Below are 192,728 nucleotides of genomic sequence, written 5' to 3' on the forward strand. Positions count from 1 at the left end.
AAATGCACAAAGAACGGGAAAATAGTGCCTAAATTTGCAATTTTTTATCAGCTCAAGTGAGCGTTGACGAATATCGGTAATTATTCAGACCTTCCTTAACGTGGGCATGCTGATTTTTTGCCCTCGTGAGATACAGAGCGTTGGGCAGCTGTTCAAACGCGCCGGGCTTGCGCTACTGGAAGCCAAGCGCCAGCGGGACGGTGAGCCAAAACGGTTCTGCGCGGTGTTGGAGCAAAAGCTTGAAGAGGATATAACGCTAGAGCGTGAGCTGCGCCTGGCGATCGATAGCGGTGCGCTTAGCCTGCACCTTCAGCCACAGGTGGGAGCGCAGCACGAGGTCATCGGTGCCGAGGCCCTGGTACGCTGGCACCACCCGCAGAAAGGCATGATTTCACCGGGGCGCTTTATTCCCATCGCCGAACACACCGGACTAATTCTGCCCCTAGGGGCCTGGGTACTAAAAGAGGGTTGCCGCCTGCTCGGCGAGTGGCAGCACGACACGCGCCTGAGAGATTTAAAGCTTTCGCTTAACGTGAGCGTGCGTCAGTTCCAGCAGCCCGATTTTGTTGAGCAGGTTACCACCACGCTGCGCGCAACTGGCGCCCCGCCTGAGCGCTTGACGCTGGAGCTGACCGAATCGCTGCTGATGAGCGACCCAGAGGGCACCATCGATAAGATGCAGCGCCTGCGGCAACTGGGCATCCGCTTTGCGCTGGATGATTTTGGCACCGGCTACTCGTCGCTGGCATATCTCAAATCGCTGCCACTGGACACGCTCAAAATCGACATTGCCTTCGTCAAGGATTTGACCCTGGACATGCAGGCAACGCCGATCGCCGCCACCATTATTGCCCTGGCAGAGAGCCTGGGGCTTGATGTGATTGCCGAGGGTGTGGAAACCGCCGATCAAAGTACAGTACTGGCTCGCTTGGGGTGCCATGTCTATCAGGGCTACTTCTTTAGCAAGCCAGCACCAGCGGCGGAGTTTGCGCGGCTAAATAGTGACTCCTCGCCTACAGCGTCATAAACGGCTGGGCGTCTTGATCGCTGAATAGGTAAACGTTGTAAGGCTCGCTTTGGGGCCCTGGCATGCCCGGTGTGCCAATTGGCATACCGGCTAAGCCGATGCCATCGACATCCGGTTGCTGTTCAAACAGTGCCTCAACCGCTTCCATCGGCACGTGCCCTTCAATCCAATAGTTGCCTATCTCAATGGTGTGGCAAGAGCCCATGCCGTAAGGCACGCCCGCCTGCTGTTTGATATCACCCAGCTCGACATCATCAATAATGGTGACGTCTACGCCCAGCTCTTCAAGATGACGCGCATACTCATCGCAGCAGCCACATTGAGGGTTCTTATACAGCGTCGCCTCATCCGGCAGCGCCGCTTGGGCTGTTGCGGCACCAAACATCAGTGCACCGGATACCAAGAGCGCCGTGGCGTTACGTTTCATATGTATCTCCTGTTAAATGGTCTCTGTTGTAAAGCTTACAACCTAGGGGTTACCCATAGGTCAAGCCCGCTGCAGCAGCATCAGCCCGGTTATTTGACCTATGGGCGGCACCAGGTTCTACGCTAAGGAGTAGACGTTGATCGCAAGACGACAAGGAGGCTGATGATGGCAGCAACGACCCACCACACCGCACAGGTGTATCGGATGAAAACCGCCGAGCACATGTGTCCGTTCGGCTTGAAGACCGTCGACTTGCTCAAACGCAAAGGCTACGCGGTGGATGACCATACTCTCACCAGCCGTGACGACGTCGACGCATTCAAGGCACAGGAAGATGTCGATACCACGCCGCAGGTATATATAGATGGCGAGCGGATCGGCGGCTACGAAGACGTGCGCGAACACTTGGGTATGAGCGTTCCCAATGCCAAAGAGACTACCTACCGCCCGGTGCTGGCCATTTTTGCCGTCGCGCTATTAATAGGCTTGGCGATGAGCTGGGCGACCCAGGGCACACTGCTCACGGCGCGCATGCCAGAGTTTGCCGTAGCGACCGCGATGGTGCTGCTGGGCCTGCAGAAGCTGCAGGACATCGAAAGCTTCAGCACCATGTTTCTCAACTACGACCTGCTCGCCCAGCGCTACGTGCCCTATAGCTACGTTTACCCCTACGCCGAAACCGCCGCCGGGCTGTTGATGCTGGCGGGCACGCTGATTTGGGTAGCCGCGCCGCTGGCGCTGTTCGTCGGCACTGTGGGCGCAGTATCGGTGTTTAAAGCGGTTTACATTGATAAGCGCGAACTCAAGTGCGCCTGCGTGGGTGGCAACAGCAACGTACCGCTCGGCTTTGTGTCGCTCACCGAAAACCTGGTGATGATCGGCATGGGCCTGTGGATGCCGCTGCGCATGCTACTGGGCTAGCGTCGATTAAGAACGGCTTAGCAGCGCCGTGACGCCCAGGGCCAGCCAACCGGCCATCAGCAGCAGCCCGCCGATCGGTGTCACGATACCTACGCTCAACCCGGCCAGCGCCATCAGGTAGAGCGAACCGGCAAAGGCCAGTACGCCTAACGCCCATAGCGCCAGTACGACCTGCTGACCGGGGAGCGGACGGTGGCTGCGCCAAGCAAGCACCGCCAGCATGGCCAGCGTGTGCCACGCTTGGTAGCGCACGCCGGTTTCCACGATATCCACCATGGCAGCGCTGGTGCGTGCCGCTAACCCGTGGGCGGCGTAAGCCCCCAGCATCACCATGGTTGCCCCTAAAAGCGCCACCACACACCACCACAGCTTGTCGATTAGCTGCACGCCTGACTCCTTTTCACCTATGTTGGCGGCGCATCGCCACCCCGTTAATCATTGAGATATTCACCCCGCTGCATACCTTGCACGGGTCGAAACCGCTACAATAGAGGCCGTTTTGCCTCATCCACCAGGGTGCTTACTGTTTATGTCTACCCCCAATGAGTCGATACAGCTTACGCTCAACGGCGAACCCTACGCCATGACCGCTGGCCTCACCGCTGCTGACTTGGTCGAGCAGCTTGGCCTGGGCGGGCGTCGTATCGCTGTCGAAATCAACGAACAGATTGTGCCCAAGAGCCAACTGGCCGCGACCCCGCTGGCCGCAGGCGACCAGATCGAAGTGGTCCATGCCATTGGCGGCGGCTAGCTGCCGGTGCTTTTTCAAGGAATCGCTATGACGCAACTGACTGATACACCGTTCACCATTGCCGGACGTGATTTTAGCTCCCGCCTGTTAGTGGGTACCGGCAAGTACAAAGACTTTACCGAAACCGGTGCGGCCATTGCCCAGAGCGGTGCCGAAATCGTCACCTTTGCCGTGCGCCGTACCAACCTTGGCCAGGATGCCGACGCACCGAACCTGCTCGACGTCATCTCGCCCAAGCAGTACACCCTGCTGCCCAATACCGCTGGCTGCTACAACGCCAAAGATGCCGTGCGCACCTGCCGCTTGGCCCGCGAACTGCTGGATGGCCACAACCTCGTCAAGCTGGAAGTGCTCGGCGACGATCACACGCTCTACCCCAACGTGGTCGAGACGCTCAAAGCTGCCGAGACCCTGCTGGCCGACGGTTTCGACGTGATGGTGTACACCAGCGATGACCCGATTGTGGCACGCGAGCTGGAAGCCATGGGCTGCTGCGCCATCATGCCGCTGGGCTCATTGATTGGCTCGGGCCACGGCATTCAAAACCCGCATAACGTCCGCCTCATCGTGGAGCAGAGCAGCGTGCCGGTCCTGGTGGATGCAGGCATTGGTACGGCCTCCGATGCCGCTATGGCCATGGAGCTTGGCTGCGACGGCGTGCTGCTCAACAGCGCCATTGCCCACGCCCGCGACCCGCTGCGCATGGCCAACGCCATGAAGCTCGCCGTCGAGGCTGGCCGCGATGCGTTTTTGGCAGGCCGCATGCCGCGCCGCCAAAGTGCCGACCCCTCTTCGCCTTTTGCAGGCCGAATCAACGGCTGATACAGAGACACCATGACCGATACGAACGACACCGCGCCCGAGAGCAACACCACTGGCCCCGAAAGTGCCGATGCGCCGCTGCACCGCCGCGGCATTAAAAGCTATGTGATTCGCGCCGGGCGCATGACCCAAGCCCAACAACGCGGCCTGGAAGACGTATGGCCGCGCCTGGGGCTGACCATTGCCGATGGTCGCCAGGATTTAGACGCCCTGTTTGGCCGCCAAGCCCCCCGCGTGGTGGAAATTGGCTTTGGTATGGGTAACTCGCTGATCGAACAGGCTGAAACTCATCCTGATACCGACTTTATCGGCATCGAAGTGCACGCCCCCGGCGTTGGTAAACTGCTCGATGAAGTGGATAAACGCGGCCTGACCAACCTGCGCGTTTACCGTGAAGACGCCCTGGCGGTACTGGAGCAGTGTCTGCCCGAAGGCTCGCTGACTACGCTGCAGCTATTCTTCCCCGACCCGTGGCCGAAGAAGAAGCACCATAAACGGCGCATCGTGCAGCCTGCGTTCGTGGAGCTGATTCGCACACGCCTCAAGCCCGGCGGCACGTTCCACATGGCCACCGACTGGGAAGCCTACGCCGAGTGGATGGCGGAAGTGATGGAAGCCGCCCCCGGCTACGCCAACACTGCCACCGCCGAGACCGCGCCCTACGTGCCCCGCCCGGCCTTCCGCCCGCTCACCAAGTTTGAGGCCCGCGGCGAAAAGCTCGGCCACGGCGTGTGGGATCTGATTTACCGGCGGGAAGCGTAACGCTTACTCAAACGCCGTGAGTGCAAAGCCGTCGCACTCGGTCACCTTGGCACACCACGCCTGCAGCCGTGGAAAGCGGTTCGGCCAATCAAAGGCCGGTAAGCGAAAGCTGAGGTACGCCAGGGCGACAGCGACCACAATCGCCCCTAGCGTGCGCTGGGTATGACCGGCCAGCACGCTAGGGTGCGCTCAATCGCTTTTAACCGTCGGCTTCCTAACAGCGACTCATCCACGTCTGGCCCGCCATGCTTGCGGCCAATCACCACGTTGAACGCCGCCTCCATCAAGCCTTGCCCCAGCCCCGCCAGCGCCAGGGTGTCCGCCAAGCCATCTGCCGGTAGCAGCTTCGCGCCTTCGCCCACGGCATCCAGATAGTGGGCAATCAGCAGCGATTCGGTCAGCACCTCGCCACCTTCCGTCACCAGCGTCGGAATACGACTCAGCGGGGTAATCTTTAAAAGCTCGCTATCCGCCGCCCAGGGGTCGCACCAGCACAGCTCCGTGCGCTCCATTAGCTCTTTTTCATACAGGCATACCCGCACGACGCGGGCGTAAGGTGAAGAAGTATTGAGATAGAGCTGCATAGAGGCCTCACTGATCGGTTACGTGCGCTTATCGTAAACCACCCGATGCAGCGTGCCGCTACCACTTTCGAAGGCATCGATATTGGCAAGGGTCGTCTCGGCAATATTGGTTAGCGCCTCCTGGGTAAAAAAGGCCTGATGGCCGGTGATAAGCACGTTGTGGAAGGTCGTTAGGCGCATAAACTGGTCATCATCGATCACCTTATGGGAGTGATCTTCAAAGAAGAGCTGCTCCTCTTCTTCGTATACGTCCAACCCTAAGTAGCCAATATGGCCACTTTTGAGTCCGGCGATGACGGCATGGGTATCCACTACCCGCCCACGGCCTGTGTTAATCAGCATCACTCCCCGCTTCATTTGGGCAATGGCGCTTGCGTTAATCAGGTGGTCGGTGTCAGGCGTGAGCGGGCAGTGCAGGGAAATAATATCCGCTTGGGCATAGAGCGTGTCTAACGGCACATACTCCACAAACGCTTTCGCTTCAGGGTTTGGATAAGGGTCGTAGGCCACAATGCGGCAGCCAAACCCGTGCATTATGTCGGCAAAGATAAGACCGATATGGCCCGTTCCAATCACCCCCACGGTTTTACCGTGCAGATCGAACCCCAGCAGGCCATCGAGGGCAAAGTTGCCCTCCCGCACCCGATTATAGGCCCGAAAGGTCATACGGTTCAGGCTCATCACCAGCGCCACCGCGTGCTCCGCCACGGCGTGGGGCGAGTAGGCAGGCACCCGCGCTACGGTGATCCCCAGCCGCTCTGCTGCGGCCAAATCCACGTGGTTAAACCCTGCCGAACGCAGCGCCACTAGCCGCGTACCACCTTGATGAAGCTGCTCCAGCACCACCGCATCCAGGTGGTCATTCACAAACGCGCAGCCGCACTCAAACCCAACGGCGAGCGGCGCGGTCTCGGCGGTGAGCCGCGCATCAAAAAAGCTCAGCGAATGGCGCCTTGCAGCGTTGGCGCGGGTCAGAAACGTTTGGTCGTAAGGCTTAGCGCTAAACACAGCGATGCGCATGGCGAAGGCTCCTAGCAATGGTGTCATCAGGATAGGCGAAGAACCCCTATTATCTGCACAAACATTGCGAGTAAGACTTGGCTGGAATCAACAAAAGGCGTTCTAGAAAAAAGAAAGCCGCTCCAAGGGGAGCGGCAAAAGACCGTGACTAGCAATGAGAGGGAGAAACCATGACAGGGTACCGGCGCTGAACTGCCTAGTCGCTGTCGTGGTTGCCAGCGGCTCATCAAACGCTGACAAAAACAATATAATCATTCTCATTTACCCCGTCAACACAAATGCGAATACTTTTTATTTATTTTTATATCAGCTGACTAATTTGAGCCAAAACGGCAGCGTCAGCATGGCAAGCAGTGTTTGCCCGGTGATAATGGCCGCCATTAATTCCGCATCGCCGCCCAGCTGGCGGGCAAGGATGTATGCCGAGGTGGCCGTGGGTAGCGCAGCAAACAGCAGCGCGACGTCCCGGCTGACGGGGTCGAGCCCCAGTAGCCACGCTAACAGCAGTACACATGCTGGCATGCACAGTAGCTTAATGGCGTTAGTAGCAATCAACCCTCGGTCAATACGCAGCAGCGCCATGGGCTTAAGCGCGACCCCCACGGCCACTAGGCCCAGCGGTAGCGCTGCGCGGCCCAGTAACGTGACGGTATCTTCGCTCCAGCCGGGCAGGCCAACGCCGCTAAGATTCAGCCCAATCCCTGCCAAGCAAGCCAAAATCAGCGGATTTTTCGCCAGCGCTAGCGCGCTTTTACCCAGGCTTGCGCGACCCAGCGTGCCCGCCGCCACAAAGCTGGCCACGCACATAACGTTCACCACGGGCACCATCAGCGCCACGGCGACCGCAGCCGTTGTGGCCCCCAGCGAGCCGTGCAGCGCGGCGGCCCCCGCTACGCCCACATAGGTATTAAAGCGCACGGCACCTTGAAACACCGAGGTGAATGCCGCCGGGCTGAGCTGTAACCAGGCTCGAAAATGCCACAGTACAAGGCCAAACAGCGCCATTGCCCCCAGCAATGCCAGCGCCAACCGGCCAACGGGCACTTGGCTCACATCGGCTGTCGCCAGCGTGCCCACCAGCATGGCAGGGAACAGCACAAAGTAGATAAACCGCTCCATTTGCGCCCAAAAATCGAGGCTAGGCCAGCGCCCATACCCCATGGCTGCACCCAATAAAATCAATAAAAACAGCGGCCCTAATGCCCCGGTAATGCTCTCCATTGTTCTTCCTTATTAAGTGCGACATCCCAGCACAGCGACATCTACGGGATAGCTGTTACCATGAAACGCATACCATGTAATAAATTTCCCCGCCTTATGGCCTGCGTAGCGACTATTCTGCCATGAAGAATTTGCCTAAACCTGTCGATGTTACGGGTTTTCCAGCGCTGAAAGTGTTTATCCTGGTGACTGGCCTCGCGCTGGCCGCGTGCACATGGTATGTGTTCGCTAACTGGCTTCGTGCCGATAGCGATATCGTGTGGTTCTCTCCTAGCGGCGAATGCAACTTGCATATGACCCCCTGTTCGACAACGCTGGGGGACAGAGGCCGTCTTACGTTAGCCATTGATGCCGATGGCCGTATCGAGGCGCTTGAAGTGCTGCCCTTGGATGTCGAGGTGGAGGGCATCACCCCCAGCCAAGTGACGGTGGATTTTGTTGGCCGCGATATGGATATGGGGTTAAACCGCTTTGCGCTTACCACCACTGCGCCCGGACACTTTCATGGCCAGGGCCAAGTGGGCGTTTGCACGCAAGAGGTGATGCCGTGGCGCGCTAGGGTTATTCTGGAGACGCCTGACGGTAAGCTGGGTAGCTGGTTCGATTTCGATGTTAAAAGGAGTTAAGCGCATGGCAGCCTCCATAAAACGCAAGCCGCTTTGGCTTGGCCTAGCCCTGTTAGGCGTGCTAGTGGTGGCGGCCACCCTGGGCCTTTACCAGCTAGGCGTCGGCCAGGAGAGCGACGAACCGCAGAGCGGCCCTATCGCAATGCCCTCTACCCAGGGTGACTTCTCCCTTACCCAGCTAGGCGATGATGAAATTGCCATTATCTCCTTTGGCTACACTTACTGCCCCGATGTCTGCCCCATGAATCAGGCGGTCAAACGCCAAGCCCTGGCTCAATTGAGCGATGCTCAACGTGAGCGGGTTGTGCCTGTCATGATTACGGTCGACCCAGAGCGCGATACGCTCGACCGGATGAGCGAATATATGCAATTCTTCGGCAGTGAGTTTATCGGCTTAGTGGGAAGCCAAGAGCAGCTTACCGATGTGGCTGAGCGTTACGGGGTGATTTGGCGGCGGGTAGAAGCGCCGGAATCGGCCATGGCGTATACCATCGACCACAGCGCTTCGCTGTTTTTGGTCAACCGTGAAGGGGAAATATTGCAGCGGGTGCTCTACTCTCCAACGCCCCACGGGTTAGTATCGGCGCTGGAAAGCGAGCTTGGCAGCTAACGCTAAAAGGGGAACCTTAATAAGTTAGCTGCCATGTGGTTACTCAGCCGTTGCGGCTTTGTTAGCAGTTGCCGATTGTAGCTGATCCAACATCGCCATCAGCGCCTGTGTCTGGGTGCCATCGCGAGTATCGTGCAGCGGATTGATCTGCCACGTACTCTCAGCAAAGCCCCACCAGTCCCAGCACGCTTGCGGGTTGGCCATGCTGCTCTCTGCCTGTGGGTAAAGTACCACCTGACCATGTTCCGCCGCCCAGCGGTTTAAGCCGCTGTAGCGAACAAAGGTGTCGTCGATGGCCTCCGCGTTCATCTGGCAGCCGTGCAGCGCCACCGTTACCGGGCAGCCGCCCGCCTCACATGCCTCTGGTACGAACACATAACCGGTATCGGCAAAGCCCTTCGCTGCAAAGTCAGACTGGTCAAAAGCTAACAGCTCGCCTTCGCTGGCGTTCGTCTCACGCTCGGGATAGAGCCAAGCCATCATCTCACCGGCCACGTCTTCTCCACACGCCAGCACATGACTGCCGCCGCCGTTGTGACAATCGCCCAAAGACTGCGGGTCAATAGGGGCGTCTTTTGGCATCGCTACCGGCCAACCGTGCCCGGTGTTTGCCCGCTGAACATAGCGCAGTTGCTGCTCAGGGCTTTCCAGCCAGCCCTGCCATTGCTGAGCCAGCAGATCTCCTAACGCAGGCGACACCGTCTCGTCCGCATCGCCATGCCACACAAAAGCGCGTAGCTGGCTTAGTGCGTCTTGGCTGCCTACTTGGTCTAATGAAAGATAGCGCTCACGCCGCTGTTCCAGTTCATCCAGCGATGGGAGCCCGCGGCGTGTCATCATGCACTGGTTCAGGGCTAGGCTTAATGCCCCTTGAGCGCACCCCCATGGGCCTGCGGCTAGCACGCCCACACCGCTAAAGCGCTCAGGCCAAGCAACTGCCAACTGAGAGGCCATATAGCCGCCAGAAGAGACTCCTACCACGCTGGCTTGGTCGCTAGCAGCGCCCAGCGCAGGTAGGCCGGGCGCCTCTTCCTGGGCGTGGGCAGCGGCGCTGCCCAACAGAATAAGCGCAGCCATGAGACGGCGCTGATGAACGGCTATGCCCATGGCTTATTCAATGCCTAGCAGTTCAACGCGGAACGTGAGCATTTCATTCGGGCCAATGGGGCCTTGGCCGCGTTCGCCATACGCAAGATCAGCAGGAATATAGAGCATCCAGCTATCGCCAACGCTCATCAGTTGCAGGGCTTCCTGCCAGCCTTCGATCACTTGGTTGACCTGGAAGCTAACCGACTCACCGCGCTCGAAAGAGCTGTCAAAGACGGTACCGTCGAGCAGCATGCCTTCGTAGTTCACCTCTACGGTGTCTTCTGCGCCGGGCGTTGCGCCGTCGCCAGACTCAAGCACTTCGTACTGCAAGCCAGACTCGGTTACTTCGACTTCATCCCGATCGGCGTTTTCTGCCAGGAAGTCTTGTCCTTCTTCAAGATTCGTCTGCGCCAGCTCGGCGGCTTGCTGTTCACGCGCTTCCATTGAACTCTCTTGGAAAGCCATTAGCGCTTCCATCATCTCTTCTTCGTTCATCGCCAGCTCGTTGCCATCGAAGACATCGCGCATACCGTCGGTGAACGCATCAATATCGAGATCTTCAATATCTGCCTGCATGCTTTCGCCCAGCGTAACACCCAGGCTGTAAGCCAAGCGCTGCTCGTCGGTTTCCGGGGCGGCGGCGGCAAACGGCGCTACCAGCAGAAGGCCAGTCAGCGCGGTAGAAGAGAGTAGTGCTTTCATGGAAAAAACCTTATCCAGCGGCGCAGCGCGCCAAATGTTTTTGGGTGCCTCAAAGACTAACACCCGCCGCTTCAGGCTGCATTACCTGAAACGGCGGGTGTTAGTCAGACCACAATGATGCGTAGAGGTTTAGCCAGTGCTACCGCGTACGTTACACCACCAGCGTTGGGCAGTGGGCGGCCCCGGCAACACGCTGGGACACACTGCCCAGCAGCAGATTTTTCTCACCATTCGTGCCCTGAGCGCCAATCACAATCAGGTCGCACTCCCGTTTACGGGCAAAGCGTACAATTGTGCGGGAGGGTCGTCCTCCTTTCACAAAGGCACGTACTCGCATGCTATCCGCCCCTAACTCAATGGCGTGGGACTTAGCATGTACAGCAATTTCCGTGGCGTACTCTTTGAGCGCATCATCGGGGATATCCAGCCTATTGGGGCGCACCATAGAGAGCGACGCTTCCAATAGGCTGTGGTGCTTAAATACGCACAGCAGGTACAGCTCTGCACCAGTGAGCATATGCAGGCCAACGGCTTTCTCTAGCGCTTTGATGGCCCCCTTGGAGCCATCGACCGGGACCAAAATGCGATTAAACATCCGCGTTCTCCTTGTGACTGCTTAACGGAAGGCAACATCACGCAGGAACAGCGCAATTTGCGGGAACATAATCAGCAGCGCCGCCGCCAAAATCAGCATAAAGATAAACGGTGGCGTGCCTTTGATCACCTCCCAGTAGGGGCGCTTAAAGATTGCAATGGCGGTAAAGATATCGCAGCCAAACGGTGGCGTTGCCGAACCTATCGCCACCTGCAAGGTAATCAGAATACCCACCAGTACGGGGTCTAGCCCGGTGGCCGCAATCGCCGGTGCAAAGATAGGTGTCAGCACCAGAATCACCACGATAGGGTCAACGAACATACAGGCCACAAAGAACGAAATACAGATAGCGATCAGTACGCCCGTTGGCCCAGCGTCATTCACGCCCACGGCCTCCAGGATAGCCTGGGGTATCTGCGCAAAAGAGATAATCCAGGAGAACCCATTGCCTACGGCCACCAGTATAAATACCACGGCGGTAATCAGGCCGGTGGATTTGGCGATGGCGTAGATATCGTGCATTTTCAGCGAGCGGAACACCACAAACTCTAACAGCACCGCGTACAGCACACAGGCGGCCGCCGCTTCGGTGGGGCTAAAAATACCGCCGTAAATACCACCCACGATAATCACCGGGAAACCCAGCGGCCAGAGCGCTTTTTGCACGGCGGTGGCCCGCTCTTTCCAACTGGCGCGCTCTTCGGTAGGAACATCTTTTACGATGGCGTAAACGATGCAGTAGGCAGAGAACATAACCAGTATTAACAGGCCCGGCCCAATCCCGGCGATAAACAGCTCGCCAATCGAGGTACCGGAAATCACCCCATAAATAATCATGCCGATGCTGGGTGGAATCAAAAAGGCAATGTCACTGGCATTAATAATCAGCGCCAGCGTAAAGGGATCAGAGTAGCCCGCCTTTAGCATCTTGGGGCGTAGCGGAGACCCCACGGCTACTACGGTGGCCTGGGTCGAACCCGATACCGCCCCAAACAGCGTACAAGAAGCGGCAGTACTCACCGCCAGCCCGCCTTTAATATGGCCAATAAACGACATCACCATATCAATCAGGCGGTTCGCGGATTGCCCACGAGTCATAATATCGGCGGCCAGAATAAACATCGGCACGGCGATCAGCGAGGCAGGGCGAATGCCCGCCATCATCTGCTGAATCAGCGTATCCATTTGGCCAAAGCCGTTAAACATCATATAGAAGCCAATCACTGCGGCGGTGATCAGCGGGATCATCATTGGAAAGCCCAGCAGCAGCAGGGCAATCATGGTGACTACCATTATCGTCGTCATAGCGTTCCCCTAGGGTGCAATCCCTGCTTTACACTTCTGTTTCGGTATCTTTGTAGCCGTCCACAACCCCAGTCGAGAGATACACGTCTCGGGTGGTCAGGTTTTTAATCGCGGTCAGCATGTACTGAATCCCGGTAATCAAAAAGCCCATGGGCACCCAGATATAAATAATCCATACCGGCAAACCTAGCGACGGCAGCACGCGCCCTTTGCTATACAGGTCGAGGATGTACACCACCGAGTAATAAAGTAGGAAAAACATCACCAGCGAAGTGAAGAACGCAATGCCGATCATCAATACTTTACGGCCACCCACCGGCAGCGCATCGTAAATCGCCGACATCCGAATATGACGGCCGTGGCGGGCAGCGTAACCAATGCCCGCAAAGGTAATCATGATAATCAAGATACGGTTCAGCTCACCTGAGAACATAATGCTATTGCCGAATACAAAGCGGGCAACCACGTTGGTGACCGTATTCAGCGCCATTAGCAAAACCCCCATCGCCAGTATCACTGACTCGATTTTGCTAATTGCAGTGTCGATCACTCCCAAAAACCCGGGCAAACCGGACCGGTAGTTCTTTTCGGACTCTTCTTCGGTCATGGCCGTTCTCCTTTAAACGCAGCGTGGTCGCTTGCTATCTCAGCGTAGCGACTCTCCCGTCACTGACCACCGAACGGAGTATGTTCGGCCTTGCTTCATTTTGTAGCGTAACGGGTAATGACTCTTTTCGCTTCAACGCTGGATGTACGTAGATTTTTCTGTGTTACGCCGCCGAGGTACACATTTTTTCGTGGTGGGCCGAGTTTCGCCGATGAACCCACTCACCTGCAGGGCACTTTGGCAACAAAAAAAGGGCAGCGCTGGCTGCCCCTTATGACGTTACTTGATTAACGTAAAAGCGCTAACCCATTAGGAGTCGCTGTTAACGGCTTCAAGGTCCGCCTTGAACTGCTGCAACAGCTCTTCACCGCGATCGCCCGTCATTTCGAGGAACGCTTCCTCAACCTGCGGCGCACGCTCACGGAACGCTTGGATCTGCTCTTCGTTCAGGCGCGTGACGGTGACTTCATCAGACGCTTCCTGAATCTTGGCGAGTGCTTCGTCGGCCAGACCTTTGATGTGCTCAATGGTGTGGTCGTAAGCCGCGTTGGAGGCTTCCTGCACCAGCTCTTTATCTTCGTCAGACAGGCCTTCGTAGAAGTCCTGGTTGGCCATCATGGCAGTGGTAAACCAGCCATGGCCGGTAAAGGTCAGGTGCGGAGATACTTCATACAGACCGCCAGACTCGATCCAGAAAATCGGGTTTTCCTGACCATCGATAATGCCGGTCTGCAGGCCACCGTAAACTTCACCCCAGGGCAGCGGCGTCGGCGTCGCACCAAAGGCGTCGTAGGTTTCCGACAGCAGCGGATTGGTCATGGTACGGATTTTCTTATTATCCATATCTTCCGGCGAGCTGATCGGCTCGTCGGTAGTGACTACCATTTCACCCTCTGGGTACATCTTCAGCAGTTCAAGTCCTTGTTCCGCATAAAGCTCCGGGAACATTTCATTGATCGCTTTACTCTCGTCGAAGAACGTGAGGACAGTTTCTTCGTCGGTCGGCAGCAGGTAAGGAATAAAGAAGATCTGGGCTTCTGGAATCAGTGCACCAGTAAAACCAGGCGACTGGTTAACAAACTGGAGAATGCCGTTCTGAGTCTGCTCCATGATGTCATCAGACTCACCCAGCTCACCAAAGCGGTAAACTTGTACAGAGTGATCGGAGTTCTCTTCGATGTACTCTTTAAACGCGTAAGCGAACACATCCTGTACGTCGCCTTCGTACTCTTCGTGGGCATAACGCCAGTTATCCGCCTGGGCAGTGGCGCTTAGGCCCAACAACAGAGCACCTACGCTTGCCGTAGTGATTAATTTGGTGGTAACGGAACGAGTTGAAACTAATTTGCTTGCCTTCATGCAGAGTTCCCCTAGCAGTGGTAAGCGCGCCATATGAGAGCGCAAGAGTCTAATTTTTGTCTATCCCGTGCTGCTTCACTTTCAGGCTCAGCCGCTAACACGCAGAAACGCCATTCATTGCTGTGGGTTAGCGGGCGAAATAAGCGGTGTCAACGCGGGTTAATCAAAAACTGCTTAACTTCAGGCTAGCGTGGTGACTCACAGCGGTCAAGCTGGCTTGCTAAGGCCAAAAAAGCTGATTGTATCTCTTCGCGCACGCGTGAGGCTTGCGACGAAAAATTGTCAAGTGGTAGCAAAAACAGCGTATCTTGCAGCCACTGTGCAATATTGTGCTGGTTTATGCTGCCTTTTGTTAAACTCACTTCCTGCTCCGATGAGAGTAACGCCCACTGTTGCCAACGTTGAAGGTTTTCACGTTCGGCTTGAATTTCAGCGGTTTGTAGCGTTTTACGCAGCGTGCTGATGGATTCGCTCTGGGCGGCTTGGGGTTTTAACCCTCGGCGCAGTTGGCGCAGCGGGGCCGTCACCTGCTGCTGCCAGCGGCATCGCTCCTCACGTATCGCCTTCAGTGGGCCGGGCTCAGCAGCTAAGCCATGCTCATAAAGCCAGCAGTGAAACAGCAGCTCGCACACATCCACGCCTGCCTCATCTTGCAAGATGAGGCAGGCTTGCTCTACGCCAGGCTTTGCATAAAGCGCTAAGGCAAAATCCCACAGCGGCCTCTGCTGCAAGCGCTGCAATCGGTTAGAATCGCGCATTGGTTTACCCACTTTTTTCGGGAGAAAACATGATCGCACTGCGCCAAGTCGCCCTGCAACGGGGCACGCAAACGCTCCTAGAAAGCGCCGACCTTACGCTACATAACGGCGTGAAGGCTGGCATTATTGGGGCCAACGGTGCCGGTAAGTCGAGCCTGTTTAAACTCCTATTGGGCGAGCTGGGGCCCGATCAGGGGGATGTGGAGATGAGCGGCGGCCAGCGAATTGCCCACATGGCCCAGGAAGTGGAGGCACTGGATCGCCCCATTGTGGAGTATGTGTTAGACGGCGATTACGCCTTGCGCCAAGCCGAAGCCGACCTGCTTGCCGCCCGCGAAGCCGATAACGCGCATCGAGAAGCCGAACTCCACGGGCTAATCGAGACCCTAGATGGTTACACGGCAGAATCACGGGCATCACAGCTGCTGGTCGGGCTGGGTTTTGTGCAGGCGGATCTTAAGCGACCGCTATCAGACTTTTCCGGTGGCTGGCGAATGCGGGTCAATCTTGCCCGAACGCTGTTTATGCCTTCCGACCTGCTGCTGCTGGATGAGCCGACCAACCACCTGGACCTAGACGCCCTGCTTTGGCTGGAGCAGTGGCTCACCCGCTACCCCGGCACGCTGCTGCTGATTTCTCACGACCGCGACTTTCTTGATGCCGTGTGCGATCACATTGTGCATATGCATCACCAAACGCTAGAGCTTTACCGGGGCAACTACTCTCGCTTTGAGCGCACGCGGGCCGAAAAGCTCGCGCTGCAACAGGCTGAAGCGGCCAAGCAGCAGGCCCGCCGTGAAGAGATTGAACGCTTTATTGCCCGCTTTCGCGCTCAGGCAACAAAAGCCAAGCAGGCGCAAAGCCGGGTAAAAATGCTAGAACGCATGGGGGATATCGCCGTCGCCCACACGGACTCCCCTTTCCACTTCACCTTGCCTGCCGCTGATAAAACGTCGCACCCGCTGCTGGTGCTGGACCAAGCCACCCTTGGCTATCGCGGCGAAGCGGGCGATGTCGCTCAGTTAGAGAAGGTCAACATTACGCTACTCCCCGGGAGCCGTATCGGCTTATTAGGTCCGAACGGTGCGGGTAAATCGACCCTGATCAAGTCACTCACGGGCGAGCTTGAGCTGTTAGAAGGCAAACGCGTACCCGGTGAACATTTAGCCATTGGTTATTTTGCTCAGCATCAGTTAGAAAGCCTGGACGTGACCACCACGCCCTTTGTGCATGTACAACGCCTCTCTCCCACAGCAAGTGATCAAGAAATTCGCAACTTCCTAGGTGGCTTTGGCTTCAAAGGCGATGACGCCTTTGGCGAGGTGGCCACTTACTCTGGCGGTGAGAAAGCACGCCTGGCACTTGCACTCGTGGCCTGGCAAAAGCCCAACCTGCTGCTGCTCGATGAGCCCACTAACCACTTGGATCTGGAAATGCGCGAAGCGCTGACCGAGGCGCTGGCAAGCTTTGAGGGCACAGTCATCCTGGTCTCGCACGACCGACACCTATTGCGTGCCACGGTGGATGAGTTTTGGCGGGTGGCCGACCACCGGGTTGAGCCCTTCGACGGCGACTTGGAGGATTATCGGGCTTGGCTCAAAGCGCGCCTGGAAGAGAACCGCCGAGACGCCCGTAGCGAAAAGAGCGATCGCCAGAGCCAACAGCCCAGCGGTGACCGTAAAGCTGCCCGCAAAGCAGCAGCGGAGCTGCGCGAAAAGCTGCGCCCACTGAAAAAAGAGCGCGACCAGGCGGAAAAGAGCATGGAAAAAGCGCAGCAGGCACTTGAGGAAGTAGAAGCGGTACTCGCCGACCCCGAGCTCTACACCGACAGCACCCGCAAGGCAGAGCTGACCCAAGCACTCGCCAAGCAGGCAGAGATTAAAGCGCGCCTGGATGCCGCCGAGCAGACATGGCTCGCTGCAGAAGAGGCGTTAGAGGCCATGGAAGCCGAGCTGCTGGCCAGCGAAAACGCCTGATCAGCCCTAGCTTTCTAGCAAAAAGGTGACCGGCCCATCGTTGACCAGGGCAACCTGCATGTCCGCGCCGAACTGCCCTTCCGCAATATGGGGCCAAGCGGCGCGGGCCTGACTTACCAGATAGTTAAACAGCCGCTCCCCTTCGTCGGGCGGGGCGGCGCTGGAGAAGCTAGGGCGTAGGCCCTTGCGGGTATCGGCAGCCAAAGTGAACTGCGACACCAGCAGCAACCCGCCTTCGGCCTGCTGCAGGTTATGGTTCATCTTGCCCGCCTCGTCACTAAACACGCGGTAGTGAAGCAGCTTATGCAGCAACTTATCGGCATCCGCCTCGCGGTCACCTTTCTCCACCCCCACCAGTGCCAGCAGCCCATGGTCGATGGCACCGACGCTGTTGCCTTCTATCGTAACACTGGCGCTCTTAACCCGTTGAATCAGTGCTTTCACGCTTGCCCCTTCGTCCGTTCATTAGGCGTTGTTGAAAGGGCAGAGTGTAAACGCAGGTGAGTGCTGGCCCAAGCGAGTTCAATTTCAGCCAGCTCCCCCCTACTAGTTCACTCCCAACAATGCATCGCGGAAATCCTCGCCCAGCGGGCGCTCCCCAAGCCAGATACCGAACATCGCGCTGGCAAACTCGGCGCTGTTATCTTCATAGAGCGTTTCGCCATTGAGCGCGAGACGCAGCTGCTCGCCATCCCAGCTCAACAGGTAGCGGTCGCCGGGCACTACATCCCGGTACTGCTGATTCAACTGCTCAAGGTTCTCTTTTACCTGATTAAATTCGTACAACGTTAGCGAGTCGCTAAGGGTTTTCTCTGTCGCTTCAGCAAAGTCTTCGGCGGCAATCCCATGGAAGTAGGCAAGTTCCAGGCGACGGGGCACATCGCTTAACGGTTGGGGCTCGCTCTCTCCTTCCAGTTGATAATAAGCACCCGCATAGGCGGTCCAGATCATATAGCGAAATACACCGCTCCCCAGCAGAGTGTAGCGCTGGCCGCTCTCCTCCACTACGCGGTCAAAGCGCTCACCCCGCTCCGTCACGCTATTGGCGGCGGTGCTAGTGGCGAAGAGCACCGCACACAGCAGCAGCGCAAATGGTAGTACCGTTCTCTTCTTGTTTCGTTGCACGGTAAATTCCTCCCCCCTGTTGGCTTGGGTAAAAAAGCGCATTGCTATACATACACAAACCAACAACAAAGGTTCCGTACAATTATTTAACGGCGTACCGAGCCTTTACCAAGGTCGACAAATCATCAGATCACAATGGGGTTCGCTAAGCAGCATCTCGGTTAACGGGTTAGGTTGATGCGGTCGGCTACGACTACCCAGCATGACCAACTCCGGCGAGTGCCGCTTGATGTAGTCGTGCAGCACATCGCAAGGCTGACCCGGCTCGAGCACCAGCTCAATGTCCGGCACGCCATCTAATTCCCGCAGCAGGCTTTCGACTTCGTTATCTAGCGTTTCCCGCAGGCGGGCGACCTCGTGGTCACGCCACTGGGCGTAGAATGCTTGATTCCCCAGCTCCAATTCGCCGGGCAGGCTCCAGGCGTGTAGAAGCGTTAGCTTGGCCTCAGGAAAGCGAATCAGCGCTTCTTTCAGGGTCTGCCGAGCCGTCAGCGAGAAGTCGATAGGCACCACAATATGTTGCCACGGCTGAGTAGGCAGGTAAGACGCCACCACCACGGGGCACGGCGCGCTACGCAAAATACGCATCATGGTGGTGCCGTAAAGCAGGTCTTTTTGACCACGTTTGCGGTGCATACCCAACACGATGAGCGACGCCTGACGCTCGTGGGCTTCCCTTACGATTTCTACATGAGGCTCCCCCACCACCGTTTGAATCATCAGCGATGGCAGTTCCAAGGCGTAATCTTCGCGCAGGTCGGTGAGCGTCGCGCTAATATCGTCGTTTACCGCGAGTTCCAGGTCATGGAGCATGCGATGCGGAAGGTAAGGGTCAAGCACATGAAGGGTATCAAGCTGCGCGCCCTGCTGGTGGGCTAAGCGCAGCGCGCGGGCAAAGGCCGCGCGGTTTTCCTGGGAGAGGTCGGTGGCAAACAGCAGCGTGCGGGACATGGGCAGCTCCTTGGCCGAACAGCTCAGCCTAGTAGGCAAACAAACGGGCACCCTTCAGCATGGTGCCCGTTGGCCTATCCCGCAAGGAGACTCTACGCCCTCAACACGTCAGCGATGGATTTACCACCAGGCATGAAAGTGATGCACCGGGCCACGCCCTTTGCCAACACTTAAGCGATGGCTAGCGGCCAGAGCATGATGAAGCCACTGCTTTGCCTCCGTAATAGCCTGCTCTGGGGCCTCTGCGCTAGCATCTTCCGGCAACTTGGCTAGGCAAGCCGTAATGGCTGATGAGAGCGCGCAGCCCGTGCCATGAAGGTTCTCAGTGGCAATGCGTGAGGCGGGCAGCCACTGATGACCGTTAGGGGTCGCCAGCAGATCCGGGCAGGTATCACCCCGTAAGTGGCCGCCTTTCAGCACCACATAGGGCGCGCCTAGCGCCACCAGTTTGGGCAGCAGTGCTTCCATCTCGTCCAGGCTGGCGGGCGATGGGGAATCGAGCAGCACGGCGGCTTCCGGCAGGTTAGGAGTAATCACATCCGCTAACGGCACTAAAATCTCTTTTACGGCGCGAATACCCGCGTCATCCACCAGGATGTCACCGCTCTTCGCCACCATCACCGGGTCGAGCACGATCCAACGCGGGCGCTGCTGGCGCAGTACATCGGCAATCACTTCGGCCACATCGCGGCTGGCTACCATGCCTATTTTCACGGCATCAATGGCCACATCGCTCAACAGATGTTCAAGCTGCTCACGAATTGCCTGAGGGGAAACCGGATACACCGAGGCCACGCCACAGGTGTTCTGGGCAATCACCGCAGTGATGACATTTGTGCCATACACACCCAGGGCAGAAAACGTCTTCAAATCGCCCTGCAGCCCAGCACCACCGGAAGGGTCGGAGCCTGCAATGGTGAGCACATTACGAAGGCGGGATTCGGTAGACATAGCGCTCCTTACGAGACAGAACAGTATCTGCCCTAGGATACCCAAGCGGTGGCGCTTACGCTGCTTTAATCGCAGCCCTAGCCTGCCTATAACAAAATGGCCGCCCGAAGGCGGCCATGGTAAGGGTACTGCGCTACACCTGTTACTGCGAGGTATCACCTTCCGGGTTACGGGCGTTGTAGTACGCCTGCTCGGAAATCGCGTGGTAATCTTCTACTTTATCCTGGAAGGCGCGGTAAGAGTCGTAGATCCGGGTCGCTAGCTCGCTGGAGGCGGCCAGTTCACCCACTACCTCAGCTGAGTGTTCGCGGGCTTGGGCCAATACGTCGTCAGGAATGCGACGCAGCTCAACGTTATGCTCATTCACCAAGGTTTCCAGCGCGTCGTTGTTACGGGCGGTATACTCATCCAAGACGCTTTGGTTCACATCACTGATCGCGGTACGCAGAATTGCCTGCAGGTCAGCGGGTAGCTCTGCCCAGGCCTCTTCATTAATGATGGCCTCAAACATCACCGTCGGCTCATGCCAGCCAGGGTAATAGTAATAATCGGCCGCCTGGTGCAGGCCAAAGGCTAAATCGTTGTAGGGGCCGATCCACTCAGTAGCATCAATCGCCCCCGACTGCAGCGATGTAAAGATCTCGCCGCCCGGCATGTTCACAATCGCCACGCCCATACGGCTCATGACTTCACCACCAAGGCCCGGCATACGCATCTTCAAGCCGTCAAGGTCAGCGACCGAGTTGATCTCTTTGTTGTACCAGCCGCCCATCTGCACACCGGAAGAACCGGCTGCCAGTACATCGACACCGAACTCATCGTATAGCTCGTTCCACAGCTCCATACCGCCGCCGTAGCTCAGCCATGCGTTCATTTCCTGGGCGTTCATACCGAACGGTACGGCGGCAAAGAACTGTGCCGCAGGCGCTTTACCTTTCCAGTAATACGAGGCGGAGTGGCCAAGTTCAGCGGTGCCCTCAGATACAGCATCGAAGACTTCAAACCCAGGCACTAGCTGGCCTGCACCAAATACTTCGATGGTTAAACGACCGTCTGACATCTCTTCGACCAGCTGGGAAAGCCGCTCAGGGCCTTGGCCCACACCGGGGAAGTTTTTCGGCCAGGAAGTGACCATTTTCCAGCGGAAAGTCTCTTGCGCCTGAGCTTGGTTATCGAAGCTTGAAACCACCAGCAGGCTGGCAGAAAGAGCAGTCGTCATGGCAATGGCGACAGGCAGTGCTTTGGCTTTCATGCGTGAACCCTCTTGCTTATTTTATTGCTGTTATGGGTAGGGAATACCCCACCTGACGCTTGCCGCCAGGCGGGTTGTTACAAGCCATTATGTGTCTGCAGCTTGGCTGCTTTTGGTTAAGGTTGCCACTCCCTTGCGTTGATAGCAGGGTTATTTTTCAACTCAGAACACATTAGAACTGGGTCGGTAGCCATGTTGCCAGCTGCGGGAAAAACGTTAGCAGCAACAGCATGCCTAGCTGCATCAAGATAAACGGCACCACACCGCGATAAATCGCCGAGGTAGGCACCGATGGCGGTGCCACGCCGCGCAGATAAAACAGTGCGAAGCCGAACGGCGGGGTCAGGAACGAGGTCTGCAGGTTAATGGCGATCATGATACCCAGCCAGATCGGATCTAATCCCATGGCCAGCAGAATCGGCCCGACGATCGGCACCACCACAAAGGTGATTTCGATAAAGTCGAGGATAAAGCCCAGCAGGAAAATCACCAGCATGACAATGATCGTCGCGCCCACCACGCCCCCAGGCATGCCTTCAAACAGCTCGGTGACCATGTGCTCACCGCCGTAGGCACGGAAGACCAACGAGAATAGCGCCGCACCGATCAGAATCAGAAACACCATCGTGGTGACGTGGGTGGTAGAGCGCAGCACCTCTTTCAGGGTGGCCCAATCCAACTGGCGATAGGCCAATGCCAGCACCAGCGCACCAAAGGCACCCACAGCCGAGGCTTCGGTGGGCGTGGCAAAGCCACTCAGAATAGAGCCCAGCACCGCCACGATCAGCACTACTGGCGGCACCAAGCCTTTGAGCAACAGGATGCCTAACCCCGAGGTGTGGCCAAGCTCTGCCATCAGCTCTTCGCGGTCAGCCGCTGGCGCCATGCTGGGGCGGAAGAAAGCCACCAAGCCCACGTAGATCATGTACATGACGACGAGAATCAGGCCCGGCACCAGCGCGCCCATAAACAGGTCGCCAACCGAGACCGTTTTCGGGCTGAAGATCCCCATATCCAGCTGTGCTTGCTGATATGCAGAAGAGAGCACGTCGCCCAGCAGTACCAGGGCGATGGAAGGCGGAATAATCTGCCCAAGCGTGCCGGTGGCGCAGATGGTACCGGTGGCAAGAGAGGTGCTGTAGCCACGCTTAAGCATGGTAGGCAGTGACATCAGGCCCATGGTCACCACGGTGGCACCCACGATGCCCGTGGAGGCGGCCATCAACATGCCCACCAGCGTGACCGAAATACCTAAGCCACCGCGCATGGAGCCAAACAGCAGCGCCATAGCATCCAGCAGCGTTTCGGCCACTTTTGACTTCTCTAGCAGCACGCCCATTAACACAAACAGCGGCACCGCCAGGAGTGTCTGGTTGGTCATAATGCCGTAGAGCCGGTTCGGCAGGGCGGCAAGGTAGCCACTATCAAAATTGGCATCAATACCAACGGCTTCCAGGCCTAGCCCCATGCCAGCAAACAGCAGCGCGGTTCCCGCTAGCGAAAGCGCCACAGGAAAGCCGAACATCAGCACGATACAGATGGCGGCAAACAGAATAAGCGGCATAAATTCGAGCATCAAACACGCTCCTCAAGGTGATTTTCATCGGCGGCTGGCGGCGTTATCCGCCCGGTGAAGATATAGCCATTGCGCACTACTTCAATCAGGCCTTGAATAATCATCAATAAGGCAAAGACTGGAATGAGGGTTTTCAGTGCGTATACAGCGGGGATGCCACCGTAATCTGAGGAGGTTTCCATGATGCGCCAGGAGTTAGCGACGTAGCCATAGCTTGACGCGATGACAAACACCATCACCGGAATCAAGAGCAGGAGGATGCCCAGGATATTCACGAGTGCTTGTCGGCGGGGTGTCATGCCTCGATAAAAAATATCGACGCGCACGTGGCCATCGTGGCGAAAGGTGTAGGCAGTTGCAAGCATGAATACGCTGGCGTGCATGTACATCACCAGCTCTTGCATAAAAATGCTATTCACACTGAACATATAGCGAAGCAGTACAATCGCGAACTGAATCAACATCATAATGATGATCAGCCACGCAAGGGTACGCCCGAACCACTCCGAAGCGCGGTCCAGCGCACCAATAAACGCAGGTAGTTGTGTTGTGTCCGACATGGAAGTGTCTCGCGTAAAACGACTAAGGGGGGTCAGCGCCCCAGACAATAGCGCATATACGCAGACAATGCAGCGCCCGACAAGCGTTCTGCGAGCTTATTGTTAAACGCTTGGTTGAATCGCCGCGAGACACGCCGCTGGCAGCGGCAAATCAACCGCAATCGGCAGGTGGTCAGAGAACAGGTGATCCAGCACGCGCACATCGGCCGCTTCAAGGGTTTGCGAGAGTAGAATATGGTCCAACGCGCGGCGCGGCTGCCACGACGGATAGCTAAGCAGCGGCTTGACCGGGTGTAGCGGCAATGACGTACTAAACCGCTCGTGAGCATGGAGCTGCTCAGGCGTACAATTTAAATCGCCCATCACCACCACATGGCGCAACGGCTCAATAATATCGCTTAAATAATTGAGCTGGCGCACACGGCCACGGTGGCTAAGCGCCAAATGCGCCACAAAAATATGCAGGGCATCAGGGCCTTCGCCGTAGCGCACGTGAATAGCACCGCGTCCAGGCAACATCCCAGGCAGCCGGTGCTCTTCAATATGGCTAGGGGTTAAACGTGAAAGCAGACCATTACTATGCTGTGCAAAATGGCCTAGGTTACGATTAAGTTGCTGGAAGTAGTGAGGAAACTTGGCCTGGGCGGCTAAGTACTCCACCTGATTCACACGGCTGGAGCGAAAGCTTCCACCATCCACCTCCTGCAGCCCCACCACGTCAAACTGCTCTAATACGCTACCTACCAGCGCTAAACGCTTAAGCCGCTGAGGATTAGGCAGCACGTGCTGCCAGCTCCGCGTGAGATAGTGGTGATAGGCTGAGGTTTGAATGCCCACCTGCAAATTAAACGTTAGCAGCCGGATATGACCACGCTCAACCAGCGCGGAGGTGGACTGGGACGCAGGCGAACGTGTCTGCCCGCCTGTGTGGCCGTGCTCAAGCACCGTTATTGTGTGCGCTCGCTGCGAACTTTTTCGATCAACGCGTCAGCGATTTGCGGCATGTTTTCCAAGCTGCCTGCCGACTGCGGTGACACTACATAGCGGCCATCCACGATCAGCGCAGGAACCCCCATCAGGCGCATTTCACGCATACGGCTGTTGGCCTTATTGACCTCACTACGTACGCTAAAGGCGGTGAGCGCCTGTTTGGCTTCCTCTTCGCTAACGCCGTAATCAGAGAAGAATTCCGCAATCTTGTCAGCGTCGGTCAGCGAACGGTCATCCTGGTGAATCGCATCGAAGAAATCCGCATGCAGCTCCTCTTCAATACCCAGCGATTTGGCCGCATAGAAGGCCGTGGCATGGGTGTTCCAGTCACCGCCCATGGTAGCTGGCATTTTGACAATGCTGACATCGTCATCCAGGGTTTCGTACCACTCGTTTACTGGCGTTTGCAGCCGGTAGCAGTGCGGGCAGCCAAACCAGAACGCTTCGGTCACTTCAATCTGATCTTCGTCTACCTGGGTAGCTACCGGCGACTCAAGCAACGTGTAGTGCTGACCTTCTACCAGCTCCTGGGCACTTACCGCAGCAGACAGGCCAAGACCGGCCAGCGCGACCATCAACGTTTTCAACATAACGAGCATTCTCCAAATAAGCGGCCAACAAAAGTGAACCTGTGACCGTTAGTGTGTCAGGCAGGTTCCCCATTCTGCGGATGTTTCACAGAATGGGGAGGCCAACAGCGGGGAAATTAGTTCAAGCCCAGCACGTAGTTGGCCACGGCTTCCATGTCCTGGTCGCTCATTTTGGAAGCGATATCGCCCATCAGGTTGTTCGGGCTATTGGTGCGGTCACCCGAGGCAAATGCTTGCAGCGTGGAGATGGTATATTCCGCATGCTGACCAGAAAGAGCCGGATACACAGCGCTACCAATACCTACCCCGGTGGGAGTGTGGCAAGCGCTACAGGCGGGAATGCCTTTAGACATATCGCCCGCGCGGTAAAGCTCTTCACCGCGGGCCAGCAGCTCAGCATCTTCATCGCTGGTTTGGCCGAGGTTGGCGTCTTGGCCTGCAAAGTGAGCGGCAGCGTCCCAAGCGTCTTGGTCAGAGAAGTTATCCACTAGACCAGCCATTTGTGGAACTACGCGGTTGCCATCACGGATATCCATGATTTGCTTGGCGAGGTAGGACATTTGCTGCCCTGCCAGGTTGGGGAAAGTACCCACTGCGCTGATACCTTGCTGGCCATGGCAGGCTGCACAGGTTTGGGCGAGTTCACGTCCTGCCGCTGCGTCAGCGTCGGCTTGAAGGTCCGCTTGGGCGTGGGCGGTGCCAACGGCACCCATGGTAATTGCCAGGCTTGCCAGTAACTTTCTCATTGCTAATCCACTATGCCGTTTGATTATTGACTGGTACGCACCCTGGGCGCTGCCCAGGTTCAGCACATTACCAGGGTCAGCTCCGCCAAAACGAACAACAATGTCGTGTTGGTCGCTGCTGGCTAAAGCGCGATGGTACACTAGCGCCCCAGGTCGCAGTTATAAACCGCTTGCATTATAACGAATCACCCTAGCGGCGGGAATGCAAGTCCAAGTCTGCTTTTGGGGTAATTCGTCGCGGTACCGCTCTCTCCCACACTAGGGTTAGCCAGCGGTCCGTGTTATACGTTTGTTTTTCAGGATTAATTCCATGTCTACCCCCCATGATAGCCCAGTCCCTCGGCTGAACTACCCCACGGCGCGTTTTATGATCAGCGCGCCAACCCTGGCACTGTGTCCTGACGATACCGGTGCAGAAGTAGCGTTTGCCGGACGCTCAAATGCCGGTAAATCCAGCGCCATTAACGCGCTAACCCAGCAAAATGCGCTGGCGCGCACCTCGCGCACCCCGGGCCGAACCCAGCTCATCAACTTCTTCACTGTGATGAACGATGAGTCGCGCCGCCTAGTGGATCTACCCGGTTACGGCTACGCCAAGGTGCCGGAAGCGGTCAAAATTGAGTGGCAAAAACACCTTTCAGACTACCTTCGCGGGCGTTTTAGCCTACGCGGTCTTGTGCTGCTAATGGACGTGCGCCACCCGCTGACCGAGTTCGACCAAATGATGCTCGACTATGCGGACCAGCGTGGGATGCCGGTGCATATCCTGCTCACCAAGGCCGACAAGCTGAAAAAAGGCCCGGCCAGTGCGGCGTTGCAAAAAGTCCGCTCACGCCTGAAAGAGTGGGAAGATTTGGTGTCAGTACAGCTCTTCTCGTCACTAAAACGTGACGGCGTAGTCACACTCTCCCAAAAGCTTGACCAGTGGCTACACACCCCAGAAGACGCTAACCAGTAGCCTAGTGTTCTAGGCGCGTTTTTCCAGCCACTCAATCAGCTCCGGTAGCTCTTTGACATGAGCAACACGGTGAACCCGCTCGGGCAGCGTTTGGTCGCCGCATTCAGCCACCCAGGCGGCATGCATACCCAGTTGCTGGGCGGGAAGCACGTCCTCATTCCAGGAGTCGCCCACGTGCATGGCGCGCTGCGGTACGGTATTCAGTCGCTCCAAAGCGGTGAGAAAAGGCTTGGGGTCAGGCTTGGGAGCCAGCAGCTCTCCAGCGGCAATCGCTACCGGAAAGTGGGCCGCCAATGGCTGGCGCTTAAGGTGAATATTGCCGTTGGTAATCGCCGCTAGCCGATAGCGCTCGGCAAGCGCCGAGAGCAGCCCAGCAGCCTCTGGGTGCGGCGTGACCTGCACCCGCAGGCGGTGGAACTCATTCATTGCCGCAGCGGCCCATAACAGCGCAGCGCTGCGTGGCAAACCGCTGGTTTCCAATTGGGCCTCCAACGCTCGTAGCCTTAGCCAGGTAAAGTCACCTCGCCGTTCAGGCACTTGGCTTGCCCACTGCTGGCGGCGCTGCAGGTAATCCGCCACGCCCTCATCATACGTTAACGGTAGCGGCGCCTCTTGACGGGCAGCACGCCATGCTGCCAGCGATTCCAGCAGCCAGCGGTAATGGCCCTCTTCGGTTTTCAGCATGACGCCCTGGTTGTCCCATAGGGTGTCGTCCAAATCAAAGGTGATGGCGTCTAACGTGACCATGATTAACTCTCACTGGGGCGGCGTTTGGCGCGCGGGTGGGCGGCATCGTAACTTTCTGCCAAGTGCTGCCAATCCAGCCGCGTATACACCTGAGTAGTGGATAGATTGGCATGACCCAGCAGCTCCTGCACGGCCCGCAGATCCTGGCTGGATTCCAGCAGATGGCTGGCAAAAGAGTGGCGCAGGCGGTGGGGGTGAAGATGTTCGGGCAGGCCGCGCACCACCGAGAGCTGCGCTAAGCGTTTCTGGATCGCTCGATGCCCCAACCGCTGCCCCCGCTGCCCGACGAACAGCGCCGTTTCAGCGCTGGCCGTCAAACTGGCCCGGCAGGTGAGCCATGCTTCCAGCGCCTGCTGGGCGCGTCGCCCCACCGGCACTTGGCGGGGCTTGCCGCCCTTACCCATCACCCGCACATGATTGGCCGTTAAGTGGCTCATATCCAGCGCCGCCAGCTCGGCTAAGCGCAGGCCGCTGGAGTAGAAAAGCTCCAGCATGGCTTGGTCGCGAAGCGCCAGCGGCGAGCCGTCGTGGGGCGTATCCAGAAAGCGCGCCAGCGCATCCACATCCAGCGGTCTGGGCAGATGGCTGGGCTGCTTAGGGGTGCGCAGTAGGCTGACCGGGTTATCTGCCAACACGCGATGCTGCACTAACGCATCGGCAAAGCGAGATAACGCCGCACGTCGGCGGGCTAGGCTTCTCGGCGCCAGCCCACGGCTACGTTCGGCGCCTAAAAAGGCCCTCGCCAGCGCCGTGTCCAGCGCGCTGGCCTGGGTCACACCACGCTGTTCGGCAAACTGGCAAAAAGCTAACAAATCCTGGCGATAGGCCGCCACCGTGGCCGGGCTGGCATGGTTGGCTAGCTGCGCTAAGTAGTCAGTGACCGTGTCTGCCAGCAAGCTATCGCTGTCCATGCGGCTCCGACCCCAACCGCAGCAGTAGGCGCGCGACAATATCGCCCAGGTACTCGGTAAACAGCGTATCCATACTGGCGCGGTAACATTCAGGGACGGGGCTAGCGAGCAGCAAATAACCCAGCTGCTCCCCCGCCGAGAGGCGTGTAATCGCGCAGGAACCCGCTTTACGAGGTGCTTTGGTATGGGGCAGTAGGCACTTCCAGTCGCTGACGCTCAGCTTGGCGCAGCGACTGGTGCGGCCATCCAGCAGCGCCGCCAAGCGAGCGCTGGCGTGCTGGTCGAGAATATGGCGTGGCGGCTGGGGTGGCGTGGGCTCTGCATCGCTTAACGACGCGGGGCACCATAGGGCCATCGCCGGGGTTTGAAAGCGCTCGCTGAGCTGAGTCGCCAGCGATTGGGCCAGGGCATCACGGTCTTCCGCTTCGACTAAGCTGAGCAGCGTTTCCCGCAGGCGACGGTACTGAGCCTCGTTATGACGAGCGGTTTCCAGTAAATGCTCAAGCCGCCCTTCCGCCGTTTCAGCTCGCTGGCGCAGGTCGATCACTAACCTCTCCAGCAGCGACACAGCGCCATCGATATTCGGGTGCGGAACCTTGAGCTGCTGCAGCAGCCCTTCACGGCCAATAAAAAAATCGGGGTGACGGGCCAGCCAAAACGCTACTTGGTCAGGGTCGAGCGTTTTGCGCGGCTCAGGAGCTTGAGACATCGCCGTTCTCCTCGCATTAGTTGAGTGATACCCGACCATCAAACACGCGGGTAGCAGGGCCCACCATGACGAGTGGCGCTTCGGGGTCAGGCCACTCGATACTGAGCTGCCCGCCGGGCAAATGCACTTTAACTGGGCTCTTCAAAAGCCCCTGACGAATCCCACTGGCCACCGCCGCACAGGCACCGGTGCCGCAGGCAAGGGTTTCACCGCTACCGCGCTCAAACACCCGCAGGCGAATTTCGCTGGGCGAGACCACCTGCATAAAGCCCACGTTGACCCGTTTGGGAAAACGCAGGTGCGACTCCAACAGCGGCCCCAAGCGCTCCACCGGGGCGCTATCCACGCTCTCTACCTGGAGGACAGCATGAGGGTTGCCCATGGAGACCACGCCAAGCTGCAGCGTTTCGCCATCGACTTCTACCTCATGCAGCGGTTGATCACCCGGCGCTTCAAACGGCAGCGTCGCCGGGTTGAAGCGCGGCCTACCCATATCGACCCGCACCATGCCATCGTGCTGAACGTTGAGCACTAACGGGCCACCGGCGGTTTCCACATGGATTTCATGCTTGTGGGTTAAACGCTGGTCGCGCACAAAGCGGGCAAAGCAGCGCGCGCCGTTGCCACAGTTCTCCACTTCGCTGCCGTCGGCGTTGTAGATACGGTAGCGAAAGTCCATATCCGGATCGCGAGGAGGCTCGACGATCAGCAGTTGATCAAAGCCAATGCCAAAGCGCCGGTCCGCCAACTGGCGGATCTGCTCATCCCGCAGGCGCGCCCGCTGGGTGACCAGGTCCACCACCATGAAGTCGTTGCCCAGGCCCTGCATTTTGGTGAAGTGCAGCAGCATCAGCGCGCCCCTTCCGGCAGCAGCGCCTCACCGGCCCACAGGCTTTCCAGCGTTTCCCGAGCGCGTACCACGTGGTAGGTGTCACCATCCACCATCACCTCCGGCGGGCGTGGGCGGCTGTTGTAGTTCGAGGCCATGACGAAGCCATACGCCCCGGCCGAGCGTACCGCTAGCAGATCGCCTTCGGCGATAGCAAGCTCACGCTCTTTACCCAGGAAGTCGCCGGTTTCACACACAGGGCCGACCACGTCGTAGGTGGCGTTCTCACGAGGCTGGCGGGTATCCACCGGCACAATCGCCTGCCACGCCTGATACAGCGCCGGACGAATCAGGTCGTTCATGGCCGCATCGACAATGGCAAAGTTCTTGGTCTCGCCGGGTTTCAAGAACTCTACCCGGGTGAGCATCAGCCCGGCGTTGGCCGCAATGGAGCGGCCCGGCTCAAACAGTAGCGTGAGCTTTTCACCGCCCTCCCAGCGGGAGAGGCGCGCCAGCAGTTGGCTAGCGTAATCGAACGGCTGGGGTGGCTGCTCGTCACGGTAGGGCACGCCTAAGCCGCCGCCTAAATCCAGATGGTCGATCTCGATGCCGCGCTCGCGTAGGCGCTCCATCAGCACCAGCAGGCGCTCCAGGGCATCCAGGAACGGGGCCGTTTCGGTAAGCTGCGAGCCAATGTGGCAATCAAGCCCGGTCACCCGAAGGTTGGGCAAGCTGGCAGCCAGTTGGTACACCTCCAGCGCGTCATCCACCGGAATGCCAAACTTGTTATCTTTCAGGCCGGTAGAGATATAAGGGTGAGTGCCCGCATCCACATCAGGATTGACGCGCAGCGAGACCGGGGCGATTTTCCCCAGCTCACCTGCCACGGCATTCAGGCGTTCAAGCTCTGGGCGCGACTCAACGTTAAAGCATTTGATGCCGACTTCTAGCGCCCGAGCCATTTCATGCGGCTGCTTAGCCACTCCAGAAAAAACCACTTTGGTGGGGTCGCCGCCCGCTTTTAGCACCCGCTCCAACTCGCCTACCGAGACAATATCAAACCCGGCCCCCATGCGGTCCAGCAGGCCCAGCACGGCAAGGTTAGAGTTGGCTTTCACCGCGTAGCAGATTAAGTGCGAGTGGCCACCCAAGGCTTCGGTGTAGGCACGAAAATGGCGCTCAAAGGTCGCTTTTGAGTAGACGTAGCAGGGCGTGCCCAGCTCGGCGGCCAGCTGCGTTAGCGGCACATCTTCGGCGTAGAGCACGCCATCGCGGTAGTTAAAGTGATCCATTACCCCTCCTGCTCGGCGGCCGAATCATTGGTATCGTCAGGCAGATAAAGTGGCCCCTTTTGACCACAGCCAACAAGCAGCAGTGCGGCCATCAGCAGCGCGCTAAGTGTGATTGCACTGCGTTTCATGACGCACCTTTCAGGGCTGCCAGCGCTTCTCGAGCACGGTTTGCAGCGGCGCGCACTTGGTCAGGCGCCGTGCCGCCAATGTGGTTACGAGCAGCGACCGAGCCTTCCAGCGTCAGCACTTCAAACACGTCTTGCTCAATGATGTCGGAGAACTGTTTCAGCTCTTCCAAGCTCATTTCGGAGAGGTCTTTTTTAGTCTTCAGGCCATAAGCCACTGACAAACCAACGATTTCGTGGGCATCACGGAAGGCCACACCTTTACGCACCAGGTAATCCGCCAAATCAGTGGCGGTGGAGAAGCCGCGCCGCGCCGCTTCGTACATGCTCTCTTTTTTCGGCTCGATGGCGGGCACCATGTCCGCAAAGGCTTTCAGACAGTCGCGCACGGTGTCGACGGCGTCGAACAGCGGCTCTTTATCTTCCTGGTTATCCTTGTTGTAGGCCAGGGGCTGCGATTTCATCAGCGTCAGCAGCGCCATCAGGTGGCCATACACGCGGCCGGTTTTACCACGCACCAGCTCGGGCACGTCGGGGTTCTTCTTCTGCGGCATGATGGAGGAGCCGGTGCAGAAGCGGTCGGGCAGATCGATAAAGTTGAACTGCGCACTGGTCCACAGCACGAGCTCTTCGCTCATGCGCGACAGGTGCATCAGCAGAATGCTGGCGAAGCTGGTAAATTCAATCGCAAAATCACGATCCGACACGGCGTCCAGCGAGTTTTCTGCCGGGCGGTCGAAGCCGAGCAGCTCAGCGGTCACGTGGCGGTCAATGGGGTAGGTGGTGCCCGCCAGCGCCGCGGAGCCCAGCGGCATCACGTTCACCCGTTTACGGCAATCCAGCAGGCGCTCGTGGTCGCGGGCCAGCATCTCTTGCCATGCCAGCAGGTGGTGGCCGAAGGTGACTGGCTGAGCCGTTTGCAGGTGAGTAAAACCGGGCATGATGGTGTCGGCTTCGCGTTCGGCGAGCTCAATCATGCCGTCACGCAGACGGGTCAGCTCAACTTCAATCACGTCGATTTCATCGCGCATAAATAGGCGAATATCGGTGGCCACTTGGTCGTTGCGCGAGCGGCCGGTGTGCAGCTTCTTGCCGGTAATGCCGATTTTGTCGGTCAGGCGTGCTTCGATGTTCATGTGCACGTCTTCCAGCGGTACCGACCACTGGAACTCGCCGCGCTCAATCTCGCCCTGAATTTCGGTCAGGCCGTTAATAATGGCGTCGCGCTCTTCTTCGGTGAGCACGCCCACCCGCGCCAGCATGGTGGCATGGGCAATCGAGCCCTGAATATCCTGGCGCGCCAGGCGCTGGTCGAAGTTCACAGACGCGGTAAAGCGTGCAACAAAGGCATCGGTGGGCTCGCTAAAGCGACCGCCCCAAGACTGGTTCGTAGCTTGGCTCATTGGAGACATATCCTGCTGACAAAACTAATGGAGTCGTTACCGGAAAGTGTACCAGAGTCACTGCGTAGAGCAGCATGCCGTTTTATGGCAGTGTTTATAACGAGGTAGGAGATTCTTGGCTAGCAACGACTACTAGCGGCGTTTTCAAATATGCCTTCAGCGCACTCAAGGCCATGGGACGAGCAAAGTAGTAGCCTTGGAAATGGTCGCACTGCAGGGTACGCAGGAAGTGAAACTGCTCGGCGGTTTCAACGCCTTCAATTAACACCTCGAGTCCCAACTTATCTGCCATGGTGACAACGCCCTCTACAATAGCGGCGTCACGGGAATCAACGGCCACATCGCCCACAAACGAGCGGTCAACCTTCAGCTTATTGATGGGTAGGCGTTTTAGATAGCTAAGGCTTGAGAAACCGGTGCCAAAGTCATCCAGAGCAATGTGCACGCCCAGTTGGCGCAGGGCCTGTAAGGCCTGAATGGTGTGTTCGGCGCTATCCATTAACACACCTTCGGTCAGCTCCAGCTCTAATAGCGCGGGGGGCAAGCCACTACGCGCCAGCACCTGCTTTACGGAGTCTAAAAAGCCTGGGCGCTGAAACTGCATGGGTGATACGTTAATCGCCATGGTTATGGGGGTCGCGCTTTCGGCATTGAGCACCACCGCATCGCGGCAGGCGGTTTCCATCACCCACTCACTGATGGGAATAATCTGCCCGGTATCCTCGGCCAAAGGAATAAACTGCCCTGGCGGGATGTTGCCACGCTCTGGGTGGTACCAACGGATCAGCGCTTCAACCCCAGCGACCCGCCCGCTATGGCGAATTTGCGGCTGGTAATGGAGCTCAAACTGCTCCTGCTCAATGGCCTGCTGCAGGGCATGGCGCAAATTCACCCGCTCGGTGACCTTGCGGTTAAGTTCGTCGGTATACCATTGAAAGGTGTTGCGCCCCCTGCGTTTGGCCTTGTACATGGCAAGGTCGGCCTGCTGAATGAGCTGACGCGGCGTTTGAATAGTGCCATCGTTGGTGGCGATCCCAATACTGGCAGTAATTCTTAGCTCGTTGCTGCGATACCAGTAAGGTGCCGAAACTCGTGCCAGCAGCCGCTCGACCACCTGTAATACATCGTCTTCGTGGGCTAAATCCGGCAACAGTACGATAAACTCATCGCCGCCAAATCGGGCCACGGTGTCCCAGGGGCGCAGCTCCTCCTCCAAGCGCTTGGCGACCTCTAGCAAAATATAGTCGCCCACTTCATGGCCGAGGGTGTCATTGATTGGCTTAAAGTCGTCTAAATCAATGAACAGCACTGCTAAATAACGCTGGTAGCGTCTGGCTAACAAACAACCTTGGGCAAGGCGCTGGTCCAGCAGCAGCCGGTTGGGCAGCCCGGTCAGCGCATCGTGATTGGCGTTATGGCTCAGCTGGGCCTGATACTCTCGTTGGGCGGTAATATCGTTTTGCGCACCGATAAAATGAGTGACTACGTCAGCTTCATCGCGCACCGGGGAGATATAAAGATCGTTCCAGAAAGGCGCGCCGTTACGGCGATAGTTGCGAATCACCACGTGCACATCGCGCTGCTCTTTGATGCCTTTGCGCAATTGCGCTAGGGTCGCAGGGTCCGTGTCGATTCCTTGTAGAAAACGGCAGTTGCGGCCCAGCGCGGCCTCTCGCGAGTAGCCGGTGATGCGCTCAAAGGCCGCATTCACATACACCATCGGCAGATCAGGACGCTGAGCATCCACAATGACCACGCCATTGGTGCTGGACTCCACGCTGCGCTCCAGCAGCGTCAACTGCCGTTCAGTGTCTTTGCGCTCGGTAATATCCTGAGTAGAGCCCTGAACTTGAATAATTTTCCCTAGCTCATCGCGCACCGCTCGGCCAATCACTCGCACCCAACGCCGTCGCCCCTGCTGGGTAATAATCTCCAGCTCTTCGTCAAAACTTATCCCCTTCTCACAGCAGTTGGTAAACACGGCTTGAATACGCGACCGAGAGCTTGGCGTGTAAAAAGCAATCGCCTCCTCCAGCGTGGGCTGGTGGCCAACAGGCATATCGTGAAGGCGGCACACCTCCTCCGACCAGATCGGCAGCCCCACCGCTAAATCCATATACCAGCCGCCTATATGAGCTGTCTCACCGGCAATACGGAACAGCCGCTGATTGCGCCGTAGCTGCTTTTCCACCGCTTTGCGACGAGAGATATCTCGGGCGATCACATAAATCACCTGCTCACCGGCAGAAGCGGACACTTCCAACCAAACGCGCCTGCCATCTACCGCTAACGCACAAATATCGAAGGCATTAACTTTTTCACCCCGGCATACCCTTGCCAACGCTGCTTCGATAACGGGATGATCACGTGGCTCTACCACGACACCACAGGGCCTACCCAGCAGCGCTTCTGCTTGGTAACCCAGTAGCGACTCAAAGGTTGGGTTGATGCTGAGCAGCGTGCCCGCAAAGTCGATGCAGCAGAACAAATCCTGCGAAAGCAGAAAAAATTGGTCTAGCTTGCCTTGCGGTTCAACAGGGGGCATGGCATTTCCTAACAGGCGTTAAACGCGTTCAGCGCTGGCCCTAAATTCGGCCGGTTATTTTTACTGTGTGGCTGGGTGCTTTATGATGAGAATTATCACAGTTCGACGCGCCGTGTCAGCGGCAAAGGGAGAATCAGGTGTCATCCATCACTAAATTGCGCATCGCCACGCGTAAAAGTCAGTTGGCCATGTGGCAGGCCGAGTACGTCCGCGACCGCTTGATGGCGGCACATAGCGGTCTGGAAGTTGAGCTTGTCCCCCTCTCCACCAAAGGCGACAAAATTCTCGATACGCCTCTCTCCAAAATTGGTGGCAAAGGGCTATTCGTCAAGGAGCTTGAAGACGCCATGCTGGATGGACGCGCCGATATTGCCGTGCACTCCATGAAAGATGTGCCCATGCACTTCCCGGAAGGCTTAGGGCTTTCGGTGATTTTGGAAGGTGCTGATCCCACCGATGCGTTTGTGTCCAATCACTATAACAGCATAGATGAACTGCCCGAAGGCGCACGTATCGGCACTGCCAGCCTGCGCCGCGGATTGCAGATGCGCGAAGCGCGCCCAGATCTACAGATTCTCAACCTACGCGGCAATGTACAAACTCGCCTTGGCAAGCTCGACGATGGTGAATTTGACGCTATTATTCTGGCGACCTCTGGCCTGCAGCGCTTAGGCCTCGACGCCCGTATTGCACAGGCGCTGCCACCTGAGATTTGCCTGCCCGCCTGCGGTCAAGGGGCGCTGGGCATTGAGTGTCGCCTGCACGACCCCGAGTTGATCACGCTGCTTGCCCCGCTGGACGACCAGGACACCGCTACTCGCGTTCGAGCAGAGCGCGCCATGAACACGCGCCTGGAAGGTGGCTGCCAAGTGCCGATTGCCGGGCACGCCGTACTGGATAAAGCCAACGATACCCTGTGGCTGCGCGGGCTAGTGGGCAACCCAGAGGGCACCGAGGTACTGCGTGCCGAGGGCCGTGGCTCTATCCATGAGCCGGAAGCGCTCGGCATTCGTATTGCCGAAGAGCTGCTGGATCAAGGCGCTGGCGATATCTTGGCAGAGGTTTACGGCCGCAACGTATGAGCCAGCCGGTACTGATTTGCCGCCCAGGGGAGCGGGGCGAAGCGCTGGCTGATGCCCTGCGGGCAAGCGAAGGCTGGGTGGAGTCGCTTGACGTGATGCATCTGGAAGCGCTGCCTGAAGATGCTACGCAGCGCCAAGTCTGGTTGGATATTGATCAGTACCATAAGATAGTGGTGGTCAGCCCCTTTGCCGCTTACTGTTTAAGCGAGGCGCTGGATCGCTACTGGCCGCAGCTACCTATCGGTATTGATTACTATAGCGTTGGACGGGGCACTGCCAGCATACTGTTCGATCAGCTTGGGGTTCGGGTACGTATTCCTCCGCCCCAGCAGGGTGAAGACACCAGCGAAGCGCTGCTTTCGCTAGCGTCGCTTCGCCACCTAGCACATCAACGAGTGCTGCTGGTGGCAGGAGAAGGCGGCCGCACGCTGATCGCCGACACTCTAGCGGCACGCGGGGCCACTATTACCCGGCTGGCGGTCTATCGGCGGGTTTATCAGCCGCCTTCGCCAGCGATGCAAAAGCGCCTCGCCACAGGTGCCTACCGGGCGCTGATCGTCACCAGCGGCGAACTGCTTGAATATCTGGCAAAATGGTGTGGTCCAGCAGCGTTGAACCAACCGCTAATCGTTTCCAGTCACCGTTTAGCTACACTGGCCGGTAAACTGGGTTTTTGTGACCTCAAGGTGGCGTCGGGAGCAACGCCGGCTGCGCTGGTGGCCGCGTTGGATCGGTCCTGCAACCCATAGGGTGCCGATGTCGATCAAGGAACTTAATAAGGGCTAGCGACAGATGAGCAAACAACCAAACGAGCAGGAAGGCGTTAACAACACGTCTGCCGATGCATCCCAAGATAACGCGCAATTGAGCGATACTACGGCATCATCGGCGAAAAGCGAGTCGACTGCTGGCAGCGCCTCCTCCTCTTACGCGGCTAAGAACAGCCGCTCGCGCCGCCGCAATAAAGGTGGCTCAAGCGCTTCGACTACCAGCGCTTCAAATGCCAGTGCACCCACGTCCGGCACGGCAAGCACTGCGCAGGCCAACGCCCCAAAAGATACCAAAGCGACGGCAGCAGACACCAAGCCGACCGCCACAGCAACACCTGCAGCGTCCACCTCCTCGAAAAGCGGCAGTACATCCGCTACTGGAGGCCCAGGCAAGCCGACTCCGCCCTCCTCTACCGGTGGCGGCAGCAGCAAAGGTGGCGGCGTAGCCCTTGCCCTGGTGATTATCCTGGCACTCGCCCTGGGTCTGGTAGCATGGCAAGGCTGGCAGCGCCTGGATAGTCAGCAGCAGCGTTTAGATGAGCTGGCGCAGCAAGCCCAGAATAGCGCTTCTCAGCAGGCCGTTAGCGACCTTGAAACACGTATCGATGAGAGCGAAGCCGAGCGCGGCCAGGCGCTAGACAGCACCATGAGCGAACTGCGTAGCGAGCTGGATAGCTACCGCAGCGAAGTGAACGGCACGCTGGACGACGTTCTGGCTCAGCTCTCCCAAGAGCAGGACACTGACGAGCGCGACTGGCTACACGCCGAAGCCGCCTACCTGCTGCGCCTGGCTAATCAGCGCCTACAGTTAGAAGGCGATGTGGAAGGTGCCGCCGCGCTGCTGCGTACCGCCGATGCCCGCCTAGCCGATGCTGATAACCCGTCACTGACGCCCGTGCGTCGCGAGATTGCCAACGAGCTCGCTGCGCTAGACGCCGTACCCCAAGTAGACCGTACCGGTATTTACCTGGCCCTGAATGCCCAGCAAGAGCGCGTGGCAGGCCTGCGCCTGTCTCAAGAAATTGAAGAGCGCGCCGTGACCTCAGGTATCGAACAGCCACCTACCGGCACTTTCCAGCGTCAGCTAGCCCGCTTTGGTGAAGAGCTGAAAGATCTCGTGGTGATTCGTCAGCACGATGAAGCGCTGGAAGCCCTAATCACGCCTGAGCAAGAGTCTTACCTGCGTCAGAGCCTGCGCCTGATTCTCGAGCAGTCTCAGTTAGCGCTGCTCAAAGAGGAGCCGGAGCTATATGAAGCGAGCATCGACAAAGCCCTGGAACTGCTGAACGGCTACTACGATACCGAGCGTGAAGAGACTCAGAGCGTGATTGCCCGTCTGCAAGAGCTGAAGCAGGTTCAGGTACAGCCTGAGCTGCCGGACATCAGTGCCTCTCAACAAGCGCTGGCCAGCTTCATCGACAACCGCTTCGAGTCGCGCCGTCAGGATGGAGGTGATGCATGAGAAAACTCATCCTGCTGATCGTTGCGGGCCTCGCGGTTGGCGCGCTCTTTGGGCACCTGATGATGTCGGTGCCCGGCTACTGGCTGATCCGCGTTGGTGACACCTCGGTTCAAACCTCGTTCTGGTTTGGTCTGGTGCTGCTGCTGGGTGCCTTTATTGTGCTGCACTTCGCGCTGCGCCTGCTTACCGGCATTATTCGCCCGGTTGGTCGCTTCCGTACCTGGAACAGCCGCGCCCGTAACCGACGCGCCATGAAACGCACCGTGCGTGGTTTGGTGGCACTCACCGAAGGCCGCTGGAAAAAAGCCGAGAAAACCTTGGTGCGCGCCGCCGACGACTCCAGCACACCGCTGGTGAACTACCTATCGGCCGCGCTGGCAGCCCACTATCAGGGCGACCACGAGAAGTCCCAGGAGCATCTGAACCAGGCCCAGCTGACCACCGACGGCGCGGATACCGCCATTGGCCTGATGCAGGCGCAGCTGATGATTGACCGTCAGCAGCCGGAAGAGGCTCTGGCAATTCTCAATCGCCTGGATAAGCAGCTCACCAATCACCCGCAGGTACTGAAGCTTTTGAAGCAGGTACACCTGAGCGTCAACGACTGGGAAGGCCTGCGCCGCCTAATTCCACGCCTGGCTGCGCAGAGGCTGATTACCCAGCAAGAGCGCGAACAGCTGGAACTCAAAGCGTATCGCGAGCTGATCATCTTCGAAGCGAAGAACCCCACCAATATCGAACGGGTTCGCGGGCTGTGGGCGGATATGCCCGACTACCTGCGCGGCAATACCGAGCTGATCGTGCTCTATACCGAGGCACTGCTGCACGCCAACGAAGAGCCGATTGCCGAGCGTCTGCTGAACCACTCGCTGGACAACCACTGGGACGCCCGCTTAGTGAAGCGCTACGGCCTGCTCAACGTGGATGCCGCTCGCCAGCTCGCCAAGGCCGAAAAGTGGCTACAAGAGCGCCCCAACGACCCCGAGCTGCTGCTCGCCTGTGGCCGCCTGTCGCTGCGTGTGGGCCAGTGGGAAAAAGCGCTGGAGTACTTTGAAGCCAGCCAGCGCCAGCGCCCCAATGGCGAAGTGTGTGCCGAGCTTGCCCGCCTCTACGCAAGCCTAGGCGAGCACAACAAGAGCCAGCTCTACTATCGCCACAGTGTTGATATGCTAGCCAAATCTCTGCCATCGCTGCCACAACCCAGCGATGCCAGTGACAGCACGCAAAGCGATAAGAAAGCAGCGAAAAAGACGGCGTAACCGCCTTCTGCAACGCAAAAAGGGTGCCCACGGGCACCCTTTTTTATGACGCTTCGCTACACGCTCTCGGCAGGCTTCTCTGGGGTCGCCGCCTGTAGCTCAGACGTACAGTGACCACAGCGAACGGCCTTGATCGGCACCACCATCAAACAGTAAGGGCAGGGCTTTTCGGTCGGGTCTGCCGGTGCCACCGCCTCTTCGCGCTTTAAGCGGTTGATGGTACGCACCAGCAAAAACACCACGAACGCGACGATGGAGAAGCTCACCACCGCGTTGATAAACAGCCCCACGTTCAGCGTCACCGCCCCCGCCGCTTGAGCTTCCGCCAAGGTGGCATAGGGCGCTCCCGCCACGCCTTCCCGCAATACAACAAACAGATTCGAAAAATCGATTCCACCCACCAGCAAGCCAATCAGCGGGTTCATTACGTCCTTGACGAGACTTTGCACAATCAGCGTAAATGCCCCGCCAATGATGATACCCACCGCCATATCAATCACATTGCCCTTAACGGCAAACTCGCGGAATTCCCGAAAAAATTTAGCCATACCCCACCCATCCTTACCAAGCCAATGAAACGCCAAGGGCTAAGTTGCCCTGAGAGAAGGATGGGCCACGGTTAAAAGTGCGGCAAGGGCTAACGATACAAGGGAGTTATATTATTGATGGGAGGCAGCCATCACCGCCTCTAGCGCCGCTTTATATCCCTGCACGCCTAGGCCAGCAATCACGCCATCGGCCCGTAGCGAGACATAGGAGTGGTGGCGAAACGACTCGCGCTTATGCACGTTGGAGAGATGGACTTCGATGACCTGGCCATCAAAGGCGTTCAATGCATCGAGGATCGCCACCGAGGTATGGGTGTAGGCCGCCGGGTTGATAATAATGGCCTGCGTGCCATCCACCCTCGCTGCGTGGATGGCGTCGATGAGCGCGCCTTCATGGTTACTTTGCAGGCAGGTGATGTCCCAGCCTGCCATTACCGCTTTTTCGCGCAGCAGGTTATTCACATCGTCCAGTGTGTCATAGCCATAAATCTCTGGCTGACGCGTACCTAATAAATTGAGATTAGGCCCATGTAACACCAATACTTTGCCCTGCTGCATAGCGCTCTCCTGCGGTGATGTGGTTAACCATGTCTTGTGTTAGTCAGCACGTTCTAACACCTTCCCCCAAGCGCTGCCAGCGCCTTATCCAGTGATGCCTGCTGGCGGCTTGCATACAGCGCAATCTCATCAATCACGGAGGCCCCCAGGTCACGTTCGAATTGGGCTTGGTTGGCTTGGCTTGCGTATTCGTCGCGCTGCTCGCCGCCCAGGTTCGACTGGAAGATGCCCGCCGCGCTAACCGGCAGAAAGTCCTCATAAATCATTGGCTGGCAAGTCAGCGCGCCTTGCTCGATGAGTGCTTCAAGGGTATCCGCGTTGATCTGCGCGGGAAGCGATACGTTGGTATCTGGCACCGCTTGGTAGTGGAAGAACGCGAGCCCTTCACGACGCAGCGTGGCGTGGTCGTCTGGGAATGCTTGGAACACCTCGGCCAGCTGCGCCTGATGAGCGCTGTTATCTTTAGTGGGAGGCAACTGCTGCGACTTGGCCAGCAGGCGGTCGTATAGCGCGCGTCCTTTCTGGGTGAGCGCAACGCCACGCTGCTCGATCTCACCAAAGCGGGCGGTATGGAGCCCCACCACGCTGTCGGCAAAGGTAATGGTCTCTTCCAGCGCTTTGAAGCTGGTTTGGCGCAGTAGAATTGGGCAGCGGCGACGGGGCGGGCCTTCAATCACCGCCTTAGGGTCGATGCCAACACTCGGCATCTGCTGCTGTACTGCATCAATATCCAAAGTGCGCGGGGTTAAATGGTTGATATGCGGGCCTCTAAAGCTCACCACGTCGGCAATGAGCCGATGCTCCTGGTGTAAACGGTCATAGGTGGCGCGATCCACCGTCGCATCGTGGTGCCAGCGGAACGTATCCAGCGCGGCCTGAACAAACGCCTTGGCATCGGCTGCGTTTAAGCCACCTTGCTCTTCACAGCGGGCGATTAGCGCCTGGGCCTCGGGCGTGACGATCTCACGGCGAGAGAGAATTTCCCGGGCCTGCTCACGCAGCTGAGGGTTCTCGATGAGTTCAAGACGTAACAAGGAAGTAAATACGCGGAAGGGATTGCGCTTCAAGGCGTCATCATCCACCGGGCGAAACGCCGTGGAGTGCACCGGTACACCGGCAGCAGCCAGGTCGTAATACCCCACGGGATGCATGCCCATCACCGCAAACATACGCCGTAGCAGTGACAGCTCTTCAGGCAAACCAACGCGGATCGCTCCATGGCGCTCAACGCTAAGGCGCGCTAGCTCATCCGATGATTTGAGCGTGTGGGCTAAGGCGGCATCTTGGGCCAGCACATCATGATTCACGCTCTCCACCAGCGAGAGCAGCGTGCCATATTGCGGCACTTCCTGTTGATACATCGCCGACATCGCTTTGGAAAATTGATCGCGAATATCGTCGGCGCTTACATAAGCAGCATCCATGGGGCGTCCTGTTGGTCATCTTGTGAGTGTTATGACGATTACCATAGTAGCGCTGCAGCGACGGGGAAAATTGCATAAATTTGGCCGTTATCTTCATTAACACGCCTTGAGCCCCCGCCACAGCCCATGGTGTTACGGTTACACTAAGCTTTTCTGTTTCGACAATTCTACGTTTCGACAAAGGCCACCGCTTAGATGACTGCCTCACGCTCGCCGCTACCGCTCTATCTGGGCTTGCCCATGTGGGCCAATCAGGATTGGCAGGGCAGCCTCTACCCGCGCCAAGCCAAAACCGACCTGCTCAGTGATTACGCGGCAGTGTTTTCCAGCGTGGAGGGCAATACGACGTTTTACAGCGGCGCACCTAAGCCCGATACCATCGCTGCCTGGGCGCGCCAAGCACCCGCCCATTTTCGCTTTTGTTTTAAACTGCCCGCCAGCGTGACGCACGACCAGCGTCTTGGCAGCTTAGCCTCCGCCTGGGAGTTTTTAGAGGCACTGATGCCGCTACATGACCGGCTTGGTCCAACCATGGTCCAACTACCGCGTGATTTCGGCCCCTCAGAGCTACCTAAACTCGAAGCATTGCTCGCTCACTGGCCAACGCAGCTGCCCTGCGCTGTCGAGGTGCGTCATCCTGTTTTTTTCCACAAGGGTGAGGAAGAGAAAGCCCTCAACCGATTGTTGATAACTTATGGTGCCAACCGTGTGATGCTGGATGTACGCCCGGTGTTCTCGACCCCTGCCAACGGCCATCCGGGCCTTGCTCACGCTCAGCAGGAAAAACCGAAACTCCCGTTACACGTGCTCTCCACGGCAGAGCAACCGATTATTCGCTTCATCGGCCATATTGACAAAGCCATCAATACCCGCTATTTCGCTCCGTGGATAGAGCGCCTAGAACTGTGGATAAGTCAGGGGAAAACCCCTTTCTTATTTGTGCATACAGCGGATAACCGCGAGTCCCCCGAGATGGCTCGCCACCTGTACCACACCCTTCAACAGCACATCGCCCTGCCTGAGCTTGAACCCTTTGCCGATGAAAAGCAGAGCCAGCTGTTTTAAGCCGTCTTTTTAGATGAGCTGACTGGCAAGCCCTACCATGATCGGATAAATTGCGCGTTCTTTCGGAAAAGTACGCTGGCAATTTCTCTATTTCCGAAAATCGGCGCACTGCGCCGATAACGACTCATTATAATTGAACGTAACACAGGTGATTTATGGCAAAACTTGCACATGCACAGTGGTCATCTCGTATGACCTTTGTGCTAGCCGCAGCGGGTTCAGCGGTTGGCTTAGGGAATATTTGGAAGTTCCCTTATATGGTAGGTGAAAGCGGCGGGGCTGCTTTCGTATTTGTTTACCTGCTCTGTATTGGGCTCATTGGCTTGCCCATTCTTGTTTCTGAGTGGCTTATCGGGCGGCGCGGTCAGAAAAACCCTGCGAGCACGATGTCCGAGCTGGCACGCCAAGCCAATAAATCCAGTATGTGGGCCGTGGTTGGCATCAGCGGAATCATTGGGGCGTTTTTAATTCTGTCGTTCTATAGCGTGATCGGCGGCTGGTCGCTCTACTACACCCTTAACTCCGTCACTGGCACCTTCAGTGGTCAAGATGCCGACGGCATCGGCGCGCTGTTTAACGGCATGCTCAGCAATCCTGGGTTGCTGTTGCTAGGCCACTCTGCCTTTATGCTCTTGGTGATTGGCATTGTGGCTCAGGGTGTCACGAAGGGTCTGGAAGGCGCTGTGCGCATCTTGATGCCGGTGTTGGCGCTACTGCTGGTTGTGCTGATCGGCTATGGCATGTCGACCGGCCATTTTGGCCAAGCGCTGGAGTATATGTTTAACCCGGATTGGAGCAAGCTAAGCGCAGAGACAGTCCTGGCAGCGTTAGGGCACGCCTTTTTCACCCTTTCGCTGGGTATGGGCATTATGATGGCGTATGGCTCTTACTTGGGCAAAGAGATCAACCTGCTCCAAACCGCCCGTACCGTCATTATTATGGATACGGTGATCGCACTCGGGGCGGGGCTTGCGATCTTCCCCATCGTATTTGCAAACAACCTTGACCTAGCCTCAGGCCCTGGGCTGATCTTTGTTACGCTGCCCTTAGCATTTGGCAATATGGACGGCGGCTCTCTGCTCGGTTTGATGTTCTTCCTATTGCTCACTTTTGCGGCTCTGACCTCAGCCATTTCGCTGCTTGAGCCGGTGGTGGAGCTGATTGAAGAGCGCACTCCGTTGTCTCGCGTGGTCGCGACGATTGTTGCCGGCGTGGGGGCTTGGGCGCTGGGTATTGCCGCTCTGCTCTCCTTCAACGTGTGGAGCGAGCCGCTCATGTTCGGTATGGGCGTGTTCGACCTACTGGATACGCTGACCAGCAAAATCATGCTGCCGCTTACCGGTTTAGGCGCGATTCTCTTCGCTGCGTGGTGCTTAGAGCGCAAGAGTGTCGAGGCTGAGCTTGGGCTGTCAGCCACTGGCGTAAGCGTATGGAACATCATCGCGCGCTATGTAGCGCCCGCGGGTGTCATCGCTGTCTTCGTCACAGGCTTACTCTAAGCCGTTACGGCCCCGCTAGCTGGCGGGGCTGTTCTATCAAACGCTGTTTTTAGTGCAATTCGCTCTCTTGCGGTTCGTCATCGTCCGGCATGGGAGCGATATCCCGCGATAGTTTCTGAAACTCCCGATGCAGCTCAATCCCTCTGCGTGCCCTTAGGCTACGCTGGGCGGCGCTGCGCCGACGTTGGGCATGCTCATCGACCTCCATACTCATGAATATGTCGAGCAATTCGCTTTTTACCGAGGTCATTCGTTCGACGTTTCTCATGATCGACGCTCCTCCAGGTGAAGTTGCCTACGTCCACCTGCATCCGTGACGACTGATTTTTAAATGATGCAGTGCGGCACGTCACTTCTTACTATAACCTACTTGACAAAATGATGACGATTCTTGAAGAAAGGGGTTAACGCCCTTTAAACGGCAGCCATTACGGGTGATTCCCGCTGCCCTCTTCCCGTCACTCAGGCATACTGTGGCCACCTAGGCTGCATAAGCACGATCAAGAATTTAAGGAGCTGAACGTGAGCCGCGCCCTGTTCGATGAAATGAGACGCCGCATGGAGCATTTTCGTCGCTCCGAACAAAAGGTAGCGCGGTTCGTGCTGCGTAACCCCGATGAAGTGATCCATATGCGGATCGTGGACCTTGCCACTGAGGCGAAGGTGAGCGAGCCCACCGTGGTGCGCTTTTGCCGTGCCCTTGGCTGCAACGGTTTCCAGGACTTCAAGCTTCAGCTCGCCCAGATGCTGGCCAGCGGTAGTCAGTTCGCCCAGTTCTCGATGAACGATAGCGACTCGGTGGCGGAGTTCTCTCACAGCATTTTTGACTCCACCGTCGGCACACTACTGTCGGTACGCGATCGGCTCGACAATGAAGCCTTGGGGCGAGCAGTGAATGCACTGGCCATGGCCAACCGGGTGGAGTTTTACGGCTTTGGTGCCTCCGGTGCCGTGGCGTTCGATGCTCAGCACAAGTTCTTCCGCCTGCAGATCTCGACCTCCGCCTACGCCGACCCGCACATGCAGAACATGTCGGCGGTGACGCTGCAAGAGGGCGATGTGGTGGTGGCGATTTCACAAACCGGGCGCACCAAGGCGCTGGTGGCCAGCGTGCGCTTGGCCCGCGAAGCGGGGGCTACGGTGATTGGCCTGTGCCCCAGCGAGTCCCCGCTGGCCCATGAAGTGAGCCTGCCGCTGTTTATCGATGTGCATGAAGATACCGAGATTTACACGCCGCTCAGCTCGCGCATCGCGCACTTGGTGCTGATCGACGTGCTGGCCGTTGGTGTCGCTAAAACCCGAGGCCCCAAACTCGCTGAGCAGCTTAAAGCGGTGAAAAAGAGCCTGACCACGCTGCGTTACCCAGACGACCACTAACGGCGGGCCAACGCGACGCACGCTGTATACCCAGCCAGTGAGCGGGCTGTGCTAAACTGACCGCCCATTTTCGAACCGGCAGCGGCTTATATGGACGACGTCACGGCGATACTTGATCAGCTCAACCCCGCCCAACGGGAGGCCGTTAGCGCCCCCCAGGGCAACCTACTGGTACTGGCGGGGGCTGGCTCCGGTAAAACCCGCGTGCTGGTTCACCGCATTGCCTGGCTGATGCAGGCCGAGGGGCTGTCTCCTTATGCGCTGCTGGCGGTCACGTTTACCAACAAAGCGGCACGGGAAATGCGCACGCGCTTAGAAGCGCTGCTGGGTATTTCCATGCGCCACGTGTGGGTCGGTACGTTCCACTCCATTGCCCACCGGCTGCTACGCACCCACTGGCAAGACGCCCGCTTGCCCCAACACTTTCAAATCATTGACTCCGACGACCAGCTCCGGCTGATCAAACGGCTGCTCAAAGATTACGCCATTGACGACGAGCGTTTCCCTCCCCGCCAGGTGCAGGGGTTTGTATCTGGCTGCAAAGAGGAAGGGCTGCGCCCGCATCAGGTCAACGTCAACGGTGATGGCTATTTGGCACAAATGGTCGAGCTGTACGAGCGCTACCAGCTCACCTGTGAACGCGGCGGGCTGGTGGATTTTGGCGAGCTGCTGCTGCGCAGCCTGGAGCTTCTGCGCGATAACCCGCCGTTGCTGAACCACTACCGCGAGCGCTTTGGGCATGTGCTGGTAGACGAGTTCCAAGATACCAACACCCTGCAGTACGCATGGTTGAAACTGCTCACCGGCCAGCAAACGCCGATGACGGCGGTGGGCGATGACGACCAGTCGATTTACGGCTGGCGTGGCGCCAAAGTGGAGAATATTCGCCGCTTTGAGGAGGAGTTTACCGATACCCATACGGTGCGTTTGGAGCAGAACTACCGCTCTACCAGCGCGATCTTGGAAGCCGCTAACACGCTGATTAGCCATAACAGCGAGCGGCTGGGTAAAAACCTCTGGACCGATGGCATCGAGGGCGACCCGATCTCGGTATACGCCGGGTTTAACGACCTGGAAGAAGCCCGCTATATCGTCGACACCATTAAAGAGAAGGTCGACGAGGGCTTTAAGCGCCGTGATGTGGCCATTCTTTACCGCTCTAACGCCCAGTCGCGGCTGCTGGAAGAGACGCTGATTCGCCAGGGGATGCCCTACCGCATCTACGGCGGCCACCGCTTTTATGAGCGGCTGGAGATCAAAAACGCCCTGGCCTACCTTCGCCTGCTGCTCAACCGGGACGACGACGCCTCCCTTGAACGCGTCATCAACGTGCCCACCCGAGGCATTGGCACCCGCACGGTGGAAATCGTCCGCCACCGCGCACGGGAACAGGGCGTTTCGCTCTGGCAGGCGCTCCACGACGCGATTCAGGACGGTACCTTAAGAGGCCGGGCGGGCAACGCCGTGCAAGCCTTCGCCAACCTGATCGAGCAACTCGATAACGACGCCGCCGGGTTACCGCTGCATGAAATTATTGACCATGTCACCGCGCAAACCGGGTTGATCGAGCACCACAAAAGCGAGCGTGGCGAGAAAGGCCAGGCGCGGGTCGAAAACTTGGAAGAGCTGGTCACCGCCGCGCGCGCCTTCACCCATGGCGACGCCTTTGAAACCCCGGAAGCGGGCGAAGGCATGGCGGCGCTGGAAGCATTTTTATCAGAAGCCGCCCTCAACGCAGGCGACCACGAAGCCGAAGAGTTCGAAGACAGCGTGCAGCTGATGACGCTGCACTCGGCGAAAGGGCTAGAGTTTCCGGTGGTATTTATCGCCGGTGTGGAGGAGGGGCTGTTCCCGCATAAGATGTCGGTGGAGGAGCCTGGGCGGCTCGAGGAGGAGCGCAGGCTTTGCTATGTGGGCGTTACCCGCGCCATGCAGAAGCTCTACCTGACCCACGCGGAAACCCGCCGCCTGCATGGCAAAGAGGTGTTTCCACGTCCGTCGCGCTTTCTGCGCGAACTGCCGCCCCACCTGCTGGAAGAAGTACGCCTAAGGGGCCATATCTCCCGCCCGGTGACCGCATCGCGGCAGAGCTTCGCCCAAACCAGTATCGAGAGCGACGGCGAGCTGCCCGCACTGCATGTCGGCCAGCGGGTCGAGCACCCGGTATTTGGTGAGGGGATTATTCTCAACGCCGAGGGCGAAGGTGCCCGTGCTCGCGTGCAGGTAAGCTTCGACGGTAACGGCGTGAAGTGGCTCGTGCTCGGGTTTGCCAAGCTTACGCCGCTTTAAAACCTATCGCCGTTTTAAAGCCTAAAAAGGGCAAGGGAAGACAGACACTTGCCCTATAAAAGCTGCTTAGCGCATACTGGCGGGCGGACACTGCGCTCACTGCGCTTATAAAAAAACAGCCTATAATTTCGGAGTCATGCCCGCCATGCAACGCCGCCAATTTTTGAAAACCGCCGGCCTGGGTGCCGCCGGTGTCGCTGCTGCCCCCTTTGTTTCTACCGCCAGCGCTAACGAAACCTACACCTGGGATATGGTCACCTCCTGGCCGAAGAATTTCCCCGCCCTTGGTACCGGTGCTAACGACTTTGCTCGTCGTGTGGAACAGCTCTCTAACGGCCGCATGCGCATTCGCGTTCACGGTGCAGGCGAGCTGGTACCGGCACTGGAAGTCTTTGATGCCGTCGCCGCTGGCACTGCTGAGATGGGTCACTCCGCGTCTTACTACTGGCGTGGCAAAGTCGCGGCTTCCCAGTTCTTTACCGCCGTGCCGTTTGGCATGACCACCACCGAAATGAGCGCGTGGCTGTACCACGGCGGTGGCCAGGAGCTGTGGGATGAGATCTACGCCAACCACAATCTGAAGCCGTTTGCTGTGGGCAACACCGGCACGCAGATGGCGGGCTGGTTCAAAAAAGAGATCAACTCCCTCGACGATATGCAGGGCCTGAAGCTGCGCTTGCCGGGTCTCGCCGGTGAAGCCATGAACGGCATCGGTGTGAGCACCGTGAACATGGCCGGTTCAGAAATCTTCACCTCGCTGCAAACCGGTGCGCTAGACGCCGCTGACTGGGTTGGCCCGTATAACGACCTGGCCTTTGGCCTGCACCAAGTGGCGGATTACTACTACACGTCAGTGTGGAACGAGCCCTCTGCCGTCCTTGAAGGCACCATCAACCTGGATGCCTGGAACGCGCTGCCGGAAGACCTGCAGGACGTGATTCGCGAAGCGGCCCGCGCTTCCAACTTGGCGATGATTAGCGAGTTTGCTTATCGCAACGCCCAGGCCCTAGAAACGCTGGTGGAAGAGCATGGCGTGCAGCTGCGCACCTTCCCGGAAGACGTGATGGCCGCGCTGTACGAGTCGTCTAAGGAGGCCATTCAGCGCCAAGTAGATAGCGACGAAGAGTCTCGCCGCGTGTACGAATCCTACTCGGCGTTCCAGAAAATACTGCGCCCGTTTAGCGATGCGGGTGAGTACGCTTACCTGAAGAGCCGCGACAACGTAGGTGCATAACCTGTTCTCGGCTAATGACAAAAGGGCGCCTCGGCGCCCTTTTTGCTGCTTTGTAGATAGAACAAGTGACAGAAAGCTTAGCCGTGTACGGCGCGAATACGCCCATTGTCGTCCAGCGCCACCATTACAAAGCGCGCTTCGGTGACTTTCTGGCGCTCTTCAATATGGCGGCCGTGGGGCGGGCGCACCCATACCTCTACATCAATTTTGATGGAGCTGTGGCCAATGTCTTGCACTTGAGTATACACGCTCACCATAGAGCCCACTCGCACAGGGCTGAGGAAATCCATCGCTTCAATGGCCACTGTGGCAGTGCGCCCACCGGCTTCGCGCCCGGCGGCCAATTCCGCCGCTTGATCCATTTGATTGACTAGCCAACCGCCAGGAATATCACCATAGAGATTGGTATCTTGTCGAGAAGCCAGTAACTTTAAGGTGAGCTGCCCTTTTGGGGCGGGTACATCGTCCAAGTCGGTGTCCAGCGGTGTCATAAGGTGGTCGCTTTGTAAGGTTATTGTTGTGATGTTACTCGGTGATACGGATGAGTGTCGTGTTGCTGCATCGCAACAGGCTGGCGATAGTTAATCATAAGAGGGGTGACGTTTGAAGGGCAATGGTTTGAAGCGCTATCGCTTGAGGTTTAACCAACACTACCGCCTCTGGTTGGCAGGCGGGCTGCTATTTTTTTGCGCCTGTGCTTGGGGGCAGCCAAGCCCTGTTGGGGGCACTTTAGGGGCGGTTGGCTCCGACACCATGGCGGGGCTAATGCTACGCTGGGGGGAAGCGTTACATCACCGCTACCCTGATATTACGCTGCAGTTCCAGGCGAGTGGTTCCGCCAGCGCACCGACCGCCTTGGTGGCAGGCACAACGCGCTTTGGGCCGATGTCGCGCCCGATGACCGAGAGCGAGCGCCAGCAGTTTATCGAACGTTACGGCTACCCCCCTCACGAGCTGAGCGTCGCTCGGGATGCCCTGTTGCTGGTGGTTCACCGTCATAACCCGCTGGCATCGCTAACCCGCAAGCAGGCCGATGCCATCTTTTCCACATCGCTGGACTGCGGAGGACCCCAACCCATTCGCCGCTGGGAAGACCTGCTGCCCGCAGATCAGTGGCCCTATGGAAAAATTGCCCTGCACGGCCGAAATTTAGCCTCGGGCACCCATGGGCTATTTCAGGAACGGGCGCTATGTAACGGCCAGTTTCGCCGCGATATTAGCGAACACCCCGGCTCTTCAGCGGTGATTGCCGCCGTAGGCGAATCCCCCAACGCCATGGGCTATGCGGGCTATAACCACTTAAATCCCATGGTACGCGCGCTACCGCTGATCAACGATAAAGGCACTGCTATTACCCCCAGCGTGGCGACAATTCAGGACGATACCTACCCGCTCTCGCGGGATCTCTACCTTTACGTTAACCTGCCGCCCGGTGAGAGACTGCCGCCCGCCGAGCAGGCGTTTCTTGAACTGATTTTCTCGGATGAAGGGCAACAAATTGTACAAGCCGCTGGCTTTGTGCCTTTGCCTCAGACCCAGCGCTCACCTCTACTGCTTGGCGACTAAACTGTCACTTAACTGTCATAAATATGACGTAGGGTATAAAGCTTCGGCCATGTACGTACTTTTTGCTACGGCACTCGTTTCTTTATGATGTCGACATGACTCCTCCACGGCTTCCTTTTTTGCGTCAGCCGCTGCGCCTTATCCACGACCGTATTGCGACCGGGCTAATCACCGCCGGTGGTATTGGTGTTCTGTTGGCTATCCTCGCCATTGGCGTGTTCCTTATTTGGGAAACACTGCCGCTGCTGGCGTTTGGTGACGCGTTTTCGCTCAGCACCTTATCACCGCTTGCCTGGGGTACTCTTAAAGCAGCCCTCGCCGCGATGCTATTTGCCACGCCTATTGCGCTGGGTGCGGCCATGTATTCGGCGCTGTTTATGTCGACACGACTGCGCAGCCGGGTAAAACCTATTCTTGAGCTGATGGAAGCCATCCCCGGCGTGGTGGTGGGCTTTATTGCCGGGCTACTGCTAGCGCCGTGGGTAGAGCGTCACTTAGCCAGCACTTTGCTAGTGATCGTTTGGCTACCGCTTAGCGCCGCATTGGCAGGCGGGCTCTGGTATCTCGCCAACGCCCGCCTGCGCCAGTGGCTGCCGCTCTCTTGGGCAGGCGTCTGGCTGATGCCGTGGCTGGCCATCATGGTCACGCTGGCCTTATGGCTATCTCCGCTGATGGAGCAAGCGTGGTTCGGCGGCGATCTTCGCCGCCTGCTCGACCAACAGTACGGGCTGGACTACGCCACTCGCAACGCGCTAATTGTGGGGATTGCCATGGGGTTTGCGGTGATTCCCAGCATCTACTCGCTGGCAGAAGACGCCCTTGCCGATGTGCCCGCAAGTTTAATGGAGGGTGCCCAAGCACTGGGGGCCAGCCGCTGGCAGGCGCTGTGGAAGGTGGCGCTCCCCACAGCAGGGCCAGGGGTCTTTTCAGCGGTAATGATTGGAGCCGGGCGCGCTGTGGGCGAAACCATGATTGTATTAATGGCCAGCGGCAATACCGCGCTCTTTAGCGCCAGCCCCTTTGAAGGGCTACGCTCGCTTTCTGCGTCTATTGCGATTGAGCTGCCGGAAGCTTCTCCCGGAGGCCTTACGTACCATCTACTGATTTTTGCCGCGCTATCCCTGTTTATCTTCACCTTTTTAGTCAATACGTTAGCGGAAGTGGTACGCCAACGTCTGCGGCGGCGCTATCAGCGTTTAGGAGGTAAACTCTAATGCGCTGGTCATTTCGTCCATCTCGTATCAGCGCTATGGGTAGTCTGCTGTGGCCCTGGTTGTGTGCCGCTAGCGTTGCCTTGTCGCTGCTGATGCTCGCCACGCTGCTCACCCTGCTCGCCACGCGCGGACTTGGCCACTTTTGGCCCGCCGCGCTGGAAGAGGCCACCCTTCACTCAGGCGAAACGGTCATCGGCCAGCCGGTGCGAGAAACCCCTCTGCCTAACACAGCGGGCATAGAGCGGCTCTACTTTACCGGCAACCGAGATATCGACGGCGCAAGCTGGCGCTGGGTGGCCCTGGACGATATCGACACCGTCGCCGTGCCCGACGACCTCATCCGGTTAGAGCGCTCCCCCTGGGGCGACTTTATTGGTCGCCTGGAGGCCGTAGAGATCGAAGGCCAGCGTTTTGAGGATGACGCCGCCTGGGCGTTTGTCGCTCGAGCCCTGACACTGCCCGACAGCCAGCGACCTAACGCACAACTCCAACTGACCGCCGCCAATGGGCACACCATTACCCAGCCGCTGTCGGGCGTCACGCTTTTTCAAGCGCCCAACGCCATGTCCTGGGGGCAGAAAGTCGTCGTCTGGAGTGAGCGCATTTGGCAATTCCTCAGCGAAGGCCCGCGTGCAGCCAATACCGGTGGCGGCGTTTGGCCCGCTATTTTCGGGACGGTGCTGATGGTGATCCTGATGTCGGTCATCGTGACACCGTTTGGCGTGCTGGCCGCCATTTATCTGAATGAAATCGCGCACCAGAACCGCCTGACCCGCTTAGTGCGCATCGGCGTGCGCAATCTCGCGGGGGTGCCCTCGATTGTTTATGGGGTGTTTGGCCTTGGGGTCTTCGTTTACGGCATCGGCGGCTCCATTGACAGCTGGTTTTTTGAGGATGCGCTGCCCTCGCCCACCTTTGGAACCGGCGGCCTCCTCTGGGCATCGTTGACCCTGGCGCTGCTAACGCTGCCGGTCGTCATCGTAGCCACCGAAGAGGGGCTGGCGCGTATTCCCGACGCCCAGCGGGAAGGTGCAGTGGCGCTGGGTGCCACCCGTTTGGAGATGCTGACCCGCGTGGTACTGCCCATGGCGACACCAGCGATGCTCACCGGTGTGATTTTGGCGGTAGCTCGAGCCGCAGGGGAAGTCGCCCCGCTGATGCTGGTGGGCGTGGCGAAACTGGCCCCGCAAATGCCCGTCGATGGCGAATTTCCCTATCTGCATCTAGAGCGCAAGTTTATGCACCTCGGCTATCATTTATTTGATACCGCTTTTCACGGTGAAGATGTCCAAGCCGCCATCCCACTGGTATTTGCCACCGCTCTGCTGTTAGTGCTGATTGTGCTGGTGCTTAATCTAACTGCCATATTTCTGCGTCATTATTTAAGGCGTCAACGAGGGAACGAATGCTAGCGTTATCGTCCGCCAACCCAACTCAAGCACCGGTAACTCGATTTTCAGCCGAGACCTGCTGTTTGAGCATCAACCAGTTTCACCTCGCTTATGCGGGGAAAACGGCGTTGCGCGACCTAACGCTTGACGTGCCTCGCCATCGAGTCACCGCGTTCATCGGCCCGTCGGGCTGTGGCAAATCTACTTTGCTGCGTGCGATTAATCGGCTGCATGACCTGAATGAGTCGGTGACGCACCATGGGCAAATCCAGTTAGAAGATCAGGACATCCACGCCCCGCAGATGAACGTTACCGAGCTGCGACGCCGTGTGGGCATGGTGTTTCAAACGCCTAATCCATTTCCGATGTCGATCTATGAAAACGTGGCGTTTGGGCTGCGCCTGCAAGGGCGCCTGCCTAAGCGCAAACGCGACGATATTATCGAGTGGGCGCTCACCTCAGCCGCCCTGTGGGATGAGGTGAAAGATCGCCTGCACCGTTCTGCGTGGCAGTTATCCGGTGGGCAGCAGCAGCGCTTGGTAATTGCCCGCACGCTGGCCGTACAGCCCGATGTATTGCTATTGGATGAGCCTGCCTCGGCGCTCGACCCTATTTCTACGCTTAAAATTGAAGAGCTAATTCGTAACCTGAAATCCCAGCTCACGCTGGTACTGGTTACCCACAATATGCAGCAAGCCGCACGGGTATCCGACTACACGGCTTTTTTGCAGCAAGGTGAACTCGTTGAATACGGGCCAACGGATCAAGTGTTCACCAACCCGCGTTTACAACGCACTGAAAACTACATCACCGGCCGCATGACCTAGGCCCAACCGACGTTACGTCAGGAGTGCTCAATGGATATTACGAGCGATAGCCACAGCCAGCATATCTCTCGCCAGTTCAACCAGGAGCTGGAAGAGCTGAAAACCCACCTGATGGCCATGGGCGGTCTGGTGGAAAAACAGGTACAAGACGCCGTTCACGCCCTGTTGGAAGGCGACAGCCGTCTGGCCGAAAAAGTGCGTGACAACGACCGCCAGGTGAACGACCTGCAACTGCAGATTGATGATGAGTGTACTCGCGTCCTGGCCCGCCGCCAGCCGGCCGCCTCGGACCTTCGTCTGGTGCTGGCCGTTATTCGTGCCACCTCAGACCTTGAGCGGATTGGCGATGAGGCCAGCAAAATTGCCCGCAACGCCCTACTGCTGAGTGAAAACAGCGGCGGCATTCGTGGCCTGGTCGAAGTGCGTCACATCAGTGAACACGTGCGTAAAATGCTGCGCGATGCACTGACGGCTTTTGCCCGCTTCGATACCGAACTTGCCATGCAGGTTGTGCGTGAAGATGAGTCGGTGGATGACGAATACGGCAGCGCCATGCGCTCTCTAATGACCTTTATGATGGAAGACTCCCGCTCTATTAGCTCCGTCCTCAGCATCATGTGGGTACTGCGGGCACTAGAGCGTGTGGGCGATCACGCCAATAACCTGGCAGAGTACGTGGTCTACCTGGTGAAGGGCCTGGATATTCGCCACAGCGACCCCGACACCTTAGATCAGAAGGTGCTTAAAAAGTCTTGACCTAGCAGGTAATTCCTCCTGCAATACGCCCAGATGACACATCTGGGCGTTTTTATTTAAGGAGCAAGCATGGTGGATGCAATAACGGCGCTGAGCCAAGGCACACGTTTGGTGTACCAAAAAGGGCTGCGGCGCTACATTTTTCTGCCGATCCTGGTCAATCTCATCGTGTATGCCAGCATGCTAAGCTTGGTGCTCAACCGCTTTGATGGCTGGCTCGACAGTGCCATGACCATGGTCCCCAGCTGGTTGGAGTGGCTCTCTTGGCTTATCTGGCCGCTCTTCTTCGTTAGCCTCTTGGTGGTGATCTTTTTTACCTTCACCCTGGTGACACATCTGATTGCCGCGCCGTTTTACGGCTTTTTAGCCGCTAAAGTCGAGCGTCAAGCCACAGGACGGGAACCGTTGGATGATCGCGGGCTAGCTAAAACGGCCATCGATGCACTGGGTCGCGAACTGGTCAAGCTCGGCTATATTCTGCCGCGCATGGCGGCGCTGTTTATTCTCAGCTGGATACCAGGCCTCAATCTGTTGGCACCGGTCTTGTGGGCACTGTTTTCCGCCTGGGTGATGGCCATCACTTACCTTGATTACCCGATGGATAACAACAAGGTCACGTTTCGCGATATGCGCAGCCGTCTTTCGCGCCGCTGGTGGCCAAGCCTCACCTACGGCGGGCTGATCATGCTGGTCACCTGGATCCCGCTTGCCAATCTGTTTTTAATTCCTGGCGCCGTAGCGGGGGCGGTGCTGATGTGGGATGGTCACTACCGTGACACCCAAGATGTTGTCGCAAGTCGTTAGAACACACAGCCATACGCAAAAAAACCCCGCCGGAGCGGGGTTTTTTGTGGAATTAATATCAACGCTTACCAACGAAGATCATCACCTTCATCACGGTTCAGCTCGCTAGCATCATAGCCAGCTTTACTGGTAGCCACGCTGTTGGAATCGCTGACGCTACTTGAAGTGGAGTAGTCCAGCGTATCGCCTTCATCATGGGTCAAGTCACTAGCAGAGTACTGAGCCGGGCCTGACGTATTGTGCGAGCTAGGCTGAATCACATCGTGTCCTGCAGAGCGGTCTTTGTTGAGTTCAATGGATGTTTGGGCAAATGCCATCGGACTTGCTACCAAACCAAAAGCAACACCTAACACTGCAGATTTTTTAGCTAACTCTTTGAAAAACATAAATTACTACTCCTTTAACATTGAGCCAGTCGACGTAGGGTGGAAACCAATTAAGCGCCTACGACTAATGGCTAACTTTACATCTTGGCAATGCATACGTGATGCCAAAAATACTAAATTAATTAAATATCTTTTAAAAACATAAACTTATTTATTTTTAATTGCGCGCAATATAAAGCTGCAAAATCATCATTCATACAAATATATTGTGTAATAATGGCACATGCGTCGGTTAAGTGGCGCAAATTGACTCACTTGCCTTGCTGCCCAACCGCTTCATTATCCCCGCTAAGAGGGCAGCCATGCCATTCGCTGGGGTTTATGTGTTAGGCACAAAAAATTAGACCCCGCAGGGCGGGGTCTTGAGAACTCTTACTTTTACACGATACTTACATCTGGCTTCCAATCCTTTTGCGGGGCTCCAACCTTGGAATTTACCCTGACCAGTGTATTGATCGTTTTTGATTCATTCCTTGAATCATTGAGCATTCTTGCGATGAGACATCCTTGCCTCTCTAGTTGCTCACTCCTTAAGCGTAAGAGTTTTTTACAGCTTTGCAAAGAAATGTTACTTGTTACATACCACTATTTTCTTCTGGGAGTTCTTCGGTGCTGTCATAGGTAGCATCCGAGTCATCACTCATGGAGTTTGGTTCCATGTCGCTGGCGTTATCACCCTCGTCATGGGTTAAATTTTTCTTGTCATGATCAGACGGCATAGCTGAGTCGTTAGACTGAGCTTCGACCGGCTGCTCATCTGGAGAAATGTTGTCTGCCGGATCTGCAGGCTCTTGAGCAAATGTCAGTGGGCTTGCTACCAGACCAAACGCTACACCTAAAATACCAGCTTTCTTGAGTAGTTCCTTGGACATCATATTCCGCCTCCTCGATCGCTGTGAAATACCGCTATTTAAGGAAGAGTGACATCTTGTCTTACCAGTTCCTGCGGTAATCTTCCTTGACAAGTATATTGCAGCCGATATGCCAAAAACTCTTAATAGAAATAAAATCTATTTATATACAGACACTTATAAAAATAACCACTATGCCGATTAACCCTCTAGCACTGGCTTAAGTAGATGATTAGTTGGCTACATATGACACATGCGCGGTGTTTGACCATGCTTGCATGCCAATATGGCACATTTATACATAATTTATGCAAGCCAAGACGAAGAGTGGTATGACACCGTGTTAGCTGTTAACGACACGGGAGGGCGGGAAAACACAGCGGAACAACGCCCCCTCACCGGGTAACGACTCCACTTGAAGCTGTGCATCATGGCGCAGTAGAACGTGTTTAACAATGGCAAGGCCAAGACCAGTACCGCCAGTGGCCGTACTGCGCCCTTTATCAACGCGGTAGAAGCGCTCGGTAAGGCGCGGGATATGCACCGGATCAATCCCTTCACCATCATCATCCACTTCAATACAGGCGCGGCCATTGGGCATTGCGACCCAGCGGAGAGTGATCTGGCTGCCAGCAGGCGTATAGCGCACTGCGTTAAACGCTAGGTTTGAGATGGCGCTGCGTAGCTCTTGCTCGCTGCCCACCAGGCGCGCCTCGCACTCCAACGCCACCTGAACGCTATGCTGCTGGTTCGAGAGCGCCAGCGCATCCCGGCGAATGCTCTCAAGCATCGACCCAACCTCAAGCGGCTGATGATCTTCGCCGCCTCGGTCAATCTCCAGACGTGACAAAAGCAGTAGATCATTCACCAGGTTCTGCATACGCTTGGTCTGCTCTTCCATCTGACCAATGCCTTTACTCAGGCGCGGTGGCAGCATCTCTTTAAGATCGCCGTAGGTTTCCAGATAGCCGGAAAGCACGGTGAGTGGGGTGCGCAGCTCATGGGAGACGTTAGCGACGAAGTCGCGGCGCATCTGCTCTAGGCGATGCAAGCGGGTAATATCCCGCGCCATAACCAAGCGCTCGTCGTCGCCATACAGGGTGATTTGGTACTGCAGAATGCGACGCTCATCAATGGGCGAGGTGAGCGTGAGCGGCTCGCTGTACTCACGGGCATTAAAGTAGCTGATGAAACGCGGGTCGCGCAGCAGATTAGTAATGTGCTGACCGCGGTCATGGGCGGTCTGCAGGCCTAGCATGTCGGTGGCGGCACTGTTCCACCACTCTAAATCACCGTGGCGATCCAGCATCACGACGCTATCACGCATCGCTTCCGAGGATTCTTGAATACGCGCGAGGGTTGCTCGCAGCCGGCTTTGCGTAATGCGCTGGCTTTTTTGGTAACGGTAAAGGCGATCGAATAACTCGCCCCACATGCCAGTTGCCGCAGGAGGCTCATCGTGCGGGTTGAGCGTTAGCCACTTGAACAGCGCCCTAAGCTGGCGGAGTTGATACACCAAACAGAGCGTTAGACCCGCAGCTAACCCGAAACCGGGGTAACCCAGCAGCCATCCCAGGCACATCCCCAGGAAAGCCAGCCAGATAATTCGCCACAGTTCACGGCTCCACAGACGCACGATTACACCCGAGCAGAGAAACGATACCCAGTGCCCCGCACTGTTTGAATCAGATTCTGATGCGCTTCACCTAGCGCTTTGCGCAACCGGCGAATATGCACATCCACCGTGCGCTCTTCTACATACACATTGCCGCCCCACACCTGATCAAGCAGCTGGCTACGGGTATAGGCGCGCTCTTGGTGAGTCATAAAGAATTGCAGTAAGCGGTACTCGGTAGGGCCCATCTCCAGCGCTTTGCCATGGGCGCTGACGCGATGGCTCACTGGGTCCAGCAGCAATCCATTGATTTCGATGGGGTCTTCCACACCGCGCGGGGTCGCCCGGCGCAGCACGGCTTTAAGACGTGCCACCAACTCGCGGGGGGAAAACGGCTTGGTGATGTAGTCATCCGCACCCGCCTCCAGGCCCTGAATTTTATTATCCTCTTCGCCTTTGGCGGTCAGCATAATAATGGGCAGCTCAGCGGTGGCCTCTTCGCGCTTGAGACGACGGGCCAGCTCGATGCCGCTGGTGCCCGGCATCATCCAGTCCAGCAGCAGCAGGTCGGGCTGGTGGTCAACCACCATCGCATGGGCATCCTGGGCGTTGTCCGCTTCAAGCACGCGATAGTCAGCCATTTCCAGCGCCACAGCGATCATCTCGCGAATGGGCGCCTCGTCATCGACAATCAGTACGGTCTTGGCGGTCATCCAGGGCCTCACGGTGTTCTATGAAAACTCGTTTATACAAAACAGTTCAATGACATGTCTGTGACGATGACACCATGACTTAATGACAATTCTATGACACCCAGCATAATTAGCCAGCTGCAGGCCACCAGCTCAGAACAATTCCGGCAAACACCAAGAGCCCTGACCAGTGGTTATTCAGAAACGCCTGGAAGCAGCGGTCGCGGTCACAGTGAAAAATTAATCGCTGCTGATGAGCAAACGTCGCTGCCATGCCCGCCAGACCCAGCCAGAAAAAACCGCCTAACCCAACCCGCAACCCCACCCAGGTAAGCAACGCCAGCGTAGCAAGCTGCAGCAGGCCAATGATGAAACGGTCGGCGCTGCCAAACAGCACCGCGGTGGATTTAATGCCGATTTTCAGATCATCGTCACGATCCACCATGGCGTATTGGGTATCGTAAGCCACCGTCCACAGCAGGTTAGCGCTAAATAGCAGCCAGCCTTCCAGCGGCACATGCCCCAGTACCGCGCCAAACGCCATCGGGATCGCCCAGGAGAAAGCCGCCCCGAGCACCACCTGGGGAAAGTGTGTGTAGCGTTTCATAAACGGATAAATAAATGCCAGCAGCACACCCCCAAGCGAGAGCAGCACGGTAAACCAGTTGGTCAGCAGCACTAAAATAAAGGCGGCGGCCACCAGTGCCACAAATAGCAGCTGCGCTTCGGTTTCGCTGATCCGACCGGTGGCCAGTGGCCGCTGCTTGGTACGCTTAACATGGCCATCGAAGTGGCGGTCGGCGTAGTCGTTCACCACGCAGCCTGCGGCGCGCATCACATATACCCCGGCAATAAAAATCAGCAGTACATCGCGGCCCGGCACGCCCTCTGACGCGACCCACAGCGCCCACAGCGTTGGCCACATCAGCAGCCAAGTGCCAATGGGCCGGTCCAAGCGCATTAACTGTAAGAAATCTGCCAAACGGGCCCACCCGGTCGGGCGCAACAGAGAACGGTCCATGCTCATGCTTACCTCGTCAAAAAAGCTGCTGCGTTAGCCTAGCGCGACGGAAGGCCCAGCGCATCCGCCATGGTAGATAAAAAATACTCCTGAACCAGTAACGAAAGCCCACCATGTTCAAAGACAGAGCGCCGCCCCCATAAGCTATTGGCCGATAGCCCCGGCTGCTGGTGGGTAAAACGTGGCGGTGTCGCCGTGGCTTCCAGCGGCCCGCGAACCAAGTCGGGCTGCTGAAATAGCCAGCTGCCTAACGAGCGCTCGCCCAACTTCCCCAAACCTTTTCCCTGTAGCTGGTGAAGCGGGGCCACCGAACGCGCTACCACCCACGGCGTTTCATCAACACACAGCGCCACCTCGCGCAGCCACGCGTAGCGGCGAGGCGCGATGCCTAGGGCCAAGGCTTCATCGCGCTGGGGCAGGCCAATGGTTTGGCGCAGCAAGCGCACCCGAAACGTTCCCGGCTCGCCTGCTGCCATGAGGCGCGCGGTTAAGGAATCCGTGGACGCTATCCACTGCCACCAAGGCGCACTCATGGCTGGCTGAGCGGCTGCCACGGGCAGCCACTGAGGGAAGAGCGAAAACGCAGGAGTGGATAACACAGGGGCGGTCACCTAAGCCTCCAAGGCGGTCAATTCAGAGCGGGCTAGTGTAACATGGTGGCTTTACAGGCTTTTGTTCCTCCGACGTTTGGTGACGGTATGCCCGACTCACACACGACATCTTCCAGAACACCTCACCACCACGCCGCGCTGGTGATTGTGGGCACCGGCATGGCAGGCGTTGGCCTGGCCCGCGCGCTGCGCCGTCAGGGAGATACGCGCACAATCACGCTGGTCAGCGCTGACAGCGGTGATGATTACAGCAAACCGCTGCTGTCGACAGGCTTCGCCAAGCGCTTGAGCCCTGACAAGCTCGCCCAGCGCAGCGCTGAAGCGCTCGCCGATGAATTAAACGCGCACATTGTTACCCACACCCACGTCACGCGACTGGATGTGGATAACCACGTGCTGCAACTCAGCAGCGGAGCAACGCTTAGCTACGATGAGCTAGTGCTCGCCACCGGCGCGGCCCCTCGCACGCCGTTTCGCATACCGAGCGAGCTGGCCGAGCGCTGTTTTACCGTTAACGACTTAGATGATTACCGCCGCCTACACGAAGCGCTCAATCAGCCTACTCGCGTCGCGATTATTGGCGCCGGATTAGTCGGCTGTGAATTCGCCAACGACCTGCACGCAGGCGGGCACCAAGTTACCGTGATTGCGCCAGAGAGCGCCCCTCTGCCGCGCCTACTCCCTGAGCGGCTGGGTAGCGCACTGGCCGATGCGTTTCAAGAGGCTGGTATTCGTTTAGCGCTTGGACGCACCTTAGAGACATTATCCCAAGATGCAGACAACGCTTTGACGCTGCAACTCGACAATGGCGAGCGCCACACGGTAGATATCATCCTATTCGCGACCGGTTTGGCACCTCGCACGCAGCTTGCTGAAGCGGCAGGGCTGAGTGTTAGCCCCAGCGGCATTCAGGTTGACCGGCAGCTACGCACCAACCAGCCACATATTTATGCGTTAGGCGATGCCGCGTGTATTGATGGGGTGAACGCCATGTATGTGCAGCCGCTGCAAGCAAGCGTCAAAGCCCTGGCAGCTACCCTTGGTGGCACCCCAACGTCTGTTAGCTTCGGCGCTTGGCCAGTCGTGGTGAAAACCCCGCTGCTACCCGTGGTGGCCTACCCTCCCACTCAGCCCCCAGAGCGCTGGCGGTTTGAGGGCGACGGCAATGATTTCACCGCGTTAGCGGAAAATAAAGACGGACGTTTGATTGGTTTTGCGTTGACAGGCGGCTGCGTGAGAAGGAAAGTGGAGCTTTCCAGAGCTGCCCCAGGCCTGCTAGGCTGATTTTCGCCGCATTCACGACTAGGCTAAAGAAGCGCTGCCTGCTGGGTAGGCTACCAACAACATTGATGTTTGTTTTCCACAAGGGAGATTCCTTTATGCGCAAACCTGAACTCGCTGCAGCCATCGCTGAAAGTGCTGACCTTTCCAAAGATAAAGCTGGCCAAGTCCTCAATGTCATCCTGGACGAAATCACCAACAGCGTTGCCAAAGGTGAAGATGTAGCGCTGATCGGTTTTGGTACGTTTACCGTTCGCGAGCGCGCTGCCCGCACCGGTAAAAACCCGCAAACCGGCGCTCCGCTGCAGATCCCGGCCAGCAAAAACGTCGCGTTTAAGCCAGGCAAAGCGCTCAAGGACGCCGTTTCCTAATGAAGCTTTCGCTGACGCTGTGGCTATTGGGCTTTATGCTCAAGCGAGCCCTGCGCCGCAAGCCGCGCTTTCGTGAGCAGCTTGAACGCATGCGCGGCCTCGACTGGGGTGTTGCCACGGAAGACCTAAGCATTGCCCGCTACTACCGGATGGCGCCCCACGGCATCACCACGGGAAAAGGGTTGCCCGTTGACCTGGATCTTGAACTACGTTTCCGCGACAAAGACACCGCGCTGCGCATTCTCAAGAAACCCACCCAGCAGGCATTTTTAGATGGCATGGTGGCGGGAGATGTTCGCCTAGTAGGCGACTCCGCCGATATGAACAAGCTGCAAAAATTGCTGAAGTATTTGTAGCGCCATACGCCCAGCCGCAGGCAACCTGTTCCCCGCAGCCAAACGCTGCGGGGTTTTTCGTTAACGGCACACCATAGCCACGTACCGGCATACTATTTATACTAAAGTCTAACAATAGCAAACTCACAAGAGCCTCTATGCCCCTCTCCCTTTCCCTGCGCCGCCTTTGGACCCTAGATAAGTTCGCCTACAGCCTGCGGGTGTTTATCGCCTTCAGCGGGGCGCTGCTGTTTAGCGGGCTGGCGGGGGATGTAGCGCTGGTGATTCCGCTGTTTCTGGGCATTATTGCCAGCGCGCTCTCAGAGACCGATGATAGCTGGCAGGGGCGTTTGCAGGCCTTGGTGGTCACGCTGCTCTGCTTTGCCTCGGCGTCGTTTGTGGTGCAGTGGCTGTTTCCGTGGCCGTGGCTGTTTGCGGTGGGCTTGGCGGTGTCCACCTTTACGCTGATCATGCTGGGGGCGATTGGCCAGCGTTACGCGACCATTGCCTCCGGCACGCTGATTCTTTCGATCTACTCCATGATCAATATTGAGCAGCACGGCGGCGTGGATGAGGACGTCGCCTCGCGCCAGCTACTGCTGCTGACCGGAGCTGCCTGGTACGGGGCGATTTCGGTGGTATGGTGCGCGCTGTTCTCTCGCCAGCCGGTGAAACAGAGCATGGCACGGGTGTACAAAGCCCTGGGTGAGTTCTTGATTTTGAAATCGGCGCTGTTTGAGCCGGTACGGGGCGTTGATGTAGAGGCCCGCCGCGTGGCGCTCGCTCGCCAGAACGGCAAGGTAGTGGATGCCCTTAACCAGGCAAAAGAGATGATCTTTCGCCGCCTGGAAGGCCAGCGCGGCAGCCGTAAGCTCAACCGCTACCTGCAAATTTACTTTATCGCTCAGGATATCCACGAGCGGGCAAGCTCCACCCACTACCCTTACAGCGCACTTACTGAAGCCTTTTTTCATCACGACGTACTGTTTCGCTGCCAGAGACTGCTGGACCAGCAGGGCCGTGCCTGCCGCCAGCTAGCCAAGTCGCTGCTGCTCAACCGCCCTTTCAGTCACGAGCAGAGCGAACAGGCGCTGGCCGACCTGCGCGCTTCGATTGATAACCTCAGCGAGCGTGGCAAGCCCGAGTGGCGGCCGCTAATACGCCCGTTGAATGCGTTAGCGGACAACCTCTCCACGCTAGAAGCGCAGATTGCCAGCGTCCACAATCCGGACACCGGCAGCGAACGCCGGGACAGCGCGCTTTATGACCGCTCTCCCTCTAGCCTACTGGAAGCTTGGAAACGGGTGCGGCTGAACTTCACTCTGGGTTCGCCCACCTTTCGCCACGCGGTGCGCTTAACCACGGCACTGGTGGTGGGCTACGGGCTGTTACAGTGGATCGACCCGCAGCAGGGCTTTTGGATTTTGCTCACCACGCTGTTCGTGTGCCGCCCTAACTTCGCCACCACCCGACGCTTTCTATCCCAGAGAATTCTGGGTACGGTGCTTGGGCTGATTGCGGGCTGGGCGTCTATTAGCCTGTTCCCCCAGCCGCTCATCCAGAGCATGATTGCCGTAGCAGCGGGTGTGTCGTTCTTTGCCAACCGGGAAAAGCACTACGTGATCGCTACCGCGTCGATCACCCTGCTGGTGTTGTGCAGCTTTAACCAAGTGGGGGATGGTTTTGACCTGATCTGGCCACGGCTGTTTGATACGTTGATTGGCTCGCTGATTGCGGGGCTGGCGGTGTTTTTTATTCTGCCGGACTGGCAGGGCCGCCGCCTGTACCGGGAAGCGGCCAAGGTGCTGACCAATCACCGCCGCTATTTAGACGAGATTGTTCACCAGTATGAAGAGGGCAAGCAGGACGATCTGGCTTACCGCTTAGCACGGCGTAACGCCCATAACGCGGATGCGGCGCTCTCGACGCTGCTCACCAATATGCTCCATGAGCCGGGGCACTACCGGAAGCAGGATGCCGACAACGGGCTGCGCTTTTTGGTGCTATCCAACACGCTGTTAAGCCACCTCTCCGCGCTAGGTGCCCACCGCCATCGGCTGGCCGAAGATGAGGACGATGCCGCCTTCGTGCCTCAGGCCAAGCGGATTAGCGCCCTGTTAGAGCAACTGGCCGAGCAGTTGGATAAACGCCTGCCGGTGGCGCTATTGACCGAGCCTGCCAACGAGCTGCTGAGCCAGTTAGAAGAGCAAAGCGGCGCAGCGGAAGAGAAGGCCGTCACGCTCTATCGGCCCATCCAAAGCCAGCTGCGCCTGATTGCCAGCCAGCTTGGCCCGCTGAGCGATGCCGCCAACCGCTTAACAAGCCCAAGCGCCGAAAAGCTCCACGAGCCTAACGCGGCGGTTTAGCACCGCGCGCATACCCACGTCATGCCGCTACACCTGCCCGTAGCGGCCTGCCGCTTCACCCAGCCAGCGGCGCACCAGCATGGCTGTGACGTCGGCGTTGCCCTGCAACGCCTGGGCCAGGGCGGTCACTCGCTCTAGCTGATCGGCATCGCGCTCTAGATCGGCAATCTTCATTTGAGCAAGGCCGGTTTGGCGCGTGCCCAGCACTTCGCCAGGGCCTCGAATCTCCAAGTCTTTTTCAGCAATGCGGAAGCCATCAGTGGTTTCCCGCATCACGCCGAGCCGCTCGCGTGAGCTTTTGGAGAGCGGCGGGTGATAAAGCAGCACGCAGAAGCTTTCGGTGCTGCCGCGCCCTACTCGGCCGCGCAGCTGGTGAAGCTGGGAAAGCCCCAAGCGCTCCGGATTTTCGATGATCATCAGGCTGGCGTTGGGCACATCTACGCCCACCTCAATCACCGTGGTGGCCACCAGTAGATCTAGCTCGCCGGTCTTGAAGGCATCCATTACCTCGGCCTTTTCCGCGGCTTTCATGCGACCATGAATTAGCCCAACGGCCAATTCCGGCAGGGCTTGGGTCAGTTCTTCCCGGGTGACCTCGGCGGCCTGACATTGGAGCACCTCGGATTCCTCAATCAGCGTGCACACCCAATACGCTTGGCGGCCATCGCTGCAGGCGTTGCGGATGCGCTCGACCACTTCCGGGCGGCGCTCGTCAGAGACCACCACGGTTTTTACCGGTGTGCGCCCTGGCGGCAGTTCATCAATCACCGACACATCCAGATCCGCGTAGGCGCTCATGGCCAGCGTGCGGGGAATCGGCGTGGCGGTCATGATCAGCTGATGGGGGGTTAACCCACCCGCTTCGCCCTTTTCACGCAGGGCGAGGCGTTGGTGAACGCCAAAGCGGTGCTGCTCATCGATAATCGCCAGCCCCAGGCACTGGAAGTGCACATCACCTTGAAACAGCGCGTGGGTGCCCACCACCATACGCGCTCGGCCATCGGCAATGGCGGCTTTGGCATCCAGCCGGGCCTTGCCCCTTAGCTTGCCTGCCAGCCACGCGACTTCGATGCCCAGCGGCTCAAACCATGCCTTGAACGAACGATAGTGCTGCTCAGCGAGGATTTCGGTGGGCGCCATCATGGCCGCTTGGCAATTGCCCGCCAGTGCCGATAGCGCCGCCATGGCGGCCACTACGGTTTTGCCGGAGCCCACATCCCCCTGCACCAGCCGCAGCATGGGTGCAGGGCGTGCTAGGTCGAGGGCGATCTCTTCCAGCACCCGGCGCTGGGCACCGGTGAGCGCAAACGGCAGTTGGGCTAGAAAGCGCGTTTGCAGGCTGCGCCCGGAGGGCAGCTCTGGCGCGCCGTCAGCCTGAATACGCAGGCGCACTTCCCGCAGGCTAAGCTGATGGGCCAGCAGCTCTTCCAGGGCCAGCCGCCGCGTGGCGGGGTGAAGGCCGTGGGCAAGCTGCTCTAAATCCACGTCTGGCGGCGGCTGGTGCAGTAACTGCAAGCTCGCGTGAAGCCCCGGCAGTTGAAAGCGCTGACGCAGCGCATCGGGAATCACATCGGGCAGCGTTTCGGGGGCTTGCTCTAACAGGCGCAATGCTTGCTGGGTCAGCGCTCGCAGGCGGGTTTGGTGAAGCCCCTCGGTGGTGGGGTAAATCGGCGTGTAGTACTCCTCGACCGGCGTTTCGCTACCGCCGCTAAGCCGATACTCGGGATGATAAATCTCCAGCCCCGTGGCGCCCGCCCGCGCTTCGCCAAACGCTCGAACGGTCACGCCGGGGCGAAGCTGCTGCTGTTGGGCAGGCGAGAAGTGGAAAAAGCGCAGGCTCAAAATGCCGCTACCGTCGCGCAGGCGAATCAGCAGGCTACGACGCCGCCCCTTAACGATATCGCTGGCGGTGACTTCGCCCTCTACTACCGCTTCATGGCCTGCCCGCAGCAGGCCAATCGGGGTGAGTCGCGTACGGTCCTGGTAGCGCAGCGGTAAGTGGAACAGCAGGTCGCTGGTGCGTTCCACCCCAAGCCGAGCGAGCTTGATCGCCAGCGCTTCGCCTACGCCCTTCAGCGCCGTAACCGGTGCAGACAACTCACTCATGAGGGAGCATTCTTCTTATGCACCGGCTGCTGGCACTGGCTGATCGCCTTGGCCAAGGCATCAATGGCCTTGGGCCGTGGGAAGCTGGCCCGCCAGGCAATCGCCACTGTACGTGAAGGGGCGGGGTCCACAAACGGGCGGCTGACCAGCATGGCGTTTTCGTACTGGTCGGTGCCTAGCGCCGACTGCGGCAGCACGGTGATACCCAGCTTAGAGGCCACCATATGGCGAATGGTCTCGAGCGAGCCGCCTTCGGCAATCAGGGTGTTATTGGGGCTGTTGAGCTTCTGGGTAATCGCCGGGCAGGCTTCCAAAATTTGATCGCGGAAGCAGTGGCCTTCCCCTAATAGCAGCAGCCGCTCTTCTAATAAGTCTTCTTTATGGATCGCCTCGCGCTCGACCCACGGGTGGCTGGCGGGCATTAACACTTCAAAGTGCTCGTCGTAGATCGGCTTGGTAACCACGTCGGTTTCAGTGAACGGTAGCGCGACGATAATCACGTCCAGCTCGCCGCTGCGCAGCTTGGCCCGCAGCGTGCCGGTCATGCCCTCTTCAATATAGAGCGGCATTTGCGGCGCGGCGTTGGCCAGCGCGGGCACTAAATGGGGAAACAGATAGGGCCCGATGGTGTAAATCGCACCAATACGCAGCGGGTTCGCCAGCTGGTCTTTGCCAGCGCTGGCCAACTCATAAATCAGCCCGCTCTGCTCCAGTACGCGCTGGGCCTGAGCGACGATTTTTTCGCCCAAAGGCGTAACTTGCACCGTGGATTTAGAGCGTTCAAACAAGGGAATTTCCAGCTCATCTTCGAGCTTTTTAACGGCCACAGAGAGCGTGGGCTGAGAAACATGGCAGCGCTCGGCGGCGCGGCCAAAATGACGCTCCTGGGCAAGGGTTACGATGTAGCGAAGTTCTGTTAAAGTCATAGCGGTGCCAGTGGCATCCTCTCGTTGCAGCTCGTGACTAGTCATCGTGTTAGCGAGACGGAAAAGGACAGACAAGCCCTATTGAAGATGGCACATCTCATAGGGACTTTGTATCTGATAGGGAATATTAATCAAGAGGGGTGAGCAAGTTGAAGCTAACGATACTGATTATCGGCTGTGGAGACATCGGCGTCACGCTTGGACAAGAGCTGCTGGACGAGGGGCATCGGGTGATTGGCGTGCGCCGCCAAGCCAAGGCATTAGAGCATACCGGCATTGAGCCGTTAGCCCTTGATCTCAGCACCTTGGAAGGGGCCGACGCCAGCGCACTGCCCCAAGCCGACTACGTGATTTACACCGTCAGCGCAGACCGCTTTGAAGAGAGTGCTTACCAGAGCGCCTACCCAGACGGTCTCAAGCGCGTTCTCAGCGTCATGGAACAGCATGAGAAGCCGCCGCGCCGCATTTTCTTTGTCTCCTCTACTAGCGTCTATGGCCAGCAAGAGGGCGAAGTCGTTAACGAAGCGAGCCCCACGGAATCGACCAGCTTCTCGGGCAACCTGATGTGCGAAGCTGAGCAGGCCCTGCTGAATCACCCACTGCCGGGTACGGTGGTGCGTTTTTCCGGCATTTATGGCCCGGGGCGTGACCGCTTGATTCACCAAGTGGCGGAAGGCCGCATTGCTGCGGTGACGCCGGTGAGCTACTCCAACCGCATCCACCGCGACGACTGCACCGGCATTCTGGCGCACCTGATTCGCTGCCAGGAAAACGGCTCACCGCTGGCCGACCTTTATCTGGGCAGCGACTGCGAACCGGTCACCCTGCACAACGTCATGGCGTGGCTCGCCAAGCAGTTGAAAGTCGAATCTACCGAGACCATGCAATCACCGCTGCGCCGACGTACCAGTAAGCGTTGCGACAATCGCCGCATTCTCGAGACGGGCTATACCTTCCGCTACCCCACTTATAAAGAAGGGTATGCCCAGGTGTTGAAAGAGGGTGGATTTCTAGAGCTGCAAAAAGCTTAATTACCCTAAGCGCTATCCAAACGCAAAGAGCGAGCTGATCACAGCTCGCTCTTTTTTTATGCGCGGTTAAACGCGGCGATTAGTCGCCAATCACCATCACGGCTTCGGCTTCTACCTGGCTGCCTTTAGGCAACGCTTTAACACCCACCGCCGCACGAGCGGGGAACGGCATCGAAAAGAACTCTTCCATCACCTTGTTCACGATCGCAAAGTTGTCCAAGTCGACCAGGTAGAGGTTGAGCTTGACGATATCGCCCAGCGAGCCTGCGGCTTCTTCACACACGGCCTGTAGGTTGGTGAATACCTGACGCGCCTGAGCTTCGAAATCATCAGAGACAATTTCCATGGTTTCCGGATTAAGCGGGATCTGGCCCGACAGGTAAACCGTGTTGCCCGCTTTGATAGCCTGGGAGTACGGGCCGATGGCGGCAGGGGCTTTTTCTGTGTTGATAACCGCTTTATTGCTCATGGGGTGTCATGCTCCTGTATGAATGAAACGTTGATTATTATCACCATGGCCTACGCTGCCAGCGTGAAAAGCCAGCGGTAGGCGCATAAGCGTTTAGTTTGCAGTACGGGTAATTTTGCCAACGTTGGGCAGGTTGCGGATGCGTTTAATAATACGGGCGAGGTGTACCCGTCCTTTTACCGACAGCGTGAGATTGACGGTGGAAAGGCGCGCATCGCGCTCCTCAATGCCAATACGTTCGATATTGGCATCGGCGTCGGTCACTAAGCCTGCCAGTTCAGCCACAAGGCCACGGCGGCTTTCAATTTCGATGCGCAGCGCCACCGGGAAGTCCTCATCAATATGCTCGGACCACTCCAGGGCAAACAGCTTTTCAGGATCGTTTTTACGGTCAGCGAGGTTTTTACACTCGCTACGGTGTACCACCAGCCCTTTACCGACCGACAGATGCCCTACCACCGGGTCGCCGGGTAACGGGTGGCAGCAGCGGGCAAAGTTAAGCACCATGCCTTCGCTTCCGCTAATCACCACAGCCTTATCGCTATTGTCGGAAAGCGTCTTATCGAAGCTGTCGCCATGGGCGACATCGACCAAACGGCGGGCCACTACGTGGGCCATGCGGTTGCCTAACCCCAGCGATTCGAGCAAGGCGTCCAGCGACGACACATCCAACTCTTTGAACGCCTGCTCGAAGATGCTCTCATCCAGCTCTTCAAGGCTCGTTTCAAAAGGTGTCAGCGCTTTGTTAAGCAGCCGCCGCCCGAGCATCACCGCTTCCGCCTGTTGCTGATGCTTCAGCGCATGGCGAATGGCGGAGCGCGCCTTGGCGGTGGTGACAAAATTCAGCCACGCAAGGTTGGGCCGCGCGCCGGGGGCGGTGATAATTTCCAGCGTCTGACCGCTTTCCAAGCGCGTCGAGAGCGGTGCCAGGTGGCGGTCGATGCGGCAGGCGATGCAGTTATTGCCGATATCGGTGTGCACGCTGTAGGCAAAGTCGATCACCGTAGCGCCCTGGGGTAGCTCCATGATGTCGCCTTTGGGCGTAAACACGTAGATATCGTCGGGGAACAGGTCGTTTTTGACGTGTTCGATAAACTCCAACGAATCCCCCGCGTGGCGCTGCATCTCCAGCAGCCCTTTCACCCAGGCGCGGGCGCGGGCATGGCTGCCTTCGGCAATCGGATGCGCCGTCTGCCCGGCTTTGTAGAGCCAGTGCGCGGCAATGCCGTTATTGGCCATGGCTTCCATTTCACGGGTGCGGATCTGTACTTCAATCGGCATGCCGCGCTGGCCAAACAGCGTGGTGTGCAGGCTTTGGTAACCATTCGCCTTGGGAATCGCGATGTAATCTTTAAAGCGCCCCGGTACCGGCTTATAGAGGTTATGCACTACGCCAAGGATGCGATAACAGCTGGCCACGTCTTCGGTGATAATGCGAAAACCGAACACGTCCATAATCTCGGCGAATGGCTTGCGCTGATCACGCATCTTTTTATAGATCGAGAGCAGATGCTTTTGGCGGCCAATCACCGTACCTTTCAGGCCTTCGTCGTCCAGGCTCTGCTGTAGCGACGACTGAATTTCCCGCATGGCGCTGCGGCGATTGCCCCGCGCGCTGGCCACTGCGCGCTTGATACGCTCAGCGCGCATGGGGTGAATCGCTTGAAACGAGAGGTCTTCCAGCTCAATACGGATGGTATTGATACCCAGACGCCCGGCAATGCGTGCGTAGATTTCTAACGTTTCACGGGCAATGCGGCGTTTTTTATCGGGCCGCAGTGCGCCCAAGGTGCGCATGTTGTGCAGACGGTCCGCCAACTTGACGATAATGACGCGGATATCCCGCGACATTGCCAACACCATCTTTTGAAAATTCTCCGCCTGAGCGACGGCTTTATCTTCAAAAGTGATTTGGGTCAGTTTGGAGACGCCATCCACCAGCTCCGCCACGGGCTTGCCGAACTGGGCGGCCAGGGCTTTTTTAGAGACACCGGTGTCTTCAATCACATCATGCAGCATGGCGGCCATCAGGCTCTGATGGTCCATGTGCATGTTAGCGAGAATATTAGCGACTGCGAGCGGATGGGTGACGTAAGGCTCGCCGGAGCGGCGGCGCTGGCCGTCGTGGGCCTGCTCTGCGTAGTAGAAGGCGCGCTTGACCTGCTGGATCTCATCCGGGGGTAGGTAGCCGCCGAGTCGGTCAGCTAGGTCATCAATGGTGAACATGTACCGCGCCTCTAATCGGTGCTAGCTTAATCGTCGATTTGAGCGCTAGGCGTCATAGCAGGACGCGCACGCACAGGAGCTTCAACTGGCTCGTCCAAAACGGTGTGGTCGACCAGGCCAGCGGCGATTTCACGCAGCGCCATCACGGTCGGCTTGTCGTTTTCCCAGGGCAGCAGTGCATCGCGGGAACCGCGAGCCAGCTGGCGAGCACGCTGGGTGGAAATCATCACCAGTTTGAAGCGGTTTTCTACATTTTCGAGACAATCTTCAACGGTTACGCGAGCCATGGGGGCCTTCCTGTAATAACGACGCCGGGCCGGCGTTGTTGGATAACGCCGCCGACCCAGCGAAAAGAGTGGTGATAGGACCTGATAGATTACTCGACGCTAGGCGCCTGTGACAAGAGCGCATCAAGCAAGGGGGCGTGGCGTTCTTGCATTGCAGCACGCGTTAAGCGGCGACTGATCACTAACGACTGCAGTTCCTGCAGGGCAGTGGTGAAGTCGTCGTTAATCACTAAGTAATCGTACTCATCGTAATGAGACATCTCGCTGACCGCATCGCGCATACGCCGAGCGATCACCGCGTGCTCGTCGGTACCCCGGCTTGAGAGGCGGCGCTCCAGCTCGCTACGCGACGGCGGCAAGATAAAAATCGACACCGCAGAGGGCATCTGTTCGCGCACCTGCTGAGCACCCTGCCAATCGATCTCCAGAATCACATCCTGCCCCGCATCCAGCAGGGTTTGGACCGCTTGGCGGGACGTACCGTAGTAGTTGTCGAAGACCTTGGCATACTCAAAGAAGTCGCCACGGGCGATCATGGCTTCAAAGTCAGGCACTTGGGTAAAGTGATAGTTTACGCCGTCCACTTCACCTTCTCGCTTGGCGCGCGTGGTGTGCGACACCGACACCTGAATGCCATCCAGGCTTTCGATCAGCTCACGAACGAGGCTGGTTTTACCCGCACCCGACGGGGCAGAAACAATAAACAGCGTACCCTGGGACATGAAGCGCTTCCCTAGTTAGTCAAAATGGTCGTTCGTTATCACGCAGGCCGGCCACTGCCGACGTTATGGGGTGCGCAGTATCGCACACCCATGGCAGGGACTGTAGCGTTTCCAAGAGGCCACAAGGAGGTCAGCATGCGCAGCACAGTGATTATTTTATGCCTGATTGCACTAGGGGTCGCGCTTCAGAAAGGCATTATCGAGATCCCCCGCCACTGGGCACCCTGGGCTCCGCTACATGTGGATGACCCCATCACGCCCATCACCCAACTAAAGCTCAAGCGATTAAACGATGACCGCGACGCCTGCTTGGCGGCGCTGGACACGGTGCCCGAAGGCGAGCTGCGCTACACGCCGTTGGCTGATTACTCCCCGACTGCAAGCTGCCCACTTAGCAATATCGTGCGCATGCAGAGCAGCAGCGTGCGCTTTAGCCAAAGCTTTATGGCGTCGTGCCCGCTGGCCATCGCGTGGGTGATGTATGAACGCCATGCCTTGCAGCCTGCGGCGCAGGAGATCATGGGTAGTCGAGTCTCCCAGGTGAACCACGTGGGTAGCTTTGCCTGTCGCAACGTCTATGGCCGTGAAACCGGCCGACGCAGTGAGCATGCCACCGCCGAAGCGCTGGATGTGGTGGGGTTTCAGTTTGAGAACGGCCAGCAGATTTCACTGATCAACGACTGGGATGACGCAGGTAACGCGGGGGAGTTTTTACGCGCAGCGCGAGATGGCGCGTGTGATACCTTTGGCAACGTACTGGGACCAGACTATAACGCCGCGCATGCCGACCATTTTCATCTAGGCATGCGCGGCTTCAGGCTGTGCCGCTAGGTAGGCGGGTTATTCGAGGTTAATATCCTCTTTATCGGTGGCAGCCCCTGTGGCAGCACCCACGCCACCGCCAATCACAGCACCTTGGGTGACGCTACCACCAGTGACCGCAGCGGCCCCAGCACCAACAGCCGCCCCTACGCCAGCACCACTGGTAGCGCGCTCGCCGGTGGTCGTTCCACAGCCCGCCAGCGCCAGAGTAATGGCGGCAATAGCACTTAATGTTACGAGTCGCGGGGTTACAACGCGCGATGTCTTCACTAGGTTATGCATAGGTCACCTCCTTATGGATTGCACCTTTACACCCTAGGAACGATACGCGCTTTTTGCCACTTTAAATGCTCTAAATATTTATTTAGCAATCACTTATTTATAGCGCTTTATTTGTAGCTCTGGGCCACCGACGGCTCCGCGGGATAGGTGCGTTTTTCCAGCCAGCGCCCCCAAGCGAAAATCACTAGGCCGCACAGCGCAAGCCCGGCCCCTACCAGCCCCGTGCTCGACCAGCTAAATCCGGCGCTAATCGCCAAGCCCGCCAGCCACGCCCCCAGCGCGTTCGCCCCGTTAAAGGCCGCATGGTTCATGGACGCCGCCATGGTTTGGGCGTCTTCAGCTACATCCATCAAACGGGTTTGCAGCGAAGGTGCCAGCGCCATGCTAGTCCCTACCAAACCCACAAACAGTAGCCCCGACCACACCTCGTTGGCGGCAAAGTAGAAGAGCCCCTGCACCACGGCACACCACACCAAGATGGTGGGAATCGCCCGCATCAGGTTCTTATCCGCCATACGCCCGCCCACCAAGTTACCGGCGATAGAGCCCAGGCCAAAAATCACCAACACCAGCGGCCCCAGCGCTTCGCTCATACCCGCCTGTTGAGTCAGCGTCGGCATCACATAGCTGAAGATCGAGAACATACCACCGCAGCCAATACAGGCAATCGCAATGGTGACCAGCACCCGCTGCTTCACCAGCGCAGAGAGCTCTCTTAATGGGCTCGCGAGGGCATCAAACGGCTGCACCGGCACGCATAACCGAATGAGCAGCGCCGTTAACAGCGCAATCACTCCCACACCGGCAAAAGCGATTTGCCAACCAAAGACGTTACCCGCCCAAGTACCCAGCGGTGCACCAATCAAAATCGCTACCGTGAGCCCCAACATTACCCGCGAAATAGCCCGCGCTCGCTGATCAATCGGCACCGCTCCAGCCGCGACCAGCGCCGCTATGCCAAAGTAAGCACCATGGGGCAGCCCTGCCAAAAAGCGCAGGCCCACAAACGACCAAAACCCCGGCGCCATAGCGCTGGCAATATTGCCCACGGCAAACACCAGCATCAGCGCAATCAGCAGCGCCCGCCTGGGTACCCGTGCGGCCAGCGCAGAAATCAGCGGTGCACCCACTACCACGCCCAGTGCGTAGCTACTAATCGCATAGCCTACTTGGGGAACGGTCACGGCTAAATCTTCCGCCACACGGTTCATCAACCCCATAATGACGAACTCACTGGTGCCAATGCCAAACCCGCCCAGCGCCAGTACAAACTCTGCCAATCGCGGGTTACGCGCCAGCCCCGATGACGACTCTTGCATACCTCTCTCCCCAGGCGCTGAATAAAGCGCCTGCTTATCAAAACGGTCTTCGATTGCGTCAAATGATGGCAGGATTAGACGAAAGTAGGAATATATGACGTTAAAAAAGTTAGCGTGCAAACTCATTCATCAAGCGATGAACACCTGGGGGTCAACCGGTAGAAGATTCCACTAACAACAACCGCTCGCGCAACTCACGGTTACGCGGCAGTAAGCCGACTTGCAGGCCCAACGGGCGAAAGACTTGGTTGAGCAGCGCCACGGTAGGACTTGCTTTACCGGCTTCCAAATCAGACAACGTGCGACGGCTGATACCCACCAGATCGGCATATTGCGTCTGCGACATACCCAGTACGTCCCGGCGTAGCTGACGCAACACCTGCCCCGAGCTGATTTCTTCACGCACCAGTTGAGTCGCGAGCGTCGTCAGCAGCGCCTCACGCTCAACGCTAGAGAGTTCTTTGCGCTTCATACCAACCCCCAGCGCTGCAGCTTAGTGTCCAAGTAATCAAACCCCACCGCACTCGATGTCAGTAAGGCGTCGGGCACGCCCCGCGCAGCGAGTCGCTCTTTCAGGCCAACTAGCTGACTTCCCAGCTCTTTTAACTCTGTCATCAGTTGTTCTGGGGGAATATAGACGCTTAAGCGTTCCGCAATGGCGGGCCAATTAAACTCCCGCCCCTCCTCAAACGGTGTTCCCCAAGTGGTAGTTCTTACAATTCCCTCTGGGTCAGCCTTCATGGGCGCAAAATCGTACACCGGAGCCCACCAGATACCTTGCGGCGTTTTCAGCAGCGCCGTATTACGGCCGTGGTTATCGCTGTTAGCAAACGCAATATTGAGCAGATCGCGTTTCACCCACTCACTGACAAAGCTCGCCGTATCGAAATGGCCACCAGGCTCACGCACGCGGAATTGTTGGCTCAACAGACCCACCAACGCCTCAATCACGGCAAAATGATTCAAAAAGCTTCCCGGTTCCTTCCCCACGGATGAATACACAGACTCCAAGCCATAAAGCGTGCACGCCCCCCCTTGATAACCAACGTCAAAGCGGGGCAACCATAGCGATGGATAACGCTCACCTTCTATCAACCTCATCCCTTGGGTATCGATGGTCGCGACACCCAATGCCGCTAGCTCGTGATAGAAATGATACTCCGCACGCAAAATGTTGTTATCGATCGCGGTGCGCTGACCGCGAGGAAATTTCACCAAATAGTGCTGATCGATATTCGTCGGATCATCCTGGTAGGTATCAATCCAGACCTGATCATCTGGCGAGCAGCGCAGCAGCAGCTTAGGCGCTTCGCCACCTGCTCCGGTCGCACCGCCCCCAGCGGCCCCCAACTGCTGCGCATAGGCAAGAAAATCACTATCCCGATTGACGACGTCAGCCAAAGCAAAGCGCTGGTGCTCAAGCGTGCTGCCAGCAGGGCGCTCAGGAAGAGCCTCTTTGATGCGCAAATTGCCCACCGGCGCAATTGTGCCCTTGGCCAATAGCGCGGCATCCTGCTCCGCTTCGCTAAGCGCCGTTATTCCCAACTGCGTGACCCAGTAACGTCGGCTGGCCCCGGACGGCATGATATCGTCTAAAAAAGCGAACCAGCGTGGCGATTGATGGGTGTTCATCAACTCAATAGGCAAACGAAGGCTACAGGCGTGCTCATCGTCGCGATCCAACCACTCAAGGGCATAATCTGTCAGATAGCCCAAACGTGCAGGCCCCCGACGGCCTCGCTCTGGCTGCTCGATGATCAGCTCGGCGGCATCGTGCCACTGCCCTTGATGGAAGGCTTGAACGGTTAGCAACACAGCTCACCTTAATTGAGTAGTTTAATGCTCAAAAGTGTAGCCCAAGGCACCATAATGTGCATTTTAATACTCAAATTAAGATCAAAATGCGATTAATGAGCATTTTTCTACCCATTTCCCAGGAGACATCATGCCGTCTGATCACACGTCCGTTGCTATGATTGAACGCGCCATGCAGGCACTGGCCAATGCCGACCCCGATATTGCCCGCGCTTACCCCTTAGTCGGCGCGCCCAACCCGCGCCAGCGCGATCCAGGTTTTGCGACCTTCTTCTCGACCATCGTCAGCCAGCAGATCTCCACCGAAGCTGCTCGGGCGATTATGGGTCGGGTGAATACGCTGCTGCCGGAGCTACATGCCAAGGCAGTGATGGAGGTGGAAGGCCAAGCGCTACGCGATGCGGGGCTATCGTGGCGTAAAATCGAGTATGCCAAAGGGCTGGCCGACGCAGAGCTGGCGGGCACGTTTAGCGCCGATGGCTTAGCGCATCTCAGCGATGACGAGGCCATTGCCGCGATCACTCAACTGCGCGGGTTTGGCCGCTGGAGCGCGGAGGTTTACCTAATGTTCTCGCTCCAGCGACCCGATATTTTCCCCGCCGACGACCTCGCCCTCAGGGTAGCGCTAGGCCGCTTGAAGGGCATGGAGAACAAACCCACGCCGAAGCAGGCTCGCCAGATGGTAGAGCACTGGTCGCCCTGGCGCAGCGTGGGGTCGCTGTTTTTATGGCACTACTATCGCGGCGAGCCGGTGTAGCGCGGGCGTTTAGAGCATTAGCGGGTCTTTAAAGCGTAAGCCCGCCAAATTTACCGTTCTGGTAATCCTCCACCGCCTGGACGATCTCTTCGCGGGTAGTCATCACGAAGGGGCCGTGGGAGTAGACCGGCTCATCAATCAGCTCGCCATGGCCAAACAGCAGGCGCGCATCGCTCGCTGCTTCAATGCTCAGGCTTTCACCGTCACGGTCGACTTCGATCAAATGGTGCGCCTTGGCAGGCTCGCCACCCACCGTCACGTCGCCACTCACTACGTACAGGAACACCTGCCGGCCAGGAGCCACGGGTAGCTGCTCACGCGCGCCCCCAGGCAGCGCTAGCGTCGACATGAACACGCCGGTCAGCGATTCAATCGGGCCTGCTTGCCCCTGCCACTCCCCGGCAATCAGGTTGAGCGTACCGCCGCCTGCCAGTTGAACAGCGGGGATACCCTCTTGCTGCAAGCCCACATAGCGCGGCTCGCTCATCTTCAGCCGTGACGGCAGGTTGACCCACAGCTGCAAGATTTCCAGCGGGCCACCCTCGCGCAGAAACGCCTCCGGCGAAATTTCCGCATGGACGATGCCGCTACCGGCGGTCATCCACTGCACGCCACCTGCGTGAATCACGCTCTGGTGCTTGGCGCTGTCGGCATGGGCCAGCGAGCCTTCTAAAATAAACGTCACCGTTTCAAACCCACGGTGCGGGTGCGGCCCAAAGGGCAGCCCACGGTTATTGGCCGGGTAAACCTGCGGGCCATGGTGATTCAAAAACAGAAACGGATCGAGCTGATCCAACCCCGGCCCCGGCAGCGGCCGGCGGGTGACCAAATCACCGATATCATCCCGATGGGCAGGATGCTGAGCGACCACGCGGCGAACGGATGGAGTATTGGCTGATGACATAATGCTCTCCTTATCAATACGCCCAGCGTAAAACCTCAATTGACGGATGAGGAGCGAATAATTTGCCCCGGTTCATTGAAGGAAATGAATAGAAAGCCTTAACGGCTGGGAACGCTCAGCCGCCCCACCACCGTGAAGCTATCCTCTTGCGGGCGCACGACCACCATTTCCCCGGAGCTAACGCCCCCACCGGTCAGCGCCGTGATATTCACCTGATGCGTCACCAGCAGCATATTCCCTGGCCCCTGCCACCCCGCCATACGCTCACGAGCCGCTTGGGTAATGGCCACCTGATCCCCACGCCCGCGAAAGAACGAATTCAGCCACGGCGCAGGCACCACCGACCCCAGCGCCATCAGCTCAGCGGTTTCCAACGCCCGACACCACTGGGAGCTGTACACCGCATCAATCGCCACGCCCCGCTCCCGCACCGCCTGCCCTGCTGCCACCGCATGAGCACGCCCTTCGCTGGAAAGGTTGCGCTGGGTCTCGCACGCTTCCAACACAAACCCCGGCGGGTCGCCAATGCCGGGGGCCAGGGAGTGGCGCATGAGGATGACCAAGCCGCCCTCTTGGAGCGCTTGCCACGTGACGGTATTGGCGTGGGTGGTGAGGGGAAGCCAACCAAGCAGTAAGGTTAAAGCCAAGCAGCGGAGGATGAACATAAAACATGCCTGCAACGAGTGATCGTTAAACACTACTCAATATTCTGTATTTGCTCCCGCATCTGCTCAATCAACACCTTCAGTTCCACCGCGCAGCGGGTCGTCTCTGCCACCACCGATTTCGATGAAAGCGTATTGGCTTCCCGGTTAAGCTCCTGCATCAGGAAATCCAGGCGGCGGCCTTTGGGGCCTTTTTGGGCGAGCTGGTGGTGCACTTCTTCAATGTGCGCCGTTAGGCGGTCTAGCTCTTCGTCTACGTCGGCTTTTTGGGCTACCAGTACCAGCTCGGCTTCCAGGCGTTGGGGGTCGAGTTCGGTTTTGGCGATTTCTAAACGCTCTAGCAGCTGGGCGCGCTGGCGTTCCAGAATTTGCGGCAGCAGGCTGCGTACGGTGGCCACTTGCTCGCTCACTGCGTCTAGGCGGGTGGTGATCATCTCGGCCAGTTTTTCGCCTTCGCGGGCGCGGGCGTCAATCAGCTCATTCAGCGCTTGGTCAAACAGTGTTTTGGCGGCGGCTTTGATGGCGTCTTGGTCGAGGTGCTGGGTTTCCATCACGCCGGGTTGGTTGAGCAATGCCAGCGTAGTGGGCGGCACGGCGCTGGGCACCTGCTGCTGAATGGCGGCCAGGGCATCGGCAATCTCTTTCAGGCGCTGGGCGTTCACTGCCGGTGCTTGGGCGGTGTCGGCGCTCTCGAACCGCACGCTGCACTCTACCTTGCCTCGGGCCAGGCGCGTGCGCAGTGCTTCGCGCAGCACCGGTTCTAAATCACGCAGGCTTTCGTGCAGGCGAAAATGTGGTTCTAGGTAGCGCTGGTTCACCGAGCGGATCTCGACTTGCAGGGTGCCAAACGGGGCGGCCTGCTCGGTGCGGGCGAAGGCGGTCATGCTGTGTACGTGGCGGTAAGCAGCCATGGGCGGTTTATCCTGTCAGTCAATAGGTTCCGCACAGTCTAACCGATAGGCCCATCAGCGCACGCCCAGACGTGTACAATAGAGGGCTTTTCCACTTTAAAAATGATGTGAGGTGCTATGCGTCCTGATGTTGTTCGCCCCAGCGGTCGCGAGGCCGACCAGCTCCGTGAAATTCGCTTAACCCGTGATTACACTCGCCATGCGGAAGGCTCCGTGCTGGTGGAGTTTGGCGATACCAAGGTGCTGTGTAACGCGAGCGTGGAAGCGGGCGTGCCACGCTGGCTGCGCGGTAAAAATCAGGGCTGGATTACTGCCGAATACGGCATGCTGCCCCGCGCGACTCATACCCGCAGCGGCCGCGAGGCGACCCGTGGTAAACAGGGTGGCCGCACGCTGGAGATTCAGCGCCTGATTGGCCGCAGCCTGCGCGCAGCGGTGAATTTGAAGAAGCTGGGCGAGTTCACCATCACCGTGGATTGCGATGTCATCCAGGCCGATGGTGGCACGCGCACGGCAGCCATTACCGGCGGCTGCGTGGCGCTGGTGGATGCGCTTCGCTACCTGCAGCGAGAAAAGAAGATCAAAGGCGACCCCTTCAAGCAGCTGGTCAGCGCGATCTCAGTCGGCATCTACAAAGGCGTGCCGGTGCTGGACCTGGATTACCCCGAAGATAGCAAAGCCGACACCGACCTGAACGTGGTAATGACCGAAAGCGGCGAGCTGATTGAAGTACAGGGCACGGCGGAAGCGGGCGCGTTTAACCGTAAAGAGCTGAACGCGATGCTGGATTTGGCCGAGAAAGCCGGTGATGAACTGCGTGAGAAACAGCGTGAAGCGCTGGGGATTCGCGGTTAGATAGAGCAATCAAGCACTATTGCTGACGGAAAAGATCGCCAGCAATAGTGTTATGCCATTATTTAACCGCTGTCACTACTAACTCTAACAGGACGTTCTCTCCAAGGTCAGCAACACCTAAGGTAGCTCGGGCTGGCAAATGGTCAGCATCAAACCATTGAGTCCACACATCGTTCATACCTTTCTTGAGATTCAAGTCAGAGACATAGGCAGTTGCGGTAACGATTCGCTTATTATCCGTACCTGCTTCAGCTAAATAGTTATCCAGTTTATCAAGCACTTGACGTGTTTGACCTGCCATATCAAGCGTAAGATCATCTGCAATTATTCCACCGAAGAACACAAAGCCATTCGCTTCTACAGCGCGGTGCATAATAGGTGTTTGGATATGTCGTTTAATCATAATAATCTCCAGTTTGCCTTAATTGGCGTACGTTAACTCGTCCTATTCAGGACAAGGTGTTTGAAACCTTTGAATAGAAAAGGGAGTGATGGGGAGCTTGGGATCTCGCTCCATGGCGAGGTCGGCGACTATTTCTCCAGTTATGGGGCCTAACTGATAGCCATGAGCTGAGAACCCAAAAGCATGAATCACATTGTCGTGTTGACTGCTGGGACCTATTACAGGAATGTGATCCTGCATAACTGCTTCGACGCCTGCCCAGGTTCGCATGATGCGTGCCTCTTTCATGAACGGAAACAGGCTGACGACGGTATCGGCATTCTCCGCCAACCCATCCAAGCGGGTTTCGGCCACATGGCGAACAGTGTCCACGACACCGCGCACCCCTCCACCTATCAAAACAGTACCGTTCTCAAACTGCTTAAAAGATAATGGCCGTGACGTAGCGCCCACTACTGTTCCCAAAAATGGCGATAGTCGCTCAGTGATCATCAACATAGGAGCCTCAGCAGTGATAGGAACCGGCTCTCCAAGCCATTTACAAAGCTCTCCGGCCCAAGCGCCAGCACAATTGACAAGTAAATCGGCATCAAAATGCTCGTCACCTCCACTCAGGCGCCAGCCATTTCCTTTAGGCTCTATACCAGTTATCTCGATACCTTCACGGAAACAGGCGCCCTGACGTTCAGCTTCGCGGCGCCAGGCGGTAACAGTGCGATAAGGGTTGGCAAAGCCATCGCCATCACACGCAAGCCCACCTGGACAATGGCCAGCCAACGCTGGTAGCCGTTTGCGTAGCTCATCACGGTTGATAAGCTTTTCATGGTGATATCCCTGGTTTTGCAATTGGCGCTCACGTTCGTTGAGGATGGCCATATCATTATCGTTTTCAGCCACCTTGATTTGCCCAACAGGGCGAAAACCACAATCGTCACCAACAATACTCGCCATGTTCTGCCAGCGTTCCCAAGCAGCTATCGCTAACGGTATCTCTGCCGGGTGCCTGCCGAGCCGACGTACACCACCAGCATTGACGCCCGAGGCATGGCGACCGGCATAGGCCTTATCAATGACAGTGACCTCATATCCTTGATTACTTAATCGCAACGCGGCACTACAACCATGAAATCCTGCGCCCACAACTACTACACGACGAGACATCAGCCTTCCTCCGCCGCCTTTGCAAGCTGTCCAAGGGTGATCGGTTTGAAAGGTGGTCGCAGCCTGTAATAGCCGGTCTCTTCAACACTCTGCTGATTGGCGTCTGCCAGCAGTTCGCTCACAGTAATACCGCACATACGGCCTTGACACGGCCCCATGCCACAACGAGTGAAAGACTTAGTTTGATTGGGCCCTCTGCAGCCCATTTCGGCCATACGCCGGATTTCTCCGCCGGTTACCTCTTCGCATCGGCAGGCTAGCGTATCGTCATCGGGTAAACGCCATTGTTTTGCAGGTCTATACAACACATCGAGAAAAGGCCTAATCGCGGTTTCACGCGCTAGTGCTTTACGAATTGGCTGTGCGCGTTGAGTACTGTTCTCCAAGGTTAATTTACCTAGCGCCAGGGCGGCCCCCAGCCCCGCTAATTGTCCTTGCATGGCCGCGGCCTTGGCTCCTACGATACCGCCACCATCACCCGCTACGGCAATACCTGGGGTATCGGTGACCAGCCACTCATCCAGACGTGGTCTCCAGGCTAATTGCTGTTCATCCCATATATGATGGCAATCCACCGCCCGAGTGATTTGGGTATTAGGGATAACGCCTTGATGAAGCAGCAGGGTGGGTGTTTCCAACGTTTGCCAATCGGTGCTGCCCCGTTGCTGCCATCGCACACGCTCCAGTTGGCCATCGCCTTCAGCGCGTAAGGCGCTTACGCCCTTGATATGACGGACACCTGCACGGCGCAGCTCACTCAATAGCCCCACCCCCTTGAACAAGGTGCTGGTATTGCGTAACGCGCCAGGCAGATGCTTGATTGCGGCGCGATAGCGATCCCGCGGAGTGGTATCGAGAATGGCCGCTATCTCGGCTCCCGCACGCAGGTACTGAACGGCCAACAACAACAACAAAGGACCGCAGCCTGCCAGTACAACGGGGGCCTGGGGCACGGCACCGGCACTCTTGAGCAAGATCTGGCCACTGCCGGCCGTCATCACGCCAGGAAGTGTCCAGCCGGGAATCGGCATAGGCCTCTCCATGGCTCCCGTAGCGAGAATGACATGGCGCGCCCGGATCATCTCGGCAGTGTCCCTGTGCAACAGGCCAATTTCCCGCTGCCGTGTCAACTGCCACACGGTGGTGGCGGGCCGATAGTCGATACGAGAATTAGCAAGCCCCTTGACCAGCAGCTCGCCGGACCAGTAATCCTCGCCGAGAATCTGCCGATCGCGCAGGGGGGTACATTCCAAGGCACGATAGATCTGGCCGCCCGCAGAGGGCTGTTCATCTATCACCACGGGTGAGATGCCATGCTCAAGGGCGGTGGCCGCCGCAGCCAATCCTGCCGGCCCAGTCCCTAGAATGACGAGATCATGCGTGATCATGGGGCCAGCCTCCTAGCGCCTTGCTGCGCATAGATACGCATTCCCTCACGCACCTCAACTTGGCAGGCCTGAACATTGGGGTTGCCATCGATGTCCACCAAGCACTCGAAGCACACCCCCATCATGCAGTAAGGGGCACGCGAGGCGTTACTGACCGGCGTGGTGCGGCAGACGCTGATACCCGAAGCTAGCAGTGCCGCAGCTACTGTATCGCCAGGGCGAGCGGTCACGGTCTGTTCACCGAAACGGAACTTCACCACCGGCTCGGTCGTGTTTTCAAGCGGGGACAGGCGTTTGAACATGGAATCTCTCCGCGGTAAAAGGGCTAATTTCGTCGGGTGGCTCAGCACCTGCGAACCAGGGCGCCAGACATTTGGCATGGGCGGCGGCCAGTGTCACGCCGCTGTGGCAGCAGGCTACAAAGGCTCCAGGATGACTTTCAGATGCTTGATAAAGCGGGTAGCCATCGGGCGTCATAACCCTCAATGCTCCCCAGCTGCGAACTACTCGGGTGTTGGCAAGCGCCGGCAATGCGCGTACGGCGCGCTGAGCGATTTGAGCCAGCACCGGCGTTTCGGTGCCGTCATCGAAGCCTACGTCTTCATGGGAATCACCCATCAGTATCGAGCCCTCACCGGTTTGGCGCAGATACGTGGTGGGCAGATCAAGCAGCGGCCGCACGCGTTCGGTAACCAGGATTTCGCCTCGATTGGGTACAAGCGGTGCATCGAGCCCGACTTGCGGGGCCAGCTCTCGATTGCCGAGTCCGGCTGCCAGGATGACCCGTCCAGCGGTGAGGGTCTGGTGATCACGCTCGATCACGAAGCTATCGCCGTTGCGCCGAATACGATGGACTTTACTGCCGGGCACAAACCGTCCGCCGTAGTGACGAATCCCATCGTGCAGAGCACGCAGTAGATAGAGAGGATTGGCGTGGCCATCCCAGCGTGACCATGAAGCACCGGTAACACTTTCGCCGATCTCGGGAATCAAGTCGCGTAGCTGATCGTGGTCCAGCATGTCGAATGTAAATTGACGACCAGTCGCCTGGGCTAGTGCATTGAGCTCCACCTCGCGATTCGCCAGATCTTTTTGGCTATAGCAGAGATGGACGCCACCGGGGTTATGATGCTGGGTGGCGACTCCCGTTAGCTCGAAGAGCTCCTGGGAAAGTGCCTCCCACCTGGAAGCCGAGCGCATGCTCCAGCGTGAATAGAGAGGGATCTCCTGTCCCTTGCCTTGTACCCATACCAACCCGAAATTGCCGCGCGAGGCACGATAGGCCACATCACCTTCATCCAGGACGCTGACCTGATGACCTTGGCTGGCCAGCCCATAGGCGATTGCACTGCCTACTAGCCCTCCGCCGATCACGGCGAAATCACACTGCTGCATAGCTGGCTCCTTAGCCCTTGCCGATGAGAACTTTGTCGATTCCGTAGAGCCGATCGAGCAACACCATGAACAGCACCGTCAGCACGATCAGTACGGTAGAGACCGAGGCGATCAGCGGATCGACAGTGTGAGCGATATGGTTGTACATCTGCACAGGTAGCGTGGTCGTGCTTGGCGAGGCCACGAAAATGGTCATGGACAATTCATCGAAGCTGGTGGTGAACGCCAGTATCCAGCCCCCTGCGACGCCAGGAAGGATCATTGGCATGGTGATACGCCGGAACGTCGTCCATTGGGAAGCACCCAGCGACAAGGCGGCCTTTTCAGCACTACGATCCATGCCGAATACCGATGCCATCACCAGGCGCATGGTATAGGGCATGACAATGATCACGTGGGCCGCAATCAATGCCCAGAAGCTACCGTAAATGCCTATCTGGGAGAAAAAGCTCAAGAAAGCTACCCCGAGAACGACATGGGGGATCATCAGCGGCGACAGGAATAAACCGACCAACGCGTCACGGCCACGGAACCGGTAACGAACAATGGCCAGCGCCGCAGGCACCGCTAGCAAGGCCGAGAAACTGGCGGCAGCAATACCGAGATACAGGCTATTCCAGAAAGCGCGGATGAAGTCGTGGTGTTCGAAGATTGCCGTGAACCAGCGCAGCGAGAACCCATCCGTGGGGTAGGAAAGATAGCCATGCGGCGTGAAGGCCACCAGCATTACCACCACCAAGGGAGCCAGCAGGAAAATAACGAATAGCGTGTGAAACGCCAGGGCAAGTTTACTATTACGTAACATCGTGATGTCTCCTAGCCCAGGGTACGGCGGAAACGCCGCTCCATCATGCGGTTATAGCTCATCACTACGACGACATTGGCCACCAGCAGCACGATGGCTATTGCCGCTCCGAGCGGCCAATTCATGGTGCTGAGATATTCGTCGTAAGCAGCGGTGGCCGCTACCTTGAGACGCCGCCCACCGATGATGGCTGGCGTGGCGAAGGCGCTGGCGGATAAGGCAAAGACAATCAAGCTGCCGGAGAGGATGCCGGGTAGTACCTGGGGTATGATCACTCGACGAAAGACGGTGGCATGGCTGGCGCCCAACGAAAGGCCGGCATGTTCGACAGCAGGATCGAGCTTCTGCAGGGCGGCCCATACCGAAATCACCATCAGCGGCACTAGTACATGAACCAGCGCGAGAATCACTCCCGTGTGGGTATACATCAAGTTACCAGCACTGGACTCGGCAATACCGCTTCCTTCTAGAAACTTACCAAGCAAGCCGTTGCCGCCGATCAACAGGACCCAGCCAAGTGTCCGCACGACCACTGAAATCAATAGCGGCGCCAGGGTGATGACCAGAAACAGCGAGCGCCATGGACTGCGCATGCGCGAAAGAATATAGGCCTCCGGCACGCCGATCAGGATACACAGCACCACTACCGCTATGCTGATGCCGTAGGTGCGCAGAAATATCTCGTGGAAATAACTGTCTTGCAGGACCTCGATATAGTTTTCGAGGCCGAATGACGAGACGATGCCAACCGAATAATCAAAGCTGTTGAAACTGAGTATCAGCGTCATGATCAGCGGCATGCCCAACAGGGCGAGAAAGAAAATGGCGCCTGGGGCGCTCAACAACCACGGCACCGGATTAAGCGACCGTGTCCGGGTTGACGAAGAGGGAAGATGAGAAACAAGCTCAGCCATTTGCTTGCTCCCCCAGGACACGTACCGCCCCGTCTTGCCAGCAAATACCGACATCATCGCCTACCGCCGCCCCTTGGGATCCCAGGTTCGGCTGAGTGATCAACAGCTCGCCAGCACTACTATCGACTTGGTACAGCCAGTGGTTGCCCAGGAACAATCGTGTCCGCACACGCCCCTGTAGCTGGCCGGCCATGTGCTGAGTCAACGCCAGTTTCTCCGGGCGAATCGACAGTTGAACCTTGTTCCCCTTGATCTCATCGGGCACGGCGATCTCGAGCCGGCAGTCGCCGAGCTTGACATGGGCCTGCCTGCCTTCACGCTGGTCTATGTGGCAGTCAAACAGATTGGTCTTGCCGACAAAAGAAGAAACAAAGTTGTCTCTGGGATTCTCGTAGGCTGCAAAGGGCTCGTCCACCTGTACCACCTTGCCCTGATTCATCACTACGACACGATCACTGAGCGAAAGCGCTTCCGATTGATCATGAGTTACCATCAGGGTCGTGGTGCCGACCTGCTGTTGGATATTACGCAGCTCGATCTGCATGTTTTCTCTCAATTGCGCATCGAGGTTGGAAAGCGGCTCATCAAGCAACAACAACGGTGGCCGAATGACCAGCGCTCGGGCCAGGGCCACCCGCTGGCGTTGGCCACCCGACAGCTCGCGAGGATAGCGATCTTCGAGGTGATCGAGACGCACCAGCTCCAGTGCTTCACTGACCTGCTGGCGACTTTCGCCGGCAGAGACCTTGCGCATTTCCAGGCCGAAACGAACGTTTTCCGCCACAGTCATGTGGGGAAACAGGGCATAGCTCTGGAATACGATACCGATGCCCCGTTGATTGGGCTTGCAGGACGTAATGTCCTCACCCTTCATCAGGATACGTCCTCGAGTGGGCTCAACGAAGCCGGCAATCATTTGCAGTGTGGTCGTCTTGCCGCAACCTGACGGACCGAGTAACGAGACGAACTCGCCCTGGTCAATATCGAGGGTGATGTCTTGCACGGCAGTATTGCTGCCGAAGCGCTTGGTCAGCGACTCTAAACGAAGGAAACTCATGGCAGGACTCCTCCACACCCTTGCCCATCAAATGGGGAGGCAAGGATGTGGTGTCTTTAGTGGATATCAACAAGGAACGGGGTTGTCGCGAGCCTAGCGCTCAACGTGTCGGTTCCAACGATTGGTCCATTCGAGACGATTGGGATTGATGACATCCCAGTCCACGGCCACTAGCTGGTCGACCTTTTCACCATAGGGGAGCACGCTTGCCAACTCGTCGGATAGCTGAGCATGCCGCTGTGCGGGGCCCCAGCCCTGGGTGTCAGCCAGCAGCTCCTGAGATTCCGGTGCCAGCAGGTGCTCGATAAAGGCCTCGGCCAGCTCGCGCTTTTCACTGCCTTCGATGACACAGGCAGCCACCATCAAAGCGACGGCACCCTCTTCGGGGTAAGCAAAGGCGCCTGGGAAGCCTGTGCTGGCCAACGCACGCAAGCGTCCACTGCCCCAGACCGACAAGGCGATTTCTTCATTCTGGAACAGCTCGGACATCTTGCCCGCCGAAGGCTCGAAAGAGAGGATATTAGGCGCGACTTGCTCTTGCATGAATTCGAAACCGGGATCGATATCGCTTTCGCTTCCCCCGTTGAGACGCGCCGCCATTACCAGGGCATGCACACCATAAGTATTACTGATGGAAGGAACGACCAGTTTGCCAGCAAATTTCTCATCCGCCAGGTCTTGCCATGAGGAGGGCGGCTCCCAGCCATTACGCTCGAACATATCGGCATTGTAAGCAAAACCAGAAGCGACCAGGCCAACTCCGACGGCCTTGTCATCGGGGAAACGCGCGATGTCGTAGACGTCATCAAGCATGGCAGTATCTTGCATCGGCGTGCAGAAACCCAGATTGACGGCTTGGTACATGGGTCCATCGTCCATCAGCACCACATCCAGCTCCTGGTCACCACGCTGGGCTTGTAGCTTGGCCAGGGTATCTGTGGAGTTACCTGCCACGTAGATGATTTCCGCGTCATGCTCTTCGAGAAATGCTGGAATGATCTCATCGCGCATGGCTTGCTCAGTAGAGCCCCCGTAGGAACCAACATAAAGCGGTTCAGCAAAAGCGGTATTAATGCCGAGAAACAGCAGTCCCGCCATGGCAGTCGTTTGGCTAGTCATTTTTTTCATGCTTGCAGTGTCCTGTCATTGATGTTGATGTTTTGCTTGTTGTTATCAATGGCCGCCACCGCTTCTGTTATTGCTAGAAAACGGTCAGAAGGCGTGGGCAGTGCGACCTGAAATTGAAACTAGCATCGCTTCGGGCATCAGGACTAATGCCTTTTGTTAGCCATCCTATTCGCTAATGTTATGGGTTAATGGCGTGGGCGATGTATCAAGCTGGTCGGCAAGATGCCGTTTCAACTCCTCAAGAAACTCCAGCACCAATCGTGACGGGGGACGGAAAGCGGGCAGCACTGCACTGTAATGAAAGGGAATTTCAGGGGTAAAGGGGCGTGATATTAAACCTTGAGAAATGTAGCTATCCGCGGTGATCGGATCAATCAACGACACCCCAGCTCCGGCCAAAACCAGTTCGCACGCTACACTCGACAATTGGGTCTCTATACGCATTCGACGCCTGATGCCCGCCTGCTGGAAGGCCTGATCGATAAGCGGCCTGACATCCTGGGTTTGTCCGAGAGAGACGAAAGATTCCCCTTCAAGATCCTTTATATTCACGACAGACTGGCTGGCAAGGGGGTGATCAGTCAGCATCACTAGCCGCAATGCACCACTGGCAATCGGACGAATGGTGACCGAGGGGTCGACCAGATGCATGCCTATCAGGCCTGCATCGCACTGTTGTGTCGCCACCCACTCCAGCACCCGCTGAGAGCTATGCACCTGCAGGGATATGGTGATACCTGGATGTCGCTCGGAGAAAGCGTTGATCATCGTCGGCAGCGCATTCAACGCCAGGGCGGGCATGCAGCTCAGCAGCAATCGACCGGTACGAAATTCACGGATCTCGCGGGCCGTATCGGTAATTTTATCCAGGCCGACGAATGCTCGCTCCACATCTTCATAGAGGGCTAACGCTTCCGGTGTAGGGATCAATCTACCCTTGTGGCGCTGAAAAAGCGCAAACCCCACATGGAACTCCAGATCTCCGACCAGACGACTGACAGCAGGCTGGGAAACGTGCAGTGTCTGGGCGGCACGCGTGACTGTCTTGTGGACAATCACCGCCCGAAAGGCTTCTATCTGGCGAAGATTAATCATCTTTCTGGCGCTCCCATGGCAGTCGGGTGGCTTGTAAGAAGCGTTGGCGAAACACGCCGATAAACTCCTGGGCGAGCTGAGATACGGGTTGGTCACGTGGCGTTAGCAAAGCAAAATCCTCTCCTAACAAGGGAGAAAAAGGCCTTAATACCAAGTTCATGTCGCTGAAAGCTCTGGCGCTGATGGGGTCGAGGACCGCGATGCCCACTCCTCGGCCGACTAGCCGGACCGCTTGCAGGGCCAGCGAGACTTCCAAGCGCCGTCTGGGGCGTAACTGTCTTGCTTCCATCAACCGCTCCAGGTCGAGGCGCAAGGGGTCCTGCGGCTCGAAGCAGATCAGGGTCTCATTGGCAAGATCATCCACTTCCACCGTGTCACGTTCCGCAAGGGGATGGCCAGAGGGTAGCGCGCATAGGCTGTCGAGATGAAATACGTCGCTGTCCATACGGTCATCGATGGCAGAAACAATAGCAAAGCCTAAGTCACAGCGCTGGGTGAGGACGTCTTCCACTACCTGGTCTGAGCGGAAAGTGGCCAGCTCGATCCTGGCATCGGGATGGCCAGGCGCGAAGTCCGCCAGTACATCGGGTAGGAAGGTCATTCCCAGCAAAGGCATGGCACTGATACGCAGCCCCCCGACTTCACGCTCGCTGATCCGCCGTGCGGTACTGCGCAAGTGCTCCATGCCGCTCCATACCTTCTGTACCTCGCGATGAAATAGGCGCGCCTCCGGTGTCGGCACCAGACGCCCCCGAACACGCTCGAAGAGCGTGAACCCTACGTCATGTTCCAGTTGCTTGAGCAGGCGTGTGACACCCGGTTGTGCAATCAGCATACGCCTGGCGGCACCGGAAACAGTACCGATCTCCATGACATGCTTGAAAGCAAGAATCTGGCGGTCACGCAAATGAAGAGAGGGCATGGGCATAACTTTTACGCATGAAGTGGACAATTATTGGTATTGGATCGTATAGCCTATCCCTACCTATAGTCGAGCTTACTTAAACTAGATTGAGCTAGCGGCATGCAATTTGACTTCTTAATTATTGGTGGTGGCGTAGTAGGCATGGCTGTTGCCTATGGCCTACTGCGCAGAGGTCAAAAAGTTATCATGCTAGACGAAGGAGATGATGTTTTACGCGCATCACGAGGTAATGCCGGACTAACGTGGGTACAAGGAAAAGGTATAGGCATGCCTCGTTATGCCGAGTTGAGCCTACAGTCGAGCGATGCATGGCCTTTCTTTGCTAGTGAGCTTAGCGAGCGTAGTGGTGTACCACTTGAATACTCTCGCCAGGGCGGTATTGATATTTGCTTTGACGTTCAGGAAGCCGAAGCACGTGTGGCCAACTATCGTAAACTTCAGGCTTCATCACCCTATCTCGCACGCTATTTTCAATGGGAATACTTAGATAGACAGGCTCTGTTAACCCATCTCCCTGGCTTAGGTGAAAGCATTCACGGGGGCACTTGGTCTCCCCATGATGGTCATTGCAATCCGCTATTGCTTCTGCGCGCACTTTTAACAGCTAGCCTTAAGATGGGTCTTAGCTATCACCCAGGCTGCTCGGTTCAGCGCCTCGAATCAAATATCGTTGGCTTCACTGCCAATACTCTAGGCGGTAACTTTTCAGCCGAGCGTATTATCGTAGCTGCAGGCCTAGGAGCAAAGCACCTCTCCCCCATGTTGGGCCTGAGCGGAGAAGTGTTTCCCTTGCGAGGGCAGATCCTCGTAACGGAAAAAATGCCTCTGATATCACAACTTCCTACACCTCAGATAAGGCAAACCGGTAACGGTAGCTACTTGATCGGTGATACCCATGAACATGCAGGTCTAAACCGGGATGCGACTACCAGCATCATGGCGAAATTAGCAGCTCGTGGGGTGCGTATTTACCCGCACCTGAAGAACGCCAACATAGTGCGTGCTTGGGGTGCATTACGAGTAATGACACCTGATGGGTTTCCACTGTATGAATCGTCCAGAGCCTACCCAGGTGCCTATAACATCAATTGTCATAGCGGAATTAGTTTAGCTGCTTTCCACGCCGAAGAGCTGGCTCAAGCCTTGCTGCATGACCGAATGAGCCATGAATTTAGCGAATTTTCCAGTGCGCGCTTTAGCAAGATTAACTAACAAAAACTTTATACCGAGAGTACGACGCCTCACACAACCATCGATAAAACCAAGAGGAATGCGAAATGCGTCAAGCCACCTGCTGCTTACTTTTCACGACAGTATTAATCGGCGGCCTCGCCCATGCTGATAGTAAACCACTACGTATTGGGGTCGATGTGCCCTATGCGCCTTATCAATATAAAGAGCCTGATGGCACCATCACAGGGTTTGAAGTTGAATTAGTCAATGCTGCTTGTGAACGCATGCAGCGTGAGTGCGAATGGGTAGAACAAGGTTGGGATGGAATTATTCCTGGATTAATGGCGCGTAAATACGACCTTATAGCGTCAGCAATGAACATCACTGAAGAGCGTTCGCGACAAGTTAGCTTCTCGATTCCTTACTACCAAGTACCATCCGTTTGGGTTAAAAATACAAATAATGAATACGATCTAGAAGGTAACTTGGCAGATGTTGCAATCGGCGTGCAACAGGCCACTATTCAAGATGAATATGTTACTACCTATTATCCTGATGCGGATATTCACCGTTATGCCGACTCAGGCTCAGTAGTTACTGATATGCATGCTGGACGTCTTGATCTAGTTTTCACTGCGTACTCCCTTGCTCAAGAAACGATGCTACAGGATGAGCGTTTTGTAAAAACGGGAGAATTAATTACTGGGCCTGAATCAATCTATGGTCCAGGTATTGGTGCTGCATTCCGGCCAAGAGATACAGCATTAATAGAAGAGTTCAATAAAGCAGTACTTGAAATTAAAGAAGACGGAACTTTCGAGAAAATTTATAATATATATTTTAACAATTAGAGATTTAAAATAATGCAACAAGCCGCCCCTAAGGGCGGCTTGTTTCTTAAACGCGACGCGGGAAGTAGCTAACGCTTAAAGCGCTAGATCATACTCAACGATCAGCGGTGCGAACTCAGAGAAGGTCGCATCGTAATCAATCCACGCGTCCACCACGTGACGACGGAAGTTGGGGCCGACCAGTTGGTAGTCGATCCGCCAGCCTTCTTGACGATCACGGGGCACGTCTTGGTCAAGCTTTGGCCACCAGGTGTACTCGCCTGCATCGCGATTAATTTCGCGGAAGGTGTCGATAAAGCCGGTGGGGCCAAGCACCTGATCCATCCAGGCACGCTCTTCCGGGCGGAAACCCGAGGTGAGCTGGTTGTCCGACCAGTTGGCCAAATCGACGGTTTTGTGGGCAATGTGCCAGGTACCGCAGATGATGTATTCGCGGCGTTTGCGCGACATCTTCGTCAGGTACTCTTGGTACTGCTCCATAAACGCCTGCTTGGCTTTTTGGTCACTTCCATCAGGCATCAGGAAGGTGGCAATGCTGAAGCGGTCGTAATCCGCCTGCAGAAAGCGCCCTTCGTGGTCGCACTGAGGGAACCCCAAGCCGTACATAATGGCTTTGGGGATTTTGCGGCAATAGAGTGCCACACCGGAGAAACCATCCTCTTCGGCATCCAGGAAGTAGCCTTCGTAGCCTTCCGGATAGAGAATGTGGTCACCCAGTTCAAAACTTTTCGCCTTGATGTTCTGCACGCAGACCACGTCGGCATCCTGCTGAGCCAGCCAGTCCAGGAAGCCACGGTCGACGGCATCACGTATACCATTGACATTAATGCTGGCAATTTTCATAAATCGTCCCTTTTGCGTCGCTGCTGTATGATACCCGACGTTTAGACGTTTGGGTAAAGGCAGCGAGTAAAACTTGCCATTTACCCTACTTTTATTGTTGCTTTCGTGCCGATTGAAACCTACCGCTTAGTGAGGAATGCCGTGGCCACCACTCTACAACCCTACCAGCGCGATTTCATTGCTTTTGCCATTGAACAGGGCGTACTTAAGTTTGGCGAATTTACGCTTAAATCCGGACGCGTTAGCCCCTACTTTTTTAACGCAGGGCTGTTCCAAACCGGACGAGCACTCGCCAAACTGGGCCGTTTTTACGCTCAAGCGATTGTCGATAGCGGTTTGAAAGCCGATGTACTGTTCGGCCCGGCCTATAAAGGTATACCGCTGGCAGCGGTAACCGCTGCCGCGCTGGCCGACCACCACGACCGCGACATGCCTTACTCCTTCAATCGTAAAGAGGCCAAGACTCACGGTGAAGGTGGCAATATCGTAGGGGCGCCGCTTTCAGGCGATATTTTGATCATTGATGACGTGATCACCGCAGGCACCGCGATCCGTGAAGTGATGGGCCTGATTGAGCAGAGCGGTGCCCGTGCCGGTGGGGTGATCATTGCACTCGACCGTCAGGAGCGCGGCCAAGGCGAACAGAGCGCCATTCAAGAAGTACAGGCCCAGTACGGCATGCCGGTGGTCAGCATCGTCACCCTTGAGCAAGTGCTGACGTATCTTGAAGAGCACGCAGGCGGCGAGATGCTCGCCTACGCCGATGCGGTACGCGCTTACCGCGACCAATACGGCATTGCCAGGTAAGTCTAAATCTCGAGGGCGCCAGCGTAATCCTGCTGGCGCCACGCTTCATAGCTCACCACCGCTACCGCGTTGGAGAGATTCAAACTACGGTTATTAGGCTGCATGGGGATTCGCAGTTTATGCTCCGCCGGAAGCATGGCGTGCACTTCTGGAGAGAGCCCGGCGGTTTCTGAACCGAACAGCAGTACATCCCCCGGTGCAAAGTTAGCATCGCTGTGGGCGCGGGTGCCCTTGGTGGTAATCGCCCAGATGGTGCGCCCCTGCATGGCGGTGTAAAACGCCGTAAAATCCGCGTGGCGGGTCACGTTGGCGAGGTCGCGGTAGTCTAAACCAGCGCGGCGCAGCTTTTTCTCTTCGAGATCAAACCCTAGCGGCTCGATCAAATGAAGACGGCAGCCGTTGTTCGCCACCAGGCGCATAATGTTGCCCGTATTGGGAGCCATGCGCGGCTCGAATAGCGCTACTTCAAACATCACCACCTGCCTATGAGTTACCTGCTGTATTTGCCTGCTGCGCCTTCGTCAGCGCCGCTGATTGTAATAGAAATTGCCCCGAAACACTTGTAGAGGTCACCCTTCGCCATGACGCCCCAACCGCCAAAGAGCATTCTTAGCCGTATCAAAGGGCTCAACCCACGCCAGCAAGAAGCGGTGCGCTACATCGATGGCCCTTGCCTGGTACTAGCGGGCGCGGGGTCGGGCAAAACCAGCGTGATCACCACGAAAATTGCCTACCTCGTGCAAGAGTGTGGCATGAGCGCGCGTAAAATTGCCGCGGTAACCTTTACCAACAAGGCCGCCCGAGAGATGAAAGAACGGGTGGGCCAGATGCTGAAGGGCAAAGAGGGCCACGGGTTGACGGTTTCGACGTTTCACAACCTGGGGCTCAATATTATTCGCGGCGAGTTGAAAACCCTGGGCTACAAGCCGGGGTTTTCGCTGTTCGACCCGGAGGATGCCAAGGCGCTGCTGCGCGACTTGATGAACAAAGACGCCCAGGTGGATGCCGAGCAGATTAACGCCGTGCAGGCCAAAATTTCGACCTGGAAAAACGACCTGGTGCTGCCAGGGGATGCGCTCTCGTTCGCTGCCGACGATGACGAGCACTTCGCCGCCCGCGTCTATGAAGCCTACGTTCGCCACCTGAAAGCCTACAACGCGGTGGATTTCGACGACCTGATCCTACTGCCGGTGGTGCTCTTACAGCGCGACCCCGAAGCGCTGGCCCGCTGGCGGCGCAAAATCCACTACATGCTGGTGGATGAGTATCAGGACACCAACGTCTCCCAGTACCTGCTGGTAAAGCTGCTGATGGCGGAACGGGCCAACTTTACCGTTGTAGGCGACGACGACCAGTCGATTTACGCCTGGCGGGGCGCACGGCCGGAGAATCTGGTCACGCTGGGGGAGGATTTCCCGCGCCTAAAGGTCATCAAGCTGGAGCAGAACTACCGCTCTACCGGCACCATCCTACGTGCCGCCAATACGCTGATTGCTAACAACCCCCACGTCTACGACAAAACCCTATGGTCGGATATGGGCGACGGTGCGCCGATTCGCGTGGTGGTGAACCGCCATGAAGAGGCTGAGGCCGAGCGGGTGGCTAGCGAAATGCTCACCCGGCGCATTAAAGAAAAAGCCGAATGGCGCGATTTTGCGGTGCTCTACCGGGGCAACTTCCAGGCGCGGCTATTGGAGCTGAAGCTGCAGCACTATCAGATCCCGTACAAGCTCTCCGGCGGCACGTCGTTTTTCTCTCGTAACGAGATCAAAGACGCCATGGCGTACCTGCGCCTGCTGATTAATCCCGCCGACGACAACGCCTTTTTGCGTATCGTCAACGTGCCCCGCCGCGAAATTGGCCCCGGCACGCTGGAGAAGCTCGCCAACTATGCCACCGAGCGCTCGATCTCGCTGTTCGCCGCCTGCCATGAATTAGGGCTTGAGCAAACCCTGCCTACCCGCGCCGTGGAGCGGCTTTCCCGCTTTATCCACTTTATTGATGGCGTGCGCAAGCGAATGGACCAGGGCGATGCCATTGCCGCGATCCGCGACATGCTGCGGGATATGGATTACGAGGCGTGGCTCTACCAAAACGCCAGCGCCCCTACTATTGCCGAGCGGCGCATGGCCAACGTGTGGATCTTGATTGATCAGTTGGAGAAGTCGCTGAACCGCGACCCGGAAGACGCCACCGATTCCACCGCGACGGAAACCGACGGTGTGGAAGCGGCCATTTCACGCCTGGTGCTGCGGGATATTCTCGAACAGCAGGCGGAGGAGGATGACTCGGATCGGGTGCAGTTGCTCACCATGCATGCTTCCAAAGGGTTGGAGTTCCCTCATGTGTATCTGATGGGCCTGGAGGAGGATTTGCTGCCCCACCGCAACGCCATCGAGATGGATACCGTGGAGGAGGAGCGCCGCTTGGCCTACGTGGGCATTACCCGCGCACGGCGCACGCTAACGCTGACGCTGGCCCGCCAGCGAAAGGCCTATGGTGAGCTGATGGACTGCCAACCCAGCCGCTTTTTGGATGAGCTGCCCGCCGATGACTTGGAGTGGGAGGGCCGCGCCGATAAAGAGGACCCGGAGAAAAAGCAGGCACGCGGTAAAGATGCGATTGCTGGGCTGCGCTCGCTGCTGGGATGAGGTCGTGAACGGTGTATCGCACAAAAAAATATCCACAGGGGGTTTGGAGCACCCTCCTGTGGATAGTTTATAACGCCTGGCTTACCCGCCCATGAGGGCGGGCCGCTCGCCTTTACTGTGCTTGCGAGACCATGTAATCCACCACGGCCATAATCTCTTCATCGGAAGCGCTGCTGCCACCACGCGGCGGCATCACGCCTTTACCGTTGAAGACGCTTTGGTAGAGTGCGTCGGTACCCTGCTCAATACGCGGGCTCCAAGCTTCCGCGTCGCCCAGCTTCGGTGCTCCGGCAACACCGGCACCGTGGCACGCCGCACAGCCAACGCTGGCGTAGAGTGCTTCACCGTCTAAACCGCTGTCGCCACCGGCAGCTTCTTCTTCATTAGCAGCAGCGGCTTCGCTCGCTGACTCTTCTGCTGCAGCGTCGTCGGCTGCTGCCATGTCGTCGCTCGCGCTCTCTTCAGAGGCTTCTGCTGCGGCTTCTTCTTCACCGCCACCTAGCTCAGGCACTTCCATGACGGGCTCGACCATATAGGCAACCGCGGCTTCCATCTCTTCGTCAGAGAGGTTGGGGTTGCCGCCACGGGCAGGCATCGCGCCAATACCGTTAATGGCATGGTCTAGCAGTGTGGCAAAGCCTTGCTCGGTACGCTCGGCCCAAGCGGCTTCGTCACCGCGTACCGGCGCACCGGCCGCGCCGGTTTCGTGGCACGCCATACAGACGTTGTTGTAGATGCCCTCGCCATCTACTTCACCATCACCGCCACTGCTAGAAGCCGCGGGGGCTGCTGCCGTGCCGCAGTCTTGGCCTTGAAGGCAGAGTTGTCCTACCGGCGCTAGGCGCTCAGCGATTGCGTCACGCGCTGCATCTTGGGCATAAGCACCGGATGTGCCTGCCATGACGCCGAGGGCCGCCAGCCCGCTCATGATCAGCTTAGATTTCACTCTCACCACCTCTTAAGTTTTATTTAATAAAAGCTTAGTGCTTCAAAATTAGTGCTCATGCTTGATACCTAGCGCTTGGAGACGCCGCACTTGCCCCTGATGCGGCAGTACCACTATCTACTTTGGCAACCCAGACGCCAAGACATGCGTATGGAGTTAGTATACCGAGAACATAAAGGGTAAGAAAATGCTACTAAGCGCGGCAATTCAACCCATGACGTCCGTTATCTGAGTATTTCTCTGCTGATCGGCGTGGTTAGCACCATGCTAGCAATTGCTCCCGCCCTTCCCGTCCCAACCCCGCTTGGGAATAAACCCGCTGTGCGGGGGTGTTTTGCGCATCCACCGTTAGGGCAAGGCACTGTGCCCCTGCCTGAGCTGCCAAGGCCTGGGCATGCTGAATGATGACTCCACCAAGCCTCTGACCGCGCCATTCAGGCACCAGCCCCATCAGCTGCAGGCTCCAGTGCTGAGCGGTGGTGGCGAGTAACAGTACCCCTATAGTGTCACCTTGATACTTCAGCCGATACCAGTGGGTGGGATTCGGCGCCTGAGCAGACACGGCCTGGGCGTAAAAACCCGCCAGCAGCGCTTCTACCGGCAGTACATCACGAAGCGCTGGGCAATCCAGGGAGTCTTCACCCACCCGTTCAAGTAATGCTTGCTGTTCAGCCAACGCTAACTCCCCAAGAGGGCGCAGCGTCAGGGTATGCGGCGTATGAACTGCCTGGCACGGCCACACAAGATGCTCTAGGGTAGCCAATGTACGCATACCACTCTTAACCAACGTTTCCTCCCAAGCTGCCCAAGGCGCGGGCAGGGCCACATGGCAAAGCACTATTGGCTGCTCGCTCACCCAAGCCTGCAATGCACACAGCAGTTGCCGGGCAACGGGGTTATTCCGCTTAGGCAGCCATAGCTGCGCCGTATGGTTCGCCAGCGGTTGCACCCAGGCGGCCGCGACTATTTGGTCGCCATCCATCGCCACCCACAGACCCTGCCAATCAAAGCCTGGCGTCGCTTGGGTCGTCGTTAATGCATGTTGCAACGCAGGCTGCAGGGCAGGGTCGTGCACTGCAGCCAAGTGCAGCAGCGCCTCGCGTCGCCGGTTGGCGAGGCAAGGCATCATGCGGTGGTTCCGTTGCGATTCTGCTGTCACTGCGCGCTCCCGTGGCTTCCTATGCCTAATGGATGGTCTGATTTTTTTAACGGCTTAAGTTTTCGTTAAGTAATGTCAACGAGAGTGTCGGGAAACACGATGGAGATCGCCCGATGGCTCACCTACGTTCGTTGCCCTTAACACCTTTGCGCTGGCAGGAAGCTTATAGCCAGCATGACAGGATACAGCTTCAGCAGTTGATACAGGCGCGTTTCGCGCATCAACACAACGCCACGGTCTATCACTTTCTACCGCGTCTATTTGGCCTTTGGCAGGCAGAACAACCCTATGCCGCGGTTGGGCTCCGCGTGGCCGACAGCGAGCCGCTGTTTTTAGAACGCTACCTGGATAGCCAAGCCGAACAGGTGCTCAACGAGCGCTTTGATCACTCCCTTCGCCGCCAGGATATCGCTGAAATTGGCAACTTAGCCACCCTTCGGCCCGGCTTGCAGCGCCAGCTATTCATCCATTTAGCCCACCAGCTAGCGTCCGAAGGCATCGCCTGGCTGCTGTTTACGGCCACGCCAGAAGTGGCTAACGGGCTGCGCCGCTTAGGGCTTGAACCGCAGCCAATCACTCCTGCCGACCCCAGCCGCCTAGGCGATGAACAGGCACTGTGGGGGCACTATTACGAGCATCGCCCGTGGGTAATGGCCGGTGACTTACGCAGCGCCATGCGCACCCTGCAGGCCTCTGCTACGCCTGTTAGCCTCGTTAGCACAGAGGTGCTCCATGCGCGCTCAGCCTAATGCCTTACTGGCACGTATTGAGCACTATGCCACCAGCGCTGCCCAGCACATTGCGCTGACTGACGGCAGCCGTTCCCTCTCCTATACCGATCTACTTGATCAGATTGCTCAGCGCCGCCAGCGGCTACGCAACGCTCACGCTCGGCGGGTCGCGCTGGCGCTAGATAACGGTTTGGAATGGGCGCTCTGGGACTTAGCGCTGATGATGGAAGCCTGCGTGGCCGTGCCTATTCCTGAGTTTTTCAGCGACCAGCAGCGCCGCCACATCGTTCAGCAAGCGGGGCTGGATAGCTGGATTGGCCACGGCAGCAACACCTACGGCTTTCAGCCCACCAATGATACGGCCATCACACAGCGTTGGGTTGAACAGCCGCCTGTATTACACGCAGACACCACGCGCATCACCTTTACCTCTGGCACCAGCGGCGCGCCCAAAGGGGTGTGTTTGGATAATGCGGCGCTACTCACCGTAACCGAAAGCCTCGCCACCGTCGTCGCACCGCTCGATATACGCCGTCACCTTGCCCTGCTGCCGCTCTCCACGCTATTGGAAAACATCGGTGGGCTGTATCTACCGCTGTGGTTAGGCGCCTGTAGCGTGCTGCCCGGCATGGCGGCACTTGGCTGGCAGGGCGCCAGCGGCTTTCACGCGCCCCACGCTCTTGAAGCGATAGACCGCTATCAGCCCAACAGCCTGATTGTCGTACCGCAACTGCTTCAAGCGCTCGTCAATCACGCACCCAATGCCCCCCGTAGCCTGCGCTTTGTGGCGGTGGGCGGGGCAACAGTGGCACCGACCCTGCTCGCCAACGCCCAGCAAAGCGGCTGGCCGGTGTATGAAGGCTACGGCTTATCAGAGTGCACTTCGGTGGTGTGTCTTAACCGCCCTGGCGAGCCAAGCGGCGGCGTGGGCCGCCCGCTGCCACACGCGCAAGTTCAGGTGGATGAAAACGGCCAGCTGCACGTGCGCGGCGCGCTAATGCTGGGCTATCTCGGTGAAGCCCCAAGCGACGAGTGGTATGCCACCGGCGACACTGGCCAGTGGCAAGGCGACGCGATCCGCCTCAACGGCCGCCAACGGGAGGTGTTCATTACCGCCTATGGGCGCAATGTGAACCCGCAGTGGGTAGAGGGTGAACTCTGCACACAGCCAGCCATCGCCCAAGCCATGGTCTACGGCGAAGCCTTGCCCGCGAATAGAGCGCTGATTGTGCCCGCTTCCACCCACATCACCGATACCCAAATCGACGCGGCGATTGATGCCGTGAACCGCTCGCTGCCCGACTACGCCCAGGTGCACGCGTGGCAGCGCGCAGCCCCTTTTACCCCCCACAACCAACAGCTCACGGCCAATGGCCGCCTGCGCCGCGACACACTCCTGACAGCCTATGGCCATTGGCTGCAGAGCGCGTCACACCCCACAACAGAAGGAGCAACACCATGACCGCTTACCAACAGCTACAAGACGCCACCCAAGAAGCACGTACCTGGCTACTGACAACGCCGATTGTTAACCGCGCTCTGGCGGGCAATGTCACCCTGGAGGAGTACCTTGCGTTTCTCAGCCAGGCATATCACCACGTGCGTTTCACCGTACCGCTCATGATGGCCTGCGGCGCGCGGTTGCCCGACCGGCTGAACTGGCTGCGCACCGCACTGGTGGAGTACATCGAAGAGGAGCACGGCCACGAACAGTGGATTCTAGATGATATCCGTGCCGCAGGCGGTGAAGCGGATGCCGCAGCAGCGGCCACGCCCGACCCCGCCACCCGGCTGATGGTGGCCTGGATTCGAGATAGCGTAGAGCACGGCAACCCGGTGGCGTTTTTCGGCATGGTGCAAGTACTGGAAGGCACCAGCACGGCACTAGCGACCCAGGCCGCTGAGCGGCTACAGGCCAGCCTCTCGCTGCCCAATAGCGCCGTGCGCTATCTCACCTCCCACGGCAGCCTGGATATTGGCCATTTAGCCTTTTTCGAGCAGCAGATCAACCAACTTGGCGATGAAGACCTCGCCGTGGTGATTGATAGCGCCAATATGTTTTACCGCCTGTACGGCGCGATGTTCAGAGGCATTCAAGCGCGCTGTGCAGGTCGCAGCGCGGTGGAGGAACTTAGCCATGCGTTGGCCTAGCAAGCAGACACTGCCTGGCGGATGGGCAGGCCAACGGGTGCTCATCACAGGAGCAAGCGGCGGCATTGGCTATGCCCTAGCCGAAGCACTGGCCCAGCGTGGCGCGCACCTTGTCATCAGTGGGCGAAAACCAGAGGTGCTCGCTCTGCTAGTTAACCGCTTCCCGGAGCAGATGGTGGCCGTTGCCGCAGACCTGACCCGAGCCGAGGAACGCCACCGTTTGGTCAGCGCGACCCACCTGGCGGGCTGCAATATGCTGATCAATGCAGCTGGCAACAACCAGCAGGGATTTTTCGATACCACCACCGATAGCGATATCGAGCAGTTGGTGGCGATTAATCTAACCGCCACGCTGCAGCTAACACAGGCACTGCTGCCTCAACTGATGGCCTGCCCTCAGGCAACGATTATCACCATCGGCTCTACCTTTGGTCAGTTGGGCTATCCAGGCCAGGTGACCTACTGCGCGACCAAGTTTGCCCTGCGGGGTTTTAGCGAAGCACTGCGGCGCGAGCTTGCCGACACCCGGGTACGCGTCATGTATATCGCCCCCCGTGCCACACGCACGGCCATGAACTCGCCGCAAACCGAAGCGCTCAACGCCGCACTGGGTAATGCGGTTGACTCTCCCCACGCCGTTGCGCTGGCCATTATCAACGCAGTGGAGCGGCAGCGCGAAGAGCTGCAAATTGGTCGGCCGGAGCGCTTCTTCACGCGCCTTAACAACCTGTGGCCCGGTGCGGTAGATCGGGCGCTGTTACGTCAATTACCGGTGATTCGTCGTTTTGTTACCACTAAGGAGTCCACGCCATGAAACGGTCAGTGGCTATGCTTGAAATAAAGGCTCTACGTCATACGCTGCTGGCCACGGCTTTTGGGCTACTCAGCCTGCCAGGCTTTGCCAGCGAGCCCGACAACCCGGCAGTGGCAGAATCCTTTACTGAATTACAGCAACGCTGGGCCGAGATTAAGTACTCCCTACCACAAGATCAGCAAGGCCAAGCCTTTCGCCAGTTGGGTGACCACGCAGAACAGTTAGTTGAGCGCCACCCTGAAGCCGCCGAGCTGCATATCTGGGCGGGTATTATCCGCTCTACGGAAGCCGGGGTGAACGGTGGGCTTGGCGCGCTAGCGCTGGTGAAGGAGGCGAAACAGGAGCTTGAAACCGCACTGGAACTTAACCCGCTGGCGCTGGAAGGCTCAGCCTATACCAGCTTAGGGGCGCTCTACTATCAGGTGCCGGGCTGGCCCATTGGTTTTGGCGATGAGGCCAAAGCCGAGTGGCATTTGCAGCGCGCCCTTGCGATTAATCCCGAAGGGATCGACAGTCTCTACTTCTGGGGCGACTATTTACATGAACAGGGTCGTGATGCCGAAGCGCGCCAGGCATTAGAGAACGCTCTACTGGCTCCACCCAGGGAAGGCCGCGAACTGGCAGACAGTGGCCGCCGTGGTGAAATACGTCAGCTACTCGCTGAGCTTGAGTAACGCAGCACAGACAGAATAAGGAGCCTTATGCGCATTTTGCTGGTAGAGGACGACCCCAGTTTAGCCTCGGGTATTCGGCTAGCTTTAAAGCCCGAACACTATACCGTGGATCATCTGAGTGACGGTGCTACCGCGCTCAATGCGCTCACCGAGGGCGAACCGTTTGACGCGGTGATTCTTGATTTAGGCTTACCGCGCCTGGACGGCATGGAAGTGCTGAATGCAGTCAGGCGACACGGCAGTCATGTACCCATTTTGGTACTCACCGCCCGCGATGCTGTGGACAACCGCATCGCGGGGCTCGACGCTGGCGCTGACGACTACCTCACCAAACCCTTCGAAGTGGCCGAGCTAAAAGCCCGCCTGCGTGCTCTGTTGCGCCGTAGCCAGGGCCAAACCAGCAGCCTGCTTAGCTGTCGGGGCATTACCCTTGACCCACACACCCTGCACGTTCGCTATCAAGACGCGTCGGTAACGCTCTCCCGCCGCGAGCTAACGCTACTGCAGGAGTTTATGAGCCACCCCGGCCGAGTATTTACCCGGGATACCCTAACGCGACTGGTTTACGGCTGGGAGGAGGATGTGGAGAGCAACGCCATCGAGGTGCACATTCACCACCTGCGACGAAAGCTGTTTTCCGATGTCATTCGTACCGTACGCGGCATTGGCTACGTCATGGATAAACCCTCTAAGGAAGAGGCATGACATCGATTCGTCAACGCACCTTGGGGCTGGCCCTCTTAGTATTTGGTGCCAGCATGTTAGTGATTGGCTTCATCAGCTATCGCTATGCGGCCCATGAGATCGAAGAGCTTTACGATGCTAGCCTAGCCCAGAATGCACGCCTGCTAGAGGGTTTACTGCAAGCACCGCTGCCCGATGACGACCGCGATGTTCTACTAACCAGCTTGGAAAAAGCGCTGCTACGCGCCGAGCAGTCGGATAAACGCTTTGCAGGTCACCGCTATGAAAGCAAGCTGGCCTTTCAGCTATGGGAAGACGACCGCTTGCTGCTGCGCTCTGCTAGCGCCCACAGTACGCCGCTGGTTCAGCAGCCAGCGGGCTACTCAACGCTCAGCGTGGATGGTTACATTTGGCGGATCTACGTGCTTGAGGTGCCCGATAGCACAAAACGCGTGGTGGTAAGCGAGCGTGAAGATGTGCGCGGCGAGCTAATCAGTGCGGTGGCACTGCGTACGCTGCTGCCAGACCTGATCGGCTTACCTTTCTTAACGCTGCTGCTATGGTGGTCCATCGGCTGGGGGCTGGCGCCCCTTTCCCGCATGGCGGAACAGATCCGTAATCGCGACCCACATAACCTACAGCCGCTAACACTCTATCCGCTGCCCCAGGAGCTAGGCACTATTGCCGGGGCGTTGAACCGGCTCTTAGAGCGGCTGCGCCAGCTGCGTGTGCGCGAGAAACGCTTCATTGCCGATGCCGCCCACGAGCTGCGTACCCCACTGGCGGTGCTGGATCTTCACGCCCAGAATGCCTTAACGGCTGATAACGCGGAGGATCGTGAAGAGTCCCTGTACCACCTGCGCAGCGGCGTTGCCCGCTCGACGCGGCTGGTTTCTCAACTGTTAACGCTAGCCCGCCTAGATCCCGAAGAGGAACCGTTGCCTGAACTGCGCCATGCCAACGTGCTGCTGGAAACCCGAGAAACCCTGGCCAAGCTTTCGCCACTGGCGGCAGAGCGCCAACAGCAGCTGCTGTTAGATGCCGATGATCAAGCCGACTGGACGATGGAAGAGGAGCCCGGTGCGATTGAAACCCTGGTGCAGAATTTGGTCGGTAACGCAATCCAGCACTCCCCCGAGCAGAGCACCATTACGATTACCCTTGAGGCTGCCGTGCTGAGCATTACGCTGATGGTGGATGACCAAGGGCCCGGCATACCGGTTCACGAGCGCAGTCGGGTAGTAGAACGTTTTCAGCGCGCAGGCCCAGGGGCGGGAGCAGGGCTAGGGTTATCCATCGTCGAGCGCCTAGTAAAGCGCCATGAAGGCTTGCTACGACTCGAAGATGCTCCCGGTAATGGCCTACGCATCAGGGCAGTATTAGCAAGGGACGCGCTGACTCAGCGCCATGCAAAAGAATGAGAAAAAATGTAACACCGGCGGACTCTTAAGATTGTGATAAGAATTCCGTGCAAATGTGAAGGTACAGAGCAGGCGTGTAGTGAATGACCTGCTTCTTCACACCACGGAGGTACCCCTCGATGAACCAAACACTGCATTCTCATAAGCCGCTTGTTCAATTCGGTGCTACCCCGCTACTCACCACTCCAGCACCCAAGCAGCTCACCCCGGACAGCCCGGCAATGACAGTACTGACCGATTTTACCCAGGTCATGCCGCAGTCTATTGCCGGAGACACTCCGATTGATGACGCCCACTTTAAAATGCGTCACGGCGGTGTTCGTCTGCTGTTTGTCATGGACAAGCAGGCTCACTGCATTGGCGTGCTCACCGCCAAAGAGGTGATTGGCACTCGGCGCATCAATTTGGCGATGCAGCAGCGCAATCTTGAGCGTTCGGAAGTCACCGCCGCGATGATCATGACGCCCTGGGAAAAACTCAGCGCCATGCCGCTGGAGCAGCTGGCATCGCTCACCATTGAAGATCTCGTGTTATCAATGGAAAGCTTTACCGAGCAGCACCTGTTAATTACCGAACATAAGCCAAATCAGGAACTGAGCGTGCGCGGCATTATCTCTGCCACCGATATTCAAACGGTGATGGGTAGCCGCCTGAATACGCAACTTCCCACCACGGTGGTTCCCATGGCGCGCAGCTTCGCGGACATTTGCCAGGTCATTACCGGACACGATTTATAAGCTTTTTTACGCTTAAGGTAACGAGTTGGCTTTACCACGCTTATTAACCACAGCGCCCCTTATCTTGAGATAAGGGGCGCTTTGTTTGTCTGCCCAGCAATAGAGTGCTAAGCAGGAAAGGACTCACCGGTGCAGGTTAGAACATGCCCGCATTTACCAACAAATGAGCCCCAATACTGGCCGCGTAGCCCAACAAAATGGCCGGAGCCCAACGCAGATGAACCGCAAAGGTATAGATGCCACGAGCTTGGCCCATCAGCGCAACACCCGCTGCCGATCCCATAGATAGCAGGCTACCACCCACGCCAGCGGTGAGTGTAATCAGCAGCCAGTTACCTTCCGACATATCCGGCGCCATGGAGAGCACCGCAAACATTACCGGAATGTTATCCACCACCGCTGAAATCAAGCCCAAAACCACGTTGGCCCATACTGGGTCCCAGCCGCCGTAGAGCGTCTCGGAAAGCAGGCTAAGATAGCCCATAAACCCAAGACCACCCACACACATCACGACCCCGTAGAAGAACAGCAACGTATCCCACTCGGAGCGGGCAATTTTGCTGAAAATATCAAACGGCACCACGCTGCCGAGCTGCTCCAGCTTTTGCCAGTCACCACGGCGGGAGTAGCGTTCACGCTTGCGCTCCAGAGAGCGGGGCAGGCTGCGGCGTAGGTAGTAGCCAAAGAACTGCAGTAAGCCCAGGCCAAACATCATGCCCATGGCGGGCGGTAGGTAAAGAATCGAGTGGCACAATACCGAAATGGCTACGGTAATTAAAAACAGCACAATGATCCGTTTAGCCCCACGCTTCAGCCAGACGTTCTCGGTAAGTGCGGCAGGCTGGCGGTTGACGATAAAGAAGTTCATGATCACCGCAGGCACCATGAAATTCACGATAGCGGGCACCAGGAGCGCGAAGAAGCCTTCAAAGGGCACTTGTCCTGCCTGCCACACCATCAGCGTGGTGATATCACCAAATGGGCTGAATGCGCCCCCGGCGTTAGATGCCACCACGACATTCACACAGCACAAGCTAATAAACTTGTTATCACCTTCGGCGACTTTCAGCACCACCGCGCACATCAGCATAGCCGTGGTCATGTTGTTGGCGATGGAAGAAATACCAAACGCTAAGCACCCGGTAATCCAGAACAGGCTGCGGTAGCTAAACCCCTTGCGCACCAGCCATGCCCGTAAGGCATCAAATATCCGGCGCTCTTCCATGGCATTGATATAGGTCATCGCCACCAGCAGAAACAGCAGAAGTTCGGTGTATTCCAACAGGGTTTCTTTAAAGGCACTTTCCGCCTCATGGGGCATGCCCGCCTGCACATACACCCACGCCACCATCGCCCAGATAAGGCCAGCGGCCACCAGAACAGGTTTGGATTTACGCATGTGGATAATTTCTTCACTCATTACCAAGGCATAGGCAAGAATGAAAATGGTCACAGAGGCAATTCCGGCAAGAGAGGCAGTGAGATCTAATGGGCCGGCAGCAGCATAGGAGAGCGAAGGAAAAGCGAACAGGCAGAGTACGGTCAACAACCAAGCAACACGGCAAGCAGGATGCCGAGTTGCAAGGACGTTAGGTGGTTTCATAGCAGCGTGATCCTGGCAGGGTTAGAGAATACCGCCACGATAATAAGCACACTAACTATGTGCTGCAACGCAGCGATGGCGCATAAGATGCGGCTATTTGCCGCATCTTGTAAAGCGCTTTATTCATCCAACTGCAATTAATTGTGACACGGCACTTATTCGACGGTCACACTCTTGGCAAGGTTACGCGGTTGATCCACATCAGTGCCTTTTAATACCGCAACATGGTAGCTCAATAGCTGCAGCGGCAGGGTATAGAGCAACGGTGCCAGTGCTTCATGCACATAGGGCAGCTCCAGAACGCGGATATCATCTTCGGGGCTAATGCCGACCTCCTTGTCGGCAAATACAAATAGCTGGCCGCCGCGGGCGCGGACTTCTTGGAGGTTGGATTTCAGTTTTTCGAGCAGATCATCATTCGGGGCAACTGAAATTACCGGCATCTCGCTATCCACCAATGCCAGCGGGCCGTGCTTTAGCTCCCCGGCAGGATACGCTTCGGCATGAATATAGGAGATTTCTTTTAACTTCAGCGCGCCTTCAAGGGCAATTGGATAGTGGGCACCACGGCCCAAAAAGAGCGCATGATTTTTTTCGGCAAACGCCTGGGAAAGCGTTTCGATTTGGCTGTCTAGCGCCAACACACGTTGGCATACATCAGGAAGCGTACGCAGTGCGGCGACGATATCTGGATAATCGGCCTGTCCTTTGGCTTTGCTCACAGCCAGCGTGAGCAGCATCAGCGCAATAAGCTGAGTGGTAAACGCTTTCGTCGAGGCCACGCCAATTTCGGGGCCTGCCCGGGTCATTAGCGACATATCCGACTCGCGCACCAGCGAGCTGCCAGGTACGTTACAAATAGCCAGCGAGCCAACATAGTTCAGCGTTTGTGCAAAGCGTAGCGCCGCTAGGGTGTCGGCGGTTTCCCCCGACTGGGAGAGCGTCACAAACAGCGTCCCTTCCGGTACGACCGGGTGGCGATAGCGGTACTCGGAGGCGACCTCTACCTGCACCGGTACCCCGGCGTAGCGCTCCAGCCAGTAGCGTGCCACCAAGCCCGCATGGTAGCTGGTGCCGCAGGCGATGATGTGCACTTGGCGCGTTTTCTGAAAAAGCGCCTGGGCATCTGGCCCAAAGCTCTCTACCAACACGCTGCTGGCACTAAGCCGCCCCTCTAGTGCCGCCTCGATCACCTTAGGCTGCTCAAAGATCTCTTTGAGCATGTAGTGGCGGTACTCGCCTTTACTGGCCGCGCCATCGCCATGCTCAAAGGTATGGATGGGCCGCTCTACCCTGTTTCCTTTGCGATCGACAATACGGATATCGCCATGCTCCCGCAGCTCGACCAAATCCCCCTCTTCCAAGTAGATAAAGCGATCGGTTACCTGCAGCAGCGCCAGCGGGTCGGAAGCTAAAAATGTCTCATCAATACCTACGCCTACCACAAGCGGGCTGCCCTGGCGTGCACCTACCACAACGCCGGGTTCAGCAGCGCTCATGACGCCCAGGGCATAGGCCCCTCCTAAACCACTGACAATCTCTTGAGTAGCATCAAACAGTGTAAGCCCAGCCGCCAGTTTTTCAGCCAGTAAGTGAGCGATCACTTCGGTATCGGTTTCTGACGTAAAGGCATAACCTCTGGCTTGCAGGATCTCTTTAATCTTTTCGTAGTTTTCGATAATGCCGTTATGCACTACGGCAACGTTGTCGCTGCTGTGGTGTGGGTGAGCGTTAGCTTCGGAGGGTTTTCCATGGGTCGCCCAGCGGGTATGGGCAATTCCGCAGTTACCCGGTAGCGCCGCGGTCTCTAGCTGCGCTTCCAACGCAGCCACTTTCCCCAAAGCACGGCGCCGCGTGAGCGTTCCATCGTTAAGCACCGTCATGCCAGAGGAGTCATAACCGCGATATTCCAAGCGCTTAAGCCCTTCCAGCAAAATTCCCTGCACATTACGCTGCGCAACCGCCGCGACGATGCCACACATAGTTCTTCTCCTAAGCTACTTAACCAGTCCGCGCAACGGTAAAACGGCGGCACTGATAGATGAATACGGCTTTTTAATGATTCTTAGCACTAGGCTTTTTAACTTTACTAGGGCGTGGCCAATCAACTTTTTCTAACTGGCGGCTACGAGAGACGGCTAAGGCGTAATCGGTGACGTCTTTAGCAATCGTTGACCCCGCCCCGACAGTGGCCCCTTTACCAACCGAGACGGGCGCTACCAACGCCGTGTTAGAGCCGATAAAGGCATTATCACCAATCTCGGTATGGTGCTTGTTAGCGCCATCGTAGTTACAGGTAATAGTGCCTGCGCCAACGTTGACATCACGGCCAAGGCGAGCATCGCCGACGTAGCTTAAGTGGTTAATCTTGCTGCCTTCACCAACGTCAGCATTTTTGGTTTCCACAAAGTTGCCCACTTTGGCTTTCACGGCTAAGCGCGTACCGGGGCGAAGCCGTGCAAAGGGTCCAATTTGGTTGAGGCCTGCCGCCACTGTCGTGTCAATAACACTATGGCTGTTAATTTCGCTCTCTGCGCCGATGGTGCTGTTTTTGATGACACAGTAAGGGCCTACCCGCACTCCTTCGCCAAGCTCTACATTGCCTTCAAATACGCAGCCCACATCGATGAATACATCATGGCCACAGGTAAGCTTACCGCGTACATCAATTCTTGTTGGGTCGGCCAAGGCAACACCTTGCGCCATCAATGTTTCAGCTATCTGCTGCTGGTAAGCGCGCTCTAAGCGGGCCATTTGCAAGCGGTTATTAACCCCTTCCACTTCAGTGGCGTTATGGGGCTGCGCCGTTGCTACCTTGACGCCTTCACTGGCCGCCATGGCGATCACATCGGTCAGGTAGTACTCGCCCTGGGCGTTTTCTGCGGAAAGCTGGGGCAGCCAGCGCTTCAGTTGAGCACTGGTCATGGCCATAATGCCAGTGTTGCACTCAGTAATCGCTAACTGCTCGTCGTTGGCATCCTTCTGCTCAACAATCGCCACGGCCTGACCATCACTGTCACGCACAATACGCCCGTAGCCACTTGGGTCGTCGAGCGTCACCGTCAAAAGGCCCATATGTTGCTCATCCACCTGAGCCAGTAGATTAGCTAGCGTATCGCGGCGAATCAGCGGCACATCGCCATATAGTACCAGTACAATACCGCTGCCTAAGTGAGGTTGAGCTTGGGCAACCGCGTGGCCGGTGCCCTTCTGCTCCTCCTGCAGCGCAAACGACACTTCGTGCTCTATCAACGCTTCTCGCAGTTGGTCCGCTCCATGGCCAATTACCACATGGGTTCGGCTGGGGTTCAGGCCGCTGGCCGTTTCCAGCACGTGCTGCACCATGGGTTTGCCCGCCAGCGTATGCAGCACTTTGGGCAGCTGTGAACGCATTCGCGTGCCTTTACCCGCCGCAAGAATGACGATATCGAGGTCGTGCATGTTATTCACCTGTCTCCGTTTGGCGATTCGCAGTGGACGTCGCCCAAGGCTCAATTCCCAGTTCATTCACCAGCGCTTCACCAAAATAGTTGACGAATGCCGGACTGGCGAGGCTGCGCCAGCTCTCCCCATCTTTCACTAGCATTAAAATATTCAGGTTATTCTCTACCGCGAGCTGCATACCTTTTTCACTGCCTACTACGGTGAGCGCCGTCGCCCAGGCATCTGCCCAGGCATTTGAGGGATGAAACACAGAGACCGAGGCGAGCTGGTGCTTAATGGGCCGCCCGGTGCGCGGGTCCAGAAGATGGGAAAAGCGCTCACCGTCGACTTCAAAGTAGTTACGGTAATCACCGGAGGTAGCCACCGACATGCCCTCCAACGCAATCACATGTTGCGCTTCCGGTACCCCGCTTTGTGGTACTTCAATACCAATGCGCCAGGGTGTTTGCGCTTCAACGTCACGATAGCCGCGAGCAATCAGCCCACCGCCAATATTGACCAAATAGTTTTCAATTTTTTGCTGGTCCAGGTAGGCGGCAACGCGGTCGGTAGCGTGGCCTTTGGCTACCCCAGAAAGATCAGCAAATACATCCCGGAGGCGACGCGCCTGCATCCGCTGGGTATCCACCTCGACTGCATCGAACCCAATCGTGGCCATGCGCTCGCTTAACTCGGCCTCGCTGGGCACCTCTTCTGGCCGCGCTTCAGGACCAAAACTCCATAAATTCACTACGTCGCCAATGGTGATATCAAACGCCCCCTCACTGGCTTCCGCCACCGAGCGGCTTATCGCCAGCACTTCGATCAGCTCGTTAGAGAGCGGCTGCCACTCGTTGAGCGGCGCGTCGTTAAAGGCGACTAGTTCTGAATCGTCACGGTAGGTCGACATCGCTTGGTCAACGTCTTCCATCTCGGCCAATATGCCCTCTTCCAAAGCATTGGCTTCGCCCTGCGTCAGCGGGTCGACCAGAGTAATTTGATAATAGGTGCCAAAAATACCGCCTTCAAAGCGCACCGGTGACTCCAGCGGCCGATCATTTTCTGAACAGCCCGCCAGCAAAACGCCCACCAGCGCCACGACTCCCACACGCCCAAGCGCGGTTTGATAGCCCTTCATCCAATTTCCTTAAATAAAACGCGCCGGGTTAAAAGTGAAAAAACCACAGTAGCCAAGCACCAAATAGCACCCGATACGCCACGAACGGCTGCATCCCCAGCTTTTTAATTACCACTAAGAAGTAATGAATACATACATATGCGCTGATTCCTGATAACAGCGCCCCTACTAGCATAGCGGGTACATCAATTAAGTGAGGCGCTTTCAATAGTTTCACCGCCTCAAGCCCGCCCGCCAGAACAATCACCGGAATTGAAAGTAAAAACGAGAAGCGCGCCGCCCCTTCACGGTTCATACCCACCATCAGGGCAGCGGTCATGGTGATGCCCGAGCGCGACGTACCTGGAATCAGCGCCAGCACCTGAGCGCCGCCGATGATCAGTACATCTTTTAGGGTCAGCTGATACTCGCTGCGGGTACCGCGCATTTTCCAATCGGCGTAACCCAACAGTAGCCCGAAACCGATCAGGCTAATGCCGATAATCAGCGTTGAGCGCATATAGCCGGAAATAAGATCATGGAGTAAAAAGCCGACGACACATACTGGCAGCGTGGCGACGGTTACCCAAAACGCTAGCCGCGCATCTTCATCAACACCATTGCCTTTTACCGCCGTCAGGCTGCTAGCGACCATTTTCCAAATTTCCTGGCGAAAATAGATCACCACGGCGCTTAAACTGCCCAAATGCAGCGCCACATCGAAGGCGAGTCCTTGATCTTCCCAGGTGGTCAGAACTGGCACCAAAATAAGGTGAGCAGAGCTAGAAATAGGAAGAAATTCAGTGAGCCCTTGTACTACTGCTAACACCACCACTTGGAGCCAATCCATAGATCGTCCTGTCTGTATTACGTTATGAAATGATGTGTACTCGCTTGCAGTGGCGCTAAGGATACACATCCAGCAATTCGTTGTCCGCACCGGTTAAGCATGCGATTTCACAAGAGGGTATAGAGCTTGCGCAGCGGTAAGCTACAATAGGCGTCTATTGGAAATGTGCGTCCCTGCAAGGTACCTCATGACTCAGACCGTAGAAACGCCAGTGGTTCCCAACCGCGAGCTAGATAGCCAAGAGGCCAAGCGCGTTACCTATATTGGCGCTTGGCTAGACGGTTTGCTGAGCGTTATCAAAGTGGCAGTGGGCTTTCTTGTCGGCTCCGCCGCGCTGATTGCCGATGGTATTCACTCGCTCTCTGATCTTGTGACCGATGGTTTTGTGCTGGCGGCCATTCACTATGGCCGCCAGGAGCCAGATAACGATCACCACTATGGCCATGGCCGAATCGAAACTCTCACCACCCTGCTATTGGGCAGCGTGCTGATCTTCGTGGCCGGGGGCATCGCCTGGTCGAGCCTGGATCGCCTGTTTAGCGGTGCCGAAGTCAACGCTCCCGGCATGATAGCCATTGGCATCACCGTGCTCGCGCTACTCAGCAAAGAGTGGATTTTCCGCTATACCATGCGAGTGGCTAAACGGGTGAAGTCCAAACTGCTGGAGGCCAATGCCTGGCACTCGCGCAGCGATGCGCTTTCAACAGCGGTAGTGCTGGTCGCCTTGGTGGGTGCCCAGTTTGGCTTAGGCTGGCTAGATGCCGTGGCCGCTATCATCGTAGGGCTGCTGGTCGGTAAAGTGGGCTGGGATTTGCTGTGGGAGTCGGCCCGAGAACTGGTGGATACTGCCCTTCCAGAAGACATTCAGCAGCAGATGCACGATGTCGCCCGCAGCGTACCTGGGGTGGATAGCGTACACGATCTGCGCACACGCCAATCTGCAGGCTGGGTGATGGTCGACCTGCATGTGGTGGTGGGACCGAAGATCACCGTGTCGGAAGCCCATGAAATCGGAAACGAAGTGAGCCGTCGCCTGCGTCACGAATTTCCTTTATTGACCGACGTGATCTTCCACGTCGACCCGGAAGATGACGCCGGCGAAGGCGACCCCAGCCGCTTGCCCGGCCTGCCGCTGCGTCCAGAAGTGGAAGCGGCGCTGAACGAGCGCTGGTACAAACATCCGGTATGGCGCACGCTGAACGAGCTACAGCTCCACTACTTAGAAGATAAGGTATCGGTATCGCTGATTATTGGCGATGCGGTTCACCAACCGCCTCAATGCTTGGCCAGCCAGCTAAAAGCGCTGGCTAGCGATATTGAGTGGCTTGGTCATGTGGAAGTACTATTTATTACCCGCGCGGCCAGCAGCGCCATGCGTTAAGCCTCTCCTAAACGCCTGACAATATGGCCGTGGCGATACTGAAGTAAATCAGTACCCCAGAAGCATCAATCAGTGTGGTGACCAGCGGCGCCGAGGCGGTGGCGGGGTCCACCTTAAAACGCTCCAGTACGAACGGTAAGCACATGCCGATCATGCTGCCAAACAGCACGATGGTGACCATGCTCAGCGCGACGATGATGGCCACCGCTTCGCCTCCGCGAAAAATACCGATGGGGGCCACGGCAACCGCCATAGTCAACCCTAATGAGCCAGCTACCAACAGCTCGCGCCCGAGCATCTTGCTCCAGTCTTTCACGCCGATATCGCCAGTGGCCATGCCGCGCACCATCAGCGTGGCGGCCTGCGCACCCGCGTTACCACCGCTGCCAATCAGTAAGGGTAAAAAGAACACTAGCGCTACCTGTGCCGCAATAGTGTCCTCAAAATATGCAATGCCCGCTCCCGAAAAGAGGTTGGCAAATACTAACAGCACCAGCCAGAACACCCGCTTGCGATAAAGGCTCCACAACCGCACCCGGCTAACGCCATCTTCCAACTGCCCGATGGACATCCCTTTGTGGATATCTTCGGTGGCCTCTGACTCAGCAACATCCATGGCATCATCGTGAGTCACGATGCCTACCATACGGCCATCGGCATCAACCACGGGCAGCGCCAGCAAGTCGTACCGAGCCACAATTCTCGCCACCTCCTCCTGCGCTTTATCCACAGGGGTTTTGATGACATCTTTGATCATGATGTCATCCACCAACGCCCCAGGGCGCGCGACCATCAGTTGGCGCAGCGACATGGTACCGATCAGTTGGCCGTCATTATCCAGCACGTAAAGCTGGTAGACCGTTTCTGCATCAGGGGCGGTTTGGCGCACGCGCATCATCGCTTGCGACACCGTCATGCCACTGGCTATGGCTACATAGTCAGAGGTCATGATGGCGCCGGCCGTACCTTCCTCATAGCTGGCGAGGCGCTTTAAATCTTCTCGCTCTTGGTGCGCCATACGACGCAACAGCGCTTCACGGCGATCTTCCCCTAGCAGGTTGAACAAGTCCGCCCGCTCATCGGAGCCCATCTCTTCCAGCAGTTTGAGCACTTGGGTATCGGATAACTTCCCGACCACCTCAAGCTGGCTTTCTCCCGGCAGGTAGCCCAACACGTTGGCCGCCCGCTCGGCGGAGAGAATCGCCAGCACGGCAAGCGCGGCGTCAAGCTCGTCATCCTCCTCAATCAGCTCTTCTAAGACATCGCCAATATCTGCTGATCGAATTTCCGCTAGCCGTTCGGCCAGCTGTGTTTTATTCGGCGCTTCCTGGGTAAGCTCTTTCAGCAGCTCACTTTTTAATGCCTGTAGGGCTTCTTCGTTTAGTGCCATCGCCATCTCCTTGTGTGCAGGCAAGCGCCATACTGCTAATCGTATGCTTTAATATCGGACAAAAAAAACGCCCCTTAAACCCTATTACGGGTTCAAGGAGCGTTTTGTTCACGCGCAGCGTGTTGTTAGCCTTTACCCGCCTTTTTGCGCAGCTGCTGAATCGTTCGCAGCTGGGCAACGGCTTCGGCAAGTTCAGCGGCAGCGCGGGTATAATCCAGCTCCGATGACTTGTCGTTAAAGGCTTTCAGCGCCTGCTGACGCGCTTCTTCCGCCGCGGCCTCATCAAGGTCGCTGGCACGGGTCGCTGCGTCGGCAAGGATTGTGACAACGGTAGGCTGGACTTCCATGAAGCCGCCAGAGACAAAGAAGTTTTCTTCCTTGCCATCATCGTGGATCACGCGAACCGGGCCTGGCTGAAGCTCGGTCAGCAGCGGGGTGTGCCCCGGCAAAATGCCGAGGTCACCCATAATCCCTGCAGCTACCACCATCTCGACAGTACCTGAGAAGATGGAATCTTCAGCGCTGACGATATTGCAAGTGAAGCTATTCGCCATAGCGAATCCCCCTAATGGACGGGATTACTTCTTCATCTGGTTGGCTTTCTCGACAGCTTCGTCGATGGAGCCGACCATGTAGAAGGCCTGTTCCGGCAGGTTGTCGTACTCGCCTGCAAGGATGCCCTGGAAGCCACGGATAGTGTCTTTCAGCGACACATATTTACCGGGCGAACCAGTGAAGACCTCGGCTACGAAGAACGGCTGCGACAGGAAGCGCTGGATTTTACGCGCGCGGGCAACGGCCAGCTTGTCTTCATCAGACAGCTCGTCCATACCCAGAATCGCGATGATGTCCTTCAGTTCCTTGTAACGCTGCAGAACGTTCTGAACGCCACGAGCAACATCATAGTGCTCTTCGCCTACGACCAGCGGATCCAACTGACGTGAAGTGGAGTCCAGCGGGTCAATCGCGGGGTAGATACCCAGCTCAGCGATTGAACGCGCCAGTACCACGGTCGCATCAAGGTGGGAGAAGGTGGTCGCCGGCGACGGGTCGGTCAAGTCATCCGCAGGAACGTAAACGGCCTGTACGGAAGTGATAGAACCGGTTTTCGTAGAGGTGATACGTTCCTGCAGAACGCCCATCTCTTCGGCCAGTGTCGGCTGATAACCTACCGCAGACGGCATACGACCCAACAGGGCAGATACTTCGGTACCGGCCAGGGTGTAACGGTAGATGTTATCGACGAACAGCAGAACGTCACGGCCTTCATCACGGAATTTCTCAGCGATGGTTAGACCGGTCAGCGCCACGCGCAGACGGTTGCCGGGCGGCTCGTTCATCTGACCATACACCAGCGCTACCTTGTCGATAACGTTGGATTCGGTCATTTCATGATAGAAGTCGTTACCCTCACGCGTACGCTCACCTACACCGGCGAATACAGAGTAGCCGCTGTGCTCGGTAGCGATGTTGCGGATAAGCTCCATCATGTTAACGGTTTTACCTACACCCGCACCGCCGAACAGACCAACTTTACCGCCTTTTGCGAAGGGGCAAACCAGGTCGATGACTTTGATACCGGTTTCCAGCAGCTCGTTAGAAGCCGCTTGGTCAGCATAGCTCGGTGCTTTACGGTGAATCGGCATGCGCTCTTGCTCGCCGATCGGGCCTGCTTCATCGATCGGCTCGCCGAGCACGTTCATGATGCGACCTAGCGTTTCCTTACCTACCGGTACGGAAATCGCGGCACCTGTGCTGGTCACGTCCATGCCACGCTTTAAGCCCTCAGTGGAGCCCATGGCAATGGCGCGTACTACGCCGTCGCCCAGCTGCTGCTGGACTTCGAGGATGGTCTCAACATCGGAGACCTTCAGCGCGTCGTAGACCTTGGGCACAGAGTCCCGCGGAAACTCTACGTCAATCACCGCGCCGATGATTTGTACGATACGTCCGCTCATCTTGGTTCCTCTCAAAAACCTGCAAATGAAACCTGTCTGCCGGGAGCCACCTAAGCGATGGCAGGCTCCCTAGGCGTTATACGGCTGAAGCGCCGCCGACGATCTCGGAAATTTCCTGGGTGATGGCGGCCTGACGGGCCTTGTTGTAAACCATCTCCAGATCGTCGATCAGGTTGCCCGCGTTATCAGTGGCACTCTTCATAGCGATCATTCGGGCGGCCTGTTCGCACGCACCGTTTTCGACTACCGCCTGATACACCTGCGATTCGATGAATCGAACCAACAGGCTGTCTAGCAACGCCTTGGCATCCGGTTCATACAGGTAGTCCCAGCTTCCGGGACGGGCGTTTTCTTCGTCATGCTTAGCGTCTGCGCCCATATCGGACGACAGAGGAAGAAGCTGACGCACTACCGGCCGCTGCGTCATGGTATTAACGAACTCGTTATACACCACGTATAAGCGGTCTAGGCGTCCTTCATCGTACGCTTCAAGCATCACCTTAATGCTACCGATCAGACCCTCAACGGTCGGTGATTCCCCTAATCCGCTTTTTGCAGCAATCAAATTGCCACCGTAATTGCGGAAGAAGGCACCGGCCTTCGAGCCGAGGGCGCAGAAGTCTAGCTCAGCGCCTTGCTGTTTCCAGGCAACAGCGTCTTTTACCACTGCCTTGAACAGGTTGACGTTTAAGCCGCCACACAGGCCACGGTCGGTGGAAACCACGATATAACCAACGCGCTTTACCTCGCTACGCTCGACCATATAGTCGTGCTTGTACTCGGGGTTTGCGTCAGCAATGTGGCCTACCACGTTACGAATCTGCTTGGCGTACGGCTGGCCAGCCTTCATCAGATCTTGCGCTTTACGCATTTTCGATGCAGCTACCATTTCCATGGCACTGGTAATCTTCTGCGTATTTTTAATGCTCCCGATCTGGGTGCGTATCTCTTTTGCAGCTGCCATAGCGATCTACCCTTCGTTCGTGGCTCTCAGAAAGCATGCAAGCCCGCCCGCAGGCGGGCCGGACATTACCAGCTCTGAGTCGCCTTGAACTTCTCGAGACCTGACTTCAAGCCGTCCTGAATCTCGCCGTTGTAGTCGCCGGTCTGGTTGATCTTATCGAGCAGCTCGCTGTGCTCAGACTTCATGTAATCGTGCAGAGCACGTTCGAAGTCCAGCACCTTATCGACGCTCACGTCATCCAGGTGACCTTCGTTAGCGGCGTACAGAGACAGCGCCATTTCTGCAACTGACATCGGCGAGTACTGCTTCTGCTTCATCAGTTCGGTAACACGTTGACCGTGCTCAAGCTGCTTACGCGTGGCTTCATCAAGGTCAGAGGCAAACTGCGAGAACGCCGCCAGTTCGCGGTACTGAGCCAGGGCCAGACGAACACCGCCACCCAGCTTCTTGATGATTTTGGTCTGCGCAGCACCACCTACACGAGAAACCGAGAGACCTGCGTTAATCGCCGGACGAATACCGGAGTTAAACAGGTTGGTTTCCAGGAAGATCTGACCATCGGTGATAGAGATAACGTTGGTCGGTACGAATGCCGATACGTCACCACCTTGTGTTTCGATGATCGGCAGTGCGGTCAAGGAACCGGTTTTACCTGTCACTTCACCGTTGGTGAACTTCTCAACGTAGTCAGCGTTAACGCGCGCAGCGCGCTCCAGCAGACGTGAGTGGAGATAGAAAACGTCACCCGGGTAAGCTTCACGGCCCGGCGGACGACGCAGCAGCAGCGATACCTGACGGTACGCAACGGCCTGCTTGGAAAGATCGTCATAGACAATCAGCGCGTCTTCACCGCGATCGCGGAAATATTCACCCATGGTGCAGCCAGAGTAGGCGGCCAGGAACTGCATCGGTGCCGGATCGGCAGCGCCTGCAGCTACAACGATGGTGTGATCCATCGCGCCGTGTTCTTCAAGCTTGCGCACCACGTTAGCAATGGTCGACTGCTTCTGACCGATGGCGACGTAGACACAGGTGACGCCTTTGCCTTTCTGGTTGATGATCGCATCAATGGCAATGGCAGATTTACCAATCTGACGGTCACCGATGATCAGCTCACGCTGACCACGACCGATTGGCACCATGGCGTCGATGGATTTCAGACCAGTTTGGATCGGCTCGTCAACGGACTGACGGGTAATAACGCCAGGCGCTACTTTTTCTACCGCGTCGGTCAGTTTAGCGTTGATATCGCCTTTGCCATCGATGGGGTTACCCAGCGCGTCGACAACGCGACCAATCAGCTCAGGGCCTACCGGAACTTCCAGAATGCGACCGGTACACTGAGCGGTCATGCCTTCTTCAAGCTGTAGGTAGTCACCCAGGACAACAGCACCGACGGAGTCACGCTCCAGGTTCAGTACCATGCCGAAGATGCTGTTGGGGAATTCGATCATTTCACCAAACATCGCGTCTTCGAGGCCGTGAATTTTCACGATACCGTCGGAAACGCTGACGATGGTGCCCTGATTACGGGCTTCGGATGCGACGTCAAGCTTCTCAATTCGCTGCTTGATGATGTCGCTGATCTCGGAAGGATTCAGTTGCTGCATGCCATGTCCCTCAGACTCAAGCGGTCAGTGCTTCAGAAAGGCGGTTCAATCGACCACGCACCGAACCGTCAATGACGGTATCGCCGGCACGCAGGATGACACCGCCAATAAGCGACTTGTCCACCTGAGTAGTAATGGAGATTTCGCGATTCAAACGTTTCTTGAGCGCGTCTGCTAGCTTGGTCTGCTGTTCGCCGTCCAGCTCATAGGCGGACGTAACGGTCACTTCAACACGCTGTTCATGTTCGGCACGCAGGTACTCGAACTGTTCAGCGATAAAGGGCAGTGCCGTCAGGCGACCTTGGTCGGCCAAGGTATCCAAAAAGCGTGACAAATCGTCGTTCTGCTGTTCCGGCAACATATCGGAAAGCAGCGCTACTTTTTTGTCATTCTCAAGTTTTGGACTGCCCATCAAGCGACGAAAGTCGCTGTTAGCAACCGCAGCGCTTAAAAAACTAAGCGCCTGAGACCAGCTATCAAGCGCCTCATGATCACGCGCGTATTCAAACGCCGCCTTAGCGTAAGGACGAGCGACGGTAAGTAATTCCGCCATGGGTCACCTCCTTACAGTTCAGCAGCAAGCTCATCAAGTAACTTGCGATGTGCTTTCTCGTCGACCGAAGCTTCTAATACACGCTCGGCACCAAGGATGGCGAGGTGAGAAACCTGGGCACGAAGCTCGTCTTTTGCACGATTCACTTCTTGCTCAATTTCGGAACGAGCGCTTGCCATCAGGCGTTCGCCTTCAGCGCGAGCCTGTTCGCGTGCTTCTTCGATCATTTGAGCAGAGCGCTTGTTGGCTTGCTCGAGAATTTGAGAAGCCTGCTCCTTGCTTTCACGCAGCGTTTGCTCAGCGCGCTCTTGAGCTAGCTCAAGGTCGCGAGTCGCACGGCTGGCTGCGTCCAAGCCATCAGCAATCTTTTTCTGACGCTCATGAAGCGCGTTGCTGATCGGAGGCCACACATACTTTATGCAAAACCAGACAAAGATCGCGAAGGCGATCGTCTGCCCGATAAGCGTCATGTTGATATTCACAGGGATGTACCTCTGACAAGTTCGTGGCGACCGGAGTGAAACAAAACCGAGCGGGTTAGCCGCTCGGCGATGCAATCATTAACCGGCAACAACGAAGATCAGGTACATCGCGATACCAACACCGATCATCGGAACGGCGTCCAGCAGACCGGCCATCAGGAAGGTTTTGGTCTGCAGTTGGTCGCCCAGCTCAGGTTGACGAGCAGTAGACTCGATCAGTTTGCCACCGAGGATAGCGAAACCGATACCGGTGCCCAAAGCGCCCAAGCCGATCATGATGGAGGCAGCAATGTAGATAAGTTCCATGGTAATGCTCCTAGTTTTTCAAGTTTAAGTGCAAGGTTGAGGGTTAAGGTTAAGGGTTAATCTCACGCAAGCGGTGCGCTTAGTGATGCTCGTGAGCAGCACTGAGGTACACCACGGACAGAACAGTAAAAATGAATGCCTGCAGGACAACGATCAGAATATGGAAAATCGCCCACGGCACATCCAACAGCCAAATTGCCCAGAATGGCAGCATGGCGATCAGAATAAAGATAACTTCACCTGCAAACATGTTGCCGAATAGACGCATTGCCAGGCTGAACGGCTTCACCAGCAGAGCGACAATTTCAAGCAACAGGTTGAAAGGAATCAGCGCCCAATGGTTGAACGGCGTCAACGACAGCTCCTTGGCAAATCCACCTACGCCTTTCACTTTGAAGCTGTAGTAGAGAATGAGGCCAAAGACGCCCAACGCTAAGCCTAGGGTGGCGTTAACGTCTGTCGTCGGCACGATTTTCATATAATCGACGCCTAACTTGCTGAACAACACCGGAAAGTAATCGACCGGAATGATTTTCAGCGTGTTCATGAAGAGAATCCACACGAACAGCGTTAGCGCTAGTGGGGCAATAATAGGATTGTGGCCCTTGAAGGCGCCTTTAATCATGTCTTCTACGAACTCGAAGACCATCTCAACGGCGTTTTGCAAACCGCCAGGCACCCCAGTAGTCGCCATTTTACCGGCTTTACGGAATAGGAAAATGAACAGCAAGCCCATGGCAATCGACCAACCCATGGTATCCAAGTGGATCGCCCAAAAGCCCATTTCACTTGCTTCTTCAGCAGAGTGCGCCAACGACCAGCCATTCTCTGGGTGCTTACCAAAGGTTAAATTCTGCAAGTGGTGCTGGATATAGTAAGTCGTTGAGACTTCGTTACCTGCGGCCATAGACATGTCACCTCAATTAGTTGCGCGGTGCCTTAGCATCAGCAATGGAGCCAGCCAATGTGTCAGAACAATCGCGACATAAGCGCTAAAAAAGAAAGCTGGGTTTGAGGGGGGCACGGCAACAAATACGGCTGTAAAGAGTGCCACCGTCAAACCAAACTTACCTGCCTCGGCGCGCAGCAGCATCGCTGACCGCTGAGAAACGTTCGTATGTAAAAACCCCATCCGATAGACAAAAAAGGCATGTGGCAACAATGCGACAAGAGCGCCTTTCAGTACTGAGGTCACGCCTGCTAGCTGTGTCGATGAATACGCAAGCAACATAGCCATCAGCGTCACTAGCAGTTGAATAATGGCCAACCGTAGGATGTACGCTTTACGTCGCTGGGTCTCAATTCGCTGCATATTTCCCCAGTACGTCAAATGAACGGCCATTATTGCTTTGGCAGGTAGGTGACTTAATACCAACCTGCACAAATCTTGCGCGATTATAGGGAAGCACTATCACACCTTCAACCGAAGTTGCACGGAATTCGCGCGTTTCAGCATCGACTTGCGACCAAAGGGCTAAAAATAGGCCGCATCTTTCATTAGCGTGCTATTTAATATGCGCTAGAATTCCATCCAGCTCTTCAAGGCTTGTATAACGAATAGTGACTCGGCCTTTGCCTTTTTGACCATGATCAATCGAAACAGGCGCGCCGAGAAGCTCGCCCAGATGGGTTTCTAAGCGGGCCACATCGGGTGTTTTGGCTGACTGCTTGGCAGAAGATACAGGCGCCTGGTGGGTTTGCACCTTTTTCACCAACGCTTCGGTATCGCGCACGGTAAGGTCTTTATTGACCACTTCATGGGCGACTTGGCGCTGCTGTGCACTATTTAACGAGAGCAGTGCGCGAGCGTGCCCCATATCTAAATCGCCCCGCTCTAGCAGGGTTTGCACCTCTGGGTCGAGGGCCAGCAGACGAAGTAAGTTGGCAACCTGGGTACGGGACTTACCCACTGCATCGGCAATCTGTTGCTGAGTGAGTTCAAATTCATCACCTAAACGCTTCAGCGCAATCGCTTCTTCAATGGCGTTAAGGTTTTCCCGCTGGATGTTTTCAATCAGCGCTAAGGCCAGCGCGACTTCATCACTCACATGGCGTATGACCGCCGGAATAACGTCCAGCTCGGCCAGTTGCGCGGCGCGCCAGCGGCGCTCACCGGCAATAATTTCATAGCGGTCTTTACCTACCGGACGCACCACGATGGGCTGCATCACGCCTTGGGCACGGATCGAGTCGGCAAGCTCTTCCAGGGCTTCAGGCTGGATGTCTCGGCGGGGCTGATACTTTCCGCGCATCAGTTGCCCAAGTGGCAGACGCTCCAGGCGTTCAGCCATTGCGTCATCTACCGCCACGTCTGGCACCGGGGCGTCGGCGCTCTCAAGCGTTGCGCCACCGGTCAGGTCTAAACTGTCACGACGACGTGCGCCCGCACCAATCAGGGCATCCAGGCCACGTCCTAGCGCGCGTTTACGCGTCATTCGCTTTCCCTCGTACTTTTAACGTTACGTGCTTTGAACGCTACAGCGGCAACCGTTACAACGACAGACGCCGAATCATCTCTTTAGCCAGCACGCGATAGGCTTGGCTACCCCGCGAAAAACGCGCGTATTGGGTGACCGGTACGCCGTGGCTTGGCGCTTCAGCGACTTTCACGTTGCGCGGAATCGTCGTTTTCAAAAGCGCATCGCCGAAAAAGTCGCGTAGCTGCTTATCTACTTCGCGGGTGAGACTGGTGCGCTTATCGTACATGGTGCGCAGAATCCCGGAGACGGCAAGCTCAGGATTCACGCTTTGTTTGATCTGCTCCACCGTATCCAGCAACGCGGAGAGCCCCTCTAGGGCGTAAAACTCACACTGTAGCGGAATCAGTACGCCATGGGCGGCGGTGAGTGCGTTTACTGTCAGCATATTCAGCGACGGCGGGCAGTCGATCAGCACCACGTCGTAATCGTCCGCGACGCTGGCGAGCGCGAGCGATAGGCGGCTTTGGCGCTGATCGCTATCCAGTAATTCGACTTCTGCTGCAGTGAGGTCGCCGTTACCGGGTAGAACGTCGTAGTGAACCGGTAGCCCGCGAACGATAACCTCGCCTGCAGTGGCTTCACCAAGCAACACGTCCAGCACGCTTTTCTCAAGATCGTACTTGTCGATCCCGCTGCCCATGCTGGCATGGCCCTGTGGGTCCAAGTCCACCAGCAGTACGCGGCGGTCAAGAGCAGCCAGGCTGGCGGCCAGGTTAACGGCTGAAGTGGTCTTGCCCACGCCGCCTTTTTGGTTGGTCAGGGCAATGATCTGGCTCACTACTCAACTCCTTTTGGGGTCAGGATCAACAGCTGCCGCTCGGCCGTTTCAAAGGGTACATTCAACAGGTGGCGCTCGCTGAGTTCAATGCCTTCCGGCAGGTCACGCAGCTCGTCATCGGCACCAGGGCCTTTCATTGCTAGCCACTGGCCATTTGCAGTTGGCAGGGGGCGCGTTAGCGTCACGAAATCCACCAAACTGGCAAACGCACGTGAGATCACCTGATCAAAGTGCTGGCCGGCGAACTGCTCTACCCGTGCCTGAGTAGGCGTCACGGTCGTCAGCGCCAACTCCATCACCGCTTGGCGCTGGAAGCGGACTTTCTTGCCATTGCTATCCAGCAGCGTCACCTGAAGTTCGGGCTTCATAATCGCTAGTACCAAGCCGGGTAACCCAGGCCCTGCCCCCACATCCAGCAGCGTTGGGCCGTGAACGTAGGGGGCAACGGCGGCGCTATCCAGTACGTGACGCGAGACCATTTCTTCAACATCACGCACTGCGGTGAGGTTATAAGCCCGGTTCCACTTGTGCAACAGCGCCAGTAAACCAAGCAGCTGCTCTCTCTGTTCAGCGCTAATCACAACCCCTAGCGCTGATAGGCCTTGATCAAGTCGTGGTGCAACGCCATTGGGTAAGCTGTTGACCAGCGGCTGGAGTCGACTCATCCGTTGGCCACCTCGGCGTTGGTAATCAGGCGGCGTTTTTTCAGATGCACGAGCAGAATCGATATGGCTGCGGGCGTTACCCCAGAAATCCTGGCTGCATGTGCAAGGGTTTCTGGACGGGTGTCGCTGAGTTTTTGGCGAATCTCGTTGGAGAGGCCTTCCACCCGGTGATAATCAAGCTCCGCAGGCAGCGGCGTAGCTTCATGACGCTTAAGCTTATCGATCTCATCCTGCTGACGATCAATATAGCCCTGATATTTGGCTTGAATTTGCACCTGTTCGGCCACGGCTTCGTCATGCACATCATCGCTTTCCATACCGGGGAGCGAGGTAATATCGGCATACGTTAGCTCAGGGCGTTTCAGCAAATCGCTTAAGCAGTACTCTCGGGGTAGCGGCCTGCCGGTTATTTCAGCGATTTTTTCAGCCGCCGGGCTATTGGGCTGCACCCAAGCGGTGGCCAAGCGTGCAGTTTCCCGCTCGATGGCTTCGCGCTTTTGACTAAACGCTGCCCAGCGCGTGTCGTCGACTAAGCCTAGCTCGCGGCCTTTTTCAGTCAGGCGCAGATCGGCATTATCTTCACGCAGCAGCAGGCGGTATTCCGCCCGCGAAGTAAACATACGGTAGGGCTCTTTGGTGCCCATGGTGATTAAGTCGTCTACCAAAACGCCGAGATAGGCTTCATCACGGCGGGGGTACCAAGCGTCGAGCTGTTTAGCGCGGCGAGCGGCGTTTAAGCCCGCCAGTAGCCCCTGGGCACCCGCTTCTTCATAACCGGTTGTGCCGTTGATTTGTCCGGCAAAAAACAGGTTGTGGATAAATTTGGTTTCCAGCGAGTGTTTCAAATCCCGCGGATCAAAGAAATCGTACTCAATGGCATAGCCAGGACGCGTGATGTGTGCGTTTTCTAACCCTTTGATCGAGCGCACCACCTGCAGCTGCACATCAAACGGCAGCGAGGTCGAGATGCCGTTGGGATAGAGCTCGTGGGTATCCAGGCCTTCAGGCTCGATGAACACCTGATGGCTCGATTTGTCGGCAAAGCGGTGCACTTTATCTTCAATCGAGGGGCAGTAGCGGGGGCCGATCCCTTCAATCACGCCAGAGTACATTGGCGAGCGATCCAAGTTACCCAGAATAATCTCGTGGGTGCGCTCGTTGGTGTGCGCGATATGGCAGCTCACCTGCTGGGGATGCATCTCCCGCGAGCCGAGGTAAGACATCACCGGCGTTGGGGTATCGCCCGGCTGCTCTTCCAACTGCGAAAAATCGACGGTTTTAGCATCGATACGCGGCGGCGTGCCGGTTTTGAGCCGGTCAACGTGAAACGGCAACGCACGCAGTCGTTCTGCCAGCGCGTTGGAGGGCGGATCACCCGCGCGGCCTCCGCGACTTTGATCCAACCCGATGTGGATAACGCCACCCAGGAAGGTACCGGTTGAGAGCACGACGGATTCCGCGTGAAAGCGAATGCCGGTTTCAGTCACGACGCCGCGTACGGTGTCGTTATCCACAATGAGATCACCTGCCGCCTGCTGAAAAATCGTCAGGTTGGGCTGGTTTTCCAGCATGCCGCGAATGGCGGCTTTGTAGCGGATGCGGTCGGCCTGGGCACGGGTTGCACGTACCGCTGGCCCTTTGCGTGCGTTGAGCACGCGAAACTGGATGCCGCCTAAATCCGTGGCTAGCCCCATTGCACCGCCGAGCGCATCAATTTCTTTCACCAAATGGCTCTTGCCGATGCCGCCAATGGCGGGATTGCACGACATTTGGCCAAGCGTCTCGATGTTGTGGGTTAGCAATAGGGTTTGACAGCCCATGCGAGCAGAGGCCAGTGCGGCTTCAGTTCCCGCATGGCCACCGCCGATGACAATCACGTCAAAGCGGTCGGGGTAGTTCAAGAGACACCTCGTCTTGCGCCTGTTGGCACGGATGATGTGGTCAGCGATTCAGCGCTGTTGGAATAAGCCCGCCAGTATAAACCTCCTGTGGGTAACCGTCAGGTTTTTCCACACCCCAACCTAAGGGTTCAGTCTTTATTAATAACAAAATAAAAATAAATAAGAGAAGTTCTGTTGATGTAGTAACTACTGGTGTGGACAAAATCTGTTGATAAGTCTACTAACTCTATTTTTATCAATATTTTACATTGTTGACCTTTAAGTGGTTAAGCAGCGGAGTGCCTGCGTAGAAGCGGTGTTAGAGCTGTGGATGAAAGTGCGACTTACCCACAAGGCTGACTGACAACGGGTTATCCACCGCTGGGTACCTGGCTTGTTACCGCACCTGTGAACAACCTGCTTCATATACTCTAATCATGCGGATAAGCGCTCATGGTGGGCTTCGTGGCGAAGTAGCGAGAAGCGTGTAAAAAATAGTATCCACAGGCAAAAAAAATGGCCTGTCATGAAGACAGGCCATTAGATAGGACGTTTTAAGCGCAATATTGGCGATTTAAGAACACATGGTTAGCACGAAATTAGTGCTTCAGTACCCGTGCCAAGAACGACTGCGTGCGCTCGTGTTGAGGGGCATCAAACAGCTGCTCGGGGGTGCCTTGTTCGGCAATTTCGCCTTTATGGATAAAGATGATGCGGTCAGCCACCTCACGGGCAAAGCCCATTTCGTGGGTAACGATCACCATGGTCATGCCTTCTTTGGCAAGCTCCCGCATGGCATCCAGCACTTCACCAATCATCTCGGGGTCGAGGGCGGAGGTTGGCTCATCGAACAGCATGAGGCGCGGCTCCATCGCCAGCGCACGCGCCAGCGCCACACGCTGCTGCTGGCCGCCAGAGAGCTGGCTGGGGTACTTATTTGCCTGGTCGGCAATACCTACGCGATCAAGTAGCCGCTTGGCAGTCTCTTCGGCGTCCTGGCGGCTCCAGCCACGCACCTTCATCGGTGCGAGAGTGACATTATCGAGCACGCTCAAGTGGGGAAACAGATTGAACTGCTGAAACACCATGCCCACTTCGGTGCGGATGGTTTGCAGTGCCTGACTGCTTTTACCGTTGGGTAGCAGCGTATTGCCGTCCACATCCAGGCTGCCTGACTGAAACTCTTCCAAGCCGTTGATACAGCGAATGAGCGTGGATTTACCGGAACCGCTGGCCCCGATGACCACGACGACTTCACCTGGAACGATCTCCAGGTCGATGTCATTAAGTACGTGTAGGCTGCCAAAGTGCTTGTGGAGCTTTTGCATACGCACAATAGGCGTTTGAGTAGAGGTCATTGTGCGCTCCTTATTGTCCGGCGAGGCTGCGGCTTTCGAGTTGACGCAGCACCAGTGAGAGGGTCCAGGTAATGGCGAGATACATCAGCGCCACCATGAAGTAGACCTCTAGCGCGGTGAAGGTGGTGGCGATATAGATCTGCCCTTGACGTACCAGCTCACTGACCCCGATGACGGAGAAAAGCGAGGTATCTTTGATACTGATAATGCCCTGGTTGCCCAGCGGTGGAATCATACGGCGCAGTGCCTGGGGCCAAATAACATAGCGGAAGGCTTGTACCCGGGAGAGGCCAAGCGATAGCGATGCTTCCCGCTGGCCGCGCTCGATGGACTGCACACCGCCGCGCACGATCTCAGAGATATAGGCACCGGAGTTGACGGCAATGGCGGCAATACCGGCGACCAACGCGTTGATAGGCCCGCCCAGGAGCTGTGGCAAGCCATAAAAAATGAACAGTACCTGCACCAGAATGGGCGTACCACGGAACACTTCGATATACACAATGGCTGGCCAGCGTAACCAGCGCACTGGGCTAATGCGCAAAAGACCAAAGAAAATACCGATGAAAAAACCAATCGCCAGACCACCAAACGAAATCAGTAGGGTCCAGGGAATACCGGGTAACAAGTAGGGGATCGAGCTAAAGGCAGCCGACCAATCAAACTGAAAGTTAACGTCCACGCGTTATCTCCAGGCAAGAGGAACAACGACACAGGGCCGGGGGAAATGGCCGCCCGGCCCTGTGGTGAGAGTCGCTTTAAGCGTTGGTTATGGTCTATGCGCTACTTACTCAGCGCTGGGTGCTTCACCGAACCACTTCGTGTAGATCTCATCGTAGGTGCCATCTTCACGCATAGCGGCCAGCGCTTCGTTGGTCGGCTCTACCCACTCGCTGCCTTTGTGGAACACGATGCCGTACTGCTGACCCTCATACAGCGGGCCGACCACTTTGGTGCGGCCTTCGCCACGGGTTTGTGAGAAGTAGGCAACGTTCGGCGCATCGTAAAGAACGGCGTCAACGTTGCGCCCCAGCAGTGCCATGTACATATCAGCGGTGCCGGGGTAGGGCGTGATATCGGCGTCTTCACCTAGCTCTTGCTGGAGAAAATCGTAGCTGGTGGAGCCGATTTTGGTGGCAATCGTCAGGCCTTCGAGGTCTTCAATGGAAGAAACCTCTTCGTTATCGGCACGCACGATGATTTGTAGACCGGAATCGTAGTAGGGGTCAGAGAAGTCGACGACCTGGGAGCGCTCGTCGGTGATGGTGGTACCCGCAATGGCGATCTCCTGGCTGCCGGTTTGGACGGCGGGAATAATGCCAGAGAACTCCATGGTGGTGAGGTTGACTTCAAAGCCAGCGCGTTCAGCGACTTCGTTGATGATGTCCATGTCGAAACCGATCATTTCACCGGTCTCAGGGTCGAGCATCTCGAAAGGCACAAAGCTTGGGTCAGTGGCCACGTTAACAGACGGCGTTTGTGCAAACGCGGTGGTACTGCCCAAGCCCAGTGTGATGGCGGTCGCAATGGCAGAGGTAGTGAGTAAGTGTTTCATTAGTTTCCCCATGTTTTATGTGGTTTGCTGCGCTGTTTATAGAATTTTTTTTCTGATAAATCGGGCAAGCAAACGTTATTGACCTTTCAACCTTGGCGAGAAACCGCCAAGGCGTCAAGTCATGGGGAAGGGGTTGCCACCAACGTTGGTCACACCATAAAGGAGGCACCGCACCCGCAAGTGGTGGTGGCATTTGGGTTTTGGACACGAAAACGTGCGCCCGCTAAGCCCTCTTCATAATCGACCGTGGAGCCGACCAAGTATTGATAAGAGAGCGGGTCGACGACCAGCGTGGCATCCCCAAACTCAATCAGCGTGTCGTCTTCGGCAACGTTGTCCGCAAAGTCAAAACCGTATTGAAAACCTGAGCAGCCGCCACCGGTAACATACACGCGCAGTTTCAGCGACGGGTTACTCTCTTCAGCCATTAACGCTTTGATACGTTTGCGTGCGCTGTCTGACAGTAACAGAGGGGTTGGAACAAAAGCTTCTGCACCGCTCATGGGTACCTCCCGCGAGCTTTAAGAACGAATAATCCGCATTGGGGGGTGATTATGGGTAATTCCCAGCAAATTGGTCAACTATTGCTGGGAATTACTCAAACGTTAGGGCATTAGTGCGGGGGCGTTGAGCCCCATGTGCTCGTCAAAGCCAAACATCAGGTTGAGGTTTTGAATGGCTTGACCAGAGGCGCCCTTCACCAGGTTATCGATGACCGAGAGCACCACGACCGTATTGCCGTTACTCGGGCGGTGGACCGCGATCCGGCAGGTATTGTTGCCTTTAACGCTGCGGGTTTCCGGGTGGCTGCCAGCGGGCATCACATCCACGAACGGCTCGTTGGCGTAGCGCTGCTCGAACAGTGCCTGTAAGTCGCCGGGCTCGGCGGTCAGCGTGCTGTAAAGCGTGGCGTGAATGCCGCGGATCATGGGCGTTAGATGGGGCACAAAGGTCAACCCCACCGGGTTGGGCTGCATGTCGCCCAAGCCTTGACGAATTTCCGGCAGGTGGCGGTGGCCGCCCGCTCCGTAAGCTTTCATCGATTCGCTGGCCTCGGCGAGCAGCGAGGCGACCTTAGCGCCGCGGCCAGCACCGGTCACACCGGATTTACAGTCGGCAATCAGCTGGCTCGGATCAACTAAGCCCGCTTCTAACAGCGGCAGGTAGCCTAGTTGAACGGCGGTGGGGTAGCAGCCAGGAACGGCAATCAAACGCGCTGTTTTGATCTTCTCGCGGTGCATTTCAGGCAGTCCGTAGACGGCTTCTTCCAGCAGTTCCGGCGCGCCGTGGGGTTGGTCGTACCAGCGGCTCCACTCGTCGGCATCCCGCAGGCGGAAGTCGGCGGAGAGGTCGATTACCCGGGTTCCGTTAGCCAGCAGCTCGCCTGCAAGCGCATGGGCAACGCCGTGGGGTGTGGCGAAAAAGACCGCATCCATCGCGCCCAGCGCTTTGGCGTCAGGTTCGCTAAACGCCAGCGTGTCGTAGTGGCCGCGTAAATTGGGGTACATGTCGCACACTTTCACGCCCGCCTCTGAGCGAGAGGTGATGGCTTTCACGCTTACCTGGGGATGCTGGGCCAGCAGCCTGAGAAGTTCGACGCCGGTGTAACCGGTGCCGCCTACAATGCCAACGTTAATCACAAACCACTCCTTGTGTGCTTCGCACAGCCAACGCTTGAATAATTAACAGCCTAATCAGTGTGGCCAGGCTGTTGAAGTGTATCCAGCTATGATACACAAGAGAGCCAGCGCTTAAGAGCGCTGTGCAACGCGAGACAATGAAACGAACAACAAACGCAAGGACGGACGTTGTGGCACGTTTTTCTCGGTCAGATTTCACTCTAGAGAGCTTTCGCCGCCAGTTGGCGAACGTGGATGCCTTACCGCAGCTGTGTGTGCTGGGGTTGGTGTCTGGGGTGATTACTGGGGCAGTGATGGTGGCGTTTCGCCTGCTGCTTGAAGCCGGGGCGGTGCTCTATATGCCGGAGGGGGATCCGGAAGCCTTCGAAGGATTGTCACCGTGGCTGAGAGCACTTCTGCCGATCGTCGCCGTCACATTGATTGGCCTGTTGCTATATCGGCAGCGCTCCGCTGCGCGCAAGCTCGGGGTCAGCCATGTGATTGAGCGTCTCACCTATCACCAGGGGCGCTTTCCGCTGCGTAACTGGCTGAACCAGTGGTGGGTGGGGGTCGTCTCCGTGTTGGGTGGCTTATCCGCCGGGCGCGAAGGCCCTGCGATCCATTTAGGCGCGGCGGCTTCCAGCGGGTTAGGGCTAAAGCTGCGGCTGCCCAATAACAGTTTGCGGGTGCTGGTGGCCTGCGGCACGGCAGCCGGTATTTCGGCTTCGTTCAACACGCCCATCGCTGGGGTGATCTTTGCCATGGAAGTGGTGATGATGGAGTACACCCTGATGAGCTTTATGCCGGTGATCTTAGCCTCCACCATGGGCGCGCTTGTGGCTCAGGTGATGTATGGCAACGAGCCTGCCTTTCGGATTCCTGAGGTGGCGTTAGGATCGCTGATGAACCTGCCCTGGATCGTCATTGTTGGCTTGGTGATTGGGTTAATGGCAGGCGTATTTATCCATATCTCTCGCAGCCAGCGCTTACAAAAATTGCCGTTGTGGTTGAGATTAGCAGTGGTAGGCGTGGCCACTGGGGCGTTGGCATGGTGGTTCCCTGAAATTCAGGGGATCGGCTACGACAGCGTCGCCGCAGCGCTGAATAATCAGCTGACGATCACGGTGCTGTTGGCGCTGATGGTGGCCAAGCTGCTGATTACGGCGATTACCGTCGCTGGCGGTGTGCCCATCGGTATTATCGGCCCAGTGCTGGTGGCGGGGGCGGCCACTGGGGCGCTAGGCGGTATGCTTGGTGGCTGGCTATGGCCCGATAAAGCCGCGGACCCGGGCATTTATGCCATGCTGGGCATGGCGGCGATGATGGGGGCCGTCCTTCAGGCGCCTCTTGCAGCGCTGATGGCGCTATTAGAGCTGACGCATACACCCAATATCATGCTGCCGGGGATGCTGGTCGTGGTGGTGGCCTGCTTGACGTCGCGGCAGCTGACGGGCTGTGAAGGTTTTTTCATTAGCTCGGTGCGCTACGGGTTACACCCGCTGCAGCAGCCGCTGATGCAGGCGCTCTCCCGGGTATCAGTACCGGCGGTGATGGAGCGCCAACTGGTGCGCACCGAACGGATGATTACGCCAGACCAAGCCCGCCGCTTGCTGGAAACCAACCCCATGTGGCTAGTGATCGAGCGCTCTAGTGAAGAGAAGCCCGTGCTGGCGCTGAAGGCGGCGGAGCTTGCCCGCTGGCTGTTGGAGCACGATGAGGCGCTTGATGGAGAAGCGCCGCCGGAGGATGAGTTGATTGATCTTTTGGAGATTCCCGGCCAGCGGCTGGAAATGGCCCCGATTGGTTTGCAGGCCACGCTATCGGAAGCGTTTTTAAAGCTTCAAGACAGCGCGCTTGGGGCGCTTTATGTGGTGCATGGCTATCGACCAAAGCAGCAGCGAATTTCAGGTATCATTACCCGGGGCGCGATCGAGCGTTATTACCACTACACTGACGCTCGGCAAACAGATGCCCGCGAGACCGATTCCTAGCCATACGTCACCGCCTAAGGAGAGACCATGTACGAATGGGTAAAGGCTATTCACTTGATGGCCGTTGTTACTTGGTTTGCCGCACTGTTCTACCTGCCAAGACTTTATGTGTACCACGCCATGGCCCGGGACAAAGGCGATGAGCAAGCGATCACTTACTTCAAAACTATGGAGCGTAAGCTCTATCGCGGCATCATGACGCCATCGATGATCCTGGTGCTGATTTTTGGTGGTTGGATGCTCTATTTGGTGCCTGCGTGGTTTAGCCAGGGCTGGATGCACGTTAAGCTCACGCTGGTTGCGCTGTTGATTGCCTACCACCACGTTTGCCTGATCTACCTGAAGCAGTTTGACCAGTCGCGCTGCACCAAGAGCCACGTATTTTTTCGCTGGTTCAATGAAGCGCCTGTGATTGCGCTGGTCGCGATTATTCTACTGGCGGTAGTGAAGCCCTTTTGATGCGCCAACCCCTTCCCCCCGTCGTTTTAGTGTTAGCAGGCCATGACCCCACGGGCGGTGCCGGACTGGTCGCTGATAGCGAAGCCATCGCCGCCTGCGGCGGTTGGGCGGTGACGATCCCCACGGCGATGACCGTGCAGAACTGCCACAACGTGTCGCGGGTGATGCCCGCCGACCCTGGCGCCATGCGGCAAATGGCCGAAGCCGTCGGTGATATGCAGATTGCCGCGATCAAGCTCGGCCTGCTGGCGGATGAAGCTACGCTACGCGCTGCGGAGCAAATTATTCGCCGTTTTCCTGGGGTACCCGTGGTTGCTGACCCGGTTCTCAAAGCAGGGGGAGGCACTATGTTATCCACAGCTGCTTTGCAGGCGCTTTACCGTGATCGGCTGCTACCGCTTGTGGATATCTTAACCCCGAACCGCTTTGAGCTAGCGGCGCTGACGCCTGAGATCCATGAGCCTCATGACGATACCGCCCGTGCGGTGTCACTACTGTCTCAGGGTTGCCAAGCAGTGTTAGTAACGGCAACGGATGACCCATTACCCGGTACGGCACAGCAAGTGGTGCATACACTGCATTCGCCCGACACCACTCGCCAGTGGCAATGGCCGCGGCTGCCGGAAGTGTTTCATGGTTCCGGCTGTACGCTCGCGTCGGCCTTGGCAGCGCGACTAGCAGTAGGTGAGCGCTTACCAACGGCGTGTGAACAGGCGCAGCACTTTACCTGGGAGAGCTTGTCTCACGGCTACCAACCCCCGAGCGGGCAGTGCTTGCCGAATCGCTTGCCACGCCCCGTGCGCTTTTGATCTCATTGGTAGTAAGTCATTTATATAGAGGATGCCATGACCACATCTGCTGAACTGTTTGACCTCGCGAGTCGCCATATTCCTGGGGGCGTGAACTCTCCTGTGCGTGCCTTCAAAGGGTTGCACCGCCCGCCGGTCTTCATGGAGCGTGCGCAGGGTGCCTACCTCTTTGATGTGGAGGGCAACCGCTACGTCGATTACATCGGTTCCTGGGGGCCGATGATCACCGGCCACGCTGATCAAGACGTACTGGCAGCCGTGCGTGCGCGGTTGGATAACGGGCTCTCGTTCGGTACCCCCACCGCCGTGGAAACCACCATGGCAGACCTGATCTGCGACATGATTCCCTCCATGGAAATGGTGCGGATGACCAGCTCGGGCACCGAGGCCACCATGTCAGCGATTCGGCTGGCGCGGGGCACCACGGGTCGCGATAAGATCGTTAAATTTGAAGGTAACTACCACGGCCACTCGGACTCCTTGCTGGTAAAAGCGGGCTCCGGTGCCTTGACCCACGGCGAGCCCAGCTCTCCGGGTGTACCCGCCTCGCTGGCCGAGCACACCATCACGCTTTCCTACAACGACCCGGAAGGCGTAGAGGCGTGTTTTGCAGAGATCGGTGAGCAAATTGCCTGCATTATCGTGGAGCCGGTGGCGGGCAATATGAACTGTATTCCACCTCAGCCGGGCTTTTTGGAAACCCTGCGCCACGTTTGTAACGAGTACGGCAGCATCCTGATTTTTGATGAGGTGATGACGGGTTTCCGCGTAGCGTTGGGCGGTGCCCAGGCTTACTACGGTGTCACGCCGGATTTGACCTGTTTGGGTAAGATCGTCGGTGGTGGTATGCCGGTCGGCGCGTTTGGTGGCAAGCGCGACATTATGCAAAACATCTCTCCGCTGGGGCCGGTATATCAGGCGGGCACCCTTTCGGGTAACCCGCTGGCCATGGCCGCCGGTGTGGCGCTACTCACTAAGCTGCAGGTACCGGGCTTCCACGATGCCTTGAGCCAGCGCGTACAAACGCTGTGTAACGGCCTGCAAGAGCGCGCCAACGCAGCCCGAGTGCCGATGATGACGCAATCAGCGGGCGGCATGTTTGGTCTTTTCTTTACCTCTCAATCGCGGGTCGATAACTTTGCCCAGGCGACTGCCTGTAACCCGGATGCCTTCCGCCGTTTCTTCGGTGCGATGCTCGATCATGGCGTTTATCTCGCGCCTTCTGCCTATGAAGCGGGCTTTATGTCCAGTGCCCATACGCCTGAGGATATCCAGCTCACTCTGGATGCCGCAGAGAAAGCCTTTGCTGTTATGTAACACTAGGTAACTGGTAGTTAGAACGCCTGCTACACTGCAAGAGCCGCTCATGTTGAGCGGCTCTTGTGGTTAACGAGGTAGCTAACCATGAAACAACCATCGGCTTGGCAAGCTTTACGTTTACACGGCGCTCTGTTTACCGCCGTGCTCACCTTTGGCTTTCCCTTAACAGGGCTAGCCGCACAGGAGCAGGATATGACCCAGATCCACATCACCATGAGCGGCTCCCCCGGCGCTGAGTTTTCCGCCGAGTGGCGCATTACCCACAATGGCGAAACCGTTGAGCATCCTGAAACCCAGGGCACGGTACCCGCAGAATTCACTTTTGAGGGCGATACCTTAGAGGGCACAGTAAAATTACTAAGCGATGACGAGCGGCTGGAAGTGGATATTGTGAAGGGTAACAACCGTTCTCGTTCTTCTACTCAAGGCAAAGGCGGCACACTGACGGTGATGGTGCATTAAGACATAAAAAAACCGCCCCGACGGGGGCGGTTGATACAAGCGCTAGGTACGCTTATTTGTGTATAGCTGCGATTATTGGCCTTGGCTCACATAATTAGTGTTGTTATTACCGTAAGTCTCAATGGTTGAGTTGTGGCTGCCGCCCCATAAGTAGCCGCTTTGGGTAACGTGTTGTGCGTTATTGCTGCCTTGGGTGTAAATATAGGAGTCGTGGTTATAACCAGACTGCATGACGTCGTGAGTGTTATGGTCACCAACAGCAAGAATCGTACTGTCTAGCGAATAACCATTTTGTGTCACATAAGCTTCATTATAGTTGCCACTTAGATACGTGTAACTATCATTTTCATTTCCAATCTGAGTAATGTTGGCATTATTATGAGTGCCATTTTCTTCTACTACAGATACGTTTTCTTCACCATCTTGCTTAACAGTGGCTTTGTTATTGTTACCTTCAAGATAGACATAGCTATCATTAAATTTGCCATCTTGTGATACTGTTGAGCCGTTGTGGTTGCCAATTTGCTCTACTACCGAAATGTTCTTAAAACCATCTTGATCGATGGTTGCTGTATTGTTGTCACCTTGTTGATACACAGTCGAATCATTCAAGGCGCCTAGCTGGGTAACATTGGCTTTATTGTGCTGGCCAATCTGGTCAATTCCAGAGTCATTATTGCCAGGAAACTTAGTAGCAATCCCTGAGATATCGTCCTGAGAAACAACAGTCGAGTTATTATTTCCCTCTTGGTAAACGCGTGATGTTTGGGTACCCCACTGGGTAATATCGTTAGTATTGTGGTTACCGCTTTGATAAATTGTGGAGTCGCTACCTGATGACCAGTACTGTGCAGACGCAGCAGTACTCATAGCGAAGGCAACGGCGGCAGCGATAGTAGTGATTTGAGTTTTCATGGTGTTTCCCCATTATGTCATACTTGCTTTAGTTATTACTGAGACAACGGTTGCTGCTCAGTAGGTTTCGACGGTGACTGGGCGTGCACTGGCTGAAAACGATTGTTGTTCAACACTAATGCCGCGGTAGCCACTCCCCGACTGTGAAACTTGAATGTCGCTATAATGGCCAGTTTGGGAAATATAAGTTTCTATTTGCTTTTCATTCCCAGACTGAGAAATATTGGCAATATGACTGTTGCCCTTTTGTAAGATAACACCAACGTTGTTGCCCCCCGTTTGCTCAACGTTGGCAACGTTCCAGTTTCCTTGCTGAAAAATTTTAGAAAAATTTCCTGCTTGATAACGAGCAGAGTAGGACTGGGAAACATTGGCGTTATTATGGTTGCCCACTTGTTTAATAATGCTGTAATTGCCTTGGTAATGGTGGGAGGGCATATCGTTAAAATACTGCTCAATACGGTGATTAGAAGAGTCTGCAAAGGACGGCAGAGAAACCATTGCCATCACAACACCGGCAACAACTGTCTTATAAAAACTAAGCTTTACTGTCTTAGGCTTGGCTGAGTTAGGTGTCATTGCAGCACTCTCTCTGTTTCGTTTTGTATCAATTTGTATTCATGTGTTGAGTTTGGGTTATTTAAATTTTTGCGCAATAAGACATTTTTTTATGGTAAGGATGTATTTTATAATTAAAAAATTACGATATAGTTGTAGTTATCTCATTATGTTTAGTGCAAAAAAAGCGGCTTTTCTAAAATGAAAAGCCGCATGTGCTCACTTCTTGATTTTATAATGGTAGATATATAAGAGAAGTGGATTAGCAGTTATAAGACTGGGGTAGGCGCGTTAAGGTAATCCGCTAGTATGGTGCTTTGTAAATCAGTACCATTAGATAGATTCCATAAATTACTCTCCACACCCCGAGCAACTAAATGAATAACGGCAGACTCGATAGCTGACATCACTGCTAGTTGCACGGGCTCGTTAGTGGTAATTCCTGCTTCAGCTTCTAGCAATCGCCTAAAGTCAATAAAGCGGTATACGCCTGCGCGTAGTTCTTTGGAGTAAATGGTTTTTGTGGTCGTTACGTTGGCGAGAACTTCACCCGTCGATATTTCTACGGCCCGTAAATTAACGGTGACCTGGTCAACTTGATACTGCCCTGATGCTCCGATACCAAAATACTCAGCGCCAGCCCCACCGGTTCGCACGTTAGATTCATAGGCGATAATACCGCCTTCTAACATGACCGATGCCGCTCTTAACGATGGCAGTGTATCCGGTTGACCAAAGCGCTCAAATTCGGCACGTATGATGCGACGCTCGGTAAGCAGGTTCTGAAGCCCAACGCGCTCAAGAGGAATAAACCAGCCAGAGTCTGCCAGCGCACCAGTGAGCATTGCGGCTGCCCCTTGCGTTACGGCCGTTGAAAAGGTGCTGGCGGGTGCTGGCCGATACTGACCGGTTTGATCGCGGAAATCATAAACCGAAACAAATATTTTCCCAGCGGGTGGCGGTAGGGAGACAAGGTCTTGGTAAGTAGCTCCTCGAGGCGTTAATGTTGCTTGAGCACCCTCTAGATTTTCTGAGGTGGCTACCATTCCGGCACAGCCACTTAAAAGGCTGACCATTAGTAGTGAAGCGATAATTTTCATGTGGATCCCCTGATAGCACCAATAACATTCGTTATCCGGTTTAATGACCGTGTTAATTTTTTTAATAAGAATAAGAAGGTAGGTTAGGGGTTAAATAAACCACCAACGCTTATATTAGTCACATCGCCCGTCACTTTATCGACGACTCTGACGACGAGTTGTCCGCCTTCGTCGCGTACGACGACACTAAATTCGCCACTGTCGAAAGAGCCTTCACCAATATCTCCAGCCCCTACATCATTAATCAGTTGAGATATTAATCGGCTTTCCAGGCTTTGAATGAGCCGGTCTGTTGCTGAGAGCGTTTCGATGCTTCTCGCATTGGGGTCGGTGTTAGTATCCTGCGATTGCGCTTTGCCGAGTAAATAGCTTCCAGTAAAAGGGTCTCCGCCAAAGGAGGGGTTGATCGGTTGGTAGATCAACTCACCAGCGGCTATATTGGAAGAGGCTAAGCCTGTCATACCGGCTATGACGGCTACGCTCAAGGTACTTTTTTTAAATAGGGATTTTATATAGAAAGCTTTCATAAGCGAAGTGTTTATACGCATAGCTTCTATACGCAGGATTGTTAAAAACGTCGCGTTCATTAGTTTAGCTCCTCTTTGCCTAGGTCTTTGTCTGAAGTAAGTGCCGCTGTCAGCCGCTGCTGAAGCAGTGCTTCTTCGACGATTTGCACAGCATCTCCGGCTACGCGATCTGCTTCACTGATCCTGGGAGAGAGCTGCGTTCTGAAATACATCCGGTTGCCTTCCATGATCCAGAGCTGGCTACCCCATCGAGCATCAGGGCGTTCCTGGACAGTAATCGTGGCATTGCCAATGAGCGGGTTATCCATCGCCAGTTGGCTAAACGCGCGATAAAACGTCTTGCCTGCCATGGTGATGGTGCGGTCCACCAATACACCGGTGAGCTCACTTCCCCCATTGGTATTTGCTAACACTTCAGGCCCATCTGGGCTGGAGAGCTTATTAATGGCATCAATCGCTTCTTGCTCATTTTGCCCGTTAGCGGGCAATGCATCGTCTGATTGAATAGGCTCTTCAGCTAATGCAATAGAGGTTGTTAACCAAATAGATATAGTGACAATGCCTATGAATAAACGGTGTATCGATAGCATAGCGAATCACCTTTTGGGTTTAGCATTGCCGATGACGCTGCAAACTTCGTGCAGTCTCAATATTGGGAAGAATGGGCCCTAGGTTTTGGTGAATCCAGTTAAGTGCTTGAATACGATTATGGACGTTAATTTTCCGGAAGATGTTATAGAGATGCGATTTAACCGTATGCTCGCTAACAAATAGCTTATCGGCAATTTGTTGGTTGGATGAGCCAGAGCTTAACAGTGAGATAATTTCCATTTCTCGGTTGGTTAAACCACAGGCAGGACGGAAAGCATTACTTTGATATTTACGATAAAAGAGGATTAGTCGGGCCATTAAATCCCGAGACATCCATAGTTCGCCTTCCAGCAATGCATGTATGCCTTTACATATAACTTCCAAGCTTTCATTCCGATAAAACACTCCTTTTAACTGAGCGCAGGAGAGAGCTTCTAAAGCATGGTCCATATCTCGGATGTTAAAGGCGGCAAGGGGGGTTTTTGCTAATGGTTCGGGAAGCTTGTCTTGCCACTCGGGCAGAGCATCAATCCAGATGTGATCGCTATCAATCAAGATCAGGAGTTTGTCTGAGGTGGCAGTGGGTAAGGTACCACGGGGTGGGTGAATGCTAACCGTACATCCCGTGTGCTGATGTAAGTAGTCAGCAAACAGCTGCGATTGAGGGCTTTTTTCGGTGACGATGTACACCAAGCCTTGAAGTTTTTCTTGTGACATTAGGTAGACCTCATGGAAATAAAGCGTGAGCAGGTGACTACTAGAGTGTTGCCCATAAGCCACATTTCGTAAAGTTTTGTTATCAAAATAATGGCAAAAGTAATTTTTATATAGTTATTCTATTTTGCAATATTTGATTATAGTTTTGTTTTTTAAAGATATTTTTTCTTATTCCTGATTTTTTGGCGCCAGTTTTTTAAGATACACTGAGTTACATTTTGTCGCCTTTAGCTGCGTTTCGGATAGGCGTAAACTGAGAACCTTCTGTGAGGAGGTAGCCCCAATGAATGCATCGAACACGCTTGTTTTAGCCAGCGGAAATGCCGGTAAATTAAGAGAATTCAATCAGTTGCTGTCGCCGCTAGGGTTGGACGTACGGCCTCAAGCAGAATTTGGTGTGCACGATGTGGAGGAGACAGGCCTCACGTTTGTCGAAAACGCTTTGTTAAAAGCGCGTGAAGCCAGCCGAGTAAGTGGGTTACCTGCGCTAGCAGATGACTCTGGGTTAGAAGTAGATGCGCTGCATGGGGCGCCAGGCATCTATTCCGCTCGCTATGCGGGTGAGCCTAAAAGTGACGAACGTAACAACGAGAAACTGTTGGCGGCGCTCAGTGAGTGCGCGGAAGGTCAGCGCACGGGCCGTTATTGGTGCGTTTTGGTCTATTTACGCCATGCAGAAGACCCGGTGCCCGTGATTGTGCAGCGTAGCTGGGAGGGAGAAATCCTTGCCCATCCTCGCGGCGAGGGTGGTTTTGGTTACGACCCGCTCTTTTGGTTACCCGACCAGGGCATGAGCGTCGCCGAACTACAAAGCGAGACCAAAAACCGCTTAAGCCATCGAGGGCGCGCGCTTCACGCCCTAGTAGATATTTTGAAGGTGGCGCATGGCTGATCAGCTGCCGCCACTATCGCTTTATATTCATACGCCTTGGTGTGTACGCAAGTGCCCCTATTGCGATTTTAACTCCCATGAACCTGATTCTAGCGAGCTACCCGAAGCGGCGTACCTGGCCGCTTTACTTAGCGACTTGGACGGTGATGTATCGTTGGCTTCTGGCCGAACCATTCAAACTATTTTTATCGGTGGGGGTACGCCTAGTCTTCTTTCTCCTGGGTTTTATCAACAGTTGTTTGAAGGTATCCGCCAGCGACTGCCTTTTTCACCCACGATTGAAATCACGCTGGAAGCGAATCCAGGCACGACCGAGCAGCAGCGGTTTATCGGTTACCGGGAGGCAGGTATTAATCGGTTGTCTCTAGGCGTACAGAGTTTCCGCCCAACCCAATTGAGCGCTTTAGGGCGAATTCATAGCGGTAACGAAGCGGTGACGGCCATCAGCGAGGCCAGGGCAGCGGGATTTGATAACCTCAATATTGATCTGATGCATGGACTACCCCAGCAAACGCCCGAGCAAGCCATGGAAGATATTGACCAGGCGCTTGCCCTCAATCCTGAACATCTTTCTTGGTATCAGTTAACCCTAGAGCCTAATACGGCGTTTTTCTCGCATCCGCCACCACTGCCAGAAGAGGAAGCGCTGTGGGATATTCAGGAAGCGGGGCACCAGCGCCTGGAGCAGGCTGGATTAAACCGGTATGAGATCTCAGCCTATGCCCGCCCAGGATGTCAGAGCCGCCATAACCTGAACTACTGGCGATTTGGCGACTATTTGGGGATTGGCGCAGGCGCTCATGGAAAACTCACCCATATAGATTCCCAGGGGGAGTGGCAGATTGAGCGGCGTTGGAAAACCCGCCAACCCGATGCGTACTTACGTCGCGCTAACGACCCGCGTGGTTTTGTGGCAGGCCAGCAGCTCATTGAACCCCAGGAGCTGCCCCTTGAGTTTGCCATGAACGCGCTGCGTTTAACGGAAGGCGTGACATTAGCGGATTGGTTTGCCAACACTGGCCAGCCAAATGCTCTGTTACTTAGCCGTTTACAAAGCGCCCATGAAAAAGGACTTTTAGTGGAAATGCCTGAAAAGCTGCGTGCATCGCCTCAAGGTCTATTATTCTTGAACGAGTTGCTGGCCTTAATCAGCGAAGAGTGATCAGTACAAGTGACCAGCGATCAATAAGGCAATAACCCAATCATAAGCAAGGAGTGAGTGATGCGTATTTCTCGACTACTGACCCCGTTAGCAGCGGCTATTTTATTGGCTGGCTGTGCGACTTCCGACCCTTACGGCGGTCAAACGCAGCGCTCTAGCACCGCGATGGGCACCGGCATTGGCGCGGCGATTGGCGCGGCTGCCGGCGCGCTTTCGGGCGATGGCAGCACCAGCCGCCGTGACCGTGCGCTAATTGGTGCCGCAGTAGGCGCGGCGGCCGGTGCTGGTGTGGGTGTGTACATGGACCGCCAAGAGCAGCAGTTGCGTGACAATCTGCAAGGCTCGCGTATTGAGATCGATCGCCGTGGCGACGACATCGTGCTCAATATGCCCAGCAGCGTTACGTTCGGGTTTGATTCGGCTGAGCTGACCGCCGACGCGCGCAGCGCCCTCAATGAAGTGGCCAACGTACTCACCGAATACACCGACACCCGCGTTAACATCGCAGGCCACACGGATAGCACCGGCGATGCCAGCTACAACCAGCGTCTCTCTAAGCGTCGTGCTCAGTCGGTTGGTAGCTACCTGAGCCAGAACGGTGTTTCCTCTATGCGCTTAAACACCATGGGTTACGGTGCCAATCAGCCGGTCGCTAGTAACGATAATGAACAGGGGCGTGCTCAAAACCGCCGGGTTGAAATTACCCTGACCCCTACCGGTAACGGCCAGTAATGTGATGCGTTAATCTCAGCATTGCTGTCTAGAGCCCGCTATGCTCACATAGCGGGCTTTTTTTGTTCAACTGCAAGCGAGCTGCCATGCTGTCGTATCAACACGCCTATCACGCCGGTAATTTTGCCGATGTCCAGAAGCATTTAACGCTTTATGCGGTGGCTGATTATTTATTACGTAAAAAATCAGCAGTTACATATGTTGATAGTCATGCGGGGAGAGGACTCTATCCGCTAGCCACCAAAGAGACCCAGCGGCTTCAAGAGTACCGGGAAGGTATCGCTCCGCTCTGGCAGGCCCGACAGCAGCTGAGCGACCCACTGCTCAGCCGTTGGCTTACCGCTTTGAATTCAGCACAACCCAACGCTGATGCGCTATCTCACTACCCGGGTTCACCCTGGTGGCTTGCTCAGGCGCTACGTGACCATGATCAACTGCGTCTATTTGAACTACACCCGGGTGAGCATGAACATTTGAGTGGCCAGACGCTGCCAAAGCAGGCACGTCGCGTATACGGCGATGGGTTGCAGGGGCTGAAACAGTTGGTGCCGGTGTCGTCGCCACGAATGTGCGTGTTAGTAGACCCTAGCTACGAGCGCAAAGCGGAGTATCAAGAGGTTGTCGACGCGGTTGCTTATACCCTGGAAAAAGTGCGCCACGCCGTGGTGATGATTTGGTACCCGCTGCTGCCTGCTGGGCATCACGAAACGTTGCTCAGCGGCCTTGAAGCGAGCGGCATTCGCAAGATTTGGCACAGCGAGCTGCTGCTTCGAGCCGCGGGGGAGAGTGCGCACGGGATGTACGGTAGCGGCATGGTGGTCATCAATCCGCCCTGGGGGCTGGATGAGCAGCTTGCTGCAGCGATGTCGCAGGTGACACCGCTGCTGGGGAGCGACAGCCACTACCGCGCCAAATGGCTGGTGGGCGAGTAGTGACGGATAGTCGTGGTGGATGATGTGTTACGAGTGGCTCGGTTACTTGCCAATACAGAAGCTGCCAAAAATTTCGCCAAGCAGATCATCGGCGCTAAATTCGCCGGTGATCTCTCCCAGCGCCTGCTGCGCATCCCTTAGGTCTTCGGCAAGCAGCTCGCCTGCACCGTAGCCATCTAGCTGTGCTCGCCCGGTATCAAGTGCCGCCATGGCGCGGTCAAGGGCATCCAGGTGGCGGCGGCGGGCGGAGAAGCGGCCCTCTGTCGTTGCAGAGAAGCCCATCACCTCTTTCAGATGCGTTTTCAAACTATCCACACCCTCTCCGGTTTTCGCAGATAGCCGAATAATCGGAGTGGCTGTGGATAATTCAATGCCCGGCGCTTCAGCACTGGCATCGATTTTATTACGCACCAGGGTAAGCCTGCTTTGATCGGGGAGGCGCTCCACGAACTCAGGCCAGATGCTCATTGGGTCGGTAGCCGCTGTGGTGGATGCATCCACCATGAGCAGTACGCGGTCGGCCTTTTCGATCTCTTCCCACGCCCGTGCAACACCGATTTTCTCTACTGCATCGGGCGTATCACGCAGCCCGGCAGTATCGATAATATGCAGCGGCATGCCGTCTAGGTGAATGTACTCCCGGAGTACGTCCCGCGTTGTGCCCGCGATATCTGTGACGATGGCAGTATCCTGCTCGGTTAGCGCGTTCAGTAGGCTCGATTTACCTGCATTGGGGCGTCCTGCAATCACCACGCTCATGCCCTCGCGTAGCAGAGCGCCTTGCCCAGCGGCCTTACGAACAGCAACCAGCGCCTGCTGAACACTCTCTAAGTGCGTGGCGACATGGCCATCGGCGAGAAAGTCGATCTCCTCCTCCGGAAAATCGATGGCAGCTTCAACGTAAACGCGCAGCTCAATCAGCCGTTGGACCAGTGCAGCAACCCGCTGTGAGAACTCGCCCTGAAGCGAGCGCACGGCGTTCTCAGCGGCGGAGCGGGAGGTGGCATCAATTAGGTCGGCAATCGCTTCCGCCTGTGCCAGATCCAGCTTGTCGTTAAGAAAAGCCCGTTCAGAGAACTCCCCAGGCCGGGCCAGGCGAGCACCTAGCTGCAGGCAGCGCTCAAGCAGCATATCCATAATGATGGGGCCGCCGTGGCCTTGCAGCTCCAGCACGTCTTCACCGGTGAAGGAGTGGGGGCCGTTAAACAGTAGCGCTATGCCCTCGTCAATAATGCCCTCAGCGCCGTGAAACGGACCGTAGTGGGCGTAACGAGGAGCAGGGCAATTACCCAGTATTTCAGCGGCTATCGCGCGGCAAGCGGGGCCTGACACGCGAATAATACCAACGCCGCCACGGCCGGGTGGGGTTGCCAAGGCGGTAATGGTGTCTTGGGTATAGAGTCGATCGGCCATGGCGCTTCCTAGTGTCTAGAGAGATGAGTGTATCGTGATGGCGCTCATGATGAGCAGGTTAGGCCTAAAACGCCAGACCCCCGCAAAGGCGGGGGTCTGGGAGTAGCAGAGGAGAGCGATTACTTGGTTCGCATCCCTTTGCCGACGCTTGGGTCATTCTCAATACTGCGCGTAATAAAGTACTGCTGCGCCACCGAGATGATGTTGTTGACTACCCAGTAGATGACCAAACCTGCCGGGAACCACAGGAAGAAGAAGGTGAAGATAATTGGCAGCATCTTCATGATCTTCGCCTGCATGGGGTCTGGCGGTGTCGGGTTCAGCATCTGCTGAACAAACATCGAGATACCCATCAGAATCGGCAGGATGAAATAGGGGTCTTTCACCGAGAGATCCTGGATCCAGAACATGAACGGCGCGTGGCGCAGCTCAACGGATTCCAGCAGCATCCAGTACAGGGCGATAAATACCGGCATCTGTACCAGAATCGGCAAACAGCCACCTAGCGGATTGATCTTCTCTTTCTGGTAGAACTTCATCATCTCTTGAGACATTTTCTGGCGGTCGTCGCCATACATCTCTTTGAGACGCTGCATCTCTGGGCCCAGTTTGCGCATACGCGCCATGGACTTGTAGGCCTTGGCAGACAGCGGGAAGAGCACCAGCTTCACCAGCACGGTAAGCAGAACGATCGACCAGCCCCAGTTACCGACGATGTCGTGGATCTTATCCAGCAGCCAGAACAGCGGGTTGGCAATGAACCAAAGCCAGCCGTAATCCACGGTGAGCTTAAGGTTCGGTGCGACTTGCTCAAGGTAGTCCTGAACCTTCGGACCCATGTAGAGCGTAGCACTCAGCGTAGCTTCGCCATCGGCGGCGACGCTGCTGGTGGGGCCAGCAAAGGCCACTACGTTACGATCACGAGAATCGGTCGTTACGTAGTAGAGGTTTTGCTGGTTTTGTGGCGGTGCCCAAGCGGAGACGAAGTAGTGCTGGATCATCGCAACCCAACCACCCTGCGCTTCGCGGTTCTCGAAGCTACGGCTTTGAATAGTTTCAAAGTCGATCTTCTCGTAACGCGCTTCCGGCGTGGAATAGGCGGCCCCCAGGTAGGAGTTCATCCCCATGGCCACACCGCTAGACGGGTCCGGGCTATTGTCGCGAGCCAGCTGACCAATAAAGCGAGCACTCACCGGCGCATCGGTGTTATTGGCTAGATAGTAGCTCACGTTAACCGCATAGCTGCCGCGATCAAATGTCAGGCGCTTGATGACCTCAACACCGTTCACGTCGGCGGTAAGGTCAACGCTTAGCTGCTCTTCTTCGTCACCCAAGCGGTACTCGTTACGCTCAGGAGTGAAGGCAATGCGGCTTGCTTGGCCATCTAGCTGTAGCCCTGAGCGGGCCACGTAGCTACGCGTAGCGTTATCCGATAGCAGCACGTAATTGCGGTCGGAATCCAGCGTCAGCTTATGCTGCGGCAGGGCAGCGTAGACAATATCGCCACCAAAGGGGTCGATGCGTACGTCAAGTACGTCGGTGGTGACGGCAATAAAGTCGCGGCTGGCGGTGTCGCTTTCAGCATCACCGACGCCTTCGCTGATGGCGTTTTGAGGAGCGGAAGTGCTAGGTACAGAGAGATCATCGCTACCGTTCTCGCTCGCAGGAGCCCCGTTACTGCTTTGGGTTATCTCAGGCGTTGAGTCGTAGGTGGTCTGCCCGTAATCCTGATTCCACTGTACAACCAAAAGGTAGGCAAGCACTGCCAGTGGAATCAGTAATAAAAGTCGTTTTACGTCCATGAGGGTTCTGCCCGATGGGTGGTGAACATGCTAATGGCGCAGTGTCATTTACTCGACCCATGACACACGAAAGCCTGCCAAGCGGCAGGCCGAGGTCGAGCGGCGAGGTATGTCGTCAAGCGTCACGTGTTACGCCATGAGGCGGGGGAGGTGCAGACACCGCCTGTGCGTCGCGCTGAAGCCGTTTCCACATGCCGTGTAGCTGGCGAGTGAGCGTCTCATTATCGACATCCTGAACGCCGCGCTTCGCCAATATCACGATATCCACAGAGGGTAAGTGATCCTGACGTAAGCGAACGGATTCCCGAACGAGTCGCTTGAAGCGGTTACGATCAACAGCGAGCTTCACATTTTTTTTGCTGACCACCAGTCCAATACGGGGATGCCCCCGGGTACTCATGCGCGCTAGCGCCATCATACCTTTGCCATGAACTTTCAGGTCGGCCTGTTCAAACACGTGACTAAAATCCCCGGCATTTAGCAAACGTAAGCACCGGGGAAAGCCTTGTTGCGACACACGCAATCCGAGATCAGGCGCTCAGACGCTTGCGGCCTTTGGCGCGGCGGCGTGCGATAACGGCACGGCCGTTTTTGGTTGCCATACGAGCACGGAAGCCATGCGCGCGCTTGCGCTTGAGAACGCTGGGTTGAAAAGTGCGTTTCATAACTCGTTATTCCCACGTGGTTTAGGACGGAAAGTGAATTCCAAAAGACCCGGTCCAGTGAGGAACTAGCCGGGGAGTTTCAATTCAAGACCGGAAATTGTAGAGACTTCCCGCGCTGGGTGCAATTTTTCCTTGCATAAAAAGCGTGAAAAAGGCAATAGCTCCGCTGTGGAGTCGATTCAACTTGGGGCACACTACTATTACTAATGAAGTTATTTAAAACTTACTGTTATTAATAGTGGGGATACTATTTGTGGATAAGTGGTTTTAGCACAATTTTATCAACAGCTTAAAACAATAAAAAATCTGTGTATAAGCATCGAATAACGAGCGAATAAACTGTGAGTTTGATGTGGTCAACCGAAGACAAAACAGCCCAAAATAGAGTTGTACCCATGGCATCACCGGGTTTTCCTGAACCCTTACCTAAAGTTGTCCACAGGTGAAAAAGAGCCGTTAGTGCGTGTGGATAACCACTTCGTTGGGCGCTACAATGGTCGGCCGTTTTCAACCGATGGTGAGATGAGTGTCGCTCGCGCTTTGGCAACAGTGCCTGGACTACCTGCAGGACGAACTGAATTCACAGCAGTTCAACACCTGGATACGTCCGCTGCAGGCAGAAGAAGGAGACACCAATGAGCTACGCTTATTGGCGCCGAATCGCTTTGTGCGCGACTGGGTGAGTGATAAGTACGCTAAGCGTATTAGTGAGCTAATGCGTGAGCTCGCCCCTTCTAAACCTCCCAAGGTCAGCTTAACCGTCGGCAGTCGGCGGGCTGCAGCGGCTGCGCCGCAACCCAGAGAGCTGGGTAATCCGGTCTCGGCCGCGCCAGCACAGCCGTCATCCCCCGCCGTTCATACTCCGCTGCGTGGTGATATTGGCGATGAGCGTGAGATTGACCAACTGCGTGAAGAGAGTGTTCCTAGCCGTCGTGGCAACGAACGTCAGGTTCAAGTCGAAGGCAGCTTAAAGCACAGCAGTGGCTTAAACCCTAATTTCACCTTCGATACCTTTGTAGAAGGTAAATCGAACCAACTTGCCCGTGCAGCTTCCCGCCAGGTGTCGGAAAATCCTGGTGGCGCTTATAACCCGCTGTTTTTATACGGTGGTGTTGGCTTGGGTAAAACGCACTTGATGCATGCTGTGGGCAATGCACTGGCAGGTCGTCGTGAAAATGCACGCGTGGTCTACCTGCACTCCGAGCGTTTTGTCGCCGATATGGTGAAGGCGCTGCAGCTTAATGCGATTAACGACTTTAAGCGTTTCTACCGCAGCGTCGATGCTCTGCTGATTGACGATATTCAATTTTTTGCCGGTAAAGAGCGCTCTCAGGAAGAGTTTTTCCATACGTTCAATGCGCTGTTAGAGGGCGGTCAGCAGATGATTCTCACCTCTGACCGCTACCCCAAAGAGATTAGTGGCGTTGAAGAGCGTCTTAAGTCGCGCTTTGGCTGGGGGCTTACCGTGGCGATCGAGCCGCCGGAGCTTGAGACACGAGTGGCGATTTTGATGAAAAAAGCCGATCAAGCAAAAGTGGATTTGCCCCACGATGCGGCTTTCTTTATCGCTCAGAAGATTCGCTCTAACGTGCGTGAGCTTGAAGGCGCGTTGAAAAAGGTCATTGCTGACTCCCACTTTATGGGTAAAACCATTACTCAAGACTTTATCCGCGAGTCGCTGAAAGACCTACTGGCGCTGCAGGATAAGCAGGTGGGGGTGGATAATATTCAGCGCACGGTGGCTGAATATTACAAAATCAAGGTGGCGGATCTGCTCTCTAAGCGGCGCTCCCGTTCGGTAGCGCGCCCGCGACAGGTCGCTATGGCGCTGGCGAAAGAACTAACCAACCATAGCCTGCCTGAGATTGGCGATGCATTTGGTGGCCGCGATCACACCACCGTGCTGCACGCCTGCCGAAAAGTAAAAGCACTGCAGGAAGAGAATGCGGATATCCGTGAGGATTACAAAAACCTTCTTCGTCTGCTAACCAGTTAACCTTTTTCGTTTACGCCTGCCATGGGCAGGCCTTTCAGGATAGAAAACCGGAGTTTCGATGAAATTTACCATTTCCCGAGAGGCGCTGCTTCGCCCGCTGACTCTGGTGGCGGGCGTAGTAGAACGGCGCCAAACGCTGCCTGTGCTCTCTAACGTACTGATTCAAGTTGAAGGCGATCAGGTCGCCCTGACCGGTACGGATCTAGAAGTTGAGCTAGTAGGCCGCACGGTCGCCAGCCAAGTGGACCAAGCGGGCGCTGCTACGGTGCCGGCTAGAAAGCTGATGGATATTTGTAAATCGCTGCCCGATCAGTCCGACATTCAGTTAGCGGTCGAAGAGGGGCGCGCGGTATTACGTAGTGGTCGTTCGCGCTTTACACTTTCTACGCTTCCTGTAGCAGAATTTCCTAATATTGAAGATGCCGATGGCAGTCAGGAACTCAGCGTTCCGCGTGGCACGCTTAAGCATTTGATTGAATCCACCTCCTTTGCCATGGCGCAGCAGGATGTGCGTTATTACCTAAACGGTATGCTGCTGGAAATTCAGAGCAATTTGCTGCGTACGGTCGCGACCGATGGACACCGTTTGGCGATGTGCTCGCGTCCCATTGACGTTGCAGTAAGCCAGTCTCAAAAGCTGATTGTGCCCCGTAAAGGTATCCTTGAGCTTTCTCGCCTGTTGGATGACAGCGATGAACCTGTCAGCCTTACCTTGGGTTCAACGCATGTTCGTGCGCATACAGGTGACTTCACGTTTACCTCTAAGCTTATTGACGGCAAATTCCCTGATTATGAGCGCGTAGTGCCGCGCAATGGCGATAAGGTGCTGATTGCTGAGCGTGCAGAGCTGCGTCAGGTGCTGTCGCGCACTGCGATTCTTTCAAATGAGAAGTACCGTGGTGTTCGGCTGTATCTTGAGGAAAATAACCTCAAAGTAATGGCCAACAACCCGGAGCAGGAAGAAGCGGAAGAGAACATTGCCGTGGAGTACAACGGTAGCGCCATGGAAGTGGGCTTTAACGTTGGTTATTTGGTCGATGTGCTCTCTGTGCTTGATGAAGAGCGCGTACAAATTACCCTAGCCGACCCTAACAGCAGTGCCCTGCTGGAAGAGCCTGGCGGTGGTGATGCCCTGTATGTTGTTATGCCGATGCGCTTATAACAGCATTGGTACTGAATGAAAACGGCGCTTCTACTTGTCAGAAGCGCCGTTTTCGCATTTGGCAACGGATAGCGCGTTTCATGGTCTTACTAGGTGGCATTCGCGGATGAGCGTGACACAACTCACTTTTCACGGACTGCGTAACTTGGCTCCGGTTACGATTTATCCGTCACCACGTATCAATGTTATCTATGGCGTGAACGGTAGCGGTAAGACCAGTCTTCTGGAAGGTATTCATATTCTGGGCATGGGACGCTCTTTTCGTACTCGTCAGCTGAAGAATGCCATTCAGTCAGAGGCGCCGTATATGACGCTGTACGGCCGCTTGGCAGGAGATCCTGAGGTGACGCTGGGGGTAAGGCGAATGCGGGCTCAGCGTGAGCTGGAGCTGCGTTTGCGTGGCGAAAAGGGCGTCCGATTGGCTGAGCTGGTAGAAGCTATGCCGCTCCAGCTTATTAATCATGATGCTTTTCGCTTGCTGGAAGGGTCACCCGCTGGTCGCCGTGAGTTCTTAGACTGGGGAGTGTTTCACGTGAAACATCACTTCCTGGACGCGTGGCAGCGGACTCGCCGGGCGGTGAAACATCGGAATGCACTCCTTAGGCGTGGTAGAATAGCGGCCAGTGAAATAGCGGTGTGGGAGCAGGAGCTCGCCCATTGGGGGGAGCAGATGGATACGCTACGCCAAGCATGGTTTAGTGAGTTCTTGCCCGTATTTGATGAAACACTAAAAAAACTGCTGCCGCTGCCCGGGTTAACACTCCGCTATGCAAGAGGTTGGGATAAACAACGCTCGCTGGCAGATGTACTGCACGATAGTCGAGAAACCGACCAGCAGATGGGGTTTACGCAGCAGGGCCCACAGCGCGCCGATTTGCGTATTCGGTTGAACAAGCAGCCCGCAATTGAGGTGCTTTCCAGAGGCCAGCAGAAGCTGGTAGTGAGTGCATTAAAGCTCGCCCAAGGAAGGCTTCTGGAAAGTACCGCACAGCGGCACTGCATTTATTTGATAGATGATCTACCGGCAGAGCTGGACGAGCATCACCGCCGCCAGTTTTGCGCTTTGCTTGAAGAGATGCAGTGCCAAGCATTTATTACCAGCGTCGAGCCCACCGCGCTAAGCGATGTCTGGCAGCCCACTACCGCCGTTGAGATGTTTCACGTGAAACACTCCGAGCAGGGGTTTAGCCAGTGTCAGCCAGATGGGTAGACGACACGGAACGAGACAGACTTCACGACGGAGTGGTCAATGAGCGAGCAGGCTTACGATTCATCAAGCATCAAGGTGCTCAAAGGGCTAGACGCAGTACGTAAGCGTCCAGGCATGTACATCGGTGATACCGACGACGGCACCGGGCTGCACCACATGGTTTTCGAGTTGGTGGATAACTCCATCGATGAAGCCTTGGCAGGCCACTGTAGCGAAATTCGAGTGGTCATCCACGCGGATGAATCGGTAACCGTGAGCGATAATGGCCGGGGTATTCCGACCGAGCTACACGAAGGCGAGGGCGTCTCTGCTGCCGAAGTTATTATGACGGTGCTCCACGCGGGCGGTAAGTTTGACGATAACTCTTATAAAGTATCGGGCGGCTTGCACGGCGTGGGTGTGTCGGTGGTGAACGCGCTCTCAGAAGAGCTGCGCCTGACGATTTGGCGTCAAGGCGAAGTGTTCGAACAAATGTACCACCATGGCGTGCCGCAAGCGCCGCTAGGCGTGGTAGGTAAAACGGAAAAGAGCGGTACCCGCGTTCATTTCCGCCCGTCACCGGCTACGTTTGCCAATATCGAATTCCACTACGATATCCTGGCGAAACGCCTGCGCGAGCTCTCTTTCCTCAACTCTGGTGTTGCCATTCGCCTGATGGATGAGCGCAGCGGCAAAGAGGAGCTGTTCCATTATGAAGGCGGTCTTAAAGCATTCGTCGACCATCTGAATAAGAACAAGACCGTCCTCAATCCGGTGTTTCACTTTAATGCGGTGCGTGAAGACGGAGTGGAAGTCGAAGTGGCGATGCAGTGGAGCGACGCCTTCACTGAGAACATTTTCTGCTACACCAACAACATTCCTCAGCGGGATGGTGGTACCCACTTAGCAGGTTTCCGCGCTGCCCTGACGCGTACGCTGAATCACTATATTGAAGCTCAGGGCCTGCTGAAAAAAGCCAAAGTGAATACCTCTGGTGACGATGCTCGGGAAGGCTTAACCGCCATTATTTCCGTGAAGGTTCCGGATCCCAAGTTCTCGTCGCAGACCAAAGATAAGCTGGTCTCTTCCGAGGTGAAAACAGCGGTAGAGCAGGAAATGGGGCGTCTGTTTGCAGACTACCTGATTGAAAAGCCCAACGAAGCCAAATCCATCGTCAATAAGATGCTGGACGCCGCACGTGCCCGTGAAGCAGCCCGTAAAGCGCGGGACATGACGCGCCGTAAAGGGGCTCTGGATATCGCAGGCCTGCCGGGCAAGCTTGCCGATTGCCAAGAGAAAGACCCAAGCCAATCAGAGCTTTACCTGGTGGAGGGCGACTCGGCAGGAGGAAGCGCCAAGCAGGGGCGTGACCGTCGCACTCAGGCCATTTTGCCGCTAAAAGGTAAAATCCTGAACGTCGAAAAAGCACGCTTCGATAAAATGCTCTCCTCCGCGGAAGTGGGTACGCTGATCACGGCGCTGGGCTGCGGCATTGGTCGGGAAGAGTTTAATCCCGATAAGCTGCGCTACCACTCGGTCATTATCATGACCGACGCCGACGTAGACGGTTCGCACATTCGTACGCTGCTACTGACGTTTTTCTTCCGTCAAATGCCAGAGCTGATTGAGCGTGGGCATATCTTTATTGCCCAGCCGCCGCTTTATAAAATCAAACGTGGTAAGCAAGAGCTCTATCTGAAAGATGAGCAGGCCATGATTGATTACCTGACCACCACCGCGCTGGATGGGGCAGGGCTGCACGTTAATGCGGATGCGCCTGGCATTGCTGGCTCACAGTTGGAAGCGCTGGTGAATCAGTATCGCAACGTGATGAAGCGAATTGACCGTTTGGCGCGGGTTTACCCCATCGAAGTATTGAAGCAGGTAGTACATGCTACCGCGCTACAGGGTGAGCCAAGCTTGAAAGACCGCGTCACCATGGAGAACTGGATTGCCGAGCTGCAGAAAGCCATGGATGACATGGTGGCCTATGAAGGCGGCCCGCGCTATCAGTTCTACCTGCAAGAAGACACCGAGCGTGGCCTGCATCTACCGGCAGTTTCTCTGATCGCCCACGGCGTGACGACAGAGTATGTGTGGGGCTTAGACTTCTTTGAAAGCGCCGATTACCGCGCTATTGCAGGCTTAGGGGAAACCCTCAGCGGCTTGCTGGATGAAGGTGCTTACATCGCCCGTGGTGAGCGTCAGAAGCCCGTTGCACACTTCTCTGAAGTGCTGACTTGGCTGATGCAAGAAGGCCAGCGTGGCCTCTCTGTGCAGCGCTATAAAGGGCTAGGTGAGATGAACCCAGACCAGCTGTGGGAAACCACCATGGATCCGGATAGCCGTCGTATGCTGCGGGTTACTATTGAAGATGCGGTAGCGGCGGATATGATGTTCAACACGCTGATGGGTGATGAAGTTGAGCCGCGTCGCGACTTCATCGAGACCAACGCGCTCGTTGCTAACCTCGATATCTAAAAAGCCTCTTCAATGTGTTTCACGTGAAACATGTAAAAGCAAAAAACCGTAGGCGAAACGCCTGCGGTTTTTTTATGGGTGGTGGTGTTCAAGGCCAGCATGAAAATTGTGGAAAGGTTAGTCCAAGGCACCTGCGATTAAGTCGTCAACAAAGGCAGCTAAATCAGCGTAGACCAAGGCATGCTCTAGCCCGTCCCCTTTTGCGAGAGTCTTTTCCCCTTTACCCGTTTTCACGAGAACGCTACGGCACCCCACCGATTCACCCGCTTGCAGGTCGCGTAGGCTATCGCCCACCATCCAACTGCCTTTCAGACTGGAAAGCGTTAGTTTGTCCTGTATCTCGGTAAATAGCCCAGGAAGCGGTTTTCGGCAGCCGCACTGATCATCGGGGCCGTGAGGGCAGTAAGCGATATGGGCAATTTGGCCGCCTTCCGCTTCCACCAGCCCATGTAAGCGCTCATTCATAGCGTTCAGCGTGGTTTCATCGTAGAAGCCACGGGCGATGCCGGATTGATTAGTAGCCACTGCCACGGTAAAGCCTGCCTGGGTAAGGCGGGCAATCGCGCTAATGGCAAAAGGGTAGGGGATCCATTCGGCAAGGGATTTGATATAAGCATCCGAGTCGTGATTAATCACGCCATCGCGATCCAGTATCACAAGCTGCTGAGCAGTAATCATGGGGCTCCTCTTAATGCGGTGGGCAAAAACATCAACATTAGCGTAAGCCCTGAAGCGCGAATGAGCGAGTGTTTCACGTGAAACAATCGTGCCCTCAATAAAAAGCCCGGCTTATCAAAAGCCGGGCTATCGGTTGCGCCTTCAGAGCAGTCGACGCTCTAAACACTCATCGTGTCACTGGGGTAGCTGAGAGATATCGGCCACTTCCAGGAACAGCGCCTGCAGGCTGGCAAGCAGGGCAAGGCGGTTACGGCGAATGGCATCGTCATCCGCCATGACCATAACCTGATCAAAGAACGCATCGACCGGCTCGCGCAGCGTGGCAAGCGCGTCTAGCGCCTGCTGATAATCACCTGCTGCAAACAGCGGAGCCACCTGCTGCTGGCTAGCCGTGACCGCTTCAAACAGCGCTTTTTCCGCCGCTTCTTGAAGAAGCGAAGCTTCTACCTGAGTGCTGCCATCATGCTCCTGCTTGCTCAGGATGTTGGAAACGCGCTTGTTGGCAGCGGCCAGGGCTGCGGCTTCTTCACGTTGAGCAAATGCTTTGACGGCGCGTAAGCGACGCGCGAAATCCAGCGGCTTGGTGACCGGGCGGGCGCGAACCGCGAGGTACATCTCTGCAGAGATGCCCTCTTCCTGACCCCAAGCGCGGAAGCGGTCGAGCATATACGTCAGTACGTCTTCTACCAGGCCGTCGGCTTTCGGCAGGTTCTGGTGCTGATCAGCCGCCACTTGCAGCAGTTCACGCAAGTCGAGGTTCAGCTCACCTTTCACCAGAATGTTCAGCACGCCAATGGAGGCGCGGCGCAGGGCGAAGGGGTCTTTCGCGCCAGTCGGGCGCTGGCCGATACCGAAGATGCCCACCAGGGTATCCAGGCGATCTGCTAGTGCCAGCGCTTGGCCGGTCAGGCTTTGCGGAATCGCATCGCTGGCAAAGCGGGGCAGGTATTGCTCTTCTAACGCCTGGGCGACTTCCGCAGGCTCGCCATCCTGCTCGGCGTAGTAGCGGCCCATGATGCCCTGGAGCTCTGGGAATTCGAGCACCATCTCGGTAACGAGGTCACATTTTGCCAGTGCCGCGGCACGCTGCGCGTGGGACACATCGCCGTGAATACGCTCAGCGATAAAGGTCGCAATGGCCGTGCTACGGCGGGCTTTGTCCGCCAGCGTGCCCAGCTGCTGCTGGAAGACCACGCTTTCTAGTTGTGGAATGCGCGAGGCCAGCGTGTGCTTGCGGTCGGTGTCGTAGAAGAAGGCCGCATCCGCCAAGCGTGGACGAATGACCTTTTCATTGCCGGAGATCACTTGATCAGGGTCTTGGCTCTCGATGTTCGAGATAGTGATGAACAGCGGCTTCAGCTTGCCCTGATCATCCAGCAGGTGGAAGTACTTCTGGTTGGCCTTCATGGAGGAGATCAAGCACTCCGCGGGCACTTCCAAAAAGCGCTCGTCGAAGCTGCCGGTCAGTGCGACAGGCCACTCCACCAAACCGCTGACTTCTACCAGCAGGTCCTCATCAATGACGGCGTTGGCTTCCTGAACCTCGGCCTCGGCGAGCACCTGCTCACGAATACGCTCCCGGCGACGCTGGCGGTCTGACAATACGTAGGCATTTTCCAGGGCTGCTAGATAGTCGTCGGCATGCTCAAGTTGAATTGCATCCGGCGCGTGGAAACGATGGCCGTAGGTGGTACGGCTGGCTTGAAGGCCAAGGGCTTCGGCGGCAACAACTTGGCTACCGTACAGTGCTACCAACCAGTGAACCGGGCGGGAGAACTCAACGCGGGAAGCACCCCAGCGCATGTTCTTGGGTACCGGCAGCGACTGTAGTGTTTTACGTACCATCTCAGGCAGTAGCGCTTGAACGCTGTCACCCTGCTGCTGTTCGCGGTAGCCAAGCCAGGTGCCCTTATCGGTTTCCAGATGGATCAGATCATCCACGCTGACACCGCAGGAGCGGGCAAAGCCTTCTGCCGCTTTGGTGGGGGTGCCGTCTTTAAACGCGGCGGCCAGGGCGGGGCCACGGCGCTCTACTTCACGGTCTGGCTGCTTGTCGGCAAGCCCGGTGACTTGTACGGCTAAGCGGCGCGGCGTGGCGTAGGCGGTCACCGCTTGGAAGGGAATCTCGGCTTCCTGTAGGCCTTTTTCAATGCCGGCAGCAAAGGCGTCTGAAAGCGCGTCCAGCGCGGTCGGCGGAAGCTCTTCTGCGCCCAGTTCTAATAAAAGCGTATCAACGGCCATTATGCGTCTCCCTGGTCGGCGAGTGATTCTTGTAACAGTTCGCGGCGCAGGGCCTCGGGGGCCATGGGGAAGCCTGCTGCTTTACGAGACTCGAAGTAGGCGGTAGCGACGTCACGCGCCATGGTGCGTACGCGCAGGATGAAGCGCTGACGTTCCGTGACGGAGATCGCGTGGCGGGCATCCAGCAGGTTGAACGTATGAGACGCTTTAAGCACCTGCTCGTAAGCGGGCAGCGGCAGGCTTGCGGCCAAGAGTTTGCTGCACTCTTTTTCCTGGTGATCAAACGCCGCGAAGAGCTGATCCACATCGGCGTGCTCAAAGTTATACGCCGACTGCTCGCGCTCGTTTTGCAGGTAGACATCGCCGTAACTCACTTTGCTGCCGTCCGGCGCGATGGCCCATACCAGGTCGTAAACGCTATCGACGTTCTGCAGGTACATGGCGATACGCTCAAGCCCGTAGGTCAGCTCGCCGGTGACGGGGTAGCACTCGATGCCGCCCGCCTGCTGGAAGTAGGTGAACTGAGTCACTTCCATGCCGTTGAGCCATACTTCCCAACCAAGACCCCAGGCACCTAAAGTGGGGGACTCCCAGTTGTCTTCCACGAAGCGCACGTCGTGGATCAGCGGGTCAAGCCCTAAACGCTTCAACGAACCTAGGTAAAGATCCTGTAGGTTGCTGGGGGAGGGCTTCATCACCACCTGGAACTGGTAGTAGTGCTGCAGGCGGTTAGGGTTTTCGCCGTAGCGGCCGTCGGTTGGGCGGCGGGAAGGCTGAACGTAGGCAGCGTTCCAGGTTTCTGGGCCAATCGCCCGCAGGAAGGTGGCAGGGTGGAAGGTGCCCGCGCCGACTTCCATATCGAGGGGCTGGAGGATGACGCAGCCCTGTTCTGCCCAGTACTGTTGCAGAGCAAGGATCAAGCCTTGAAAGGTCGACACATCGGGTGTCGATTGGTTTGTCGAAACACTCATCGCGGAAAGCACCGTTGGCCATGAATTCATAAGCCGTCAAGTATACAATCACAGGCAGATGGGTTATAGGCACGTTAGCCAAAGAGCCGCTTTTGGTAAGGAGAACGAGATGATCGTTGTAACAGGCGGAGCCGGGTTTATCGGCGCCAATATTGTCAAAGCGCTAAATGCTCGTGGCCGTGATGATGTAATGGTGGTCGACGACCTGCGTGATGGTACTAAGTTTGTCAATTTGGCGGACTGCACTCTCGCCGACTACCTGGATAAAGATGATTTTATTGCCCGCGTGAAAGCAGCGCTGCGCGGTGAAACGGTGGATTTACCCACCATCGATGCGATTTTCCATGAAGGTGCTTGCTCGGATACGACCGAGTGGGACGGCCACTACATGATGGAAAATAACTTCGAGTACTCCAAAGTGCTGCTCAACTACTGTGAAAAACTGGGCATCCCTTTTCTGTACGCATCGTCAGCGGCGACCTACGGCGGCAGCGAGGTGTTCAAGGAAGCACCGGAGCATGAAAAGCCGCTCAACGTGTACGGCTACTCCAAGCTGCTGTTTGATCAGCACGTGCGCTCGCGCTGGAACGAGCTGACTACGCAGGTGGTGGGCTTCCGCTACTTCAACGTTTACGGGCCGCGAGAGCAGCATAAAGGCAAGATGGCCAGCGTGGCGTACCACAACCACCTGCAGATCCGTAACGGCGAAACGCTGAAGCTGTTCGGTGCTTACGGCGGCTACGAGGCGGGCATGCAGAGCCGTGATTTTGTTTACGTGGGCGATGTGGTCGATGTAAACCTCTGGTTCCTGGATAACCCCAGTGCGTCGGGAATTTTCAACTTGGGCACCGGCCGCGCCGAGCCGTTCAAGGCCATTGGCGAAGCGGTCATCGACTTCTATGGCCAGGGCGAAATCGACTACATTCCCTTCCCCCAAGAGCTGAAAGGGCGCTACCAGAGCTACACCCGTGCTGATATTAGCAACCTGCGGGCGTCTGGCTGCGACGTGGAGTTTAAAACCGTCGCCCAGGGCGTTAAGGCGTACTTGGAGTGGCTAAATGGCTAACTCTGCCAAGCGACTGCTGGTAGTAGGCCCCTCCTGGGTAGGCGATATGGTCATGGCACAGAGCCTGTTTATGACCCTTAAAGCACGCTACCCAAATGCCACCTTAGGGGTGGTCGCCCCCGCTTGGTCTCAGCCGATTCTTGAGCGAATGCCGGAAGTGGATGAAGTACTGCCGTTGGCGGTGGGCCACGGTGAGTTTGGGCTAGCCAGTCGCCGCGAGCTGGCGGCTCGGCTACGGGGCCGCTTTGATCGTGCCATCGTGCTGCCGCGCTCCTGGAAAGCGGCGCTGGTGCCCTTTATGGCACGCATTCCTGAACGGGTGGGCTTTCTAGGAGAGCATCGCTACGGCTTATTAAAAGAGCGCCGCAAATTAGACAAGCAGGTGCTGGACCAAACCGTCAAACGGTTTGTATCGCTGGGGCTGCCGTTGGAAGAGGCACAAAGCGGGCAGTTCACGATTCCCAAGCCGCGGCTCACCATCGACCGCGACAACCTGGTGAATCTGCGTCTTACCCATGCGCTTTCGTCGCGCCCTGCGATTGGCATGATGCCAGGCGCAGAGTATGGCCCCGCCAAGCAGTGGCCGCTGGCGTACTTTCATCAACTTGCAGCAAGGCTGATCAAAGAGGGCTTTGAAGTAAGGGTGCTGGGCGGAGCGAAGGACCATGCGGCAGGGCAGGCCATCGTGAAAGGCCTGCCGCATGCGCATAATTTATGCGGGAAAACCCAACTGGCCGATGCCGTGGATTTGCTAGCCGACTGCCGCCAAGTGGTCACTAACGATTCTGGCCTGATGCATGTGGCAGCCGCCGTTGGCGTGCGTATCCATGCGCTTTACGGCTCCTCATCACCTGTCTACACGCCTCCGCTGACCAATAATGCGGCCATTCATTATCTCGGGCTCTCCTGTTCGCCGTGTTTTCAGCGAACCTGTCCTCTAGGTCACACGAACTGTTTAAATGAGTTAGATGTTGAGCGGGTATATCAGGCGATGCGTGCTGATCGACACGACGCTAACGGCGTCATCGTCAACGCATAATTTCCACCTCTGTGGCCTGATCAGCGGGTGTCTCGGTGACCTGCTCTGTGATGCTCTCTGCTGGTTCACGTCGTTGAGGTGCAAGGCCTTCCCAGAGGCGGTGCTGTAGAGCGGTCTCTTCCCGCAGCCGCTCGTTCAGTGCCTCAAGCCCGTGGATCTCCACTAGGGTGGGCTGGCTGCTGAGCAGTGATGCGCCTAACCCGGCGCGGTTATCATTCAGTGGCAGGCCCATGGCATCCAGAATCGTGGGAAACACATCTAGCATGGTGGCGCCTCTACGTACCCGCTGTGGTCGAATGCCATCACCTAGCATGATGAGCGTATTGTCGCGATCCAGCGCGGTGAGCTGATCCCATACCGATACGCGCATGGTGAGGTGATCACTGAGGACCACAACCAGGGTGTTTTCCAGCAGCCCCTCTTGTTCTAATTGCTCAATAAAGTCTCGCGCCTGGCGGGCGGAGCACTCCACCGAATAGAGAATATCCTGACCATCGAATTCGCCCTGGCGGTCCTGGCAGGTTTGCGAAGGGAATCCACTGGGGGCGTGACCTGCAATGTTGAGGTTGACTACGGCCCAAGGGCCGTTGTCCTCTTCATTCAAACGGCGTATTTCGTCGGCAGTAAAGTCGTATAGCGTATCGTCATACAGCCCCCAGCTATTCACATACTCTGGGTCATCAAGTTCAGGCAGCAGCTCCTCTTTGCCTTTCACGGTATTGAACTGGTGGCCGCGATAGAAAAGTCCCTTCCCGGCAAACTGCGTGCTGGCACCGCCCAAAAAGCTAAGCCGATAGCCTTGTTCAGCCAACACATCTCCCAGGCAGTCAACACCGGGTACTACCTTGGAAAGCGGCTCGAACTGGCTATCGTGTAGCAGGCCTGCGGGCATGAGCGGCACGCCGCACTGGCTGGCGATCATCCCGGCCATGGTCCAGCCGGTATTCTCCATTTGGTGAATGCCTTCAAATACCAGACCGCGCTCACCTAACGCGGTTAAATCGGCATAAGCGTCGCCAAACAGCTCGTTGCTATAGGTACGTTCCAAGCTTTCTAAATAGAGCAGCAGTAGGTTGGGGGCATCAGGCTGGTCGCCGGTAGGCGGTGACACATAGCGGCGGTCTAGCCACGCGCCATCGTCAGTCACAATGGCAGCACTGCGCTGGCCGATGCCATAAAGCAGCGGGTTAGCCGCCAGCAGAGTAATGGCAAAGAAGCGCTCGGTTAATCGCCAGCGCTGGTCGTGGCGCGACAGCCACGTAACGGATGCCAGCACCGCCAATACCATTAAGGTATAGGTGAGCGCCAGCAGCATTTTCCCAGCCCCGCCGTGCTCTGCCATGCCTGCTTGAAGGTGAAAAAAAACTGCGCCTAGATCAACGTTGCCAAAGCTATCGGCCAAATAGACATAGATGCTAAATAGGCTAAGCGGGGCAAGTGACCACGGCCACATGTGCCGATAGCGTGCATTAAGTGGCGCACCCCAACGCAGTTTTAGGCCGACCCCAATCCACACGGCTGCGATTAAAAAGAGTGTCCACCAGGGCAGGCGAGTTAGCACAGTGACGGCATAGCCGAGGCTGAGGCCAATCACAACCAGAGGCAGCCAGGGGGTAAGTTTGAGTGACCTTAAGGGGGGCATCCTGTATCCCTTTTCAGAACGTGCTAAATGAGTGGTTCAGCTTATCAAAAGTCGCGCGCCGTGGCCGTGTTAGCATGCAACTAAACGAGCTATGGTAATGAGCACCATGGGTCTTAAACCGAGTGGGCAAAGGTGAACCGTGTCTATTTCCGCTGTGTTAATTGTCAAAAACGAAGCGCACCATTTACGTGAGTGCCTGGAAACGCTGACCTGGGCCGACGAAATCGTGGTGCTCGATGCGGGTAGCCAGGATGAGACGTGCGCGATTGCGCGAGAGTTCACCCAGAATGTGAGCGTCAACGCCGACTGGCAAGGCTTTGGTATTCAGCGCCAGCGGGCAGAAGCCCTGGCAAACGGCGAGTGGATTTTAATGGTCGATGCCGATGAGCGCGTAACGCCTGAACTGCGCGACAGCATTCAAGCTGCCATTCAGCAGCCGCCTGCTGCCTACAGCGTGAGCCGGCTATCTTGGTGCTTTGGCCGCTTTATTCGCCACTCTGGCTGGTACCCAGACCGCGTGCTGCGCCTCTACCCGAAACGCCAGGCGGGCTATAACGCTTCGCTGGTGCATGAAAAGCTGGTGGTAGAAGCCGGGCTGGCTGAAAAGCCGTTATCCGGCGACCTGCTTCACTATACCTACCGCGACCTGCGCCACTATCTTGAAAAATCGGCACATTACGCCCAGGCCTGGGCAGAGCAGCGCGCCGCCCAGGGTAAAACGGCCACGCTATGGCAGGGCATTAGCCACGGGCTGGCCTGCTTTCTCAAAATGTATGTGCTTAAGGCGGGGTTTAAAGATGGCAAACAGGGCTTGTTGTTAGCACTGCTGTCCGCTCACTCAACCTTCGCTAAGTACGCCGATCTGTGGGTTCGTACGCAGACCTCCGAGAAGCAGCGCTGAGATCTGTTCGGCTGCCGCGTTGAGATCGATGGCGGTCATGTCCTGCTGGTCGGCGCCTGAAGGCGGGCTAAACGCCAGGCGCTTTTCCGCCCTGTTGCAGGTTTGCCAGCGCAGTGGCGTGGCTGAGCGCTTGGCGGGATAAAAGCCCGCTGTAGCGATGTCCAGGCAGCCTGCGATATGCAGCGGGCCGGTTGAACCGGCAATCAGCATGTCCGCTCCGCCAAGCTGTAGGGCAAAGGCATCGACACCTGCGGTGCTGGGGAAGTGGTCTGCTGCAACGCCCTGTTTGGCAAGCTGCTCCCTCAAGTCTTGTGCCTGAGGCTGCTCACTGGGGCCAGCGCTGATCAGCCAGCGTAGTGGCAGGTGCTGGCACTGCTGGTGCACTTGAGTGATCAGTGCGGCGTACTGCGCTACCGATAGGTTCACAGCCGAGCCGCCGCTGCCAGGATGAACCACCACCACGTGCTCTGAAGAGTCTTTGACCAACATTTGGCGCTGTTCATAACGTTGCGCACCATCTAGCGGCCAGAAGGGGGGCGAGGGCAGGGTGGAAAGCGTTAGCGAAAGGCGAGCCAGCAGTTCACAGGCCAAATCGACGTTGTACTGGTACTCCGGCTTTGCTGACTGTGAGCGGCGCTGGCGTACCCGCACGTTATATAACACCTGCGCCCACTTGGTCGCCGGGGCAACGCGCAGCGGAATGCCTGCTTTCATGCCTAGCCAGCCAATGCGCGGCGTCGAGAATAGCGTTAGCAGTGCATCGAATTTCGATTGTTTCACGTGAAACAATAGCGCCTGCTGCGCCGCTTTATCGGCTTGGCTGCCGGGGTCGATAATGACCTCATCTACCCATGGGCACGCCTTGGCTAACGGGGCCGTATAAGCGGGCACCAGCACCGTGACGTGGGGCGCAGGCGATGCCTGTTTCAAACACGCCAAGGCTGGCCACGCCAACATAAAATCGCCGATTTTGTCGTTACGCACGACAAGCAGTCTCTGCGCCATGATTTAGGCCCCGTTAATAGCAGCCTGTATACTACAAGAGATTGTAAGGATTGTTTAACAGTGGGCGGCTAGGTAGGGCAAGCGATGGCAAATAAGGTACTGCAACTGTGTCTTTCCGATGGTAAAGGCGGAATGGAGCTATACGTAGACCGGGTGATAGAAGACCTGCTGGCGGAAGGTTGGGAAGTCCTCGGCATCTGCCTGAAAGACACCAAGGTAGAAACTTACATGCAGCGCAACGGAGTGCCGTATAAGGCCTTTGCGAGCAACGGGCAGGCGCTGGTCAACCTGCTGTCGATACGTCGCTGGTTGAAGGAGGAAAACATCTCCGTCATTCACTGCCATAAATCGAGTGATCTACGCCTCACCACCCTGTTAAAAGCGCTGCTACCGAAGCTAAGAATAATTTATATAGATCACGTGGGCGGGCAGCGCCCTAAAAAAAGCCCCTATCACCGTGTTGCCTATGGCAGCGTTGATCGTGTGCTGTCTATTAGCCAAGCAACGTATCAGCGCAATATCCGCAATTTACCGCTTCCCCAGGAGCGGGTGATTTGCTTGCCCCACGGAGTCGATGTCGATAAGTACCAGCCCAATGGTGACCCCGCTGCCATTACGGCTAAGCGTGAAGCGCTGGGTGTCCCGGCAGACGCGGTGCTCATCGGGCTTCCGGGCCGGGTGACGCCTGGCAAAGGCCAGGACGTCTGGGTAAACGCGCTGCTAGCGCTTGACCCCACGCTTCATTTTTATGCGCTCTCTATCGGTGGCACTGACTATGCGTCAGGTGGCGTGGAAGCGTTCTATGCCGAGCTGCAGCGCACCATCGCGGGCACGCCGCTGGCGGATAAAATCACCTTTCTAGGGCATCGCAGTGACCTGACGGATATTTTGCCCGTGCTGGATGTGGTGTGTATTCCGTCAGAAAACGAAGCGTTCGGCCTGACCATCATCGAATCCATGGCCTGTGGGATGCCGATCATTGGCTCGAATACCGGGTCGTTGCCGGAGCTAGTGGATGCTGATTCCGGCGTGTTGGTAGGCCCGTTTGACGTGCCCGCCTGGCGCGATGCCATGGACACGCTCATTCGTGATGCGGCCACACGTCAAGCCATGGGGCGTGCCGCGCGGCGGCGCGTCGAGGAGCACTTCAGTAACAAGCAGCACGTGAAGCGCTTAATGGAGATCTACTCAGTGTCGGCATAGCCTGCGTAAAGCGGCGCCATCAGATTTTCCACCTGGCCAGGGGCAAACTTCACCACCGAGCGCTCCAGCCGCTGCAGGTTACTTGCCTGCCACTTGCCTGGCGGGCGCAGGCGGCAGCGGTCGAGATCGATCAGCCAGGGCTTACCTGCTTCATCCACCAGAATGTTGCGGGCGTTGAGGTCCACGTGGTCCAGGCCCGCTTGATGAAAACGCTTGATCATTGCGCCAACGCGCTTTAATAGCGCCTCATCAGCCTCGCCAGCACTCAGTAATGAGGCCAGTGCCCGAGCGCCGGGAATGCGCACGGTCAGCAGTGCCGCCTCATAGGTCAGCCCAAACCGTGTGACGCAACAGGCCACCGGGCGCGGCACGGGGAGGCCTTGCTCATACAGCGCGGCGGTCAAGCGCACTTCACGAAACGCTCGGGTGCGCTCGACCCCCAGCCATATATAGCGTTGCTGACTAAGTTTGGCGATCAGACCGCCGCGTTGGTAGGGCCGCAGCACCCACTGTTCGTCGTCGCGTGCTTGCAGGAACAAACTGCTACCACGGCCCGGCGCTTCGCCGACCACCAAGTGACGCGCTCGCCAATACGCCGCTTCAAACAGCGCCGTGCTCAAGGGGTGAGTAGGGGAGGACAGTTGGTGTGATGCGCAGGCGTCACTTAAACTGTCAGCATCATGTAGAATCAGCCCATTTTTCTGCTGGAGTGCCGCTAAGCGCATGAAGCCCTCTCTGCCTGCTCAACCAAACCATATTGCCATTTTGCGCCTCTCCGCGTTGGGAGACGCATGCAATCTCGTGCCCACGGTGCGAGCGCTGCAGCGTCAGTGGCCGAACGCGCGCATTACCTGGATTATCGGCAAGGGGGAGCACAGTTTACTGGCGGGGCTTTCTGGGGTCGAGTTTGTTGTTTACGACAAATCGACGGGGCTCTCCGGCATGCGCGCTATCTGGCGCGAACTGGCGGATACCCGCTTCGATGTGCTGCTGCATATGCAGCAGGCCATTCGCGCCAGCGTGCTCTCGCTCGGGCTTAAAGCCAATGTGCGCGTCGGGTATGACAAAGCCCGTGCCAAGGACGCCCAGCACTGGTTTACCCAACACCAGCTAGCGCCCCATGCCAACGCCCACGTGCTGGAGTCATTCATGGACTTCGCCCGTTTACTGGGCGTCGAAGACGACCGCCTAGAGTGGAATCTCGCCGTGCCCACAGTGGCCTATGAGGAAGCCCGCGCTATTAGTGGCGATGCCCCTTATTTAGTGATTAACCCTTGTAGCAACGCGCGTTTGCGCAACTTCCGCAACTGGTCGGTGGAAGGCTACGCCAGCGTGATTGAACACGCGTGGGTGCAGCACGGTCTTAAGAGCGTACTCACCGGTGGCGGCAGCCCGCTTGAGCGGGAAATGGGTGACCATATCGAAGCGCTCTGCCAGTCAGGAAGTGTGATCAACGCCATTGGCGGCACCTCGTTGAAGGGCGTATTGGCGCTGATCGATAACGCACGCGCGGTGATTGCGCCGGATACTGGCCCGGCTCATATGGGCAACGCCATGGGCACACCAACGCTTGGCCTTTACGCCACCACCAATCCCCAGCGGGCCGCGCCCTACTTGTGGCGTGATTTTGCCGTCAATGCCTACCCCGATGCGGTACGCACCTACCTGCATAAATCGGTGGACGAGGTGAGCTGGGGGCAGCGAGTACGCCATGCCGATGCCATGGACTTGATCAAGGCTGACGATGTGATTGCCAAGCTAGACGCGCTGCTGGCGCATACCGCAGCGCAGACCACAACAGGACCCTCGGATGAAAGTTGATTTAACCGCCCTGGAACATGCCCGCGTACTGGTGGTAGGCGACGTCATGCTCGACCGCTACTGGCACGGCGGCACCTCGCGGATCTCCCCGGAAGCGCCGGTGCCCGTGGTACGCGTGGAAGATGCCGATGACCGCCCCGGTGGCGCGGCCAACGTAGCGCTTAACGTGGCGTCCTTAGGCGGCCATGCGGCGCTGGCGGGGGTCGTGGGCGAGGATGAAAATGCCGAGCTGCTCACCAAGCGCTTGGCTGGATCCAATGTAAGCACTTACTTTCAGCGCAGCCCAGACGTTCCGACGATTACTAAGCTGCGCGTGATGAGCCGTAACCAGCAGTTGCTGCGCCTCGACTTTGAGCAGCGCCTCGACAGTGTCGATACCAGCGGCCTGCTGGCACAGGTTGAGCAAGCCCTGCCTGAGTGCGACGTGGTGATTTTATCGGACTACGGCAAGGGCACGCTCAACCAAGTGGAGCGGCTGATCGAGATGGCTCGCCACCATGGCAAGCGAGTGCTGATCGACCCCAAGGGCCAAGACTTCACCAAGTACCGGGGGGCCAGCCTGATTACCCCCAACTTAACCGAGTTTGAAGCCGTGGCAGGCCCATGCGCCACCGATGCCATACTGGCCGAGCGAGGCGAAGCGCTGCGTGCTGAGCTAGAACTCGAAGCGCTGTTGATTACCCGCAGCGAAAAGGGCATGACGCTAATTCGTGAAGGCCACGCTCCGCTGCACCTGCCCACCCGTGCTCAGGAAGTGTTCGATGTGACCGGTGCCGGTGACACCGTGATTGGTCTGATGGGACTAGCGCTAGCCGCTGGCCACTCGCTGCCGGAAGCAATGATGCTGGCGAACCTCGGCGCGGGCTTAGTGGTGGCCAAGCCGGGCACCGCCACGCTCTCGATTGCTGAGCTCTACACCGCGCTGCACGGCGACAAGCTGGCCGAATTTGGCGTGATTACGCAGGCAGCATTGGTGGAGGCTGTGCGTGCCGCGCAGCGCCGCGGCGAGCGCGTGGTGATGACCAACGGCTGCTTCGATATTCTGCATGCGGGCCACGTGGGTTACTTAGAGCAGGCCAAGCGCCTAGGCGACCGACTGATTGTGGCGGTGAACGACGACGCCTCCATTGGTCGCTTAAAAGGGCCAAAGCGCCCCATCAACCCGCTGAACCGGCGGATGCAAGTGCTGGCCGGGCTCGGCGCGGTGGATTGGGTCGTGCCATTTAGTGACGACACGCCCGCTGCACTGATTGAGCAAGTACTGCCGGATATCCTGGTCAAAGGCGGCGACTACCGCCCCGAGGATATCGCTGGCGGCAGCGCCGTGATTGCCAACGGTGGCGAGGTGAAAGTGCTGGGCTTTGAAGACGGTGTGTCCACCTCGGCGATGATCAGCTCGATTCTGGATCGCGAAAGTTAATGGTGCTATCCCGCTGGCCGCGATTGGCCTATTCGGCGGTGCTGTATGGGCTAGCGCCGCTGATTGGCTGGCGCATCTGGCGTGAGCAAGTACCCACTTACTCGCGGCTCCAGCGGTTGGGGACACGCCTTGAACCACTGCCGCCCGCGCCGCGCATTTGGCTGCACTGTGCCTCGGTAGGCGAGGTACGCGCAGCCCGTCCGCTGATCGAAGGGCTGCTAGCGCGGTTTCCTCACCATCGCCTGCTGCTGACCACCATGACCGCCACCGGCGCCCAGCAGGCGCTGGCGCTGATCGCAGAGCAGAGCGCTACCGATCAGCGTCGTCTTACCCACCGTTTTCTTCCTCTGGATTTCCCCGGCGCGGCCAAGCGCTTTGTGGCCCGCGTACAGCCTGAGCTTGCCATCCTGTTTGAAACCGAGCTGTGGCCGAATCTGCTTCACGCCTGCCACCGGCAAGCGGTGCCTGTTGCAGTGGTCAACGGCCGACTATCGCCCCGCGCGTTTGCCCGCTACCAGCGTCTTCGCCCGCTGATGCACAGCGCCTTAGCCAACGTGACATGGCTTGCCGCCAAATCGTCAGAAGACGCTGAGCGCTTTCAAGCACTGGGGTGTGCGGCTGAATCCACCACCGTAGTGGGGTCGCTGAAATTTGAACAAGCACTGCCTGAGAAGGCGTTGGCGGAAAGTGAACGCTTACTTCAGGCTTGGGGAGGGCGGCCCGTCTGGGTCGCGGGCTCGACCCGCGATGGGGAAGAAGCGCTGCTGCTCACGGCCCACCGGCAGTTGCTGAAACGCTTTCCAGACGCGCTGCTGGTGCTGGTGCCTCGCCACCCTCAGCGCTTTGACGAGGTGGCGGCACTGTGCGAGCGCGAGGGCTGGGAGATTAGCCGCCGTAGCGAGCAGCAACCCGTTACACCCGCCACCCAGATTTACCTGGGCGATACATTGGGCGAACTGGCGGCGCTGTACGGCGCGGGGAGCGTGGCTTACGTAGGCGGAAGCTTGGTGCCGCTGGGCGGGCACAACGTATTGGAGCCTGCCGCACTGGGTAAGCCCGTGCTGTGTGGGCCGTCGCTGGAGAACTTCAGCGATGTTGCCGAGCCGCTGTTAGCGGCCAAGGCGCTGACCGTGGTTGATTCTCCAGAAGCGCTTGCAAGCACCCTGGCAGAGTATATCGCCTACCCTCAGCGTGCTCGGCAGGCGGGTGAGGCAGGGCAGACGGTGATCGAAGCCCATCGCGGGGCGCTTTTGCGAACGCTGGATGGGCTTGGCCGCTACTTATAGCGCCGTCCGCTCTACGCCATTAGCCTTGCCCAGCAGCAGTACGTCGGCGCCGCGTGCGGCAAACAGGCCGTTGGTAACAACGCCGACGATGCTGTTAATGCGCGCTTCCATGGCGACCGGATCATCAATCATAAAATTAAAGCAGTCGATGATATGGTTGCCGTTATCGGTCACCACCCCTTGGCGATACACGGGCTCTGCTCCCAGCTTGACCAACTCCCGAGCAACGTAGGAGCGCGCCATGGGAATCACCTCCACCGGCAGCGGAAAGCGGCCTAGCTGCGCCACGTATTTGGAACCATCGGCGATACAGATAAAGCGTTTGGCGCAAGCGGCCACAATCTTTTCTCGGGTCAGCGCTGCGCCGCCGCCTTTGATCATATGTAAGTGAGCATTTACTTCGTCCGCACCATCGATGTAGAAAGGTACGTCGCCCACATGGTTCAGTTCAAATACCTCAATACCCAAGGCCTTAAGGCGCTGGGCACTGGCTTCTGAGCTGGCAACCGCTCCCTTGAACCGATCGCGCAGAGGGCCTAAACGGTCAATAAACAGATTGGCTGTCGAGCCAGTGCCAATGCCCAGCACCGTGTCTTTATTCAGGTGAGGCTCTATTTCGCGAATGGCGGCATCCGCCACGGCGGCTTTTAGTTCATCTTGTGTCATGATGGTTCCAGTATCAGGAGAGGCAGTCGCCCCTTAGTATAACGACCTAAGCGCTGGCTGCCGATGGAAACGCCGCTAGACGTTGCCAGTCGTAATCTGCTACCAATAAAGGTTTTGTTCTCGCACCCGTCAGGGTCACGTCATTTTTCTGGGATGTCAGCATGCTCGAAGCAACCGTCAAAAAGATCCTCCAAGCCCGCGTTTATGAAGCCGCTTGTGAGACGCCTATTTCTCCCGCTCCCTTTTTGTCGCGTCGTTTCAACAACCAGATTTTGATTAAACGCGAAGATTTACAGCCGGTGTTCTCGTTCAAAATTCGCGGGGCCTACAACAAAATGGCTCAGCTAACAGAAGAGCAGAAAGCCAAAGGCGTTATCGCTGCCTCGGCGGGCAACCACGCCCAGGGTCTGGCCATGGCGGCTAAGCTGATGGGCGTGAAAGCGGTCATCGTTATGCCGCGCATCACCCCAGACATCAAGGTTCAGGCGGTGCGTGCCCGTGGGGCGAAAGTGGTGCTAAAAGGCGATGCCTTTGCCGCCGCCGCCGAGCATGCCCAGGAGCTGATCAAAGAGCACGGCTACACCTATATTCCGCCGTTTGACGATATCGACGTAGTGGCAGGCCAAGGCACCATTGGCGTTGAGATTCTGCGCCAGCACAGTGGCCGGTTAGATGCGATTTTTATCCCCGTAGGCGGCGGCGGGCTGATTGCCGGGGTGGCTGCCTATGTGAAGTACCTTCGCCCGGATATCAAAATCATCGGTGTGGAAGCGGAGGATAGCGCCTGCTTGAAAGCTGCGCTGGAAGCCGGTGAGCGCGTGGTGCTGGATCAGGTAGGCGTCTTTGCCGAAGGCGTTGCGGTGGCGCAAATTGGCGAAGTACCGTTCTCCCTGGTGCGTGACCTGATCGACGATGTGATCACCGTCAATACCGATGAAATGTGTGCTGCGGTGAAAGATATTTTTGAAGATACCCGCGCCGTGGCAGAAACCTCCGGTGCGCTCTCGTTGGCGGGCCTTAAAAAATACGTGCAGCAAAATGGCGCGGAAGGCGAGACACTGCTGTGCATTAATTCCGGGGCTAATACCAATTTTGATCGCCTGCAGCATATTGCCGAGCGCACCGAGTTGGGTGAGCAGCGCGAAGCCATTCTGGCCGTCACCATTGCAGAAAAACCCGGCAGCTTTAAGAAATTCTGCCGCACGCTGGGCAAGCGTATGGTCACCGAATTTAGTTACCGCTACGCCGATGATAGCGAAGCGCATATCTTTGTGGGTGTGCAGGTCAAGCCAGGTGGGGAAGATCGCCAAGCAGTAATTGATAAACTGCGTGAGGGCGGTTATCAGGTAGAAGACTTAACCGATAACGAGTTGGCGAAACTGCATATTCGTCACTTAAGCGGTGGCCGCCCCAGCGAACGTTTTGAAGAGGAGCTTTATCGCTTCGAGTTTCCTGAACGTCCTGGCGCATTGATGAACTTCTTAACTCAGCTGCCACACGACTGGAACATTTCGCTGTTTCACTATCGTAACCACGGGGCTGCCTATGGCCGCGTTCTGGTGGGCATGCAGGTGCCCAGTGAAGATCGTACCCATGTTGCGGAGTATTTAGACGCGATTGGCTACCGCTACTGGCAAGAGAGTGATAACCCCGCTTACCGGCTCTTTATGGCGTAACACTATGTAAGTGCTTACTAACGGTGCATGCCAGAGCTGCTAGGTGGAGAGGTGTTGTTGAAACGTTTAATTAAGGGGTTAAAATAGTGCTATTAGCAGTTGTCATTGAGCCCCTTATGGCCCTATAGTCGTGAGCGAAATTAGTGAAGTGGGTCATCTTCTCAAAATGAAAAACTTGGTGACGCACTAAGGGCATTTGGCAACTGTTAAACACGTTGGAGAAGAGGCATGCGGCGTAGAAAGCCTGATATGGTGATGGCGTTAACAGTGGTGTTTTTACTCGGCGTATTAGCCACTGGATATGCGCAGGCGCTGTCGGGGAGTTAACCAACGGTTAACAACAGCGCTAACGGTATCGACGCTGCACCTGCTAGGTGAATCAATAAAACGGGCTGATCATAGCGATCAGCCCGTTTTTGTTGGCCCTGCATTGGTTGGCCGTACAACAGCAGTATCGCTGACTACCGCGTTGAGCGGGATATCCCAGGGTTCGATTGGCAGGGCATCCACCTGTTGGCAGGCATGAGCCACGCCAATCAGCGAGGGCGCAGGCCCAGGGCGACGCATAAAGGCCAAGCTGCGGTCATAGAAGCCGCCCCCCATGCCCATCCGGTTAGCGTATTGATCAAACCCTACCAGCGGCACAATCAGCGTATCCAGCGCCCAGGCAGGCAGCCGATTGTGCCGGTGAGCAGCAAAGCGCGGGCAAGGTTCAGCAATGCCAAAGCGGTTTTTGACCATGGGCGTGGTATCGCGATAGGCAACAAACCAAAGGCTATTGGCGCTAAAGGGGCGCAGCACAGGCAAATAGATAGCAATACGACGCTGGCGCAGCCAGGGGATTAACGGTGTAGGGTCAATTTCACTATTCACCGGCAGGTAAAGGCTGATCCGTTTGGCACGACGAATTTCTGGAAGCTGTTTTAGGCGTTGGCACAGGGCCAGAGCCGCCTGCTTTTGCTGTTCGGCGGTGAGAGTGCGGCGTCGGCGTTTTAATTCTCGACGTAATGCAGGCTTATCGCTAGGCGTGGTGTGGGTCATAACGCGGTAGGCCATTAAAAGAGTGTTCCCCAGAATGCCGCTGTCGTTCTGGCCCTGAACCTACTGGTTCAGGTGGGTGGCCGCAGCCAAACCGTCAGGCTTTCCGACGCACGGACATGCACACGGGTCTGGCTAGCATTTGGCCCCCTGGGTACTGCGCATAGGCTCGAGGGACTATAACGACTGGCGTACACCCCAGAGAACATCGCTATCCTAACAGAGCCGCCGCTAATGCCAAAGTGCCGGTTAAAGATGATTGGCGGTTTAAGGCTCTTTGCGTGGCCGAGTGCCCGCAAGCGCTCGCTCAAGCCGGTCGTTTAAGCGGGTGAGACTGGCCTCTCCAGCACGGTGCTCATCCAGCGCTTCCAGCAGTTCGTGGGTAATATTTAGCGCCGCCATAATCGCGATACGCTCACTGCCCAGCACGCTGCTTTGGGCATGAATGCCGTGCATGGCGCGGTCCAAATAGCGAGCAGCGCGTTCAAGCTGGACTTCTTCGCCCGTGTCGCAGGCAATCATATAACTGCGACCCAGTAGGGTGATCTCTTTCGTTGGCCGCTTTGCGTTACTCATCAATGGCTCCAGCACGGGCCAGCAAGGGGCCCGATGCGTTAACATCACTACATAGGAAGGATAGACGGGGTTCACTATAAGAGAGCCGCTTGTGCGGGGTCAACGCGCAGGCTCGCCCGCCTATCCTCGTGGTTTTATCTTCACACTGTATAAAGCGAGCATGAATCATGTCATTGATTGACGAGCGCCAGGACTTTTCTGACGTAGCGGATGTATTTTTGTTGCACGGTAGCATGCAGTCTCCCGCGTTTTTGGATGGACGGCTGTGCGGCTTATTGGCTCTGCGCGACGTGACGGCCGAGGCGTGGCTGGAAGAAGTGTGTATCAGTTTGGGGGTAGAGCAACCCCGTGACCCGGCCAGCGCCGAGCGGCTGTTGGGCTGGCGTCGTCAAACCCTAGAAGCGCTGAGCGCCAGCGACCTGAACTACGCGCCATTACTTCCCGATGAGCTGTTCTCTTTGGCAGAACAGGCCCAAGGGCTGAAAGAGTGGACGCTTGGCTTTATGGAAGTAGTGGATGAGGTGGCCGATGACACCCTTCGGGAGCGCTGGTCGCAAACGCTGAAAGAAGCGATTGATGATTTGGAAGGCCTTGGCCAGATGGAGACCGACATCGACGATAGCACGGAAAACGAGAACGACCTGTTTGCCTTAACCGAGCATGCCCGAATGGCGGCCATGCTGCTGTACACCGAACAGCATCCCGGCAAGCCTCAGGTTGAGCAAACCGACGCCCCCGTTCATTAATTTCCGCCCATCACGTCTGCATAGGAGCCGTTATGCCAACGCTATTGCCTCGCCCCGCTGCTATTCATCCAAAAGAGTATCGTCAGCGCCGGGAGGCGCTCATGGCGCAACTGCCGAGCAATGCCGCGCTGCTGGTGCCGGGGGCGTCGCTAGTGACTCGCTCCCACGACAGCGAATACCCCTTCCGCCAGCAGAGCGACTTCTATTACTTAACCGGCATTCAAGAGCCTGACGCGCTGCTAGTTCTGTTGCCAGGCCGCGCAGAGGGCCAAAGTGTGGTGTTCTGCCAAGACCGCGACCCCACCATGGAGGCCTGGACCGGCCGAAGGCTGGGAGCGCAGGGCGTTGTCAGCCTGCATGGTATCGACCAAGCGTTCGAGAACGCGGAGCGCGACGACCTGCTGGCAGAGCTGCTGGATGGCCGCGAGCTACTCTATGCGCCGCTGGATAACCCCGACGCGGTTAGCATTGCTGAAGAGGCGCTTGCCCATGCCCAAGCGGGCATGCGCCGGGGCAAGCCCGCACTGAAAGGCTGGCTGGATAGCCGCCCACTGATTCACGAGATGCGCCTAATCAAAAGCCCCCCTGAAATTGCTTTGCTGCGTCACGCAGCGGCCATTTCGGCCCAGGCCCACGTACGCGCTATGCGCACCTGCCAAGCCGGGCTAAGTGAGTACCAGCTTCAGGCCGAGCTGGAGCACACCTTTGTTTGGCACGGCGCTAGCGGGCCTGCCTACAGCACGATCGTGGGCGGCGGCGCCAATGCCTGTGTGCTGCACTATATTGAGAACAGTGATGTGCTGGAGGAGGACGCGCTGGTACTGATTGACGCCGGTGCAGAGTTTGATCTCTACGCAGGAGACATCACGCGCACCTTCCCGGTGAGCGGGCGCTTTAATGATGCTCAACGGGCGCTTTACCAAGTGGTGTTAGATGCCCAGGTGCGTGCGGTGGATGCCATTGCGCCTGGCGCTACGCTAGCGGATATCCATCAGGGCGTGGTGCATGACCTAACGGCTGGCCTGATTGAGCTGGGGCTTTTAGAGGGAGACGTTCAGGCGCGCATTGATGACGAAAGCTACCGGCGCTTTTACCTCCATTCCACTTCCCACTGGTTAGGATTGGATGTACACGATGTGGGCACCTACCGCTTGGACGAAGCGACGCCTCGCCTGCTTGTCCTAGGCATGGTGCTTACCGTGGAACCTGGGCTCTATATCCCTGATGAAGACGATATTCCCGCTGCCTATCGCGGTATCGGCATTCGGATTGAAGATAACGTTGTGGTCACCGAACAGGGGCATGACATTCTCACTGATGGCGTGCCGAAGCAGATAGATGAAATAGAGCAGTTGATGGTTAAAAAATAACCAGCAAAAACGGTCTGTTTTTTGTTTATGTAAACTACGTTACGAAATTACGTTTAGCCAAGGTGCTTATCGTGTAAGTGCGTTATATAAGCGCGTATTGTGAAGAGGAGAAGCCAATGCATGGGGCAGAACAGGTAACGCCTGCACAGCAGCAGTCGCCCACCCATGACATCGTGATTGTGGGCGGTGGGCTGGTAGGTGCCAGCTTGGGCTGTGCATTGGCACCGCTGATTGAGCGCTATGGCTGGCGAGTCGCCATCATCGAGGCCAATGCGCTACCGCAGAGCGCCGAGGAAGCGACGTGGCAGCCGAGCTTTGATGCCCGCGCCAGCGCCATTGCCGAGGGTTCTGCTCAGCGCTTTCGCCAGCTAGGCGTGTGGGAAGCGATGCAGGTCGAGGCCACACCGATTAATCGTATTCATATCAGCGAGCGGGGCCGTTTGGGCGCGACGCGTCTGAATGCACAAGAGCTAGGCGTCGCTGCCTTGGGTCACGTGATACCCAACGCTTGGATGGGACGCGTGTTGCATCAGAAGCTGCAGCAATTACCCATCGAGTGGCACTGCCCAGCCACGGTGGCACAGATGACTCCCACGGCCAGCGGCCACCATTTGCGGCTTTCCGGTGGCAGCGAGCTAACGGCCGCGCTGACCATTTTGGCCGATGGCGGCCGCTCGGGGCTGAAGGAACAGCTAGGGATTGCTAGCCGCCGTCACTCCTATGAGCAGACGGCGGTCATTGCCCATGTGGGCATTAGCCAGCCCCATCAAGGGATCGCTTACGAACGCTTTACCTCCGAGGGACCCATCGCGCTGCTGCCACTGCCGGGGCAGGCTATGGAGCTGGTCTGGACCCATGCCAGCGGTAGCGAGCAGGCACGATTATCGCTACCGGATCATGCCTTCTTGAGCCAGCTTCAGCAGGCGTTTGGCGACCGAGTCGGGCGCTTTACCCGCGTTGGCCAGCGGTTTAGCTATCCACTTTCGCTGGTGACTGCAGAAGAGCCCGTGCGCCCCGGCTTAGCCGTGCTGGGCAATGCGGCCCATGCGTTGCACCCGGTAGCTGGCCAGGGCTTCAATTTAGCGCTGCGCTCGGTGATGGATTTGGTTGAAGCGCTCTCCCAAGGTGCTCAGCAGCAGCGCAGGTTGGGAGATATGAACACGTTGCAGGCGTTTGAGCGCCGCCGCGCCCAAGACCGCGCCAATGTGATCCGCTTTAGTGACGGCTTAGTGCGGCTGTTTGGTTACTCGTTGCCGCTGTTGCCCCACGCCCGTGGCGCTGGATTGATCGGCCTTAATTTGATTGGCCCGCTGCGCCGTGGCTTGGCACGCCGCGCGATGGGCCTGGAGCGCTGACGCTCTTATCCAGCGCCCTCAATGACCCAAGCCAAGGAGTGTTATGACAACGCAATCACAAGCAGCTAAGCCGCCCGTCACGCGTTTCGATGCGGTAATTGTTGGCGCGGGTATGGTGGGCGCTGCGCTGGCCGGGCTACTGGCAGAAGCGGGAATGCAGGTGGCGCTGGTGGAAGCCAAGGCATCGCCGCTGCGCCTGGATGACGTCGCTGGCGAGATTCCCGCCCCCCGCGTTAGTGCGCTGACCCCGGTGTCCCAACGGCTGCTCGCGCATTTGGGCGTATGGCCTGCCATGGCGGCGGCAAGGGTAACGCCTTACCGTTATATGCAGGTGTGGGATGCTGAGGGTAGTGGCCATATTCACTTCTCTGCGGACGAAGCGGGCACCGCCGTGCTCGGCCATATTGTGGAAAACGATGTCACGCAGGCCGCGTTGAATCAGCAAATTGCCAAGCAGCCGACCCTGACACGCTTCGATGGCGTCAGCGTATCGGCACTGCAGACCACTGCTAGCGGCCGCTGGCTGGTACTGGAGGACGGTAGGCAGCTACAAACGCCGCTGGTGATCGCTGCGGACGGCGCACGCTCTGCCTTGCGAGCGCTAGCAGGCATCTCGGTGGCGGAGGAGTCCATGGAGCAAGAGGCGGTCGTCACCACGGTGCGCTGCGCACAGTCCCACGGCGCTACCGCTCGCCAAGCCTTTATCGGTGGTCGTCCGCTGGCTTTCTTACCGCTTACTGTCAATGGAGATGATCGCTTCTGTTCCATTGTGTGGTCCACAACGCCTGAGCATGCCAGTGAACTCACCGCTTACTCTGCTGAGGCACTGGGGCAGGCGCTTGGCGAGGCTTTCGACCATCGCCTGGGCGATGTCATGCCCGTGGATAGCGCCTATCGGTTTCCGCTGGTGCAGCGCCACGCCCAGTATTATGTGCAGCCCAACTTCGCTCTAGTAGGCGATGCCGCCCATAGCATTCATCCGCTGGCCGGGCAGGGCGTTAATTTGGGATTAATGGACGCGGCGGTATTAGCCGAAGAGGTGGTGGCGGCATGGCACCGCGGTGCCCCTTGGGGTAGCTTGGCCACGTTGAGTCGCTATGAGCGCCGTCGGCGCTTGGATAACACGGCCATGCTGGGCTTAATGAAAGGCTTTAAGGTGCTGTTTGGCAGCCATCAGCCAGTGTTTACGCTGGCGCGCAACCTGGGGATGAGTGGCATGAACCAGCTCGTGCCGCTTAAGCGTGTGGTGATGCGGCAGGCGACCGGAGAGCGGGGCCGCCTGCCAGCGTCGTGCCGCTAGCTAGCCGCGGCGGCGATCCACCACGTTCAGCGCTTTCAGCAGGTTAAGGGCTTCGCTGAGCTGGTAGTCGTCGCGCAGCCGCTGAGACATGGCGGCGCGTTCCGGGGGCATATCGTCTTGGCTGCTTAAGTGGCCGTCTAGATCTGCTTCGCGAATTTCACGACGCCCTTCCGCGACTTCCAGACGGCCGCGTACCACCTCGACATCCGGCTCGATGCCTTGCGCCTGAATCGAGCGGCCATTCGGGGTGTAGTAAAGGGCGGTAGTGAGCTTCAAACCTTCGCCATTGCCCAACGGCATGATCTGCTGTACCGAGCCCTTACCAAAGCTTTCAGTGCCCATGATGACGCCCCGGCGCTGGTCTTGCAGAGCGCCTGCGACAATTTCAGCCGCCGATGCGCTGCCGCTGTTGATTAGCACCACGAGCGGTATGTCGCCCGCTGGCGTATCCGGAGAGGCAGAAAACGACATTTCGGTATCCGAGAGTCGCCCTTCGGTATACACAATCAGCCCTTCATCTAGAAAGAGATCCGTCACTCCGACCGCCGCCTGAAGAACGCCACCGGGGTTATTACGCAGATCCAGAATTAAACCTTCCAACGGCTGATCGCGCATCATGCGCTCAATCGCTTGCCGCGCCTGCTCGGGAGTACGTGACTGAAACTGGCTGATACGCAGGTAGCCGTAGCCTGGCTCCAGCGTTTCATGTTTGACACTCTCACTGCGGATCACTTCACGGGTGAGCGTGAACTCGCGGGGCGACTCTTCTCCTGAGCGCAAAATAGTTAAACGCAGTGGCGTGCCGGGTTCGCCGCGCATTAAGTTGACGGCTTCCTGCAGCGATAGGCTATCGGTGGGGGTGCCGTCGATGGCGACGATAATATCCTGAGACAGCAGACCCGCCCGTGAAGCGGGCGTGTCATCAATGGGCGTGACGACCATCAGTTGGCCATTCTGGGTACCCACTTCAATGCCGATACCGCCAAACTCGCCCTGGGTAGACTCTCGCAGGCTCTGATACTCCTCCTCGTCTAAATAGGCCGAGTGAGGGTCTAGCTCGCTGAGCATGCCGCGCATGGCATTGCGCAGTAAGGTGCGGTCATCCACTTCTTCTACATAGCCGCGTTTGATGCGCTCGAATACTTCCGCGAACGTTTGTATCTCTTCAAGTGGCAGGTCGTCGGCAACGCTGTTCGCCGGTTGGGCTGCCAAGGGTAGCGGGGCAGCCAGCAGCGCGAGCGGAAGCAGGGTAGCCAAGAAGCGCTTGGCAGGGGCCGATACCTCGGTAACAGATAGCGTCATGCGGACTCCGCTAGGCGAAAGGCAGCGCCAGCCGCGCTGCTCAGGTTGAGACGTTCATAATAAAGACATTACCACCAGCTTATCCCGTCAACGACGTGCAATCCAACGTTGCGGATTAATTGGTTCGCCGCTGCGGCGCACCTCAAAGTAAAGCGAGGGGCTGGCTTGGCCACCGCTACTGCCTACACGGCCAATTTCATCGCCACGGCTCACCTGCTGCCCAGGGCGGGCGCTGAACTGCTGCAAGTGGGCGTAGAGCGTCATGATCTGGTCTCCGTGGTCGATGATCAGCAGGTTGCCAAAGCCACGCATCCAGTCAGCAAACACTACACGGCCTGTATGAACCGCTTTGACGGCACTGCCTGCTCCCGCTTGAATTACAATCCCGTTGTAGTGAACGCCGTCCCGTCGCTGAAAGCTGGCGGTAATGGCGCCCTGCACCGGCCAGGGCAAATCGCCTTGGGTGCGGGTAATGTTCGTAGTGGGTGTGGGTTCAGCCAAGCGCGCCAGTTCGGCTTGAATAGCTCTTAGCTGCTGCTCAGCCTGTTCGCGGCTTTGGTTAAGATCTGCCAAGCGGTCAGCTTCACTACCGTAGCGGTCGTCTAGCGTCGTTACCACGCCTCGGCGCTCTTCGGTACGCTCGGCGAGCAGCGCGCTTTGGGTTTCCAGCTCGTCGGCTAGTGTATCCAGGCGAGTTTGCCGCTCGGCGAGCGCCAGTTCGGTATCCGCGAGCGCGGTATCCAGCCGTGCAATATCGTTCAAGCGTTGTTGGCGCGCTCGTGTTAACCGGTTTAAGTAGGCCTGCATGCGGTCAAGTTCAGCGGGATCGCTTTGGTTGAGCAGCAGCTTCAGCTGGGGTGTTGGCCCCAGCCGGTAAAGCGCGGCAAGCTGCTGACCTAGCGCGGCGTACTGGGCATCGCGTTCACCCTCTAAGCGTTCGCGGTGCTGGCGTAGCAGGGTGGTTTCATCGGCGAGCTGGCGTCGCTCGGCCTGTAGCTGGTCCAGCCGCTGGTGGGTCTGGGCCAGCTCTGTTTCCACTTCCCTTAGCTCTTGCTGGGCGCTGTTCCGCGCTTGGTCCGTGGCGCTTAGCCGCTCAGCCATGGCATCAATTTCTTGGCCGAGGGCGTCAAGCTGCTCTCTGGCAGCCTGTTCGTCCTGTTGTGCCATCGCCGTCGACGAATAGCCCAGCGTTAGCAAGGCCGTCGTCAACAAGGCCGTTCGAGCTAGCCGTTGCCACATGGGCATTACTCGAAGCGCAGCAGCGGAGTTCCGGTCATCGCCTCAGGCTGTGGCTGATTCATCATGGTCAACAGCGTGGGGGCAAGGTCACACAGGCGGCCATCTTCGAGCTGGGCAGCGCGCTCACCAACGTACACTAGCGGCACCACAAAGGTGGTGTGGGCAGTTTGCGGTGCACCGGTTTCCGGGTGAACCATCTGCTCGGCATTGCCGTGGTCGGCGGTGATCAGGCAGGCACCGCCCGCGCGCTCAATCGCTTCCACCGCGCGGCCAACGCAAATATCGACGGTCTCAATCGCTTTCACGGCGGCGTCGAAATCCCCGGTGTGGCCTACCATGTCGCCATTGGCGTAGTTGCACACCATGAGATCGAAGCGGCCGCTATCAATGGCTTCTACCAGCTTGTCGGTAATCTCATAGGCGCTCATTTCCGGCTTTTCGTCGTAGGTTTTAACGTCACGGGGGGAGGGCACCAGGATGCGCTCTTCACCTTCGTACTCAGCTTCGTTACCGCCGGAGAAGAAGAACGTCACGTGGGGGTACTTCTCTGTTTCGGCAATCCGCAGTTGGGTGAGGCCGCGCTTAGCGACCACTTCGCCTAGGGTGTCGGTTAAGTCGGTAGGCGGAAACGCGGCTGGCGCGGCGATGTCCGCTGAGTATCGCGTCATCATGACCAAGCCATCACCGGCAAGCGTTGGGCAGGCACGGCGCTCAAAGCCGGTGAACTCTGCATCGGTGAAGGCGCGGGTCAGCTCACGAGCGCGGTCGGAGCGGAAGTTTAGGAATATTGCTGCGTCGCCATCTTGTAACGTGATGGCGTTACCGTTAACCGGCACGCTGGTCGCCGCCACAAATTCGTCGGTTTCGCCGCGCTGGTAGGCGTCGCGTAGTCCGCTTTCCGCGCTGGTGGCGGTGTAATCGGCGTGGCCGTCGGTGAGCAGGCGGTAGGCTTGTTCAACGCGCTCCCAGCGGTTGTCGCGGTCCATGGCGAAGAAGCGGCCAATGATGGAAGCCACAAAACCGTTATCGGCACCGACCAGTTCTGAAAGGCGGGCGTTGGCGCGCTCGATAGACGCTAGTGCGCTTTGCGGCGGCATATCCCGCCCATCTAGAAAGGCATGCACGTAGATGCGCTGGGCACCGCGCCGCGCTGCTAGCTCGGCCATGGCGATGAAGTGATCTTCGTGGCTGTGGACGCCGCCTGGAGAGAGCAGGCCCAGCAGATGCACGGCACGGCCATTGGCGACTGCTGCGTCGATGGGCTTGGTGAGCACCTCGTTGGTATCCAGGTCGCCATCTTCAATGGCTTTGGTGATGCGCGTGAAGTCCTGGTAAACGATACGCCCGGCACCCAGGTTCATATGGCCGACTTCGGAGTTGCCCATCTGGCCGTCGGGTAGCCCCACATGACGGCCATCGGTATGCACGAAGGCGTGGGGGCGGTTAGCCCACAGTACGTCCATCACAGGGGTGTTGGCTGCAGCGACAGCGTTGTGGGCGTTGTCGGGGTTGTGGCCGTAGCCGTCTAGGATAATCAGCGCAACGGGGCGCGGTGCAGATGTTGTCATTGAAAATTCCCTCGTTTGTGAGTCAGCCAAGCGACGTGAGGTGCAGTTTGAAACGCTGGTGAGGGCGGCTCAGCCAGTTTTCAGACAACACCTGATAATCGGGGTCGCGACAGGCGCGCGCTTGGGGCATCATAACGCAGGCAGCCGTCGGGCGTCATGGCCTGCGCGGTATGCCCTGTGACGTGTATACTTGTCGCGTTTCTGAGGGCGGTTAGGCCGCTTTTTTCTGCATAGACCAAGAGATTGTGTTCGCGATGATCGATCAGCTGTTCGAATTCGTAATGAACCACCCCCTCCTCGTGGGGGCATTTTTGCTGGTGCTCATAGCGTGGATTATTTATGAAACGCGTAGCGCCTCCTCGAATGCGGTGTCCTCTACCCAGGCCACTCAGCTCATCAACCGCGAAGACGCGGTGGTGCTGGACATTCGTGAGAGCAAAGACTTCAAAGCCGGGCATATCGCAGGCGCTCGCAACATTCCCCAAAGCAGCCTTGATAGCCGCATGAACGAGCTGGATAAAGTGAAAGCCCAGCCGATCATTGTAGTCTGCAAGCATGGCCAAAGTTCTGGCGCTGCCCAGGCAAAGCTGGAAAAAGCGGGCTTTGAACGGGCGATGAAGCTGCGCGGCGGCATGATGCAGTGGCAGTCGGATGGCCTTCCGGTGGTTAAGAAGTAAACGAGAGCATAAGTAGCTGCGCAGCTGCGCATATTTTTATTGGATAAATAATTAGGAGTATCCCATGGCGGAAGATAACAACACCCCGCAGGCAGGCGCCGCAGAAGGCGAAAAGCCCCAGCTGAAATTCTCGTTACAGCGTATTTACGTGAAAGACATTTCCTTTGAAGCGCCGAACTCTCCTTCTGTGTTCAAGCAGGCGTTCAAGCCGAAGGTCAATCTGGACCTTAACACCACCAGCCAGAAAGTGGCCGATGACCAGTACGAAGTGGTCGTCAAAGTGACCGCGCAGGTCAACGACAGCGAAACCGGCACCACCTCGTTTTTGGCGGAAGTCGAGCAGGCGGGCCTGTTCCGTATTTCAGGCATTGAAGGTGCACAGCTTGAGCAAACGCTGGGTGCGTTCTGCCCTAACCTGCTGTTCCCGTACGCCCGGGAGTGCGTTGATAACCTGGTCAACCGTGGCGGTTTCCCGCCGCTGATGCTGGCGCCGGTTAACTTCGAAGCCATGTACGCCCAGCGCAAGCAGCGCGAAGCGCAGCAGGCAAGCCAAGCGGCTGAGAACACGCACTAAGCCATGTGCGATTCGCTAAACGCGGCTGGTTGGGTGGCGCGGCACGGCAAAATGCCGCGCCTCTATGTACCTGCTGAGTTTTCAGCGGGCACTACCTTAACGCTACCCGAAGGCCCTGCTAAGCACGTTACTCGCGTGCTGCGCATGGGCGAAGGGGCACCGCTGATCTTGTTTGATGGCGCAGGCCAAGAAGCAGGCGTTCAGCTGGCGGAGGTGGGGCGTAAGCACACCACTGTTACTGTTGAGGCGGTGTGGCCTGGCAGCGGCGAGTCGCCGCTTGCGGTGCATCTTGGGCAAGCGATTTCCAAGGGCGACCGCATGGATTACGCCATTCAAAAAGCCGTTGAGCTAGGTGTAACGGCGATTACCCCGCTGTATACCGAGCGGGGCGATGTGCGTTTGAAAGGTGACCGCGAAGAGAAAAAGCTGGCGCATTGGCAGGCCGTGGCGGCCAGTGCCTGTGAGCAGAGCGGCCGGGCAGTGGTGCCGCCTGTTCACCCCCCGCAGGCGTTAGGTGAGTGGCTGGCCGAGCGCCAAGAGCCGCTGCGCTTGATGCTGCACTTAGCGACGGGTAACGGCTTTGCCCAGCCAGAGCGGCCCGCGTCCGCCGCGCTGTTGATTGGCCCAGAGGGTGGCTTAAGCGATACGGATATTCAGGCCGCTATCGCCAGCCACTTTACGCCACTGACGCTGGGGCCACGGGTGCTACGCACCGAAACGGCTCCTGTGGTCGCGCTCACGCTGCTGCAGCACCACTTCGGCGATTTGTAAGCGCTTACTATCAAGCCGCTGCCGTGTTTGTTGCGGCAGCGGTTTTTTTGTATCCAGCGCTGGCGTCATTCGACGCCGCTTTGCCTTGCCTAGGCAAGGTACCATAATGAAGATCTACTTCTTGTAAGGACGGCACCCATGGTCCGTGAGTCACACTCCACCCCCCGATCCGCCAGCGATGCATCTGCCCAACTGGGCGATGTGGCCTATTTAACCGTGACGGCGGTGAACAGTACCGGAGCCTTTCTGCGTTGGGGGCAGCCCAAAGACGTGCTGCTGCCCTATAGCGAGCAGCGCTTTCGCCCCGACCCCGGCAAGCGGGTGCTGGTGATGCTGTATAGCGACGATCAGGGGCGGCCGGTCGCTACCATGCGTCTTGACCGTTTTTTAACGGACGACGCTTGGGCGCTAGAGAAGGGCGACGAAGTCGATGTGGTGGTAGCCGACCGCACGGACTTAGGTATGAAAGTAGTGGTCAATCACCGCTACTGGGGGCTGATCTACCAAGACGATATTACTCAGCCTCTGCGCCGTGGGCAGTCGCTGAAAGGCTTTGTGAAACAGCGCCGCGAGGATGGCCGCGTGGATATCTCACTGCTACCGCCCGGCGCGGCCCGCCTGGATGTGGTAGGTGATAAAGTGCTGAAAGCGCTGCGTGAGAGCGGCGGCTATCTGCCGCTGGGTGATAAAAGCTCGGCGCACGATATCAAAACCCGCTTGGGAGTTAGCAAGAGCGCTTTCAAGCAGGCGATTGGCCGGCTCTACAAGCAGCAGCTAATCACTCTAGCGCCAGATGCGATTCGCCTAGTGCCCGGTGCGCTCTCCGACCCGGCGGAAAAATAGCCGCAGTTGGAGCCGTGCAAGCAGTGCGGCATACTGATGACCTATTGATCCTCCATGGACTGTATTTCGATGAGCCAATCAACGTTGCATCTCGGTGTGGTGATGGATCCCATCAGCGACATCGCGTACAAGAAAGACACCACCTTAGCCATGCTGTGGGCCGCCCAAGAGCGCGGCTATACGCTGCACTACATGGAGCAGGAAGACCTGTTCTTACAGGCGGGCAAAGCCTACGCGCGGATGCGTCCACTCACCGTGCACCGTAACCCAGAGCACTGGTACGACCTGGGCGAGGCGATTCAGCGTCCGTTGGCCGAGCTGGATGTGGTGCTGATGCGGAAAGACCCGCCGGTGGATGCGGAGTTTATTAACGCGGTGCATCTGCTGGGCTTTGCCGAGCGCGAGGGCGTGCTGGTGGTAAACCCCACTGCTGCGCTGTTGCAGTGTAATGAGAAGCTCTTTGCCCAGCAGTTTCCCCAGTGCTGCGCGCCGACGGTCGTCGCGAGCCGCGATGATGTGCTACGCGCCTTTCATGCCGAGCACGGCGATGTGATCTTCAAGCCGCTCGACGGCATGGGCGGCACGGGCATTTTTCATATCGGCCCCGATGGCCGCAATATTGGCGCGGTGATCGAGCAACTGACGCTGCGTGGCCAGCGCCAAATTATGGCTCAGCGCTACCTGCCGGAAATCAAGGATGGCGATACGCGGATTCTCTTGGTCGATGGCGAACCGGTGCCGTTTGGCCTAGCGCGAATCCCTTCAGCGGGCGAAACCCGCGGCAATCTGGCCGCAGGTGGTCGCGGTGTGAGCCGCGAACTAACCGAGCGCGACCACTGGTTGATCCAGCAGGTGCAGCCGATGATTCGCGAGAAAGGCCTGATGTTTGTCGGCCTGGACGTGATTGGCGACTACATCACGGAAATCAACGTGACGAGCCCGACCTGTGTCCGTGAGATCGACGATCAGCGCGGCACCGATATTTCCGGAATGCTGTTAGACGCTATCGAACGTCGCTTGGCCTAATCGGTGAACGTTCTATTCGCCAAATGACGTAAGGCTTGCCGAGCCATCGGCAAGCCGTAGGAGACGCATGCAAAGCTTAAAACACCACTTTTTGATGGCCCTGCCCCACATGGAAGACCCTAATTTCACGGGCAGCCTGATTTATTTATGTGACCATGACCACAATGGCTGTATGGGCGTGATTGCCAACCGCCCGCTGGAAATTACCCTGGATGCGCTGTTTGAGCAGCTCTCACTCGGCGGTGACGACAGCCCCCACCGCAATGCGCCGGTCTACTACGGCGGCCCCATGCATAAAGATCGCGGCTTTATTCTTCACGTTGGCGACAGCCAAGCGTGGGACTCCAGTGTTCAGGTGGAAGATGGCATTGCGCTCACTACCTCCATGGATATTCTCCAAGCGCTGGCGGATGGCACTGGCCCCGAGCACTTTCTGGTGTGCTTAGGCTGCGCAGGCTGGGAAGTGGGTCAGTTAGAGGATGAGCTGAAAGAGAACGCCTGGCTAACGGTAGAGGGCCAAAGCAACGTGCTGTTTGATACGCCTCCAGCCGAGCGCCTTACGGCCGCCGCCGGTATTCTCGGGGTTGATTTAAACCTAATGACGCGCAACGCAGGGCATGCATAAGCGTGCGGTTGGATGAGGCGTAAGTGGTATGGCAGATAACGGGCAGCGCCTGATCTTGGCGTTTGATTTTGGAACGCGGCGCATTGGCGTTGCCGTGGGTAACGAGCTGCTGCACAGTGCGCGGGAGCTGACGCCGCTGCCCGCGCGTGACGGCATTCCTGACTGGAACGTGGTTACACGTCTTATTGAAGAGTGGCAGCCAGACCTGTTCGTCGTCGGTTTGCCGCTCAATATGGACGGGACCGAATCGCTCATGAGTACCAGGGCGCGTAAGTTCGGCAATCGCCTGCATGGCCGCTACGGCAAACCCTGTGAGATGGTCGATGAGCGTGGCTCGACTCAAGAAGCTAAACAGATCGCCCATGCAGCGGGCCACCGAGGCAACTACCGAGAAGAGAGCGTAGACGGTATTGCCGCTGTGCTGATTTTGGAAGGTTGGTTCGCCCACCAGGAAGGCCTTCCCGGCGGGCGGAGCGCCTACTAATCCACCGCTGTATTAACGGTCTAGGGTGCCAGTTTGGGAAGGCACGAACCAGCGGACCGGGCGCAGGTCTTTCTCAATCAGGTCATCCACTTTTAGCAGCGTGGCAAAAATCGCCATCCGCATGGGAATGCCATTATCGGTTTGGCGGAAAATCGCCAGCCGCGGGTCGCCGTTCAAATCGACGTTCAAATCATTAGCGCCTGGGCGGCTATCGCGGGGAAGCGGGTGCATCACGATCGTGCTTTGGCTACAGCGCTTGTCGAGAAAATCACGGTTGACCATAAAGTCGTCGGAAAGCCCCTGGAAACTCTCGTTCATTTCATCCGTAAAGCGCTCTTTCTGAATGCGGGTGGTGTACACCACATCCAAATCGGCAAAGTCACTGGCCAATGAGTCGCGCTGCTCAATGCGATGCCCGCGAGAAGCCACCAGATCAATTAAGTAAGAAGGCATCTCCAGCCCTGGTGGCGACACCAGCGTAATACGCAGCGGGTCATAAAGTGACAGCAGCTTAATCAGCGAATGCACCGTGCGACCGTATTTCAAATCACCGGTCAGCAGAATATGCGCACCGCTTAAGCGTTTGCCTAATCGCTGAAACTCCTTATCAATCGTATAAAGGTCCAGCAGGGCTTGGCTTGGGTGCTCGCCTGGGCCATCGCCACCATTAATGACGGGTACATGGGTGGCTGCAGCAAATTCGGCTACCGAACCTTGGTCTGGGTGACGCATCACAATCGCATCGCAGTAGCCGCTCATTACACGGCTGGTGTCGTAAAGCGACTCGCCTTTGGCCATGGAAGAGAAGGTAAAGCCTGTGGTGTCGCACACGCTTCCCCCCAGTCGGCAGAACGCGGCATTAAAGCTCACCCGTGTGCGAGTGCTCGCTTCAAAAAACAGGTTGCCCAACACTGCACCTTCCAACACCCGCGTGACTTGGCGGCGGCTAGCAATCGGCTCCATGCGTGCCGCCACGCGTAACAAGTGATCAACGCTCTCGCGGCTTAATGAATCGACAGTTAATAGGTGCTGGCTCATCATGGACCTCATCTTTGGTGGGCGTGGGTGAAGGTGGCAGCTATATAGAGTGCTAAGTGTAACCGCCAAACTAGACGTGCCGAAGCGGTTTCCGTTGCTCTATAGAAGAGGGCAGATAAGGAGGCAGAGGCTTTTTTCGACTATTTGATAATTAGCTCTTGCCAACCCGGTCGCGAATCCGTAAAGTACGCATCCGCTGCCGGGGGCGCCAAGCGTTACCAGCGGTGAATGAGGTTGAAAAACCTCTGGTTTGTCAGGAAGTTAGAGCCGTCTTGTTGTCGTTTAGATCGCTCGCTTCACTCGCTGAAAACAGCGGTTGACAAGCGCTAGGAAATGCGTAGAATACGCCTTCCTCGCTGAGGCAACACGGTTCAGGTCATCGAGCCAGCACAGCGAAACAGCTCTTTAACAATTTGATCAGGTAATTCATGTGGGCGCTTGCCGATGAGGGTGATAAATCACCAAATATCAAGGCAAGCGCACAAGAAAGATGTTCATATCTTTCAAATTCGTTTGAACCTTGAGCCAAGTTTGATCCGCTTTTGTTGCTTTCGAGTGACACGTAAGGATCACAATGATTTTAAACTGAAGAGTTTGATCATGGCTCAGATTGAACGCTGGCGGCAGGCCTAACACATGCAAGTCGAG

General features: G+C 56.9%; 194 protein-coding genes, 1 rRNA gene and 1 other RNA gene. 78 read left to right on the plus strand and 118 right to left on the minus strand.

Annotated features, from left to right (window positions below):
- The first annotated feature begins 106 nt into the window (after positions 1–106).
- On the plus strand, positions 107–1,027 hold the full coding sequence (locus tag ACIGG6_RS00005) for a putative bifunctional diguanylate cyclase/phosphodiesterase (protein WP_399841011.1): 921 nt from the start codon (positions 107–109) through the stop codon (positions 1,025–1,027).
- On the opposite strand, the gene ACIGG6_RS00010 is transcribed toward ACIGG6_RS00005, so the two are convergent.
- A complete protein-coding gene (locus tag ACIGG6_RS00010) occupies positions 1,014–1,454 on the minus strand; it encodes a DUF411 domain-containing protein (RefSeq protein ID WP_399841014.1) in 441 nt (146 codons plus the stop codon). The two genes, ACIGG6_RS00005 and ACIGG6_RS00010, sit on opposite strands and share 14 nt — an antisense overlap.
- Positions 1,455–1,619: 165 nt before the next feature.
- Between ACIGG6_RS00010 and ACIGG6_RS00015 the strand changes: the two genes are divergently transcribed.
- On the plus strand, positions 1,620–2,375 hold the full coding sequence (locus tag ACIGG6_RS00015) for a MauE/DoxX family redox-associated membrane protein (protein ID WP_399841015.1): 756 nt from the start codon (positions 1,620–1,622) through the stop codon (positions 2,373–2,375).
- A 6-nt stretch (positions 2,376–2,381) separates the two neighbouring features.
- On the opposite strand, the gene ACIGG6_RS00020 is transcribed toward ACIGG6_RS00015, so the two are convergent.
- Entirely contained in the window at positions 2,382–2,762 is a 381-nt protein-coding gene (locus tag ACIGG6_RS00020) for a DUF423 domain-containing protein (RefSeq protein WP_399841018.1), read from the minus strand.
- 142 nt (positions 2,763–2,904) lie between these two features.
- Here ACIGG6_RS00020 and thiS point away from each other — a divergent pair, with 142 nt between their 5' ends.
- The 3 genes from thiS to trmB are packed head-to-tail and all read left to right on the plus strand — an operon-like array spanning position 2,905 to position 4,710.
- Positions 2,905–3,126 carry a sulfur carrier protein ThiS gene (thiS, locus tag ACIGG6_RS00025; RefSeq protein WP_153843523.1) on the plus strand — a complete coding sequence of 74 codons (222 nt, stop codon included), beginning with the start codon at positions 2,905–2,907 and terminating at the stop codon, positions 3,124–3,126.
- Between the two features lie 27 nt (positions 3,127–3,153).
- Positions 3,154–3,948: a thiazole synthase gene (locus ACIGG6_RS00030; RefSeq protein ID WP_044629869.1), complete on the plus strand. Its 795-nt coding sequence runs from the start codon at positions 3,154–3,156 to the stop codon at positions 3,946–3,948.
- A gap of 12 nt (positions 3,949–3,960) precedes the next feature.
- On the plus strand, positions 3,961–4,710 hold the full coding sequence (gene trmB / locus ACIGG6_RS00035) for a tRNA (guanosine(46)-N7)-methyltransferase TrmB (RefSeq protein ID WP_062359229.1): 750 nt from the start codon (positions 3,961–3,963) through the stop codon (positions 4,708–4,710).
- A gap of 3 nt (positions 4,711–4,713) precedes the next feature.
- Here trmB and ACIGG6_RS00040 read toward each other — a convergent pair whose 3' ends face one another.
- The 4 genes from ACIGG6_RS00040 to ACIGG6_RS00055 all read right to left on the minus strand — a co-directional run bounded on the left by ACIGG6_RS00040 (position 4,714) and on the right by ACIGG6_RS00055 (position 7,535).
- Positions 4,714–4,887 (minus strand): glutathione S-transferase C-terminal domain-containing protein, encoded by a 174-nt coding sequence (locus tag ACIGG6_RS00040; RefSeq protein WP_399841022.1) that lies wholly within the window; start codon positions 4,885–4,887, stop codon positions 4,714–4,716.
- On the minus strand, positions 4,857–5,294 hold the full coding sequence (locus ACIGG6_RS00045; RefSeq protein WP_399841024.1) for a glutathione S-transferase N-terminal domain-containing protein: 438 nt from the start codon (positions 5,292–5,294) through the stop codon (positions 4,857–4,859). The genes ACIGG6_RS00040 and ACIGG6_RS00045 overlap by 31 nt, the downstream gene beginning before the upstream one ends.
- Before the next feature lie 18 nt (positions 5,295–5,312).
- Positions 5,313–6,314 (minus strand): 2-hydroxyacid dehydrogenase, encoded by a 1,002-nt coding sequence (locus ACIGG6_RS00050; protein WP_399841026.1) that lies wholly within the window; start codon positions 6,312–6,314, stop codon positions 5,313–5,315.
- Between the two features lie 306 nt (positions 6,315–6,620).
- Entirely contained in the window at positions 6,621–7,535 is a 915-nt protein-coding gene (locus ACIGG6_RS00055) for an AEC family transporter (RefSeq protein ID WP_399841029.1), read from the minus strand.
- Between the two features lie 122 nt (positions 7,536–7,657).
- Between ACIGG6_RS00055 and ACIGG6_RS00060 the strand changes: the two genes are divergently transcribed.
- Both ACIGG6_RS00060 and ACIGG6_RS00065 read left to right on the plus strand, forming a co-directional pair.
- Entirely contained in the window at positions 7,658–8,161 is a 504-nt protein-coding gene (locus ACIGG6_RS00060) for a hypothetical protein (protein WP_399841031.1), read from the plus strand.
- A 4-nt stretch (positions 8,162–8,165) separates the two neighbouring features.
- On the plus strand, positions 8,166–8,771 hold the full coding sequence (locus ACIGG6_RS00065) for an SCO family protein (protein WP_399841032.1): 606 nt from the start codon (positions 8,166–8,168) through the stop codon (positions 8,769–8,771).
- Between the two features lie 39 nt (positions 8,772–8,810).
- Here the strand turns inward: ACIGG6_RS00065 and ACIGG6_RS00070 are convergent, their stop codons facing one another.
- The 7 genes from ACIGG6_RS00070 to ACIGG6_RS00100 all read right to left on the minus strand — a co-directional run bounded on the left by ACIGG6_RS00070 (position 8,811) and on the right by ACIGG6_RS00100 (position 15,186).
- Complete coding sequence (locus tag ACIGG6_RS00070; RefSeq protein WP_399841035.1) at positions 8,811–9,878, minus strand: poly(3-hydroxybutyrate) depolymerase; 1,068 nt, start codon at positions 9,876–9,878, stop codon at positions 8,811–8,813.
- 3 nt (positions 9,879–9,881) lie between these two features.
- Positions 9,882–10,562: an FKBP-type peptidyl-prolyl cis-trans isomerase gene (locus ACIGG6_RS00075; protein WP_399841037.1), complete on the minus strand. Its 681-nt coding sequence runs from the start codon at positions 10,560–10,562 to the stop codon at positions 9,882–9,884.
- Between the two features lie 151 nt (positions 10,563–10,713).
- Positions 10,714–11,157 (minus strand): universal stress protein, encoded by a 444-nt coding sequence (locus ACIGG6_RS00080; RefSeq protein WP_054640748.1) that lies wholly within the window; start codon positions 11,155–11,157, stop codon positions 10,714–10,716.
- 21 nt (positions 11,158–11,178) lie between these two features.
- Positions 11,179–12,462 (minus strand): TRAP transporter large permease, encoded by a 1,284-nt coding sequence (locus ACIGG6_RS00085; protein ID WP_399841040.1) that lies wholly within the window; start codon positions 12,460–12,462, stop codon positions 11,179–11,181.
- A 28-nt stretch (positions 12,463–12,490) separates the two neighbouring features.
- Positions 12,491–13,069 carry a TRAP transporter small permease gene (locus ACIGG6_RS00090; protein ID WP_399841042.1) on the minus strand — a complete coding sequence of 193 codons (579 nt, stop codon included), beginning with the start codon at positions 13,067–13,069 and terminating at the stop codon, positions 12,491–12,493.
- 309 nt (positions 13,070–13,378) lie between these two features.
- Positions 13,379–14,428: a TRAP transporter substrate-binding protein gene (locus ACIGG6_RS00095; protein ID WP_172416681.1), complete on the minus strand. Its 1,050-nt coding sequence runs from the start codon at positions 14,426–14,428 to the stop codon at positions 13,379–13,381.
- A 185-nt stretch (positions 14,429–14,613) separates the two neighbouring features.
- A complete protein-coding gene (locus ACIGG6_RS00100) occupies positions 14,614–15,186 on the minus strand; it encodes a TIGR02444 family protein (protein ID WP_399841044.1) in 573 nt (190 codons plus the stop codon).
- 29 nt (positions 15,187–15,215) lie between these two features.
- On the opposite strand from ACIGG6_RS00100, the gene ACIGG6_RS00105 reads away from it, so the two are divergent.
- The gene (locus ACIGG6_RS00105) at positions 15,216–17,162 is read left to right on the plus strand and encodes an ABC-F family ATP-binding cassette domain-containing protein (RefSeq protein WP_253502913.1); all 1,947 of its coding nucleotides are present in this window, start codon (positions 15,216–15,218) and stop codon (positions 17,160–17,162) included.
- Between the two features lie 6 nt (positions 17,163–17,168).
- Here the strand turns inward: ACIGG6_RS00105 and dtd are convergent, their stop codons facing one another.
- From dtd to ACIGG6_RS00155, 10 genes are all read right to left on the minus strand, one after another.
- The gene (gene dtd, locus ACIGG6_RS00110; protein WP_399841048.1) at positions 17,169–17,606 is read right to left on the minus strand and encodes a D-aminoacyl-tRNA deacylase; all 438 of its coding nucleotides are present in this window, start codon (positions 17,604–17,606) and stop codon (positions 17,169–17,171) included.
- Between the two features lie 102 nt (positions 17,607–17,708).
- Entirely contained in the window at positions 17,709–18,287 is a 579-nt protein-coding gene (locus ACIGG6_RS00115) for a chalcone isomerase family protein (RefSeq protein ID WP_399841050.1), read from the minus strand.
- Positions 18,288–18,392: 105 nt separating this feature from the next.
- Positions 18,393–19,238 (minus strand): universal stress protein, encoded by an 846-nt coding sequence (locus tag ACIGG6_RS00120; RefSeq protein ID WP_399841053.1) that lies wholly within the window; start codon positions 19,236–19,238, stop codon positions 18,393–18,395.
- Positions 19,239–19,358: 120 nt separating this feature from the next.
- On the minus strand, positions 19,359–20,189 hold the full coding sequence (thiD, locus tag ACIGG6_RS00125) for a bifunctional hydroxymethylpyrimidine kinase/phosphomethylpyrimidine kinase (RefSeq protein WP_253502901.1): 831 nt from the start codon (positions 20,187–20,189) through the stop codon (positions 19,359–19,361).
- A 142-nt stretch (positions 20,190–20,331) separates the two neighbouring features.
- Positions 20,332–21,441 (minus strand): TRAP transporter substrate-binding protein, encoded by a 1,110-nt coding sequence (locus ACIGG6_RS00130; protein ID WP_253502898.1) that lies wholly within the window; start codon positions 21,439–21,441, stop codon positions 20,332–20,334.
- Positions 21,442–21,613: 172 nt separating this feature from the next.
- A complete protein-coding gene (locus ACIGG6_RS00135; protein ID WP_230834409.1) occupies positions 21,614–23,017 on the minus strand; it encodes a TRAP transporter large permease in 1,404 nt (467 codons plus the stop codon).
- Positions 23,017–23,577, minus strand: a complete 561-nt coding sequence (locus tag ACIGG6_RS00140; RefSeq protein ID WP_399841057.1) for a TRAP transporter small permease subunit — start codon at positions 23,575–23,577, stop codon at positions 23,017–23,019. The genes ACIGG6_RS00135 and ACIGG6_RS00140 overlap by 1 nt, the downstream gene beginning before the upstream one ends.
- Before the next feature lie 102 nt (positions 23,578–23,679).
- Positions 23,680–24,522: an endonuclease/exonuclease/phosphatase family protein gene (locus ACIGG6_RS00145; RefSeq protein ID WP_253502895.1), complete on the minus strand. Its 843-nt coding sequence runs from the start codon at positions 24,520–24,522 to the stop codon at positions 23,680–23,682.
- Between the two features lie 2 nt (positions 24,523–24,524).
- On the minus strand, positions 24,525–25,157 hold the full coding sequence (locus tag ACIGG6_RS00150) for a thiol:disulfide interchange protein DsbA/DsbL (RefSeq protein ID WP_083025386.1): 633 nt from the start codon (positions 25,155–25,157) through the stop codon (positions 24,525–24,527).
- A gap of 116 nt (positions 25,158–25,273) precedes the next feature.
- The gene (locus tag ACIGG6_RS00155) at positions 25,274–25,903 is read right to left on the minus strand and encodes a c-type cytochrome (RefSeq protein ID WP_253502892.1); all 630 of its coding nucleotides are present in this window, start codon (positions 25,901–25,903) and stop codon (positions 25,274–25,276) included.
- Positions 25,904–26,213: 310 nt separating this feature from the next.
- Between ACIGG6_RS00155 and yihA the strand changes: the two genes are divergently transcribed.
- A complete protein-coding gene (yihA, locus tag ACIGG6_RS00160) occupies positions 26,214–26,861 on the plus strand; it encodes a ribosome biogenesis GTP-binding protein YihA/YsxC (RefSeq protein WP_399841059.1) in 648 nt (215 codons plus the stop codon).
- A 9-nt stretch (positions 26,862–26,870) separates the two neighbouring features.
- Here yihA and ACIGG6_RS00165 read toward each other — a convergent pair whose 3' ends face one another.
- From ACIGG6_RS00165 to ACIGG6_RS00200, 8 genes are all read right to left on the minus strand, one after another.
- Positions 26,871–27,608, minus strand: coding sequence for an HAD family hydrolase (locus ACIGG6_RS00165; protein WP_399841062.1), 738 nt, complete (start codon positions 27,606–27,608; stop codon positions 26,871–26,873).
- Between the two features lie 2 nt (positions 27,609–27,610).
- Complete coding sequence (locus ACIGG6_RS00170) at positions 27,611–28,519, minus strand: tyrosine recombinase XerC (protein WP_399841064.1); 909 nt, start codon at positions 28,517–28,519, stop codon at positions 27,611–27,613.
- Positions 28,506–29,228, minus strand: a complete 723-nt coding sequence (locus tag ACIGG6_RS00175; RefSeq protein WP_399841066.1) for a DUF484 family protein — start codon at positions 29,226–29,228, stop codon at positions 28,506–28,508. The genes ACIGG6_RS00170 and ACIGG6_RS00175 overlap by 14 nt, the downstream gene beginning before the upstream one ends.
- A gap of 16 nt (positions 29,229–29,244) precedes the next feature.
- Positions 29,245–30,078, minus strand: a complete 834-nt coding sequence (gene dapF, locus ACIGG6_RS00180; protein ID WP_399841068.1) for a diaminopimelate epimerase — start codon at positions 30,076–30,078, stop codon at positions 29,245–29,247.
- Positions 30,078–31,349: a diaminopimelate decarboxylase gene (lysA, locus tag ACIGG6_RS00185; protein WP_399841069.1), complete on the minus strand. Its 1,272-nt coding sequence runs from the start codon at positions 31,347–31,349 to the stop codon at positions 30,078–30,080. The genes dapF and lysA overlap by 1 nt, the downstream gene beginning before the upstream one ends.
- On the minus strand, positions 31,349–31,477 hold the full coding sequence (lptM, locus tag ACIGG6_RS00190; protein WP_074211274.1) for an LPS translocon maturation chaperone LptM: 129 nt from the start codon (positions 31,475–31,477) through the stop codon (positions 31,349–31,351). The genes lysA and lptM overlap by 1 nt, the downstream gene beginning before the upstream one ends.
- A complete protein-coding gene (argH, locus tag ACIGG6_RS00195) occupies positions 31,474–32,877 on the minus strand; it encodes an argininosuccinate lyase (RefSeq protein WP_399841071.1) in 1,404 nt (467 codons plus the stop codon). Before argH ends, lptM begins: the two co-directional genes overlap by 4 nt.
- A gap of 94 nt (positions 32,878–32,971) precedes the next feature.
- Positions 32,972–35,422: a sensor domain-containing protein gene (locus tag ACIGG6_RS00200; protein WP_399841073.1), complete on the minus strand. Its 2,451-nt coding sequence runs from the start codon at positions 35,420–35,422 to the stop codon at positions 32,972–32,974.
- 137 nt (positions 35,423–35,559) lie between these two features.
- On the opposite strand from ACIGG6_RS00200, the gene hemC reads away from it, so the two are divergent.
- Genes hemC through ACIGG6_RS00220 form a run of 4 tightly spaced genes read left to right on the plus strand, consistent with a single transcriptional unit; the run spans position 35,560 to position 39,995 of the window.
- The gene (gene hemC / locus ACIGG6_RS00205) at positions 35,560–36,504 is read left to right on the plus strand and encodes a hydroxymethylbilane synthase (RefSeq protein ID WP_253502872.1); all 945 of its coding nucleotides are present in this window, start codon (positions 35,560–35,562) and stop codon (positions 36,502–36,504) included.
- Positions 36,501–37,253, plus strand: coding sequence for a uroporphyrinogen-III synthase (locus tag ACIGG6_RS00210; RefSeq protein WP_253502868.1), 753 nt, complete (start codon positions 36,501–36,503; stop codon positions 37,251–37,253). Before hemC ends, ACIGG6_RS00210 begins: the two co-directional genes overlap by 4 nt.
- 43 nt (positions 37,254–37,296) lie before the next feature.
- The gene (locus tag ACIGG6_RS00215; protein WP_399841076.1) at positions 37,297–38,736 is read left to right on the plus strand and encodes a uroporphyrinogen-III C-methyltransferase; all 1,440 of its coding nucleotides are present in this window, start codon (positions 37,297–37,299) and stop codon (positions 38,734–38,736) included.
- Positions 38,733–39,995: a heme biosynthesis HemY N-terminal domain-containing protein gene (locus ACIGG6_RS00220; protein WP_253502863.1), complete on the plus strand. Its 1,263-nt coding sequence runs from the start codon at positions 38,733–38,735 to the stop codon at positions 39,993–39,995. Before ACIGG6_RS00215 ends, ACIGG6_RS00220 begins: the two co-directional genes overlap by 4 nt.
- A gap of 56 nt (positions 39,996–40,051) precedes the next feature.
- Here ACIGG6_RS00220 and mscL read toward each other — a convergent pair whose 3' ends face one another.
- From mscL to hglS, 3 genes are all read right to left on the minus strand, one after another.
- Complete coding sequence (gene mscL / locus ACIGG6_RS00225) at positions 40,052–40,543, minus strand: large conductance mechanosensitive channel protein MscL (RefSeq protein ID WP_399841077.1); 492 nt, start codon at positions 40,541–40,543, stop codon at positions 40,052–40,054.
- Between the two features lie 111 nt (positions 40,544–40,654).
- A complete protein-coding gene (gene aroQ / locus ACIGG6_RS00230; protein WP_253502857.1) occupies positions 40,655–41,101 on the minus strand; it encodes a type II 3-dehydroquinate dehydratase in 447 nt (148 codons plus the stop codon).
- Between the two features lie 53 nt (positions 41,102–41,154).
- Positions 41,155–42,525 (minus strand): 2-oxoadipate dioxygenase/decarboxylase HglS, encoded by a 1,371-nt coding sequence (gene hglS / locus ACIGG6_RS00235; protein ID WP_399841079.1) that lies wholly within the window; start codon positions 42,523–42,525, stop codon positions 41,155–41,157.
- A 195-nt stretch (positions 42,526–42,720) separates the two neighbouring features.
- Between hglS and ACIGG6_RS00240 the strand changes: the two genes are divergently transcribed.
- Both ACIGG6_RS00240 and ACIGG6_RS00245 read left to right on the plus strand, forming a co-directional pair.
- Positions 42,721–43,590, plus strand: coding sequence for a DUF72 domain-containing protein (locus ACIGG6_RS00240; RefSeq protein ID WP_399841081.1), 870 nt, complete (start codon positions 42,721–42,723; stop codon positions 43,588–43,590).
- Between the two features lie 155 nt (positions 43,591–43,745).
- Positions 43,746–45,089: a sodium-dependent transporter gene (locus ACIGG6_RS00245; protein WP_399841083.1), complete on the plus strand. Its 1,344-nt coding sequence runs from the start codon at positions 43,746–43,748 to the stop codon at positions 45,087–45,089.
- Positions 45,090–45,138: 49 nt separating this feature from the next.
- Here the strand turns inward: ACIGG6_RS00245 and ACIGG6_RS00250 are convergent, their stop codons facing one another.
- Positions 45,139–45,357, minus strand: coding sequence for a PA3496 family putative envelope integrity protein (locus ACIGG6_RS00250; protein ID WP_044629316.1), 219 nt, complete (start codon positions 45,355–45,357; stop codon positions 45,139–45,141).
- Positions 45,358–45,611: 254 nt separating this feature from the next.
- Here ACIGG6_RS00250 and hexR point away from each other — a divergent pair, with 254 nt between their 5' ends.
- From hexR to ACIGG6_RS00265, 3 genes are all read left to right on the plus strand, one after another.
- Complete coding sequence (hexR, locus tag ACIGG6_RS00255; RefSeq protein WP_044629315.1) at positions 45,612–46,466, plus strand: transcriptional regulator HexR; 855 nt, start codon at positions 45,612–45,614, stop codon at positions 46,464–46,466.
- Between the two features lie 90 nt (positions 46,467–46,556).
- Positions 46,557–48,755, plus strand: a complete 2,199-nt coding sequence (uvrD, locus tag ACIGG6_RS00260; RefSeq protein WP_399841086.1) for a DNA helicase II — start codon at positions 46,557–46,559, stop codon at positions 48,753–48,755.
- 145 nt (positions 48,756–48,900) lie between these two features.
- Positions 48,901–49,989 carry a TRAP transporter substrate-binding protein gene (locus ACIGG6_RS00265; RefSeq protein ID WP_399841089.1) on the plus strand — a complete coding sequence of 363 codons (1,089 nt, stop codon included), beginning with the start codon at positions 48,901–48,903 and terminating at the stop codon, positions 49,987–49,989.
- Between the two features lie 77 nt (positions 49,990–50,066).
- On the opposite strand, the gene ACIGG6_RS00270 is transcribed toward ACIGG6_RS00265, so the two are convergent.
- Complete coding sequence (locus ACIGG6_RS00270) at positions 50,067–50,480, minus strand: acyl-CoA thioesterase (RefSeq protein WP_058577681.1); 414 nt, start codon at positions 50,478–50,480, stop codon at positions 50,067–50,069.
- 142 nt (positions 50,481–50,622) lie between these two features.
- Here ACIGG6_RS00270 and ACIGG6_RS00275 point away from each other — a divergent pair, with 142 nt between their 5' ends.
- From ACIGG6_RS00275 to cysZ, 6 genes are all read left to right on the plus strand, one after another.
- Entirely contained in the window at positions 50,623–51,555 is a 933-nt protein-coding gene (locus ACIGG6_RS00275) for a PstS family phosphate ABC transporter substrate-binding protein (protein WP_399841092.1), read from the plus strand.
- A 95-nt stretch (positions 51,556–51,650) separates the two neighbouring features.
- Positions 51,651–52,769: an ABC transporter permease subunit gene (locus ACIGG6_RS00280; protein WP_044629311.1), complete on the plus strand. Its 1,119-nt coding sequence runs from the start codon at positions 51,651–51,653 to the stop codon at positions 52,767–52,769.
- Complete coding sequence (gene pstA / locus ACIGG6_RS00285) at positions 52,769–54,181, plus strand: phosphate ABC transporter permease PstA (protein ID WP_289099440.1); 1,413 nt, start codon at positions 52,769–52,771, stop codon at positions 54,179–54,181. Before ACIGG6_RS00280 ends, pstA begins: the two co-directional genes overlap by 1 nt.
- Entirely contained in the window at positions 54,175–54,987 is an 813-nt protein-coding gene (pstB, locus tag ACIGG6_RS00290; protein WP_074211262.1) for a phosphate ABC transporter ATP-binding protein PstB, read from the plus strand. The genes pstA and pstB overlap by 7 nt, the downstream gene beginning before the upstream one ends.
- 30 nt (positions 54,988–55,017) lie before the next feature.
- On the plus strand, positions 55,018–55,743 hold the full coding sequence (phoU, locus tag ACIGG6_RS00295; protein WP_074211261.1) for a phosphate signaling complex protein PhoU: 726 nt from the start codon (positions 55,018–55,020) through the stop codon (positions 55,741–55,743).
- 69 nt (positions 55,744–55,812) lie between these two features.
- Positions 55,813–56,547, plus strand: a complete 735-nt coding sequence (gene cysZ, locus ACIGG6_RS00300) for a sulfate transporter CysZ (protein WP_399841097.1) — start codon at positions 55,813–55,815, stop codon at positions 56,545–56,547.
- Positions 56,548–56,612: 65 nt separating this feature from the next.
- Here cysZ and ACIGG6_RS00305 read toward each other — a convergent pair whose 3' ends face one another.
- From ACIGG6_RS00305 to ACIGG6_RS00330, 6 genes are all read right to left on the minus strand, one after another.
- Positions 56,613–56,933: a hypothetical protein gene (locus ACIGG6_RS00305; protein WP_399841099.1), complete on the minus strand. Its 321-nt coding sequence runs from the start codon at positions 56,931–56,933 to the stop codon at positions 56,613–56,615.
- Between the two features lie 575 nt (positions 56,934–57,508).
- Positions 57,509–57,808 (minus strand): hypothetical protein, encoded by a 300-nt coding sequence (locus ACIGG6_RS00310; protein ID WP_192859211.1) that lies wholly within the window; start codon positions 57,806–57,808, stop codon positions 57,509–57,511.
- A 319-nt stretch (positions 57,809–58,127) separates the two neighbouring features.
- A complete protein-coding gene (gene phoR / locus ACIGG6_RS00315; RefSeq protein WP_399841102.1) occupies positions 58,128–59,420 on the minus strand; it encodes a phosphate regulon sensor histidine kinase PhoR in 1,293 nt (430 codons plus the stop codon).
- Positions 59,421–59,422: 2 nt separating this feature from the next.
- The gene (phoB, locus tag ACIGG6_RS00320) at positions 59,423–60,112 is read right to left on the minus strand and encodes a phosphate regulon transcriptional regulator PhoB (RefSeq protein WP_054640735.1); all 690 of its coding nucleotides are present in this window, start codon (positions 60,110–60,112) and stop codon (positions 59,423–59,425) included.
- Between the two features lie 109 nt (positions 60,113–60,221).
- Positions 60,222–61,112: a 4-hydroxybenzoate octaprenyltransferase gene (ubiA, locus tag ACIGG6_RS00325; protein ID WP_399841349.1), complete on the minus strand. Its 891-nt coding sequence runs from the start codon at positions 61,110–61,112 to the stop codon at positions 60,222–60,224.
- A gap of 38 nt (positions 61,113–61,150) precedes the next feature.
- On the minus strand, positions 61,151–61,723 hold the full coding sequence (locus tag ACIGG6_RS00330) for a chorismate--pyruvate lyase family protein (protein WP_399841106.1): 573 nt from the start codon (positions 61,721–61,723) through the stop codon (positions 61,151–61,153).
- Between the two features lie 87 nt (positions 61,724–61,810).
- Between ACIGG6_RS00330 and ACIGG6_RS00335 the strand changes: the two genes are divergently transcribed.
- From ACIGG6_RS00335 to yccS, 4 genes are all read left to right on the plus strand, one after another.
- Positions 61,811–63,007, plus strand: a complete 1,197-nt coding sequence (locus ACIGG6_RS00335) for an NAD(P)/FAD-dependent oxidoreductase (protein WP_399841108.1) — start codon at positions 61,811–61,813, stop codon at positions 63,005–63,007.
- 95 nt (positions 63,008–63,102) lie between these two features.
- Positions 63,103–63,375, plus strand: coding sequence for an HU family DNA-binding protein (locus ACIGG6_RS00340; RefSeq protein WP_018918476.1), 273 nt, complete (start codon positions 63,103–63,105; stop codon positions 63,373–63,375).
- Positions 63,375–63,731 (plus strand): hypothetical protein, encoded by a 357-nt coding sequence (locus ACIGG6_RS00345; protein WP_399841111.1) that lies wholly within the window; start codon positions 63,375–63,377, stop codon positions 63,729–63,731. The genes ACIGG6_RS00340 and ACIGG6_RS00345 overlap by 1 nt, the downstream gene beginning before the upstream one ends.
- 137 nt (positions 63,732–63,868) lie before the next feature.
- Positions 63,869–66,076: a YccS family putative transporter gene (yccS, locus tag ACIGG6_RS00350; RefSeq protein ID WP_399841113.1), complete on the plus strand. Its 2,208-nt coding sequence runs from the start codon at positions 63,869–63,871 to the stop codon at positions 66,074–66,076.
- A 27-nt stretch (positions 66,077–66,103) separates the two neighbouring features.
- Here yccS and recG read toward each other — a convergent pair whose 3' ends face one another.
- Both recG and ACIGG6_RS00360 read right to left on the minus strand, forming a co-directional pair.
- Entirely contained in the window at positions 66,104–68,182 is a 2,079-nt protein-coding gene (gene recG, locus ACIGG6_RS00355; protein WP_399841115.1) for an ATP-dependent DNA helicase RecG, read from the minus strand.
- The gene (locus tag ACIGG6_RS00360) at positions 68,179–69,108 is read right to left on the minus strand and encodes a hydrogen peroxide-inducible genes activator (RefSeq protein ID WP_054640733.1); all 930 of its coding nucleotides are present in this window, start codon (positions 69,106–69,108) and stop codon (positions 68,179–68,181) included. The genes recG and ACIGG6_RS00360 overlap by 4 nt, the downstream gene beginning before the upstream one ends.
- A gap of 149 nt (positions 69,109–69,257) precedes the next feature.
- On the opposite strand from ACIGG6_RS00360, the gene ACIGG6_RS00365 reads away from it, so the two are divergent.
- A complete protein-coding gene (locus ACIGG6_RS00365; protein ID WP_399841117.1) occupies positions 69,258–70,139 on the plus strand; it encodes an SDR family oxidoreductase in 882 nt (293 codons plus the stop codon).
- Positions 70,140–70,218: 79 nt separating this feature from the next.
- Here ACIGG6_RS00365 and ACIGG6_RS00370 read toward each other — a convergent pair whose 3' ends face one another.
- The 4 genes from ACIGG6_RS00370 to gmk all read right to left on the minus strand — a co-directional run bounded on the left by ACIGG6_RS00370 (position 70,219) and on the right by gmk (position 73,843).
- Positions 70,219–70,608, minus strand: coding sequence for a RidA family protein (locus tag ACIGG6_RS00370; RefSeq protein ID WP_083025411.1), 390 nt, complete (start codon positions 70,606–70,608; stop codon positions 70,219–70,221).
- Positions 70,609–70,701: 93 nt separating this feature from the next.
- A complete protein-coding gene (locus ACIGG6_RS00375) occupies positions 70,702–72,834 on the minus strand; it encodes a RelA/SpoT family protein (protein WP_253503290.1) in 2,133 nt (710 codons plus the stop codon).
- A gap of 26 nt (positions 72,835–72,860) precedes the next feature.
- Entirely contained in the window at positions 72,861–73,121 is a 261-nt protein-coding gene (rpoZ, locus tag ACIGG6_RS00380) for a DNA-directed RNA polymerase subunit omega (protein WP_062375190.1), read from the minus strand.
- A gap of 89 nt (positions 73,122–73,210) precedes the next feature.
- Positions 73,211–73,843: a guanylate kinase gene (gene gmk / locus ACIGG6_RS00385; protein ID WP_172416696.1), complete on the minus strand. Its 633-nt coding sequence runs from the start codon at positions 73,841–73,843 to the stop codon at positions 73,211–73,213.
- Between the two features lie 135 nt (positions 73,844–73,978).
- On the opposite strand from gmk, the gene ACIGG6_RS00390 reads away from it, so the two are divergent.
- Positions 73,979–74,674, plus strand: coding sequence for an extensin family protein (locus ACIGG6_RS00390; RefSeq protein WP_399841122.1), 696 nt, complete (start codon positions 73,979–73,981; stop codon positions 74,672–74,674).
- Between the two features lie 9 nt (positions 74,675–74,683).
- Here the strand turns inward: ACIGG6_RS00390 and ACIGG6_RS00395 are convergent, their stop codons facing one another.
- The 4 genes from ACIGG6_RS00395 to ACIGG6_RS00410 form a co-directional block, all read right to left on the minus strand.
- Positions 74,684–74,947: a hypothetical protein gene (locus tag ACIGG6_RS00395; RefSeq protein WP_083025415.1), complete on the minus strand. Its 264-nt coding sequence runs from the start codon at positions 74,945–74,947 to the stop codon at positions 74,684–74,686.
- 107 nt (positions 74,948–75,054) lie between these two features.
- Complete coding sequence (locus ACIGG6_RS00400) at positions 75,055–76,266, minus strand: MFS transporter (protein ID WP_399841124.1); 1,212 nt, start codon at positions 76,264–76,266, stop codon at positions 75,055–75,057.
- 151 nt (positions 76,267–76,417) lie between these two features.
- The gene (locus tag ACIGG6_RS00405) at positions 76,418–76,738 is read right to left on the minus strand and encodes a helix-turn-helix transcriptional regulator (RefSeq protein ID WP_399841127.1); all 321 of its coding nucleotides are present in this window, start codon (positions 76,736–76,738) and stop codon (positions 76,418–76,420) included.
- Positions 76,735–78,078: a type II toxin-antitoxin system HipA family toxin gene (locus ACIGG6_RS00410; protein WP_399841352.1), complete on the minus strand. Its 1,344-nt coding sequence runs from the start codon at positions 78,076–78,078 to the stop codon at positions 76,735–76,737. The genes ACIGG6_RS00405 and ACIGG6_RS00410 overlap by 4 nt, the downstream gene beginning before the upstream one ends.
- A gap of 133 nt (positions 78,079–78,211) precedes the next feature.
- Between ACIGG6_RS00410 and ACIGG6_RS00415 the strand changes: the two genes are divergently transcribed.
- Positions 78,212–78,838: a DNA-3-methyladenine glycosylase family protein gene (locus tag ACIGG6_RS00415; protein WP_399841130.1), complete on the plus strand. Its 627-nt coding sequence runs from the start codon at positions 78,212–78,214 to the stop codon at positions 78,836–78,838.
- Between the two features lie 28 nt (positions 78,839–78,866).
- Here ACIGG6_RS00415 and ACIGG6_RS00420 read toward each other — a convergent pair whose 3' ends face one another.
- From ACIGG6_RS00420 to ACIGG6_RS00430, 3 genes are all read right to left on the minus strand, one after another.
- The gene (locus ACIGG6_RS00420; protein ID WP_399841133.1) at positions 78,867–79,742 is read right to left on the minus strand and encodes a pirin family protein; all 876 of its coding nucleotides are present in this window, start codon (positions 79,740–79,742) and stop codon (positions 78,867–78,869) included.
- Positions 79,743–79,840: 98 nt separating this feature from the next.
- Positions 79,841–80,407 carry a histidine phosphatase family protein gene (locus tag ACIGG6_RS00425; protein WP_399841135.1) on the minus strand — a complete coding sequence of 189 codons (567 nt, stop codon included), beginning with the start codon at positions 80,405–80,407 and terminating at the stop codon, positions 79,841–79,843.
- 32 nt (positions 80,408–80,439) lie between these two features.
- Positions 80,440–81,318 (minus strand): YicC/YloC family endoribonuclease, encoded by an 879-nt coding sequence (locus tag ACIGG6_RS00430; RefSeq protein ID WP_399841137.1) that lies wholly within the window; start codon positions 81,316–81,318, stop codon positions 80,440–80,442.
- A gap of 117 nt (positions 81,319–81,435) precedes the next feature.
- Between ACIGG6_RS00430 and rph the strand changes: the two genes are divergently transcribed.
- Complete coding sequence (rph, locus tag ACIGG6_RS00435; protein WP_058577354.1) at positions 81,436–82,173, plus strand: ribonuclease PH; 738 nt, start codon at positions 81,436–81,438, stop codon at positions 82,171–82,173.
- 58 nt (positions 82,174–82,231) lie between these two features.
- Here rph and ACIGG6_RS00440 read toward each other — a convergent pair whose 3' ends face one another.
- The 11 genes from ACIGG6_RS00440 to ACIGG6_RS00490 form a co-directional block, all read right to left on the minus strand.
- Complete coding sequence (locus tag ACIGG6_RS00440; RefSeq protein ID WP_399841140.1) at positions 82,232–82,576, minus strand: RidA family protein; 345 nt, start codon at positions 82,574–82,576, stop codon at positions 82,232–82,234.
- 42 nt (positions 82,577–82,618) lie between these two features.
- On the minus strand, positions 82,619–83,737 hold the full coding sequence (locus ACIGG6_RS00445) for an NAD(P)/FAD-dependent oxidoreductase (protein ID WP_399841143.1): 1,119 nt from the start codon (positions 83,735–83,737) through the stop codon (positions 82,619–82,621).
- Positions 83,737–85,125, minus strand: a complete 1,389-nt coding sequence (locus ACIGG6_RS00450; protein ID WP_399841146.1) for an FAD-dependent oxidoreductase — start codon at positions 85,123–85,125, stop codon at positions 83,737–83,739. Before ACIGG6_RS00450 ends, ACIGG6_RS00445 begins: the two co-directional genes overlap by 1 nt.
- Positions 85,122–85,427: a (2Fe-2S)-binding protein gene (locus ACIGG6_RS00455; RefSeq protein WP_399841149.1), complete on the minus strand. Its 306-nt coding sequence runs from the start codon at positions 85,425–85,427 to the stop codon at positions 85,122–85,124. Before ACIGG6_RS00455 ends, ACIGG6_RS00450 begins: the two co-directional genes overlap by 4 nt.
- Positions 85,402–86,520, minus strand: a complete 1,119-nt coding sequence (locus ACIGG6_RS00460) for an NAD(P)/FAD-dependent oxidoreductase (protein WP_399841152.1) — start codon at positions 86,518–86,520, stop codon at positions 85,402–85,404. The genes ACIGG6_RS00455 and ACIGG6_RS00460 overlap by 26 nt, the downstream gene beginning before the upstream one ends.
- A gap of 10 nt (positions 86,521–86,530) precedes the next feature.
- On the minus strand, positions 86,531–87,325 hold the full coding sequence (locus ACIGG6_RS00465) for an ABC transporter permease (protein WP_399841154.1): 795 nt from the start codon (positions 87,323–87,325) through the stop codon (positions 86,531–86,533).
- 11 nt (positions 87,326–87,336) lie between these two features.
- The gene (locus ACIGG6_RS00470; protein ID WP_399841156.1) at positions 87,337–88,239 is read right to left on the minus strand and encodes an ABC transporter permease; all 903 of its coding nucleotides are present in this window, start codon (positions 88,237–88,239) and stop codon (positions 87,337–87,339) included.
- Positions 88,232–89,296, minus strand: coding sequence for an ABC transporter ATP-binding protein (locus tag ACIGG6_RS00475; protein ID WP_399841158.1), 1,065 nt, complete (start codon positions 89,294–89,296; stop codon positions 88,232–88,234). Before ACIGG6_RS00475 ends, ACIGG6_RS00470 begins: the two co-directional genes overlap by 8 nt.
- Positions 89,297–89,389: 93 nt before the next feature.
- Complete coding sequence (locus ACIGG6_RS00480; RefSeq protein WP_399841160.1) at positions 89,390–90,424, minus strand: ABC transporter substrate-binding protein; 1,035 nt, start codon at positions 90,422–90,424, stop codon at positions 89,390–89,392.
- Positions 90,425–90,589: 165 nt separating this feature from the next.
- On the minus strand, positions 90,590–91,519 hold the full coding sequence (locus ACIGG6_RS00485) for a LysR substrate-binding domain-containing protein (protein ID WP_399841163.1): 930 nt from the start codon (positions 91,517–91,519) through the stop codon (positions 90,590–90,592).
- Positions 91,512–92,441 (minus strand): LysR family transcriptional regulator, encoded by a 930-nt coding sequence (locus tag ACIGG6_RS00490; protein ID WP_399841165.1) that lies wholly within the window; start codon positions 92,439–92,441, stop codon positions 91,512–91,514. The genes ACIGG6_RS00485 and ACIGG6_RS00490 overlap by 8 nt, the downstream gene beginning before the upstream one ends.
- Positions 92,442–92,543: 102 nt before the next feature.
- Here ACIGG6_RS00490 and ACIGG6_RS00495 point away from each other — a divergent pair, with 102 nt between their 5' ends.
- Together ACIGG6_RS00495 and ACIGG6_RS00500 are read left to right on the plus strand one after the other, a co-directional pair.
- Entirely contained in the window at positions 92,544–93,656 is a 1,113-nt protein-coding gene (locus tag ACIGG6_RS00495) for an NAD(P)/FAD-dependent oxidoreductase (protein WP_399841167.1), read from the plus strand.
- Between the two features lie 65 nt (positions 93,657–93,721).
- A complete protein-coding gene (locus ACIGG6_RS00500; RefSeq protein ID WP_399841169.1) occupies positions 93,722–94,468 on the plus strand; it encodes a transporter substrate-binding domain-containing protein in 747 nt (248 codons plus the stop codon).
- Between the two features lie 75 nt (positions 94,469–94,543).
- Here the strand turns inward: ACIGG6_RS00500 and ACIGG6_RS00505 are convergent, their stop codons facing one another.
- Positions 94,544–95,311 carry an exodeoxyribonuclease III gene (locus ACIGG6_RS00505; RefSeq protein ID WP_159343622.1) on the minus strand — a complete coding sequence of 256 codons (768 nt, stop codon included), beginning with the start codon at positions 95,309–95,311 and terminating at the stop codon, positions 94,544–94,546.
- Positions 95,312–95,452: 141 nt separating this feature from the next.
- On the opposite strand from ACIGG6_RS00505, the gene pyrE reads away from it, so the two are divergent.
- On the plus strand, positions 95,453–96,118 hold the full coding sequence (gene pyrE / locus ACIGG6_RS00510; protein ID WP_399841171.1) for an orotate phosphoribosyltransferase: 666 nt from the start codon (positions 95,453–95,455) through the stop codon (positions 96,116–96,118).
- Positions 96,119–96,120: 2 nt separating this feature from the next.
- On the opposite strand, the gene ACIGG6_RS00515 is transcribed toward pyrE, so the two are convergent.
- A complete protein-coding gene (locus tag ACIGG6_RS00515; RefSeq protein WP_253018726.1) occupies positions 96,121–96,591 on the minus strand; it encodes a tRNA (cytidine(34)-2'-O)-methyltransferase in 471 nt (156 codons plus the stop codon).
- A gap of 108 nt (positions 96,592–96,699) precedes the next feature.
- Between ACIGG6_RS00515 and rep the strand changes: the two genes are divergently transcribed.
- Positions 96,700–98,769, plus strand: coding sequence for a DNA helicase Rep (gene rep, locus ACIGG6_RS00520; protein ID WP_399841173.1), 2,070 nt, complete (start codon positions 96,700–96,702; stop codon positions 98,767–98,769).
- A 112-nt stretch (positions 98,770–98,881) separates the two neighbouring features.
- Here rep and ACIGG6_RS00525 read toward each other — a convergent pair whose 3' ends face one another.
- Both ACIGG6_RS00525 and ACIGG6_RS00530 read right to left on the minus strand, forming a co-directional pair.
- Positions 98,882–99,715, minus strand: a complete 834-nt coding sequence (locus ACIGG6_RS00525) for a c-type cytochrome (protein WP_399841176.1) — start codon at positions 99,713–99,715, stop codon at positions 98,882–98,884.
- Between the two features lie 256 nt (positions 99,716–99,971).
- Positions 99,972–100,844, minus strand: coding sequence for a GNAT family N-acetyltransferase (locus ACIGG6_RS00530; protein ID WP_399841178.1), 873 nt, complete (start codon positions 100,842–100,844; stop codon positions 99,972–99,974).
- A gap of 143 nt (positions 100,845–100,987) precedes the next feature.
- On the opposite strand from ACIGG6_RS00530, the gene ACIGG6_RS00535 reads away from it, so the two are divergent.
- From ACIGG6_RS00535 to ACIGG6_RS00570, 8 genes are all read left to right on the plus strand, one after another.
- Positions 100,988–101,623 (plus strand): thermostable hemolysin, encoded by a 636-nt coding sequence (locus ACIGG6_RS00535; RefSeq protein ID WP_399841181.1) that lies wholly within the window; start codon positions 100,988–100,990, stop codon positions 101,621–101,623.
- Positions 101,607–103,067, plus strand: coding sequence for an AMP-binding protein (locus ACIGG6_RS00540; RefSeq protein ID WP_399841183.1), 1,461 nt, complete (start codon positions 101,607–101,609; stop codon positions 103,065–103,067). The genes ACIGG6_RS00535 and ACIGG6_RS00540 overlap by 17 nt, the downstream gene beginning before the upstream one ends.
- Positions 103,064–103,756, plus strand: a complete 693-nt coding sequence (locus tag ACIGG6_RS00545; protein ID WP_399841186.1) for a TenA family transcriptional regulator — start codon at positions 103,064–103,066, stop codon at positions 103,754–103,756. The genes ACIGG6_RS00540 and ACIGG6_RS00545 overlap by 4 nt, the downstream gene beginning before the upstream one ends.
- Positions 103,743–104,570, plus strand: a complete 828-nt coding sequence (locus ACIGG6_RS00550; RefSeq protein WP_399841189.1) for an SDR family oxidoreductase — start codon at positions 103,743–103,745, stop codon at positions 104,568–104,570. The genes ACIGG6_RS00545 and ACIGG6_RS00550 overlap by 14 nt, the downstream gene beginning before the upstream one ends.
- Positions 104,567–105,244 (plus strand): hypothetical protein, encoded by a 678-nt coding sequence (locus tag ACIGG6_RS00555; RefSeq protein ID WP_399841191.1) that lies wholly within the window; start codon positions 104,567–104,569, stop codon positions 105,242–105,244. The genes ACIGG6_RS00550 and ACIGG6_RS00555 overlap by 4 nt, the downstream gene beginning before the upstream one ends.
- 27 nt (positions 105,245–105,271) lie before the next feature.
- On the plus strand, positions 105,272–105,949 hold the full coding sequence (locus ACIGG6_RS00560) for a response regulator transcription factor (RefSeq protein WP_399841194.1): 678 nt from the start codon (positions 105,272–105,274) through the stop codon (positions 105,947–105,949).
- Positions 105,946–107,349, plus strand: coding sequence for an ATP-binding protein (locus ACIGG6_RS00565; RefSeq protein WP_399841196.1), 1,404 nt, complete (start codon positions 105,946–105,948; stop codon positions 107,347–107,349). The genes ACIGG6_RS00560 and ACIGG6_RS00565 overlap by 4 nt, the downstream gene beginning before the upstream one ends.
- A gap of 119 nt (positions 107,350–107,468) precedes the next feature.
- Positions 107,469–108,086, plus strand: a complete 618-nt coding sequence (locus ACIGG6_RS00570) for a CBS domain-containing protein (RefSeq protein ID WP_399841198.1) — start codon at positions 107,469–107,471, stop codon at positions 108,084–108,086.
- 136 nt (positions 108,087–108,222) lie between these two features.
- Here the strand turns inward: ACIGG6_RS00570 and nhaD are convergent, their stop codons facing one another.
- From nhaD to ACIGG6_RS00595, 5 genes are all read right to left on the minus strand, one after another.
- Positions 108,223–109,689, minus strand: coding sequence for a sodium:proton antiporter NhaD (nhaD, locus tag ACIGG6_RS00575; RefSeq protein WP_399841201.1), 1,467 nt, complete (start codon positions 109,687–109,689; stop codon positions 108,223–108,225).
- A 155-nt stretch (positions 109,690–109,844) separates the two neighbouring features.
- Positions 109,845–111,671 (minus strand): glutamine--fructose-6-phosphate transaminase (isomerizing), encoded by a 1,827-nt coding sequence (gene glmS, locus ACIGG6_RS00580; RefSeq protein WP_399841203.1) that lies wholly within the window; start codon positions 111,669–111,671, stop codon positions 109,845–109,847.
- 73 nt (positions 111,672–111,744) lie between these two features.
- Positions 111,745–113,130 (minus strand): bifunctional UDP-N-acetylglucosamine diphosphorylase/glucosamine-1-phosphate N-acetyltransferase GlmU, encoded by a 1,386-nt coding sequence (glmU, locus tag ACIGG6_RS00585; RefSeq protein WP_399841206.1) that lies wholly within the window; start codon positions 113,128–113,130, stop codon positions 111,745–111,747.
- Between the two features lies 1 nt (position 113,131).
- Positions 113,132–114,250 (minus strand): FAD:protein FMN transferase, encoded by a 1,119-nt coding sequence (locus ACIGG6_RS00590; RefSeq protein ID WP_399841208.1) that lies wholly within the window; start codon positions 114,248–114,250, stop codon positions 113,132–113,134.
- 28 nt (positions 114,251–114,278) lie between these two features.
- Positions 114,279–115,079, minus strand: a complete 801-nt coding sequence (locus tag ACIGG6_RS00595) for an undecaprenyl-diphosphate phosphatase (protein ID WP_399841211.1) — start codon at positions 115,077–115,079, stop codon at positions 114,279–114,281.
- Between the two features lie 187 nt (positions 115,080–115,266).
- Here ACIGG6_RS00595 and ACIGG6_RS00600 point away from each other — a divergent pair, with 187 nt between their 5' ends.
- Entirely contained in the window at positions 115,267–116,460 is a 1,194-nt protein-coding gene (locus ACIGG6_RS00600; RefSeq protein WP_399841213.1) for a cation diffusion facilitator family transporter, read from the plus strand.
- Between the two features lie 7 nt (positions 116,461–116,467).
- Here ACIGG6_RS00600 and mgtE read toward each other — a convergent pair whose 3' ends face one another.
- From mgtE to argC, 19 genes are all read right to left on the minus strand, one after another.
- Positions 116,468–117,850, minus strand: coding sequence for a magnesium transporter (mgtE, locus tag ACIGG6_RS00605; RefSeq protein ID WP_399841215.1), 1,383 nt, complete (start codon positions 117,848–117,850; stop codon positions 116,468–116,470).
- Positions 117,851–117,975: 125 nt separating this feature from the next.
- On the minus strand, positions 117,976–118,404 hold the full coding sequence (locus ACIGG6_RS00610) for a F0F1 ATP synthase subunit epsilon (RefSeq protein ID WP_083022917.1): 429 nt from the start codon (positions 118,402–118,404) through the stop codon (positions 117,976–117,978).
- Positions 118,405–118,428: 24 nt separating this feature from the next.
- Positions 118,429–119,808, minus strand: a complete 1,380-nt coding sequence (gene atpD / locus ACIGG6_RS00615) for a F0F1 ATP synthase subunit beta (protein ID WP_253502761.1) — start codon at positions 119,806–119,808, stop codon at positions 118,429–118,431.
- Positions 119,809–119,884: 76 nt separating this feature from the next.
- On the minus strand, positions 119,885–120,772 hold the full coding sequence (atpG, locus tag ACIGG6_RS00620; protein WP_399841218.1) for a F0F1 ATP synthase subunit gamma: 888 nt from the start codon (positions 120,770–120,772) through the stop codon (positions 119,885–119,887).
- Between the two features lie 65 nt (positions 120,773–120,837).
- Positions 120,838–122,382 carry a F0F1 ATP synthase subunit alpha gene (atpA, locus tag ACIGG6_RS00625; RefSeq protein ID WP_399841220.1) on the minus strand — a complete coding sequence of 515 codons (1,545 nt, stop codon included), beginning with the start codon at positions 122,380–122,382 and terminating at the stop codon, positions 120,838–120,840.
- Positions 122,383–122,398: 16 nt separating this feature from the next.
- Positions 122,399–122,935: a F0F1 ATP synthase subunit delta gene (locus tag ACIGG6_RS00630; protein ID WP_172515149.1), complete on the minus strand. Its 537-nt coding sequence runs from the start codon at positions 122,933–122,935 to the stop codon at positions 122,399–122,401.
- 11 nt (positions 122,936–122,946) lie between these two features.
- The gene (locus tag ACIGG6_RS00635; RefSeq protein ID WP_044628601.1) at positions 122,947–123,417 is read right to left on the minus strand and encodes a F0F1 ATP synthase subunit B; all 471 of its coding nucleotides are present in this window, start codon (positions 123,415–123,417) and stop codon (positions 122,947–122,949) included.
- Positions 123,418–123,495: 78 nt separating this feature from the next.
- Positions 123,496–123,723, minus strand: coding sequence for a F0F1 ATP synthase subunit C (atpE, locus tag ACIGG6_RS00640; RefSeq protein WP_038479860.1), 228 nt, complete (start codon positions 123,721–123,723; stop codon positions 123,496–123,498).
- A 79-nt stretch (positions 123,724–123,802) separates the two neighbouring features.
- Positions 123,803–124,630 (minus strand): F0F1 ATP synthase subunit A, encoded by an 828-nt coding sequence (atpB, locus tag ACIGG6_RS00645; protein WP_172515718.1) that lies wholly within the window; start codon positions 124,628–124,630, stop codon positions 123,803–123,805.
- Positions 124,631–124,642: 12 nt separating this feature from the next.
- Positions 124,643–124,990, minus strand: coding sequence for an ATP synthase subunit I (locus ACIGG6_RS00650; RefSeq protein ID WP_253502770.1), 348 nt, complete (start codon positions 124,988–124,990; stop codon positions 124,643–124,645).
- Positions 124,991–125,228: 238 nt separating this feature from the next.
- Positions 125,229–126,158 (minus strand): ParB/RepB/Spo0J family partition protein, encoded by a 930-nt coding sequence (locus tag ACIGG6_RS00655; protein WP_399841224.1) that lies wholly within the window; start codon positions 126,156–126,158, stop codon positions 125,229–125,231.
- 55 nt (positions 126,159–126,213) lie between these two features.
- Positions 126,214–126,981, minus strand: a complete 768-nt coding sequence (locus ACIGG6_RS00660; RefSeq protein ID WP_054640719.1) for a ParA family protein — start codon at positions 126,979–126,981, stop codon at positions 126,214–126,216.
- Positions 126,981–127,646, minus strand: coding sequence for a 16S rRNA (guanine(527)-N(7))-methyltransferase RsmG (gene rsmG, locus ACIGG6_RS00665; protein ID WP_399841227.1), 666 nt, complete (start codon positions 127,644–127,646; stop codon positions 126,981–126,983). Before rsmG ends, ACIGG6_RS00660 begins: the two co-directional genes overlap by 1 nt.
- A complete protein-coding gene (mnmG, locus tag ACIGG6_RS00670; protein WP_399841230.1) occupies positions 127,643–129,547 on the minus strand; it encodes a tRNA uridine-5-carboxymethylaminomethyl(34) synthesis enzyme MnmG in 1,905 nt (634 codons plus the stop codon). The genes rsmG and mnmG overlap by 4 nt, the downstream gene beginning before the upstream one ends.
- Before the next feature lie 578 nt (positions 129,548–130,125).
- A complete protein-coding gene (locus ACIGG6_RS00675; RefSeq protein WP_399841232.1) occupies positions 130,126–130,884 on the minus strand; it encodes an amino acid ABC transporter ATP-binding protein in 759 nt (252 codons plus the stop codon).
- Between the two features lie 10 nt (positions 130,885–130,894).
- Positions 130,895–131,566: an amino acid ABC transporter permease gene (locus ACIGG6_RS00680; protein WP_399841235.1), complete on the minus strand. Its 672-nt coding sequence runs from the start codon at positions 131,564–131,566 to the stop codon at positions 130,895–130,897.
- 105 nt (positions 131,567–131,671) lie between these two features.
- Complete coding sequence (locus ACIGG6_RS00685) at positions 131,672–132,439, minus strand: transporter substrate-binding domain-containing protein (protein WP_399841238.1); 768 nt, start codon at positions 132,437–132,439, stop codon at positions 131,672–131,674.
- A 149-nt stretch (positions 132,440–132,588) separates the two neighbouring features.
- Positions 132,589–132,942 (minus strand): iron-sulfur cluster insertion protein ErpA, encoded by a 354-nt coding sequence (gene erpA, locus ACIGG6_RS00690; RefSeq protein WP_399841241.1) that lies wholly within the window; start codon positions 132,940–132,942, stop codon positions 132,589–132,591.
- A gap of 102 nt (positions 132,943–133,044) precedes the next feature.
- Positions 133,045–134,079 (minus strand): N-acetyl-gamma-glutamyl-phosphate reductase, encoded by a 1,035-nt coding sequence (gene argC, locus ACIGG6_RS00695; protein ID WP_399841244.1) that lies wholly within the window; start codon positions 134,077–134,079, stop codon positions 133,045–133,047.
- 170 nt (positions 134,080–134,249) lie between these two features.
- On the opposite strand from argC, the gene ACIGG6_RS00700 reads away from it, so the two are divergent.
- The 5 genes from ACIGG6_RS00700 (at position 134,250) to ACIGG6_RS00720 (ending at position 139,099) form a co-directional block, all read left to right on the plus strand.
- Positions 134,250–136,049 carry a chloride channel protein gene (locus tag ACIGG6_RS00700; protein WP_399841246.1) on the plus strand — a complete coding sequence of 600 codons (1,800 nt, stop codon included), beginning with the start codon at positions 134,250–134,252 and terminating at the stop codon, positions 136,047–136,049.
- Positions 136,050–136,076: 27 nt separating this feature from the next.
- Positions 136,077–136,508: a protoporphyrinogen oxidase HemJ gene (hemJ, locus tag ACIGG6_RS00705; protein WP_083025783.1), complete on the plus strand. Its 432-nt coding sequence runs from the start codon at positions 136,077–136,079 to the stop codon at positions 136,506–136,508.
- Positions 136,508–137,317: a hydroxymethylpyrimidine/phosphomethylpyrimidine kinase gene (locus ACIGG6_RS00710; RefSeq protein ID WP_399841249.1), complete on the plus strand. Its 810-nt coding sequence runs from the start codon at positions 136,508–136,510 to the stop codon at positions 137,315–137,317. Before hemJ ends, ACIGG6_RS00710 begins: the two co-directional genes overlap by 1 nt.
- Before the next feature lie 36 nt (positions 137,318–137,353).
- Positions 137,354–138,634: a glutamate-1-semialdehyde 2,1-aminomutase gene (hemL, locus tag ACIGG6_RS00715; RefSeq protein ID WP_044628587.1), complete on the plus strand. Its 1,281-nt coding sequence runs from the start codon at positions 137,354–137,356 to the stop codon at positions 138,632–138,634.
- An 87-nt stretch (positions 138,635–138,721) separates the two neighbouring features.
- Positions 138,722–139,099 (plus strand): hypothetical protein, encoded by a 378-nt coding sequence (locus ACIGG6_RS00720; RefSeq protein WP_399841252.1) that lies wholly within the window; start codon positions 138,722–138,724, stop codon positions 139,097–139,099.
- A 72-nt stretch (positions 139,100–139,171) separates the two neighbouring features.
- Here ACIGG6_RS00720 and ACIGG6_RS00725 read toward each other — a convergent pair whose 3' ends face one another.
- From ACIGG6_RS00725 to ACIGG6_RS00750, 6 genes are all read right to left on the minus strand, one after another.
- Positions 139,172–140,014 carry a curlin subunit CsgB gene (locus ACIGG6_RS00725; protein WP_399841255.1) on the minus strand — a complete coding sequence of 281 codons (843 nt, stop codon included), beginning with the start codon at positions 140,012–140,014 and terminating at the stop codon, positions 139,172–139,174.
- A 57-nt stretch (positions 140,015–140,071) separates the two neighbouring features.
- Positions 140,072–140,593, minus strand: coding sequence for a hypothetical protein (locus ACIGG6_RS00730; RefSeq protein WP_399841256.1), 522 nt, complete (start codon positions 140,591–140,593; stop codon positions 140,072–140,074).
- 248 nt (positions 140,594–140,841) lie between these two features.
- On the minus strand, positions 140,842–141,672 hold the full coding sequence (locus ACIGG6_RS00735; RefSeq protein WP_399841257.1) for a CsgG/HfaB family protein: 831 nt from the start codon (positions 141,670–141,672) through the stop codon (positions 140,842–140,844).
- Between the two features lie 83 nt (positions 141,673–141,755).
- Positions 141,756–142,259, minus strand: a complete 504-nt coding sequence (locus ACIGG6_RS00740) for a curli assembly protein CsgF (RefSeq protein ID WP_399841260.1) — start codon at positions 142,257–142,259, stop codon at positions 141,756–141,758.
- Positions 142,259–142,789: a CsgE family curli-type amyloid fiber assembly protein gene (locus ACIGG6_RS00745; RefSeq protein ID WP_399841263.1), complete on the minus strand. Its 531-nt coding sequence runs from the start codon at positions 142,787–142,789 to the stop codon at positions 142,259–142,261. The genes ACIGG6_RS00740 and ACIGG6_RS00745 overlap by 1 nt, the downstream gene beginning before the upstream one ends.
- A gap of 19 nt (positions 142,790–142,808) precedes the next feature.
- Positions 142,809–143,507, minus strand: a complete 699-nt coding sequence (locus ACIGG6_RS00750; protein ID WP_399841265.1) for a LuxR C-terminal-related transcriptional regulator — start codon at positions 143,505–143,507, stop codon at positions 142,809–142,811.
- 283 nt (positions 143,508–143,790) lie between these two features.
- On the opposite strand from ACIGG6_RS00750, the gene rdgB reads away from it, so the two are divergent.
- The 4 genes from rdgB (at position 143,791) to ACIGG6_RS00770 (ending at position 147,225) form a co-directional block, all read left to right on the plus strand.
- Positions 143,791–144,399 (plus strand): RdgB/HAM1 family non-canonical purine NTP pyrophosphatase, encoded by a 609-nt coding sequence (gene rdgB, locus ACIGG6_RS00755; RefSeq protein ID WP_083025684.1) that lies wholly within the window; start codon positions 143,791–143,793, stop codon positions 144,397–144,399.
- A complete protein-coding gene (gene hemW / locus ACIGG6_RS00760; protein WP_399841268.1) occupies positions 144,392–145,561 on the plus strand; it encodes a radical SAM family heme chaperone HemW in 1,170 nt (389 codons plus the stop codon). Before rdgB ends, hemW begins: the two co-directional genes overlap by 8 nt.
- Positions 145,562–145,621: 60 nt before the next feature.
- Entirely contained in the window at positions 145,622–146,293 is a 672-nt protein-coding gene (locus tag ACIGG6_RS00765) for an OmpA family protein (protein ID WP_399841270.1), read from the plus strand.
- Between the two features lie 86 nt (positions 146,294–146,379).
- Complete coding sequence (locus ACIGG6_RS00770; protein WP_399841272.1) at positions 146,380–147,225, plus strand: 23S rRNA (adenine(2030)-N(6))-methyltransferase RlmJ; 846 nt, start codon at positions 146,380–146,382, stop codon at positions 147,223–147,225.
- Positions 147,226–147,267: 42 nt separating this feature from the next.
- Here the strand turns inward: ACIGG6_RS00770 and mnmE are convergent, their stop codons facing one another.
- The 4 genes from mnmE to rpmH all read right to left on the minus strand — a co-directional run bounded on the left by mnmE (position 147,268) and on the right by rpmH (position 151,105).
- Positions 147,268–148,638: a tRNA uridine-5-carboxymethylaminomethyl(34) synthesis GTPase MnmE gene (mnmE, locus tag ACIGG6_RS00775; protein WP_399841275.1), complete on the minus strand. Its 1,371-nt coding sequence runs from the start codon at positions 148,636–148,638 to the stop codon at positions 147,268–147,270.
- 119 nt (positions 148,639–148,757) lie between these two features.
- Positions 148,758–150,440: a membrane protein insertase YidC gene (yidC, locus tag ACIGG6_RS00780; RefSeq protein ID WP_253505987.1), complete on the minus strand. Its 1,683-nt coding sequence runs from the start codon at positions 150,438–150,440 to the stop codon at positions 148,758–148,760.
- A gap of 115 nt (positions 150,441–150,555) precedes the next feature.
- Positions 150,556–150,957: a ribonuclease P protein component gene (rnpA, locus tag ACIGG6_RS00785; protein ID WP_399841276.1), complete on the minus strand. Its 402-nt coding sequence runs from the start codon at positions 150,955–150,957 to the stop codon at positions 150,556–150,558.
- Between the two features lie 13 nt (positions 150,958–150,970).
- Positions 150,971–151,105: a 50S ribosomal protein L34 gene (gene rpmH / locus ACIGG6_RS00790; protein ID WP_009723348.1), complete on the minus strand. Its 135-nt coding sequence runs from the start codon at positions 151,103–151,105 to the stop codon at positions 150,971–150,973.
- Between the two features lie 526 nt (positions 151,106–151,631).
- Between rpmH and dnaA the strand changes: the two genes are divergently transcribed.
- The 4 genes from dnaA to gyrB all read left to right on the plus strand — a co-directional run bounded on the left by dnaA (position 151,632) and on the right by gyrB (position 157,933).
- Positions 151,632–153,101 (plus strand): chromosomal replication initiator protein DnaA, encoded by a 1,470-nt coding sequence (gene dnaA / locus ACIGG6_RS00795; protein WP_399841278.1) that lies wholly within the window; start codon positions 151,632–151,634, stop codon positions 153,099–153,101.
- A 58-nt stretch (positions 153,102–153,159) separates the two neighbouring features.
- Entirely contained in the window at positions 153,160–154,263 is a 1,104-nt protein-coding gene (gene dnaN, locus ACIGG6_RS00800; RefSeq protein ID WP_399841281.1) for a DNA polymerase III subunit beta, read from the plus strand.
- 106 nt (positions 154,264–154,369) lie between these two features.
- A complete protein-coding gene (recF, locus tag ACIGG6_RS00805; RefSeq protein ID WP_399841282.1) occupies positions 154,370–155,473 on the plus strand; it encodes a DNA replication/repair protein RecF in 1,104 nt (367 codons plus the stop codon).
- 39 nt (positions 155,474–155,512) lie between these two features.
- The gene (gene gyrB / locus ACIGG6_RS00810) at positions 155,513–157,933 is read left to right on the plus strand and encodes a DNA topoisomerase (ATP-hydrolyzing) subunit B (RefSeq protein ID WP_399841284.1); all 2,421 of its coding nucleotides are present in this window, start codon (positions 155,513–155,515) and stop codon (positions 157,931–157,933) included.
- Positions 157,934–158,050: 117 nt separating this feature from the next.
- Here the strand turns inward: gyrB and gmhB are convergent, their stop codons facing one another.
- The 3 genes from gmhB to glyQ all read right to left on the minus strand — a co-directional run bounded on the left by gmhB (position 158,051) and on the right by glyQ (position 161,823).
- Positions 158,051–158,611 (minus strand): D-glycero-beta-D-manno-heptose 1,7-bisphosphate 7-phosphatase, encoded by a 561-nt coding sequence (gmhB, locus tag ACIGG6_RS00815; RefSeq protein WP_399841287.1) that lies wholly within the window; start codon positions 158,609–158,611, stop codon positions 158,051–158,053.
- Between the two features lie 174 nt (positions 158,612–158,785).
- Positions 158,786–160,852 (minus strand): glycine--tRNA ligase subunit beta, encoded by a 2,067-nt coding sequence (gene glyS, locus ACIGG6_RS00820; protein ID WP_399841290.1) that lies wholly within the window; start codon positions 160,850–160,852, stop codon positions 158,786–158,788.
- Complete coding sequence (gene glyQ / locus ACIGG6_RS00825; protein WP_188639509.1) at positions 160,852–161,823, minus strand: glycine--tRNA ligase subunit alpha; 972 nt, start codon at positions 161,821–161,823, stop codon at positions 160,852–160,854. The genes glyS and glyQ overlap by 1 nt, the downstream gene beginning before the upstream one ends.
- Before the next feature lie 109 nt (positions 161,824–161,932).
- On the opposite strand from glyQ, the gene rfaD reads away from it, so the two are divergent.
- Both rfaD and waaF read left to right on the plus strand, forming a co-directional pair.
- A complete protein-coding gene (rfaD, locus tag ACIGG6_RS00830) occupies positions 161,933–162,889 on the plus strand; it encodes an ADP-glyceromanno-heptose 6-epimerase (protein WP_399841294.1) in 957 nt (318 codons plus the stop codon).
- Entirely contained in the window at positions 162,882–163,928 is a 1,047-nt protein-coding gene (gene waaF / locus ACIGG6_RS00835; RefSeq protein WP_399841296.1) for a lipopolysaccharide heptosyltransferase II, read from the plus strand. Before rfaD ends, waaF begins: the two co-directional genes overlap by 8 nt.
- Here the strand turns inward: waaF and ACIGG6_RS00840 are convergent.
- Positions 163,918–165,570: a sulfatase-like hydrolase/transferase gene (locus ACIGG6_RS00840; RefSeq protein WP_399841298.1), complete on the minus strand. Its 1,653-nt coding sequence runs from the start codon at positions 165,568–165,570 to the stop codon at positions 163,918–163,920. The two genes, waaF and ACIGG6_RS00840, sit on opposite strands and share 11 nt — an antisense overlap.
- A gap of 139 nt (positions 165,571–165,709) precedes the next feature.
- Between ACIGG6_RS00840 and ACIGG6_RS00845 the strand changes: the two genes are divergently transcribed.
- On the plus strand, positions 165,710–166,471 hold the full coding sequence (locus ACIGG6_RS00845; protein WP_399841300.1) for a glycosyltransferase family 2 protein: 762 nt from the start codon (positions 165,710–165,712) through the stop codon (positions 166,469–166,471).
- On the opposite strand, the gene ACIGG6_RS00850 is transcribed toward ACIGG6_RS00845, so the two are convergent.
- Complete coding sequence (locus ACIGG6_RS00850) at positions 166,409–167,476, minus strand: glycosyltransferase family 9 protein (RefSeq protein WP_399841301.1); 1,068 nt, start codon at positions 167,474–167,476, stop codon at positions 166,409–166,411. The genes ACIGG6_RS00845 and ACIGG6_RS00850 overlap by 63 nt on opposite strands.
- A gap of 84 nt (positions 167,477–167,560) precedes the next feature.
- Here ACIGG6_RS00850 and ACIGG6_RS00855 point away from each other — a divergent pair, with 84 nt between their 5' ends.
- A complete protein-coding gene (locus tag ACIGG6_RS00855; RefSeq protein ID WP_399841304.1) occupies positions 167,561–168,679 on the plus strand; it encodes a glycosyltransferase family 4 protein in 1,119 nt (372 codons plus the stop codon).
- Here ACIGG6_RS00855 and ACIGG6_RS00860 read toward each other — a convergent pair.
- Entirely contained in the window at positions 168,661–169,404 is a 744-nt protein-coding gene (locus ACIGG6_RS00860; protein WP_399841306.1) for a 3-deoxy-D-manno-octulosonic acid kinase, read from the minus strand. The two genes, ACIGG6_RS00855 and ACIGG6_RS00860, sit on opposite strands and share 19 nt — an antisense overlap.
- Between ACIGG6_RS00860 and ACIGG6_RS00865 the strand changes: the two genes are divergently transcribed.
- From ACIGG6_RS00865 to waaA, 3 genes are read left to right on the plus strand one after another with little or no spacing between them, the layout of a single operon-like run.
- Positions 169,403–170,500 carry a glycosyltransferase family 9 protein gene (locus tag ACIGG6_RS00865; protein WP_399841309.1) on the plus strand — a complete coding sequence of 366 codons (1,098 nt, stop codon included), beginning with the start codon at positions 169,403–169,405 and terminating at the stop codon, positions 170,498–170,500. The genes ACIGG6_RS00860 and ACIGG6_RS00865 overlap by 2 nt on opposite strands.
- Complete coding sequence (gene hldE / locus ACIGG6_RS00870) at positions 170,490–171,920, plus strand: bifunctional D-glycero-beta-D-manno-heptose-7-phosphate kinase/D-glycero-beta-D-manno-heptose 1-phosphate adenylyltransferase HldE (RefSeq protein ID WP_399841310.1); 1,431 nt, start codon at positions 170,490–170,492, stop codon at positions 171,918–171,920. The genes ACIGG6_RS00865 and hldE overlap by 11 nt, the downstream gene beginning before the upstream one ends.
- The gene (gene waaA, locus ACIGG6_RS00875; protein WP_399841311.1) at positions 171,920–173,206 is read left to right on the plus strand and encodes a lipid IV(A) 3-deoxy-D-manno-octulosonic acid transferase; all 1,287 of its coding nucleotides are present in this window, start codon (positions 171,920–171,922) and stop codon (positions 173,204–173,206) included. The genes hldE and waaA overlap by 1 nt, the downstream gene beginning before the upstream one ends.
- On the opposite strand, the gene rpiA is transcribed toward waaA, so the two are convergent.
- Positions 173,201–173,872, minus strand: a complete 672-nt coding sequence (gene rpiA / locus ACIGG6_RS00880; protein ID WP_399841313.1) for a ribose-5-phosphate isomerase RpiA — start codon at positions 173,870–173,872, stop codon at positions 173,201–173,203. The two genes, waaA and rpiA, sit on opposite strands and share 6 nt — an antisense overlap.
- A 161-nt stretch (positions 173,873–174,033) precedes the next feature.
- On the opposite strand from rpiA, the gene ilvA reads away from it, so the two are divergent.
- On the plus strand, positions 174,034–175,548 hold the full coding sequence (gene ilvA, locus ACIGG6_RS00885) for a threonine ammonia-lyase, biosynthetic (protein ID WP_399841315.1): 1,515 nt from the start codon (positions 174,034–174,036) through the stop codon (positions 175,546–175,548).
- A 405-nt stretch (positions 175,549–175,953) separates the two neighbouring features.
- On the opposite strand, the gene ACIGG6_RS00890 is transcribed toward ilvA, so the two are convergent.
- From ACIGG6_RS00890 to ACIGG6_RS00900, 3 genes are all read right to left on the minus strand, one after another.
- The gene (locus ACIGG6_RS00890; RefSeq protein WP_399841317.1) at positions 175,954–176,604 is read right to left on the minus strand and encodes a 5-formyltetrahydrofolate cyclo-ligase; all 651 of its coding nucleotides are present in this window, start codon (positions 176,602–176,604) and stop codon (positions 175,954–175,956) included.
- A 7-nt stretch (positions 176,605–176,611) separates the two neighbouring features.
- Positions 176,612–176,794, minus strand: a non-coding RNA gene (gene ssrS, locus ACIGG6_RS00895) — 6S RNA.
- Positions 176,795–176,853: 59 nt separating this feature from the next.
- A complete protein-coding gene (locus ACIGG6_RS00900) occupies positions 176,854–177,162 on the minus strand; it encodes a cell division protein ZapA (RefSeq protein ID WP_399841319.1) in 309 nt (102 codons plus the stop codon).
- 167 nt (positions 177,163–177,329) lie between these two features.
- Here ACIGG6_RS00900 and ACIGG6_RS00905 point away from each other — a divergent pair, with 167 nt between their 5' ends.
- The 4 genes from ACIGG6_RS00905 to ACIGG6_RS00920 all read left to right on the plus strand — a co-directional run bounded on the left by ACIGG6_RS00905 (position 177,330) and on the right by ACIGG6_RS00920 (position 181,933).
- A complete protein-coding gene (locus ACIGG6_RS00905) occupies positions 177,330–177,908 on the plus strand; it encodes a UPF0149 family protein (protein ID WP_399841320.1) in 579 nt (192 codons plus the stop codon).
- A gap of 32 nt (positions 177,909–177,940) precedes the next feature.
- The gene (gene pepP, locus ACIGG6_RS00910; protein ID WP_399841324.1) at positions 177,941–179,278 is read left to right on the plus strand and encodes a Xaa-Pro aminopeptidase; all 1,338 of its coding nucleotides are present in this window, start codon (positions 177,941–177,943) and stop codon (positions 179,276–179,278) included.
- A 116-nt stretch (positions 179,279–179,394) separates the two neighbouring features.
- Positions 179,395–180,633 carry a 2-octaprenyl-6-methoxyphenyl hydroxylase gene (ubiH, locus tag ACIGG6_RS00915; protein ID WP_399841325.1) on the plus strand — a complete coding sequence of 413 codons (1,239 nt, stop codon included), beginning with the start codon at positions 179,395–179,397 and terminating at the stop codon, positions 180,631–180,633.
- A 43-nt stretch (positions 180,634–180,676) separates the two neighbouring features.
- Positions 180,677–181,933, plus strand: coding sequence for a UbiH/UbiF/VisC/COQ6 family ubiquinone biosynthesis hydroxylase (locus ACIGG6_RS00920; RefSeq protein WP_399841328.1), 1,257 nt, complete (start codon positions 180,677–180,679; stop codon positions 181,931–181,933).
- Here the strand turns inward: ACIGG6_RS00920 and ACIGG6_RS00925 are convergent, their stop codons facing one another.
- From ACIGG6_RS00925 to gpmI, 3 genes are all read right to left on the minus strand, one after another.
- Entirely contained in the window at positions 181,934–183,235 is a 1,302-nt protein-coding gene (locus tag ACIGG6_RS00925) for a S41 family peptidase (RefSeq protein ID WP_399841331.1), read from the minus strand.
- A gap of 87 nt (positions 183,236–183,322) precedes the next feature.
- Positions 183,323–184,480, minus strand: coding sequence for a murein hydrolase activator EnvC family protein (locus ACIGG6_RS00930; protein ID WP_399841334.1), 1,158 nt, complete (start codon positions 184,478–184,480; stop codon positions 183,323–183,325).
- Positions 184,480–186,042, minus strand: coding sequence for a 2,3-bisphosphoglycerate-independent phosphoglycerate mutase (gene gpmI / locus ACIGG6_RS00935; RefSeq protein WP_399841336.1), 1,563 nt, complete (start codon positions 186,040–186,042; stop codon positions 184,480–184,482). The genes ACIGG6_RS00930 and gpmI overlap by 1 nt, the downstream gene beginning before the upstream one ends.
- A 254-nt stretch (positions 186,043–186,296) precedes the next feature.
- On the opposite strand from gpmI, the gene ACIGG6_RS00940 reads away from it, so the two are divergent.
- The 7 genes from ACIGG6_RS00940 to ruvX all read left to right on the plus strand — a co-directional run bounded on the left by ACIGG6_RS00940 (position 186,297) and on the right by ruvX (position 191,042).
- Complete coding sequence (locus tag ACIGG6_RS00940) at positions 186,297–186,719, plus strand: rhodanese-like domain-containing protein (RefSeq protein WP_399841337.1); 423 nt, start codon at positions 186,297–186,299, stop codon at positions 186,717–186,719.
- A 64-nt stretch (positions 186,720–186,783) separates the two neighbouring features.
- Complete coding sequence (gene secB, locus ACIGG6_RS00945) at positions 186,784–187,293, plus strand: protein-export chaperone SecB (RefSeq protein ID WP_044628537.1); 510 nt, start codon at positions 186,784–186,786, stop codon at positions 187,291–187,293.
- Positions 187,294–187,296: 3 nt separating this feature from the next.
- Positions 187,297–188,064 carry a 16S rRNA (uracil(1498)-N(3))-methyltransferase gene (locus ACIGG6_RS00950; RefSeq protein ID WP_399841340.1) on the plus strand — a complete coding sequence of 256 codons (768 nt, stop codon included), beginning with the start codon at positions 187,297–187,299 and terminating at the stop codon, positions 188,062–188,064.
- Between the two features lie 138 nt (positions 188,065–188,202).
- Positions 188,203–188,907, plus strand: coding sequence for a CvfB family protein (locus tag ACIGG6_RS00955; RefSeq protein WP_399841343.1), 705 nt, complete (start codon positions 188,203–188,205; stop codon positions 188,905–188,907).
- A gap of 69 nt (positions 188,908–188,976) precedes the next feature.
- A complete protein-coding gene (gene gshB / locus ACIGG6_RS00960) occupies positions 188,977–189,933 on the plus strand; it encodes a glutathione synthase (RefSeq protein ID WP_399841345.1) in 957 nt (318 codons plus the stop codon).
- Between the two features lie 67 nt (positions 189,934–190,000).
- The gene (locus ACIGG6_RS00965) at positions 190,001–190,558 is read left to right on the plus strand and encodes a YqgE/AlgH family protein (protein ID WP_253507138.1); all 558 of its coding nucleotides are present in this window, start codon (positions 190,001–190,003) and stop codon (positions 190,556–190,558) included.
- Between the two features lie 28 nt (positions 190,559–190,586).
- A complete protein-coding gene (gene ruvX, locus ACIGG6_RS00970; RefSeq protein WP_253507140.1) occupies positions 190,587–191,042 on the plus strand; it encodes a Holliday junction resolvase RuvX in 456 nt (151 codons plus the stop codon).
- A gap of 12 nt (positions 191,043–191,054) precedes the next feature.
- On the opposite strand, the gene ACIGG6_RS00975 is transcribed toward ruvX, so the two are convergent.
- Entirely contained in the window at positions 191,055–192,080 is a 1,026-nt protein-coding gene (locus ACIGG6_RS00975) for an aspartate carbamoyltransferase (protein WP_399841354.1), read from the minus strand.
- A 582-nt stretch (positions 192,081–192,662) separates the two neighbouring features.
- On the opposite strand from ACIGG6_RS00975, the gene ACIGG6_RS00980 reads away from it, so the two are divergent.
- Positions 192,663–192,728, plus strand: a 16S ribosomal RNA gene (locus ACIGG6_RS00980); the annotation flags it as partial.

Source organism: Vreelandella lionensis (genome assembly GCF_044543515.1).
Lineage (GTDB): Bacteria > Pseudomonadota > Gammaproteobacteria > Pseudomonadales > Halomonadaceae > Vreelandella > Vreelandella lionensis.

Excerpts from the sequence above, each read along its gene's own strand:
- ACIGG6_RS00005 (WP_399841011.1), top strand. The coding sequence starts at position 107 with ATGCTGATTTTTTGCCCTCGTGAGATACAGAGCGTTGGGCAGCTGTTC.
- ACIGG6_RS00010 (WP_399841014.1), bottom strand. The coding sequence starts at position 1,454 with ATGAAACGTAACGCCACGGCGCTCTTGGTATCCGGTGCACTGATGTTT.
- ACIGG6_RS00015 (WP_399841015.1), top strand. The coding sequence starts at position 1,620 with ATGGCAGCAACGACCCACCACACCGCACAGGTGTATCGGATGAAAACC.
- thiS (WP_153843523.1), top strand. The coding sequence starts at position 2,905 with ATGTCTACCCCCAATGAGTCGATACAGCTTACGCTCAACGGCGAACCC.
- ACIGG6_RS00030 (WP_044629869.1), top strand. The coding sequence starts at position 3,154 with ATGACGCAACTGACTGATACACCGTTCACCATTGCCGGACGTGATTTT.
- trmB (WP_062359229.1), top strand. The coding sequence starts at position 3,961 with ATGACCGATACGAACGACACCGCGCCCGAGAGCAACACCACTGGCCCC.
- ACIGG6_RS00045 (WP_399841024.1), bottom strand. The coding sequence starts at position 5,294 with ATGCAGCTCTATCTCAATACTTCTTCACCTTACGCCCGCGTCGTGCGG.
- ACIGG6_RS00050 (WP_399841026.1), bottom strand. The coding sequence starts at position 6,314 with ATGCGCATCGCTGTGTTTAGCGCTAAGCCTTACGACCAAACGTTTCTG.
- ACIGG6_RS00055 (WP_399841029.1), bottom strand. The coding sequence starts at position 7,535 with ATGGAGAGCATTACCGGGGCATTAGGGCCGCTGTTTTTATTGATTTTA.
- ACIGG6_RS00060 (WP_399841031.1), top strand. The coding sequence starts at position 7,658 with ATGAAGAATTTGCCTAAACCTGTCGATGTTACGGGTTTTCCAGCGCTG.
- ACIGG6_RS00065 (WP_399841032.1), top strand. The coding sequence starts at position 8,166 with ATGGCAGCCTCCATAAAACGCAAGCCGCTTTGGCTTGGCCTAGCCCTG.
- ACIGG6_RS00070 (WP_399841035.1), bottom strand. The coding sequence starts at position 9,878 with ATGGGCATAGCCGTTCATCAGCGCCGTCTCATGGCTGCGCTTATTCTG.
- ACIGG6_RS00075 (WP_399841037.1), bottom strand. The coding sequence starts at position 10,562 with ATGAAAGCACTACTCTCTTCTACCGCGCTGACTGGCCTTCTGCTGGTA.
- ACIGG6_RS00080 (WP_054640748.1), bottom strand. The coding sequence starts at position 11,157 with ATGTTTAATCGCATTTTGGTCCCGGTCGATGGCTCCAAGGGGGCCATC.
- ACIGG6_RS00085 (WP_399841040.1), bottom strand. The coding sequence starts at position 12,462 with ATGACGACGATAATGGTAGTCACCATGATTGCCCTGCTGCTGCTGGGC.
- ACIGG6_RS00090 (WP_399841042.1), bottom strand. The coding sequence starts at position 13,069 with ATGACCGAAGAAGAGTCCGAAAAGAACTACCGGTCCGGTTTGCCCGGG.
- ACIGG6_RS00095 (WP_172416681.1), bottom strand. The coding sequence starts at position 14,428 with ATGAAGGCAAGCAAATTAGTTTCAACTCGTTCCGTTACCACCAAATTA.
- ACIGG6_RS00100 (WP_399841044.1), bottom strand. The coding sequence starts at position 15,186 with ATGCGCGATTCTAACCGATTGCAGCGCTTGCAGCAGAGGCCGCTGTGG.
- ACIGG6_RS00105 (WP_253502913.1), top strand. The coding sequence starts at position 15,216 with ATGATCGCACTGCGCCAAGTCGCCCTGCAACGGGGCACGCAAACGCTC.
- ACIGG6_RS00120 (WP_399841053.1), bottom strand. The coding sequence starts at position 19,238 with ATGTCCCGCACGCTGCTGTTTGCCACCGACCTCTCCCAGGAAAACCGC.
- thiD (WP_253502901.1), bottom strand. The coding sequence starts at position 20,189 with ATGTCTACCGAATCCCGCCTTCGTAATGTGCTCACCATTGCAGGCTCC.
- ACIGG6_RS00130 (WP_253502898.1), bottom strand. The coding sequence starts at position 21,441 with ATGAAAGCCAAAGCACTGCCTGTCGCCATTGCCATGACGACTGCTCTT.
- ACIGG6_RS00135 (WP_230834409.1), bottom strand. The coding sequence starts at position 23,017 with ATGCTCGAATTTATGCCGCTTATTCTGTTTGCCGCCATCTGTATCGTG.
- ACIGG6_RS00140 (WP_399841057.1), bottom strand. The coding sequence starts at position 23,577 with ATGTCGGACACAACACAACTACCTGCGTTTATTGGTGCGCTGGACCGC.
- ACIGG6_RS00150 (WP_083025386.1), bottom strand. The coding sequence starts at position 25,157 with ATGTTGAAAACGTTGATGGTCGCGCTGGCCGGTCTTGGCCTGTCTGCT.
- ACIGG6_RS00155 (WP_253502892.1), bottom strand. The coding sequence starts at position 25,903 with ATGAGAAAGTTACTGGCAAGCCTGGCAATTACCATGGGTGCCGTTGGC.
- yihA (WP_399841059.1), top strand. The coding sequence starts at position 26,214 with ATGTCTACCCCCCATGATAGCCCAGTCCCTCGGCTGAACTACCCCACG.
- ACIGG6_RS00165 (WP_399841062.1), bottom strand. The coding sequence starts at position 27,608 with ATGGTCACGTTAGACGCCATCACCTTTGATTTGGACGACACCCTATGG.
- ACIGG6_RS00170 (WP_399841064.1), bottom strand. The coding sequence starts at position 28,519 with ATGGACAGCGATAGCTTGCTGGCAGACACGGTCACTGACTACTTAGCG.
- ACIGG6_RS00175 (WP_399841066.1), bottom strand. The coding sequence starts at position 29,228 with ATGTCTCAAGCTCCTGAGCCGCGCAAAACGCTCGACCCTGACCAAGTA.
- dapF (WP_399841068.1), bottom strand. The coding sequence starts at position 30,078 with ATGCTGCTGCACTTCACCAAAATGCAGGGCCTGGGCAACGACTTCATG.
- lysA (WP_399841069.1), bottom strand. The coding sequence starts at position 31,349 with ATGGATCACTTTAACTACCGCGATGGCGTGCTCTACGCCGAAGATGTG.
- lptM (WP_074211274.1), bottom strand. The coding sequence starts at position 31,477 with ATGAAACGCAGTGCAATCACACTTAGCGCGCTGCTGATGGCCGCACTG.
- argH (WP_399841071.1), bottom strand. The coding sequence starts at position 32,877 with ATGAGCCAAGCTACGAACCAGTCTTGGGGCGGTCGCTTTAGCGAGCCC.
- ACIGG6_RS00200 (WP_399841073.1), bottom strand. The coding sequence starts at position 35,422 with ATGCCCCCTGTTGAACCGCAAGGCAAGCTAGACCAATTTTTTCTGCTT.
- ACIGG6_RS00210 (WP_253502868.1), top strand. The coding sequence starts at position 36,501 with ATGAGCCAGCCGGTACTGATTTGCCGCCCAGGGGAGCGGGGCGAAGCG.
- ACIGG6_RS00215 (WP_399841076.1), top strand. The coding sequence starts at position 37,297 with ATGAGCAAACAACCAAACGAGCAGGAAGGCGTTAACAACACGTCTGCC.
- ACIGG6_RS00220 (WP_253502863.1), top strand. The coding sequence starts at position 38,733 with ATGAGAAAACTCATCCTGCTGATCGTTGCGGGCCTCGCGGTTGGCGCG.
- mscL (WP_399841077.1), bottom strand. The coding sequence starts at position 40,543 with ATGGCTAAATTTTTTCGGGAATTCCGCGAGTTTGCCGTTAAGGGCAAT.
- aroQ (WP_253502857.1), bottom strand. The coding sequence starts at position 41,101 with ATGCAGCAGGGCAAAGTATTGGTGTTACATGGGCCTAATCTCAATTTA.
- hglS (WP_399841079.1), bottom strand. The coding sequence starts at position 42,525 with ATGGATGCTGCTTATGTAAGCGCCGACGATATTCGCGATCAATTTTCC.
- ACIGG6_RS00240 (WP_399841081.1), top strand. The coding sequence starts at position 42,721 with ATGACTGCCTCACGCTCGCCGCTACCGCTCTATCTGGGCTTGCCCATG.
- ACIGG6_RS00245 (WP_399841083.1), top strand. The coding sequence starts at position 43,746 with ATGGCAAAACTTGCACATGCACAGTGGTCATCTCGTATGACCTTTGTG.
- ACIGG6_RS00250 (WP_044629316.1), bottom strand. The coding sequence starts at position 45,357 with ATGAGAAACGTCGAACGAATGACCTCGGTAAAAAGCGAATTGCTCGAC.
- uvrD (WP_399841086.1), top strand. The coding sequence starts at position 46,557 with ATGGACGACGTCACGGCGATACTTGATCAGCTCAACCCCGCCCAACGG.
- ACIGG6_RS00265 (WP_399841089.1), top strand. The coding sequence starts at position 48,901 with ATGCAACGCCGCCAATTTTTGAAAACCGCCGGCCTGGGTGCCGCCGGT.
- ACIGG6_RS00270 (WP_058577681.1), bottom strand. The coding sequence starts at position 50,480 with ATGACACCGCTGGACACCGACTTGGACGATGTACCCGCCCCAAAAGGG.
- ACIGG6_RS00280 (WP_044629311.1), top strand. The coding sequence starts at position 51,651 with ATGACTCCTCCACGGCTTCCTTTTTTGCGTCAGCCGCTGCGCCTTATC.
- pstA (WP_289099440.1), top strand. The coding sequence starts at position 52,769 with ATGCGCTGGTCATTTCGTCCATCTCGTATCAGCGCTATGGGTAGTCTG.
- pstB (WP_074211262.1), top strand. The coding sequence starts at position 54,175 with ATGCTAGCGTTATCGTCCGCCAACCCAACTCAAGCACCGGTAACTCGA.
- phoU (WP_074211261.1), top strand. The coding sequence starts at position 55,018 with ATGGATATTACGAGCGATAGCCACAGCCAGCATATCTCTCGCCAGTTC.
- cysZ (WP_399841097.1), top strand. The coding sequence starts at position 55,813 with ATGGTGGATGCAATAACGGCGCTGAGCCAAGGCACACGTTTGGTGTAC.
- ACIGG6_RS00305 (WP_399841099.1), bottom strand. The coding sequence starts at position 56,933 with ATGTTTTTCAAAGAGTTAGCTAAAAAATCTGCAGTGTTAGGTGTTGCT.
- ACIGG6_RS00310 (WP_192859211.1), bottom strand. The coding sequence starts at position 57,808 with ATGATGTCCAAGGAACTACTCAAGAAAGCTGGTATTTTAGGTGTAGCG.
- phoB (WP_054640735.1), bottom strand. The coding sequence starts at position 60,112 with ATGACCGCCAAGACCGTACTGATTGTCGATGACGAGGCGCCCATTCGC.
- ubiA (WP_399841349.1), bottom strand. The coding sequence starts at position 61,112 with ATGGACCGTTCTCTGTTGCGCCCGACCGGGTGGGCCCGTTTGGCAGAT.
- ACIGG6_RS00335 (WP_399841108.1), top strand. The coding sequence starts at position 61,811 with ATGCCCGACTCACACACGACATCTTCCAGAACACCTCACCACCACGCC.
- ACIGG6_RS00340 (WP_018918476.1), top strand. The coding sequence starts at position 63,103 with ATGCGCAAACCTGAACTCGCTGCAGCCATCGCTGAAAGTGCTGACCTT.
- ACIGG6_RS00345 (WP_399841111.1), top strand. The coding sequence starts at position 63,375 with ATGAAGCTTTCGCTGACGCTGTGGCTATTGGGCTTTATGCTCAAGCGA.
- yccS (WP_399841113.1), top strand. The coding sequence starts at position 63,869 with ATGCCCCTCTCCCTTTCCCTGCGCCGCCTTTGGACCCTAGATAAGTTC.
- recG (WP_399841115.1), bottom strand. The coding sequence starts at position 68,182 with ATGAGTGAGTTGTCTGCACCGGTTACGGCGCTGAAGGGCGTAGGCGAA.
- ACIGG6_RS00360 (WP_054640733.1), bottom strand. The coding sequence starts at position 69,108 with ATGACTTTAACAGAACTTCGCTACATCGTAACCCTTGCCCAGGAGCGT.
- ACIGG6_RS00370 (WP_083025411.1), bottom strand. The coding sequence starts at position 70,608 with ATGAGCAATAAAGCGGTTATCAACACAGAAAAAGCCCCTGCCGCCATC.
- ACIGG6_RS00375 (WP_253503290.1), bottom strand. The coding sequence starts at position 72,834 with ATGTTCACCATTGATGACCTAGCTGACCGACTCGGCGGCTACCTACCC.
- rpoZ (WP_062375190.1), bottom strand. The coding sequence starts at position 73,121 with ATGGCTCGCGTAACCGTTGAAGATTGTCTCGAAAATGTAGAAAACCGC.
- gmk (WP_172416696.1), bottom strand. The coding sequence starts at position 73,843 with ATGTCCCAGGGTACGCTGTTTATTGTTTCTGCCCCGTCGGGTGCGGGT.
- ACIGG6_RS00390 (WP_399841122.1), top strand. The coding sequence starts at position 73,979 with ATGCGCAGCACAGTGATTATTTTATGCCTGATTGCACTAGGGGTCGCG.
- ACIGG6_RS00395 (WP_083025415.1), bottom strand. The coding sequence starts at position 74,947 with ATGCATAACCTAGTGAAGACATCGCGCGTTGTAACCCCGCGACTCGTA.
- ACIGG6_RS00400 (WP_399841124.1), bottom strand. The coding sequence starts at position 76,266 with ATGCAAGAGTCGTCATCGGGGCTGGCGCGTAACCCGCGATTGGCAGAG.
- ACIGG6_RS00405 (WP_399841127.1), bottom strand. The coding sequence starts at position 76,738 with ATGAAGCGCAAAGAACTCTCTAGCGTTGAGCGTGAGGCGCTGCTGACG.
- ACIGG6_RS00415 (WP_399841130.1), top strand. The coding sequence starts at position 78,212 with ATGCCGTCTGATCACACGTCCGTTGCTATGATTGAACGCGCCATGCAG.
- ACIGG6_RS00420 (WP_399841133.1), bottom strand. The coding sequence starts at position 79,742 with ATGTCATCAGCCAATACTCCATCCGTTCGCCGCGTGGTCGCTCAGCAT.
- ACIGG6_RS00425 (WP_399841135.1), bottom strand. The coding sequence starts at position 80,407 with ATGTTCATCCTCCGCTGCTTGGCTTTAACCTTACTGCTTGGTTGGCTT.
- ACIGG6_RS00430 (WP_399841137.1), bottom strand. The coding sequence starts at position 81,318 with ATGGCTGCTTACCGCCACGTACACAGCATGACCGCCTTCGCCCGCACC.
- rph (WP_058577354.1), top strand. The coding sequence starts at position 81,436 with ATGCGTCCTGATGTTGTTCGCCCCAGCGGTCGCGAGGCCGACCAGCTC.
- ACIGG6_RS00440 (WP_399841140.1), bottom strand. The coding sequence starts at position 82,576 with ATGATTAAACGACATATCCAAACACCTATTATGCACCGCGCTGTAGAA.
- ACIGG6_RS00445 (WP_399841143.1), bottom strand. The coding sequence starts at position 83,737 with ATGTCTCGTCGTGTAGTAGTTGTGGGCGCAGGATTTCATGGTTGTAGT.
- ACIGG6_RS00450 (WP_399841146.1), bottom strand. The coding sequence starts at position 85,125 with ATGATCACGCATGATCTCGTCATTCTAGGGACTGGGCCGGCAGGATTG.
- ACIGG6_RS00455 (WP_399841149.1), bottom strand. The coding sequence starts at position 85,427 with ATGTTCAAACGCCTGTCCCCGCTTGAAAACACGACCGAGCCGGTGGTG.
- ACIGG6_RS00460 (WP_399841152.1), bottom strand. The coding sequence starts at position 86,520 with ATGCAGCAGTGTGATTTCGCCGTGATCGGCGGAGGGCTAGTAGGCAGT.
- ACIGG6_RS00465 (WP_399841154.1), bottom strand. The coding sequence starts at position 87,325 with ATGTTACGTAATAGTAAACTTGCCCTGGCGTTTCACACGCTATTCGTT.
- ACIGG6_RS00470 (WP_399841156.1), bottom strand. The coding sequence starts at position 88,239 with ATGGCTGAGCTTGTTTCTCATCTTCCCTCTTCGTCAACCCGGACACGG.
- ACIGG6_RS00475 (WP_399841158.1), bottom strand. The coding sequence starts at position 89,296 with ATGAGTTTCCTTCGTTTAGAGTCGCTGACCAAGCGCTTCGGCAGCAAT.
- ACIGG6_RS00480 (WP_399841160.1), bottom strand. The coding sequence starts at position 90,424 with ATGAAAAAAATGACTAGCCAAACGACTGCCATGGCGGGACTGCTGTTT.
- ACIGG6_RS00485 (WP_399841163.1), bottom strand. The coding sequence starts at position 91,519 with ATGATTAATCTTCGCCAGATAGAAGCCTTTCGGGCGGTGATTGTCCAC.
- ACIGG6_RS00490 (WP_399841165.1), bottom strand. The coding sequence starts at position 92,441 with ATGCCCTCTCTTCATTTGCGTGACCGCCAGATTCTTGCTTTCAAGCAT.
- ACIGG6_RS00495 (WP_399841167.1), top strand. The coding sequence starts at position 92,544 with ATGCAATTTGACTTCTTAATTATTGGTGGTGGCGTAGTAGGCATGGCT.
- ACIGG6_RS00500 (WP_399841169.1), top strand. The coding sequence starts at position 93,722 with ATGCGTCAAGCCACCTGCTGCTTACTTTTCACGACAGTATTAATCGGC.
- ACIGG6_RS00505 (WP_159343622.1), bottom strand. The coding sequence starts at position 95,311 with ATGAAAATTGCCAGCATTAATGTCAATGGTATACGTGATGCCGTCGAC.
- ACIGG6_RS00515 (WP_253018726.1), bottom strand. The coding sequence starts at position 96,591 with ATGTTTGAAGTAGCGCTATTCGAGCCGCGCATGGCTCCCAATACGGGC.
- rep (WP_399841173.1), top strand. The coding sequence starts at position 96,700 with ATGACGCCCCAACCGCCAAAGAGCATTCTTAGCCGTATCAAAGGGCTC.
- ACIGG6_RS00530 (WP_399841178.1), bottom strand. The coding sequence starts at position 100,844 with ATGATGCCTTGCCTCGCCAACCGGCGACGCGAGGCGCTGCTGCACTTG.
- ACIGG6_RS00535 (WP_399841181.1), top strand. The coding sequence starts at position 100,988 with ATGGCTCACCTACGTTCGTTGCCCTTAACACCTTTGCGCTGGCAGGAA.
- ACIGG6_RS00540 (WP_399841183.1), top strand. The coding sequence starts at position 101,607 with ATGCGCGCTCAGCCTAATGCCTTACTGGCACGTATTGAGCACTATGCC.
- ACIGG6_RS00545 (WP_399841186.1), top strand. The coding sequence starts at position 103,064 with ATGACCGCTTACCAACAGCTACAAGACGCCACCCAAGAAGCACGTACC.
- ACIGG6_RS00550 (WP_399841189.1), top strand. The coding sequence starts at position 103,743 with ATGCGTTGGCCTAGCAAGCAGACACTGCCTGGCGGATGGGCAGGCCAA.
- ACIGG6_RS00555 (WP_399841191.1), top strand. The coding sequence starts at position 104,567 with ATGAAACGGTCAGTGGCTATGCTTGAAATAAAGGCTCTACGTCATACG.
- ACIGG6_RS00560 (WP_399841194.1), top strand. The coding sequence starts at position 105,272 with ATGCGCATTTTGCTGGTAGAGGACGACCCCAGTTTAGCCTCGGGTATT.
- ACIGG6_RS00565 (WP_399841196.1), top strand. The coding sequence starts at position 105,946 with ATGACATCGATTCGTCAACGCACCTTGGGGCTGGCCCTCTTAGTATTT.
- ACIGG6_RS00570 (WP_399841198.1), top strand. The coding sequence starts at position 107,469 with ATGAACCAAACACTGCATTCTCATAAGCCGCTTGTTCAATTCGGTGCT.
- nhaD (WP_399841201.1), bottom strand. The coding sequence starts at position 109,689 with ATGAAACCACCTAACGTCCTTGCAACTCGGCATCCTGCTTGCCGTGTT.
- glmS (WP_399841203.1), bottom strand. The coding sequence starts at position 111,671 with ATGTGTGGCATCGTCGCGGCGGTTGCGCAGCGTAATGTGCAGGGAATT.
- glmU (WP_399841206.1), bottom strand. The coding sequence starts at position 113,130 with ATGCACGACCTCGATATCGTCATTCTTGCGGCGGGTAAAGGCACGCGA.
- ACIGG6_RS00590 (WP_399841208.1), bottom strand. The coding sequence starts at position 114,250 with ATGAAGGGCTATCAAACCGCGCTTGGGCGTGTGGGAGTCGTGGCGCTG.
- ACIGG6_RS00595 (WP_399841211.1), bottom strand. The coding sequence starts at position 115,079 with ATGGATTGGCTCCAAGTGGTGGTGTTAGCAGTAGTACAAGGGCTCACT.
- ACIGG6_RS00600 (WP_399841213.1), top strand. The coding sequence starts at position 115,267 with ATGACTCAGACCGTAGAAACGCCAGTGGTTCCCAACCGCGAGCTAGAT.
- mgtE (WP_399841215.1), bottom strand. The coding sequence starts at position 117,850 with ATGGCACTAAACGAAGAAGCCCTACAGGCATTAAAAAGTGAGCTGCTG.
- ACIGG6_RS00610 (WP_083022917.1), bottom strand. The coding sequence starts at position 118,404 with ATGGCGAATAGCTTCACTTGCAATATCGTCAGCGCTGAAGATTCCATC.
- atpD (WP_253502761.1), bottom strand. The coding sequence starts at position 119,808 with ATGAGCGGACGTATCGTACAAATCATCGGCGCGGTGATTGACGTAGAG.
- atpG (WP_399841218.1), bottom strand. The coding sequence starts at position 120,772 with ATGGCAGCTGCAAAAGAGATACGCACCCAGATCGGGAGCATTAAAAAT.
- atpA (WP_399841220.1), bottom strand. The coding sequence starts at position 122,382 with ATGCAGCAACTGAATCCTTCCGAGATCAGCGACATCATCAAGCAGCGA.
- ACIGG6_RS00630 (WP_172515149.1), bottom strand. The coding sequence starts at position 122,935 with ATGGCGGAATTACTTACCGTCGCTCGTCCTTACGCTAAGGCGGCGTTT.
- atpE (WP_038479860.1), bottom strand. The coding sequence starts at position 123,723 with ATGGAACTTATCTACATTGCTGCCTCCATCATGATCGGCTTGGGCGCT.
- atpB (WP_172515718.1), bottom strand. The coding sequence starts at position 124,630 with ATGGCCGCAGGTAACGAAGTCTCAACGACTTACTATATCCAGCACCAC.
- ACIGG6_RS00655 (WP_399841224.1), bottom strand. The coding sequence starts at position 126,158 with ATGACGCGTAAACGCGCGCTAGGACGTGGCCTGGATGCCCTGATTGGT.
- rsmG (WP_399841227.1), bottom strand. The coding sequence starts at position 127,646 with ATGAGTCGACTCCAGCCGCTGGTCAACAGCTTACCCAATGGCGTTGCA.
- ACIGG6_RS00675 (WP_399841232.1), bottom strand. The coding sequence starts at position 130,884 with ATGACCTCTACTCAAACGCCTATTGTGCGTATGCAAAAGCTCCACAAG.
- ACIGG6_RS00685 (WP_399841238.1), bottom strand. The coding sequence starts at position 132,439 with ATGAAACACTTACTCACTACCTCTGCCATTGCGACCGCCATCACACTG.
- erpA (WP_399841241.1), bottom strand. The coding sequence starts at position 132,942 with ATGAGCGGTGCAGAAGCTTTTGTTCCAACCCCTCTGTTACTGTCAGAC.
- hemJ (WP_083025783.1), top strand. The coding sequence starts at position 136,077 with ATGTACGAATGGGTAAAGGCTATTCACTTGATGGCCGTTGTTACTTGG.
- ACIGG6_RS00710 (WP_399841249.1), top strand. The coding sequence starts at position 136,508 with ATGCGCCAACCCCTTCCCCCCGTCGTTTTAGTGTTAGCAGGCCATGAC.
- hemL (WP_044628587.1), top strand. The coding sequence starts at position 137,354 with ATGACCACATCTGCTGAACTGTTTGACCTCGCGAGTCGCCATATTCCT.
- ACIGG6_RS00720 (WP_399841252.1), top strand. The coding sequence starts at position 138,722 with ATGAAACAACCATCGGCTTGGCAAGCTTTACGTTTACACGGCGCTCTG.
- ACIGG6_RS00725 (WP_399841255.1), bottom strand. The coding sequence starts at position 140,014 with ATGAAAACTCAAATCACTACTATCGCTGCCGCCGTTGCCTTCGCTATG.
- ACIGG6_RS00730 (WP_399841256.1), bottom strand. The coding sequence starts at position 140,593 with ATGACACCTAACTCAGCCAAGCCTAAGACAGTAAAGCTTAGTTTTTAT.
- ACIGG6_RS00735 (WP_399841257.1), bottom strand. The coding sequence starts at position 141,672 with ATGAAAATTATCGCTTCACTACTAATGGTCAGCCTTTTAAGTGGCTGT.
- ACIGG6_RS00740 (WP_399841260.1), bottom strand. The coding sequence starts at position 142,259 with ATGAACGCGACGTTTTTAACAATCCTGCGTATAGAAGCTATGCGTATA.
- ACIGG6_RS00745 (WP_399841263.1), bottom strand. The coding sequence starts at position 142,789 with ATGCTATCGATACACCGTTTATTCATAGGCATTGTCACTATATCTATT.
- ACIGG6_RS00750 (WP_399841265.1), bottom strand. The coding sequence starts at position 143,507 with ATGTCACAAGAAAAACTTCAAGGCTTGGTGTACATCGTCACCGAAAAA.
- rdgB (WP_083025684.1), top strand. The coding sequence starts at position 143,791 with ATGAATGCATCGAACACGCTTGTTTTAGCCAGCGGAAATGCCGGTAAA.
- hemW (WP_399841268.1), top strand. The coding sequence starts at position 144,392 with ATGGCTGATCAGCTGCCGCCACTATCGCTTTATATTCATACGCCTTGG.
- ACIGG6_RS00765 (WP_399841270.1), top strand. The coding sequence starts at position 145,622 with ATGCGTATTTCTCGACTACTGACCCCGTTAGCAGCGGCTATTTTATTG.
- ACIGG6_RS00770 (WP_399841272.1), top strand. The coding sequence starts at position 146,380 with ATGCTGTCGTATCAACACGCCTATCACGCCGGTAATTTTGCCGATGTC.
- mnmE (WP_399841275.1), bottom strand. The coding sequence starts at position 148,638 with ATGGCCGATCGACTCTATACCCAAGACACCATTACCGCCTTGGCAACC.
- yidC (WP_253505987.1), bottom strand. The coding sequence starts at position 150,440 with ATGGACGTAAAACGACTTTTATTACTGATTCCACTGGCAGTGCTTGCC.
- rpmH (WP_009723348.1), bottom strand. The coding sequence starts at position 151,105 with ATGAAACGCACTTTTCAACCCAGCGTTCTCAAGCGCAAGCGCGCGCAT.
- dnaN (WP_399841281.1), top strand. The coding sequence starts at position 153,160 with ATGAAATTTACCATTTCCCGAGAGGCGCTGCTTCGCCCGCTGACTCTG.
- recF (WP_399841282.1), top strand. The coding sequence starts at position 154,370 with ATGAGCGTGACACAACTCACTTTTCACGGACTGCGTAACTTGGCTCCG.
- gyrB (WP_399841284.1), top strand. The coding sequence starts at position 155,513 with ATGAGCGAGCAGGCTTACGATTCATCAAGCATCAAGGTGCTCAAAGGG.
- gmhB (WP_399841287.1), bottom strand. The coding sequence starts at position 158,611 with ATGATTACTGCTCAGCAGCTTGTGATACTGGATCGCGATGGCGTGATT.
- glyS (WP_399841290.1), bottom strand. The coding sequence starts at position 160,852 with ATGGCCGTTGATACGCTTTTATTAGAACTGGGCGCAGAAGAGCTTCCG.
- glyQ (WP_188639509.1), bottom strand. The coding sequence starts at position 161,823 with ATGAGTGTTTCGACAAACCAATCGACACCCGATGTGTCGACCTTTCAA.
- rfaD (WP_399841294.1), top strand. The coding sequence starts at position 161,933 with ATGATCGTTGTAACAGGCGGAGCCGGGTTTATCGGCGCCAATATTGTC.
- waaF (WP_399841296.1), top strand. The coding sequence starts at position 162,882 with ATGGCTAACTCTGCCAAGCGACTGCTGGTAGTAGGCCCCTCCTGGGTA.
- ACIGG6_RS00840 (WP_399841298.1), bottom strand. The coding sequence starts at position 165,570 with ATGCCCCCCTTAAGGTCACTCAAACTTACCCCCTGGCTGCCTCTGGTT.
- ACIGG6_RS00850 (WP_399841301.1), bottom strand. The coding sequence starts at position 167,476 with ATGGCGCAGAGACTGCTTGTCGTGCGTAACGACAAAATCGGCGATTTT.
- ACIGG6_RS00855 (WP_399841304.1), top strand. The coding sequence starts at position 167,561 with ATGGCAAATAAGGTACTGCAACTGTGTCTTTCCGATGGTAAAGGCGGA.
- ACIGG6_RS00865 (WP_399841309.1), top strand. The coding sequence starts at position 169,403 with ATGAAGCCCTCTCTGCCTGCTCAACCAAACCATATTGCCATTTTGCGC.
- ACIGG6_RS00860 (WP_399841306.1), bottom strand. The coding sequence starts at position 169,404 with ATGCGCTTAGCGGCACTCCAGCAGAAAAATGGGCTGATTCTACATGAT.
- hldE (WP_399841310.1), top strand. The coding sequence starts at position 170,490 with ATGAAAGTTGATTTAACCGCCCTGGAACATGCCCGCGTACTGGTGGTA.
- waaA (WP_399841311.1), top strand. The coding sequence starts at position 171,920 with ATGGTGCTATCCCGCTGGCCGCGATTGGCCTATTCGGCGGTGCTGTAT.
- rpiA (WP_399841313.1), bottom strand. The coding sequence starts at position 173,872 with ATGACACAAGATGAACTAAAAGCCGCCGTGGCGGATGCCGCCATTCGC.
- ilvA (WP_399841315.1), top strand. The coding sequence starts at position 174,034 with ATGCTCGAAGCAACCGTCAAAAAGATCCTCCAAGCCCGCGTTTATGAA.
- ACIGG6_RS00890 (WP_399841317.1), bottom strand. The coding sequence starts at position 176,604 with ATGGCCTACCGCGTTATGACCCACACCACGCCTAGCGATAAGCCTGCA.
- ACIGG6_RS00900 (WP_399841319.1), bottom strand. The coding sequence starts at position 177,162 with ATGAGTAACGCAAAGCGGCCAACGAAAGAGATCACCCTACTGGGTCGC.
- ACIGG6_RS00905 (WP_399841320.1), top strand. The coding sequence starts at position 177,330 with ATGTCATTGATTGACGAGCGCCAGGACTTTTCTGACGTAGCGGATGTA.
- pepP (WP_399841324.1), top strand. The coding sequence starts at position 177,941 with ATGCCAACGCTATTGCCTCGCCCCGCTGCTATTCATCCAAAAGAGTAT.
- ubiH (WP_399841325.1), top strand. The coding sequence starts at position 179,395 with ATGCATGGGGCAGAACAGGTAACGCCTGCACAGCAGCAGTCGCCCACC.
- ACIGG6_RS00920 (WP_399841328.1), top strand. The coding sequence starts at position 180,677 with ATGACAACGCAATCACAAGCAGCTAAGCCGCCCGTCACGCGTTTCGAT.
- ACIGG6_RS00925 (WP_399841331.1), bottom strand. The coding sequence starts at position 183,235 with ATGACGCTATCTGTTACCGAGGTATCGGCCCCTGCCAAGCGCTTCTTG.
- ACIGG6_RS00930 (WP_399841334.1), bottom strand. The coding sequence starts at position 184,480 with ATGCCCATGTGGCAACGGCTAGCTCGAACGGCCTTGTTGACGACGGCC.
- gpmI (WP_399841336.1), bottom strand. The coding sequence starts at position 186,042 with ATGACAACATCTGCACCGCGCCCCGTTGCGCTGATTATCCTAGACGGC.
- ACIGG6_RS00940 (WP_399841337.1), top strand. The coding sequence starts at position 186,297 with ATGATCGATCAGCTGTTCGAATTCGTAATGAACCACCCCCTCCTCGTG.
- secB (WP_044628537.1), top strand. The coding sequence starts at position 186,784 with ATGGCGGAAGATAACAACACCCCGCAGGCAGGCGCCGCAGAAGGCGAA.
- ACIGG6_RS00950 (WP_399841340.1), top strand. The coding sequence starts at position 187,297 with ATGTGCGATTCGCTAAACGCGGCTGGTTGGGTGGCGCGGCACGGCAAA.
- ACIGG6_RS00955 (WP_399841343.1), top strand. The coding sequence starts at position 188,203 with ATGGTCCGTGAGTCACACTCCACCCCCCGATCCGCCAGCGATGCATCT.
- gshB (WP_399841345.1), top strand. The coding sequence starts at position 188,977 with ATGAGCCAATCAACGTTGCATCTCGGTGTGGTGATGGATCCCATCAGC.
- ACIGG6_RS00965 (WP_253507138.1), top strand. The coding sequence starts at position 190,001 with ATGCAAAGCTTAAAACACCACTTTTTGATGGCCCTGCCCCACATGGAA.
- ruvX (WP_253507140.1), top strand. The coding sequence starts at position 190,587 with ATGGCAGATAACGGGCAGCGCCTGATCTTGGCGTTTGATTTTGGAACG.
- ACIGG6_RS00975 (WP_399841354.1), bottom strand. The coding sequence starts at position 192,080 with ATGAGCCAGCACCTATTAACTGTCGATTCATTAAGCCGCGAGAGCGTT.